209 protein-coding genes, 4 tRNA genes and 3 pseudogenes (2 of these 216 only partly in view) are annotated in these 226,606 nt (G+C 70.2%); 100 read left to right on the plus strand and 116 right to left on the minus strand.

Features of this window, described 5'->3' with window-relative positions; translation table 11 throughout:
* Together ACQEU8_RS32250 and hutU are read right to left on the minus strand one after the other, a co-directional pair.
* A protein-coding gene (locus tag ACQEU8_RS32250; protein WP_433107387.1) for an allantoate amidohydrolase crosses the window boundary here: on the minus strand, window positions 1–556 show its 5' portion. Its footprint begins 647 nt before the window's first position; the window shows 556 of its 1,203 coding nt (coding positions 1–556); its start codon is at window positions 554–556; its stop codon lies off the left edge, out of view.
* Window positions 556–2,226 carry a urocanate hydratase gene (hutU, locus tag ACQEU8_RS32255; protein WP_433107388.1) on the minus strand — a complete coding sequence of 557 codons (1,671 nt, stop codon included), beginning with the start codon at window positions 2,224–2,226 and terminating at the stop codon, window positions 556–558. The genes ACQEU8_RS32250 and hutU overlap by 1 nt, the downstream gene beginning before the upstream one ends.
* Before the next feature lie 260 nt (window positions 2,227–2,486).
* Between hutU and ACQEU8_RS32260 the strand changes: the two genes are divergently transcribed.
* Window positions 2,487–3,200: a type 1 glutamine amidotransferase domain-containing protein gene (locus tag ACQEU8_RS32260; protein WP_433107390.1), complete on the plus strand. Its 714-nt coding sequence runs from the start codon at window positions 2,487–2,489 to the stop codon at window positions 3,198–3,200.
* A gap of 34 nt (window positions 3,201–3,234) precedes the next feature.
* Window positions 3,235–4,131, plus strand: a complete 897-nt coding sequence (locus ACQEU8_RS32265) for an aldo/keto reductase (RefSeq protein WP_433107392.1) — start codon at window positions 3,235–3,237, stop codon at window positions 4,129–4,131.
* A gap of 34 nt (window positions 4,132–4,165) precedes the next feature.
* Here ACQEU8_RS32265 and ACQEU8_RS32270 read toward each other — a convergent pair whose 3' ends face one another.
* The gene (locus ACQEU8_RS32270) at window positions 4,166–5,344 is read right to left on the minus strand and encodes a PP2C family protein-serine/threonine phosphatase (RefSeq protein WP_433107394.1); all 1,179 of its coding nucleotides are present in this window, start codon (window positions 5,342–5,344) and stop codon (window positions 4,166–4,168) included.
* Between the two features lie 204 nt (window positions 5,345–5,548).
* On the opposite strand from ACQEU8_RS32270, the gene ACQEU8_RS32275 reads away from it, so the two are divergent.
* Window positions 5,549–5,935 carry a VOC family protein gene (locus tag ACQEU8_RS32275; RefSeq protein ID WP_433107396.1) on the plus strand — a complete coding sequence of 129 codons (387 nt, stop codon included), beginning with the start codon at window positions 5,549–5,551 and terminating at the stop codon, window positions 5,933–5,935.
* A gap of 4 nt (window positions 5,936–5,939) precedes the next feature.
* Window positions 5,940–6,599, plus strand: a complete 660-nt coding sequence (locus ACQEU8_RS32280; RefSeq protein ID WP_433107398.1) for a TIGR03086 family metal-binding protein — start codon at window positions 5,940–5,942, stop codon at window positions 6,597–6,599.
* Here the strand turns inward: ACQEU8_RS32280 and ACQEU8_RS32285 are convergent.
* Both ACQEU8_RS32285 and ACQEU8_RS32290 read right to left on the minus strand, forming a co-directional pair.
* On the minus strand, window positions 6,587–7,261 hold the full coding sequence (locus ACQEU8_RS32285) for a GNAT family N-acetyltransferase (RefSeq protein ID WP_433107400.1): 675 nt from the start codon (window positions 7,259–7,261) through the stop codon (window positions 6,587–6,589). The genes ACQEU8_RS32280 and ACQEU8_RS32285 overlap by 13 nt on opposite strands.
* Window positions 7,262–7,370: 109 nt before the next feature.
* Entirely contained in the window at window positions 7,371–8,219 is an 849-nt protein-coding gene (locus ACQEU8_RS32290; RefSeq protein ID WP_433107402.1) for a MurR/RpiR family transcriptional regulator, read from the minus strand.
* Between the two features lie 157 nt (window positions 8,220–8,376).
* Between ACQEU8_RS32290 and ACQEU8_RS32295 the strand changes: the two genes are divergently transcribed.
* Entirely contained in the window at window positions 8,377–8,814 is a 438-nt protein-coding gene (locus ACQEU8_RS32295; protein ID WP_433107404.1) for a hypothetical protein, read from the plus strand.
* A gap of 100 nt (window positions 8,815–8,914) precedes the next feature.
* Here the strand turns inward: ACQEU8_RS32295 and ACQEU8_RS32300 are convergent, their stop codons facing one another.
* Window positions 8,915–10,303 carry a cystathionine beta-synthase gene (locus tag ACQEU8_RS32300; RefSeq protein ID WP_433107406.1) on the minus strand — a complete coding sequence of 463 codons (1,389 nt, stop codon included), beginning with the start codon at window positions 10,301–10,303 and terminating at the stop codon, window positions 8,915–8,917.
* 320 nt (window positions 10,304–10,623) lie between these two features.
* On the opposite strand from ACQEU8_RS32300, the gene ACQEU8_RS32305 reads away from it, so the two are divergent.
* The 3 genes from ACQEU8_RS32305 (at window position 10,624) to ACQEU8_RS32315 (ending at window position 14,558) form a co-directional block, all read left to right on the plus strand.
* A complete protein-coding gene (locus ACQEU8_RS32305; RefSeq protein WP_433107408.1) occupies window positions 10,624–11,664 on the plus strand; it encodes an SGNH/GDSL hydrolase family protein in 1,041 nt (346 codons plus the stop codon).
* Between the two features lie 355 nt (window positions 11,665–12,019).
* Window positions 12,020–13,240, plus strand: a complete 1,221-nt coding sequence (locus ACQEU8_RS32310) for an acetyl-CoA C-acetyltransferase (protein ID WP_433107410.1) — start codon at window positions 12,020–12,022, stop codon at window positions 13,238–13,240.
* A gap of 286 nt (window positions 13,241–13,526) precedes the next feature.
* The gene (locus tag ACQEU8_RS32315) at window positions 13,527–14,558 is read left to right on the plus strand and encodes a hypothetical protein (protein ID WP_433107412.1); all 1,032 of its coding nucleotides are present in this window, start codon (window positions 13,527–13,529) and stop codon (window positions 14,556–14,558) included.
* Here the strand turns inward: ACQEU8_RS32315 and ACQEU8_RS32320 are convergent.
* Entirely contained in the window at window positions 14,545–14,895 is a 351-nt protein-coding gene (locus tag ACQEU8_RS32320; RefSeq protein WP_433107414.1) for a hypothetical protein, read from the minus strand. The two genes, ACQEU8_RS32315 and ACQEU8_RS32320, sit on opposite strands and share 14 nt — an antisense overlap.
* Before the next feature lie 114 nt (window positions 14,896–15,009).
* Here ACQEU8_RS32320 and ACQEU8_RS32325 point away from each other — a divergent pair, with 114 nt between their 5' ends.
* The gene (locus ACQEU8_RS32325; RefSeq protein WP_209268114.1) at window positions 15,010–15,237 is read left to right on the plus strand and encodes a DUF4287 domain-containing protein; all 228 of its coding nucleotides are present in this window, start codon (window positions 15,010–15,012) and stop codon (window positions 15,235–15,237) included.
* Window positions 15,238–15,401: 164 nt separating this feature from the next.
* Here the strand turns inward: ACQEU8_RS32325 and ACQEU8_RS32330 are convergent, their stop codons facing one another.
* Window positions 15,402–16,277 (minus strand): Bax inhibitor-1/YccA family protein, encoded by an 876-nt coding sequence (locus ACQEU8_RS32330; RefSeq protein WP_433107416.1) that lies wholly within the window; start codon window positions 16,275–16,277, stop codon window positions 15,402–15,404.
* A 168-nt stretch (window positions 16,278–16,445) separates the two neighbouring features.
* On the minus strand, window positions 16,446–17,015 hold the full coding sequence (locus ACQEU8_RS32335; protein WP_433107419.1) for a DoxX family protein: 570 nt from the start codon (window positions 17,013–17,015) through the stop codon (window positions 16,446–16,448).
* Between the two features lie 119 nt (window positions 17,016–17,134).
* Between ACQEU8_RS32335 and ACQEU8_RS32340 the strand changes: the two genes are divergently transcribed.
* Window positions 17,135–17,644, plus strand: coding sequence for a MarR family winged helix-turn-helix transcriptional regulator (locus tag ACQEU8_RS32340; protein WP_433107421.1), 510 nt, complete (start codon window positions 17,135–17,137; stop codon window positions 17,642–17,644).
* On the opposite strand, the gene ACQEU8_RS32345 is transcribed toward ACQEU8_RS32340, so the two are convergent.
* The 4 genes from ACQEU8_RS32345 to ACQEU8_RS32360 form a co-directional block, all read right to left on the minus strand.
* Window positions 17,593–18,498, minus strand: a complete 906-nt coding sequence (locus ACQEU8_RS32345) for a nitroreductase/quinone reductase family protein (RefSeq protein ID WP_433107423.1) — start codon at window positions 18,496–18,498, stop codon at window positions 17,593–17,595. The genes ACQEU8_RS32340 and ACQEU8_RS32345 overlap by 52 nt on opposite strands.
* A 403-nt stretch (window positions 18,499–18,901) precedes the next feature.
* Window positions 18,902–20,125, minus strand: a complete 1,224-nt coding sequence (locus ACQEU8_RS32350) for a PLP-dependent aminotransferase family protein (RefSeq protein WP_433107425.1) — start codon at window positions 20,123–20,125, stop codon at window positions 18,902–18,904.
* A gap of 77 nt (window positions 20,126–20,202) precedes the next feature.
* A complete protein-coding gene (locus ACQEU8_RS32355) occupies window positions 20,203–20,985 on the minus strand; it encodes an SDR family NAD(P)-dependent oxidoreductase (protein ID WP_433107427.1) in 783 nt (260 codons plus the stop codon).
* Window positions 20,986–21,056: 71 nt separating this feature from the next.
* Window positions 21,057–21,482, minus strand: coding sequence for a VOC family protein (locus ACQEU8_RS32360; protein WP_433107429.1), 426 nt, complete (start codon window positions 21,480–21,482; stop codon window positions 21,057–21,059).
* Window positions 21,483–21,678: 196 nt separating this feature from the next.
* Here ACQEU8_RS32360 and ACQEU8_RS32365 point away from each other — a divergent pair, with 196 nt between their 5' ends.
* The gene (locus tag ACQEU8_RS32365; RefSeq protein ID WP_433107431.1) at window positions 21,679–22,038 is read left to right on the plus strand and encodes a hypothetical protein; all 360 of its coding nucleotides are present in this window, start codon (window positions 21,679–21,681) and stop codon (window positions 22,036–22,038) included.
* Between the two features lie 109 nt (window positions 22,039–22,147).
* Here ACQEU8_RS32365 and ACQEU8_RS32370 read toward each other — a convergent pair.
* A tRNA-Leu gene (locus ACQEU8_RS32370) sits at window positions 22,148–22,233 on the minus strand.
* A gap of 438 nt (window positions 22,234–22,671) precedes the next feature.
* Here ACQEU8_RS32370 and ACQEU8_RS32375 point away from each other — a divergent pair.
* Together ACQEU8_RS32375 and ACQEU8_RS32380 are read left to right on the plus strand one after the other, a co-directional pair.
* Window positions 22,672–23,538: an ABC transporter ATP-binding protein gene (locus ACQEU8_RS32375; protein ID WP_433107433.1), complete on the plus strand. Its 867-nt coding sequence runs from the start codon at window positions 22,672–22,674 to the stop codon at window positions 23,536–23,538.
* A gap of 322 nt (window positions 23,539–23,860) precedes the next feature.
* Complete coding sequence (locus ACQEU8_RS32380) at window positions 23,861–26,395, plus strand: ABC transporter permease (protein WP_433107435.1); 2,535 nt, start codon at window positions 23,861–23,863, stop codon at window positions 26,393–26,395.
* A gap of 125 nt (window positions 26,396–26,520) precedes the next feature.
* Here the strand turns inward: ACQEU8_RS32380 and ACQEU8_RS32385 are convergent, their stop codons facing one another.
* Window positions 26,521–27,888: a class I SAM-dependent methyltransferase gene (locus ACQEU8_RS32385; protein WP_433107437.1), complete on the minus strand. Its 1,368-nt coding sequence runs from the start codon at window positions 27,886–27,888 to the stop codon at window positions 26,521–26,523.
* Between the two features lie 213 nt (window positions 27,889–28,101).
* Window positions 28,102–29,550, minus strand: a complete 1,449-nt coding sequence (locus ACQEU8_RS32390; RefSeq protein ID WP_433107439.1) for an NAD(P)/FAD-dependent oxidoreductase — start codon at window positions 29,548–29,550, stop codon at window positions 28,102–28,104.
* A 454-nt stretch (window positions 29,551–30,004) separates the two neighbouring features.
* On the opposite strand from ACQEU8_RS32390, the gene ACQEU8_RS32395 reads away from it, so the two are divergent.
* From ACQEU8_RS32395 to ACQEU8_RS32425, 7 genes are all read left to right on the plus strand, one after another.
* Window positions 30,005–30,682 (plus strand): lysoplasmalogenase family protein, encoded by a 678-nt coding sequence (locus ACQEU8_RS32395; RefSeq protein ID WP_433107441.1) that lies wholly within the window; start codon window positions 30,005–30,007, stop codon window positions 30,680–30,682.
* An 88-nt stretch (window positions 30,683–30,770) separates the two neighbouring features.
* Window positions 30,771–32,078, plus strand: a complete 1,308-nt coding sequence (locus tag ACQEU8_RS32400) for a cytochrome P450 family protein (protein WP_433108872.1) — start codon at window positions 30,771–30,773, stop codon at window positions 32,076–32,078.
* 151 nt (window positions 32,079–32,229) lie between these two features.
* Window positions 32,230–33,288, plus strand: a complete 1,059-nt coding sequence (locus tag ACQEU8_RS32405; RefSeq protein ID WP_433107443.1) for a transglycosylase family protein — start codon at window positions 32,230–32,232, stop codon at window positions 33,286–33,288.
* Between the two features lie 114 nt (window positions 33,289–33,402).
* Window positions 33,403–34,683: a phosphopyruvate hydratase gene (gene eno, locus ACQEU8_RS32410; RefSeq protein WP_433107445.1), complete on the plus strand. Its 1,281-nt coding sequence runs from the start codon at window positions 33,403–33,405 to the stop codon at window positions 34,681–34,683.
* A 127-nt stretch (window positions 34,684–34,810) separates the two neighbouring features.
* Complete coding sequence (locus ACQEU8_RS32415) at window positions 34,811–35,287, plus strand: FtsB family cell division protein (protein WP_433107447.1); 477 nt, start codon at window positions 34,811–34,813, stop codon at window positions 35,285–35,287.
* Between the two features lie 90 nt (window positions 35,288–35,377).
* Window positions 35,378–35,917 carry a DUF501 domain-containing protein gene (locus ACQEU8_RS32420; protein ID WP_433107449.1) on the plus strand — a complete coding sequence of 180 codons (540 nt, stop codon included), beginning with the start codon at window positions 35,378–35,380 and terminating at the stop codon, window positions 35,915–35,917.
* On the plus strand, window positions 35,914–36,882 hold the full coding sequence (locus ACQEU8_RS32425; RefSeq protein WP_433107451.1) for an exopolyphosphatase: 969 nt from the start codon (window positions 35,914–35,916) through the stop codon (window positions 36,880–36,882). Before ACQEU8_RS32420 ends, ACQEU8_RS32425 begins: the two co-directional genes overlap by 4 nt.
* A 37-nt stretch (window positions 36,883–36,919) precedes the next feature.
* Here the strand turns inward: ACQEU8_RS32425 and ACQEU8_RS32430 are convergent, their stop codons facing one another.
* Window positions 36,920–37,900, minus strand: coding sequence for a nucleoside triphosphate pyrophosphohydrolase (locus ACQEU8_RS32430; RefSeq protein WP_433107453.1), 981 nt, complete (start codon window positions 37,898–37,900; stop codon window positions 36,920–36,922).
* 103 nt (window positions 37,901–38,003) lie between these two features.
* The gene (locus tag ACQEU8_RS32435) at window positions 38,004–38,666 is read right to left on the minus strand and encodes a SurA N-terminal domain-containing protein (RefSeq protein ID WP_433107455.1); all 663 of its coding nucleotides are present in this window, start codon (window positions 38,664–38,666) and stop codon (window positions 38,004–38,006) included.
* A gap of 261 nt (window positions 38,667–38,927) precedes the next feature.
* On the opposite strand from ACQEU8_RS32435, the gene ACQEU8_RS32440 reads away from it, so the two are divergent.
* Window positions 38,928–40,190: an FUSC family protein gene (locus ACQEU8_RS32440; RefSeq protein ID WP_433107457.1), complete on the plus strand. Its 1,263-nt coding sequence runs from the start codon at window positions 38,928–38,930 to the stop codon at window positions 40,188–40,190.
* Window positions 40,191–40,253: 63 nt separating this feature from the next.
* Here ACQEU8_RS32440 and ACQEU8_RS32445 read toward each other — a convergent pair whose 3' ends face one another.
* The 7 genes from ACQEU8_RS32445 to ACQEU8_RS32475 form a co-directional block, all read right to left on the minus strand.
* Window positions 40,254–40,850: a Uma2 family endonuclease gene (locus ACQEU8_RS32445; protein ID WP_433107459.1), complete on the minus strand. Its 597-nt coding sequence runs from the start codon at window positions 40,848–40,850 to the stop codon at window positions 40,254–40,256.
* 91 nt (window positions 40,851–40,941) lie between these two features.
* Complete coding sequence (gene mfd / locus ACQEU8_RS32450) at window positions 40,942–44,496, minus strand: transcription-repair coupling factor (protein WP_433107461.1); 3,555 nt, start codon at window positions 44,494–44,496, stop codon at window positions 40,942–40,944.
* 328 nt (window positions 44,497–44,824) lie between these two features.
* Window positions 44,825–45,745, minus strand: a complete 921-nt coding sequence (locus ACQEU8_RS32455) for a cellulose-binding protein (protein ID WP_433107463.1) — start codon at window positions 45,743–45,745, stop codon at window positions 44,825–44,827.
* 90 nt (window positions 45,746–45,835) lie between these two features.
* Window positions 45,836–46,840: an LCP family protein gene (locus ACQEU8_RS32460; RefSeq protein WP_433107465.1), complete on the minus strand. Its 1,005-nt coding sequence runs from the start codon at window positions 46,838–46,840 to the stop codon at window positions 45,836–45,838.
* A gap of 70 nt (window positions 46,841–46,910) precedes the next feature.
* Window positions 46,911–49,349 carry an SUKH-4 family immunity protein gene (locus ACQEU8_RS32465; RefSeq protein WP_433107467.1) on the minus strand — a complete coding sequence of 813 codons (2,439 nt, stop codon included), beginning with the start codon at window positions 49,347–49,349 and terminating at the stop codon, window positions 46,911–46,913.
* A gap of 7 nt (window positions 49,350–49,356) precedes the next feature.
* The gene (locus tag ACQEU8_RS32470) at window positions 49,357–50,343 is read right to left on the minus strand and encodes an SMI1/KNR4 family protein (RefSeq protein ID WP_433107469.1); all 987 of its coding nucleotides are present in this window, start codon (window positions 50,341–50,343) and stop codon (window positions 49,357–49,359) included.
* A gap of 79 nt (window positions 50,344–50,422) precedes the next feature.
* Window positions 50,423–51,286 (minus strand): hypothetical protein, encoded by an 864-nt coding sequence (locus tag ACQEU8_RS32475; protein ID WP_433107471.1) that lies wholly within the window; start codon window positions 51,284–51,286, stop codon window positions 50,423–50,425.
* A 188-nt stretch (window positions 51,287–51,474) separates the two neighbouring features.
* Between ACQEU8_RS32475 and ACQEU8_RS32480 the strand changes: the two genes are divergently transcribed.
* A complete protein-coding gene (locus tag ACQEU8_RS32480) occupies window positions 51,475–52,101 on the plus strand; it encodes a YwqJ-related putative deaminase (protein ID WP_433107473.1) in 627 nt (208 codons plus the stop codon).
* On the plus strand, window positions 52,098–52,637 hold the full coding sequence (locus ACQEU8_RS32485; protein WP_433107475.1) for an SUKH-3 domain-containing protein: 540 nt from the start codon (window positions 52,098–52,100) through the stop codon (window positions 52,635–52,637). The genes ACQEU8_RS32480 and ACQEU8_RS32485 overlap by 4 nt, the downstream gene beginning before the upstream one ends.
* Window positions 52,638–52,780: 143 nt before the next feature.
* Here ACQEU8_RS32485 and ACQEU8_RS32490 read toward each other — a convergent pair whose 3' ends face one another.
* Complete coding sequence (locus ACQEU8_RS32490) at window positions 52,781–54,355, minus strand: sensor histidine kinase (protein WP_433107477.1); 1,575 nt, start codon at window positions 54,353–54,355, stop codon at window positions 52,781–52,783.
* 226 nt (window positions 54,356–54,581) lie between these two features.
* Between ACQEU8_RS32490 and ACQEU8_RS32495 the strand changes: the two genes are divergently transcribed.
* The 5 genes from ACQEU8_RS32495 to pth all read left to right on the plus strand — a co-directional run bounded on the left by ACQEU8_RS32495 (window position 54,582) and on the right by pth (window position 59,000).
* Window positions 54,582–54,652 (plus strand) — tRNA-Gln (locus tag ACQEU8_RS32495).
* 130 nt (window positions 54,653–54,782) lie between these two features.
* Complete coding sequence (gene glmU, locus ACQEU8_RS32500) at window positions 54,783–56,321, plus strand: bifunctional UDP-N-acetylglucosamine diphosphorylase/glucosamine-1-phosphate N-acetyltransferase GlmU (protein WP_433107479.1); 1,539 nt, start codon at window positions 54,783–54,785, stop codon at window positions 56,319–56,321.
* Between the two features lie 145 nt (window positions 56,322–56,466).
* Window positions 56,467–57,444 carry a ribose-phosphate diphosphokinase gene (locus tag ACQEU8_RS32505; protein ID WP_355450850.1) on the plus strand — a complete coding sequence of 326 codons (978 nt, stop codon included), beginning with the start codon at window positions 56,467–56,469 and terminating at the stop codon, window positions 57,442–57,444.
* Window positions 57,445–57,672: 228 nt separating this feature from the next.
* Window positions 57,673–58,281, plus strand: coding sequence for a 50S ribosomal protein L25/general stress protein Ctc (locus tag ACQEU8_RS32510; protein ID WP_433107481.1), 609 nt, complete (start codon window positions 57,673–57,675; stop codon window positions 58,279–58,281).
* 128 nt (window positions 58,282–58,409) lie between these two features.
* Window positions 58,410–59,000, plus strand: coding sequence for an aminoacyl-tRNA hydrolase (gene pth / locus ACQEU8_RS32515; RefSeq protein ID WP_433107483.1), 591 nt, complete (start codon window positions 58,410–58,412; stop codon window positions 58,998–59,000).
* On the opposite strand, the gene ACQEU8_RS32520 is transcribed toward pth, so the two are convergent.
* The 4 genes from ACQEU8_RS32520 to ACQEU8_RS32535 all read right to left on the minus strand — a co-directional run bounded on the left by ACQEU8_RS32520 (window position 58,957) and on the right by ACQEU8_RS32535 (window position 63,446).
* Window positions 58,957–61,398 (minus strand): MMPL family transporter, encoded by a 2,442-nt coding sequence (locus tag ACQEU8_RS32520; RefSeq protein WP_433107485.1) that lies wholly within the window; start codon window positions 61,396–61,398, stop codon window positions 58,957–58,959. The two genes, pth and ACQEU8_RS32520, sit on opposite strands and share 44 nt — an antisense overlap.
* Window positions 61,399–61,521: 123 nt before the next feature.
* A complete protein-coding gene (locus tag ACQEU8_RS32525; RefSeq protein ID WP_433107487.1) occupies window positions 61,522–61,791 on the minus strand; it encodes a hypothetical protein in 270 nt (89 codons plus the stop codon).
* The gene (locus tag ACQEU8_RS32530; protein WP_433107489.1) at window positions 61,788–62,117 is read right to left on the minus strand and encodes an ArsR/SmtB family transcription factor; all 330 of its coding nucleotides are present in this window, start codon (window positions 62,115–62,117) and stop codon (window positions 61,788–61,790) included. The genes ACQEU8_RS32525 and ACQEU8_RS32530 overlap by 4 nt, the downstream gene beginning before the upstream one ends.
* 123 nt (window positions 62,118–62,240) lie before the next feature.
* Window positions 62,241–63,446 (minus strand): SUKH-4 family immunity protein, encoded by a 1,206-nt coding sequence (locus ACQEU8_RS32535; RefSeq protein WP_433107491.1) that lies wholly within the window; start codon window positions 63,444–63,446, stop codon window positions 62,241–62,243.
* A gap of 137 nt (window positions 63,447–63,583) precedes the next feature.
* On the opposite strand from ACQEU8_RS32535, the gene ACQEU8_RS32540 reads away from it, so the two are divergent.
* The gene (locus tag ACQEU8_RS32540) at window positions 63,584–64,099 is read left to right on the plus strand and encodes a hypothetical protein (RefSeq protein WP_433107493.1); all 516 of its coding nucleotides are present in this window, start codon (window positions 63,584–63,586) and stop codon (window positions 64,097–64,099) included.
* A gap of 808 nt (window positions 64,100–64,907) precedes the next feature.
* On the opposite strand, the gene ACQEU8_RS32545 is transcribed toward ACQEU8_RS32540, so the two are convergent.
* From ACQEU8_RS32545 to ppc, 4 genes are all read right to left on the minus strand, one after another.
* Complete coding sequence (locus tag ACQEU8_RS32545) at window positions 64,908–65,549, minus strand: hypothetical protein (protein ID WP_433107495.1); 642 nt, start codon at window positions 65,547–65,549, stop codon at window positions 64,908–64,910.
* Between the two features lie 8 nt (window positions 65,550–65,557).
* Window positions 65,558–67,840 (minus strand): hypothetical protein, encoded by a 2,283-nt coding sequence (locus ACQEU8_RS32550; protein WP_433107497.1) that lies wholly within the window; start codon window positions 67,838–67,840, stop codon window positions 65,558–65,560.
* Window positions 67,841–67,855: 15 nt separating this feature from the next.
* Window positions 67,856–68,332 (minus strand): hypothetical protein, encoded by a 477-nt coding sequence (locus ACQEU8_RS32555; RefSeq protein WP_433107498.1) that lies wholly within the window; start codon window positions 68,330–68,332, stop codon window positions 67,856–67,858.
* Between the two features lie 280 nt (window positions 68,333–68,612).
* Entirely contained in the window at window positions 68,613–71,348 is a 2,736-nt protein-coding gene (ppc, locus tag ACQEU8_RS32560) for a phosphoenolpyruvate carboxylase (protein WP_433107500.1), read from the minus strand.
* Window positions 71,349–71,787: 439 nt separating this feature from the next.
* Between ppc and ACQEU8_RS32565 the strand changes: the two genes are divergently transcribed.
* The 4 genes from ACQEU8_RS32565 to ACQEU8_RS32580 all read left to right on the plus strand — a co-directional run bounded on the left by ACQEU8_RS32565 (window position 71,788) and on the right by ACQEU8_RS32580 (window position 75,158).
* Complete coding sequence (locus tag ACQEU8_RS32565) at window positions 71,788–72,930, plus strand: acyl-CoA desaturase (RefSeq protein ID WP_433107502.1); 1,143 nt, start codon at window positions 71,788–71,790, stop codon at window positions 72,928–72,930.
* 133 nt (window positions 72,931–73,063) lie between these two features.
* On the plus strand, window positions 73,064–73,666 hold the full coding sequence (locus ACQEU8_RS32570) for a TetR/AcrR family transcriptional regulator (RefSeq protein ID WP_221506569.1): 603 nt from the start codon (window positions 73,064–73,066) through the stop codon (window positions 73,664–73,666).
* 153 nt (window positions 73,667–73,819) lie between these two features.
* Window positions 73,820–74,473 carry a TetR/AcrR family transcriptional regulator C-terminal domain-containing protein gene (locus ACQEU8_RS32575; protein ID WP_433107504.1) on the plus strand — a complete coding sequence of 218 codons (654 nt, stop codon included), beginning with the start codon at window positions 73,820–73,822 and terminating at the stop codon, window positions 74,471–74,473.
* A 121-nt stretch (window positions 74,474–74,594) separates the two neighbouring features.
* Window positions 74,595–75,158: a GNAT family N-acetyltransferase gene (locus ACQEU8_RS32580; protein ID WP_433107506.1), complete on the plus strand. Its 564-nt coding sequence runs from the start codon at window positions 74,595–74,597 to the stop codon at window positions 75,156–75,158.
* 93 nt (window positions 75,159–75,251) lie between these two features.
* Here ACQEU8_RS32580 and ACQEU8_RS32585 read toward each other — a convergent pair whose 3' ends face one another.
* A complete protein-coding gene (locus ACQEU8_RS32585; protein ID WP_433107508.1) occupies window positions 75,252–76,094 on the minus strand; it encodes a methyltransferase domain-containing protein in 843 nt (280 codons plus the stop codon).
* Window positions 76,095–76,166: 72 nt separating this feature from the next.
* Here ACQEU8_RS32585 and ACQEU8_RS32590 point away from each other — a divergent pair, with 72 nt between their 5' ends.
* Window positions 76,167–76,664, plus strand: a complete 498-nt coding sequence (locus ACQEU8_RS32590) for a MarR family winged helix-turn-helix transcriptional regulator (protein WP_433107510.1) — start codon at window positions 76,167–76,169, stop codon at window positions 76,662–76,664.
* A gap of 99 nt (window positions 76,665–76,763) precedes the next feature.
* Complete coding sequence (locus tag ACQEU8_RS32595; RefSeq protein ID WP_433107512.1) at window positions 76,764–77,525, plus strand: SDR family NAD(P)-dependent oxidoreductase; 762 nt, start codon at window positions 76,764–76,766, stop codon at window positions 77,523–77,525.
* 24 nt (window positions 77,526–77,549) lie between these two features.
* On the opposite strand, the gene ACQEU8_RS32600 is transcribed toward ACQEU8_RS32595, so the two are convergent.
* From ACQEU8_RS32600 to galT, 5 genes are all read right to left on the minus strand, one after another.
* Entirely contained in the window at window positions 77,550–77,981 is a 432-nt protein-coding gene (locus tag ACQEU8_RS32600; RefSeq protein WP_433107514.1) for a PPOX class F420-dependent oxidoreductase, read from the minus strand.
* Between the two features lie 200 nt (window positions 77,982–78,181).
* Window positions 78,182–79,120 carry a response regulator transcription factor gene (locus ACQEU8_RS32605; protein ID WP_433107516.1) on the minus strand — a complete coding sequence of 313 codons (939 nt, stop codon included), beginning with the start codon at window positions 79,118–79,120 and terminating at the stop codon, window positions 78,182–78,184.
* 346 nt (window positions 79,121–79,466) lie between these two features.
* On the minus strand, window positions 79,467–80,624 hold the full coding sequence (gene galK, locus ACQEU8_RS32610) for a galactokinase (protein ID WP_433107518.1): 1,158 nt from the start codon (window positions 80,622–80,624) through the stop codon (window positions 79,467–79,469).
* Window positions 80,621–81,625 (minus strand): UDP-glucose 4-epimerase GalE, encoded by a 1,005-nt coding sequence (galE, locus tag ACQEU8_RS32615; RefSeq protein ID WP_433107520.1) that lies wholly within the window; start codon window positions 81,623–81,625, stop codon window positions 80,621–80,623. Before galE ends, galK begins: the two co-directional genes overlap by 4 nt.
* Before the next feature lie 69 nt (window positions 81,626–81,694).
* Window positions 81,695–82,810 carry a galactose-1-phosphate uridylyltransferase gene (galT, locus tag ACQEU8_RS32620; RefSeq protein ID WP_433107522.1) on the minus strand — a complete coding sequence of 372 codons (1,116 nt, stop codon included), beginning with the start codon at window positions 82,808–82,810 and terminating at the stop codon, window positions 81,695–81,697.
* Between the two features lie 223 nt (window positions 82,811–83,033).
* On the opposite strand from galT, the gene ACQEU8_RS32625 reads away from it, so the two are divergent.
* Both ACQEU8_RS32625 and ACQEU8_RS32630 read left to right on the plus strand, forming a co-directional pair.
* Window positions 83,034–84,704, plus strand: a complete 1,671-nt coding sequence (locus ACQEU8_RS32625) for a sodium:solute symporter family protein (RefSeq protein WP_433107524.1) — start codon at window positions 83,034–83,036, stop codon at window positions 84,702–84,704.
* Between the two features lie 28 nt (window positions 84,705–84,732).
* Window positions 84,733–85,041: a hypothetical protein gene (locus ACQEU8_RS32630; RefSeq protein WP_433107526.1), complete on the plus strand. Its 309-nt coding sequence runs from the start codon at window positions 84,733–84,735 to the stop codon at window positions 85,039–85,041.
* Between the two features lie 95 nt (window positions 85,042–85,136).
* Here the strand turns inward: ACQEU8_RS32630 and ACQEU8_RS32635 are convergent, their stop codons facing one another.
* The 7 genes from ACQEU8_RS32635 to ACQEU8_RS32665 form a co-directional block, all read right to left on the minus strand.
* Window positions 85,137–85,814, minus strand: coding sequence for a helix-turn-helix transcriptional regulator (locus ACQEU8_RS32635; RefSeq protein WP_433107528.1), 678 nt, complete (start codon window positions 85,812–85,814; stop codon window positions 85,137–85,139).
* A 260-nt stretch (window positions 85,815–86,074) separates the two neighbouring features.
* Complete coding sequence (locus ACQEU8_RS32640) at window positions 86,075–87,898, minus strand: PQQ-binding-like beta-propeller repeat protein (RefSeq protein WP_433107530.1); 1,824 nt, start codon at window positions 87,896–87,898, stop codon at window positions 86,075–86,077.
* 261 nt (window positions 87,899–88,159) lie between these two features.
* On the minus strand, window positions 88,160–90,037 hold the full coding sequence (locus ACQEU8_RS32645; RefSeq protein ID WP_433107532.1) for an ABC-F family ATP-binding cassette domain-containing protein: 1,878 nt from the start codon (window positions 90,035–90,037) through the stop codon (window positions 88,160–88,162).
* A 98-nt stretch (window positions 90,038–90,135) separates the two neighbouring features.
* Window positions 90,136–91,011: an EamA family transporter gene (locus tag ACQEU8_RS32650; RefSeq protein WP_433107534.1), complete on the minus strand. Its 876-nt coding sequence runs from the start codon at window positions 91,009–91,011 to the stop codon at window positions 90,136–90,138.
* Window positions 91,008–91,523, minus strand: coding sequence for a YbaK/EbsC family protein (locus ACQEU8_RS32655; protein WP_433107536.1), 516 nt, complete (start codon window positions 91,521–91,523; stop codon window positions 91,008–91,010). Before ACQEU8_RS32655 ends, ACQEU8_RS32650 begins: the two co-directional genes overlap by 4 nt.
* Window positions 91,524–91,620: 97 nt before the next feature.
* On the minus strand, window positions 91,621–93,264 hold the full coding sequence (locus ACQEU8_RS32660) for a penicillin-binding transpeptidase domain-containing protein (protein ID WP_433107538.1): 1,644 nt from the start codon (window positions 93,262–93,264) through the stop codon (window positions 91,621–91,623).
* Window positions 93,265–93,626: 362 nt separating this feature from the next.
* On the minus strand, window positions 93,627–95,423 hold the full coding sequence (locus ACQEU8_RS32665) for a dolichyl-phosphate-mannose--protein mannosyltransferase (protein WP_433107540.1): 1,797 nt from the start codon (window positions 95,421–95,423) through the stop codon (window positions 93,627–93,629).
* Between the two features lie 127 nt (window positions 95,424–95,550).
* Between ACQEU8_RS32665 and rsmI the strand changes: the two genes are divergently transcribed.
* The 5 genes from rsmI to ACQEU8_RS32690 all read left to right on the plus strand — a co-directional run bounded on the left by rsmI (window position 95,551) and on the right by ACQEU8_RS32690 (window position 99,812).
* Window positions 95,551–96,420: a 16S rRNA (cytidine(1402)-2'-O)-methyltransferase gene (gene rsmI, locus ACQEU8_RS32670; RefSeq protein WP_433107542.1), complete on the plus strand. Its 870-nt coding sequence runs from the start codon at window positions 95,551–95,553 to the stop codon at window positions 96,418–96,420.
* A gap of 191 nt (window positions 96,421–96,611) precedes the next feature.
* Entirely contained in the window at window positions 96,612–96,911 is a 300-nt protein-coding gene (locus ACQEU8_RS32675; RefSeq protein WP_433107544.1) for a hypothetical protein, read from the plus strand.
* 95 nt (window positions 96,912–97,006) lie between these two features.
* Entirely contained in the window at window positions 97,007–97,885 is an 879-nt protein-coding gene (locus ACQEU8_RS32680; RefSeq protein WP_433107546.1) for a TatD family hydrolase, read from the plus strand.
* 56 nt (window positions 97,886–97,941) lie between these two features.
* The gene (gene rsmA, locus ACQEU8_RS32685) at window positions 97,942–98,892 is read left to right on the plus strand and encodes a 16S rRNA (adenine(1518)-N(6)/adenine(1519)-N(6))-dimethyltransferase RsmA (protein ID WP_433107548.1); all 951 of its coding nucleotides are present in this window, start codon (window positions 97,942–97,944) and stop codon (window positions 98,890–98,892) included.
* Window positions 98,889–99,812, plus strand: coding sequence for a 4-(cytidine 5'-diphospho)-2-C-methyl-D-erythritol kinase (locus tag ACQEU8_RS32690; protein WP_433107550.1), 924 nt, complete (start codon window positions 98,889–98,891; stop codon window positions 99,810–99,812). Before rsmA ends, ACQEU8_RS32690 begins: the two co-directional genes overlap by 4 nt.
* A gap of 117 nt (window positions 99,813–99,929) precedes the next feature.
* On the opposite strand, the gene ACQEU8_RS32695 is transcribed toward ACQEU8_RS32690, so the two are convergent.
* The 4 genes from ACQEU8_RS32695 to ACQEU8_RS32710 form a co-directional block, all read right to left on the minus strand.
* The gene (locus tag ACQEU8_RS32695; RefSeq protein WP_433107552.1) at window positions 99,930–101,138 is read right to left on the minus strand and encodes a serine hydrolase domain-containing protein; all 1,209 of its coding nucleotides are present in this window, start codon (window positions 101,136–101,138) and stop codon (window positions 99,930–99,932) included.
* Window positions 101,139–101,280: 142 nt separating this feature from the next.
* Window positions 101,281–102,081 (minus strand): energy-coupling factor ABC transporter ATP-binding protein, encoded by an 801-nt coding sequence (locus ACQEU8_RS32700; RefSeq protein WP_433107554.1) that lies wholly within the window; start codon window positions 102,079–102,081, stop codon window positions 101,281–101,283.
* Window positions 102,069–102,833, minus strand: a complete 765-nt coding sequence (gene cbiQ, locus ACQEU8_RS32705) for a cobalt ECF transporter T component CbiQ (RefSeq protein WP_433107556.1) — start codon at window positions 102,831–102,833, stop codon at window positions 102,069–102,071. The genes ACQEU8_RS32700 and cbiQ overlap by 13 nt, the downstream gene beginning before the upstream one ends.
* 16 nt (window positions 102,834–102,849) lie before the next feature.
* Window positions 102,850–104,067, minus strand: a complete 1,218-nt coding sequence (locus ACQEU8_RS32710; protein ID WP_433107558.1) for an energy-coupling factor ABC transporter permease — start codon at window positions 104,065–104,067, stop codon at window positions 102,850–102,852.
* A gap of 286 nt (window positions 104,068–104,353) precedes the next feature.
* On the opposite strand from ACQEU8_RS32710, the gene ACQEU8_RS32715 reads away from it, so the two are divergent.
* Entirely contained in the window at window positions 104,354–104,767 is a 414-nt protein-coding gene (locus tag ACQEU8_RS32715) for an SsgA family sporulation/cell division regulator (RefSeq protein ID WP_433107560.1), read from the plus strand.
* A gap of 194 nt (window positions 104,768–104,961) precedes the next feature.
* On the opposite strand, the gene ACQEU8_RS32720 is transcribed toward ACQEU8_RS32715, so the two are convergent.
* Both ACQEU8_RS32720 and ACQEU8_RS32725 read right to left on the minus strand, forming a co-directional pair.
* Window positions 104,962–105,474 carry a GNAT family N-acetyltransferase gene (locus ACQEU8_RS32720; RefSeq protein WP_433107562.1) on the minus strand — a complete coding sequence of 171 codons (513 nt, stop codon included), beginning with the start codon at window positions 105,472–105,474 and terminating at the stop codon, window positions 104,962–104,964.
* Window positions 105,465–106,721, minus strand: coding sequence for an XRE family transcriptional regulator (locus ACQEU8_RS32725; RefSeq protein ID WP_433107564.1), 1,257 nt, complete (start codon window positions 106,719–106,721; stop codon window positions 105,465–105,467). The genes ACQEU8_RS32720 and ACQEU8_RS32725 overlap by 10 nt, the downstream gene beginning before the upstream one ends.
* 665 nt (window positions 106,722–107,386) lie before the next feature.
* On the opposite strand from ACQEU8_RS32725, the gene ACQEU8_RS32730 reads away from it, so the two are divergent.
* The 4 genes from ACQEU8_RS32730 (at window position 107,387) to tgmC (ending at window position 110,330) form a co-directional block, all read left to right on the plus strand.
* Window positions 107,387–107,767, plus strand: coding sequence for a hypothetical protein (locus ACQEU8_RS32730; protein ID WP_433107566.1), 381 nt, complete (start codon window positions 107,387–107,389; stop codon window positions 107,765–107,767).
* Window positions 107,768–107,888: 121 nt separating this feature from the next.
* Window positions 107,889–108,191 (plus strand): putative ATP-grasp-modified RiPP, encoded by a 303-nt coding sequence (gene tgmA / locus ACQEU8_RS32735; RefSeq protein WP_433107568.1) that lies wholly within the window; start codon window positions 107,889–107,891, stop codon window positions 108,189–108,191.
* Window positions 108,188–109,156 (plus strand): ATP-grasp ribosomal peptide maturase, encoded by a 969-nt coding sequence (gene tgmB, locus ACQEU8_RS32740; protein ID WP_433107570.1) that lies wholly within the window; start codon window positions 108,188–108,190, stop codon window positions 109,154–109,156. The genes tgmA and tgmB overlap by 4 nt, the downstream gene beginning before the upstream one ends.
* Window positions 109,143–110,330 (plus strand): ATP-grasp peptide maturase system methyltransferase, encoded by a 1,188-nt coding sequence (gene tgmC / locus ACQEU8_RS32745; RefSeq protein WP_433107572.1) that lies wholly within the window; start codon window positions 109,143–109,145, stop codon window positions 110,328–110,330. The genes tgmB and tgmC overlap by 14 nt, the downstream gene beginning before the upstream one ends.
* Before the next feature lie 150 nt (window positions 110,331–110,480).
* On the opposite strand, the gene ACQEU8_RS32750 is transcribed toward tgmC, so the two are convergent.
* On the minus strand, window positions 110,481–112,724 hold the full coding sequence (locus ACQEU8_RS32750; RefSeq protein WP_433107574.1) for an MMPL family transporter: 2,244 nt from the start codon (window positions 112,722–112,724) through the stop codon (window positions 110,481–110,483).
* Between the two features lie 224 nt (window positions 112,725–112,948).
* Here ACQEU8_RS32750 and ACQEU8_RS32755 point away from each other — a divergent pair, with 224 nt between their 5' ends.
* Window positions 112,949–116,284, plus strand: coding sequence for a S41 family peptidase (locus ACQEU8_RS32755; protein ID WP_433107576.1), 3,336 nt, complete (start codon window positions 112,949–112,951; stop codon window positions 116,282–116,284).
* Between the two features lie 125 nt (window positions 116,285–116,409).
* Window positions 116,410–116,604 carry a hypothetical protein gene (locus ACQEU8_RS32760; protein ID WP_433107578.1) on the plus strand — a complete coding sequence of 65 codons (195 nt, stop codon included), beginning with the start codon at window positions 116,410–116,412 and terminating at the stop codon, window positions 116,602–116,604.
* Window positions 116,605–116,738: 134 nt separating this feature from the next.
* Here the strand turns inward: ACQEU8_RS32760 and ACQEU8_RS32765 are convergent, their stop codons facing one another.
* The 3 genes from ACQEU8_RS32765 to ACQEU8_RS32775 are packed head-to-tail and all read right to left on the minus strand — an operon-like array spanning window position 116,739 to window position 120,186.
* On the minus strand, window positions 116,739–117,626 hold the full coding sequence (locus tag ACQEU8_RS32765) for an SDR family oxidoreductase (RefSeq protein ID WP_433107580.1): 888 nt from the start codon (window positions 117,624–117,626) through the stop codon (window positions 116,739–116,741).
* Complete coding sequence (locus ACQEU8_RS32770; RefSeq protein ID WP_433107582.1) at window positions 117,623–118,579, minus strand: alpha/beta fold hydrolase; 957 nt, start codon at window positions 118,577–118,579, stop codon at window positions 117,623–117,625. The genes ACQEU8_RS32765 and ACQEU8_RS32770 overlap by 4 nt, the downstream gene beginning before the upstream one ends.
* A complete protein-coding gene (locus tag ACQEU8_RS32775) occupies window positions 118,576–120,186 on the minus strand; it encodes a flavin-containing monooxygenase (RefSeq protein WP_433107584.1) in 1,611 nt (536 codons plus the stop codon). Before ACQEU8_RS32775 ends, ACQEU8_RS32770 begins: the two co-directional genes overlap by 4 nt.
* Window positions 120,187–120,581: 395 nt before the next feature.
* Between ACQEU8_RS32775 and ACQEU8_RS32780 the strand changes: the two genes are divergently transcribed.
* On the plus strand, window positions 120,582–121,346 hold the full coding sequence (locus tag ACQEU8_RS32780) for a MerR family transcriptional regulator (RefSeq protein ID WP_433108874.1): 765 nt from the start codon (window positions 120,582–120,584) through the stop codon (window positions 121,344–121,346).
* On the opposite strand, the gene ACQEU8_RS32785 is transcribed toward ACQEU8_RS32780, so the two are convergent.
* The 3 genes from ACQEU8_RS32785 to ACQEU8_RS32795 all read right to left on the minus strand — a co-directional run bounded on the left by ACQEU8_RS32785 (window position 121,287) and on the right by ACQEU8_RS32795 (window position 124,441).
* A complete protein-coding gene (locus tag ACQEU8_RS32785; RefSeq protein ID WP_433108876.1) occupies window positions 121,287–122,558 on the minus strand; it encodes a cytochrome P450 in 1,272 nt (423 codons plus the stop codon). The two genes, ACQEU8_RS32780 and ACQEU8_RS32785, sit on opposite strands and share 60 nt — an antisense overlap.
* An 80-nt stretch (window positions 122,559–122,638) precedes the next feature.
* Window positions 122,639–123,514, minus strand: coding sequence for an alpha/beta fold hydrolase (locus tag ACQEU8_RS32790; protein ID WP_433107586.1), 876 nt, complete (start codon window positions 123,512–123,514; stop codon window positions 122,639–122,641).
* Window positions 123,515–123,637: 123 nt separating this feature from the next.
* Window positions 123,638–124,441, minus strand: a complete 804-nt coding sequence (locus ACQEU8_RS32795) for an exodeoxyribonuclease III (RefSeq protein ID WP_433107588.1) — start codon at window positions 124,439–124,441, stop codon at window positions 123,638–123,640.
* Window positions 124,442–124,598: 157 nt separating this feature from the next.
* Between ACQEU8_RS32795 and ACQEU8_RS32800 the strand changes: the two genes are divergently transcribed.
* Window positions 124,599–125,114, plus strand: a complete 516-nt coding sequence (locus ACQEU8_RS32800; RefSeq protein ID WP_433107590.1) for a GNAT family N-acetyltransferase — start codon at window positions 124,599–124,601, stop codon at window positions 125,112–125,114.
* Between the two features lie 58 nt (window positions 125,115–125,172).
* Here the strand turns inward: ACQEU8_RS32800 and ACQEU8_RS32805 are convergent, their stop codons facing one another.
* The gene (locus tag ACQEU8_RS32805; RefSeq protein WP_433107592.1) at window positions 125,173–125,931 is read right to left on the minus strand and encodes an acyltransferase domain-containing protein; all 759 of its coding nucleotides are present in this window, start codon (window positions 125,929–125,931) and stop codon (window positions 125,173–125,175) included.
* 163 nt (window positions 125,932–126,094) lie between these two features.
* Between ACQEU8_RS32805 and ACQEU8_RS32810 the strand changes: the two genes are divergently transcribed.
* Both ACQEU8_RS32810 and ACQEU8_RS32815 read left to right on the plus strand, forming a co-directional pair.
* Window positions 126,095–126,709: a DUF1269 domain-containing protein gene (locus tag ACQEU8_RS32810; RefSeq protein ID WP_433107594.1), complete on the plus strand. Its 615-nt coding sequence runs from the start codon at window positions 126,095–126,097 to the stop codon at window positions 126,707–126,709.
* Window positions 126,710–126,725: 16 nt separating this feature from the next.
* Window positions 126,726–127,046 carry a DMT family transporter gene (locus ACQEU8_RS32815; protein ID WP_433107596.1) on the plus strand — a complete coding sequence of 107 codons (321 nt, stop codon included), beginning with the start codon at window positions 126,726–126,728 and terminating at the stop codon, window positions 127,044–127,046.
* Between the two features lie 12 nt (window positions 127,047–127,058).
* On the opposite strand, the gene ACQEU8_RS32820 is transcribed toward ACQEU8_RS32815, so the two are convergent.
* Window positions 127,059–127,643 (minus strand): class I SAM-dependent methyltransferase, encoded by a 585-nt coding sequence (locus tag ACQEU8_RS32820; RefSeq protein WP_433107598.1) that lies wholly within the window; start codon window positions 127,641–127,643, stop codon window positions 127,059–127,061.
* 55 nt (window positions 127,644–127,698) lie between these two features.
* Here ACQEU8_RS32820 and ACQEU8_RS32825 point away from each other — a divergent pair, with 55 nt between their 5' ends.
* Both ACQEU8_RS32825 and ACQEU8_RS32830 read left to right on the plus strand, forming a co-directional pair.
* On the plus strand, window positions 127,699–128,475 hold the full coding sequence (locus ACQEU8_RS32825) for an AraC family transcriptional regulator (protein ID WP_433107600.1): 777 nt from the start codon (window positions 127,699–127,701) through the stop codon (window positions 128,473–128,475).
* A 193-nt stretch (window positions 128,476–128,668) separates the two neighbouring features.
* Window positions 128,669–129,211, plus strand: coding sequence for a hypothetical protein (locus tag ACQEU8_RS32830; protein ID WP_433107602.1), 543 nt, complete (start codon window positions 128,669–128,671; stop codon window positions 129,209–129,211).
* Here ACQEU8_RS32830 and ACQEU8_RS32835 read toward each other — a convergent pair.
* Window positions 129,190–130,050: an alpha/beta fold hydrolase gene (locus ACQEU8_RS32835; protein WP_433107604.1), complete on the minus strand. Its 861-nt coding sequence runs from the start codon at window positions 130,048–130,050 to the stop codon at window positions 129,190–129,192. The genes ACQEU8_RS32830 and ACQEU8_RS32835 overlap by 22 nt on opposite strands.
* A 92-nt stretch (window positions 130,051–130,142) precedes the next feature.
* Between ACQEU8_RS32835 and ACQEU8_RS32840 the strand changes: the two genes are divergently transcribed.
* Window positions 130,143–130,574: a MerR family transcriptional regulator gene (locus tag ACQEU8_RS32840; protein WP_433107606.1), complete on the plus strand. Its 432-nt coding sequence runs from the start codon at window positions 130,143–130,145 to the stop codon at window positions 130,572–130,574.
* A 28-nt stretch (window positions 130,575–130,602) separates the two neighbouring features.
* On the opposite strand, the gene ACQEU8_RS32845 is transcribed toward ACQEU8_RS32840, so the two are convergent.
* Window positions 130,603–131,457: a putative RNA methyltransferase gene (locus ACQEU8_RS32845; protein ID WP_433108879.1), complete on the minus strand. Its 855-nt coding sequence runs from the start codon at window positions 131,455–131,457 to the stop codon at window positions 130,603–130,605.
* Window positions 131,458–131,576: 119 nt separating this feature from the next.
* Window positions 131,577–132,242: a maleylpyruvate isomerase family mycothiol-dependent enzyme gene (locus ACQEU8_RS32850; protein ID WP_433107608.1), complete on the minus strand. Its 666-nt coding sequence runs from the start codon at window positions 132,240–132,242 to the stop codon at window positions 131,577–131,579.
* A gap of 125 nt (window positions 132,243–132,367) precedes the next feature.
* Between ACQEU8_RS32850 and ACQEU8_RS32855 the strand changes: the two genes are divergently transcribed.
* The 3 genes from ACQEU8_RS32855 to ACQEU8_RS32865 all read left to right on the plus strand — a co-directional run bounded on the left by ACQEU8_RS32855 (window position 132,368) and on the right by ACQEU8_RS32865 (window position 135,050).
* Entirely contained in the window at window positions 132,368–133,309 is a 942-nt protein-coding gene (locus ACQEU8_RS32855) for a LysR family transcriptional regulator (RefSeq protein WP_433108881.1), read from the plus strand.
* Window positions 133,306–133,626 carry a hypothetical protein gene (locus tag ACQEU8_RS32860; RefSeq protein WP_433107610.1) on the plus strand — a complete coding sequence of 107 codons (321 nt, stop codon included), beginning with the start codon at window positions 133,306–133,308 and terminating at the stop codon, window positions 133,624–133,626. The genes ACQEU8_RS32855 and ACQEU8_RS32860 overlap by 4 nt, the downstream gene beginning before the upstream one ends.
* A gap of 587 nt (window positions 133,627–134,213) precedes the next feature.
* Window positions 134,214–135,050, plus strand: a complete 837-nt coding sequence (locus ACQEU8_RS32865) for a DUF2637 domain-containing protein (RefSeq protein ID WP_433107612.1) — start codon at window positions 134,214–134,216, stop codon at window positions 135,048–135,050.
* Between the two features lie 34 nt (window positions 135,051–135,084).
* Here ACQEU8_RS32865 and ACQEU8_RS32870 read toward each other — a convergent pair whose 3' ends face one another.
* Window positions 135,085–135,699 carry a helix-turn-helix domain-containing protein gene (locus ACQEU8_RS32870; RefSeq protein WP_433107614.1) on the minus strand — a complete coding sequence of 205 codons (615 nt, stop codon included), beginning with the start codon at window positions 135,697–135,699 and terminating at the stop codon, window positions 135,085–135,087.
* A gap of 92 nt (window positions 135,700–135,791) precedes the next feature.
* Here ACQEU8_RS32870 and ACQEU8_RS32875 point away from each other — a divergent pair, with 92 nt between their 5' ends.
* Together ACQEU8_RS32875 and ACQEU8_RS32880 are read left to right on the plus strand one after the other, a co-directional pair.
* Window positions 135,792–136,796: an NAD(P)/FAD-dependent oxidoreductase gene (locus ACQEU8_RS32875; RefSeq protein ID WP_433107616.1), complete on the plus strand. Its 1,005-nt coding sequence runs from the start codon at window positions 135,792–135,794 to the stop codon at window positions 136,794–136,796.
* On the plus strand, window positions 136,793–137,836 hold the full coding sequence (locus ACQEU8_RS32880) for a class I SAM-dependent methyltransferase (protein ID WP_433107618.1): 1,044 nt from the start codon (window positions 136,793–136,795) through the stop codon (window positions 137,834–137,836). Before ACQEU8_RS32875 ends, ACQEU8_RS32880 begins: the two co-directional genes overlap by 4 nt.
* A gap of 200 nt (window positions 137,837–138,036) precedes the next feature.
* Here ACQEU8_RS32880 and ACQEU8_RS32885 read toward each other — a convergent pair.
* A pseudogene (locus ACQEU8_RS32885) lies at window positions 138,037–139,056 on the minus strand (threonine aldolase family protein); the annotation flags it as partial.
* A gap of 188 nt (window positions 139,057–139,244) precedes the next feature.
* Window positions 139,245–139,640, minus strand: a complete 396-nt coding sequence (locus tag ACQEU8_RS32890; protein WP_433108884.1) for an ectoine synthase — start codon at window positions 139,638–139,640, stop codon at window positions 139,245–139,247.
* A gap of 236 nt (window positions 139,641–139,876) precedes the next feature.
* On the opposite strand from ACQEU8_RS32890, the gene ACQEU8_RS32895 reads away from it, so the two are divergent.
* Window positions 139,877–140,863 carry a helix-turn-helix domain-containing protein gene (locus ACQEU8_RS32895; RefSeq protein WP_433107620.1) on the plus strand — a complete coding sequence of 329 codons (987 nt, stop codon included), beginning with the start codon at window positions 139,877–139,879 and terminating at the stop codon, window positions 140,861–140,863.
* Window positions 140,864–140,873: 10 nt separating this feature from the next.
* Here ACQEU8_RS32895 and ACQEU8_RS32900 read toward each other — a convergent pair.
* The 5 genes and pseudogenes from ACQEU8_RS32900 to ACQEU8_RS32920 all read right to left on the minus strand — a co-directional run.
* Window positions 140,874–141,699 (minus strand): annotated as a pseudogene (locus ACQEU8_RS32900) (nuclear transport factor 2 family protein); the annotation flags it as partial.
* Between the two features lie 1,737 nt (window positions 141,700–143,436).
* Entirely contained in the window at window positions 143,437–143,694 is a 258-nt protein-coding gene (locus tag ACQEU8_RS32905; protein ID WP_433107622.1) for a hypothetical protein, read from the minus strand.
* 617 nt (window positions 143,695–144,311) lie between these two features.
* Window positions 144,312–144,632 carry a hypothetical protein gene (locus ACQEU8_RS32910; protein WP_433107624.1) on the minus strand — a complete coding sequence of 107 codons (321 nt, stop codon included), beginning with the start codon at window positions 144,630–144,632 and terminating at the stop codon, window positions 144,312–144,314.
* Window positions 144,629–145,102 (minus strand): ATP-binding protein, encoded by a 474-nt coding sequence (locus ACQEU8_RS32915; RefSeq protein ID WP_433107626.1) that lies wholly within the window; start codon window positions 145,100–145,102, stop codon window positions 144,629–144,631. Before ACQEU8_RS32915 ends, ACQEU8_RS32910 begins: the two co-directional genes overlap by 4 nt.
* A gap of 45 nt (window positions 145,103–145,147) precedes the next feature.
* A complete protein-coding gene (locus tag ACQEU8_RS32920) occupies window positions 145,148–145,555 on the minus strand; it encodes an NUDIX hydrolase (RefSeq protein ID WP_433108886.1) in 408 nt (135 codons plus the stop codon).
* Window positions 145,556–145,668: 113 nt separating this feature from the next.
* Between ACQEU8_RS32920 and ACQEU8_RS32925 the strand changes: the two genes are divergently transcribed.
* The 11 genes from ACQEU8_RS32925 to ACQEU8_RS32975 all read left to right on the plus strand — a co-directional run bounded on the left by ACQEU8_RS32925 (window position 145,669) and on the right by ACQEU8_RS32975 (window position 152,895).
* Complete coding sequence (locus ACQEU8_RS32925; protein ID WP_433107628.1) at window positions 145,669–146,457, plus strand: GntR family transcriptional regulator; 789 nt, start codon at window positions 145,669–145,671, stop codon at window positions 146,455–146,457.
* Between the two features lie 202 nt (window positions 146,458–146,659).
* Window positions 146,660–147,010, plus strand: a complete 351-nt coding sequence (locus ACQEU8_RS32930) for a hypothetical protein (RefSeq protein WP_433107630.1) — start codon at window positions 146,660–146,662, stop codon at window positions 147,008–147,010.
* 2 nt (window positions 147,011–147,012) lie between these two features.
* On the plus strand, window positions 147,013–148,338 hold the full coding sequence (locus ACQEU8_RS32935) for an FtsK/SpoIIIE domain-containing protein (protein WP_433107632.1): 1,326 nt from the start codon (window positions 147,013–147,015) through the stop codon (window positions 148,336–148,338).
* 86 nt (window positions 148,339–148,424) lie between these two features.
* Window positions 148,425–149,048, plus strand: a complete 624-nt coding sequence (locus ACQEU8_RS32940; protein WP_433107634.1) for a DUF2637 domain-containing protein — start codon at window positions 148,425–148,427, stop codon at window positions 149,046–149,048.
* An 18-nt stretch (window positions 149,049–149,066) separates the two neighbouring features.
* The gene (locus ACQEU8_RS32945; RefSeq protein WP_433107636.1) at window positions 149,067–149,255 is read left to right on the plus strand and encodes a hypothetical protein; all 189 of its coding nucleotides are present in this window, start codon (window positions 149,067–149,069) and stop codon (window positions 149,253–149,255) included.
* The gene (locus ACQEU8_RS32950) at window positions 149,255–149,446 is read left to right on the plus strand and encodes a mobile element transfer protein (RefSeq protein ID WP_112494254.1); all 192 of its coding nucleotides are present in this window, start codon (window positions 149,255–149,257) and stop codon (window positions 149,444–149,446) included. The genes ACQEU8_RS32945 and ACQEU8_RS32950 overlap by 1 nt, the downstream gene beginning before the upstream one ends.
* 13 nt (window positions 149,447–149,459) lie before the next feature.
* Window positions 149,460–149,654: a hypothetical protein gene (locus tag ACQEU8_RS32955; protein ID WP_433107638.1), complete on the plus strand. Its 195-nt coding sequence runs from the start codon at window positions 149,460–149,462 to the stop codon at window positions 149,652–149,654.
* Window positions 149,655–149,668: 14 nt separating this feature from the next.
* Entirely contained in the window at window positions 149,669–149,953 is a 285-nt protein-coding gene (locus tag ACQEU8_RS32960) for a hypothetical protein (RefSeq protein ID WP_433107640.1), read from the plus strand.
* A gap of 157 nt (window positions 149,954–150,110) precedes the next feature.
* Window positions 150,111–151,415: a replication initiator gene (locus ACQEU8_RS32965; RefSeq protein WP_433108888.1), complete on the plus strand. Its 1,305-nt coding sequence runs from the start codon at window positions 150,111–150,113 to the stop codon at window positions 151,413–151,415.
* Window positions 151,412–151,639 (plus strand): excisionase family DNA-binding protein, encoded by a 228-nt coding sequence (locus ACQEU8_RS32970; protein WP_433107642.1) that lies wholly within the window; start codon window positions 151,412–151,414, stop codon window positions 151,637–151,639. Before ACQEU8_RS32965 ends, ACQEU8_RS32970 begins: the two co-directional genes overlap by 4 nt.
* A complete protein-coding gene (locus ACQEU8_RS32975) occupies window positions 151,636–152,895 on the plus strand; it encodes a site-specific integrase (RefSeq protein WP_433107644.1) in 1,260 nt (419 codons plus the stop codon). The genes ACQEU8_RS32970 and ACQEU8_RS32975 overlap by 4 nt, the downstream gene beginning before the upstream one ends.
* A 73-nt stretch (window positions 152,896–152,968) precedes the next feature.
* Here ACQEU8_RS32975 and ACQEU8_RS32980 read toward each other — a convergent pair.
* The 7 genes from ACQEU8_RS32980 to galU form a co-directional block, all read right to left on the minus strand.
* Window positions 152,969–153,042 (minus strand) — tRNA-Ala (locus ACQEU8_RS32980).
* A gap of 72 nt (window positions 153,043–153,114) precedes the next feature.
* Window positions 153,115–154,671 carry a hypothetical protein gene (locus ACQEU8_RS32985; protein ID WP_433107646.1) on the minus strand — a complete coding sequence of 519 codons (1,557 nt, stop codon included), beginning with the start codon at window positions 154,669–154,671 and terminating at the stop codon, window positions 153,115–153,117.
* Window positions 154,672–154,845: 174 nt separating this feature from the next.
* Window positions 154,846–155,475 carry a GNAT family N-acetyltransferase gene (locus tag ACQEU8_RS32990; protein WP_433108890.1) on the minus strand — a complete coding sequence of 210 codons (630 nt, stop codon included), beginning with the start codon at window positions 155,473–155,475 and terminating at the stop codon, window positions 154,846–154,848.
* The gene (locus ACQEU8_RS32995; RefSeq protein WP_433107648.1) at window positions 155,472–156,125 is read right to left on the minus strand and encodes a MogA/MoaB family molybdenum cofactor biosynthesis protein; all 654 of its coding nucleotides are present in this window, start codon (window positions 156,123–156,125) and stop codon (window positions 155,472–155,474) included. Before ACQEU8_RS32995 ends, ACQEU8_RS32990 begins: the two co-directional genes overlap by 4 nt.
* Window positions 156,122–156,628, minus strand: coding sequence for a cyclic pyranopterin monophosphate synthase MoaC (moaC, locus tag ACQEU8_RS33000; protein WP_433107650.1), 507 nt, complete (start codon window positions 156,626–156,628; stop codon window positions 156,122–156,124). The genes ACQEU8_RS32995 and moaC overlap by 4 nt, the downstream gene beginning before the upstream one ends.
* Before the next feature lie 66 nt (window positions 156,629–156,694).
* A complete protein-coding gene (gene glp, locus ACQEU8_RS33005) occupies window positions 156,695–158,035 on the minus strand; it encodes a molybdotransferase-like divisome protein Glp (RefSeq protein ID WP_433107652.1) in 1,341 nt (446 codons plus the stop codon).
* Window positions 158,036–158,038: 3 nt separating this feature from the next.
* A complete protein-coding gene (gene galU / locus ACQEU8_RS33010; RefSeq protein WP_433107654.1) occupies window positions 158,039–158,941 on the minus strand; it encodes a UTP--glucose-1-phosphate uridylyltransferase GalU in 903 nt (300 codons plus the stop codon).
* A gap of 107 nt (window positions 158,942–159,048) precedes the next feature.
* Here galU and ACQEU8_RS33015 point away from each other — a divergent pair, with 107 nt between their 5' ends.
* Complete coding sequence (locus ACQEU8_RS33015) at window positions 159,049–159,663, plus strand: 5-formyltetrahydrofolate cyclo-ligase (protein WP_433107656.1); 615 nt, start codon at window positions 159,049–159,051, stop codon at window positions 159,661–159,663.
* 76 nt (window positions 159,664–159,739) lie between these two features.
* On the opposite strand, the gene ACQEU8_RS33020 is transcribed toward ACQEU8_RS33015, so the two are convergent.
* The gene (locus ACQEU8_RS33020) at window positions 159,740–162,559 is read right to left on the minus strand and encodes a penicillin acylase family protein (RefSeq protein ID WP_433107658.1); all 2,820 of its coding nucleotides are present in this window, start codon (window positions 162,557–162,559) and stop codon (window positions 159,740–159,742) included.
* A 380-nt stretch (window positions 162,560–162,939) separates the two neighbouring features.
* Between ACQEU8_RS33020 and ACQEU8_RS33025 the strand changes: the two genes are divergently transcribed.
* From ACQEU8_RS33025 to mscL, 6 genes are all read left to right on the plus strand, one after another.
* On the plus strand, window positions 162,940–164,448 hold the full coding sequence (locus ACQEU8_RS33025) for a potassium/proton antiporter (RefSeq protein WP_433108892.1): 1,509 nt from the start codon (window positions 162,940–162,942) through the stop codon (window positions 164,446–164,448).
* A gap of 483 nt (window positions 164,449–164,931) precedes the next feature.
* On the plus strand, window positions 164,932–166,197 hold the full coding sequence (locus ACQEU8_RS33030; protein ID WP_433108894.1) for an MFS transporter: 1,266 nt from the start codon (window positions 164,932–164,934) through the stop codon (window positions 166,195–166,197).
* 67 nt (window positions 166,198–166,264) lie between these two features.
* A complete protein-coding gene (locus tag ACQEU8_RS33035; protein ID WP_433107660.1) occupies window positions 166,265–166,621 on the plus strand; it encodes an FmdB family zinc ribbon protein in 357 nt (118 codons plus the stop codon).
* Between the two features lie 79 nt (window positions 166,622–166,700).
* Window positions 166,701–167,537: an S-methyl-5'-thioadenosine phosphorylase gene (locus tag ACQEU8_RS33040; RefSeq protein WP_433107662.1), complete on the plus strand. Its 837-nt coding sequence runs from the start codon at window positions 166,701–166,703 to the stop codon at window positions 167,535–167,537.
* A 241-nt stretch (window positions 167,538–167,778) separates the two neighbouring features.
* Window positions 167,779–168,261 carry a hypothetical protein gene (locus tag ACQEU8_RS33045; protein ID WP_433107664.1) on the plus strand — a complete coding sequence of 161 codons (483 nt, stop codon included), beginning with the start codon at window positions 167,779–167,781 and terminating at the stop codon, window positions 168,259–168,261.
* A gap of 174 nt (window positions 168,262–168,435) precedes the next feature.
* Entirely contained in the window at window positions 168,436–169,011 is a 576-nt protein-coding gene (gene mscL, locus ACQEU8_RS33050; protein WP_433107666.1) for a large conductance mechanosensitive channel protein MscL, read from the plus strand.
* Window positions 169,012–169,096: 85 nt separating this feature from the next.
* Here the strand turns inward: mscL and ACQEU8_RS33055 are convergent, their stop codons facing one another.
* Window positions 169,097–169,297, minus strand: coding sequence for a hypothetical protein (locus tag ACQEU8_RS33055; RefSeq protein ID WP_433107668.1), 201 nt, complete (start codon window positions 169,295–169,297; stop codon window positions 169,097–169,099).
* A 47-nt stretch (window positions 169,298–169,344) separates the two neighbouring features.
* Between ACQEU8_RS33055 and ACQEU8_RS33060 the strand changes: the two genes are divergently transcribed.
* Window positions 169,345–170,496 (plus strand): P1 family peptidase, encoded by a 1,152-nt coding sequence (locus tag ACQEU8_RS33060; RefSeq protein WP_433107670.1) that lies wholly within the window; start codon window positions 169,345–169,347, stop codon window positions 170,494–170,496.
* Between the two features lie 152 nt (window positions 170,497–170,648).
* On the opposite strand, the gene ACQEU8_RS33065 is transcribed toward ACQEU8_RS33060, so the two are convergent.
* From ACQEU8_RS33065 to ACQEU8_RS33090, 6 genes are all read right to left on the minus strand, one after another.
* The gene (locus ACQEU8_RS33065; RefSeq protein ID WP_433107672.1) at window positions 170,649–172,748 is read right to left on the minus strand and encodes a fructose-specific PTS transporter subunit EIIC; all 2,100 of its coding nucleotides are present in this window, start codon (window positions 172,746–172,748) and stop codon (window positions 170,649–170,651) included.
* The gene (gene pfkB, locus ACQEU8_RS33070; RefSeq protein ID WP_433107674.1) at window positions 172,745–173,713 is read right to left on the minus strand and encodes a 1-phosphofructokinase; all 969 of its coding nucleotides are present in this window, start codon (window positions 173,711–173,713) and stop codon (window positions 172,745–172,747) included. Before pfkB ends, ACQEU8_RS33065 begins: the two co-directional genes overlap by 4 nt.
* Window positions 173,714–173,811: 98 nt before the next feature.
* Window positions 173,812–174,573: a DeoR/GlpR family DNA-binding transcription regulator gene (locus tag ACQEU8_RS33075; protein WP_433107676.1), complete on the minus strand. Its 762-nt coding sequence runs from the start codon at window positions 174,571–174,573 to the stop codon at window positions 173,812–173,814.
* A 272-nt stretch (window positions 174,574–174,845) separates the two neighbouring features.
* Window positions 174,846–175,862, minus strand: coding sequence for a sigma-70 family RNA polymerase sigma factor (locus ACQEU8_RS33080; RefSeq protein WP_433107678.1), 1,017 nt, complete (start codon window positions 175,860–175,862; stop codon window positions 174,846–174,848).
* A gap of 468 nt (window positions 175,863–176,330) precedes the next feature.
* Window positions 176,331–177,881 carry an MFS transporter gene (locus tag ACQEU8_RS33085; protein ID WP_433107680.1) on the minus strand — a complete coding sequence of 517 codons (1,551 nt, stop codon included), beginning with the start codon at window positions 177,879–177,881 and terminating at the stop codon, window positions 176,331–176,333.
* A gap of 216 nt (window positions 177,882–178,097) precedes the next feature.
* Entirely contained in the window at window positions 178,098–178,763 is a 666-nt protein-coding gene (locus tag ACQEU8_RS33090) for a TetR/AcrR family transcriptional regulator (protein ID WP_433107682.1), read from the minus strand.
* A 402-nt stretch (window positions 178,764–179,165) separates the two neighbouring features.
* Between ACQEU8_RS33090 and wrbA the strand changes: the two genes are divergently transcribed.
* From wrbA to ACQEU8_RS33110, 4 genes are all read left to right on the plus strand, one after another.
* The gene (gene wrbA / locus ACQEU8_RS33095; RefSeq protein ID WP_433107684.1) at window positions 179,166–179,801 is read left to right on the plus strand and encodes an NAD(P)H:quinone oxidoreductase; all 636 of its coding nucleotides are present in this window, start codon (window positions 179,166–179,168) and stop codon (window positions 179,799–179,801) included.
* A gap of 192 nt (window positions 179,802–179,993) precedes the next feature.
* Window positions 179,994–181,919, plus strand: coding sequence for a glycoside hydrolase family 3 protein (locus ACQEU8_RS33100; RefSeq protein ID WP_433107686.1), 1,926 nt, complete (start codon window positions 179,994–179,996; stop codon window positions 181,917–181,919).
* 71 nt (window positions 181,920–181,990) lie between these two features.
* Window positions 181,991–182,063: transfer RNA gene (locus ACQEU8_RS33105), tRNA-Arg, on the plus strand.
* An 88-nt stretch (window positions 182,064–182,151) separates the two neighbouring features.
* Window positions 182,152–182,487, plus strand: coding sequence for a hypothetical protein (locus ACQEU8_RS33110; protein WP_433107688.1), 336 nt, complete (start codon window positions 182,152–182,154; stop codon window positions 182,485–182,487).
* 348 nt (window positions 182,488–182,835) lie between these two features.
* On the opposite strand, the pseudogene ACQEU8_RS33115 reads toward ACQEU8_RS33110, so the two are convergent.
* Window positions 182,836–183,315, minus strand: a pseudogene (locus ACQEU8_RS33115) (recombinase family protein); the annotation flags it as partial.
* Between ACQEU8_RS33115 and ACQEU8_RS33120 the strand changes: the two are divergent.
* Window positions 183,217–183,774 (plus strand): hypothetical protein, encoded by a 558-nt coding sequence (locus ACQEU8_RS33120; protein WP_433107690.1) that lies wholly within the window; start codon window positions 183,217–183,219, stop codon window positions 183,772–183,774. The pseudogene ACQEU8_RS33115 and the gene ACQEU8_RS33120 overlap by 99 nt on opposite strands.
* Window positions 183,775–183,782: 8 nt before the next feature.
* On the opposite strand, the gene ACQEU8_RS33125 is transcribed toward ACQEU8_RS33120, so the two are convergent.
* The 3 genes from ACQEU8_RS33125 to ACQEU8_RS33135 form a co-directional block, all read right to left on the minus strand.
* On the minus strand, window positions 183,783–184,100 hold the full coding sequence (locus ACQEU8_RS33125; RefSeq protein WP_433107692.1) for a hypothetical protein: 318 nt from the start codon (window positions 184,098–184,100) through the stop codon (window positions 183,783–183,785).
* Window positions 184,101–184,308: 208 nt separating this feature from the next.
* On the minus strand, window positions 184,309–185,355 hold the full coding sequence (locus ACQEU8_RS33130) for a TRM11 family SAM-dependent methyltransferase (protein ID WP_433107694.1): 1,047 nt from the start codon (window positions 185,353–185,355) through the stop codon (window positions 184,309–184,311).
* 19 nt (window positions 185,356–185,374) lie between these two features.
* Window positions 185,375–186,166 carry a hypothetical protein gene (locus ACQEU8_RS33135; protein WP_433107696.1) on the minus strand — a complete coding sequence of 264 codons (792 nt, stop codon included), beginning with the start codon at window positions 186,164–186,166 and terminating at the stop codon, window positions 185,375–185,377.
* 356 nt (window positions 186,167–186,522) lie between these two features.
* On the opposite strand from ACQEU8_RS33135, the gene ACQEU8_RS33140 reads away from it, so the two are divergent.
* The 11 genes from ACQEU8_RS33140 (at window position 186,523) to ACQEU8_RS33190 (ending at window position 200,579) form a co-directional block, all read left to right on the plus strand.
* On the plus strand, window positions 186,523–187,323 hold the full coding sequence (locus tag ACQEU8_RS33140) for a hypothetical protein (RefSeq protein WP_433107698.1): 801 nt from the start codon (window positions 186,523–186,525) through the stop codon (window positions 187,321–187,323).
* A 332-nt stretch (window positions 187,324–187,655) separates the two neighbouring features.
* Window positions 187,656–188,057: a pilin gene (locus tag ACQEU8_RS33145; RefSeq protein WP_433107700.1), complete on the plus strand. Its 402-nt coding sequence runs from the start codon at window positions 187,656–187,658 to the stop codon at window positions 188,055–188,057.
* Between the two features lie 356 nt (window positions 188,058–188,413).
* Entirely contained in the window at window positions 188,414–190,009 is a 1,596-nt protein-coding gene (locus ACQEU8_RS33150) for a hypothetical protein (RefSeq protein ID WP_433107702.1), read from the plus strand.
* A 15-nt stretch (window positions 190,010–190,024) separates the two neighbouring features.
* Window positions 190,025–190,939, plus strand: coding sequence for a PrgI family protein (locus tag ACQEU8_RS33155; protein ID WP_433107704.1), 915 nt, complete (start codon window positions 190,025–190,027; stop codon window positions 190,937–190,939).
* Window positions 190,933–192,750, plus strand: coding sequence for a VirB4 family type IV secretion system protein (locus ACQEU8_RS33160; protein WP_433107706.1), 1,818 nt, complete (start codon window positions 190,933–190,935; stop codon window positions 192,748–192,750). The genes ACQEU8_RS33155 and ACQEU8_RS33160 overlap by 7 nt, the downstream gene beginning before the upstream one ends.
* Entirely contained in the window at window positions 192,747–195,152 is a 2,406-nt protein-coding gene (locus ACQEU8_RS33165; RefSeq protein WP_433107708.1) for a type IV secretion system DNA-binding domain-containing protein, read from the plus strand. Before ACQEU8_RS33160 ends, ACQEU8_RS33165 begins: the two co-directional genes overlap by 4 nt.
* Before the next feature lie 104 nt (window positions 195,153–195,256).
* A complete protein-coding gene (locus tag ACQEU8_RS33170; protein ID WP_433107710.1) occupies window positions 195,257–196,270 on the plus strand; it encodes a replication-relaxation family protein in 1,014 nt (337 codons plus the stop codon).
* The gene (locus ACQEU8_RS33175) at window positions 196,267–197,199 is read left to right on the plus strand and encodes an NlpC/P60 family protein (RefSeq protein ID WP_433107712.1); all 933 of its coding nucleotides are present in this window, start codon (window positions 196,267–196,269) and stop codon (window positions 197,197–197,199) included. Before ACQEU8_RS33170 ends, ACQEU8_RS33175 begins: the two co-directional genes overlap by 4 nt.
* 53 nt (window positions 197,200–197,252) lie before the next feature.
* Window positions 197,253–198,002: a hypothetical protein gene (locus ACQEU8_RS33180; protein WP_433107714.1), complete on the plus strand. Its 750-nt coding sequence runs from the start codon at window positions 197,253–197,255 to the stop codon at window positions 198,000–198,002.
* Window positions 198,003–198,179: 177 nt separating this feature from the next.
* Window positions 198,180–199,220, plus strand: a complete 1,041-nt coding sequence (locus ACQEU8_RS33185; RefSeq protein ID WP_433107716.1) for a hypothetical protein — start codon at window positions 198,180–198,182, stop codon at window positions 199,218–199,220.
* A 240-nt stretch (window positions 199,221–199,460) separates the two neighbouring features.
* Entirely contained in the window at window positions 199,461–200,579 is a 1,119-nt protein-coding gene (locus ACQEU8_RS33190) for a hypothetical protein (protein WP_433107718.1), read from the plus strand.
* A 92-nt stretch (window positions 200,580–200,671) separates the two neighbouring features.
* Here the strand turns inward: ACQEU8_RS33190 and ACQEU8_RS33195 are convergent, their stop codons facing one another.
* Together ACQEU8_RS33195 and ACQEU8_RS33200 are read right to left on the minus strand one after the other, a co-directional pair.
* Complete coding sequence (locus ACQEU8_RS33195; protein WP_433107720.1) at window positions 200,672–201,019, minus strand: SH3 domain-containing protein; 348 nt, start codon at window positions 201,017–201,019, stop codon at window positions 200,672–200,674.
* Between the two features lie 162 nt (window positions 201,020–201,181).
* Entirely contained in the window at window positions 201,182–201,412 is a 231-nt protein-coding gene (locus ACQEU8_RS33200; protein ID WP_433107722.1) for a DUF4314 domain-containing protein, read from the minus strand.
* A 486-nt stretch (window positions 201,413–201,898) separates the two neighbouring features.
* Here ACQEU8_RS33200 and ACQEU8_RS33205 point away from each other — a divergent pair, with 486 nt between their 5' ends.
* The gene (locus tag ACQEU8_RS33205; protein WP_433107724.1) at window positions 201,899–202,105 is read left to right on the plus strand and encodes a cold-shock protein; all 207 of its coding nucleotides are present in this window, start codon (window positions 201,899–201,901) and stop codon (window positions 202,103–202,105) included.
* Between the two features lie 284 nt (window positions 202,106–202,389).
* Here the strand turns inward: ACQEU8_RS33205 and ACQEU8_RS33210 are convergent, their stop codons facing one another.
* The 21 genes from ACQEU8_RS33210 to ACQEU8_RS33310 all read right to left on the minus strand — a co-directional run bounded on the left by ACQEU8_RS33210 (window position 202,390) and on the right by ACQEU8_RS33310 (window position 222,610).
* On the minus strand, window positions 202,390–202,647 hold the full coding sequence (locus ACQEU8_RS33210; protein ID WP_433107726.1) for a DUF317 domain-containing protein: 258 nt from the start codon (window positions 202,645–202,647) through the stop codon (window positions 202,390–202,392).
* Window positions 202,648–203,272: 625 nt separating this feature from the next.
* Window positions 203,273–203,680, minus strand: coding sequence for a hypothetical protein (locus tag ACQEU8_RS33215; protein ID WP_433107728.1), 408 nt, complete (start codon window positions 203,678–203,680; stop codon window positions 203,273–203,275).
* Window positions 203,681–203,784: 104 nt separating this feature from the next.
* Window positions 203,785–204,555: a DUF317 domain-containing protein gene (locus tag ACQEU8_RS33220; protein WP_433107730.1), complete on the minus strand. Its 771-nt coding sequence runs from the start codon at window positions 204,553–204,555 to the stop codon at window positions 203,785–203,787.
* A gap of 90 nt (window positions 204,556–204,645) precedes the next feature.
* On the minus strand, window positions 204,646–205,347 hold the full coding sequence (locus tag ACQEU8_RS33225; protein ID WP_433107732.1) for a DUF317 domain-containing protein: 702 nt from the start codon (window positions 205,345–205,347) through the stop codon (window positions 204,646–204,648).
* Between the two features lie 132 nt (window positions 205,348–205,479).
* Window positions 205,480–205,869, minus strand: coding sequence for a hypothetical protein (locus ACQEU8_RS33230; protein ID WP_433107733.1), 390 nt, complete (start codon window positions 205,867–205,869; stop codon window positions 205,480–205,482).
* Between the two features lie 69 nt (window positions 205,870–205,938).
* The gene (locus ACQEU8_RS33235) at window positions 205,939–207,831 is read right to left on the minus strand and encodes a VWA domain-containing protein (RefSeq protein ID WP_433107735.1); all 1,893 of its coding nucleotides are present in this window, start codon (window positions 207,829–207,831) and stop codon (window positions 205,939–205,941) included.
* Between the two features lie 89 nt (window positions 207,832–207,920).
* Window positions 207,921–209,060, minus strand: coding sequence for an AAA family ATPase (locus tag ACQEU8_RS33240; RefSeq protein ID WP_433108896.1), 1,140 nt, complete (start codon window positions 209,058–209,060; stop codon window positions 207,921–207,923).
* Between the two features lie 281 nt (window positions 209,061–209,341).
* A complete protein-coding gene (locus tag ACQEU8_RS33245) occupies window positions 209,342–210,064 on the minus strand; it encodes a hypothetical protein (protein ID WP_433107737.1) in 723 nt (240 codons plus the stop codon).
* 683 nt (window positions 210,065–210,747) lie between these two features.
* Complete coding sequence (locus ACQEU8_RS33250; protein WP_433107739.1) at window positions 210,748–213,636, minus strand: BTAD domain-containing putative transcriptional regulator; 2,889 nt, start codon at window positions 213,634–213,636, stop codon at window positions 210,748–210,750.
* Window positions 213,637–213,769: 133 nt separating this feature from the next.
* Window positions 213,770–214,225, minus strand: a complete 456-nt coding sequence (locus ACQEU8_RS33255) for a pilus assembly protein TadG-related protein (RefSeq protein ID WP_433107741.1) — start codon at window positions 214,223–214,225, stop codon at window positions 213,770–213,772.
* Window positions 214,222–214,602: a TadE/TadG family type IV pilus assembly protein gene (locus ACQEU8_RS33260; protein WP_433107743.1), complete on the minus strand. Its 381-nt coding sequence runs from the start codon at window positions 214,600–214,602 to the stop codon at window positions 214,222–214,224. The genes ACQEU8_RS33255 and ACQEU8_RS33260 overlap by 4 nt, the downstream gene beginning before the upstream one ends.
* A 92-nt stretch (window positions 214,603–214,694) precedes the next feature.
* Window positions 214,695–215,102, minus strand: coding sequence for a TadE/TadG family type IV pilus assembly protein (locus ACQEU8_RS33265; RefSeq protein WP_433107745.1), 408 nt, complete (start codon window positions 215,100–215,102; stop codon window positions 214,695–214,697).
* Window positions 215,103–215,105: 3 nt separating this feature from the next.
* Window positions 215,106–215,306 carry a hypothetical protein gene (locus ACQEU8_RS33270; protein ID WP_433107747.1) on the minus strand — a complete coding sequence of 67 codons (201 nt, stop codon included), beginning with the start codon at window positions 215,304–215,306 and terminating at the stop codon, window positions 215,106–215,108.
* Between the two features lie 56 nt (window positions 215,307–215,362).
* Window positions 215,363–216,259 carry a type II secretion system F family protein gene (locus tag ACQEU8_RS33275; RefSeq protein ID WP_433107749.1) on the minus strand — a complete coding sequence of 299 codons (897 nt, stop codon included), beginning with the start codon at window positions 216,257–216,259 and terminating at the stop codon, window positions 215,363–215,365.
* Complete coding sequence (locus ACQEU8_RS33280; protein ID WP_433107751.1) at window positions 216,256–217,134, minus strand: type II secretion system F family protein; 879 nt, start codon at window positions 217,132–217,134, stop codon at window positions 216,256–216,258. Before ACQEU8_RS33280 ends, ACQEU8_RS33275 begins: the two co-directional genes overlap by 4 nt.
* A gap of 32 nt (window positions 217,135–217,166) precedes the next feature.
* A complete protein-coding gene (locus tag ACQEU8_RS33285; RefSeq protein WP_433108898.1) occupies window positions 217,167–218,258 on the minus strand; it encodes a CpaF family protein in 1,092 nt (363 codons plus the stop codon).
* A 221-nt stretch (window positions 218,259–218,479) separates the two neighbouring features.
* Entirely contained in the window at window positions 218,480–219,274 is a 795-nt protein-coding gene (locus tag ACQEU8_RS33290) for a MinD/ParA family ATP-binding protein (protein ID WP_433107753.1), read from the minus strand.
* Complete coding sequence (locus tag ACQEU8_RS33295) at window positions 219,274–219,843, minus strand: SAF domain-containing protein (protein WP_433107755.1); 570 nt, start codon at window positions 219,841–219,843, stop codon at window positions 219,274–219,276. Before ACQEU8_RS33295 ends, ACQEU8_RS33290 begins: the two co-directional genes overlap by 1 nt.
* 215 nt (window positions 219,844–220,058) lie before the next feature.
* Window positions 220,059–220,661: a hypothetical protein gene (locus ACQEU8_RS33300; RefSeq protein WP_433107757.1), complete on the minus strand. Its 603-nt coding sequence runs from the start codon at window positions 220,659–220,661 to the stop codon at window positions 220,059–220,061.
* 266 nt (window positions 220,662–220,927) lie between these two features.
* Window positions 220,928–221,470, minus strand: coding sequence for a hypothetical protein (locus ACQEU8_RS33305; protein WP_433107759.1), 543 nt, complete (start codon window positions 221,468–221,470; stop codon window positions 220,928–220,930).
* Window positions 221,471–221,794: 324 nt separating this feature from the next.
* Entirely contained in the window at window positions 221,795–222,610 is an 816-nt protein-coding gene (locus tag ACQEU8_RS33310) for an ATP-binding protein (RefSeq protein ID WP_433107761.1), read from the minus strand.
* Window positions 222,611–224,081: 1,471 nt separating this feature from the next.
* Here ACQEU8_RS33310 and ACQEU8_RS33315 point away from each other — a divergent pair.
* Together ACQEU8_RS33315 and ACQEU8_RS33320 are read left to right on the plus strand one after the other, a co-directional pair.
* Window positions 224,082–224,399: a PadR family transcriptional regulator gene (locus tag ACQEU8_RS33315; protein WP_433107763.1), complete on the plus strand. Its 318-nt coding sequence runs from the start codon at window positions 224,082–224,084 to the stop codon at window positions 224,397–224,399.
* A complete protein-coding gene (locus ACQEU8_RS33320; protein ID WP_433107765.1) occupies window positions 224,396–225,136 on the plus strand; it encodes a hypothetical protein in 741 nt (246 codons plus the stop codon). Before ACQEU8_RS33315 ends, ACQEU8_RS33320 begins: the two co-directional genes overlap by 4 nt.
* 531 nt (window positions 225,137–225,667) lie before the next feature.
* On the opposite strand, the gene ACQEU8_RS33325 is transcribed toward ACQEU8_RS33320, so the two are convergent.
* Window positions 225,668–226,606 carry the 3' portion of a hypothetical protein gene (locus tag ACQEU8_RS33325; RefSeq protein ID WP_433107767.1) on the minus strand. It continues 168 nt past the right edge of the window, so the window shows 939 of its 1,107 coding nt (coding positions 169–1,107); its start codon lies beyond the right edge, outside the window; it ends in the stop codon at window positions 225,668–225,670.

The following is a 226,606-nucleotide window of genomic DNA, read 5'->3' on the forward strand; positions in this document are numbered from 1 at the left end:
GTTCGACGAAGGCGCCGATGCGGGCGAGTCGCTCGGGGTCGGGCCCGAGGGCCTCGGGACTGTGCCCCGCCGCCTCCATGGCCTGCGGGAGCGTCACCCCGTCGGCGTCCCGCAGCGCGTGGGCGCCCTCGGGGGTGAGCGCGCCGGTCAGCAGGCGGGAGCCCACACAGGACAGCCCGAAGCGGGCGCCCTCCTCGTCGGCGAAGTTGACGATGGCGAGGGGGCGGGTGAACGGCACGTTCCGGGAGCGGAGTTCATCCAGCGCGGCGAACGCGGAGATGACGCCGAGAGGGCCGTCGAAGGCGCCGCCGTCGGGTACGGAGTCCAGGTGGGAGCCGGTCACCAGCGCGTCCCCGGCGTCCTTGTCGCCGGCCCACGCCCACTGGTTGCCGTTCCCGTCGACCTCGTACGCCAGCCCTCTGGCCGCCGCCTGCTCCCGGAACCACGCCCGGCACTCCATATCGGGCCCCGACCAGGCGAACCGGCGGTAGCCCCCGCCGCTCGCCCGGCCGAGAGGGAGCAGCTCCTTCCACATGGCGTGGAAAGACCGCACCATCAGGCTTCTCCCTCCCGCATCGGAATGCGGACTCCGCGTTCGGCGGCGACCGTCTCCGCCTCGGGGTACCCCGCGTCGACGTGGCGGATCACTCCTGTGCCGGGGTCGTTGGTGAGCACGCGTTGCAGCTTCTCCCCCGCGAGGGCGGTGCCGTCGGCGGCGGTTACCTGCCCGGCGTGGAGGGAGCGGCCCATGCCGACCCCTCCCCCGTGGTGGAGGGAGACCCAGGAGGCGCCGGAGGCGACGTTGAGCATGGCATTCAGCATGGGCCAGTCGGCGATGGCGTCGGAGCCGTCCCGCATGGCCTCGGTCTCCCGGTAGGGCGAGGCGACGGACCCGCAGTCGAGGTGGTCGCGGCCCAGTACGAGCGGGGCCTTGAGCTCGCCCGCCGCCACCATGTCGTTGAACCGTTCGCCGGCCGCGGCCCGCTCCCCGTATCCGAGCCAGCAGATCCGCGCGGGCAGCCCCTGGTAGTGCACGCGCTCACCGGCGAGCTTCAGCCAGCGGGCCAGCGACGCGTTCTCGGGGAACAGGTCGAGCAGCGCCCGGTCCGTCGCGGCGATGTCGGCGGGGTCGCCGGACAGCGCCGCCCAGCGGAAGGGGCCCTTGCCCTCGCAGAAGAGGGGGCGGATATAGGCGGGGACGAAGCCGGGGAAGTCGAACGCGCGCGCGTAACCGGCGAGCTGCGCCTCGCCGCGGATGGAGTTGCCGTAGTCGAAGACCTCGGCACCGGCGTCCTGGAAGCCGACCATCGCCTCGACGTGCGCGGCCATCGACTCGCGTGCGCGCCGGGTGAAGTCGGCGGGCTTCTCGGCCGCGTACGTGGCCATGTCCGCGAAGTCCACACCGACGGGCAGATAGGCCAGCGGGTCGTGGGCGGAGGTCTGGTCGGTGACGATGTCGATGGGCGCGCCCTCGGCGAGCAGCCGGGGCAGCACCTCGGCGGCGTTGCCGAGCAGCCCGATGGACAGCGGGCGGCGCGCGTCCCTGGCCTCGACGGCCAGCCGCAGCGCTTCGGCGGTGTTCCCGGCGCGCACGTCGAGGTAGCCGTGCTCGATACGGCGATCGATACGGGAGGGGTCGCATTCGACGACGATCGCGACGCCGTCGTTCATGGTGACGGCGAGCGGCTGGGCGCCGCCCATCCCGCCGAGCCCCGCGGTCAGGGTGATGGTCCCGGCCAGCGAGCCGCCGAAGCGTTTGGCTGCGACCGCCGCGAACGTCTCGTAGGTGCCCTGGAGGATGCCCTGGGTGCCGATGTAGATCCACGAACCGGCGGTCATCTGGCCGTACATGGTCAGGCCGAGCTGCTCAAGGCGCCGGAACTCCTCCCAGTTGGCCCAGTCGCCGACCAGGTTGGAGTTGGCGATCAGCACACGCGGGGCCCACTCGTGGGTGGTCATCACTCCGACGGGACGGCCGGACTGTACGAGCATCGTCTCGTCGCCGCGCAGCGTGCGCAGGGTGCGGACCATCGCGTCGAACGACGCCCAGTCACGGGCTGCCTTTCCGGTGCCGCCGTAGACGACGAGCTTGTCGGGGTGCTCGGCGACCTCCGGGTCGAGGTTGTTCTGGAGCATCCGCAGCGCGGCCTCCTGCTGCCATCCGAGCGCGCTCAGCTCGCTGCCGCGCGGCGCCCTGACCGGGCGCGGTCCTGCGGTGCTGGTCATGTTGGCTCTGCCTCCTCGACTCGCGTCGTACGCGCACACCGGTGGTGCTGTCGCGGCGTACGCGCCCGCCTGTCGTCGCATACGAATCTATTCACCAACCATACGCACTGAATAGTTCTAGTCAACGGGGTCTTTCGGCCTCCACGGGGCTGCGGCGGCCAGGGGATGCGGTGGGCTCGCCCGGTGACGTCAGCCACCGTGGGCGCCCGGCGCGGCCTACCGTCGTCGGGTAGCCCTCCCCGCAGCCCCCGGAGAACGACATGTCGCAGATCCTTTTCGTGCTGACCGGCGCCCGCCACTGGACACTCGCCGACGGCACCCAGCACCCGACCGGCTTCTGGGCCGATGAGGCGGTCACCCCCTACGAGGCGTTCAAGGCGGCCGGCCACCAGGTCGTCGTCGCCACCCCCGGCGGGGTCCTCCCCAGCGTCGACCAGGCCAGCCTGTCCGCCGACGCGAACGGTGGACAGGACAACGCCGACCGGGTGGCCGAGGGGCTGGAGTCCTTCACGGAGCTGGGCCAGCCGCTGAGCATCGAGGACGTCCGGATCGACAGCGGCGGCGGCCCGGCCGGCTTCGACGCCGTCTTCTACCCCGGCGGACACGGCCCCATGGAGGACCTCGCCACCGACTCCGACTCCGGCACGCTCCTGGTGCGGACACTGGCCTCCGGCAGGCCGCTCGGCGTCGTCTGCCACGGCCCGGCGGCACTGCTGGCCGCCCACACCCAGGAGGGCGCCAGCGCGGTGTACGGGTACCGGCTGACCGGTTTCACCAACGCCGAGGAGCACCAGACGGGGCTGGCCAACAAGGCCAAATGGCTGCTCCAGGACCGGCTCGTCGAGGCCGGGGCGCACTTCGACGCGGGCGAACCCTGGGCCCCGCACCTGATCGTGGACCGTAATCTGGTCACCGGTCAGAACCCGGCGTCAGCGGGGCCGGTGGCCGCCGAGGTCATCAAGATGCTCGGCTGAACCCGACAGGCGTCACCGACGAAGGGAACGACTCGTGTCCGACTCCTCAGCAGCCGCAGCAGCGCACGCCGGCCGGCCCGTCGCCGCCGCCGGGACCTTCGCGCTCGGCGGGGAGCTCCCCGTACGCCGGCTCGGATACGGCGCCATGCAGCTGACCGGCCCCGGCGTCTGGGGCGAGCCCCGGGACCCCGACCAGGCCGTACGGGTACTGCGGCGCGCCGTCGAGCTGGGCGTGAACTTCATCGACACGGCCGACTCCTACGGCCCGTTCGTCAGCGAGCGCCTCATCCGGGAGGCCCTGCACCCGTACCCGGACGATCTGGTCATCGCCACCAAGGGCGGACTGACCCGGCCGGGCCCCGACGACTGGCGCCCGGTGGGCCGGCCCGAATATCTGCGCCAGCAGTGCGAACTGAGCCTGCGCCACCTGGGTCTGGAGCGTATCGACCTCTATCAGCTGCACCGTATCGACGAGAAGGTGCCGGTCGCCGACCAGCTGGGCGAGCTGTCGCTGCTCCAGCAGGAGGGCAAGATCCGGTTCATCGGGCTGTCCGAGGTGTCGGTGGCACAGCTGGAGGAGGCCAGAAAGCTGACGGACGTCGTCTCCGTGCAGAACCTCTACAACCTCGCCGACCGCAGCGCGGAGCCCGTGCTGGAGTACGCGGAGCAGGAGAACGTCGCCTTCATCCCCTGGTTCCCCATCGCCACCGGCGAACTGGCCCGCCCCGGCGGCCCCCTGGAAACCGCCGCCCAACAACACGGCGCCACCCCCTCCCAACTCGCCCTTGCCTGGCTTCTCCGCCGCTCCCCAGTACTCCTCCCCATCCCCGGCACCTCCCGCCTGGCCCACCTCGAGGAAAACACCCAAGCAGCCCGAATCGAACTGACCGACGCGGAGTTCGAGGGCCTGGCCGCCGCCGTCAGGGTCTGACCCCTCCCCGCCCCTTCCCTGTGTGCGAGAGGGCTCACCCCTCCGCGGAGCCCTCTCGCCCGCGCCAGTCCACACACATCACCAACGCATCATCCTGAAGCGGCGCCTCCCCCCGATACGCCGCAAGCTCCCGCAGAACCTCAACCGGCACCTGCCCGGCAGGCAGCATCCGGTACCCCGGCAACGAGCGGGCCAGCACCCGCTCGCCGTACGTCTCGCCGCCCCTCCCCGCCGCACCGTGCACCCCGTCGCTGACAATCAGTAGCCGATCCCCGGGCCGCACCGTGAAGTGCTCCTCCGCGTAGACGGTGTCCTCGAACATGCCCAGCGGCAGCTGACGGTCGAAGGGGAGCTCCTCCACCCCGCGTCCGCGCAGCCGCCACACCTTCGGCGAGCCCGCGTCCACGGCCTCCACCCGTCCGGTGGCCAGCTCGAACCGCAGCAGCAGCACTGACACATACGCGGAGCCCTGGTACTGCGCGTAGACCGCCTGGTCCGCCAGCGTCGCCTGGCCCGCGAGATCCAGCCCGGCGCGGCGCGCGTTGCGCAGCGCATTGGTGGCGAGGCTGGTCAGCAGCGCGGCCTCTATGCCCTCGCCCATGCCGTTGGTGACGGCGAGGGTCAGAAAGCGCTCGGAGGCCTCCCAGTCGAAGCTGTCGCCGAAGATCGCGTAAGCGGGCTCCAGATGGGCACCGACCTCGAACTCCTCGCGGACACAGGAGCGTCCGGGAAGCAGCTGCCACTGCATCTCCGCCGCCAGCGTCAGCCGTGCGGCGCGGCGGGCCAGCACGAACAGATCCGTGTCGCGCTCGGCGACGAGGATCTCGTGGCCGAGCGCCTCGCACAGCTGCCGCAGCACCGGCAGCAGACCGTTCGGGTCGGCGGCGGAGGGCAGGCCGACCGAGAGCGTGCCCAGCCGGTCACCACGGATGGTGATCGGCAGATGGACGACGATTCCGCCACCGGGCTGCTGGGTCACAAAAGGTTCCTGGGAGCCGAAGGCGCGCCCCTGCGGACTGTCGTGCACCGGCACCGGCTCGGCCTTGGCGGCATGGCCGTCGACCAGTTGCAGCGACTTCACCCCGTAGTCGACCATCCGGAGCTCGACGAGGTCGGCGCCGTACTGCTCCCGCAGCTCCGCGATGACGATCCGGGCGAGGGCGTGCGGCGGCGCGTTGCGCAGCGCCTGCTGGACGGCGGCGAATCTGTCCACGAGCGGTCCTGGTTCTGTGCGGGGCTGACGATGACCCCGCGGGCAGGGATCGCACTGGCTCAGCCGTGCCGGAGTAGTCCCGCGAACGACCGTATCGCAGCCGGACGGCGGCGCCCCGCGATGAGTTTTCCGGCCGGGCCCGGTCCATCCCTCGAGAGCCGGAGCAGCGTGCCCGGCGTCCGACAGATGTAGGAGGCGGACATCATGACCGAAGCGACAGGCCCCAAGCTGGGCGGCATCGTGCTGGGCAGTACGGACCCGAAGAGGCTGTGGGAGTGGTACCGCACCGCGTTCGCCCCGGACGCGGAGGAGGAGGGCCCGATGCTCGGCCTGGAGCTGAGCGGTACGTACCTCATCTTCGAGAGCAGGGACGACGTGGGCCGCAGGTCCGTCGAGCCGGGCCGGATCCTGGTGAACTTCGAGGTGAAGGACATCCACGACATGGCCGAGCGGCTGACCGAGCAGCTCGATCCGCGCTGGGTGCGCCCGGTCGAGGCCGTGGACGAGAACGTCCTGTTGGGCACCGTGGAGGACCCGGACGGCAACTATGTCCAGCTCTTCGAGGCGACCGACGACAAGTCCTCCTCCTAGCGGCATGTTCCGCGAGGAGGGGCAAGGAGGCACGCGGGACGGCGGTGGTACGCGCGACAGCACCGCGCACGCCGCGGAGCTGCTGAGGCACGCGGTCGGTTACGCACTGGGCACCGCCCAGTGCGTAACCCCGGCACTGCTGCATCTGCCCACTCCGTGCACGGAGTGGGACCTGGGCGGTCTGATGGCGCACGTGGACGACTCCCTGGCGGCGCTGCACGAGGGCATCGCGGAGGGCTCTGTCGCGCTGTATCCGGAACGTGCGCCGGAGTGCGCGGACGGCACCGGGCAGGCGGCGGACGCGGACCCCGCGGCGGCCTTCCGGCTGCGCGCCGCACGGTTGTTGGGGGCGTGGACCGCCGCCGGTCCGGGCCGCCGCCTGATCGTGGTGGCCGACGCGCCGCTGACGGCGACGGCCCTGGCGCTGACGGGTGCGGTCGAGATGGCGGTGCACGGGTGGGACATCGCGCGGGCCACCGGCGGCGCCGACCGTGCCATCCCGGCGCCGCTGGCGGCTCGGCTGCTGCCCGTGGCCAGGCAACTGGTGCCGCACGAGGGTGCCCGGCATCCGCTGTTCGCACCGGAGGTCCCCATCGCGCCGGGCGCTCCGCCAGGTGACCGGCTGCTGGCCTTACTCGGCCGCGATCCGGCCTATGGCTGGTAGACGCACTCCGTCAGGATGCTGTGCGCTTTCCAGCCCAGCGTCTCGTACAGCGCCCGCCCCTGCGGGGTGGCACCCAGGAGGCCGAGGGTCGCGCCCGCGTCCACCGCGCTGTCGGCCAGGGTGCGCATCACCAGGCTGCCCAGGCCGCGGCGGCGGTGCGCCTCTTCGGTGAGGATGCGGTCCATGACGGCGTTGTCGCCCAGCACGGACGCCTGTCCTGAGGCCGCGGGCTCGTCTGTCGCGGCGTCGTGGACGGACACATAGGTGACACGGTCGCGTGTCTCGACCATCCGCGTATAGCCGTCAGGCGGTACCGGTGCGGTCGCCTGCAGATCGACGGTCATCAGGTGGCCGGTCTCCGAGTGGTCCACCTCCCAGCCGTGCGGCAGCCAGGCCGCGACCCGGTCCGGCTCGGCGAACACCATCAGCCAGGTCCGGGGCACGGTCACCGCGGCGGCGGCCTCGCGCACCGTCGCCTCGTCCGCGCGCAGCAGCACATGCCGCCCCACCAGACGTTCGTTCCCGATGTCCATATAGACCCCCCACGGCTGCTCCACCGGTGCGGGTGTACCTCGGGAGGCGGCCCAGCCCGCCACCCAGTTGGTGATGAGTTCCGGGTCCGCGGCACAGTGCGCCAGGCCCGGAGAACGGGAGTCGTCCAATCAGGGCTCTCCTACGGAATGCGTATGGGATGCGTACGCGCCAGGTGGCGTACGGCCGCGCAGAGTACGGCAGAACGCACCCCGGAGCACCCGGATTTCGGCCCGGCGCTCACTCCGCGAAGAGGCCGCGCTCACTCGCCCGCGCGTCGAACTCCTCCAGCCGCGCCTGCGCGTCCGGCAGCCCGTCGCACATCGCCTCCAGCAGCACCCGCCCCAGCAGCATGGGGGCGCAGGCCGTGTCGAAGGCGAGGCCCGTACCGACAGCGGCGGGCAGCAGCAGATCGCCCGGGTGCGCAACGGGCGCGAAGGCGCTGTCGGCGACGGTGACGATCGACAGCCCCGCTTGCCGCGCACTGTCCAGGGCCTCCACCGTCTCCTGCGGATGCCGGGGCAGGGCGAAGCACAGCAGCGCGCCGGCGCCCGCCCGTACGCAGCCGTCGATGCGGTCCGCCAGCATGGAGCCGCCCTCGGTGAGCAGCCGTACGTCGGGGTGAACCTTGGCGGCGAAGTACGCGAAGCCGCTCGCCTGTGCGGCGGCGGCCCGCAGCCCGAGTACGGGCAGCGGACGGGAGGCGGCCAGCAGTGCTCCGGCGCGCTCGACCGGCGCGGGGTCGTCCAGCAGCGCCGACAGGTGCCGCAGATTCTCGATCTCGGCGTGCACGGCCTGCTGGTATTCGTTGAGCCCGCCGGGTCCCTCGCCCTCCCCGGCCGGCTCGGCCTCGGGCGGCTCGCTCTCCCGCAGGTGGCGGCGGAGCGCCGGGTAGCCGTCGAAGCCGAGCGCCACCGCGAACCGCGTCACGGAGGGCTGGCTGACCCCGGCCAGCTCGGCGAGCTCGACGCTGGAGAGGAACGGCGCGTCCCCCGCCCTGCGGACCATGCAGTGCGCGATACGGCGCTGCGTCGGGGTCAGCCGGTGCCCCTCGAAGAGCTTCAGCAACCGCGCGCTCGCGCTGCCCATCCCGCACCTCTCATTCAGCCCGCTCCTCCCTTGCATAAGCCTATGCAGCACCGGCCGCCCCCGGCAAGGCAAGGCCGCTGCAGGCCCCCGGCGGAAGGCTCCAGAAGTGGTGCTAGCACCACTGCCTAGGGGCGACGGCGCCCGTACCGTAACGGATATGAGCGCACCCGACCCTGAGCTGAAGAAGGAACTCGACGCGACCGTGCAGACGCGCCGGGAACTCGGCCCCGAGTACGAGGACGAGCTGCTGGACTCCTTCCTGGAGAAGGTGGAGCAGCGGCTGGACAACGTCGTCGACAAACGGGTGCGCCGCCAGCTGGCGGAGCAGCAGATGGTGGCCGCCCGCGGCGGCAGCACCGGCGTACAGCAACCGCGGCAGCCGCCGTCGCACGGCTTGCCGGACGGGCTCGGCGCCCGGATGGGCCTTGCGGTGACCTCCCTGGTGCTGGCCATCCCCCTCTCGGCGATAGCCGTGGCCAACGCGGGCCTGACCGGCCTGGTCACCTGCTGGGCGGGCATCGTCGCGGTCAACGGCCTCCAGGCCAGCCGCTCCTGGTTCTCCCCTGGCGGAAGCGGCGGACGCGACGCCGGGTAGGGCTTGCGCGTACCCGGCTAGGACAGCCCCGGACCGGCCCGGCCCCGCGCCGCCTCACCGTCAAGGGGACGGGAGGCAGGCGCAGGGCCACAATCAGCGATCAGCGGCCCTCGCTCGCGAGGAAGGCCAGCAGGTCCTGCCGGCTCACCACCCCGCTCGGCTTGCCCTCCGCGAGAACGACCGCCGCGTCAGCGCCCTCCAGCACCGCCATCAGGTCGGCAACGCTCTCTCCCGCGCCCACGTGCGGCAGCGGCGCGCTCATGTGCTTGTCCAACGGGTCGTCGAGGGAGGCCCGCTGGGTGAACAGCGCATCGAGCAGCTCCCGTTCGACGACGGACCCGATCACCTCGGCGGCCATCACATCCGGGTGCCCGGCGCCCCGCTTGACGACGGGCATCTGCGAGACGCCGTACTCGCGCAGCACCTCGATGGCCTCGCCCACCTTCTCCTCCGGGTGCATGTGCACGAGGGAAGGGATCGGGCCCTCCTTGAACCGCAGCACCTCGCCGACCCGGGCCCCGGTGGTGCCGCCCTCCTCCAGGAACCCGTAGTCGTTCATCCATTCGTCGTTGAAGATCTTGCTCAGATAGCCACGCCCGCCGTCCGGCAGCAGTACGACCACCACATCGTCCGGGCCGAGTCGCTTGGCCACCTCCAGCGCGCCGACCACGGCCATCCCGCAGGAGCCGCCGACCAGCAGCCCCTCCTCCTTGGCGAGCCGCCGCGTCATCTGGAAGGAGTCCTTGTCGGACACCGCCACGATCTCGTCGGTGATGTCCCGGTCGTAGGCGTCGGGCCAGAAGTCCTCACCCACGCCCTCGACCAGATACGGCCGGCCCGAACCGCCCGAGTAGACCGAGCCTTCCGGGTCGGCGCCCACGACCCGCACCCGGCCGCCGCTGACCTCTTTCAGATAGCGTCCGGTGCCGCTGATGGTGCCGCCGGTGCCGATGCCCGCCACGAAGTGGGTGATCCGGCCGTCGGTCTGCTCCCACAGCTCGGGGCCCGTCGTTTCGTAGTGCGAGCGGGGGTTGTTGGGGTTGCTGTACTGGTCCGGCTTCCAGGCGCCCGGGGTTTCGCGGACGAGCCTGTCGGAAACGTTGTAGTAAGAGTCGGGATGTTCCGGATCGACGGCCGTTGGGCAGACGACGACCTCGGCTCCGTACGCCCGCAGCACATTGATCTTGTCCATGGAGACCTTGTCGGGGCAGACGAAGAGGCACCGGTACCCCTTCTGCTGCGCCACGATGGCCAGTCCGACGCCGGTGTTGCCCGATGTGGGCTCCACGATCACCCCACCGGGCCGCAGTTCGCCGGACTCCTCTGCCGCCTCGATCATGCGCAGCGCGATCCGGTCCTTCACGGAACCGCCTGGATTGAAGTACTCGACCTTGGCAAGGACGGTGGCCTGAATGCCGTCCGTGACACCGTTGAGCTTGAGCAGCGGGGTGTTTCCGACAAGCTCGATCATCGACTCGTGATACTGCACCGTGGTCTCCGCGCGTAGTCGTGGTCGCAGGGCCGCGGGGTCGCGAGCCCGTCCCGACAGCCTATGGGGCAACACGTGCACACCTCAGGCGCGTTGCAGGGCGGGCCGCACGGGGCAACACAGTCTTGAAGGTTGTGAGCCCCGGCGCACGGACCGACGGTGTGCACCCCGCGCACACCGGACCCGGAACCCGACCGCACAGAACCAGGAACGCACGGCCTCATGAAAAGACCGACGTACCAAGCAGACGCACCAACCAGCAATGAGCCCATGAGCGCGAGAACCGGTGGGACCGAAAACTCGGGAGGCGGAAGAGCACAATGCCGATGTCGAAGGCGTCGAGCGCGAGAGTAGCCCGGCGAATCGCGACCGCGGCCGCCTATGGAGGCGGCGGACTCGGCCTGGTCGGTGGAGCGGCGGTCGGGCTGCTCTTCACCGAGCTCCAACTGGCGAAACGTCATATCGGCGGCTCCGAGGACGAGCCACCCAAGGCCGACGGTCTGTACGGCAGCGCCTTCGGCAGGCTCTACTCCGGACGACCGCTGCGCCTCGCCTTCCTCGGCGACTCAACGGCGGCGGGCCAGGGTGTGCACCGGCCGCGCCAGACCCCCGGCGCGCTGCTGGCCTCGGCGCTGGCCGCCATCGCCGAACGCCCCGTCGAGCTGCGCAACGTGGCCCTATCCGGCGCCATGTCCGACGACCTGGAACGGCAGATCACCCTGCTGCTGAGCGAGCGGGAGCTGGCCGAGGCGCCGGATGTGTGCGTCATCATGGTCGGCGCCAACGACGTCACCCACCGGATGCCCCCGGCACGCTCGGTCCGCTATCTCTCGGACGCGGTGGCACGGCTGCGTACGGCCGGCTGCGAGGTGGTGGTCGGCACCTGCCCCGACCTGGGCAGCGTCGAGCCTGTCGGACAGCCGCTGCGCTGGATCGCGCGGCGGTTGTCGCGTCAGCTGGCGGCGGCGCAGACCATCGCCGTCGTCGAGGAGGGCGGCCGTACGGTCTCGCTGGGCGATCTGCTGGGACCCGAGTTCTCCGCCAACCCGCGCGAGTTGTTCGGGCCCGACAACTACCATCCCTCCGCCGAGGGGTACGCCACTGCCGCGATGGCCATACTGCCCACCCTGTGCGCGGCGCTGGGGCTGTGGCCCACCGAGGACGAGCGGCCGGACGCCCGGCGGCGCGAGGGCATCCTGCCGGTCGCCCGCGCCGCGGCGGAGGCCGCCGCGGAGGGTGGCACCGAGGTCGCCGGGATGCGCGGCCCCTGGGCGCTGCTCAAGCACCGGCGCCGGCGCCGGTTGCCTCCGGCGGAGGAAGCCGCCCCCAAACCACCTGAGGGCGTCACCGAAAACCGCTGACGACGGGGATGCCCCTCTCCCCGCCGCAACGGCGGGGAGGCGAAACGAACCTGATCGGCGGTGCCGAACCCACCCTCACCGGTGGGTTCGGCACCGCCGATCACCTACGTCGTAGCTGAGCTCCCCCAGCCTCCGGCCGGGAGGTGCCCCCAGCTGCGGCGGGGAGGCGGGGCGGCGAAAGTCCGCGGGCCCACCATTGAGCGGGGCCCCATTGGTGGCGGCACTCTCTTGACCGGGACGCGGAAAAAGCAAACGCTTAGAAGAGGCCCGCATCACATCGCCGGAGCCGTGACCCGCACCCTACGGGCGGGTAGCTTCCGCTGCGTAGCCACTCGCCGACCCCTCAGGAGCCCTGATGCCCGAAGCAGTGATCGTCTCCGCCGCCCGCTCCCCCATCGGCCGTGCCTTCAAGGGCTCCCTCAAGGACGTCCGCCCGGACGATCTGACGGCCGAGATCATCAAGGCGGCCCTCGCCAAGGTGCCGGAGCTGGACCCGGCAGACATCGACGACCTGATGCTGGGCTGCGGCCTCCCCGGCGGCGAGCAGGGCCACAACCTCGGCCGGGTGGTGGCCGTCCAGCTGGGCATGGACCACCTGCCCGGCTGCACCATCACGCGCTACTGCTCCTCGTCCCTCCAGACGACCCGGATGGCACTGCACGCGATCAAGGCGGGCGAGGGCGATGTGTTCCTCTCGGCGGGCGTCGAGATGGTCTCCCGTTCGGTGAAGGGGAGCTCCGACGGGATGCCGGACACCCATAACCCGCTCTTCGCCGAGGCCGAGGCCCGCACCGCGGCCCGCGCCGAGCAGGGCGGAGAGGGCTGGACCGACCCGCGCGAGGAGGGGCAGTTCCCGGACGTCTACATCGCCATGGGCCAGACCGCCGAGAACCTGGCCCGTCACAAGGGCATCACGCGCCGTGAGATGGACGAGTTCGGCGTACGGTCCCAGAACCTCGCCGAGAAGGCCATCGCCGACGGCTTCTGGGAGCGCGAGATCACCCCGGTCACCACCCCCGACGGGACCGTGGTCAGCCAGGACGACGGGCCGCGCCCGGGCGTGACACTGGAGGGCGTCGAGGGCCTCAAGCCCGTCTTCCGCCCCGACGGCCTGGTCACAGCGGGTAACTGCTGCCCGCTCAACGACGGTGCTGCCGCGCTCGTCATCATGTCCGACACCAAGGCCCGCGAGCTGGGTCTGACGCCGCTGGCCCGCGTCGTCTCGACCGGCGTCTCCGCGCTCTCCCCCGAGATCATGGGCTACGGCCCCGTCGAGGCGAGCAAGCAGGCGCTGGCCCGGGCGGGCATGTCGATCGGCGACATCGACCTGGTGGAGATCAACGAGGCGTTCGCGGCCCAGGTGATCCCCTCCTACCAGGACCTCGGCATCGACCTGGACAAGCTCAACGTCAACGGCGGCGCCATCGCCGTGGGTCACCCCTTCGGGATGACCGGCGCCCGTATCACCACGACGCTGCTCAATTCGCTCCAGTGGCACGACAAGCAGTTCGGCCTCGAGACCATGTGCGTGGGCGGCGGCCAGGGCATGGCGATGGTGCTCGAGCGGCTGAGCTGACCCACGGGCGTCGCCGCCCGACGGGTATGCGACGACGAGACCGAAGCGCCCCCAGGATGTGATATACACCCTGGGGGCGCGGCATTCCCGCAGGTCACAGCAGTGCACAGGAGCCAGGTTCACGGCTTCCTCTGTCCAGTTCGGCGGGATTTGAACTACGGTCGAAGAACCTTGAACGACCTTCTCGACGGCTCTGTTGTAGGAATACAGCGCTGTTGTAGGAATGCAGGGGCAATGACCGGGGGGACCGCATCAGGGGACCGAACCGGAACCGGGAGTCAAGTCAGTGAGCGCCATATCCCTCATCCTGCTGTGCGCGGCGGCCGCGGCCACCGCGCTGGGCGGTGCGGCACTGCACACGGCGCGCGGCCTGCGCCGCCAGTTGACGGCGCTGCGTGCCCAGCTGGAGACGGCACCGACGGCGGACCCGGCCACCGCGATCCCGCGGGCCCGCGAGGCCGCAGTGGCCGACGAGCAGGGTGCGCAGGGCGAGCAGCCGGCCGCCGCCTTCGCGCAGGAGATCCGCGCCGCCGTAGCCGCCGCGCTGGCCGACGAGCGCGAGCGCGAACTGGCGGAGGCCCGGGCCTTCTGGGCCGCCCAGGAGGCACGCGACGCGGGTCCCGAGACGGGCTCGCTGCTGGCCGGCCACGGCACGGAGTACGAGGTCGCACCGGACGAACTCGGTGACGAGTTCGTGGACGAGCTCGACGCGCTGCTGGACACCGACAGCCGCGGACTGTTCATCCCCCGCCAGCCCGGCCCCGAGGACGGGGACATGGACATCGAGGTGGATGTCGCCCCCTACGCCCGCGCGGACGACGAGCACGGTGCGGGGGACGAGGAGCTCCACGCGGCCTCCGACGCGGCCCGTACCGATGGCGAGGACGGCGCCGCGGAGACGGAGTCGCCTGGGCTGGCCGCGGCCCGGCGCCGCCACCCGTCCCAGCCGGACTACAACCTCAACGGCGAGCCGGTCGCCCCCGGCGCCACGCCGTCTCCCACGGCCCCCACCGTCACCTTCCACGAGCGCACCGTCGAGCGGCTGGCCGAACTCGCCGACGCGGGTACTCCGCTGGCCGACGTACGTCCGGGGCCGCTGGGCACGCTGGACGTCTACGTCTTCGAGGACGGAACGACGGTCTGTCTGTCGCCGGGCCATCGCGCCACGAGCGAGGCGCTGGCGGACGGAATACGCCGCGGCCGGCCCCCGGTGCTGATGGGCGGCTCGGGCATCGCCGGCTCCTACACCCTCACCTTCGGCTTCCCCGACGGCAGGACCGCCTACCTGCTGGCGGACCGGGTCATCACGCCCCTGTAGCACCCCGCGAGGACAGCGGAGAGCTCTCCAGCAGCTGGAGGGCTTCCCGCAGGGCGGGTTCCGCGACGTCCTGAGGGGCCGCCTCCAGGGCCGCAACCACATCGTGACCTGCGACGGCGAGTTGATCACCGACGGCGAAGACACCGGCGTCGGGCAGCACCCGGGACATCTGGCCCTCGGGGAATTCGAGGCGCTGGGCCAGCAGCGCCAACTCCCTCGCGAGCGCGAGCCCTTCCGCGGCGGCTCCCCGCTGCAAGGTGCTCTGCGGGAGGGCCCGCAGCCGGTCGGCGAGCCGTTCCACGGCGTCTGTCAAGGGGCGGGTATCGAGCCAGGGCACACCCCCACCCTATGCGGCCGTACTTCGGCGCGGCGCCTCCGCACTGTTGCCAACACACGAACGCTCAGGCAACGTGTCGGCAAGGACTCATTGCAGAAGCGTCCGGAGGCGCCGATGTCCCAAGTCTTCTCCGAAGAGACCCACCGGAACATGCTGTCCCGCATTCCTCAGTGCACTGGTCGTGAAGTCTCCGAATGGCTCCGCGCAGTCGACGAGGGCCCTTCCCTGCTCCGATTCGAGGAGAAGGTGAGCTGGCTCCGCGGTGAGCACAACCTCGCCTACGGGCACGCCAAAGCAATCATCCATGAGCACGATCTACGGCGCGCCGCGCGCCACCGCTAGGCCCGGCCCAGGGCCGCGGCCCGGCCGGACGATCCGAAGACCCTGAAGACCCCAGGACGCAAAGGACGCGAGCACGCCGAGGGCCCGGGAGGTGGTTCACCTCCCGGGCCCTCGCAGCGCTCTGGGCGTCAGCTGCTGTCAGCGTGGGCTGCCGCGCCCTGCGTTCAGTTGTCGCCCTGCAGGATGGCGATCAGACGCAGGAACTCCAGGTAGATCCACACCAGGGTCAGCGTCAGCCCGAAGGCGGCCAGCCACGACTCCTCCTTGGGGGCGCCGTAGGCGATGCCGTCCTCGACCTGCTTGAAGTCCAGCGCGAGGAACAGCGCGCCGAGCACGACGCCGATGACACCGAAGAGGATGCCGAGAGCGCCACTGCGGAGGCCGAGCCCGTCCCCACCGGCGAAGACGGCGAAGAGCAGGTTGACGGCCATGAGCAGCACGAAGCCGATCGCGGCGGCGATCACGAACCGGTAGAACCGCTGGGTGACGCGGATGACGCGGGTCTTGTAGAGCACCAGGACGGCGGTGAACACCGCCAGCGTGCCCAGCACCGCCTGCATCGCGGCGCCGTCCACGAACTGGTTGACGAAGTTGCTCAACGCACCGAGGAAGAGCCCCTCGAAGGCGGCGTACGCCAGGATGAGTGCGGGCGACGGCTTGCGCTTGAACGCCTGCACGAGCGACAGCACCATCGCCACGAGGCCCGCGCCGATCGCGAGCGGCAGCGAAAGCCCGGTGATCCAGGCGAAGGCTGCGGTGACGATGACGAGGCCGAGGGTCATACCCGTACGGGCGACGACATCGTCGATCGTCATCCGCCCGGCGGACGGCGGTGCGGCCGGCGGCGCGTACGGCTGGCCGGGGGCCTGCGTCTGCTGGGCGGCGTACGGACCTGGCTGCTGTGCGTACGGGTTAGCGGCGTAAGGGTTGGTCGCGTAGGGGTTCCCGGCCTGCGGCGGCTGCTGCTGGGCGTCGAAACCGGCATAGCCGCCTGAGCGGCTGAACCCCCGTCGCGAGAAGACCGGGTTGCTGCTCCTCATCTCACTCCTCCATGGCCACACTGCGCGGCCTTGCGGTCCAGCGTAATGCGTTAGCAAAAACAGCACGCTAGTGCAGAGTCAAGAACGAAGAAAAGCTGTCTGTTGTTCCACTTCCCCTACACGACCCCGACCTCACCCGCGCGGACCCCATGTCCCCCTCCGGGAGGTTCAGGAGCGCATGAGGAGAACGGCGCCCGCGAGTACGGCACCGAGCACTAGCAGGGCCGCGCCGTGGGTGAACCGGTGCGGGCGCGGCAGGGGCAGCACCCGGTCGGCCGCCAGCCGTCCGGGCCCGGTGAGGGTGAGCGCCCCGGCGGCCACGACGAGCAGCAGTTCGTACTCGATGCCCTCGGGCGCGAAGAAACCGCCGCCCCACTTCACCGCGATCGCGTTGAGCATGGTGCCGAACACCGCGGCCCCCGCGAGCGGAGTGAGCAGGCCCAGCACGAGACCGAGCCCGCCGAGGGTCTCGGTGAGCGCGGCGACGACGGCCATGCTCTTCGGTGAGGGGTAACCGGCGGCGCCGAAGAACTGGGCGGTGCCGTCGATGCCCCCGCCGTCGAACCAGCCGAACAGTTTCTGCGAACCGTGCGCGGCCATGGTGAGGCCGACCGCGAGGCGCAGCACGAGCAGCCCGGCGTCGTAGGCGGACTGCTCAGCGGCAGCGGCGTCGGAACTCGCGGGGACGCGGGTTGCCCGGGGGTAGTCGGTGGTCTCGGTGGTGTGGGGGGACGACATGAGCGGAGCCTCCTACTGCTGCACGGCGGACCGGACCGGACAGGTTGTTCAGATTTGAATGACGGACCACGACAGTAACAAGAAGGTTCGAATTTGAACAACCGAGTAGGATGGACGCCATGGCGGGAACCCGGTGGCTCGATGAGCGTGAAATGGCGGCCTGGCTGGGCTTTCTGGAAGCCACCAGCCGGGTGTCCCGCCATGTGGAGCAGCAGCTGAAGGACGACGCCGGGCTCTCCCACGCGCAGTACGAGATCCTCGTCAAGCTCGCCACGGCACCCGACGGCGAGGTCCGGATGACCGATCTGGCCCACGGCCTGTTCACTTCCAAGAGCGGCCTCACCTACCAGGTGGGCCAGCTGGAGAAGCGCGGCCTGGTCGAGCGCCGCTCCTGCCCCACCGACGTACGGGGCATCCTGGCGGTGCTCACGACGGAGGGCCGCGACACGCTGCGTGCCGCGGCCCCCGGTCATGTGGCCGCCGTGCGCGCCGCCCTCATTGACGTGCTGGAGCGGGACGAGCTCGATGTGCTCGCCCGCGCGCTGGGCCGCGTCGGCGCCCGGCTGCGCCCCCCGGGTCAGGGCGCCGGCATGGCGGCCAGCGGCGGGATCAGCACCTCCTCCTCGTAGTCGAGATGCGCTTCGAGCTCGTCCGTCATCCGGGCGAGCTCGGCGCGGAAGCGGTCCGGGTCGGCCGTCGTCAGATCGGCCAGCAGCGCCTCCAGCTCGGCACGGATCCGGTCCACCGTGCGGTGCTCGGTACGCAGCCGTTCGAGCGCGGGCGCCAGGTGCGGGTACTTCTGGGCCAGTACGGGGAAGACGCCCTGGTCCTCCGAGGTGTGGTGGACGTGCAGGGACTCGCAGAAGGCGAGGCAGTGCTGGCGGATCTGCAGCCCGAGGGAGGGCTGCGGGGTGTCATGGGCCGTGCTGCGCGCCGCGAAGTGCGCCTCCGCCTCGGCCGCCACATGCCGCAGCTGCTCACGCAGCCAGGTGTGCACCTCCAGCAGCTTGTCGACGAGGCCGGTGAACGGGGCGTCCGCGTACGGGCGTTCGAGCCGGACCACTGGCAGCGATCTGTCCGTCCGCGCCTGGTAGTCGGCGTACCCGGGCTGCTGCCGCACCACGTGGGCGAACAGCCGCTCGCGCTCGGCACCCTCGGTGGGCACGGCGACGGCGCCGAACGAGTCCGTCCCCACCTCCACGCGGACCATCGGGTGCGCGAGGAGGTTGTGGTACCAGGCGGGGTTGCGGGGCGCGCCGCCCGCCGAGGCGACGATCAGAAGCCCGCCGTTCTCGTCGCGTACGAAGCCCAGCGGCGAGGTCTGCTCAAGACCGGTACGGGCCCCGCGGGTGGTCAGCAGCAGCAGGTCGCCCCCGGCGAACGGCCCGCCGACCCGGCCCGAGTTGGCGCGGAACTCCTCGACGACGGCGTGGTTGAAATCCGTGACCCGGGGCGGGACGGACTGGATGGGTGAAGGGGTCAAGAAAGCAGCTCCATGGGAAAGAGGGCTCTCCCGAGGGCAGGGGTGAGCGCACGGGTGGCCGGAGCGGCACCCGGACAGCACCCGGGCAGGGGAGAGCCCGGCGAGGAAAGGGGAAGAAACAGGCGCGCTCGCTCGGTCAGAAGGCGGCGCGGGACGGCGGCTGCGCTGCGCGCAGGCCGTCAGAGATCACGTGTCAGACGAGCCCGGCGGTGTGTGTACCCACGATGCACTCCTCACGTCAGGGCGCCTCCATGCCCCTGCCGTACAAGCGGCAGCGACACGCGGCACAGCCGCCCATTCAACAGGCCACCGCCCCCCGTTTCAAGAGCTCCCCGACGTGCTCGGCGGCCTGATCGCGACCTGCAAGGCGTTCCGTACCGTGGCCCGCGCCTGACCCGGACGGCTACACGGCCGACCCCAGCACCCCGCCGAGCCGCCGCAGCCCCTCCCGGATCTCCTGAGGGGTGTGCGTGGTGAACGACAGGCGCAGCGCCGCGGGGTCGGGTGAGCCGGCGAAGAAGGGCGTACCTGGGACGTAGGCGACGTCCCGCGCGACGGCCTCGTGCAGCAGCTCCGTCGCGTCGTAACCCTCCGGCAGCCGTGCCCAGATGAACATGCCGCCCTGCGGGTGGTTCCATGTGCTGCCCGGCGGCAGCGCTGCGGACAGCCCGTCGAGCAGCGCGTCGCGGCGGTCGCGGTAGGCGTCGCGGACCCGCGCCAGATGCGCGTCCAGGTCGTTGTCCGCCAGATAGCGGGCGGCCGCCGCCTGGTCGACGGTGGAGCAGTGCAGATCCAGCGCCTGCTTGGCGATGACACAGGCGCGGCGCAGTGCGGCCGGTGCGCGCAGCCAGCCGAGCCGCAGTCCGGGCGCCATCACCTTGGAGAAGCTGCCCAGGAGCACCGTGCGGTCGGCGGCCGGCGGCAGCGAGGCGACCCACGGCTCGTGCTCACCCTCGAACCGCAGTTCGCCGTACGGGTCGTCCTCCACGATCCACATGCCGTACCGCGCGGCGATCTCGGCGACGGCCTGCCTGCGGGCGAGCGGGAGGGTGCGGCCGGTGGGGTTCTGGAAGGTGGGGATCAGATAGAGCATCTTGGGCCGCTCGCGCTCGACCACCTGCGCCAACGCCACCGGGTCGACGCCCTCGTCGTCGGAGTGGACGGGCACCACGCGCGCACCGGTGAAACCGAAGCACTGCAGGGCCGCGAGATACGTCGGGTTCTCCACCAGCACCGTGTCGCCCGGCTCCAGAAGCGCGGTCGCCAGCAGGGTGAGGGCCTGCTGCGAACCGGTCGTCACCAGCAGATCGTCGGGCCCGGTCGGCAGGCCGCGCTCCCCCAGCCGCCGCGCCACGGCCCCGCGCAGCGCCGGATCGCCCTCGGAGGTGGAGTACTGGAGCACCCGCTGCGGCTGCTCCGCGAGCACCCGGTCGTAGGCGGCCCGTATCTCCTCGGCGGCGAACAGCTCGGGCGCCGGGAGCCCGCCGGCGAAGGAGATCACCTCGGGCCGCTCGGTCAGCGCCAGGATCTCCCGTACGGGAGAGGAGCCGACCGAGGCGGCACGGGCGGCGAGCGGGGGTGCGGGAACGGTGGCGGGAGCGGGGCCCGCGAGCGTACTGGGAGTCATCTGCGCAGCTTAGAAGCGTCTTACGGCGCTTCCCCAGTGAATTCCGCTACGTGGACAACGGCCGCGGGGCCGCCGCTTCAGAGCGCGTGACCGCCCGCGGCCTGGAGGACCTGGCCGGTGATCCAACGGGCCTGACGGGAAGCGAGGAAGACCACCGCGTCCGCGATGTCCTCCGGCAGCCCGACCCGGCGCAGCGGGATCTGCGGCACGACCTGCTCGACGAGTTCGTCCGGCATCCAGCCGGTCTGCACAGGGCCGGGCGCGACGGCGTTGACGCGGATGCCGCGCGGGCCCAGATCGAGCGCCGTCGCCCGGGTGAACGCCTCCAGCGCCGCCTTGGAGGTGCCGTAGACGACCTGCCCGGGGAAGGCGCGGGCCGCGTCCGTGGAGATGTTGACCACGGCCGCTTCCCGGCCGCGCCGGGCGAGGTCGGCGGTCAGCAGGGCGGGCGCGAAGGTGTTGACCCGATAGGTGCGCTCCAGGATCGCAGGGGTCAGTTCGTCGGCGCTGTCGACGACTTCGCAGTGCGCCGCGTTGTTCACCAGCACATCGACGGGCCCGAGCCGGTCGGTGACGGCGTCGAGCAGCGGGCCCGCTGCCGCACCGTCCGCGAGGTCGGCGGGGAAGAGCTCGGCCGCCGCCGCGCCCGCGGTGCGCAGCCGCCCCAGCACTGCCTCGGCCTCCTCGCGCCCCGGCGTCCGGTGCGCGAACGGGACACCCTGCGGGCTGCTGTCGGCCGGATACCAGTGCGCGGCGATCCGGGCGCCGCAGCGGGCGAAGGCCAGCGCCGTCGCCTCGCCGATACCGCCCACGGCGCCGGTCACGAGCACGGTGCGGCCGGAGAGTCCAGGATCGATCATCGCCTCACCATCGCAGCGGGCACCCACCCGCTCAACCGCTTATCCGACGACGCCGCCGGGCCGTCGCCCTCTCAGTGGCCGTCGGCGGTTCCGGCCTGGATCAGCCAGACGTGGCCGTCCGGATCGGCGAACGCGCCCGTGTAGCCCCAGGGCTGATGTGCCGGCTCGCTGACCGTCCGGGCACCGGCGCGGACGGCACGGGCGACCATCTCGTCCACGTCGCGCTCCTCGGCGACCGGCACCGCCAGGACGCACTCGCTGTGCCCTGCCTCGGCGACGGTGTGGTCGCCGGTGATCCAGTCGAAGCCGCCGGTGGGGATGAGCATCAGCCGCAGTCCGTCGTTGACGAGGAACCGCAGCGGCTCGGGGACCCCGTCCTCGGCGAGCTTCCCCACGGCCTCCAGGCCCAGCCCGTCGCGGTAGAAGGTGTACGACGTCATGCGCTCGGCGACGGGCAGGCTCACGGTGACGGTCGGGAGCGTCCGGGTGGTTGCCATGGGTGCCTCCTGAGGGTGGATGCGGACCTTCGGACTCAGGCCTTCGGATACAGACCATCCAGCGCGCTGTTCCTCATCGCTGTGGCACGCGCGCCGCAGTGGGCGCGCGAATCGCCGGTTGGGGTCACGCCGAACGGGTACCTGCGGGCCGATATTGGGCCCTGGAGCGAATTCGCGAGAAAGGGAGGCCCGCACGATGACGGCGGAGATGTCCGAAGGGGAGATGGAAGTAACCGTGGAGCTCAGCGAGTGCGCCTGCGAGGACGCCGAGGCGGTCTTCGGGGTGCTGAGCGGGCTGTTCCCCTCGGACTGGGCGGAGCTGCAGCCGGAGGGCCGCAAGGCCAACGTATGGCTGTCGCGGTTCGACGTCTCGCGCGACAGCGGGCGCCCGGAGGCCGTGACGCTCGGCTCGCCGGTGACGGCGGAGTTGCAGGGCTCCCCGCAGGCGGTCGAGCGGCTGCACCGCGTACTGCTGGAGGCGTTCGGCGTGGTGGAGGTGCTGGAGGTCGCCGGTGACCAGGAGAAGCAGCTCCGGCTCCGCTTGGAGACCCGCTGACAGCGCGCCGGGAGCGCGCTGCGGAATTCCGGCCCCGCCGTCGGGCACAAGGGCCGGGGCGGTGCGCTCGGCGGGGGTGACTCCGACAGATCGCCGGCGCTCGGCCGGTTGGTGCCCGGAGCCGGACTTGAACCGGCACGGCCCTTAGGGCCAACGAGGTTTAAGCTCGTCGTGTCTGCATTCCACCATCCGGGCACCGGCTCCTGGACCGCGTCGTACGCCGCTGGGCGCAGACGGCCCCTCCCCAGGGCGCGGGACGAGCCTATCCAGGGTCATCCCCCGAACAGCGGATCGACCGACCGATGTTGTCTTATTTTATTGGCAACTGACGGGCCATCAGTGTCACATGCACCACTTCGCAGGGGTCTCCCCGCCACGTCCGGCTCGCCAGGAATGACGGAAAGTCGCCGTTCAGTCACGGGCATTCGCGTCCCAAGTCGACCAGGGTCATATGCCAGGGGCGATTGCGGTCGATACTCCCCCGCATTCCCGCCAACGCCCCCTCGGCGGTCTCAGGGTCAGCCGTCATACCCAAGGATGACCGCGGGGCCGGCGGCTACCTCCCAAGACTGCCCCGGAAACAAGAGCCGGGGCTGATCCGGCGGGACGGATCCGCCGGAACGATGGAGGCACATGGAAAGTTCCGTCTCTCACCCGACCAACGTCCGACAGGAGCACCGCGCCGTGACGACCAGCACCCGTCAGCACCACACCGCGGGCGGCCCGTACCCCGGAGCCCCCGCTGACCTCATGAGCACCGGCGTAGCCGCGGCGCGGGCCACGGACCTGTCCAAGGTCTACGGCCAGGGCGAGACCAAGGTGGTCGCCCTCGACCGGATATCGGTCGAGTTCCGGCAGGCCGAGTTCACCGCGATCATGGGCCCCTCCGGCTCTGGCAAGTCCACGCTGATGCACTGCATGGCGGGGCTCGACTCGATCTCCAGCGGCAGCGCCCGGATCGGCGACACCGAACTGACCGCGCTCAAGGACAAGAAGCTCACCCAGCTGCGGCGCGACCGGATCGGCTTCATCTTCCAAGCGTTCAATCTGCTGCCCACGCTCAGCGCCCTGGAGAACATCACGCTGCCGATGGACATCGCGGGCCGTAAGCCCGACAAGGCGTGGCTGGACCGCGTCATCCAGACCGTCGGCCTCGCCGACCGGCTCAAGCACCGGCCCAACCAGCTCTCCGGCGGCCAGCAGCAGCGGGTGGCCGTCGCCCGGGCGCTCGCCTCCCGGCCGGAGATCATCTTCGGGGACGAGCCGACCGGCAACCTCGACTCCCGGGCCGGGGCCGAGGTGCTCGGCTTCCTCCGCAACTCCGTACGCGAACTGGGCCAGACCGTCGTCATGGTCACCCACGACCCGGTGGCCGCCGCCTACGCGGACCGCGTCGTCTTCCTCGCCGACGGACGCATCGTCGACGACATGGCAGGCCCGACGGCCGACGGCGTGCTGGAGCGGATGAAGTCCTTCGACGCCAAGAACCGGACCAGCTGAGCCGAGCGGCCCGCTCCGCGCTCCCGCGCCTTACGGCGCCGGTCCGCCCGGCGCCAATCCGCCCGGCGCCAGTTCGCTCGGCGTCAGTTCGCTCGGCGCCGGTCCGCGCCGTACGTGCTCGCACGCCGTACGCGCTTCCGCGCCGTACACGCTCACGCGCCGTCCACCGCGCACGCGCCGTTCACGCGCACTCGCCGCACCCGGTTCGCGCCGGGCAGGCGGTTCGCGCCGGACAGGCTTCGGCGCGCCGTACACGCTTCCGCGGCCGGCCTCCCACCGCCGGCTTCTCGCCACTCGCAGAAGGACCTTCCAGGACTTCCTCATGCTCCGAACAGCCTTGCGCAATGTTCTCGCGCACAAGGCCCGGCTGCTGATGACCATGCTCGCCGTGCTGCTCGGCGTGGCCTTCGTCTCCGGCACCCTGGTCTTCACCTCGACCATCTCCGACGCGTTCCACAAGAGCTCAGAAAAGGGCTACGCGAACGTCGACGTGTCCATACAGCAGGACAACAGCGACGCGCCCGAAGGCCGGGACGCCATATCGCCGTTGAGCCAGCGCACCCTCGACCGGGCCGACAAGCTGCCCGGCGCCAAGTCCGCGACCGGTGTCGTCTCCGGCTTCGCCGCCCTCTCCGACAAGAACGGCAAGCTCGTCGGTGACGGCTTCTCCACCGAGGGCGCCAACTACTACGCCGGCCGGGACGGCAAGGGCTCCGACCCCCGCTACCCGATGAAGGACGGCGCCGCGCCGCGCGCCCCCGGCCAGATCGCGCTGGACGCCAAGACCGCGGAGCGCACCGGCTACAAGGTCGGCGACACCGTCCGCATGTCGGTGGACGGCCCGGTACGCAAGGAGAAGGTCACCGGCATCTACACCACCGATGACGGCAACGTCGCCGCCGGCGGCTCTCTCGTCCTCTTCGACAACGCCACCGCGCAGCAGCTGTTCGCCAAACCGGGTGAGTACACCGAGATCCAGCTGAAGGCCGAGCCGGGTGTCTCGCAGGCCGCACTCAAGCAGCGGGCCGAGAAGATCCTGCCCTCCGACGCCGAGGCCGTCACCGGCAAGAAGCTCGCGGAAGACGAGTCCCAGCAGATCGAGTCGAGCATGTCCGGCATGAAGACCAGCCTGCTGGCCTTCGCCGGAATCGCGCTGTTCGTCGGCATCTTCATCATCGCCAACACCTTCACCATGCTGGTGGCCCAGCGCACGAAGGAACTGGCGCTGCTGCGCGCAGTGGGTGCCAGCCGCCGCCAGGTCACCCGTTCGGTGCTCATCGAGGCGCTGGTCGTCGGCACCGTGGCGGGGCTGATGGGGATGGCGGCCGGTGTCGGGATCGGCGCCGGGCTGCGTGCCCTGGTCGGCAACATGGGCACCATGCCCGACGGGCCGCTGGTGATCGCTCCGTCCACCGTGGTCATCTCACTGCTGGTCGGCGTCTTCATCACCGTGCTCGCGGCCTGGCTGCCCGCCCGGCGCGCGGCCAAGATCCCGCCGGTCGCGGCGATGGGCAGTGTCCACGCCCCCGCGACGACCCGCTCGCTGATCGTCCGCAACACCATCGGCGCGCTGCTGTCCGCCGCCGGTGCGGTGCTGGTGCTGATGGCGACCAACATGAAGGACGGCAAGGCACCGATGGGCGCGGGCGCCGGACTGCTGCTGATCGGCGTCTTCGTGCTCACCCCGCTGCTGTCCCGCCCGCTGATCGCGGCGACGGCGCCGGTGCTGCGGCTCTTCAACGTCAGCGGAAAGCTGGCCCGGCAGAACGCGGTACGCAACCCGCGCCGTACGGCGGCCACCGCGTCCGCGTTGATGGTCGGGCTGACGCTGATCACCGGGCTGACGGTCATCGCCGGCGGCGTGCAGAAGGCCGTCGACAAGATGGCCTCCGACTCACTGAAGGCCGACTACGCCATCTCCATGGCCAACTTCACCCCCCTCTCCCCCACCGTGGAGAAGAAGCTGGTCCAGTCGGACAAGGTCACCGCCACCTCGCCGATGCGCAACGCCCCGGCCGAGATCGACGGCGAACCCGAGTACCTGACCGGCGTCAACGGCTCCACCATCGGCCAACTCACCTCGCTCGACTTCACCAAGGGCGGCTGGTCCGGCGTCGCCGGCGGCAAGCAGGTCGTCGTGGACGACAAAACGGCCAAGAAGCAGGGCTGGAAGCCCGGCTCCCGGTTCGAGGTGACCTACGACGACGGCAAGAAGGCACAGCTGTCGGTCGCCGGTGTCTACAAGGGCAACGAGATGATCAAGGGGATCATCGTCGACAACAAGGCCGTGACTCCGCACATGGAGAAGGTCGTGGACATGCAGGTCCTGGCCAAGACCAAGGACGGCGCCACGGCCGAGGTGAAGAAGTCCCTCGAGAAGCAGCTAGGGAACAACCCCGCGGTCCAGGTGCAGGACAAGAAGGACATCTCCGAGGGCATCGCTCAGATGATCAACATCATGCTGAACATGCTGTACGGGCTGCTCGCGATGGCCGTCATCGTCGCCGTGCTCGGCGTGATCAACACGCTCGCCATGTCGGTCTTCGAACGCGGCCAGGAGATCGGGATGCTGCGCGCCATCGGTCTCGACCGGCGCGGGGTCAAGCGGATGGTGCGGCTGGAGTCGCTGGTCATCTCGCTGTTCGGCGGGGTGCTCGGGATCGGCCTCGGCGTCTTCTTCGGCTGGGCCGCCGGGGAACTGATCGCCGGCTCGCTGGCCACCTACACGCTGGTCCTGCCCTGGGGACGGATGGGGGTCTTCCTCGCCCTCGCGGCCCTGGTGGGTATCCTCGCGGCGCTGTGGCCCGCCCGGCGGGCGGCACGGCTCAACATGCTGGCTGCCATCAAGACGGAGTGAGCCCTCCGGGGCCCCGGACACGGGGCCCCGGACCCCGACCGGGGTGGGGCAGGGGTTGGTCTGGCCCCTGCCCCACCCCTATCCGTTTCTCAGAGCAGCGCGGCTTCTCAGTTGAGCCCGGCTTTTCAGGGGAGCGCGGCAGCGTCCGCGTCCGCCGTCCACGAGCGGGTCCGCAGCGGGAGCCCCGAGGCGCCGGATTCGGGGGTCTTGACGGCCAGCACCTGGTTGACGCCGATCCGGTTGCGCTCGAACGCCAAGGCGGAAGCCGCCATGTAGAGCCGCCAGACCCGCGCGCGGCCCGGCGTGGTGAGCCGCGCGGCGCGGCCGAAGTCGGCCTCCAGATTGCGCACCCAGGCGCGCAGCGTCAGCGCGTAGTGCTCGCGCAGCGACTCGACGTCCCGCACCTCGAAACCGGCCCGCTCCAGCTGCCCCACGGTGCGCCCGATGGGCGCGAGTTCCCCGTCGGGGAAGACATAGGCGTCGATGAACGGATCCACCTCGTACGCCTCTTCGTCGGCGATCGGCCGCCGCGCGATCTGGTGGTTCAGCAGCCGGCCGCCGGGCTTCAGGAGGGCGTACAGCTCGTCGGCGTACTCCCGGTAGCGCTCGGCACCGACGTGCTCGGCCATACCGACGGACGAAATCGCGTCGAACGGGCCGTCGTCGATCTCGCGGTAGTCCTGGACGCGGATCTCCACGCGGTCCGCCAGCCCCTCCTCGGCGATCCGCTTGCGGCCGTAGACGGCCTGCTCGCGGGAGAGGGTGACGGCGACGGCGCGTACGCCGTATTCGCGCGCCGCGTGCAGTACGAGGGAGCCCCAGCCGCCGCCGACGTCCAGCAGCCGCTGCCCCTCGCGCAGTGCCAGCTTGCGGCAGATCAGATCGAGCTTGTCGCGCTGGGCGTCCTCCAGGGTGCCCCCCGGCTGCCAGTAGGCGCAGGAGTAGACCATGCTGGGGCCCAGCACGAGCTCGTAGAAGTCGTTGCCGACGTCGTAATGGTGGCTGATGGCCTTGCGATCGCGGCCGAGGGTGTGCCGCAGCCCGGTGCGGCCCCGGACCTCCTCGGCGGGCGGCGGGGGCGGCAGCCCGGGTCCGGCCAGCCGCAGCAGTTCGGCGGCGGCCTGCCGCGCTGCGGGGTCACGCGCCAGGGTCAGCGCCCCGCGCGCCCAACCGGGGCCGGACGCGGAGGTGTTGCCGGCTTCGGGTACGGCTCCCGGCCCGTGGCCGCGCTCCCAGATCAGTCCGGCCAGCAGATCGAGCGCCTGGTACAGATCGCCCTCGATATCGAGCTCCCCGGCGACCCAGGCGCGGGCCAGCCCCAGCTCGCCCGGCCGCCACAGCATCCGGCGCAGCGCCCGCCGGCTGCGGATGACCACCACGGGGGCTCCGGGCGGTCCCGCCTCGCTGTGGTCCCACGCCCGCACCCTGACCGGGAGCGGATCCCTCAGCAACTGCTCCGCGAGCGCGACGATCCGTTGGGCGGCACCGGCCATTGAGCACACCTCCGTGTCAGGAAGGGGTGGGTTCCCCGTACACGAAAACGCGAGCGGGGGTGGATGTATGCCCACTGTGCCCAACGAACCGGTCGATTCGGTACGCCGAAATCGCCGAAAACAACGAGAGGGGCGTGCGCCCCACGGATGGCGCACGCCCCTCTCGGGGTCCCTTCGGCCGGCCCTGCCGCGGGCCGGCCTGCGGGTATGAGGTCAGGAGGAGGCAGCTGCCTTCTCGCTCTTGCCGCCCACCGGGCTGTCGGCCCGGCTGTCGGCGGTGGCCTTGCTGGTGTCGGCGGGCGCGGACGCCTCCGCCTTGCCGAGCGCGGCCGCGGTCACCGGCGCCGCCGCCTCGTAGAACTCGCCGCGCGGGTGCTCCATGGCACCGAGCGAGACGACCTCGCGCTTGAGGAACATCCCCAGCGTCCAGTCGGCGAAGACCCGGATCTTACGGTTCCAGGTCGGTACCGCCATGCCGTGGTAGGCACGGTGGAAGTACCAGGCCAGCCGACCGCGAAGCTTGATCTTGGTCTTGCCGAAGACGATCATCGCGACGCCCTTGTGGAGACCGAGGCCCGCGACGGCGCCCTTGTTGGCGTGCTTGTACTTGCCCTGCGGGAAGCCGCGCATCCCGGAGATGACGTTGTCCCCGAGCACCTTGGCCTGGCGCAGCGCGTGCTGCGCGTTGGGCGGGCAGAACGCGCCCTCCTTGCCGGCGGCCAGGTCCGGGACCTGCGCGTTGTCACCCGCGGCCCAGGCGTAGTCCATGCCCTTGACCTGCATACCGGCGTCCACGTCCACGTGCCCCTTGGGGCCGAGCGGCAGACCGAAGCGGGAGAGCACCGGGTTGGGCTTGACGCCCGCGGTCCACACGATGGTGCTGGAGTCGACCTCCAGCCCGTTCTTGAGCACCACATGGCCGTCCACGCAGGACTCCATGGAGGTGTTCAGATAGACCTCGATGCCGCGCTTCTTGAGGTGTTCTAGACCCCACTCGCCCAGCTTCGGGCCCACCTCGGGAAGGATCCCGGGGGCCGCGTCGACGAGGACGAACCGCATGTCCTCGCGCTTGACGTTGGGGTAGTACTTGGCGGCGTCACGTGCCATGTCCTCGACCTCGCCGATGGTCTCGGCACCGGCGAAACCGCCACCGATGAAGACGAAGGTGAGGGCCTTGCGGCGAGCCTCCTCGTCCTGCGTGGAGTCCGCCTTGTCGAGCTGCTCGAGGACGTGGTTGCGCAGGCCGATCGCTTCCTCCACACCCTTCATACCGATCCCGTTCTCGGCGAGACCGGGAACCGGGAAGGTACGGGAGACCGCGCCCATCGCGATCACCAGGTAGTCGAAAGGCAGCTCGTACGCGTCGCCGACCAGCGGCGCGACGTGTGCGATCTTGCGGTCCTGGTCGATCGAGGTCACGCGGCCGGTGAGGACCTCGGCCTTCGGGAGCACGCGTCGCAGGGGGACCACGACGTGGCGGGGTGAGATGCTGCCGGCGGCAGCTTCAGGGAGGAAGGGCTGGTACGTCATGTACGACCGCGGGTCGACGACCGTGACGGTCGCCTCGCCGTAGCGCATCTTCTTCAGGATGCGCCGCGCTGCGTACAGACCGACGTACCCGCCACCCACTACGAGGATTCGGGGACGCTCCGTGGTGCTCATGAAATCGAGTATCCACCCACTGGTGGGGGTCACTTAGTGAGGGCCTTCACAAGCATCCCCCCACCCTCTGCTACACTCCGCCGCCCCGTGATCGAGCCCACAGGGCGGCGAAGGAACCACGGACCGGCGTGAGCCGTTGACACAGCTTTTGAGCTGCGGGGATCGACGGGGCGACGAGTGGACCACGCGACGGCGGCCGGACGGTGTCGTCCCGGCGTGACGAGAGCACATCCGGAACCCCGCCTTCCAACCCGAAAACCGGGGCTCACCGGGCACTTTCTCATGTGAAACAATTCACGAAACTCATCTGCCGGTGCCGCGGCGGACCCCCGGGAAGGCCCCTCTACACCTATCAGCGGAGAGACGCAGCGCTCAAGTGAGAGCGTGCGGCCCTCCCTCGCCGGCATCCCGCCGCAGGGTTGACGGCACTCTACTCGGCAGTAACACTGCCCGGATGGCGATCACCAAGGGGAGGACTCCGGGCGTGGAGAAGACTCTGGGCACGTTCGCCGCGCTGGCCGCCGCGGATCTGTACGCCACCGCGAAGTCCCCGCGCGGCCCGGCGCGCGCGGCCAAGCCCCTCCTCATGCCCGCGCTCGCGGCCCACGCCCGGCGCACCGCCCGGCCGGGTCGCCCGCCCGCCGCGCTGCTGGCAGGGCTCGCCTGTGCCACCGCCGGTGACACCGCTCTGCTCTGGGACCGCCACCACCGCGCGCTGCTGGCCGGGATGGCCGCCTTCCTCGGCACGCAGGTCAGCTACACCACGGGGATGACGGCGCAACTCGGCGCCGTACGCGAGCTGCGCGCCCGCCCGAAGCGCGCTGCCGTCGCGTTCGCCGCGTGGGGCGCCGTCAACGCGGTGCTCGCCCCCACGCTGGAGCGCCGGCTGCGGCTCCCGGTGGCGGGCTACAGCCTCGCGCTCGCCGCTATGGGCGCCGCCGCGCTCGGCGTCGGGGGCAAGGTCGCCGCCGGGGCGCTGTCGTTCATCGCCTCGGACGCACTGATCGGGCTCCAGGCGGCGGGGCACGAGTTCCCCTCCCAGGAAGTACTGATCATGGCGGGGTATCTGCTGGGCCAGTACCTGATCACGACGGGCTGGCTGGAGCGCACCCCCTCCCGCACACCGCGCTGAGCACATGCCGGGGCCAGCGCATACCGTCGTAGCCGTGCACGACCCGAACGACCCCGGCCCCGGCCCGGAGCCCGCGCCCCCGCCGCCCATGCCGCCGCTCTTCGACTGGCAGTTCGCCGCGGACCCCTATCCCGCGTACGCCTGGCTGCGCGAGCACGCGCCCGTACGGAAGACGGAGCTGCCCAGCGGGGTGGAGGCGTGGCTGGTGACCCGGTACGCCGACGCTCGGCAGGCGCTCGCCGACCCGCGGCTGAGCAAGAATCCGCACCACCACGGCGAACAGGGCGCGCACGGCAAGGGCAAGGTGGGCATTCCGGGCGAGCGCAGCGCGAACCTGATGACGCATCTGCTGAACATCGACCCGCCCGACCACACCCGGCTGCGGCGGCTGGTCTCCAAGGCGTTCACCCCGCGCCGGGTCGCCGCCTTCGCGCCCCGGGTACGGGAACTCGCGGACGACCTGATCGACTCCTTCGCGACACGTGGCGAGGCCGATCTCATCCATGAGTACGCCTTTCCACTGCCGATCTACGCCATCTGCGAGATGCTCGGCGTACCGCGTGAGGACCAGGAGGACTTCCGCACCTGGGCGGGCATGATGCTGCACACTTCCGGGGGGCAACCCCCGGGCCCCCGAGATCAGCCCGGCAGCCCGCGCGGCGGCGTCGGCCGCGCGGTCAAGCGGATGCGGAGCTACCTCGCCGAGCTGATCCACCGCAAGCGCGCCGAGTTGGCCCGTACGGAGCCGGCTGGCGGGGAGGACGGCGAGGACCTGATGTCCGGCGATCTGATCTCGGGCCTCATCCGCGCCTCCGACCACGGCGAGCACCTCACCGAGAACGAGGCCGCCGCTATGGCGTTCATCCTGCTGTTCGCCGGGTTCGAGACGACCGTCAACCTGATCGGGAACGGTACGTACGCGCTGCTGCGCCACCCCGAGCAGCGGGCCCTCCTCCAGCGTGCGGTCGCCGACGGCGACGAGGGGCTGCTGGCCGGTGCCGTCGAGGAACTGCTGCGCTACGACGGCCCCGTGGAACTGGCGACCTGGCGCTTCGCCACCCGCGAGCTGACGATCGGCGGGCAGCGGGTGCGGGCGGGCGAGCCGGTACTGGTCGTCCTGGCGGCGGCCGACCGCGATCCGGAGAAGTTCACCGAGCCCGACACCCTGGACCTCACCCGGCGGGACAACCAGCACCTGGGCTACGGGCACGGCATCCACTACTGTCTCGGCGCACCGCTGGCCCGGCTCGAAGGACAGACCGCGCTGGCGGCGCTGCTGCGCAGGCTGCCCGATCTGCGGCTGGCGGCCGACCCCGCCGAGCTGCGCTGGCGTGGCGGGCTCATCATGCGCGGGCTGCGGACACTGCCTGTGCAGTTCGCCCCGGCCGACCGCTGAGGCGGGGTTTGTGCGGTTGGGGTGATGGTGCGTCACCTATGTGACCGTGGCGTGATGTGGGCGACATTGGCTTGTGACTGTGGGCGTTCGCAGCTACGTTCGGTCACCGACTTCGGTCATCGTCCCGCTTGTCCCTTACGAGAGGTCAACCATGCGCTCCGGGAACGGTCGGCATCGCCGCCCCCGCCAAGCCCCCGCTCTCTTCGTCACCGCCGGGGTCACAGGTGCCGGGATCGCCATTCCACTGCTCGGCGCCACCGGCGCACAGGCCGCCGACGCCGGCACCTGGGACCGCGTCGCCGACTGCGAGAGCGGCGGAGCGTGGAGCGCCAACAACTCCAACGGGTACTACGGCGGGCTCCAGTTGGACCTGGACACCTGGAAGTACTACGGCGGCACGATGTACGCCGAGCGGCCGGATCTGGCCAGCCGCAGCCAGCAGATATCCGTCGGCGAGAAGATCCTCGAGGCCGAGGGCCCGCGCGCTTTCCCGCAGTGCGGAAGTGAACTGAAGATCGAGCTACCGGGTCTGGACGACGACGAATCGCAGGACGCGGATCCGTCGCCCTCGCCGACGCCGTCCGAGACACCTTCCGACGACGCCGACGAGTCGGGCAAGCCCGATGGTTCCGGCAAGCCCGATGAGACCGACAAGCCGGACAAGCCCGGTGAGTCGCAGAGCCCGAAGCCGACGCCCGACGACAGCGCCGATGAGACGCCGTCGGACGAGGAGACCGGCACCCCCGAGGGCGGGTCGTCCGAGTCTCCGCAGCCGTCGAAGCCGTCCGACGACGAGCCGTCGACCCCGAAGCCGCCCCACAACGGGCCGTCCGACGACGACTCCTCCGACACCTCAGGCTGGTCGGGCCTGGGGCCCGGCGGCCCGGACCGCCTTGGCTCTCCGTCCGAAAAGGCCGACAAGCCCGGGAAGTCGGACAAGTCCGGGAAGGGCAAGCACCGTGGGCGGCCTGCCGACGAGCAGCACGACCGCGACGAGTCCCGCGACCGCGCCTCGCGGGAAAAGGACCGCGATCGGGCACGCGAGGGCGGCGGCAAGCACCGGGTCACCGTCAAGGCGGGCGACTCCCTCTCCGGGATCGCCGCCGAACAGGACGTCGCGGGCGGCTGGTCCGCGCTCTACGAGCGGAATCGCGAAGCGATCGGCGACGACCCCAACCTGCTCCGCCCGGGCCAGCAGCTGAAGCTGTAACCCTCGCTCCTGGGGTCGGCACGCGGCCGTGAATCGGGGCAGCCGCGCGGGAGCGCGGGGTGGGACGGTTAGGCTCGGGGCGGAGAAAGTCGTCCCAGACGAAGGAGAAACCTCGTGCCGTCCATCGACGTCGTCGTAGCCCGCGAGATCCTCGACTCGCGAGGCAACCCCACCGTCGAGGTCGAGGTCGGCCTCGACGACGGCAGCACCGGCCGTGCTGCCGTACCGTCCGGCGCCTCGACCGGCGCCTTCGAGGCGCTCGAACTGCGCGACGGTGACACCGCGCGCTACAACGGGAAGGGCGTCGAGAAGGCCGTCCTCGCCGTCATCGAGCAGATCGGCCCGGAGCTGGTCGGCTACGACGCCACCGAGCAGCGGCTGATCGACCAGGCGATGTTCGACCTGGACGCCACGGCCGACAAGTCGTCGCTCGGCGCCAACGCCATCCTCGGCGTCTCGCTGGCCGTCGCACACGCCGCTTCCGAGGCGTCCGACCTGCCGCTGTTCCGCTACCTGGGCGGCCCGAACGCGCACCAGCTGCCGGTGCCGATGATGAACATCCTCAACGGCGGCTCGCACGCGGACTCCAACGTCGACATCCAGGAGTTCATGATCGCGCCGATCGGCGCGGAGTCCTTCTCCGAGGCGCTGCGCTGGGGCGCCGAGGTGTACCACGCGCTCAAGGGCGTGCTCAAGGAGCGCGGCCTGGCCACCGGGCTGGGTGACGAGGGCGGGTTCGCGCCGAACCTCGGCTCCAACCGCGAGGCCCTCGACCTGATCATCGAGGCCATCCAGAAGGCCGGTTACAACGCCGGCCAGGACATCGCGCTGGCGCTGGACGTGGCCGCCTCCGAGTTCTACGAGGAGGGCGTCTACGCGTTCGAGGGCCAGAAGCGCTCGGCCGCCGAGATGACCGAGTACTACGAGCAGCTCGTCGCCGACTACCCGCTGGTCTCCATCGAGGACCCGCTGTTCGAGGACGACTGGGCGGGCTGGAAGACCATCACCGACAAGCTGGGCGACAAGGTGCAGCTGGTGGGCGACGACCTGTTCGTCACCAACCCCGAGCGGCTGGCCCGCGGTATCGAGGAGGGCGCCGCCAACGCGCTGCTCGTCAAGGTGAACCAGATCGGTTCGCTGACCGAGACGCTGGACGCGGTTGAGCTGGCGCAGCGCAACGGCTTCAAGTGCATGATGTCGCACCGCTCGGGCGAGACCGAGGACGTGACGATCGCCGACCTGGCCGTCGCGGTCAACTGCGGTCAGATCAAGTCCGGTGCCCCGGCCCGTTCGGAGCGCGTCGCGAAGTACAACCAGCTGCTGCGCATCGAGGAGATCCTGGACGACGCGGCCGTCTACGCCGGTCGTTCGGCGTTCCCGCGCTACAAGCGCTGAGTAGCTACAAGCGCTGAGTATCGGAACGCCGAGTATCGGACGCTGAGCAGTCGGCCGACCCACGGTGCCGTACCACCTCATAGTCGAGGGGGTACGGCACCGCGGGTAGCACCCGCAGGGGAGAGGTATGGGAGCGGACCGGGACCGTTTCTCCACCGCGACGCGCCTGCGCGCCCTCGGCGCCCAGGCCGCCGAGCGGGTGTACCGGGCGCAGGGCCGGAAAGTACGCACCCCGCGCAAGGGGCGGCTCACCGGCCGGGCCGCGCTGTTGGCGCTCGTACTGTGCTCCCTCGTCGTGGCCCTCGCGTATCCGACGCGGCAGTACGTCACCCAGCGCTCCGAGATCGCCGACCAGCGGCGGCAGGCCGAGCAGGCGCGGGCCGAGGTGAAGCGGCTGCGTGAGCAGCGGGCGCGCTGGCGTGACCCCGCGTATGTGGAGCGGCAGGCACGCGAGCATCTGCACTTCGTACGGCCCGGCGAGACCGGTTACACCCTGCGGGACGGCACGGCAGAGGTACGCCGCCCCCGCGAGCACGGGCCCGCCGACCGGGCCTGGTATCAGAACATGTGGGACGGCGTGGACCGTGCGGACCAGGCCGAGTGAGCTGCCCGGCCACTCGGCGGCGCCGGCCGCACCCCTTCCCCGACGACTGAAGCTCCCCCGACTGAAGCGAAGCGACGAGCACCCTCACCCATGGACACCCCACCGCCCCAGACCGAGCCGACGCCGCCCACCGACGCGGACATCGCCGCCTTCCAGGAGCAGCTCGGCCGCCCGCCGCGCGGGCTGCGCGCCATCGCCCACCGCTGCCCCTGCGGGCTGCCCGACGTGGTGGAGACCGCGCCCAGGCTGGAGGACGGTACGCCGTTCCCCACCACGTACTACCTGACGTGCCCACGCGCGGCCTCCGCCATCGGGACGCTGGAGGCGGACGGCGTGATGAAGGAGATGACGGCGCGGCTGCGCGAGGACGCTGAGCTGGCCGACGCCTACCGGGCCGCGCACGAGGACTATCTGGCGCGCCGCGACGCCATCGAGGAGTTGGTCGGCTTCCCCAGCGCGGGCGGTATGCCCGACCGGGTGAAGTGTCTGCATGTGCTGGTCGCGCACTCGCTGGTCGCGGGCCCCGGCGTCAACCCGCTGGGCGACGAGGCGCTGGCGATGCTGCCCGAGTGGTGGCGCAAGGGCCCGTGCGTGACGGTGCCGCAGGAGACGGAGGAAGGTCGGGCATGACGACGAGCCGCGTGGCCGCGATCGACTGCGGCACCAACTCGATCCGCCTGCTGGTGGCGGACGCCGACCCGGATACCGGGGCGTTGACCGATCTGGACCGCCGGATGGAGATCGTCCGGCTGGGGCAGGGGGTGGACCGCACCGGACGGCTGGCGCCCGAGGCGCTGGAGCGCACGTTCGCGGCCTGCCGCCGGTACGCCGACATCATCGCCGGGTTCGGCGTACCGCCCGAGCGGACCCGCTTCGTCGCGACCTCCGCGTCCCGGGACGCGGAGAACCGGGACGAGTTCGTCCGCGGCGTACTGGACATCCTCGGCGTCGAGCCGGTGGTGATCACCGGTGACGAGGAGGCGGACTTCTCGTTCACGGGCGCCACCAAGGAGCTGGCGCCGGGCACGTTCGCACCGCCGTATCTGGTGGTGGACATCGGCGGCGGCTCCACGGAGTTCGTGCTGGGAGCCGAGAGCGTCGAGGCGGCCCGCAGCGTCGACATCGGCTGCGTCCGGCTGACCGAACGCCATCTCACCGTGGACGGCGCCCTCACCGAGACCCCGGAACCGGCGCAGGTGGCGGCGGTCCGCGCCGATGTGGAGGCGGCCCTGGACGAGGTGGCCCGCACCGTGCCGCTGGAGCGGGCCCGCACCCTGGTGGGCCTGGCGGGCACGGTCACCACCCTGGGCGGCATCGCCCTGGACTTGGACGCCTACGACTCCTCCCGCATCCACCACACCCGCATCCCGCTGTCGGGCGTCCGCGAACTCACCGACCGGCTGCTGGCCGCCTCCCACGACGAACGCGCCGCCATCCCGGTCATGCACCCGGGCCGCGTCGACGTCATCAACGCGGGCGCCCTCGTACTGCTGACGGTCATGGAACGCATCGGCGCCGAGGAAGTCGTGGTCAGCGAGCACGACATCCTGGACGGGATCGCGTTCAAGGCAGCCGCCTCTTCCTCGCCGCAGTGAGCAACGGGAACAGCATCGGTACGGGGGCGGGGCCCGGCTAGTCCGTCCGCTGCTCCCGTTCCCGGATCAGGTCGCGGTACTCGCGGGCCGCGGCCCGCAGCGCCGTTTCCGGGTCGATGCCCTCCCGCTCGGCCTCGGCGGCCAGGGCCAGCAGGGCGTAGCCCACCCCGCTGCCGGCGCTCTCCGGCGGTGCGAGGCCGGCTGTGCGGGCGCGGCCCGCGAGCTTCGCGGCGAGGGAGAGGGCGGGCTGGCCCAGCGGGATGCCCTCGGTCACCGAGACCCTCTCGTTCTTCTCCAGGGCCTTGCGGCGCTGCCAGTGCGTCTCGACCTCGGCCGCGGTCTCGGCGACATCGTCGCCGAACACATGCGGGTGGCGGTGCACCAGCTTCTCCACGAGGGTCGCGGCCACGTCGTCGATGCCGAACGGCGCTTCGGGGTCGTCCTGGGCGATCCGGGCGTGGAAGACGACCTGGAGCAGTACGTCGCCGAGCTCCTCGCGCAGTTCCTCGCGGTCGCCGCGCTCGATGGCGTCGATGAGTTCGTAGACTTCCTCGACGCCGTATTTCAGCAGGTCCTTGTGGGTGCGGAGGGCGCTCCACGGGCACTCGCGGCGGATCCGGTCCATGACCTGGACGGCGTCCAGCAGCCGGGCGCCCGGCAGATCGTAGGAGCCCGGCAGCAGCTCCAGCTCGGGCATGGCAAGGCGGCCGGAGCCCGCCAGCCGGGCCAGCCCATCGGTGAGCGCGGGTTCGCCCTCGGCGGTGGCCAGCACCACGACCGAGCGGCCGCCGTCCTGCGCGCACTCCGCCACCAGGGCCCGCGCGTCCAGCTCGACGCCCGCCTCGGCCTTGACGCCCGCGTCGCGTACGTACGGCAGCTGCGGGTGGGCCGGGTCCGCGCACAGCACGCGGTCGGCGGTGCGCAGCACCTCCCAGGCGGGCCAGGACAGCAGTCCGGGCGCCACCCGGTGGGTGGTGGTGAGCAGGACGATACGGCCGGTCTCGGGGATCTTCTTCACCCTACGAACGTACTGCGTTCGGCCGGGGGGCGACCCCGCACCCCCAGCCGGACAACCGGGTCGGACGCGGCGACGGCTCCCGCAGGGCGAGGGACGGCGGGCCTCACATCTGCTGGGCCCGGTCCGCCGCCTCGCCGGTCAGATCGCGCAGCCACGGGGTCTTGGCGCCGGTGAGGGTGGAGCGGGCCGCGTCCCACCTGCCGTACCGCGGGTTCACATTGATCTTCATGCTCTTGGAGACCTTGGACAGCTCCGTGGTGAGCTGCTGGTTCCCCTGCGGGGACGTCGGGTCGATGCCCTTGGCCTTGGCGATCTTCTCGACGAGCAGCTGCATGCGGATGCGGCTGTCGATGTCGCGGGGCGCCACGCTCTGCTGCCGCAGCAGCATCGCCTCCAGTTGCCTGCTGCCGCCCGCCTGCTGTTCGAGCTGCCCGCGGACGCGCTGCACCTCGCGGCGGCTGACGCCCACTCCGGCGTCGTCGGCCGCCTGTTCGACGATGCGCTCGCGGATCATGCCGTCCAGCGTGGACTGGGTCAGCTTGCCGCTCTGCTTGATCATCTGCTCGCCCTGGGGCGCGCCGCGCTGCGCGTCCCGTACGGCACCGACCCGGGACTGGAGCTGCGCCATGCTGATCCGGTCGCCCTTCACCAGTGCCGCCGCGCCCGGGTGTGCGTCGTCACCGCACGCGGTGAGCAGCGGTGCCGCGACGACGAGCGCCGCGACGGCGGAAAGGGTGAGCGCGGACCTGCGGTGACGGCTTTCCATGGGGCCTCCCGGCGGCGGCGAGGGTCGCGCTTCCTCGCGCGACCTGGCGGTGATCGATGGTAGGTAGTCGAACGGGTCCATGACCACCGGTTCGACATCAAATCGACCAACGATTCGGGAGCAGTTGGGTAGCTGCCTCACCCGCCCGGGTGCCCGGCGGTCCCGCCGCGCCCGCACGCCCGGCCGAGCGGCTCTGCTCGCCGTTCACCCCGACGGCGCTCTCCCTGTGGCAACGGGAGGGAAAGCGGGGAGGGACGCAGGGTGCGCGAAGTCACCGACCCACTGCTGAACCTGGTGCGGCGGCACCGGGAGCCCGTGGTCGCCCAGACGGCCAGGTCGACCATCGCCGCCGTGATCAGTTACGCCGTCGCCCTCGAACTCAGCAGCGAGCCCGCGCCGCTGACCGCGCCGCTCACCGCGCTGCTGGTCACCCAGGTGACCCTCTACACGACGCTGCGGACGGGTATGCGCCGCGTCAACTCGGTGGTCGCCGGGGTGCTGCTGGCCAGCGGCTTCAGCGCACTGGTGGGGCTGAGCTGGTGGAGCCTGGGGGTGGTCATCCTCATGGCGCTGATCGTCGGCCGCTTCGTGAAGGCCGGCGAGTTCGTCCCCGAGACGGCGATCAGCGCCATGCTGGTGCTGGGCGTGACCCAGAACCAGGTGGCACAGATGGCCTGGGACCGGATCCTGGAGACACTGATCGGCGCGATCGTCGGGCTGGGCTTCAACGTGCTGTTCGTCCCACCCGTGTGGGTGCAGCCCGCCGGGGAGGCGGTCATCGATCTCGCGGGCCGGATGCACCGTCTGCTGGTGGGCCTCGGCGAGGACGTGGTCGGCTTCACCCCGGTCAGCCAGGCCGCCGAGCGGCTGCACCAGGCGCGCCAGCTGGACCACGACATCGTGGAGGTCGACGTCGAACTGCGGCGCGCCGAGGACAGCCTGCGGCTCAACCCCCGGGTGCGCGAGGGCCTGCTCTCCCGCGTCGTGATGCGCACCGGGCTGGACGCCCTGGAGATCTGCGCCGTCGTACTGCGCACCACCGCCAGGACCGTGACCGACCTGGCAAAGAAGCGCCTGGACGAGCCGCTGTTCAGCGAGGAGATCGCCGACAGCATGCGGGAGCTGTACGTCCATATGGCCGCCGCGGTCCAGGCGTTCGCCGAACTGATCACCACGCCGGTCAGCGCGAACGCGGAGGAGGCCGAGAACCGGCTCGTACGGGAGCTGGAGGCCAGCCGCGCCAGCCGGGACACCGTCGCCTTCCTGCTGCTCGACAAGGTCCGCGAGCATCCGCGCCAGTGGCAGCTGCACGGCGCCCTGCTCGCCGAGGCGGACCGCCTCCTCGACGAGCTGGACGTGGAGAAGCGCTCCGAGCGCCTGTGGGAGGAGCTGGACCGCCAGTCCCGCGAACAGCGCGAGAAGAACCCCGTCCTCCGCCGCATCCGCCAATTCCGCAACCGCGAACGCGCCCGCCAACGCGAACACGAGGAAGAGCGCGAACTGGAATGGGAGGAGGAGCCCTGAGCGCCTCGCCGCGGGCATCGAACGGCGGAACCGAGCCGACCGCCTGCTGCCCGCTGTGTTGCGCTAGCGGCCGTTCGCCCCGCGCTCCGGCCCGTACCGGGGAAGCCCGTCGGTGGTGAGCTTGGTGCGCAGCCCTTCCAGCTCCAGCGGCACGTCTTCGCCGTACTCCCCCCGCAGGCTTCCCTGGTAGGCACCGTCCTTCGGCACGGTGTGCAGCGTCCAGGTGCCCTGCCGGGGGTCGATCACCAGGTATGCGGGCACGTCTGCCTCCGCGTACCAGCTGACCATGTCCCGCGTGTCCTTCGTGGCGCTGCCCCGGGAGACGACCTCCACGACCAGCGCGGCACTCCCGGGCTCGGCCAGCCAGTCGTCCGAGTCTCCGAAGGCGGCGTCGCAGACCAGCAGATCGGGGGTGGCGTAGTCGTCCGGGTCATGAGGGAGGGCCACGGAGGCAAGCTGGAAGGCGTCAAGGTCACTGGGCAGGACCGGCTTGAGCTGGTCGTACACCACATTGACCACCTTCGCGTGCTTGCCACGCGGGGTGGGAGACATCATGAGAACCCCTCGAATGATCTCGGCTCGCAGGCCCGTGGCCTCCTCCGCCGCCTCTGCCGTACGGCGCAGCCGGGTCATTCCTCGCTCCGGGACAGTCATGGTCATGAAGTCCTCCCTACCGCTCCGTGTGCCGCAAACCTAGAGACCGCGACACGGGACCGGTGTTTTCGAGCCTTCTTTTCACACTAACCGGTGACTACGCCCCTGGCACCGTCGTCAGGAACTCGCCCACCCAGGCCAGGAGTTCGCGGCCCGTCAAGGGCTTGGCGCCGATCTTGGTGGGTTTGGGGCGGGGGACCAGGATCTGGTGGGTGGCCTGCTTGATGACCGAGCCGGGGTAGAGCCGCTTGAGGCGCAGCTCCTGGGACTCCCGCAGCTCGACGGGGCTGAAGCGGACATTGTTGCCCTGGAGGGTGATGTCGGTGACCCCCGCGGAGCGGGCCAGCATCCGCAGCCCGGCAACCAGCAGCAGGTTCTCCACCGGCTCGGGCAGCGGCCCGTAGCGGTCCGTCAGTTCCTCCCGTACGGCGGCGATGTCCTCCTCCGTGTTGGCGGAGGCGATCGACCGGTAGGCCTGGAGCCGCAGCCGCTCGCCCGGTGCGTAGTCGTGCGGGACGTGCGCGTCGACCGGCAGCTCGATCTTGACCTCGAGCGGCGCTTCCTCAACCGGGCCCCCGGCCTCCAGGGCCGCGCGGTAGTCGGCGACGGCCTCGCCCACCATCCGTACGTACAGGTCGAAGCCGACCCCGGCGATGTGGCCCGACTGCTCGCCGCCGAGCAGATTGCCCGCGCCGCGGATCTCCAGGTCCTTCATCGCCACGTACATACCGGCGCCCATCTCGGTGTGCTGCGCGATGGTGGCCAGCCGCTCGTGCGCGGTCTCCGTGAGCGGCTTCTCCGGCGGGTAGAGGAAGTAGGCGTAGCCGCGGTCGCGCCCGCGTCCCACCCTGCCTCGCAGCTGGTGCAGCTGGGACAGGCCGAAGGTGTCACCGCGCTCGACGATGAGGGTGTTGGCGTTGGAGATGTCGATGCCGTTCTCCACGATCGTCGTGGAGACGAGCACATCGAACTTCTTCTCCCAGAAGTCGACGACGACCTGCTCCAGCGCCTGCTCGCTCATCTGCCCGTGCGCGACGGCGATCCGGGCCTCCGGGACGATCTGCCGCAGCCGCGCCGCGGCCCGGTCGATGGACTCGACCCGGTTGTGGATGTAGAAGACCTGCCCCTCGCGCAGCAGCTCACGGCGGATGGCCGCGCCGATCTGCTTCTCCTCGAACGGGCCGACGAAGGTGAGCACCGGGTGCCGCTCCTCCGGCGGCGTGGTGATCGTGGACATCTCGCGGATGCCGGTGACGGCCATCTCCAGCGTGCGCGGGATCGGCGTAGCGGACATGGTCAGCACGTCCACGTTGGCGCGCAGCTTCTTCAGCTGCTCCTTGTGCTCGACGCCGAACCGCTGCTCCTCGTCGACGATGACCAGGCCCAGCTCCTTGAACTTCGTCTCCGAGGAGAAGAGCCGGTGGGTGCCGATCACGACGTCGACGGTGCCGTCCCGCAGCCCGTCCAGCGTCGCCCGCGCCTCGGTGTCCGTCTGGAAGCGGGACAGCGCGCGTACGTTGACGGGGAACTGGCCGTACCGCTCGGTGAACGTCGAGAAGTGCTGCTGCACCAGCAGCGTCGTCGGCACCAGGACGGCCACCTGCTTGCCGTCCTGCACCGCCTTGAACGCGGCCCGCACGGCGATCTCCGTCTTGCCGTAGCCGACGTCGCCGCAGATCAGCCGGTCCATCGGGACCGACTTCTGCATGTCGTCCTTGACCTCGCCGATGGTGGTCAGCTGGTCCGGGGTCTCCGCGTACGGGAACGCGTCCTCCAGCTCCCGCTGCCAGGGGGTGTCCGCGCCGAACGCGTGCCCCGGCGCGGCCATCCGCGCGCTGTAGAGCTTGATCAGATCGGCGGCGATCTCCTTGACCGCCTTCTTGGCCCGCGCCTTGGTCTTCGTCCAGTCGGCGCCGCCCAGCCGGTGCAGGGTGGGCTGCTCGCCGCCCACGTACTTGGTGATCTGCTCCAGCTGGTCCGTCGGTACGAACAGCCGGTCGCCGGGCTGGCCGCGCTTGGCGGGCGCGTACTCCACCAGCAGATACTCGCGGGTGGCGCCCTGCACCGTACGCTGCACCATTTCGATGTAGCGGCCCACGCCGTGCTGCTCGTGCACGATGTAGTCGCCCGGCTGGAGCGTGAGCGGGTCGATCTGCTTGCGGCGGCGCGCCGGCATCCGGGTGCCGTCCTTGCCCGCCGCCTTCTGGCCCGACAGATCCGTCTCCGTCAGCACCGCGAGCTTGAGGCCGGGGGCGACGAAACCGTTGTCGAGGGAACCGCACGCCACATGCACCAGCGAGGGGTCCAGCGCCAGCTCGGGCCCGGCCAGCCGCGCGGGCACGCCCTCCCCGCCGAGCACCTCGACGGTACGGGCAGCGGGCCCGTGCGCCTCGGTGACGTACACGCACCGCCAGCCCTCGGCCAGCCAGCCCTTGGTGTCGGCGAGCGCGCGGGCCGTGTCACCGCGGTACGACTCGGGGGCACGCAGACCGAGCTGGAGGGTGTCCCCGTCGTCCTCGGCCTCGGCGTCCGCGGCGAACTGGCTGACCGTCCACCACATCATCCCCAGCTCACGGGCGTGCTCGCGGACCTCGGCGATGCCGCGCAGCGAGGCCGCGCCCACGTCGATGGGGGCCTTGGCGCCATCGCCGTCACCCGCGCCGGCCGTCGCCGCCCAGGACGCCTGGAGGAACTCCTGGCTGGTCGCCACCAGGTCCGCGGCGCGGGTACGCACCCGCTCCGGGTCGCACACCACGGTCATGGCGCCCGCCGGCAGCACGTCCAGCAGCAGCTCCATCTCGTCCACCAGCACCGGGGCCAGCGACTCCATGCCCTCGACCGCGATCCCCTCGGCGATCTTGCCGAGCAGTTCGTGCAGCTCCGGGTGGACCTCGGCCAGCTCCGCGGCGCGCCGCCGCACCTCGGGCGTCAGCAGCAGCTCGCGGCACGGCGGCGCCCACAGCCCGTGCTCCGCGATCTCCAGAGAGCGCTGGTCGGCGACCTTGAAGTAGCGGATCTCCTCCACCTCGTCGCCCCAGAACTCCACCCGGACGGGGTGCTCCTCGGTGGGCGGGAAGACGTCCAGGATGCCGCCGCGTACCGCGAAGTCGCCGCGCTTCTCCACCAGCTCCACGCGCGCGTACGCGGCAGCCGCCAGCGCGTCGACCGTCTCCTCCAGATCGGCGCTCTGCCCCTGCTTGAGCGATACGGGCACCAGTTCGCCCAGCCCCTTGACCTGCGGCTGGAGCACCGAACGGATCGGGGCGACGACGACCGAGACCGGGCCGGTGGCCGGGTCCGCCGGGTCCGGGTGCGCCAGCCTGCGCAGTACGGCGAGACGGCGGCCGACCGTGTCGGAGCGCGGGCTGAGCCGCTCGTGCGGCAGCGTCTCCCACGACGGGTACTCGACGACGCCCTCCTCCGGGAGGAGCGAGCGCAGCGCGGCCCCCAGGTCCTCGGCCTCCCGGCCGGTCGCCGTCACCGCCAGCACCGGCCGCCCGGCCGAGCGGGCCAGCGCCGCGACGGCGAAGGGTCGGGCCGCCGCCGGGCCGACGATGTCGACGTGGTGCCGGTTGCCGTCGGCGGCGGCCTTGACGGCCTCCTCCAGCGCGGGGTCCTTGGTGACGGCATCGAGCAGACCGTGCAGGCTCATGAGGGCTTCGCTTTCGGCTTTCCGTCCGGGGGCGCGCTTCGCCGCGCTGGGCGCGCACGACGAAGAGCCCGGCTCGCAAGCGAGCCGGGTCCCTTTCAGGGTACGCCGCACCGGTGACACCCCCGCCCGGCCGCGGGGCGGGCCCGGCCGCTACGGGCCTCCCTCACCGTTGTGCCCACGGCGGCGCGCCCCACCAGGCGGGCGCCGCCCTCAGCTGCGGGTGCGGTGATCTCGCGTCTGCGGGCCTGTTGTGCCCACCCGTTCCGCCCTTGGCGGAACAGATGCCCACAACAGGGCTGGTGGGCCGGACCCGAGACGCGGCGGCCCCTCAGTCTGTTGTGGGCACGGACTGTTGGGCCGGGAGGGCGGGGTCTTCCGGGGTGCGGCCGGTGAGGGCGGCGAGCGACGAGCGGACGTGCGCCATGTGCTGCCGCAGCTCCTCGGCCCGCTCCGCGTGCTCCCGCAGCACCCGCTCGGTCTCCCGCTCGATCGCCTCCGCCCGCACCCTGGCCTCCGCGATCAGCTCGGCGCCGCGCGCCTCCGCGTCCTCCTGCCGGTGCCGCGCCGCCTCCTCGGCCTCGGCGTGCTCCCGCTTGGCGTCGGCGAGGGCCCGCTGGCCGCGTTCCTCCAGCTCGGCGGCGTACGCCAGGAAGTCGGCCTCCTTCTTGGCCAGCTCCCGGTCGGTGGCGTCCGCCTCCGCGGCCTGCTCCTTCTCCTGTTCGGCGAGGAGCGCCGCGCACCTGCGGGACATCTCCCGCAGCGCTTCGGCCGCCTCCTGGCTGATCGTCTCGGCCTGCGTCCGTGCCTCGGCGCGCAGCTCGTCGGCGCGGTCCTGGGCGGCGTCGAGGGTCCTGACGGCGGCGGCCTCGGCGTCCGCGCGACGGCGGGCGGCCGCCTCACGGGCCGCGTCGCGTACGTCGCGCGCCTCTTCCTCCGCGCGTTCGGTCAGCTGTTGCGCCTCGGTCTCGGCCGCCGTCCGTACGTCGGCGGCCTCGGACTCGGCGGTGGCCAGGAGCCCCTGGGCACGCGGACCGAGCGCTTCATAGGTCTGCGGGGGCAGTGCGGCGGCGACACCGCGCAGCCGTTCCCCTTCCTCGGCCAGCTCCTGCGCGAGCTGGGTGAGCTGCGCGGTGCGGTGCCAGGCGGCCTCGCGTTCCGCGTTCAGCTCGGTCACGCGGACGTCGACCTGTTCGGGCCGGTACCCACGGCCCCGGACGACCGTGAAGCCGTGCGGCGACGACGCACTCATATCGAGCCCCTTATCTCGGCAATCCCGTCACTCTCTGCGATCTCGTCGATCCCCACGATCACGTACGAGACCGGCCCGCCCCAGGATGCGCTATTTGACGGGTGTTGCCGTAATCGGCACATCCTGCCGCAACTGATGAAAAAGAGAACGTGACCCGGATGGCTCCCAAGCGACCACACTTCCGGCCCCTGGGACGCTGAGCCCGGGGTTCGCCACCGGGACGGTCGTAGTGCCCCCGTCCCCCTCTGTCAGCCGCCTGATCTTCCAGCCCATTCGTGTGAGTGACAGCGTCGTGCTCCCCTTGTCGACGGTGACCGCGTCCAGGGCGGAGCCCAGGAACGGGAAGAACCGGAACGGGTTACCCAGGGTGGCCGGGCCCGTCCCCTCCTGCACGAGGGCGCTCAGCAGCTGGCGCTGCCGCTTGACCCGGCCGAGGTCGCCTTCCGGGTCGCTGTAGCGGGCCCGGACGAACGCCAGTGCCTGCTCTCCGTCGAGGGTCTGACAGCCGCGGTGCAGATCGGCGCCGGACTTCTCGTCGCGCAGCGGCTTGGTAAGGCAGATCCGTACGCCGTCCAGGGCGTCGACGACGCGGGTGAAGCCGAGGAAGTCGATCTCCGCGTAGTGGTCGAGGCGCAGCCCGGTGGCCTGTTCGACGGTGCGGGTGAGCAGCTTCGGACCGCCGCGCGCATACGCGGAGTTGATCTTCCCGCGGCCGTGCCCGGGCACCGTGACGTACGAGTCGCGCGGAATGCTCACCAGATACGGGCCCGACTCGCCGTGGTGCAGCACCATCACCGTGTCGGTGTTGCGCCGACCGCCCCCGCCGACGTGCAGTTCCTCGCGCTGCCGAGGGCTGAGGTCGGCGCGGGTGTCGGTGCCGATGATCAGCCAGTTGGTGCCCTTCCCCTGGGTCGGCCTGCCCGGGTAGTCGACGAGCGCCGTGGTGTGCCGTACCCGGCTCTCCGCCCAGCCGTAAGTGCCGGCGAGCGCGGCGGCGCAGGCGAGCAGCAGCACGAGGAACACGAGCAGGGCGACCCGCCACCATCTGCGGCGCCGTCCGCCGCCGCGGTGCAGGGTGCTGCTCTCCCCGTACATGACCCGAGGGTCCCGCACAGTACGCCCGTCGGCACGCCGGCACGGCCCGTCCGCCGGACCCCGGGGACGGCTAGAACAGACCGTCCCACATCTGTTCGAGCAACACCGACCACCAGTTCTCCGGCGAAGCCAAAGCCGCGGCGTCCAGGGCGGCGAGCTGGGTCTGGAAGTCGACGGTCCAGCGGCCGGCCTGGTCGGGTGTCAGCCCGAACCGCAGCCGCCACATCCGCCCCAGCATGGCCATGCACCGCACGAACTCCGGCAGTCCGGTGTTCACGAACTGCGGAGGTGCGGGCTGTCCGCCGGGCCCCGCCTCCAGCGGCACGGCGACGATGTTCGCCGTGCCGTACTGCACACACAGCTGGCGGCCGAAGTCCGTCCCCATCACCAGATACGACCCGGCGTCGGAGGCCGGCTGCACGCCGCGCTCCTGGGCCAGCTCGGCCAGGGTCGGCACGGGGCGGTTGGGCTGAGCCTGGCCCCAGAAGAAGGGGCTCATGTCGATGGGCACGCCCGCCCAGACGAGGGTCTGCGCCACGATGTCGGGCACACCCGCGCGGGAGACGGCGCGCTGGTCGAAGCGGAAGACGCCCTGCGGGCCGAACGCCTGCATGAGCTCCTGCCCGATGGCGTCGGGCGGGATCGGCGGGGCCGGCGGAATCTGGCCGGGCGGCGGCAGCGGCATCCGGTTGGGCGCCGGCCGCGCGGGCCCGTCGGCGACCTGGTGCAGCTCGCCCTGATGCTCGATCAGATGGCGCATGCCCTGCTGCCGGGAGGCGTGGTCGGTGCCGTACGAGGCGGTGTGGCTGATCCGCACCTGCGGCCAGTTCTCCCGGATCATGCGGGCGCAGTAGCCGCCGGGCAGATCGCAGGACTCCAGCTCGGTGTGGAGCTCGACGACCTGCTGCGGGGGCACGTTCATGGCCCGCAGTTCGTGCAGCAGCTGCCACTCCGGGTGCGGGGTGCCCGGCGCGGAGCGGCGGATGAGCTGCTGCTCGGAGCCGTCGGGCGCGCGGTAGCGGAGTACGGCCATATAGCCGGGGCCGACCGTGGGCTGGCCCGGCTGCGGCTGCGGGGCACCGGGCGGCGGCGCGCCGACGCCGGGCCCCATGGCGGGAGCGGGAGCGCCGGGCGGGGGCGCGCCGGGGGCGCCGGGCGGCGGGGTGCCGGGAGGAACGCCGGGTGCGCCGGGAGGCATGGGCGCGGTGGGGCCGCCGACGCCGGGGCCCGCGAGCATCGTCGCCGCCTGGTGCACGCCGCCGCCGGCTCCGCCGGTTCCGCCGGGGGGCGGGGTGGCGGGGCCGCCGGGCGCGTCCACCTTCGGCTGCTGGCCGCTCTGGTTGATCTGTTCGGCGAGTTCGTCGGCCGAGACCATCTGCGTCGGCACATAGCCACCGCCGGCCCCGCCGGGGGCGGCCGGAGCACCGGGTGCACCGGGCGTTCCCGGTGCTCCGGGTGCTCCGGGTGCGGAGGGCGGCGGCGGGGTGCCGGGCCCGCCCGCGCCGGAGCGGGAGCCGGGGGCGGCCGGGGCGCCAGGGGTGCCCGGGGCACCGGGCGGCGGAGGCACGGAGGGGCCCGTACCCCGGGACGCGGGCCGCGCGGGGGCGGCACCGCGCGGGGCACGGCTGGTGGAGGCATCCGAGATGTCGTCGGCGCCAGGGGATCCGGGGGCGCCCGGCATCTGGAGGCCGCCCTGGGAGGGGTCGGCCAGCATGGTGGCGGCGTGATGCACCCCGCCACCGCCGCCCGTACCGCTGTCGCCGGGCGCACCGCTCTGGGGCGGCGGCATCTGCGGCGGCTGCGACTGCTCCGGGCCCGGCGCCTGCGGCTGCGGCGGCGGGAAGTCGGCGTTCGCGGGGGCGTCGACCGCGGGGGCCACCGTCGTCCTGGGCAGCGCGCTGCCCTCGGGCAGCAGCGCGGTACGCGCCTCCGAGCCGGGCGGCGGCGGGGTGTCGTCCTCGTCGCTGCCCATGAGCGGCGGCGCGAACACCGTCGCGGGCGGGGCCTGCGCCTCACCGCTTCCGGCGCCGCCGGTGTCGGCGCCGTCCCAGGGGCTGGCTCCGGTGGAGTTCCCGCCGGACGATTCCCCGACGGAGGCGGCGGGAGCGACCGGCGGCGGCGTGTCCGCGCGGCGGTCCGGGATGCCCATCTTGTCGGCCGCCTGCTGGAGCCACTCGGGCGGCGTCAGCAGGAACGAGGTCGCCTCCAGGTCGAGCCGCTGCTGGGGCGGCGGGGGCGTCGCGGCCGGTTCCTCGCCGTACTCCTCCTCGTAACGGCGGATGACCTCGCCCACCGGCAGCGCGGGCCACAGCGTCGTCTCCCCGCTGTCGCGGGCGATGACCAGCCGGGCGTTGCCGCCGTCCGAGGCCGGTCCGCCCTCGCGGTCCTCGGCCCAGGCCACGAAGCCCAGGTCGAACTCGCGTACGCGCACCTCGCGGTGCTGGTATCCGGGTACGTCACCGTTGACCCAGCGCTCGGCGCGCTCCTGGGCCTGCGCCAAGGTCACCATCGCGCTCTCACCTCTCCAACGGGACGGCGCGGGCGAAGCCGCCGTCCACCATCAGGTTCGCCACGGTCTCCAGCTCCGGCGGGTTCCCGGCCAGCCGCAGCAGGAACTCGTCGAAGTCCGCGCCGCACGGCCGCAACAGCCGCTCCACCCGCTCCTGGACCTGCATGCCGTCGGAGTCCCTGGCGTCGTCGTACGCGCAGAACCACACCGAGCCGGGCGCCTCGCCCCTCACCTTCACGGCGATCAGCCCGCCCTGCACGAAGCCGACCCCGAGGTAGTCCTTGGTGAGGTGGTCGCGCAGACACTTGTTGATGTAGACGAGGTCGTTGACGGCCGCGTCGTCGCGCACCGTGAAGAACGGCTGGTCCACCAGCAGACCCAGCTCCGCGTCGAGCGCGACGCCCTGCGGGGCGCAGCCGCCGGCGACCTTCAGAAAGGTCCGGTAGGCGCCGGGCAGCCGATAGCCCAGCCGCTCCTCGATGTCCACGACCTGCCGCTCGCTCACCGCCGACTCGGGGCCGTGCGGGACGGCGAAGTGCGCGGGGCGGGTCTCCTGGAGGGGACGCGTACCGGTCTTCTCGTGGTCGACGGCCGCCGTCGTCAGCCCGCCGTGGTGCCGCAGCAGCGCCTTGACCTCGACCGGGACGAGTTCCATCCGGCGGCTGTGCGGTACGTGGTGCCATGTCCAGCCGTGCGGGGTCGCCACGGGCGGGAGGTCCGCCCACAGCTCGTGCCCCTCGGCGTGCAGCGCGGCGTTGGCCGACACGTAGTCCGTCAGGCGCAGTTCGTCGCCGCCGAAGCCCTCCGGGGGCTCCGCGATCTCCGCGGCCGCCCGGGCGTACGCGGAGAAGTCCGGGAACCCGCTGTGGTCGACCCGCACCCCCTGTGGGTAGCGGGCCGCCCTGACGGGATCCGGAAAGCTCACGACCTGCCCGGCGTACGCCCGGTTCGGTGGCGCGGCGGCGGCTTGCTCCCCAAGCCGACCTGTCGTCATGGCGTTGGCTCCCTGCTGCTTCTGGCTGGTACCGAACAGCCTATGCGGTACGCCGGCAGGCAGACACCGGCCCTGGTGATCAGGGCTTCGCCGCGGCGGCTTCCAGCTTCGCCAACTGCTTGTCCACCAGCTGCTTCGGCGCCTCGGCCCGCTTGCCGGTCAGCGAGGTGGACATGAAGGTCATGGTGTTGGCACCGGAACGGACAACCGTCACGGAAATCCCGGAGGGCTTCTTTTCGGCACTCCCCATGGTGAACCGCACCGAATCGTCCCCCAGCCCTGGCGAGGCCTCCGGCTCGACGATCACCTTGTCCTTATCCCCGTCGCTGTCCGATGTGTCGACGATCTCCGGGCACTTATGGGTCGCGGTCTTCAGGTTCCCCACGAACGTCTTGGCGTCGCCCGGCTGATAGGCGGAGAGCAGCACCTGGTGGACGGTGCTCTGGGTGCTGAACTGCCCCTTGCCGCCCTTGATCAGGCTGGCGGCCACCCAGGCGAGGCGCTTCTGCTCGGAGTCCTTGCTGAAGAGGTCGATCAGCGGGCGGCACTCCTCGCCGGCCTGCGGCGGATTGTCGTCGAGCGCCGACTTGCTGTGCTGCACCCGATAGCCCGGTGCTTCCTTGGCGGTGAGCAGCGCGGAACGCAACTGCTGCGGGCTCAGCGGCTTTGCGGACCCCTTGTCGGGCTTGTCGGATTCGCCGCCCTTGTCGTTGCCGCCGCCGGAGCCGTTGTCCTCGCCGCTCTTTCCGTCGTCCGCTCCGCCGCCCTTGCCGCCGTCGTTCTTACCGCTGCTGCTGCTCTTGTCGCTGCTCTTGCTGCCCTTGTCGCTGTCTCCGCCACTGTCGCAGGCGGTGAGCGGCAGCAGCAGCGCGGGCAGTGCGGCGGCCGCCGCGAGCGTGTGGCGCAGCGGATGGGAACGCGTGCGCCTCGTCGTGCGGGTCATGAACATCCCTCTCAGTCGCGGAGTTGGCCATCATCCGCTGACCTCCGGGGCCCCACAAGGCACTCTTCACCGCACCATCACCACCGCCACAATTCCATGACATCACCGGCGGAATGATCGACTCATGCGCCACACTGCATACTTGGGCGAGCCCCGGCGCAGAGGGGACACTCTGGGAGGAAGCTCCATTGCACACGGCACCACAGGCGCATACACCGCGGCAACAGGAAGCACCGCAGGCGCAGCACGGCTCGTACAACAGCGGCGACCCGCGCATCGGCTGGATAGCCGCAGTCGACTCCCTCAGCGCCACCGCACCTGTTCTGCTGCAGCGCCGTGATGGCATTCTGCCCGCCGTCGCCGCCGCGCTGTCCATCCGGGGTGAGACCCTCACCTGCACCGGCAGCAAGGGTGAGCGTCCGCCGTCCCACCACCCACTGGTGCAGGACTTCCTGGACACCCTCACCACCGAGCGCCGCTCCCGCCAGACGGGCCGCTGCCCCGAGGCCGTACTGCTGTCGCGCTATCTGACCGCCACCGAGGCCGCCCGCGCGGACAAGCGCAACGGACGCAGAACCGGCAGGGGCGGCAGGGGGACAGTCGGCAAGGCGTCCCGCACCGCGAAGGCGCCCAAGCCACTCACGCTCAGCGAGGCGAAGCGCGCCCTCAAGCACGCCAAGCTCACCGCCCGCCGTATCCGCGAGGACGGCGACCCGCTGCACGGCAGCTACGCGCCACCGTGCCGCTCCTGCGTGGCGCTGCTGGCCCACTTCGGAGTGCGGGCCGTCGACCCGGCACAGGAGAGCGCGCAGTGACCACCCGTTTCCCCGTCGCCGTCGACGACCCGCTGCGCAACGCCGGGTGGGAGCCCGGCCGGTGGGACATCCGGCAGGCCGAACAGTGGGCCGACACCCTGCGCGGCCATGTCTCGACCGGCGGCCACCGGCACGCGGTCTTCCCCGCCGCCGTCGAGGTGTGGGCCGAGTTCGGCGCCCTGCACATCGTTCCCACCGGCCCCGGCCGCCACATCGCGCCCTCACCCGTGTACATCGACCCGCTCCCCGGGCTGTACGCGGCACGCACCTTCTCCGATCTGGGCCGCGCACTCGGCACCCAGGTCTGCCCGATCGGCATCGAGGGCGAGGACGAGGCTCTGCTGGCCATCGACGCCGAGCGCCGGGTCTACAGCATCGACCCGACCGGCGACTGGTATCTGGGCACGGACTTCGACTCCGCGCTCTCGGCACTGCTGATGGGCCTGGTCCCGGCCAGACTGAGCGCCAACCCGCCACCGCCCGTTCCCCAACAGGAGAGCGCCGGACCCGAGGGGCTCACGGACGCGCGTACGTGACGATCGCGCGCATGTGACGATCGCGCGTACGTGACGGTCGCGCGTACGTGACGGTCGAGGACGAGGGGGGTTCGTGGGTGCGTGCGGAGGGCTTACGGACGCGCGTAGGAGTACGGACGCGCGTAGCAGATGGACGCGGAAGCTCACGGACGCGCGTAGGGGATGATCGCCGAGACGCGGAAGCCGCCCGCGTCCGTCGGCCCGGAGACGAAGCCGCCGCCGAGTGCCGTCACCCGCTCCCGCATGCCGACCAGGCCGTTGCCGCCGCTGGGCAGGCCCGCGTCGGCCGCGCCGTCGGCGGCCGGATCGTTCTCGACCTGGAGCGCGACCTCGGCCGCGCGATGTGCGACCCGCACCCGGGTGGCCGCGCCCGCAGCGTGCTTGTGCACATTGGTCAGCGCCTCCTGCACCACCCGGTAGGCGGTCTGCTGCACGGGCGGCGGACAGTCGTGGTCGGGGCTCCCCTCGACGCTGAGCTCCACCGACATCCCCGCGGCACGCGACTGTCCGACCAGCACGTCGAGCTGCGCGAGGGAGGGGGTGCCGGAGGACGCCGCGTTCTGGCCGGTACGCAGCGCGCCGTCCTGCGTATCCGGGTGCGCCCCCTCTTTCCTGGCGTCCGCGGCACCTCCGCTCACCCGCCCGGCGGCCGCCGAGGCGAACTCGGCCAGCCGCGAGGGCACCTCGGCGGCACCGTCACCGGACTGCGGGGCGACGGGAGCGTCGGACGTACTGGAGGCGCCGGAAGCACCGGATGCACCGGGACCGGAGGAGGCAGCGGGAGCACCGGAGGCCGCGGGGACATCGGACGCGGGCGCTTCGGTGGCGAGACCGGCCCGCTGCACCCTCTCCGCCCGCTTGTCCCCCTTCTCCGCTCGCTCCGCCTTCTCGGCCTTCTCCGTTTCGCCGGCCCGCAGCACTCCCAGCATGGTGCGCAGTTCGTTGAGTGCCTGGCGGCCCATGTCGCCCACCAGCGCGGCGTTCCTGGCGGCCTTCTCCGGGTCCTTGAGCGCCACCGCCTGGAGCGCCGCCGCGTGCACCACCATCAGGCTCACCCGGTGTGCCACCACGTCGTGCATCTCCCGCGCGATGCGGGTGCGCTCCTCGTTGCGCGCCCACTCGGCACGCTCCTCAGCCCGGTCGGCCAGCAGCGACAGCTCGCGTTCCAGGCCGTCGGCGCGCTCCCGCAGTGACTCCACGAGCCGCCGCCGCGCCCCCACGTACAGACCGGCCAGCACGGGCGGCGCCGTCACACCGATCGACATCAGGACCGAGACGAGGGGGACGAACCAGGCCGAGGGGTTGAAGTCGGGGTCCTGCCCGATGCTCTGCTCCAGCCGGAAGGTGGTGATCACCAGCATGCCGATGGCGGCCATGGAGGCCAGCAGCCCGGTGATCCGTCGCGGCACCTCGGTCGCGGCGAGCGTGTAGAGGCCGACGACACTGAGGAAGGTGCCCATTTCAGCCGGTATGACGGCGATGGCGACCAGGACGACGGCGATCGGCCAGCGGCGGCGCAGCACCAGCGTCGCCCCCGCGATGGCGCCCAGCAGTACCGCGAGCGGTCCGGGGATCCCCGTCTCCTGCGCGAAGCCCTGCCCCTGGATGGCGCACTCGGCGGCGGAGGCCGCGCCCAGGGCGATATCGAGCACCGCACTCCGTGGTCTCTCCCACCACCACGGCCCGCCCCGCGTACGGTTTTCCCCCGTCTCGGTCATACCGACCACCCTACGACCGCACGCCGCCACCTTGTCCTGCCGATCCCCGGAACATCCCATTCCGCTCTTTCGTCCGTGACCGGACGGTTTCACTGGGCAACTTGGAGGGCGGCGCGAGGGACAACACCCCCTGCCCGCTCACCATTACCGTCGCGTGCGGGGCTGATCGTGCGGCATAGTATGGGGTGCCCGATCAGCCGGAGCGGCATATCGGACATACAGTTAATCCCGGGTCGACTAAGGGCAAGTCAGCGGTTTTTGGTGCCGTCGATGGGGGTTCGAATCCCTCCCCGGGAGCCCATCCTCCCCTTACACGGGTCCCCCCTTCCCCGCCGCCGCTGCCACGCGCACCCGGTCGGCGCCGCCGTGCGCCGACCCACCGGTATCCTGCGGGATGCACCCACCCCCGAAGCCGAAGGGCACACCCGTGAGCGTCACTCGCCCGGCAGCCGTCGTCGTTCTCGCAGCGGGTGAGGGCACCCGCATGAAGTCGGCGACCCCCAAGGTCCTGCACGAGATCTGCGGCCGTTCCCTGGTCGGCCATGTGGTGAACGCCGCGCAGGCGCTGGATCCGGAGCAGCTGGTCGTGGTCGTCGGGCACGCGAGGGAGAAGGTCACCGCGCATCTGGCGCAGCTGGACGCCGGTATCCGTACCGCCGTGCAATACGAGCAGAACGGCACGGGGCACGCGGTCCGGATGGCGCTGGAAGAGCTGGGTGGCGAAGGACCCGCGGGGACGGTTCTGGTGACCTGTGGCGACACCCCGCTGCTGACCGGTACGACGTTGCAGCAGCTGGCCGACACCCATGTCGCGGACGGCAACGCCGTCACCGTACTGACGGCCGAGGTCCCGGACGCGACGGGGTACGGCCGCATCGTGCGGGAGAGCGGCGGCGGCGCGGTCACCGCGATCGTGGAACACAAGGACGCCAGCGAGGAGCAGCGCGCCATCCGGGAGATCAACTCGGGGGTGTTCGCCTTCGACGGCCGGCTGCTGGCACAGGCGCTCGGCAAGGTCCGTACGGACAACAGCCAGGGCGAGGAGTACCTCACCGACGTGCTCGGCATCCTGCGGGAGGCCGGTCACCGGGTGGGCGCCGCCGTGGCGGGCGACCACCGGGAGATCGCGGGCATCAACAACCGCGTGCAGTTGGCCGAGGCCCGCCGGATGCTGAACGGCCGGCTGGTGGAGGACGCGATGCTGGCGGGGGTCACGGTCGTCGACCCGGCCACCACATGGCTGGATGTCGACGTGACCTACGAGCCGGACGCCATGGTCCACCCGGGCACCCAGCTGCTCGGCCGCACCCATCTGGGCGCGGACAGCGAGGTGGGGCCGAACACCCGGCTGACGGACACCCGGGTTGGCGAGGGCGCGACGGTCAGCAACACCGTCGCGCAGGGCGCGGAGATCGGCGAGGGCGCCTCGGTCGGCCCGTACACCTATCTGCGCCCCGGCACCCGGCTGGGCCGCAAGGTGAAGGCCGGCAGCTACGTGGAGATGAAGAACGCCGAGATCGGCGAGGGCACCAAGGTGCCGCACCTCTCCTACGTGGGTGACGCGGTGATCGGCGAACACAGCAACATCGGCGCAGCGAGCGTGTTCGTGAACTACGACGGTGAGAGCAAGCACACCACGACGGTCGGCTCCCACTGCCGGATGGGAGCGGACAACATGTATGTGGCTCCTGTCACGGTCGGGGACGGTGCCTACAGCGCCGCCGGGTCCGTGATCACCAAGGATGTGCCGCCCGGCTCGCTGGCCGTGGCGCGCGGCCAGCAGCGCAACATCGAGGGCTGGGTGGCCCGTAAACGCCCGGGCAGCGCGTCGGCGCAGGCCGCTCAGGCGGCCCAGGAGGAGCAGGCGGAGGGCGGCCGGGAGGCGGCGGATCCGTCCTCGAACGCGTCCGAAACCACCCGTTCCGCGAAGGGCGCGGCCGGGCAGGTTCCAGCCGAGGAGGGTTAAGACCGGGTATCCGGTTGTATGACGCGGGGCGTACGGTTATGGAGAGCCTGATTGGCCATGCGGCCGAAAACCGACGCCGCCCCGCTATCCGACGCCGCCCCCCGCTGAGCCGCCGTGCGGCGCACCACACAGGGAGACAACAGCAGTGACCGGGATCAAGACGACCGGCGAGAAGAAGCTCATGCTCTTCTCCGGCCGCGCCCACCCCGAACTCGCCGAAGAGGTCGCCAAGCAGCTCGGTATCGGCGTGGTCCCGACCAAGGCTTTCGACTTCGCGAACGGTGAGATCTACGTCCGCTTCCAGGAGTCGGCGCGCGGCGCCGACTGCTTCCTCATGCAGAGCCACACGGCTCCCATCAACAAGTGGATCATGGAGCAGCTCATCATGATCGACGCGTTGAAGCGGGCGTCGGCGCGGAGCATCACCGTGATCGTCCCGTTCTACGGCTACGCCCGGCAGGACAAGAAGCACCGCGGGCGCGAGCCGATCTCCGCGCGGCTGATGGCGGACATGTTCCAGTGCGCGGGCGCGGACCGCATCCTCACCGTGGACCTGCACACCGACCAGATCCAGGGCTTCTTCGACGGCCCGGTCGACCACCTGTTCGCCCTGCCGCTGCTGGCGGACTACGTGGCGGCCAAGACCGACCGCGACAAGCTCACGGTCGTCTCCCCCGACGCCGGCCGGGTCCGGGTGGCCGACCGCTGGGCCGACCGGCTCGGTGCCCCGCTGGCCATCGTCCACAAGCGCCGTGACCCGGACGTGGCGAACCAGGTGACCGTGCACGAGGTCGTCGGTGATGTGAAGGGCCGGGTCTGCGTCCTGGTCGACGACATGATCGACACCGGCGGCACCATCTGCGCCGCCGCTGACGCGCTGTTCGCGAACGGCGCCGAGGACGTCATCGTCACGGCGACGCACGGCGTGCTCTCCGGCCCGGCCGCCGACCGGCTGAAGAACTCCAAGGTCAGCGAGTTCGTCTTCACCAACACGCTGCCCACCCCGGGGGAGCTGGAGCTCGACAAGATCACGGTGCTGTCGATGGCGCCGACGATCGCCCGCGCGGTGCGCGAGGTGTTCGAGGACGGCTCGGTGACCAGCCTCTTCGACGAACAGGCGTAGCTCACGGGCGCGCCCACCAGCTGATCGATTGATCGATTTCCGGCCGGCCTCCCCCGCCGCGTAGACTCTGCGAGTCGCTCGGCGAGGGAGGCCGGTCCGTTTCCGTACGTACGTCTTGTGCATACGGACCGGATGCTCCGTTATCGACGCGCGCTCTTCGTAGCAGGTCCGTCGGGACCGAGTGGCACCGCACACATCCGTACCACCGTCGCTTACGAGGAGCGCAGCATGGCTGACGTCAACATCAGCGCGACCATCCGCAACGAGTTCGGCAAGGGCTCGGCCCGCCGGCTCCGCCGCGAGGAGAAGGTCCCCGCCGTCATCTACGGTCACGGCGCCGAGCCCGTCCACGTGGCCCTGCCCAGCTACGACATGATGATGGCGCTCAAGGCCCCCAACGTCCTGATCCACCTGGACGTCGAGGGCAAGAAGGAGCTCGTCATCCCCAAGGCCGTCCAGCGTGAGGCCATCCGCGGCTTCCTGGTCCACATCGACCTGCTGACGGTCAAGCGCGGCGAGAAGGTCCAGGTCGAGATCCCGATCCACATCGAGGGCGAGCTGGCCCCTGGCCAGAACCTGATCGAGCACGTCTACAACTCGCTGCCGGTCGAGGCCGAGGCCACCCACATCCCCGAGTCGGTCACCGTCTCCGTCGACGGTCTGGACGTCGGCGACCAGATCCTGGCCAAGGACATCGCCCTGCCCAGCGGCACCACGCTGGCCATCGAGGGCGACGAGACCGTCATCCAGATCCTCGCGGCGCAGGCGGAGGAGCCCTCCGCCGAGGCCGAGGAGGGCGTCGCGGGCGAGGCCCCGGCTGCCGAGGCCGGCGAGTAACACCCGCGCACTCCCGCGTTCCGTGAGTCTGGGACGGGCCGGCCCCCGGCCCGTCCCGGGCTCGCGGGCCGGGGGCCCCGGAGGGACCGGCGAAGCCGGGAGACCATCTGACGACCGGAGGACCACCCATGTCGGCCACCACCCCGTGGCTCATCGCCGGACTCGGCAACCCGGGCCCCGACTACGCCGGCAACCGGCACAACGTGGGCTTCATGGTCGCGGACCTGCTCGCCAGCCGGATGGGCAGCAAGTTCAAGTCCCACAAGGCGGCCCGCGCCCAGGTGGTCGAGGGCCGTATCGGCATCCCCGGCACCACCAGCACCCGCGTGGTGCTCGCCAAACCGATGGCGTACATGAACGTCTCGGGCGGCCCCGTCAAGGCGCTGCTGGACTTCTACGGCATCGGCGCCGACCACCTCGTCGTCGTCCACGACGAGCTCGACATCGACTACGGCACCCTCCGCCTCAAGTTCGGCGGCGGCGACAACGGCCACAACGGACTCAAGTCCCTCACCAAGGTGCTCGGCCGCGACTACTACCGCGTCCGCTTCGGCGTCGGCCGCCCCCCTGGCCGCATGCAGGTCGCCGACTACGTACTCAAGGACTTCTCCTCGGCGGAGCGCAAGGAACTCGACTACTTCGTCGACCGCACAGCCGACGCGTGCGAGTCCCTGATCATCGACGGCCTGGAACGGGCCCAGAGCACGTACAACAGCTGACACTTGGGCTCACGGCCGGGCCTCGTCGGAGCGGGGGCGGCAGCCGCCAGGCATGTTCGCCGAGCAGGGACATCACGGCCGGCAGCAGTACACCGCGTACGACGGTCGCGTCGATGAGGATGGCCGAGGCCATACCGAGGCCCAGCATCTTGTACTCGATGGCGGACAGGGTGAGGAAGACCGAGAAGACGCCGATCATGATGAGCGCCGCTCCGCTGACGACGCCGGCGCTCGCGGCAATCCCGCCGACGACCGCATCGCGCGGCCGCGCACCCGCGAGCCATCGCTCCCTGACCCGGCTGAGGATGAAGATGTGGTAGTCCATGCTGAGGCCGAACAGAATGATGAACATGAACAACGGCAGCCAACTGACCACGCCGCCGTAGGAGTTGAACCCCAGCAGTGATTCCAGGTTGCCGTCCTGGAAGACCCAGGCCAGCACTCCGTACGCGGCGCCGATGGACAGCAGATTGAGCAGGATCGACGCCAGCGGGATGGTCCACGACCGGAACACCACCATGAGCAGCAGAAACGCCAGCCCCAGGATGAAGGCGAAGACGACCGGGGTCCGGCTGTTCACCCGCTCCGCGAAGTCGTGCGGCATGGCGGTCTTGCCCGCGACGGCGTACTCGACGCCCTCCACCTCGCCGAAAGCGGCCGGCAGCGCCTGATCGCGCAGCGTCGCCAGAGCGCGGTCCGCGGCAGGATCGGTGACGGCGCCCGCGAGCGGCACCCGTACCACCATCGCGTCACCGACCGGCACGGCGGTGATCGGCTCCCGCAGCGCCCCGCCGCTGTCGGCGGCCTGCTGGTGCAGCTCGGCGATCGACTCCCGTATCCGGGGGGTGTCGGCCGACGCGCCGTCCGTACGGTCGATGACGACCCGCGCCGCGGTGGCCGACCCCGGAAACTGCTCCTGCATATCCGTCGCCGCGTCGACCGCCGCCGAGACACCCGGGGGCAGGCTGGCCGTGACGGCGGCGTCCTGCAGCCGGATCCCGAGCGCGGGCAGCGCCATGACCAGCAGCGCAACGGCCGCCGACGCTCCGGCGATCAGCGGCCGCCGCACGACAGCGCCCGCGACCCGGCCCCAGAAGTGCGACTCCTGTGCCGCGATCCTGCGCCTGCCCAGCCAGGGAATGCGGGCCTTGTCGACGCGGTCGCCGAGTGCGGCCAGCAGCGCGGGCAGCACCGTCACCGAACCCAGCACCGCCAGGCCGACCACCAGGACCGTTCCAGCGGTCAGTCCCTTGAAGACGTCCACGCCGGTGAGCAGCAGCCCGGTCATACAGACCATCACGGTCAGTCCGGAGGCCACGACCGCATGGCCCGAGGTGCGTGCCGTGATGCGCAGTGCCTCGCGTACCGAGTGTCCGGCTGCCCGTTCCTCGCGCACCCGGCGCAGCGAGAACAGCGAGTAGTCGATGCCCACCGCCATGCCGATCAGCAGCACGATGGAGGAGGCGGCGCTGTTGAACGGCACCCAGTGACTGACCAGTTGCAGCAGTCCGAACGCGGCCGCCACAGTGGTCGCCGACAGGAGCAGAGGTATCCCCGCAGCGATCAGCGAGCCGAAGACTGCCAGCAGGACCAGGAGAGTGATCGGCAGGGAGGTCATCTCCGCACGCTTGAAGTCGTCCTTGATTCCCTCGTCGACCGCCTGGGAGAGACTACGGTCGCCCGCCTGGGCGAGCCGTACGTCCGGGTGGCGCTCCCCTACCTGCTCCACGGCCTTGACGGCAGCCGCGTAGTGCTTCTCGAACCGCTCGTCAGGCCCGGCCACTTCGAAGGTCACCAGTCCGGAGCTGCCGTCCTTCGATATCCAGCGCCGGCCCTGCCCCTCCAGTGGGGAGCCGAGGTCACGCACCGCGCCCGGCGCCCGGCGCAGCTCGGCCACCAGGTCCTCGGTGGCCGCGCGCAGTTCGGGGTCGGCTGCGAACTCCCGTTTGCCGTCGGCAGCACGGGACTGGAGCAGCACGTTCTCCCGGATGGAGTCACCGCTGCGCTGGGCTTCCACCAGCTGCTGGGCGCGACCGGCCTCACCGGGGTCGACCGAGCGGGCCGCCTCACCCGTCAACGGAATGCTGGACAGTACGGCGAGTACGACCAGCACCAGCCACCCGGTGATCGCCAGGGTGGGGTGGCGGGTGGACCACACCGCCACCGCCTCGATCACTCCCCGGCGCTTCGGCGGGACCGTCCCCGAGCCGGGCGGGACGCGCTCGCCGCCCGCGTCGTCCGCAGGGTCCGCGCTGCGGTTGTCCGAAGGGTGCGCACTGCCGTCGTCCGCGGGGTCTGCGCTGCGGTCGTCCGGGTCCGCGCTGCCGTCCGCAGTGCCGGTACTGCCCGCGGCAGTGCTGTCGGGTGGGCTGTGGACAGACTTGCTTTTGGGCAGCATGAGCTGCTCTCCTCTTTCTCGGTGGAGTGTTCCTGCGCAAACTCGCCCGCGGCGAGGTGGTTCGGCTCCGCGTTGCCCGGGCCGTCGAGTTGCAGCTCGACGGCCCGGGGTGTGTTCACGGGGCTACTCGACGTCCTTGAGGACCCGTTCGATCGTGTCGGTTCGGTTCCGCAGGTCGGAGACCTGGCTGCCGATCTCGGTCAGTTGCTGCTCGATCCGCTGCTGTCTGTCGGCAGCGGCTTCGGCGAGCTTCTTGTACTCGCTCTCCCGGGCCAGCTGAGTCCTGGCCCGCCGCCCGGCGCCGATCTGCCAAATTGCTGTGACGACCACGGCGATGAGCAGAGTGAACATGCCGATGGTGCCTATGACTTCCTGCCACTCGTGCTCGTTCAACGCGGTGTTCCCTTCTCGATGGTCAGCGTCTCGGCGGCGCTCGCCAGGAGTTCCGGAGTCAGGTGGACCGAGAACGGGTTCACCTCGTAGAACTTCATTGCCTTTCCGTCCTCCGACAGCTCCAGCTGGGAGGAGACCAGACCGGCCGCCTCCAGCTTCTTGAGATGGACCTGGAGCAGCGCCCTGCTGATGTCGAGCTCGCGCGCCAGCCGGCTCACGTAGTTCCGCCCGCCCGCGAGAGCCGCTACGACGCGCACGCGGTGCGGGTTGGACAAGGTGGCCAGCACCCGCACCAGGTCGTCGCCCGTCGGCGTGGGGTCTCTCATCGCACCATCCAGCACCAGCAGCCGCAGCAGTACATGCAAAAAAACATTAGCAGGTGCCTGTAGGCATTGGCTGGCGACGGAACCCTGAGCGAACCCTGATATGCGTCAGGCGCAACCTCGGGATCAGAGCAGGCCGCCGGTGTGGTCGTCGTTCTCCATCTGGGGCCACGAGTGCCACTCGGTGGCCCAGGCTGCGGGGTCGACGGCTTCCACCAGGCAGGCCACGCGGCACTCCAGAAGGTGTTTCGGGGAGTAGACGTGCCAGGGTGCGGGCCGGCCGCCCGCGCCGATGTCCCAGCGGGCCCAGGCGTGATGGGCCTGCTGGTAGGTCCAGCAGGCCAGCAGCAGGGCCGACAGATCCTGGTGGAGGTAGGCGGCGGGGCTGCCACGGTCGAACCAGTCGGGGAGTTCCACCCGGCCAGTGGCGCCGTCCAGGGCGAGCGCGAGGTCCCATGTCCACCAGCCGAGGGCGAAGAAGTCGCGCTGGTAGGCGCGGGTGGGCAGTTCGGCGTCGGGCTCGAAGTAGTGCGGGTGGGCCTCTCCCATGGTGCGCAGCGGACCGTCCGTGACGGTGAACAAGTCCGCGACGCGGGGCAGCCCGATCCCGGTGAGCAGCCGGCGGGTGGGCGCGTGGGTGAGGCCGACGGGCAACTCGTCGTCGGTGAACCGGCGTACGGCTCCGTCTTCGGCGAGCTGCTCGACCATCTCCGGCTCGATCTCGTACGCGAGCTCCCCCGGCGCGCCCGGTCGCGCCGCCCGGTGCAGGGTGCGTACGAGCAGCGCGGTGCCCCAGTGCGCGGGCTCGCGGACCGGCTCCTCCGCGTCGTACAGCTGGTACAGCCGCGGGTCGGCACGGCGCAGCCGCCGCGCGGTCTCCTCGCGGATCCGCGCCAGGGCGGCCAGCCCGCGCTGCTGACCTGGTGGTACGGGATCGCGGGGGCTACCGGAGACGGCCTCGATCTCGCGGATCAGCGCGGCCAGTTCGGGCAGGCCGGAGGCGATCAGGTCATGGCACAGGTCATCGCCCTCCCAGGCGACCAGGTGCACTCCGCCTCCGTCGCCGTCGAGGACCAGCCTGGCCTCCCAGTGGTCGGTGCGGCCGAGGACGAGGAGCTGTCCGTCGAGCGCGACGGGCGCGTCGGCCGACAGTACGTCCTCGGTGAGGGGCGGCAGTTGTCCCGCACGGATGCTGGTGAAGTCCAGTTCGGCGGCCTGTTCGGGCAGGCCCACCTCGGTGAGGAAGCGTCTGCTCGGCTCGTGCCGCAAAGTCCCGGGCAGCGCTGCCGCCTCCAGCCGGCGCCACGGACGTGTGCGCGGGTCCGCTGCCATGTCATCCCCCTCAACTCCGGAACCGCGAGCAGTCTGCACCGACGCACCGGAGGACGCGATTCCGATAGTGACCCAAGCCTGCACAAGCCGGTCAGCGGAGGTTGACCGACTACCGTCAAGTGGCCAGGATCTCCGCCATGCCTTCACGAGCCGCACAGACGAAGAACAGGCGCAGCCGGATGCGGCGGCTCGGCGAGAGCGCCTACGGGATGCTGCTGCTGGCGCGGGCCGGGCTGATGGCGCTGATCGCGCTGGTGCTGGTGGTGGCCGGGGTGTGGACCTCATGGGACACCGCGACCACCGCCATGACGGGGAACGAGCGCGGCACCGTCACCGTCAAGAAGTGCGGGGACGACGAGTGCACCGGGACGTTTCTGAACGAGAAGACGTCGAAGCACGAGAAGGTGACCGTCTCCGAGTTCGTCTCCGGCGGCAAGGGCGAGACGCTCGACGTGGCCGTACAGCCCGGCACGGACCACGTCGTACGGACCGGACCCGCCGGCGTCATGTACGCCTGGGTGCCACTGGGCGGCGCCCTGCTACTGGCCTCACTGGTCATCGCGGGCGGCCTGCGCATGCGGAAGACCGCCCTGCTCACCGGCGTGTGCGGGGCCCTGATCATGGGCAGCGCCTGGGCGCTGCTCAGTTTCTGACGTCCCGAAGAAGGCCCGGGTGCACCGGGGCGCCCGGCGCGGTGCGGGTACAGACGAGGATTGCGGTGCCCCAGTGTGCGGCTGCGCCATCGTCCTGACCGCCCTCATGGACGAGAGACAGCTCAGTCGCGGTTGTTGAACTGGAACTCCTCAATAGTGACGGGGAGTTCCGCGACGGATTCGCCGTCCGGCATGGGGTGCCGTGGCGCGCCGTCGGAGTCCGGGCCCTCGGCCCAGTGGACCTTCCAGGTCAGATAGGCCTTGAGGATGGCCTCGCCCTTGGCAGTGGCGTAGCTGTGGCTGTGGCTGTGGCTGTGGCTGTGGCTGTGGCTGTGGCTGTGGCTGTGGCTGTGGCTGACAACAGAATGTCACTGACCTTCGTGAAGTCCTTCGCACTCGGATTGGTACGCAGCACCTTCCCCGATTTCGCCACCTTGTCGTAAGCGTCCCGCTGGCTCTCACAGAATCGGACGACGATGCCCTGCCCTCTCATGGTGGCCTCACGCTTGTAGTAGCGGATGGTTCCAGTGGAGACGAGTCCTTCCTTCTGGAACCGCTTTCACGCCGTACTTCAAGGCATCGCTGGCGCCATCCTGCCGTTATTTGCATGCCACAGAAATATCTGGATCAGCCTTGACAAAGGATGGGACCGTAGCCCGGATCGCGTATCCGTGATCGCGCAGCACCGCGTCCTTTCACTTGTCCCCAGTCTTTCCCCGTGATGACGAGCTCCACCCCTTTCGGGAGACAAAACCGGCGCATCGGGCCCCCTAGGCACTCGAACTCGAATAGCCGTCTTTTCCTCCCCTCACTTCTTCCCTTCGCCGGGCTTTACTTGGACCGGCCCGTCTGGAATACCTCCCTCGCCCTTGCATCTGTAGACCTTTTCAGCGATGGTTCGTGTGGCATAAGCACTCGCTTCAGCAAGCTTCCCTACGCCTTTATCGAAACCCTCATACACATCGCTTCCTCGCTCAGCAATGTCCGCCCTGGTCACAATGATGAGCTTGTTCGCCTTGTGGTCGCGAATCGGACAGTTCGCGACCGTCATCAATGCTCCAGTCCTGGGACGGTAATAGCCGTACACGCTTCCAAGTTCAGCGATGTACTCACTTGTCTTGACGAAATATTCGGGCGGCTCTACATAGCTCGAATTACTCACTCGGAAGCTCACACCGTGACCATCGATCGACATTTCGCAGCTAGTCGACCCAGGGGACCGATAGGCGGATTCAGGAGATCCGGGAAAGCTCTTCTTGACCGAAGAGTCAAACTCTCCATCCATGCTGGCAAATAGGGGCTCGACTTCACCCCCGGAGAAGACGTCGTTGCATACCTTTCGAGGCATGAGGACATCATCCTTCTCGTCCCTCTGAAGCCACCAGCCGACGGATCCGGCAATGACCATGAGCAAAGCCGCGCAATATGCAAGGATGCGCTTGTCCGGCATACAGGCCCCTATTGGTCCCGGTACCCGCGCGCGACATCGTTATGCACTTTGGACGCCGCCCAATCCACCGAATCGGGATCCAATCCTGCACCCTGCCCGGAAATTCGAGTAATCCGTTCCATGGTTTCCCCTTCCCGCCTGCGTTCTTCTGCCAGGAAATCCTTGCGGCTCTCTTGAACTTGCTCTGCGATCTCTTCCGGATCCTTTTTATAGCTGTCGAAGATCACGCTCTGGATTTCTCCGGTCACGAGTCCCACTGCCTCCCCGCCTCGTGGCATCATCCCCACGCCCAGGTCCACAATCTGCCCAACAACTTCCTGCTTTGCGTCAAGCGATTCGTTGTACCTCTCCGCAGCCCCGACCTTGTCTTTCGCAGCCACGATTCCGTCCGCCCGCCCCTCGGATGCCAATGCGGCCACGTCGGCTCCCGGCTGCGCACCCGTTGAAGCCGCTTCTGATGGGCTATGTCCTGGGGCCGGATGACTCATCGCTGCCTGGATCGACTCTCGCGAGACGACATGGGAGGCATGCATGATCGATGCGTATCCATCGGAATCCTGCGAAGCACTACGGAGGAATCGTTCGAGAGCTTCTCCGTCCACATCGTTCAGTCCCGGGTCCGCTCCGTGGATACCAATGATTCCACTGGGAGAGGCTGCCATTCCCCTGTGCACTCCGTGCATGTAGTCAGCGGCCATGCTCCCCATATGACTTCGCAGCTGAGCCAGCTCTCCATCGTGCTGAACCAGCGGGGAACCCGCCTCGCTGCCGAGACGCTCCACCACCTCGTAAAAGAGGGCCGCCTGTTCCTCGGTGTGTTTTAGCGGCTTCCCCTCATCCCCCGCCGGGCGCCCTGTCGTGGCTGCCTCAAGCGCACCGCCGAGGGCGTCCTTGCCGGAATCGCCCGTCGGCCAGTCCCGGACTTTCTTTCCCTCTTCGTCGCCCAGGAAGTAATCGAAGTTGTCGACTTCCTTACCGTCAACCTCCGTTGACCCCCGAAAGAAATCAGTCGCCGCGTCCGGACTGTGTCCCAACCCCTTCATCAGTCCGGTCATGGGGTCGAAGCCCCGGTCCTTTCCCTTGTCCAGGTTGAGGTCCGGCCCCCCGTCCTCGGGGGTCAGTGGCAGTGGCCAGGCCCGGCCCGGGCCGCCGTGCTCGCGCTCGTATGTGACCATGTCGTTGGCGACGCCGCTGAGGAATTCCTTGTCGTATTCGCCGTGCCGCAGAACGTTCCCGAGGACCTGATATCCCAGTGTCCGCTGGTTGCCGCCGTTGCTGAGGGGCAGCTCGTCTTTGCCCACCCGCTTGAGAGCGGCGATCCAGTTCTCGCCCAGATGCGTGCGGTCGCCGTCGGTCCCGAGGGGGTTGCCGCCGTGGGACTGGGTGGCCGTCGCGAGCCCCGTTCCCATGGAGTTCTGGACGGTGCGGGCCAACTCCAGGCGCGCTTCTCCGCCGTCGGTCGAGGCGTCGATGCCCATCTGGGCATGGAGGAGCAGCGCCTTCTTCGGACCCAGGTCGCGGTAGAAGGTCGTGCTGAACTCAGCGTCCTTTGCGTTGTACTTGGTGATTTCGGCCAGGCGGGCGAGGTCCTTTGTGCTGAGTTCCTTGCCCTCTCGGTAGAGCTTCAGCTGCTTTTCCGCCAGTCCCTTCGCCTCGGATGCCTGCGCGTGGTCCAGGGACTTGTACGACGCGTGCCCCGCGTTGTGCCGGTCACCCTTGTGGCTGCGCTGGAGAGCCCGGCTCGTTGAGGCGTCGATTTCGCGGGCCTTGCCGATGAGGTGGTTGATGTGGGACTGGATCTCGTCCCTCGCCTCCCGGTCGGCCTTGCTGCGGGGTTTGTTGGGCTCATCGGAGTCCGCGGATCCGCCGACGTAGTAGCCGCTGGCTGTCGTGGCCCCGTCTGTGCCGGCCGCGAAGTCGCAGGTTACGGTTCCATCGTCGTTGTCCTTGATCGAGATCTGTTTCCGCTTCGCCCTCTCCCGCTCGTCCTCGATCCGGCCCTGGATCCTGACGAGTTCGCGGTGGGCGTCGTCGATGACGTTCCAGATGCTCTGGGCCTCGGTGTGGAGGTCGCCGACCTCATTCGCGATCTTCCGGATGAAGGGGCGGACCGCGTCGGCGTTGGCGCCCGCCCAGTCGGCTCGCTCCGACTTCGCCCGCATGTCGCTACGCGCCTGCTTCGCTAACCGCTTCAGCGCGCTCTGGACTTTTTTCCAGTCCCCGACGGTCGCACCGAAGCTGCCGAAGTTGACGGTGATCAGGTCCGTGTAGGTGAGCTGTGATTCCGGCATACGGCCTTCCGCCCCTCAGTCCAGCAGGCGGGAGATCTTGGACGGGGGCAGAGCCGTGCCGTCCTTCCCGAGGATCTGAGCGCCGATCTTCCTGTCCTCCACCTTCTGTGAACTCTTCGAGTAGTCCAGGTGGTTGGAGATGTGCGCGCACCCCTGCAACACCGTCTTGAGCTGCGAGCCCCACACCTCCGCCGTGCGGCCAAGGGCCTTGCCCAGCAGGAAGGAGTGCGCGCTCAAGTGCGCGGCGGCCCGGGTGATCGCTGCCTTGTCCCCGGCGTTTTCGATGTCCGCGTCCTTCTTCAGCCCCTGGTAGAGGCTGAAAGCGGCATGACCGATCTTGCCCAGTTCCTCGTCCTTGACGACCAGCCAGCCGGAACCGTCCATCCGCCTTCCGCCGCCAGGGCCAAGGTCCGGAGTGGTTGCCTGGTTGAGCTGGATTCCCGGTGACCCCCCGTTCTGCTTGTGCTGCTCCCATTCATTCTCGAACGACATACAGCGCTGCCCCTCCCCCTCGCTCACCGGTTCGCTGACGCGCGTAGCGTCAGGAGCGCCCCCCGGACAGTTACCGGCGAGTGTAGTGGAGGCGTCACGAAGAGTCAGGAGAACCGCTGGGCGCGGGCTCCTACTTACTTGTGCCCTTTCTCCTTGGCCAGCTTCTTGGCCTCGGCGGACCGGGCTGGTGGCGCTGATCACGGGCGGGGCCTGGGCGCTGCTCAGTTTCTGAGACAGCCCCCAGGCCCTCGGCCCTCAGCCCTCGACCCTCAACCGGACCTCAGCCCGTGTTGCGCAGGCCCGCTGCCACGCCGTTGACGGTCAGCAGCAGCGCACGGCTCAGGTTTTCGTCCGGCTCCTTGCCCTCCGCCGCGGCCCGGCGCTGGCGGTGCAGCAGGGAGACCTGGAGGTAGGAGATCGGGTCGAGGTAGGCGTCGCGGATCTTCAGCGTCTTCTGGAGGACCGGGTTGGCCTCCAGCAGCTCGCTCTCGCCGGTGATACGGAGCACTTCCTCCACCGTGCGGGCGTGTTCGGCCTCGATGGTGGCGAACACATGCCGCAGCTCCTCGGGCACCAGGGTCTCGACGTAGTGGCGCGCGATCCGCAGGTCTGTCTTGGCCAGCGTCATCTCGACGTTGGAGAGGAAGTTGCGGAAGAAGTGCCAGTGCGTGTGCGCCTCTTCGAGCACGCTGTCCAGCCCGGCCTCGCGGGCGGCCTTCAGGCCCGTACCGACGCCGAACCAGCCGGGGACGATCTGCCGCGACTGGGTCCAGCCGAACACCCACGGAATGGCCCGCAGCCCGTCCAGGCCCGCACCGGTGTCGGGGCGCCGGGAGGGGCGGGAGCCCAGGTGGAGCTCGGCGAGCTGGTCGACGGGGGTGGAGGCGAAGAAGTACGCGGGCAGATCCGGGTCCTCGACCAGCTCGCGGTAGGCCCGGTGCGCCGCGTCGGAGACGGTGTCCATCGCCGCGTCCCAGCGGGCCAGCGCCTCGTCGGACTGGCGGGGCGAAGTGTGCAGGGCCGAAGCCTGGAGGGTGGCCGAGACGGTCAGCTCCAGGTTCTCCCTGGCGAGGGAGGGCACCAGGTACTTGTCGGAGATGACCTCACCCTGCTCGGTGACCTTGATCTCACCCTCCAGGGTGCCCCAGGGCTGGGCGAGGATCGCGTCGTGGGTGGGGCCGCCGCCGCGGCCGACGGTGCCGCCCCGGCCGTGGAAGAGCCGCAGCCGTACGCCGTGCCTGTGTGCTACGTCACGCAGTCGGCGCTGGGCGCGGTGGATCTCCCACTGGCTGGTGGTGATGCCGCCGAACTTGGAGGAGTCGCTGTAGCCGAGCATGACCTCCTGGAGGTCGCCGCGCAGCGAGACCAGCTTGCGGTAGGAGGGGTCGGAGAGCATCGCGTCGAGCAGCTCGTCGGCGATCTTCAGCTCGTCCGTGGTCTCCAGCAGCGGCACGATGCCGATCCTGGCCCAGCCGCCGTGCAGGTCGATCAGCCCGGCCTCGCGGGCGAGGACGGCGGCGGCGAACACATCGTCGGCACCCTGGCACATCGAGATGATGTACGACTCGACGACCTCGGGCCCGAAGGTCTCCAGGGCCTTGCGGATCGTCTCGAAGACGCCGAGTGTCTTGGCGCCGGCCGCGTCCAGCGGTGCGGGGCTCGGGGCGAGCGGGCGGCGGGAGCGCAGCTCCTTGGCCAGCAGCCGCTGCCGGTAGTCGCGCGGCATGTCGGCGTAGCGCCAGGACTCCTCGCCGAGCCGGTCGAAGAGCTGGCCGAGCGCGTGGTGGTGTGCGTCGGCGTGCTCGCGTACGTCCATCGTGGCGAGCTGGAGGCCGAAGGCGGCCGTCGTGCGGATGGCGCGCTCCAGCCGGCCGTCGGCGACCAGACCGCCGCGGTGCTCGCGCAGCGAGTCCTGGATGAGGGCGAGGTCGGCGAGCAGCTCGCCGGTGCCCAGATAGTCCCAGCCCTCGGTGTGCGGGAGCTTCTCGGCGAGCCGGGTGCGAGTGTTGAGCAGCTTCTGCCGGATGCAGGTGGCCTTGAGCCGGTAGGGCTCCTCCGCGTTGAGGCGCTTGTAGCGGGGGCTGATCTCCGGGAGCCGGGCGAGGTCCTTCTCCAGGGAGTCCAGCAGCGGCTGTGTGGCGCCGCAGTTACGGATCGAGTTGGACAGGGCGCCGCGCAGCTCGTCCACGTGTGCGAGGGCGTCGGTGATGCCGTGCTCGTGCTGGAGCAGCAGCACATCCCAGGTGACCTCGGGCGTGACGTTGGGGTTGCCGTCGCGGTCGCCGCCGATCCAGGTGCCGAATGTCAGCGGGCGGGTGCCGGACGGCAGCGGGGCGCCGGCGCGCTCCAGCTCGGCCGCCAGGTCCTCCAGCACGTCGCCGACGGCGCCGCGGTGCAGCTCGTCCAGGTAGTAGATGGCGTTGCGCGCCTCGTCGGCGGGCTCGGGGCGGGCGACCCGCAGCTCGTCGGTCTGCCAGATCAGATCGACGTTCTCGGCCAGCCGCAGATCGGTGCGGCGGCGCTCGGCCCCGCCCAGCTGCCCCTCGGACTCCTCCAGCAACTCCGCGATCTTGCGGAGCTTCGTCAGCACCGAGCGGCGGGCCGCCTCGGTGGGGTGCGCGGTGAAGACGGGCCGTACGGAGAGGTGACGCGCGGTGTTCGCCAGATGCGCCGGGTCGGCGTCCTTGAGCATGTCGGCGGTACGGGCGAGCATCCCGCCGTCGCCTGCGCGGCGCCTGCGCAGCTCGTGGCCGCGGTGCACCTGCTCGGTGACGTTGGCCAGGTGGAAGTAGGTGGAGAAGGCCCGCACCAGCTTGGTGGCGGTCTCCAGATCTGTCTCGCCCAGCAGCTCGGCAGCCGCCTCCCCGTCACTGCGGGTGAGCGCGCGTACCCGCTCGACAAGCTCCAGCAGCTCAGCGCCCTCCTGGCGGACCAGCGTCTCGCCGAGCAGATCGCCCAGCCTGCGGATGTCGGCACGGAGCGCTGAGCTCGACTCGGCCGCGTCCACGCTGTCCACGCTGAGGCCGTGGCTGCCGGCCGGCTCCCCGGAGGACGCCCCGGAGGTCTGTCCGCCGGAAGCCTTCCAGCCGGTGGACCCCCCACCGGAAACGCTCCCGCCCACGGCGCTTCCCACCGTCCCGGGGTCACTCGATCCGGGCAGGTTTTCAGACGGCTCGGGGGTTCGCTGGTTGCTGTCGGCGCTGCTCACAGGTGCGGCTCCCTTGCGGGGTTGCTTCCCTTGCGGGGTTGCTTCGGGCAGGTGGCGGACCGCGCTGTCCGACGGAACAAGGATAGGTCGGCCGCAGCGTGGTACAGGAACTCCGTCCGAGGGGTGGGCAGCGCGGCGGACCCCGCCCCGGCGCGCACCCCTCTTGTCCCGTCACTTACGGCTGCCATACTTACGTCGCCGTAGGTTACGGAACCGTAGCCAAGCCGAGGTCCAATGAGGGACATCTATGACGACAAGCCCGGACGTGCTCGACAGTTCGCCGCAGGCCAGCCCCGCCAATTCGCCGAAGCCCGCCCCCGCCGACTCGCCGCAGGGCGTCTCCCCCGACTCGCTGCCGTCCGCGACGCTGGGGGGTGAGAAGCGGCGCTCGGCCGAACAGATCGCGCTGCTGCTGTTCATCACCGTTCCCTTCGTCGCGCTGGTGGCCGCCGTGCCGCTCGCCTGGGGATGGGGGGTGAGCTGGCTGGATCTGGGGCTGCTGGTCGCGATGTACTACATCGGCTGCCACGGCATCACGATCGGCTTCCACCGCTACTTCACACACGGTTCCTTCAAGGCGAAGCGCCCGCTGCGGATCGCGCTCGCCGTCATGGGCTCACTCGCCGTGGAAGGCCCGCTGGTGCGCTGGGTCGCCGACCACCGCAAGCACCACAAGTTCTCCGACGCCGAGGGCGACCCGCACTCCCCGTGGCGGTACGGGGAGACGATCCCCGCGCTGATGAAGGGCCTGTGGTGGGCGCACGTCGCATGGATGTTCGATGAGGAGCAGACGCCGCAGCACAAGTACGCGCCGGACCTGGTCAAGGACCCCGCGCTGCGCGCCGTCTCCCGCCAGTTCGTGATGTGGACGGTCGTCTCGCTGATGATCCCGCCGGTGATCGGCGGACTCGCCACCTGGTCGTGGCAGGGCGCGGTGACCGCGTTCTTCTGGGGCTCGCTGGTGCGCGTCGCACTGCTGCACCACGTCACCTGGTCGATCAACTCCATCTGCCACGCCGTCGGCAAGCGCCCCTTCAAGTCCCGGGACCGGTCGGGCAACGTGTGGTGGCTGGCGATCCTGTCCTGCGGCGAGTCCTGGCACAACCTGCACCACGCTGACCCCACCTGCGCCCGGCACGGCGTCGAGCGCGGACAGATCGACTCCAGCGCGCGCATCATCCGCTGGTTCGAGAAGGCCGGCTGGGCGTACGACGTGCGCTGGCCGAAGCACGACCGGCTGGACTCGCGGCGCAACACGGAGGGCTCGCGCCGCCGTAAGCCGGCACAGTCCGCGCAGAGCGCCCCGCACGACGCGGAACAGGACCAGGCGGCGGCCCAGGCGGCCGACTCGGACTCCCGCCGTCCGGAGCAGCCGGCCAGGGCGGCATGATGCTGTGCTGACCCAGGGGCCGGCCCTGCCCCTTGGGCTCCCAGCAAGCCAGACGACAGGGAAGGCCCATCCTGTGCCGACCGACGAGCCGACGCCGCCGTCCAGCAGCCCCAAGAAACGCGCCCGCCGCCGGATGACCGGCAAGGAGCGCCGTGAGCAGCTGCTGGACATCGGCCGCACCCTGTTCGCCGAACGCGGCTTCGAAGGAACGTCGGTCGAGGAGATCGCTCACAAGGCCGGGGTGTCCAAGCCGGTCGTCTACGAGCACTTCGGCGGCAAGGAGGGCCTGTACGCGGTCGTCGTCGACCGCGAGATGCGGCGCCTGCTGGACATGGTGACGGGAGCGCTCACGGGGGGCCACCCCCGTGAGCTGCTGGAGCAGGCGGCGTTCGCGCTGCTCGACTACATCGAGCAGTACACCGACGGCTTCCGCATCCTGGTGCGGGACTCCCCGCTCCCCCAGTCGACCGGCACCTTCGCCTCGCTGATCTCCGACATCGCCACCCAGGTCGAGGACATCCTCGGCCGCGAGTTCAAGAACCGCGGCTTCGACGCCAAGCTCTCCCCCCTCTACGCCCAGGCCCTGGTCGGCATGGTCGCGCTGACGGGACAGTGGTGGCTCAACGTCCGCAAACCCAAGAAGGCCGAGGTCGCCGCCCACCTCGTCAACCTCGCCTGGCACGGCCTGGACGGCCTGGAACAGAAGCCCCGGCTGATAGGTCACAGGCGGTCGTAAACCTCCACGGTTGTCACTCGTTGTGATTCGCACTCCATATCGACATCACGTTGGAAGCGCTCGACGAGTTCTGACGTTCTGTCGCACTCCCTCCCACCAAGTACCCCCCTAGGATCGGGCGCACCGTCTCCCCGCGAGTCCCGGAGTTCCCCCATGCCTCGCCCGCCTCGTATCTCCCGTCCCGCAGTGCTCGACGAGGCGCTGCGCACGCTGGACGAGGAGGGCGTCGAGGGTCTGTCGATGCGCAGGCTGGCCCAGCGGCTGGGGGTGACCAGTCCGTCGCTCTACAAGTACGTCCGGGACCGGGAGGGCGTGTTCGAAGCGGTCGTGGACGCGATCGTCCAGGAGATCAACGAGGGCTGGAGCCCGACGGGAAGCTGGCGCGCGGAGTTGGACGGGCTGGCCCGCCGCTACTTCCACACCTTCCGCCGGCACCCCAACGCGGTCCCCCTGGTGATGCGCCGTCCCACCCGCAACCAGCGCTCCCTCGACAGCTTCGACACCGTGCTCAACGTGCTGACCGAAGCCGGCTGGCCGGTGCAGGACGCGGCCCGCGCCGTCCTGCTGACCGAGTCGTACGCGCTGGGCGCCACGCTGACCGCCGTCAGCCCCGGAATCCCGCTCAGCCCCGAGGAGTTGGCGAGCCGCCCCACGCTGGCCGCCGCTCTCACCGGCGAGCACAACACCTTCCGCCTCACCGAGGGCGACTTCGAGCACGGGCTGAAGCTGGTACTGGACGGCATCGCCCGCGAAATCGCCCCGCGGCCACGCCGGTTGGAAGAGGCGCAGGGCCGCACGGAGGGCTGATCGGCGCACGGCGGCTGGTCCGCAGCCGTGCGGAAAATCCCTCGGTCCGCGCGCAGAACGTGTGCGAAGCTCCCCTCGCAGTGTGCCGAGGTGTGCGCACGTTCGACCGCGGAGGACGAGGATGTTCGCGATATCCCTGGGTGACGACGGCGCCGAACTGCGGCCGCTCGAACCGTGGCAGGCCGAGGAGTTCCTGGCCCACATCGAGCGCGGGCGGGAGTTCATCGGGCAGCACGTGGGGCTGCCGGACGCCAACAAGGACCTGGAGTCGGCCCGCGCCTTCCTCCAGTCGTACGCGGAGAAGGCCGCCACCGACACCGGGCGGATCTACGGCATCTGGACGGCGGACGACAAGCTCGTCGGCGGGGTGCTCTTCCGGACGATGGACCTGGCCCAGGGCACTGCCGAGGCGGGCTGCTGGCTGGAGCCGTCGGCGGTGGGCAAGGGCCTGGTGACCCGGGCGGCACACCGCATCATCGACTGGGCCGTCGAAGAGCGCGGCATCCACCGCGTCGAGTGGCACGTCTCCTCGTCGAACGAGCCCAGCATCGCCGTGGCCCGCCGTCTCGGCATGACCAGGGACGGCGTACTGAGGGAGAGCTTCTTCTACCGGGGCAAGCGGGCCGACATGGAGATCTGGTCCGTCCTCGCCCCGGAGTGGCGGGCCGCGAAGCAGCAGCCGTAGGTCTTGCGTCCCCGCGCCCCGAAGGGGCGCGGGGAACTGCGCGACAAACCACAACTCACCCGCAGTCCGCGTACGACGGACAGGGGCACCCCCTCACCGCTTCACCGCGACGACGAACACGCGGCGGAAGGGAAAGGCCGTGGTGCCGTCCGCGCCGGGCGGATACGCCTCGCGTAGCGCCTCCGCGTACTCGGCGAGGAAGCCGTCGCGGGCGGCGGGGTCGTCGGCGAGGTGGGCCAGTACGGGGCGCAGTGTGGTGCCCTTGACCCATTCGAGGACGGGGTCGGGGCCGGTCAGCCGGTGGAGATAGGTGGTCTCCCAGGCCTCGACGGCGCAGCCGTTCGGGCCGAGCGGGGCGAGGATGTCCGCGTACTCGGCGGGGGTGAGTACGGAGGCGGTCCGGGACGGGGCGCCGAGGCGGTCCCTCCCCCGAGTTCTCGGCTTCGCTCGAACAGGGAGGTGCCCCCAGCGCGGGGAGTCGCGCAGTTCGGCCAGCAGGGTGTGGCTCGGCGCCGAGAAGTTGCCGGGCACCTGGAAGGCGAGGGTGCCGCCGGCCGGCAGGGCCGCGAGCCAGTCGGGGAAGGCGTGCTGGTGGCCGGGCACCCAGTGGAGCGCCGCGTTGGAGAAGAGCAGGCCGAAGTGCTCGGCGGGGTCGGGGCGCCAGTGGGCGAGGTCGGCGTGGACGAAGTCGAGGCGGCCTGGCCGGGTGTGCTCGGCGGCCTCGCGGAGCATCTCCGGCGAGCTGTCGTATCCGGTGATGTGCGCCTCGGGCCAGCGTTCGGCGAGGGGCGCGCTGGGGCCGCCGGGACCGCAGCCGAGATCGGCGATCCGGACGCGGGGATGACCGGGCAGCCGGTCGGGTACCTGTGCGAGAAGATCGAGGACGGGGCGCAGCCGAGGGCCGGAGTGCCGGAGATACTGCTGGGGGTCCCACATGGCAGCAGGGTGCAACGGACGCTCTCTTGACGTCAAGAGACTTCACGTCGACACAACCTCTACACTGATCCCATGGAGGACGAGGTCGACCGTTTGGTGGCAGCTTGGCGCCGGGAGCGCCCTGACCTCGACGTCGAACCGCTCGAGGTGCTCAGCCGGGTCAGCAGACTGGCCCGGCATCTGGACCGCGCCCGCCGCATCGCGTTCTCCGAGCACGGCCTGGAGCCGTGGGAGTTCGACGTACTGACCGCGCTGCGCCGCGCGGGCACCCCCTACCAGCTCTCTCCCGGCCAGCTGCTCACCCAGACGCTGGTCACCTCCGGGACGATGACCAACCGCATCGACCGCCTCGCCAAGAAGGGCCTCGTCGAACGGCTGCCCGACCCCAGCGACCGGCGCGGCGTCCTGGTCCGGCTCACCGCCGAGGGGCGGGACCGCGCGGACAGCGCGCTGGCCGGACTGCTCGACCAGGAGCGCTCCATCCTCGCCGAGCTCTCCCCCGTGCAGCGCGGCGAACTCGCCTCGCTGCTGCGGCAGCTGACGGCGCCGTTCGACAACATCCCCATCTGAGCCCCTCGTCCGGGCCACGGGCACCGGCCGGGATCCGGCCGCGCCCGGTCCGGCCGAGTGCCTACCCCGGCGCCCGCTCCGGGCCGTACGATCACGCGCATGGCCATGGGCGCGCGGTTCGAGGGACGTACGGTCGTCATCTCCGGTGGCGGCTCCGGCATCGGTGCCGCGACGGCGCACCGGCTCGCCGACGAGGGAGCGGCAGTCGTCCTCCTCGACAAGGAGGAGGCCGGGGCGCACCGCACCGCGCGGGAGATCACGGCATCCGGTGGAAGGGCGGCGTTCGTCCTCGGCGACGTCACCGACGAACCGGCGTGGACCCGCGCGGTGGAGACGGCACGTCAGGGGTTCGGCCCGGTGGACGGGCTGGTCTGCAACGCGGCGATGGTCCGAGGCGGCGCCGCCGACGAGATCTCCGTCTCCGACTGGGAGGCGCAGCTCGGGGTGAATCTGACCGGCGCCTTTCTCGGAGTCCGCGCCTGCGTGCCCGACCTGCGCGAACGCGGCGGCGCCGTGGTGCTGACCTCCTCCGTGCACGCCCTGGTCGGACTGCCGGGGCGGCCCGCGTACGCCGCCGGCAAGGCGGGGCTGACCGGGCTCGGCCGCCAGCTCGCCGCGGACTTCGGCCCCCGGGTACGGGTCAACTCCGTACTGCCCGGCCCGATCATGACGCCCGCCTGGGACGGGGTCGAGGAGGAGGACCGGCGGCAGGCCGCGGCGGAGACCGTGATCGGCCGCCATGGGCGCCCCGACGAGGTCGCCGCCGCCATCGCCTTCCTGCTCTCGGAGGACGCCTCCTTCGTGACGGGCGCCGGGCTGGTGGTGGACGGGGGCTGGAGCGTCTTCAAGAACTCGGTGTGAGCCGGGCCCGGCGCCCCATCCTCCTCAGTCGGCCATGTCGGCGTAGGCGACGGCCCGTTCGACGCGGGCCCGCACCAGATACTCGCCCGGGGCGGCGTTCCGCTGCCCGTACTCGTCGGCGCGGTCCGCGCCCATGTAGCGGCCGCCGATGCGGGTGGCCCACTCGCGCATCAGGTCCAGATCGTCGAGGAACTCCGCCGCGACGCACTCCAGCATCACAAAGCTGAAGGGCGGCTCCTGGTCGTCCACGCACAGGGCGAAGCGCGGATCGCGGCGCAGGGCGTGGTACTTCAGCGAGTTGCCGCCCGTGTTGAAGAGGAGCCGGCCCTCGTCGTCCAGCAGGAACCACACCGGGGTGACATGGGGGCGCCCGTCCTTGCGGGTGGTCGCCAGCTTGCCGGTGCGGGTGCCCGTCAGGACGAAGTCGCGCCACTGGGCTTCGGTCATCTGCTGCATGCCACATCTCCACGCTCAGAAGGTGATCCCACCATCTTGCCCCTGCCCTCCCGGATGTCCGGATCAGGGGCTGCCCCTGCGTGGCGGTTGCAGGCTGCGGGTCGTTCGTGGCCGGTGGGGGCACCTCCCGGCCGAAGTCCCCCAGTCTCCGGCCGGGGGTGCCCCCAGGGGAGCAGTTCCGCGTGCCCCTTCGGGGCACTTCAGCGTGCTACGGCCGGCTCCAGCTCCGCCGGGCCCACCCCGGCACGCCGGGCCAGGGCGACGGCTTGCAGCGTGGAGTGGACGCCCAGCTTCCCCAGGACGTTCTGCATATGGGTCCGCACCGTGTGGGGCGACAGATACAGCCGCTCCGCGACCGCCTTGCGGCCCAGCCCGGCCACCATGCACCGCAGCACCTCCCGCTCGCGCGGGGTCAGCGACTCCACGAGGCGTTCGCTCTCGGTGCGGTGCTTGCGGCTGGCGGTCAACTCCTTGAGTACGCCGGTGAGCAGGGCGGGCGGCAGATGCGTCTCGTCCTTGAGGACGCCGCGGATCACCTGGAGGAGGCGGGAGAGGGAGCAGTCCTTGGCGACCCAGCCGCCGGCGCCGGCCTGGAGCGCAGCGGCGGCGTGCCGGGGGTCGTCGCGCTCGGCGAGAACGACGGTGCGCACCGCCGGATAGTCGGCGCGTACCCGCGCCACCAGCGGTAACCCTCCCGCGGCTGCCATGGCGGGCGGGGAGTCGGCCACTGCCGCGGCGCCGACGGGACCGGCGGCGCTCGCGCCCACCGCGGTGTCGCTGTCGGGTGCGCCGAGCGGCTTGCCGGGGGCGGGCGCGGGCTTCTCGCCGTTCGACCGCACCGCGGCCGTGTGCGGCGGTCCGCCCTGGGCGGGCACCGGCGCCTGGTGGGGCGGACCGGTCTGGGCGGGAGCGGCCTGGAGGGGCGGTGCTGCTCCGTTCAACGGTGCGCCCAGGTCCGCGTCCACGAGCAGGACGTCGAACCGGCGGCCCTCGGCCGCGCCGCGCTCCAGATGGCGCAGCGCTGCCGCGCCGCTGCCCGCGGCTCCTACTTCGACGTCCTGTTCGGCCGCGAGCGCGGCCGCCAAGGACTCGGCGAAAATGCGGTGGTCGTCGACCACCAGCACACGAATACGTTGCATGGCACCCCCTGGCAGTGCGGGCACGGCGCCCATGCGCGGGAAAGCGCGCTATCGACACGGCCGCCGCCGTGTTCGCTGTCTACCCCGCCCCTGGGCGTCGTACCCGGCTGTCTCGCCCCCTGATCAGCACCGGCCCCCACCGATGCTGTGCACAAGGTTCAGAGTACGGACGAGCTGTGACAACGGAAGGCTAATCACAAAAGTCGTTCTACTCGTGACCCCACGGGGGCGCGCCAGGGCGCGTCGGGAGCGCACATGTGCGACCGCAACGCGTGCGCTGTCCGGCCGCCGTCCGGCCGACCCGGCGTCCGCCCCGCAGCCGCCGTCCACCGCCCGGCGCACGGTCTCACAAGCGCCGCGCGCCCGCGCTCGGTACCGCCTCGAACACGTGCGGGGCCAGGTGGCCCGCCGCCTCGAACGCCGAGGTCACCGCCTCACCGATCTTCTCGGTCTCGGTCTCCTCGGCCAGCACGATCGCCGAGCCGCCGAAGCCGCCGCCGGTCATCCTGGCGCCGAGCGCGCCGGCGGCCAGCGCCACCTCGACCACCAGGTCCAGCTCCGCGCAGGAGACGCGGAAGTCGTCCCGCAGGGAGGCGTGCCCCGCGGTCAGCACCGCGCCCACCGCGCGCGGATCACCGGCGTCCAGCAGCGCGATGATCTCCTCGACCCGGCGGTTCTCGGTGACGATGTGCCGTACACAGCCGCGTACTTCGGGATCGTCAAGCCGGGCGTCCAGGCGGGCGAGGGCGGCATCCAGCTCCTCGTACTCCACATCGCGCAGCGCCGGAATCCCGAGTGCCGCCGCGCCCGCCTCGCACGCCCGGCGGCGTCCCGCGTAGGCGCCGTCGGCCAGTGTGTGCTTGACGCGGGTGTCGACGACGAGCATCCGCAGCCCCTCGGCGGCCAGGTCGAACGGGACCTGCCGCTGGGTCAGATCGCGGGTGTCCAGGTGGAGGACGTGGCCCTCGGTGCAGCAGGCGGAGGCCATCTGGTCCATGATCCCGCAGGGCATGCCGACGAAGTCGTTCTCGGCCCGCTGGCACAGCCGCGCCAACTGCGGCCTGGACAGCCCCAGCTCGTACAGCTCGGACAGCGCGAGGCCGGTGGCGACCTCCAGCGCGGCCGACGAGGAGAGCCCGGCGCCGGTGGGCACGGTGCTGGTGATCTGCACATCCGCGCCGCCGACCGGCAGCCCCGCCTCGCGCAGCGCCCAGACGACACCGGACGGGTACGCGGCCCAGCCGCCATCCGCGCCCGGCGTCAGCTCGTCGAGCCGCAACTGGTAGGCGGCGCCCGGCACATCGGCCGAGTGCAGCCGCAGTACGCCGTCGTCGCGCCGTGCGGCGGCGGCGTGCACGGTGTGCGGGAGGGCGAGGGGCATCACGAAACCGTCGTTGTAGTCCGTGTGTTCGCCGATGAGGTTGACCCGGCCGGGCGCCGCCCAGACACCCTCCGGCTCGGCGCCGTAGATCTCCCGGAACCCCTCCCGGGCGTCCTGGCTCACGCTGTGCCCTCCGGCGTCCGTTCCGGTGTGCCCGAGGCGTGCTGCGCGAACCGCCAGGCGTCGGCGACGATCTCCGCCAGCCCGCTGCGCTCCGGCTGCCAGCCCAGCTCCTTGCGGGCCCGGTCGGCGGAGGCGACGAGGACGGCCGGGTCGCCGCCCCGGCGCGGGGCGACCTTTTCGGGCACCTCATGGCCTGTGACCTTGCGGACGGTCTCGATGACCTCCCGTACGGAGAAGCCGTTGCCGTTGCCGAGGTTGCAGATCAGATGCTCGCCCGGCGCGGCGTGGTCGAGGGCGAGCAGATGTGCCTTGGCGAGGTCGGCGACGTGGATGTAGTCGCGTACGCAGGTGCCGTCGGGGGTCGGGTAGTCGTCGCCGTAGACGGAGATCGCCTCCCGCCGCCCCTGGGCGACCTGGAGGACCAGCGGGATCAGATGCGACTCGGGGTCGTGACGCTCGCCGTAGGCGGTGCCGTCGGCGGTGAAGTAGGCGCCCGCGACGTTGAAGTAGCGCAGCGAGGCGGCGGCCAGGCCGTGTGCCCGGCACTCGCCGCTGATCATGTGGTCGACGGCCAGCTTCGAGGCCCCGTAGGGGCTGGTGGGCGCGGCGGGGTCGGTCTCGGTGATGGGGGTGCGCTCGGGCTCGCCGTAGACGGCGGCCGTGGAGGAGAAGACCAGCTTGCGCACGCCCGCCCGGCGCATGGCGGCCAGCAGCTCGATGGTGCCGCCGACGTTGTTGCGCCAGTACTTCTCGGGCTGCTCGACGGACTCGCCGACCTTGGAGTGCGCGGCGAAGTGCAGTACGCCGTCGTACGAGGCGTCCAGCACGCGCCCGGCGTCCTGGATGCGGCCGTCGACAAACTCGGCGCCGGCCGGTACGCCCTGGGGGAAGCCGGTGTCGAGGTCGTCGAGCACCGTGACGGTGTGCCCCGCCTCGAGCAGGTGCGCCGCCACGACGCTGCCCACATATCCGGCCCCGCCGGTCACCAGGTACTTAGCCATTGCGCCTGTCCTTTGCTCGGGTCGCTTCTCCGGCCACGGAGCCCACGAAACCACCTGATTCTGTGTGATTCACGAAGCGACCTCACGCAGGCGCCTCGCCGCGGCTTCCGGCGGCACATCGTTGATGAACACGTTCATGCCGGATTCGGAACCCGCGAGGAACTTCAGCTTGCCGGGAGCCCGTCGGATGGTGAAAAGCTCCAGATGCAGCGCGAACTCCGCACGGTCCGCGAGGCCGGGGGCGGGTTCGGCGGCGAACGGCGCCTGGTGCCAGGCGGCGATGTAGGGGGTGGGGGGCTCGTGCTCGCCGAAGACGCGGTCGAAGCGGCGCAGCAGTTCCAGGTAGATCCCGGGGAACTCGGCGCGGGCCGCCTCGCCGAGCGACGGCAGGTCGGGCACCCGGGCCGTGGGGTACAGGTGCACCTCGTACGGCCAGTGCGCGGCGTAAGGGACGAACGCCGTCCAGTGTTCGCCGTCGATGACGACCCGGTCCCCGGCGGCGCGTTCGGCCGCGACGAGGTCGTCGAAGAGGTTGCCGCCGCCGGGCCCGCCGGCGTACTCGGCCAGCGAGCGCAGCACGCGGGTGGTGCGCGGGGTGGTGAACGGATAGCCGTAGATCTGGCCGTGCGGATGGGAGAGGGTCACCCCGATCTCCTCGCCGCGGTTCTCGAAGCAGTACACCTGCTCGACGCCTGGCGACCTGGACAGCTCGGCGGTCCGGTCGGTCCATACGTCCAGGACGAGGCGGGCCTGCTCCTCGTCGAGGTCGGCGAAGGAGGCGTGGTGGTCGGAGGTGAAGCTGACCACCTCGCAGCGCCCGGCCCCTGGCGCGTGCCGGAAGAGCCCGGAGGGGCCCTCGCTCTCCTCCTTGCCGGGTGCGCCGCGGAAGGAGGGGAAGCGGTTCTCGAAGACGGCGACGTCGTAGTCGGACTCCGGGATCTCGCTCATCCGCCCCTCGCGGGAGGGGCACAGCGGGCACTCGTCGGCCGGCGGGTGGTAGGTGCGGGCGTTGCGGTGCGCGGTGACGCCGACCCACTCGTCCAGCAGCGGGTCGTGCCGGATCTCGGAGAGCGCCTCGATGGCGGGCATCGGACGCCGGTCGACGGCGGTACGGACAGCATCGTCGCTCAGGTCGTAGTAAACGATCTCGCGGCCGTCGGCCAGACGGCCTGAGGTCTTCTTCACCGGATGGCTCCTCGTTCCTGGACCTCAAACATAATCGCACACAAGGAACCACGAGCCAACAGACGCCGATTCCGCCCCTGCGGCCCCGCTGCGCCACCCCTGCGTCCGAGCCCCTCCGGGAATCATCACAATCAAACAAACTCTTGCAACATGACCTTTCAAAAGTTGAAACATCGGCGGTACGTTCGCGTCCGTTCCGATCGCGCAATGAAGCGAGTGACCCATGTTGCACCTGGCCGAAGGGCTACGGCTCCCCACCAACGGACTCGATTACACACTTCTCGGCATCTACTTCGCCGTGGTACTCGGGATCGGCTTCGCCGCCCGGCGCAGTGTGAAGACCAGCCTCGACTTCTTCCTCTCCGGCCGGTCGCTGCCCGCCTGGATCACCGGCCTCGCCTTCGTGGCCGCCAACCTGGGCGCCACCGAGATCCTCGGCATGGCCGCCAACGGCGCCCAGTACGGCGTCTACACCGTGCACTGGTACTGGATCGGCGCCATCCCCGCCATGGTCTTCCTCGGCCTGGTGATGATGCCGTTCTACTACGGCTCCAAGGTCCGCTCGGTGCCCGAGTTCCTGCTGCACCGGTTCGGGCCCTCCTCCCATCTGCTCAGCTCGATCATCTTCGCGGTCTCCTCGGTGCTGATCGCGGGCGTCAACCTCTACGCGCTCGCGCTCGTACTGAAGGCGCTGCTGGGCTGGGAGCTGTGGATCTCCATCGTCGTCGCGGGCTTCTTCGTGCTCGCGTACATCACACTCGGCGGCCTCTCCTCGGCGATCTACACCGAGGTGCTCCAGTTCTTCGTGATCCTCGCCGCGCTGATCCCGCTCACCGTCGTGGGCCTCAAGCGCGTCGGCGGCTGGGGCGGGATCACCGACACCCTCTCCGGTGAGAAGGGCGGTGCCTTCATGACCGCCTGGGACGGCACCGGGATCGGCTCCGCCAACCCGCTGGGCGCCAACTGGCTGACCATCGTGCTGGGTCTCGGCTTCGTGATGAGCTTCGGCTACTGGACGACCAACTTCGCCGAGGTGCAGCGCGCGCTGTCCGCCAAGAACCTCTCCGCGGCCCAGCGCACCCCGCTGATCGCGGCCTTCCCCAAGATCTTCATCCCGATGGTCGTGGTCATACCCGGTCTGATCGCGCTCGTCATGGAGCCGACGCTGGGCAAGACCAAGGACGGGCTGCAGTACAACGATGCCATCCCGGTCCTGATGCGCGATCTGCTGCCCAACGGCGTGCTCGGCATCGCGGTCACCGGTCTGCTGGCGGCGTTCATGGCCGGTATGGCGGCCAACATCTCCTCCTTCAACACCGTCTTCACCAACGACATCTACGCGGCGTATCTGAAGAAGGACCGGCCCGACGAGCACTACGTGGCCACGGCGCGCTGGGTCACCGTCGTCGGCGTGCTGGTCGGCATGGGGACGGCGTTCATCGCCTCCTCGTTCAGCAACATCATGAACTACCTCCAGACGCTGTTCTCCTTCTTCAACGTGCCGCTGTTCGTCGTCTTCATCATCGGCATGTTCTGGAAGAAGACCACGCCTGCCGCCGGTTTCTGGGGGCTGTTGACCGGCACCGCCGGCGCGATGGTGAACTACTTCTGGTTCTACAAGCAGGGCGTCATCGACATCCCCAGCGACCAGGGCGCCAACTTCGTCTCCTCGATCGTGGCCTTCGTGGTGGGCGCGGTGGTGATGGTGGCCGTCACGCTGTTCACCAAGCCCAAGCCCGCGGAGGAACTCGCCGGCCTCGTCTACGGCACCAGCTCGCCCGGCGAGCCGGAACCGCCCGGCGAGGGCGACGACGCGTGGTACCGCAAGCCCGCACTGCTGGGCTGGGGCGCGCTGATCCTCGCCGCCATCTGCTACATCCCGTTCTCCTTCTGAGCTCCGACGCGAAGGACACCGAAGCGCAATGAGCGACAACAGCACTCCAAAGCCCGCCGCCCAGAAGGTGGCCAAGGACGTCGAGGAACTGGAGCGGCGCTCCCAGACCGCGGCGCGGCTCTTCGACGTACGGCGCATCATCGGCGGTCTGTTCGTGGTCTACGGCGTGATCGTCACCATCGCCGGGATCTTCGCCTCGGAAGAGGATCTGAAGAAGGCACAGGACATCAACATCAACCTGTGGACCGGGCTCGCCATGCTGGCCCTGGGCCTGGCGTTCCTGGTGTGGCTCCGGCTGAGCCCGACGATTCCGCCTCCGGCGCAGGACGACGAGTAGGGGTTGCCCCTTTCCGCCGTCCGCGGGCTGCGGGCCCCGTCGTGGTTGCTCGCGCAGCCCCGCGCCCCTTTCGGGGCGCGGGGCTGCGCGACCGGTCACGCGCCCGCAGCGCCGCCCGCTCGTTCCAGCAGGCCCGTGCGGGCGGCGAGGGCTGCGGCCTCCAGCCGGGAGCCGACCCCCAACTTCATCAGCACGCGCTGCACATGGGTACGTGCCGTCGACGGGGCGATGCCCATCCCGGCGGCGATCAGCCGGGTGTCCTCGCCCTCGGCGACCCGCACCAGCACCTCCACCTCCCGCGGCGTCAGCATCTGCAACAGCCGGGCGCCCTCGTCGTCCGGCTCGGCGGCCGGGTTCAGGAGCTCGGCGAACGACTGCGTCAGTAACTGCGGCGCGACGGCCGCCTCCCCGGCCCGCGCCTTGACCATGGCCCGTTCGACGCCCTCGATCCGCTCGTCGTGCCGTACATAGCCGGACGCCCCCGCCGCGAAGGCGGAGGCGATCCCGCGCGGGCTCGGCACCGGACCGAGCACCACCACCGCGATCTGCGGTTTCTCTCTCTTGATCCGTACCACCGGATCGAAGACGCCTGGTTCGGCGGGCGTCGCCGTACCCAGCAGGCACACCTCCGGTGCTCTGCTGATCACCAGCTCGGCCGCGCCGGCGCTGGGCGCGGCCGCCGCGAGCACGCGGTGCCCGCGCAGCTTCAGCGCCGAGGCAAGAGCCTCGGCCAGCAGGCGATGGTCGTCCACCACCATGAGCCGCACGCTCATCAAGCTCGCTCCCCCCACAACACTCCCGATGGCCCCGTACCCCCGGACGCAGCCCCTCTTTGTTCTCCGGGAAGCTACACGCTCACTCGCCGTTCCGCGCCCCTTACGGGCTGAAATCCCCAAGGGAGGGCTTGAACCGAGCGCCTGAAGACGGCCGACGGCCCGCCACGGCGTACCGTGACGGGCCGATGCGGCCGCTCGGACCTGCTGTGCGCCGGCGCGGTTCGGCTATCTGTTCAACCGCTCGCCGGCCCGCGTGCTCAACCGCTGGTCGGCGCGAACCCGACCGCCAGCCGCGGCGCCGAGTCGCTGATGGACGAGCGCTCGGAGATCAGCTTGTCCTGGATGAAGAACCTGTTGTCCTCGAAGATCAGCGGGGCGTCCACCGAGTAGGCGTCCACGGAGAACGCCTGCTCGCCCTCGTCGAAGTCGGAGGCCGGCATCTTCAGCAGCGTCGTCTGCTTGCCCTTCTTCGGCTCGACGCTGACGATCTCGCCGCCCTTGCCCAGGCTGGGCGTCTTGTAGCCCAGCACGTGGTCGCCCTGCATCTTGAACGGGATGATGTTGCGGTCGGCGCCGGCGCCCGACTTCCACTTCGGCTTGCCCGTGTTGAAGTCGAAGGCCATGATCTCGTTGGTGTCGGACAGGTCGCCGCTCTCGCCGTCGTGCTCGGCCGACGAGAGGTAGACCGTGTCGGGGCCGACAGCCATGCCGTAGCAGCCGTTGACCTCCAGCTCGCAGGGCTTGTTGTAGCGCTCGCCCAGCGAGATCTTGGCCTTGAGCTTCTTGTCCTCACCGATGGTGAACACATCGCTGGTCAGCTCGTCACCCGCGCCGGCGACCAGCACCAGCGGGTCCGTGGAGGCGACCCGGACGTTCTTGACGCCCTTGGGCGGCTCGTACTTCCACTTGGACTCGCCGTTCTTCGGGTTCAGCTTCTGCACGGAGACCTGCGGCTTGTCGAAGTCGTTGCCGCACTCCACGACGGCGACCAGCGACTTGCCGCCCTGGTAGCCGACGTCACGGCAGTTGCTGGGCTTGGCCTTCCACAGCCGCTTCCCCGAGGAGATCTCGTAGCCGACCGAGCCGCCGATCCACGCCGAGGCGACGGTGTCACCGCTGATGGCGACGTTGTCGATGGACCTGGTGTCCGAGTTGGGCATCGTCTTGTCCCAGGCGATCTTCTTCGCCTCCAGGTCGACGACGACCATACGGGTGCAGTCGGCGCTGTTGGAGATGGTCTCCTGGACGATGAGGGCGACCTTGTTGTCCTTGGTCACCTCGTTGGAGGCCGCGCAGACGTTGCCCTTGAGCGGGACCTTCGTCTCGTTGCCCGACTTGAGGTCCTGGACGAGCAGCTGCCGGACCGAGGACTTGGCGAACACCTTGTCGGTGGCCCAGGCACCGGCGACGCTGGTGACGTCCTTGACCTCGGGCGCCTTCATGTCGACGACCTGCTTGGCCTGCGGGTCCTTCGGCGGCGAGTTGGGGTCCTTCTGCTGCGAGGAGCCCCCGCCGCCCTTGGACTCGTCCTTCTTCTCGTCGTCCTTGGTCAGGAAGAAGACACCGGCGACGGCTATCAGCGCGACGACGACAACACCGGCCACCACGGCGATGATCTTGGAGTTGTTGTTGCCGCCACCGCCGCCGGGCATGCCGCCCGAGGTGTTGGCGTACGGGTAGGCGCCCGGAGGCTGCTGCCCGTAGCCGCCGGGCGGCGGACCGGGGGGCGCGGGCGTGCCGGGCGGCGGTCCGGGCGGCCCGGGCGGCCCCGTCGGCGGGGGCACGGCGCCGAAGGCGGCCTGGGTGGGCGCCGCGTGCGCGTTCTGCTGGGGGTTCTGCTGCGGGTCCTGCTGGGGGTAGCCGTAGCCGGGCGGCGCCGCGGGTGTGGGCGGCTCCGACGACTTCGAGAGCGGCGACTGCGGAGGCTGCGGGGGCTGCTGCGGATAGCCGTAGGACTGGCCGGAGTCCGGCTGCTGCGGGTAGCCGTAGGACGGCTGACCCTGCGGGTCACGCGGCGGTTCCTGCGGTGCGCCGAAGCCTCCGGATGGCGGCTGGCTAGGCGGCGGAGGCGGCTGCGACATGAACAATCCCTCGTTACGGGCAGACCGGCGCCGGACCTTCAACCCCTGTCGGGCAAACCCCCGTAGGGCCGAGCGAATCGGACAAGTGGCCTGCCAATGGCAGACTTCAGAGCGGAAGTTCTTTCTACCATCGGACACGAACCGGCCACCGCGCCGGTTCCCGGCCACCGGGCGCGTGACACCGAGTCGCAATCACCTCGGGACCGAGTCGGAACGCACCGGAGGCCGCCGCACCGCTCCCGCCGTGCCCTGTCGTGGCCGTCAGGCGCCTTCCGACTCCGCCAGTTCCAGCCAGCGCATCTCCAGCTCCTCGCGCTTCTCGCGCACCTCGCGCAGTTCGGCGTCCAGGCCCGCGATCCGCTCGAAGTCGGTGGCGTGCTCGGCCATCTCGCCGTGCAGGGCCGCCTCGCGCTGCTCGGCCTTCTCCAGCTGGCGCTCGATCCGCTGCATCTCCTTCTGCGCGGCACGGGAGAGCGCGGCGGGCTTGGCGGGCGTCCCGGCCGACGCGGCGGGCGCCTTGGCCGCGGCACCGCTCGCCTCCGGTGCCGCCGCGGGGGCCGCCGCCGCGGCCCTGGCCTCCATCCGGGCCCGGCGCTCCAGATACTCGTCGATACCGCGCGGCAGCATCCGCAGCGTCGCGTCGCCGAGCAGGGCGTGCACGCGGTCCGTGGTGCGCTCGATGAAGTACCGGTCGTGCGAGATGACGACGAGGGAACCCGCCCAGCCGTCCAGCAGGTCCTCCAGCTGGGTAAGGGTCTCGATGTCCAGGTCGTTGGTCGGCTCGTCCAGGAAGAGGACGTTGGGCTCTTCCATCAGCAGCCGCAGGATCTGCAGCCGCCGCCGCTCGCCGCCGGAGAGGTCGCCCACCGGCGTCCACTGCTTCTCCTTGGCGAAGCCGAACCGCTCGCACAGCTGCGAGGCCGTCATCTCCCGCCCCTTGCCGAGGTCGATCCGGGAGCGTACGGCCTCCACCGCCTCCAGGACGCGCAGCGCCGGGTCCAGCTCGGCGACCTCCTGGGAGAGATACGCCAGCTTCACCGTCTTGCCGACCTTGATCCGGCCCTCGGTCACCAGCGGGGACGTCTGCTCACCGCCGGTGTACGCGGTGTCGGCGAGAGCCCGCAGCAGCGAGGTCTTGCCCGCGCCGTTGACCCCGACCAGACCGATCCGGTCGCCGGGCCCCAGCTGCCACGTCAGATGCTTGAGCAGCACCTTCGGACCGGCCTGTACGGTCACGTCCTCCAGTTCGAGGACGGTCTTGCCCAGCCGCGAGTTGGCGAACCGCATCAGTTCCTGGCTGTCCCGCGGCGGCGGCTCGCCCTCGATCAGCGCGTTCGCCGCCTCGACCCGGAAGCGGGGCTTGCTGGTACGGGCCGGAGCGCCGCGCCGCAGCCAGGCCAGCTCCTTGCGCATCAGGTTCTGCCGCTTGGTCTCCTCCTGCGCGGCGATACGCTCCCGCTCCGCGCGGGCGAAGACATAGTCGGAGTAGCCGCCCTCGTACTCGTGCACCGCACCGCGCTGCACGTCCCACATCCGGTTGGCCACCTGGTCGAGGAACCAGCGGTCGTGCGTGACGCACACCAGCGCGGAGCGGCGGGCCCGCAGATGACCGGCGAGCCAGGAGATGCCCTCCACGTCGAGGTGGTTGGTCGGCTCGTCCAGCACGATCAGATCCTGCTCGGCGATGAGCAGCTTGGCGAGCGCGATCCGGCGGCGCTCGCCGCCGGAGAGCGGGCCGATCACGGTGTCCAGGCCCTGCGGGAAGCCCGGCAGGTCCAGGCCGCCGAACAGCCCGGTGAGCACGTCGCGGACGCGGGCGACGCCCGCCCACTCGTGGTCGGCCATGTCGCCGACCACCTCGTGCCGGACGGTGGCCAGCGGATCGAGGGAGTCGTGCTGGGTCAGCACGCCGATGCGGAGCCCGCCCGAGTGCGTGACCCGGCCCGCGTCCGGCGCCTCCTCGCGGGCCAGCACCTTGATGAGGGTGGTCTTGCCGTCGCCGTTGCGGCCCACGACACCGATCTTGTCGGCCTCGCTGACGCCCAGGGAGACGGCGTCGAGGAGGGTGCGTGTGCCGTGCACCTTGTCGACGGCTTCCATGTTGACGAGGTTCACGGGGGTGCCGCGGTTGCCAGCCATCTCACTCCTGTTGGGGACCAGCCCCCAAGGGTAGTCCCGTGCGGGGTGCCGCCGGGCAGCGGCCGTGGCCGGGTGCCCGGCAGCGCCCGGGGCTGGGCTCAGCTGCCGTGCAGCATCAGCGCTATGCCGCCCACCATCAGCACGCTCGCCGCGGTACGGGGCCAGCCGAAGCGCTCCTTGAAGAAGACGGCTCCGATCGCGGCCCCGGCGATGATCGACGACTCCCGCAGCGCCGCCACCGGTGCCAGCGGCGCCCGCGTCTGCGCCCACAGCACCAGCCCGTACGCCACCACCGACAGCGCGCCGCCCAGCAGCCCGCGCAGCGCGATGGGGCGCAGCTGTACGAGCAGCTCCCGGCGGCGGGTGGCGATCGCCCAGGCGGGGATCGCCAGCCCCTCCAGGATCATCAGCCACGCGATATAGCCCAGCGAGGTGCCCGAGGCCCGGACGCCCACCCCGTCCACGACGGTGTACGCGGCGATGGCGAGCCCCGTGCACACGGCGGCCGTCAGCGCCGGCCACTGCGGCGCCGCCGCGCCTGGCTCGCCGTCGTCGCGGCCCTTGCCGCGCAGTCCCCACAGCGCGACCCCGACCAGTCCCGCCGAGGCCAGCAGCACCCCGGCGAGCTGCCAGGGGTCGGGCATCTCGTGCACGAACACCGCCGCGAGCACGGTGACCACCAGCGGCGCCGTACCCCGCGCGATGGGGTACATCTGCCCGAACTCCCCCATCCGGAAGGAGCGCATCAGCAGTGCCTGGTAGACGACGTGCAGCACCGCCGAGACGATCAGCGCCGGCCAGGCTCCGGCGGCCGGCAGCGGGGTGAAGCAGGCCAGTACGGCACCGCACACCGAACCGCCGCCGCCGACCAGGGTGAAGGCGAGCAACTGGTCGCGGATGCCGTGCGCCAGGGCGTTCCAGGTGGCGTGGATGAGCGCCGCGGCCAGCACCGCGGCGACGACTATCGGCGTCACTCGGCGTCGTCCGCGGCGGACGCGCGCCCGGCTCCTTCGCGTACGTCGACCAGGGTGCCGCCCGCGTGCTCGATCAGCGTCTTCGGGTCGAGCGGGAAGACGGTGTGCGGGGTGCCGGCGGCGGCCCAGACCGTCTCATGGGCGAGCAGTCCACGGTCGGCCAGCACCCGCATCTCGGTGAGGTGTCCGAAGGGCGGTACGCCGCCGATCGCGTAGCCGGTCGCGGCGCGGACGGTGCCGGCGTCGGCGCGCTTGACGGTGGCACCGCCGAGGATCTCCCGCACGAGGGCGACGTCGACGCGGGAGGCGCCGTCCATCAGCACCAGCACAGGGGTACCGGCCGCCTCGAAGACCAGGGACTTGACGATCTGGCTGAGGTCGCAGCCGATCGCGGCGGCGGCCTCGGCCGCCGTGCGGGTGGCCTCGGGGAAGGCGCGGACCTCTACATGGTCGAGGCCGAGGGCTGTGAGGGCCTGGCTGAAGCGGGGGTGCGCGGTGACTGGCTGGGTCATGAAAGGGACGGTACCGCGAGGTGAACAGGCCGCTGCCGCTGCCCCGGACGGAGCCGGGACAGCGGCAGCTGAAGCGCTTCTGGTACGCGGGGTCGGGTCAGCCGCCCGCGGACTGGAGGACCTTGCGGACGACGGGGCCCGCGTTGTCGCCGCCGTGCCCCGAGGCGGGCACGACCGCCGCGGCGGCGATGTCGCCGGAGTACGCCGTGAACCAGGCGTTGGGCTTCTTCTGCCCGTCGACCTCGGCGGAGCCGGTCTTGCCGCCCACGTCACCGCTGAGCCCCGACATGGCCTTGGCGGCGGTGCCGCTGGTGGCGGTGAGCTTCATCAGCGCCTTGAGGTCCTTCTGGACGCCGGGCTTCATGGCGCGCGGCGCCTTGGCGAGGGTCCGCTTGTCGAGGGAGGCGGACACCAGATACGGCTGCTTGAAGGTGCCGTTCTGCACGGTGGCGGAGACGGACGCCATGGTGAGCGGGTTCATCCGCACGCCGCCCTGGCCGATGAGGGAGGACGCCATCTGGGCGTCGGACTGCACGGGGACGCTGCCGTCGAAGGTGCCGGTGCCGGTCTTCCAGTTGAGGCCGATGCCGAAGACGTCGCGGGCCTCCTTGGTGAGGTCGTCGTCCTTCAGCTTGGGCGCCTGGGTGATGAAGGCGGTGTTGCAGGAGCGGGCGAAGCTCTGCGCGAAGGTGCCGTTCTTGATCTGGAACTTGTCGAGGTTCTGGAACTTCCAGCCGCCGTACGTCGAGTACTTGGGGCACGGGTGCGGCTTGCCCGGCGAGGTGATGCCCTTGTCGAGCAGCATCGCGCTGGTGACGACCTTCATGGTGGAGCCGGGGGCCAGCGAGCCGCGCAGGGCGCTGTTGAAGCCCTTGGCGGGGGAGTTGGCGACGGCCAGGATCTCGCCGGTGCTGGGCTTGACGGCGACGACGGACGCCTTCGGCTTGCCGCGTACCGCGGCCTCGGCCGCGCGCTGCACCTTGGCGTCGAGGGTCGTCTTCAGCTTGCCCGGGGTGGGCTTGGACAGCTGCCGCAGCACGGACTTCGTCTTGCCCTTGCCGTCCACGATGCGGACCTGCGCACCCGGCGAGCCGTCGGTCTTGTCGCCGTAGCGCTTGCCGATGTCGCTGACCACGTCGGCGAGGGTGGGGTGCCGGCCGGCGCTGAGCGGCGAGCCGTCGCGGTCGACGGCGGTGACGGGCGGGGTGCCCGACGCGTCGGTCCTGATGGTCTGGCCGTCCTTGAGCTTGGGGTGCAGCACGGACGGCTTCCAGTCGACGACGGGCTCGCCGGTGCGGGAAGAGCGGACGATCTCCAGCGCGGAGTCGTACGTCCAGGCCGAACGCTTGGCGCCGTAGGCGACCCGCGCCGCGACATCGAATGGCACCTTCTCGCCGTCGGCCGCCTTCGGGGTGACGGCCATCTTGGAGACATGGGCCTTGCTGCGGAAGCCGGCCAGCGCCTTGGTGGCCGCTGCGGAGTCGTCGGTCAGCGCGGCGGCCTTCTTGGTGTCGCCGCCGGCCCAGGCGCCGAGGAACGCCTTGGCGGCGGTGCGCACTTCCTGCGCGCTCAGCGGGCCCTTCTTGATCTTGCCGGGCGCCTTGCCCTCGTCGTCGGCGGCGACGGTGCTGCTCTTCTCCTCACCGTCGCTGTCGACCAGGGCGTAGACGCCGACGCCGGTGAGCCCGACGACGGCGGCGGCGACCCCGCCGATCACGGCCATCTTCTGTGTGTCGCGCATCCGAGTTCTGCCCCTCCACCCCGCCTTGGCCTTGTGCGGCCGAAGTCCTGACGCGAGGCACCCTAGAGCACGTCCATGACAGAACGTGTCCCGGTATGCCCGTTCGGCCCCATCTTCGGGAGATCTGGTTTCCAGGATTCACCGATTCCGGGAAACCGAGGCGCGGAGCGGAACCACCGCCCCGCGGCGGCCGCGTTCCCGCGACCCGTGGGGCAGACGAGCAGCGCGGGGCGATCGGTTCCAGATCACGGCCATGTGTCCGAATCGCGATCTTCGCTGAGCGTTTTCGTGATCTGCCAGGTGCGATCACGCCCGTTTCCATCCGGAACGGGCCGGTTCCGGTCAGCCCCGGGGAGCTGCGGTCAGATCCACGAATCCAGCCACATCCGGTGCCGCCACTCCCCGAGCGGAATCGTCTCTCCGGTGTAGATCGGCCAGAAATAGATGAAGTTCCACACGATGAGCAGCCCCACGACGCCCACCGCGACCACGCCGAAGGTGCGCCGTCTGTCGTCCGTTCCCGGTGGCACGGCCAGCGCTCCGGCCGCCATGGCCAGGGCGAGGCACAGGAAGGGGAGGAACACCACGGCGTAGAAGAGGAAGATGGTCCGCTCCTGGTAGGCGAACCAGGGCAGATAGCCGCCCACGACGCCGCACAGGATCGCGCCCGCCCGCCAGTCGCGGCGGAAGAACCAGCGGTAGAAGACGTAGCAGAGGGCGACGCAGGCGGCCCACCACAGCACCGGGGTGCCCAGCGCGAGAACCTCGCGGGCACAGCCCTCGGCCTTGTCCGTACAGCCGTCGGTGCCCGCCTTGGGCGACTCGTAGAAGTAGGAGACGGGACGGCCCAGGACCAGCCAGCTCCACGGGTTCGACTGGTAGGTGTGCCCGGAGGTGAGGTTGACGTGGAAGTCGTAGACCTCGCTCTCGTAGTGCCACAGGCTGCGCAGCGGCCCGGGCAGCCAGCCCCAGGGGCCGGCGGCGCCCTGCTTGTCCGCCCAGTCGCGGAAGTAGCCCCCGGAGGTGGCGAACCAGCCCGACCAGGAGGCGATGTAGGTGACCACCGCGACCACCGGCAGCGAGACGAAGGCGGGCAGCGCGTCCTTGCGGAGCATCGCCACGAGGGGCCGGGAGGCACCCGCGGTACGGCGCGCGCCCATGTCCCACAGGACGGTCAGGATGCCGAACGCGGCCAGTACGTACAGCCCGTTCCACTTGGTGGCGCAGGCCAGCCCGAGGCACACCCCGGCCGCCAGTCGCCAGGGCCGCAGGCCCAGACCGGCCCGGTCCCCCACGAAGGCGTCCGGCAGCGGCACTCCGGTGTCGGGTCCGTCGTCGGTGCCGCCGCGCGGCAGCCGGGCCGCGAGCCGTTCCCTGGTCCTGTCCCGGTCGACGAGCAGACAGCCGAACGCGGCCAGCACCCAGAACATCACCACCAGGTCCAGCAGCGCGGCGCGGCTCATCACGAAGTGCAGCCCGTCCACCGCCATCAGGGCACCCGCCAGGCACCCCAGCGTCGTCGAGCGGAACAGCCGGCGCCCGATACGGCACAGCATCAGCACCGAGAGGGTGCCGAGCACCGCCATCATGAACCGCCAGCCGAACGGGTCCAGCCCGAACAGCGCCTCGCCGAGCCCGATCATCCACTTGCCCAGCGGCGGATGGACGACGTACGAGCCCCGGGAGGAGAGCGGAATGCGCTGCGGATCGCCCAGGATCTGGTCGTTGGCGTTGTCCGGCCAGGTCCCCTCGTATCCGTGGTGGATCAGCGACCAGGCGTCCTTGGCGTAGTACGTCTCGTCGAATATGACGGCGTGCGGGGAGCCCAGCTGCCAGAAGCGCAGCACCCCCGCGAACAGCGCGACCAGCACAGGACCGCCCCAGGCCGCCCAGCGCGCCAGCCGCAGCGACACCTCGGGGGCCAGCCCGAAGACCGCCCCCAGCCGCGGATCGGGCTCGGGGAACGGCGGGGTGAGCCGTTCGCGGACACCGGCACGGGGCCGGGCCGCATAGCCGAACCGGCGCAGCCGCGCCTGCCACCTGGGGAGTCCCGGGGGGCCGTCCCCGCTCCCGGTGCTGCCCTCGCAGTCCGGGCTGCCGGGCCCAGCCTGCTTGCGGTCGGCGTCCCCCACGGTGTCACTGGTCGTCACGCGGGCCATCGTAGGGATCGCGGGGGCGTCGTGCGCGCCCGCGTCGCCGCCGCCACGAGGACGGGGCGGGTGACGTGCCCGGGGCGGGACGGGTGACGCGGTGAGGAGGCCCGGTGGACGCTGCGAGGATGGACGGGTGACTGGAACCCTCGTACTCGCCGGAACCCCCATCGGCGACCCCTCCGACGCCCCGCCGCGGCTCGCGGCCGAGCTGGCCGCCGCCGATGTCGTCGCCGCGGAGGACACCCGGCGGCTGCGCAAGCTGACGCAGGCGCTGGGCATCACACCGGCGGGCCGGATCGTCTCCTACTTCGAGGGCAACGAGGCCGCCCGGACGCCCGAGCTGGCCGAGGCGCTGGTGAACGGGGCGCGGGTGGTGCTTGTGACGGACGCGGGCATGCCCTCGGTCTCGGACCCGGGCTACCGGCTGGTGGCCGCGGCCGTGGAGCGCGGAGTACGGGTCACCGCCGTCCCCGGCCCCTCGGCCGTGCTGACGGCGCTGGCGGTCTCCGGGCTGCCGGTGGACCGGTTCTGCTTCGAGGGATTCCTGCCCCGCAAGCAGGGCGAGCGGCGCAGCAGGCTGCGGGAGGCGGCCGAAGAGCGGCGCACACTGGTGTACTTCGAGGCGCCGCACCGGCTGGAGGCCACCCTCGCCGCCATGGCCGAGGTCTTCGGCGCGGAGCGGCAGGCAGCCGTGTGCCGGGAGCTGACCAAGACCTACGAGCAGGTGCGGCGCGGGCCGCTGGGCGAGCTGGCGCAGTGGGCCGCCGAGGGTGTGCGCGGCGAGATCACCATCGTCGTACGGGGCGCCGAGGCGACCGCGGGCGGGGCGGACGCCGCGGAGCTGGCCCGCAGGGTCGCGGAGCGGGAACGGGCGGGCCAGCAGCGCAAGGAGGCGATCGCCGAGGTGGCCCGCGAGGCTGGGGTGCCGAAGCGGGAGGTCTTCGACGCGGTGGTCGCCGCGAAGACCGCCGGGGGAGGCCGCGAGGGCGGGGCCGCCGGGTAAAGGACTTGCGCGGTAGAGCAAAGGGAAGGTCCATGGACGCCCTTTACCTTGACGCTTGGCCCAAATTTCCCCAAACGAAGGAAAAGCACTACTGAGCTTCCTTCCAGTGCGCTCATCCGAGGAGTGCACTGGCTGTGGGCGCACAATCCCCCAGCCTCCGGCCGGGGGTACCCCCAGGGAAGGGAGCTGCCATGAAGGACGAGAGCGGCATCGGCAAGGACATAGCCGGCGCGTCCCACACCGCCCCGGAGACGGTGCACGAGGCGTATTCGTTCGCCTGCATGAAGTGCGGGCACGGCTGGGAGCAGGACTACGAGATCCAGCACCTCGAATACGCGGACGGCAAGCCTTTGATCGTGTACTACGAGGACGGAGAACGCGTTCCCTCGCCGCTCACCAGGCCCACGTGCCGGTTCTGTGACGGGCATCTCGTCCGCATCATGCGGTCGGGTCGCGTCTCGAAGGCGGAGGCTGCGCTTCCGCACCACTGAAGCGCATCGCTGAAGCGCCACCGCTGAAGCGCACCGCTGAGGGGCCCCTCCCCGCCAGGAGAGCAGTGACACGGCCGCGCTTTATCATCGCCGGTATGTCCACCTCCCCGGCCCCGAACAGCGCAGCGACGAACGCCGCGAAGGCTCGGGCGGCGCAGGCACCCCCGCCGCCGCCCGAGCCGCTCGCCTTCCCGGTCGCGGACTCCCACACCCACCTGGACATGCAGGATGCCGCGGTCGCCGACGCGCTCACCGCGGCCGCCGCCGTCGGTGTGACGACGGTCATCCAGGTCGGCTGCGATCTGGAGCGCTCCCGGTGGGCCGCCGAGACGGCCGCCGAGTGGAAGAACGTCTGGGCCGCCGTCGCGCTGCACCCGAACGAGGCGCCCCGGCTGGCCGCCGAGGGCGGCGAGGAGGCGCTGGACGAGGCGCTGGCCGGCATCGAGAAGCTCGCCGCCCTCCCCCATGTGCCGGCCGTCGGCGAAACCGGCCTGGACTACTACCGCACAGGACCCGAGGGCATCGCGGCGCAGCAGCGCTCGTTCCGCGCTCACATCGAGCTGGCCAAGCGGCTGGACAAGGCGCTGGTCATCCACGACCGCGAGGCCCACGCGGACGTGCTGCGCGTCCTGGACGAGGAGGGCGCACCCGAGCGGACCGTCTTCCACTGCTACTCCGGTGACGCCGAGATGGCGAAGCTGTGCGCCGACAAGGGCTACTTCATGTCCTTCGCCGGGAACATCACGTTCAAGAACGCGCAGCCGCTGCGTGACGCGCTCGCTGTGGCGCCGCCCGAGCTGCTGCTGGTGGAGACGGATGCGCCGTTCCTGACCCCCGCGCCGTACCGGGGCCGCCCCAACGCGCCGTATCTGATCCCCCTCACACTGCGCGCGATGGCCCGCACCAAGGGCATGGACGAGGAGCGGCTGGCCCGGCACATCGCGGCGAACACGGCGCTGGCCTTCGGCTACTGAGGGCCGGGCCACGGGCGGCGGTCGGCGCGCCCCTCGGGCGGCCGTAAACTGACGCGGTGAGCGCTGCCCCTTCCGATTCGTCCGCCACGCCCGACCCCTCCGGCGGCGGCGTGCTGCTCGGCCCCGCCGAGGTGCGGGAGCTGGCGGAAGCGCTGGGGGTGCGGCCCACCAAGCAGCGCGGGCAGAACTTCGTGATCGACCCGAACACGGTGCGCCGTATCGTGCGCACCGCCGAGGTCCGCGACGACGACGTGGTCCTGGAGGTCGGCCCGGGACTCGGCTCGCTCACCCTGGCACTGCTGGAGACGGCGGCACATGTCACCGCCGTGGAGGTCGACGACGTACTGGCCGCGGCCCTGCCCGCGACGGTACGGGCCAGGCTGCCCGAGCGTGCCGGACGCTTCTCCCTCGTGCACGAGGACGCGCTGCGGGTCACCGAACTGCCGGGACCCGCACCGACCGCGCTGGTCGCCAACCTCCCCTACAACGTGGCAGTCCCGGTGCTGCTGCACCTGCTGGCGACGTTCCCCGGCATCGAGCGGACGCTGGTGATGGTGCAGTCCGAGGTCGCCGACCGGCTGGCGGCGCCGCCGGGCTCGAAGGTGTACGGGGTGCCGTCGGTGAAGGCCGCCTGGTACTGCGAGGTCAAGCGCGCCGGGGCGATCGGGCGGAACGTGTTCTGGCCGGCGCCCAACGTCGACTCCGGGCTGGTCTCGCTCGTACGACGCGCGCACCCGCCCGCGACGGGTGCGAGCCGCGAGGAGGTGTTCGCCGTCGTCGACGCCGCGTTCGCCCAGCGGCGCAAGACGCTGCGGGCCGCGCTGTCCGGATGGGCGGGCTCGGGCGCCGCCGCTGAAGAGGCACTGCGCGCGGCCGGGGTCTCCCCGCAGGCACGCGGGGAGTCGCTGACCGTCGCCGAGTTCGCCGCGATCGCGGAACACCGCCCGGGCCGTACCGGCGCACCGGTGGACGACAACAGGAACGGAGACGAGGAGCGCACCGCGTGACCCAGCCAGCAGCCGCCACTCCCACCGGGACGGTCACGGTCCGCGTCCCCGCCAAGGTCAATGTGCAGCTCTCGGTCGGCGGGCTGCGCCCCGACGGCTTCCACGGGCTGGCCAACGTCTTCCTCGCCGTCGGGCTGTACGACTCCGTCAGCGCCACCCGTGCCGAGGAGCCCCGGCTGACCGTCTCAGGGCCCGACGCCGCGCTGGTGCCGCAGGACCGCACCAATCTGGCGGCGCGCGCCGCCGAACTGCTGGCCGAGCGGCACGGGCTGGCGCCCGATGTGCATCTGCACATCGCCAAGGACATTCCCGTCGCGGGCGGCATGGCGGGCGGCAGCGCGGACGCCGCCGGTGCGCTACTGGCCTGCGACCGGCTGTGGGGCCTGAACACCCCGCGCGAGGAGCTGCTGGCGCTCTGCGCCGAGCTGGGCTCGGACGTGCCGTTCAGCTTCGCGGGCGGTGCGGCGCTCGGCGAGGGCCGGGGCGAGGTGCTGACTCCGCTGGAGGTGGGCGGCGCCTTCCACTGGGTGTTCGCCGTCGCGGACGGCGGTCTGTCCACACCGGACGTCTACCGCGAGTGCGACCGGCTGCGCGCCGACGACGACGTACCCGAACCGGTGGCCTCCGAAGCGCTGTTGGCCGCGCTGCGCGCGGGCGACGCGCAGGCGCTGGCCGGTGCGCTGCGCAACGACCTCCAGCCCGCCGCGCTCTCACTGCGGCCCTCCCTCGCCGAGACCCTCAACACCGGGCTGGCCGCGGGCGCGTTGGCGGCCCTGGTCTCCGGCTCCGGGCCCACCTGCGCATTCCTCGCGGCCGACGCCGACTCGGCGGCCCGTACGGCGCACACTCTCACGGCGTCCGGCACCTGCCGCGCCGCTCGCGCGACGACGAGCCCGGCACCGGGCGCGACGGTGGTGTGACGGGGCGCGCCCCTCCCCCAGCCTCCGGCCGGGAGGTACCCCCAGGGGCGCGGGGAACTGCGCGAGCAACCACAACGCGTTCGCAGCCTGCGGACGGCAGACAGAGGCAGCCCCTCCTCAGCAGACGACGGAGCGCAACGCGCGGATCACAGCCTGCGGGCGCGGATCACTGGTCACCGAACGGTGCAGCGCACCAGTGACATAGCCGAAAGAAACCCCCGTCTCCGGATCGGCGAAGCCGAGGGAGCCACCCCGCCCTGGGTGGCCGAAAGAGCCGGGACCCAGCAACGGGCACGCCGAACCGTGCAGCATATAACCGAGGCCGAACCGGGTACCCACGATCAGCACCCGGTCCGCCCCGTCCGACTCCAGGGACCGGGCCTGCGTCAGCGTCGCGGGGGTGAACAACCGCCGGGCAGCCCCCAACGGCCCAAGCAGCGCAGCGTAGAACGCGGAGAGCGAGCGGGCCGTGGCGATGCCGTTCGCGGCGGGGAGTTCGGCGGCGCGGTAGGCCGGATCGTTCTCGTCGGGCTTCGGCACGACGGCGCCGAAGGCCCGGCGGGTGAGCGAGCCAGGGTCGGCGTAGGCCTCGGTCACCGAGCGCTTGGGGCGGGTGCGCAGCGCGCCCGGCTGAGGGGCGGGCGCCTCCCGTGCGGCGACCCTGGCCACCCGGCCGTCGGCCGCGATCTCGTCGGGCAGTCCGATCCACAGGTCGAGCCCGAGCGGGGCGGCCACCTCGTCGGCGAACCAGCGCCCCAGGCTCCGGCCGCCGCTGGCGCGTACCACCAGTTCGCCCAACAGCCAGCCGAAGGTGTGCGGGTGGTAGCCGTGCGCCGTACCGGGCTGCCATTCGGGGGTCTGCGCGGCGAGCGCCCGCGCTGCCCGGCCCGGCTCCAGCACCTCCTCCGGGGTGAGCGGTACCTCCAGCGCGGGCAGCCCGGCGCGGTGCGCCAGCAGATGGCGGACCAGGATGCGCTCCTTGCCGGCTGTCTTGAACTCCGGCCAGTACGAGCCGACGGGCGCGTCCAGGTCGAGTTGGCCGCGCTGGTGCAGCAGATGCGGTACGGCCGCCGCGGCGCCCTTGGTCGCGGAGCGGATGACGACTGCGGTGTCCTCGCTCCAGCGCGCGGCGTCAGGGTCCGCCGGGTCGGTGCTGCCGCCCCACAGGTCGACGACCTTGCGGCCGTCCCGGTGCACGGCCAGCGCCGCGCCCTGCTCGCCGCGCTGCTCGAAGTTGCGTATGAAGGCGTCCCGGACGGGCTCGTACCCGTCCGCCACCGTGCCGTGCACCACGATTCCTTCGCTCCTGTCGCCATGAGGGCGCATTTGTCACTCCGCGCGCCCTCCATGGTCCTACGCGACGAGAGGGCATCCGGCATCGGGGGCCGCGCCACGTAAGGGGCGCGGGGAACTGCGCGAGCAACCACCACACACCCGCAGCCGCCGGACGACAGGCAGGGGCACCCCCTCAGGCAACTGGCGCCGTCACAGACCGGGGGTCGAACCCGAACGGGAGCTCCAGCCGATGGGCCCGCATCAGCTCCGCGTCGGAGAGCAACTCCTGCGTCGTACCGTCAGCAACCAGCACCCCGTCGCTGAGCACAACAGACCGCGGGCACAGCTCCAGCGCGTACGGCAGATCATGGGTGACCATCAGCACCGTCAGATCGAGTGAGCGGATCAGATCCGCGAGCTCGCGGCGGGCCGCCGGGTCGAGGTTGGACGACGGCTCGTCCAGTACGAGGATCTCCGGGCGGCCCGCCAGCACGGTGGCGACCGCGACCCGGCGCCGCTGGCCGAACGAGAGATGGTGCGGCGCCCGGTCCGCGTGCTCCGCCATCCCGACCCGCTCCAGCGCCTCCCGTACCCGCGACTCCAGCTCCGCGCCGCGCAGCCCGGCGGCGGCGGGCCCGAAGGCCACGTCCTCGCGGACCGTCGGCATGAACAGCTGGTCGTCCGGGTCCTGGAAGACGATGCCGACCCGGCGCCTGATCTCCGCCAGGTTGGGTCGTTCGGCCTTCAATCCGGCGACGGTGACCGACCCGGCGCCCGGCTTCAGGATGCCGTTCAAGTGCAGCACCAGCGTGGTCTTGCCCGCACCGTTGGGGCCGAGCAGCGCGACCCGCTGGCCGCGCGGCACGGTCAGATCGACGCCGAACAGCGCCTGGTGGCCGTCGGGGTAGGCGTAGGCGAGGCCGCGCACTTCGAGCGAGGGAACCTCGGCGGGCACATCGGCGGCGGTATCGGTGGTGGAGATCACAGGGTCCATCCCAACAGACAGATCGCGAGGGCGGTCAGCGGCAGTGCTGCCGAACGGGCCCACTCCGTCCGGCCGGCGGGCCCGTCGCCGAGAGCGGGCGGCATGGTGCCGGTGTACCCGCGGCTGAGCATCGCCAGGTGCACCCGTTCACCGCGCTCGTAGGAGCGGATGAACAGCGAGCCGGCCGACTTGGCCAGCACCCCCCAGTGCCGGGGCCCGCGCGCCTCGAAGCCGCGGGAGAGGCGGGCGGTGCGCATGCGGCGCATCTCGTCGCTGATGACGTCCGCGTAGCGCACCATGAACGTGGCGATCTGGCACAGCAGCGGCGGCATCCGCAACCGCGCCAGCCCCAGCAGGAGTTCGTTCAGCCCCGTCGTCGAGGCGAGCAGCACCGATGCGGCCACTCCGAGAGTGCCCTTCGCCAGTACGTTCCACGCGCCCCACAGTCCGGACTCGGACAGCGAGAGGCCCCAGACGGTGATCCGCTCCCCCTCCGCGACGAACGGCAGCAGCACCGCGAATGCCACGAACGGCACCTCGATCGCCATCCTGGTCAGCAGATGGCGCGCCGGTACCCGGGAGACGGCGGCGACGGCCGCCAGCAGCACCGCGTACGCGCCGAACGCCCAGACGGCCTCGCGCGGGGTGGCGACGACCAGGAGGACGAAGCAGAAGACCGCCGCCAGCTTGCAGTGCGCGGGCAGTGCGTGCACGGGTGAGTGGGCGTGCTTGTAGAGCTTGTGCGCGTGTCCGGCACCCATCGCGGTTCGCCTTCCGCTAGCGCTCGGTGGCGGTCACCGAGGTGCCGGTCACCGGGTCGGACGCCCGGCCCTCGGCCGCCGGAGCCGGGGACCTGTCGCGGCGGCGGCGTACGACGAAGAAGACGCCGGAGCCCACGACGAGGGTGGCGCCGACGCCGATGACGCCTGCCAGACCGCCGGACAGGCGGGTGTCGGCGATGTCCTTCACCCCGTAGTCCGCCAGCGGGGAGTCCTCCGCGGCGTGCTTCTCCTCCTTCTTGTCGATGCCGTTGTCGGCAGCGACCCTCTCCAGTCCGTCGGGGCTGGAGGAGGCGTAGAAGCTGAGCCCTCCGGCGCACAGCAGGGTGACGACGAGGCCGCTGATCCACAGCGCACGGGTGGAGCGGCGCGGCCCGGCGGCAGCCGCCGGGGCGGCGGTCGTGGTGGCGGCGGTCGTGTCAGCGGCAGTCGTGTCGGCGGCGGTCGCAGGAGTGGCGGTCGCCGGAGTGGCGTTCGTGTCGGTGGGCCGTGGCATCTCGTCCGGGACGGCCGCCAGCGGGGAGGGCCGCAGCTCAAGCCGGACGGCGAGCCGGTCGCGCGCCCCGTGGACCAGGTCGGGGCGGACGGCCACCACGGCGCCCACGGTCGCGGCGGTGATCACGGCCTCACCGATGCCGATCAGCACATGCACCCCGACCATCGCGCCGAAGACCTTGCCCAGCGCGACGTCGGTCGTCCCACCGAGCGCGTAGATCCCGGTGAAGGCGATCGCCGCCGCCGGTACGGAGACGAGCGCGGCGACGAAGGAGGCGCCGGTCACCATGGAGCGCCTGCGCGGCAGCACCCGCACCAGCGCACGGAAGACGGCGTAGGCGACCAGGACGGTCACCACACCCATGTCCGTGATGTTGGTGCCCAGCGCGGTCAGCCCGCCGTCCGCGAACAGCACGCCCTGGAGGAGCAGTACGACGGAGACGCACAGCACGCCCGTGTACGGCCCCACGAGTATCGCGGCCAGTGCACCGCCCAACAGATGGCCGCTGGTGCCGGCTGCCACCGGGAAGTTGAGCATCTGCACGGCGAAGATGAACGCGGCCACCAGCCCGGCCAGCGGCGCCGTCCGCTCCCCCGCCTCGCCAGGACCGCCGCCCAGTTCGCGCCGGGCGCCACGCAGGGAGACGGCGACAGCAGCGGCGGCGACGACTGCGGTACCGGCCGAGACGGGGGCGTTGATGAATCCATCAGGTACGTGCATCGAGGCGCTCCGCTTTCTCACGGCTTCTCACAACGGCCCGGCAATGGCCTGGCAGCGGCCGTCTCCAGCCTTTTGAGAATACCGGCCAGATGCAAAGACTTCGCAAGAGGGCGGTTCGTATGCCCGGAATCGGCACGGGACGTACACCTCTGTCCCTCGCCTTGTGGTGGAGCTCACCAGGCTCCTCGGGTGACTGAGCTGCTTTCGCAAGCGTCTGTCAGGGCGAAGGGGCAACCCGGTCCGGGCGATGAGCGCACCGGGAACCCCCCGACCCAGAGGAGCAGAAGTGTCCAAGGTCATCACCCGCACCGTGCAGGCTCAACTGATCACCCGGCCGCCGGCGACCCGGCCTCTCGCACCTGCTCTCCGCTACGAGACGGACGATCCGCTGGCCGTGCGGATCGTCTTCCCCGCCGAGATCGCCCTTGACGGCGAGGAGGTCGCCTGGGCTTTCTCCCGCGAACTGCTCGCCGAGGGCCTGCGCGGCCCCGCGGGCGAGGGCGACGTCCACATCTGCCCCTGCGGGCAGGAGCGGACGGTGATCGAGCTGCACGCGGGCGAGGGCGTCGCGGTACTGGAGTTCCGCGCCACCGACCTGGCCACCTTCCTGCGCCACACTTACGAACTGGTCCCGTCCGGCACCGAAGGCGCCCTCCTGGACCTGGAAGAGGGCTTCGCGGCGCTGCTGCGGGGGGTGTGAGGGGGATTTCTCAGGGCTCCGTCCCCCAGTCCCCCCAGGGGTGCGGGACAGTCACCCCGGGTTCCTGCACCCTGACTGAACGTGCCGCCCAGGCTCACGCGGTGGGACATTTCTCCCAATCGCGGATCATTTCGCGCTTAACGTCCGGAATGGAGGTGCCAGATCGCGAGTACATAGCAACTCGGAATCTGTGTTCAGCCGCGCTTTAGCTTCTGAGCCATGACGGCGTACAGCGGCGAGTCGTCTGACGGCTTGGCTTCGCCCACCTTGTTGTACTTCCAACTCTCATACAAGGCTTGGACCCGGGGGTGGGTGGAGTCAACCAGGAGCGTTACTACATCGGCTTCGACCGATGCGAGCAGTGCGTCATGAATCTGCTTTGCCCGGCCGGTCCCGCGCCATTGGGGCACCACCATCAGTTCCGACAGCGCGAAGACTGATCCCCTCGTGCCAACCGGTCGCTGGTGCCCTTTCCACCATCCACCGGGCTTGAGCATGGATCCGTACGCGTACCCGACAGGGTTGCCCTCTTCCCAACCACAGACACACTGCCAGTTCTCTCGCGAGGACCACAGATCGACGAAGTACGAGAAGCGTTCGCGTGAGTGAAACGGGTTCGGATCGTTCGCGTACACCTCGTCGTGGATGTCGAGCAGCAGGGACCTGACGTTCTGTGCATCGGCATGTGTGTAGCGCTTCAGATCCATTGGCTGGACTCCTCGACCCACTCGACGACTTCGGGACTCTTTGAGCCTGAGGCTACGATCTCCTTTCGTGTCGCAGCCAGGGTGTGAGCAGTTCTCCTCGATCCGGAAGAAGGCAGCAGGAATGCATGAGCCTTCCTAGCTGTGGCACAGGCCAACTCCAGGTCTCCTTGCCTGGCCTGGGCCAGCGAAAGGTGGGCTGTATACAGAGCCCTGTTACGGGTCATGCCATCAGGGATTGCAGCGAGCGTGCGGTGCAGGCAATACTCGGCCCGTCCGTGATCACCCAGTGCGGACCATATGAACGAGGACAGAGCGTCCATCTCGCTTGCGTCGAAGAACTTGACCCACTCCGGGCGTTGCTCGTCGGCGCTACGGGAGAAGGCACGCTCCGCGTCGCTAAGCGCTCGCAGAGCTTCTGAGCGACGCCGGAGTCGCGCAAGTCCGTTGGCGTTCCGGATGTGTCCGAGAGAGGCGTACAACGGATCTCTCCGAGCGACGGGGGAGCGCTTCATCACCTCTGATCCGGCGACTGCTTCGGCGTGGTTCTCACGCTGGCTGGAGGTGAGGGTCAGATGGTTCCAGACGTGATACATCGTCTCGCTGTCGCGAGATAGACCGGCGAAGGTCAGCGCCTTGTCCAGATGAGCGCGTGCCCGCTGCGGAGAGCTTGCGTCGATGGCTGCGAAGGCCGCAGAACTGATGACTTCGGCGGCGAGTCGGTGGAGCATGTCTCGCACGCGAGTTGAAGACGAGGAAACCGCAAGGGTGGACTGAATGCGGAAGGCCAGTTCCACCGCGAGGTTTTCCACCTTCCGTGATCCTCCTACGGCTTGATCCTGTCGGAGGATGGCCACGTAGTCCTGATGGAATCGCCGGACGTCCTGGACGCCAAGGCGCCCATGAGCTGACGCGTACGGAGCGGCGATGGTCAGGGCTGTACCACTTGTGGCGGTGAGGAGCGCGCGTCGGTGCACGGGATCTCCCTCCGGTGGTGCGATGCGCTTCTTGCGAGGCACGAACCCCAGGTCCTCAGCGTCGGCATCAAGAACCTTCTCAACGCACAGCCTGATGCGATCCTGCGGCCACTTGGTCTCGCCGCGCAACCATCGCCGGATGTCCGCATCGGTGACGTTGCCCGGCTTGCCTGTCAGGAGTTCGATCTCAGCATTGATCTGGCGTGCTAACTCCGCTTGCGAGAAGCCGAGTTCGGCGATCCGTGCCGCGAGCTTGCAGTTCTCCTGCGCCATGCCCCCACGGTAACGGTGTGCGATCACCCAGGCACTTGGCGAAGGTAAAAATCACCGGGTCCATGCGCGGTGAGACGGAACTCTTTCACCTGTACGCCGAGCTGTGCTGGGCCGTTGACTGAACAGCAGCAGGCCAAGGCGAAGCCCTTCCGACGGCATCTTCTGTGCCTGACAGCAAGGTTCCCCGCGACGCGGCGCACGTCCGGGGCATGGTCACCAACCGGTAAGGGGGTCCACAACGGTGCCCAAAACCACAACCGCACTCCTCACGCTGCCTCTGCCACTACTCCTGCCCGCTGGGCGTCACCGGTCGGTGGACTCCGCCCGCACACAATGCCCAAGCCCTTGGTGTTATCGGCACACGACCACGTTCCACAGGCCGAGGCTCGTCCACGGAGTGGAGGTGAGCACATGAATGCTGAGGTCTCCCCGTGGCCCCGCCCGCAGGACGTCAACCAACTTGCGTCCGCGCACCTGATGCATCGCCAGGAGTGCCTGGAGTGCACCTCGGAGCGCTCGTGTGAGTTGGGGCGCCGGCTCGAAGAGGCACGGCGCGAAGCGGGAAATCGTGAGCACGAACGAGTGCGCGCGCCTGCGACCGCGCCGCCCGGCCCAGCCACCCCGGCTTCGGGCATACCCCCATCACAACAGGAAGGAGAGGCGCCGTGGAACGCCGCATCTGCGGAGCACGCATGGAACTACGCCCCGCCTACAGGGCCGCTCTGCGGATGATCCCTGGCGACCTGCCCGATGCTGAGGGCGGCGAGATGCACAGCTCTTTGCGCTGCATCTTGGAAGCCCACCACATGGGCATGCACTACGGCCTCGCCCGGAGCCTGCCCATGGACTACCCCGGTGAAGTCTGGGCCTGCTGGCCCGGCGACCAGCAGCCTTCCGGAGCGATCAACCTCCCGGACTGCGCCGTCATCAATCCAACCGAGCCCGACGAGGCATGCGTGCTCTTCAACCAACATGCGGGCGAGCACAGTTGGGCACTGGCCGACCCGGAAGAGGAAGCACTGCGCGCACAGCTCGGGCTGCTCTGACCCACCGCCGTACAACGACGGCCCTCGCTCCGTCCCGGGCCCCCGACCCAACAGCACCGATCAAGCAGTCGCGAGTGGGCCCCATCGCGCAACTTGACCGATCACAGAGAGGAAGCACGCGATGTTCAACCACGCCGACCGATTCCCATCCGGCAGCCCTCTGCCGCAGGGACACCTCACCCCCGTCCCGTGGGGGCTGCGCAGGCTGGCCCCGTACCCGGCGGTCGAGGTACCGCAGTACGCCCGCATCGAGCTGGACGCCACCACGCAGACCGCCCGCTACCTCGACGCCGAGGGCACGGTCGTGATGGCGCCGGGGCACGGTACCTCGTCGGGCACCAATCCGCCCACCGGCACCACGGGGCAGGGTGACCGCAACAGTGACGCACCGGACGTCGACACGGGGAACGACACCGACCAGTGACCACCGATTCCCGTCCGGTACTGGTCGTCACGAATCTCGATGACCCAACTGCGGATCTCGTGATTGCCGAGCTGCACGATCGGGGTGTCCCGGTGGTGCGGCTCGACTCCGGAGACTTCCCCGCGACCCTGTCGTGCTCCGCCTCCATCGGCGGGGATGCGGCACGGTGGCGGGGAAGCGTCGCAACCCCCAGCCGTGTCGCCGAACTCGGTGGCGTGCGGGCGCTGTACTACCGGCGCCCCTCCGGGTTCGCCTTCCCTCACCTCGACCCGCAGGACGCCCGTTTCGCCGTCGCACAGGCCCGTTACGGTCTCGGCGGCGTACTCGCGTCACTGCCCGACTGCCTGTACGTCAACCACCCCAACCGCATCGGCGACGCCGAGTACAAGCCCGCCGGACTCGAGGCCGCTGCTGCGTGCGGCTTCACACTGCCGCCCACACTCATCACGAACCGGCCCGAGGATGCGCGCGCCTTCATCGAGGAACACGGGCCGGTCATCTTCAAACCGCTGGCTGTGCCGCTCTACCTGGCCGACGACAAGGCGCAGACCGTGCCCGTCGCCGAGGTCACCGTCGAGGAGATCGACGAGAGCATCGCGGGCACCATGCACTTGTTCCAAGCCAGGATGGACAAGGCCGCCGACGTGCGCGTGACCGTGACCGGGGAGCAGATATTCGCCGTCCGTATCGACTGCGACCTGCTCGACTGGCGCACCGACTACAGCACTCACGTCTACACGCCGATCCCGACGCCACCGACCGTGGCATGCGCGATCCGCGCGTACCTGCTGCACTTCGGGCTCGTCTTCGGCGCGTTCGACTTCACCCTGTCCGCGTCCGGGGAGTGGACGTTCATCGAATGCAACCCGTCCGGACAATGGGCATGGCTGGAGCCGCCGACCGGCCTGCCCATGACTGCGGCTCTCGCTGATCTTCTGGAACGAGGCACCCATGACCGAAGCTGACGTCGACGCGGTCGCCGCTGAGCTACGGCAGCGGCTCGCCGAACGGCTCACCGCCGCCGGGTGGCTGCTCTCTCCCGCCTGGCGGGATGCTGTCGAGGCCGTCCCCCGGCACGAGTTCGCCCCTCGCTTCTACGTCGAATCCGATGCCCCGGGACTCACCACGTGGGCGCCTGTGACACCCGAACTCGTCGGCGTCCACGAATGGCTGCGGCAGGTGTACGACGACGAGACGCTGATCACGCAGTTCGACAGCCGCGAAATCGACTGGGCCGATCCGCAGCCCATCAGCAACGCGCACCCGACCTCGTCCTCGACGCTTCCCTCCCTCGTCGTGCGAATGCTGGAAGACCTGCAGGTCGAGGACGACCACACGGTGACGGAGTACGGGACCGGCACCGGCTACTCGACCGCGCTCCTGTGTCACCGGCTCGGCGACGAGCGCGTGCTCTCCATCGAGACTGACGCCCGTGTCGCCGCACGGGCACGCGCGGCACTGGTCCGCTGCGGCTACCGGCCTCGGCTGTACATCGGCGACGGCCTGACCGGCGCCCCGGGCTCCACACGGGCGCACCGCACCATCGCCACGATGGGTGTGCGCAGCATCCCCCCGGCATGGGTCGAGCAGACTCACCCCGGCGGGCTGATCGTCGCCACACTGCGCGGCTGGATGCGCTCACTTGGACTCGTCCGGCTGACGGTCGAGGACAACGGCACCGCACACGGCCGGTTCCTCTCCAGCGATCCGAGTTTCATGATCGCCCGGCAGCAGGAGGCACCGGAAAGCCTCGGGATGCTCCCCGCACCCGACGGCGGCAACACTCGCCGAACCTCGTACGGCCCCGAGCTGTTGGCCATGCCGGACAGCGGGTTCGTCGCTCAGCTCACCATGCCGAACGCCCGCTACTTCTCCATGCTCGCTGACGACGGCACGGTGAGCACGTACGTACTCGACGCCACGAACGACGCGTTCGCCGTTCTCACCCCCAACGGCGAGGGCTGGACCGTGCGGCAGGGCGGCCCGGCGCTGCTGTGGGACGACGTCGAACAGGCGCTCGCTCTGTGGCACGCCGCTGACTCCCCCGCTCCAAGCGAATTCGGGGTCAGCGTCGCCCCAGACGCTCAGCGGGTCTGGCTGGGCACCCCGGACGGGCCGAGCTGGCGCCTGCCCGCGTAGCTCGGACATCGCACCACCGCACAAGCGACTCGGCGACCGGGGGCGACCCCACCAGGGACACCCCGCCACAGGCGCCCGGCCCCGGGGTGGGGTACCTCCGGAAGAAGTGTGAGGGGGCGGGATCGGGCCCGCCCCCTCACACTCAGTGGCTCACACGCCCGTGCGCTCCGGCTCGCGGGGCGGGGGAACCATGGCAGGCGTCTGGGCGGAGGGCAGCTCCTTGCGGAGGCCTTCGCCCTCGACGTCGACGTTGGGCAGCAGCCGGTCCAGCCAGCGCGGCAGCCACCAGGCACGCCGTCCCAACAGGGCGAGCACCGCGGGCACGATGGCCATCCGCACCACGAACGCGTCGAAGAGGATGGCGACGGCGAGCCCGAAGCCCATCATCTTGATCATGGATTCGGAGGAGCCGATGAACCCGGCGAACACGCTGATCATGATGACGCCGGCGGCGGTCACCACGCGTGCGCCCAGCCGGAACCCGCTGACGATGGCCTGGCCCGGGTTCTCCCCGTGCACGTATGCCTCGCGCATCCGCGTCACCAGGAAGACCTCGTAGTCCATCGCGAGTCCGAAGATCACGCCGATCATGAAGATCGGCATCATGCTCATGATCGGTCCGGTCTGTTCGACGCCGAGGAGGCCGGCCAGCCAGCCCCACTGGAAGACGGCGACCACGGAGCCCAGCGCCGCCAGCACCGACAGCAGGAAGCCGAGCGCTGCCTTGAGCGGCACCAGCACCGAGCGGAAGACCAGCATCAGCAGTACGAAGGCCAGTCCCACCACCAGCGCCAGATACGGCACCAGGGCGTCGTTCATGACCTGCGAGAAGTCGATGGCGACCGCTGTGGAGCCGGTGACCAGCAAGGTGGCGCCGGTCTTCTTCTCGATCGCGCCCGACTGGTCCCGGATGTCACGCACGATGTCCTCGGTGCGCGAGTCACTGGGGCCGTACTTGGGGACGGCGGTCAGGGTCGCGGTGTCGCCGCTCTTGTTGAGCTGCGGGGGCGAGACGGCGACCACGCCGTCCACCTTCTTCAGCCGCTGCTGCACCTCGGCGGCCGCGGCCTTGGGGTTGTCGGCGTCCTTCAGGTCCGCCACGGCCATCAGCGGACCGTTGAAGCCCGCACCGAAGCCGTCGGAGAGCAGGTCGTACGCCTTGCGCTGGGTGGTCTTCTCCGGCTGGTTGCCCTCGTCGGGCAGGCCCAGCTTCATGGCGCCGACCGGCAGCGCCAGGGTGCCGAGCGCCAGTACGGCGGTGACCAGCACCAGGATCGGACGGCGCAGGACGAAGCTCGCCCAGCGGGCACCGGCCTTGGGGCGCTGCCCCTCCGCGTCGGCGGCGGGCGGTACCCCGGTCTCCGGGTAGGCCTTGCGCACCCGGCGGCCGAAGATCCGCTTGCCGACCATGCCGAGCGCCGCGGGCACCAGTGTGAGCGCGATCAGTACGGCGATGACGACGGTCCCGGCGGCGGCCATACCCATCTTGGTGAGGACCGGGATGTTGACGACGGAGAGCCCGACCAGCGCGATCACCACGGTCAGTCCGGCGAAGACGACGGCGGAGCCCGCCGTGCCGACGGCGCGTCCGGCCGCCTCCTCGCGCTCCCGGCCCTCGGTCAGCTCCGCGCGGTAGCGGGAGGCGATGAAGAGCGCGTAGTCGATGCCGACCGCGAGGCCGATCATCATGGCCAGCGTCGTGGTGTTGGCGGACAGGCCGAGGGTGGCGCCGAGCGCGGTGATCGAGGAGATACCGATCATCACGCCGATCAGCGCCGTGATCAGCGGCAGTCCCGCGGCGATGAGCGAGCCGAAGGTGAGGATCAGCACCACGGCGGCGATGCCGATACCGATGATCTCGGCGTTGCCCATCTCGGGTTCGACGATGAGCGCGTCTCCGCCGGTCTCCACGGTCAGACCGCTGTCACGGGCCGACTGTGCGGCGTCCTTGATGTTCTCGCGGGTCTTCTCGGTGATCTCCTGGGCCGGGACCTTGTAGGTCACCGACGCGTAGGCGATGCTGCCGTCTTTGCTGATCGCCCCGCTGTTCTTGAGGAACGGGTCGGAGACGGCGGCGGCCTGGCCGCCGGTCAGCTCCTTGCGGGTCTCCTGGACAGCGGCCTTGTTGTCGGAGGCGGTGATCTTCTCACCGGTGGGCGCGCGGAAGACCATACGGGCCGTCGCGCCCTCCGCGTTGGCGTCGGGGAAGCGCTCTTCCAGTACATCGAAGGCCTTCTGGGCCTGCGTGCCGGGCAGCGCGAAATCGTCGTCGGGCGGGGTGGAGGCAGTGGAAGCGCCGACCCCGGCCGCCACCAGCAGCGCCACCCATATCAGGGCGACGATGCGGCGACGCCGGAAGGCGAGTCTGCCGAGCTTGTACAGGAAGGTGGCCACGAGAGAGGTTCTCCGGTCTCGAGGTCGGACAGTCGGACGGTGCGGTGGAGCAGAGCAGCTACAGCTGGTGAGCTGAGGGAGCACGGCGGGGAGGTGCCGCAGGCCCGGCAATGAGAGCTCATGTCAATCGACGCTTTCTCGCATCCTTGGGGTGAGCGGAGGCCCGGAAATGAGGGACACGTCACAACTTGCTTGGGTGCATATCGCCGCGAAACATGGGATAGGTGACCGACGACGGCGCGTATCTCCGCTTTCCACACCTGCATGGCGATCTGCTCTGCTTCGCCGCCGAGGACGATCTGTGGGTGGCCCCGGTCCCGGAGGCCGGAGCGCCCTCGGGGCGGGCGTGGCGGCTGACCGTGGACCGCACCCGGATCAGTCACCCCCGCTTCTCCCCGGACGGAGAGCGCATCGCGTTCACCACTTGGCGCAGCCTGGACCCGGAGGTCCATCTGGTCTCCGTACAGGGCGGTCCCGCACGGCAGCTGACGTACTGGGGCGCGACCGACACCCGGGTACGCGGCTGGACCCCGGAGGGCGATGTACTGGCGGTGGCCTCGCACGGGGAGCCGTTCGCCCACCGCGCCTGGGCGTACCGGGTCCCGGTCGACGGCCCGGACGGTCCGCCCAGAAACCGTCCGGATGTCTCGTGCCCGGGCAGCAGGCTGCCGTGGGGGCCGGTGTCGGACATCGCGGTGGCGGAACAGGAGGGCGAGCGCCGCACCCTGCTGCTGACCGGAACGCCGCCGCACGAGCCCGCGAGCTGGAAGCGGTACCGGGGCGGCGCCATGGGGCGGATGTGGCTCCAGGGGGAGCGGCTGCTGGCGGAGCTGGAGGGGCATCTGGACTCGGTGATGCTGGTGGGCGACCGGATCGCCTTCCTGTCCGACCACGAGGGCGTCGGCAACCTCTACTCCTGCTGTCCGGACGGCAGCGATCTGCGTCGGCACACCGACCACGACGCGTTCTACGCCCGGCACGCGGCCACCGACGGGCGGCGCGTGGTCTACCAGTGCGCGGGCGAGATCTGGCTGGTGGACGACTTCGCACATGTGGCCCGGCCCCGCCGCCTGGATGTGCGGCTGGGCGGCCAGCGCGCGGGCCGGCGCCCCTACCAGGTGCCCGCCGCCGCGCATGTGAACGCGCTGGCCGTCGACCCCACCGGGCGGGCCAGCGCGGTCGGCGTACGCGGCAGCCTGTACTGGCTCACCCACCGCGACGGTCCGGCCCGGGCGCTGGCGGACACGCCGGGGGTGCGGGTGCGGCTGCCCACCATGCTGGGCGACACGGGACGGATCGCCTACGTCACCGACGCCGAGGGCGAGGACGCCATCGAGATCGCGGACCTGCCCCGCGCCTCCCGCCCCCGGCCCGCCTACCGGATCGCCGCTGGGCGGCTGGGGCGGGTGCTGGAGCTGGTCGCCGCGCCCTCGGGCGAGCGGCTGGCCGTCGTCTCGCACGACGGCCGGCTGCTGCTGGTCGACGTGCCCGACGCCGCCGAGGCCCCCGACGCGGACGGTACGGCTCCACCGGCGCCGATCAGCGAGGTCGTACGGTCGGCCAACGGCCCGGTGCACGATCCGGCCTTCGCCCCCGACTCGGGCTGGCTGGCCTGGGCGCACCCCGGGGTGGGCCGGTCGCTGGCCTGCATCAAGATCGCGAAGGTCTCCGCGCCGGAGGGCGAGCGGACCGTACTGGACGTCACGGACGGGCGGTTCGAGGACGAGCAGCCCGTCTTCACCCGCGACGGGCGCTATCTCGCCTTCCTCTCCTGGCGCGGCTTCGACCCGGTGTACGACGTGCACACCGGGGATCTCTCCTTCCCGCTGGGCTGCCGCCCGTATCTGGTGCCGCTGTCCTCCGCGACGCTCTCGCCGTTCGCGCTGACCCCGGAGGGGCGCCCGGCCGCGGGCGGGCTCGACCCGCATGACCAGCCGCCCGGCGGCGAGGAGGAAGGGCCCGAGGCCTCGGTGCTGGTGGAGGCGGAGGGGCTGGCGAACCGGGTCACCCCGTTCCCGGTGACGGCGTCGAAGTACGCGGCACTGTGCCCGGTCGCCGGGGGCGGACTGATCTGGCTGCGGTACCCGATCTCCGGCGCGCTCGGCGAGACGTTCGTCAACCCGGCCGACACCTCGGGCCGCCCCACGCTCGAACACTTCGATCTGACGACTGCCAAACGCACCGAACTCACCAGCGACGTCGACTGGTTCGCGCCCAGCGGCGACGGCACCCGGCTGGTCGTCAACGACGAGGGGCTGCTGCGGGTGATCCCGGCCGACCAGCAGGCCGACTCCGACACCACCACCTACATCGACCTGCGCCGCATCCTGCACGACGTCGACCCGGCGGCCGAGTGGCGGCAGTCCTACGAGGAGGCGGGGCGGCTGATCAAGGCGTACTTCTGGGACCCGGGGATGAGCGGCATCGACTGGCAGGCCGTCCTGGACCAGTACCGCCCGCTGGTCGAACGCGTCGCCTCGCCGGACGAGTTCGCCGATCTGGTACGCGAGGTGCTCGGCGAGCTCGGCACCTCGCACGCCTACGTCACCCCCGCGCGGCGCGACGAGGGTCCGCCGCACTACCAGCGGCCCATCGGTTTCCTCGGCGCCGATCTGATCCGTACCCCCGAGGGCGACTGGCAGATCGCCCGGATCCTGCCGGGCAACTCCTCCGACTCCCGGGCCCGTTCCCCGCTCGCCGGCTCGCCGGTACGGGAGGGCGCGCTGCTCACCCATGTCGACGCCCGGCCCGTCGACCCGGTCAGCGGCCCGGCGCCGCTGCTGGCCGCGGCGGGCGGGACGACCGTCGAGCTGACGCTCCAGCAGGCGGGGCCGCGCCGGGTCGCCGCCGTCCCGCTGATCGACGAGCGGCCGCTGCGGTACCAGGACTGGGTGGCCCGCCGCCGGGACGTCGTCCGCGAACTGAGCGACGGCAAGTGCGGCTATCTGCACATCCCCGACATGGGCGGCTCGGGCTGGGCGCAGTTCAACCGCGACCTGCGGCTGGAGGTCTCCCGGCCCGCGCTGATCGTGGACGTACGGGGCAACGCGGGCGGGCACATCAGCGAGCTCGTCCTGGAGAAGCTCACCCGCACCATCCTGGGCTGGGACCTCACACGCAACGCGCAGCCCGTCACCTACACCAGCAACGCACCGCGCGGGCCGGTGGTCGCCGTCGCCGACGAGGCAACGGCCTCCGACGGCGACATGATCATCGCCGCGTTCCGGCTGCTCGGCCTGGGCCCGGTCGTCGGCGCCCGCACCTGGGGCGGGGTCGTCGGCATGACGGGCAGGCACCGGCTGGGCGACGGCACGGTGATCACGGTGCCGATGAACGCGGCGTGGTTCGAGGGCTACGGATGGTCGGTGGAGAACCACGGCGTGGAGCCGGACATCGAGGTGCTGCGCACTCCGCTGGACTGGGCCGAGGGGCGCAGCTCGGTACTGGGCACGGCGGTTGCCACCGCCCTCGACCTGCTGGAACGGCACCCCGCCCGGACCCCGCCCGACTACCGGAACGTGCCGGACCGCTCCCGTCCGCAGCTCCCGCCGCGCCACTGAGCCCTTCGGGCGGTTTTGCTTGAGCCCTTCGGGCGGTTTTGCCATGGAATGCGGGCTCTGCACCGGCGTGGCAGGGTGGAAAGTGCCCGTGAGGACACACATCCGACACGTCCGAAGGAGTGACGATGGGCATCGCAGACCGGTTCAAGTCCAAGGCTGAGCAGATTCGGCACAAGGGCGCGGAGAAGACGGAGAAGCGGGAGAAGAAGGGTCAGCGTGGCGGCAAGCAGCCTGGCGGCCAGGATGCTCGGGAGAGGGCGCAGGAGCTGAAGGACAAGGCGCAGCGGCGGGCGCAGGACTGGAAGAACAAGAACCGCTGAGAGGGTGCCCCTGTCCGTCGTCGGCGGACTGCGGGTGCGCTGTGGTTGCTCGCGCAGTTCCCCGCGCCCCTGAATTGCTACCCCGCAAGCTTGGGCAGTCTGCGCCAGGGGCGCAGGGTGGGCAAGCGCAGCCCCTATGCGGCGCGCGCCCTCTCGTCTGCCTCGCCGCCCGCGCCGACGAGGGCCGTCGAGACGCCGCCCGCGGCTTCCAGGCGAGGGGCGACAGCCCTCATTTCGCGTTGGCCCAGTGGGCCGCCGATCAGGGGGGCAAGATAGCCGCGTATGCCCTGCATACCGCGTAGCCACCACTGCCCGTAGACGTGGGGGGAGCGCCGTTCGATGCCCGCGACGAGCCGGTCGACAGCCGGGCCGAGCGGGTAGGTCTTGTTCGTCGGGTACGGCAGCCGCTGCCGTACGTCCCGCATCACCTCGTCCGCGTCGGCACCGCGCACCATATCGGTGTCGGTCCAGCTCAGATAGCCCACGCCGACGCCGACACCCTTGTAGCCCACCTCAGCGCGCAGGCTGTGCGCGAAGGCCTCCACACCGGATTTGGAGGCGCAGTACGCGGTCATCATGGGCGCCGGCGTGATGGCGGCGAGTGAGGCGATCTGCAGGAAGTAGCCCCGGGACTCCTCCAGTACGGGCAGGAACGCGCGCGCCGTGACGGCGCCGCCGATAAGGTTGACCTCGATGACCCGGCGCCAGGCGACCGGGTCGGAGTCCATGAACGGTCCTCCGGCAGCCACCCCGGCGTTGGCGACGGTGATGTCGACCTTCCCGAAGTGCTCCTTGACCTCGCGGGCGACCTCGGCCATGGCCTCGTGGTCGGTCACGTCGGCGTACCAGTGCGCCGAGTCGGTGTGCAGCGAGGCGGCGACCCGCTTCAGCTCGTCCGGCTCCAGCCCGACCAGCGCGATCTTCGCGCCACGCGCCGCCATCTTCCGCGCGAGCAGCGCCCCCACGCCGCGGGCCGCGCCCGTGATGACGGCGACCTGGCCCTCAAGACTGACCCTGCTCATGCGCTCGTCTCCTCCATGTCCTTGGTTGCGAGGTGCTTCCGGGCGAGTCCCGCGAGTACGGCGCTGACCGTCTCCGGCTCCTCCAGCGGCGTCATGTGCCCGCGCCGCTCCAACTCGTGCACGCCCGTGCAGTGGGGCAGCAGCGCGGCCAGCCGGTGGGCGTGCGGCAGCGGGGTGAGGCGGTCGTGGGTGCCGATGACGACGGCGGTGGGCACGTCCAGGTGCGGCACCTTGGCCGACAGGTCGAGCCCGGCCAGCACCCCGCCCCACGCGGACCGTACGCGCCTCGGGCAGGCGTGCACGATGCGCGCCGTCGCCTCGACTGCCGCGGCGTCCGGGGCGGGCCCGAGCGTGCCGTACGCGAGGGCCTTACGGGTCAGTGGTGAGACGGGGCCCAGCGGGGCGGCCGAGCCCAGCAGTGCCCGGTGCGCGAGGGTGCGCATCCGTTCAGAGCGGAACGGCAGCACCCGCGCCTGGCCCGTCAGATGTTCGGCGCCGGTGCTGCACAGCAGCAACGCGGCGGCGTGCTCGCGCAGTTGTCTTCTGCCGGCCGCGGCCATGAGGGTCATACCGCCCATCGAGTGGCCGCCGACGACGGCCCGTTCACCCGGCTCCAGCGCGGCGTCCAGTACGGCGCACAGGTCGTCGGCGAGCATGGCGGTGCTGTACGCCGCGGGGAGCGCGGCGGCGGGGCTGCGGCCGTGCCCGCGCTGGTCGTAGACGATGACGCGGTGGCCGCTCGCGGTCAGCTCCCGGATGACCGGCGCCCAGAACAGCGTCGAGCAGGTCCAGCCGTGGGCGAGGACGACGGCGGGGTCGTCGGCGCGGCCGTGCACCTCGACGGGGAGCCGTACGCCGTCCCCGGAGCGCGCGGTCAGCTCGCGGGCGGGCATGGGCGGTACATACCGACCGGTCAGTCCCTCGTGCCGGTCCGTGCCGGCGATACGGCTCATCGCACGTCCTCCGGCACATCGTCCCGCACGGAAGCACCGGTTGCGGCCCGACTGCTGACGCTCCCGGCGAGCAGCGGCGCCTTACGGCCCGCGGCGCCCGCCCGGGCCCCGCCGCCATCACGGGGCGCCCGCAGCACCTCGTACTCCTCCAGCCACACCTCGCGGGTGATCTTGCGGAACTCGGCGGTGGTGCCCGGCCATACGGCCACGGGCCGGCCCTGCGCGTCCAGGTACCAGCTCGTACAGCCGGTGTCCCAGACGCTGGATTTGATGCGTTCGCGCAGTTTGGCGTTGTAGGTGTGCTGCGCGATGGGCCGTACGTCCAGCGCGACCTTGTCGCCGCCGCCGAGGGTGTCCAGCTTGCGCACGTAGTCGACGAGGTAGTTGAGCTGCGCCTCGATGATCAGCACCATCGAGCTGGTGCCGAGACCGGTGTTGGGGCCGATGACGAACAGGAAGTTGGGGAAGCCGGTGGTGGTCGTCCCCCGCAGCGCGTTCATCCCGTCCTCGGCCCAGGACTCGGCCAGCGTCTCGCCGTCGGCGCCCTTGACGAGGTGCGCGACGGGCATGTCGGAGACGTAGAAGCCGCTGCAGAAGACCACCGCGTCGACCTCCGCCTCACGGCCGTCCGCGGAGACCAGCGTGTTCCCGCGGATCTCCTTGAGACCGGAGTCGATGACCCGCGTGTTGGGCTGGGCGAGCGCCGGATAGTAGTCGTCGGACAGCAGGCAGCGCTTGCAGCCGACGCGGTAGTCCGGAGTCAGCTTGCGGCGCAGCCCCGGATCCTTGATGGCACGCCGCATGTGCAGCTTGGCGACCTGCTCCACGGCGGGCAGCAGCTTGGGGTAGTTGGCGAAAACCTGCGTCTCCAGCTCCCGTACACCCCACAGCGCGAAGCGGCGCAGCTTCTGGGTGGCCGGGATACGGGCGTGCAGCTTCCGCTCGGCCTTGCTGATCCGGCGGTCGTTGCGCGGCAGCACCCAGGCGGGGGTGCGCTGGAAGACGGTCAGCTCGCCGACGACCGGCTGGATCGCGGGGATGATCTGGATGGCCGAGGCGCCGGTGCCGATGACGGCCACCCGCTTGCCCCGCAGGTCGTAGTCGTGGTCCCAGGTGGCGGAGTGGAAGACCTTGCCCTCGAACGAGTCCAGCCCCGGGATGTCCGGCAGCCTGGGCTCGGACAGCGGCCCCGTCGCCGAGACCACCACGTCGGCGGTCAGCGTGCCCGCCGAGGTCTCCACCCGCCAGTGCAGCTCGTCCGCGTCCCAGCTCAGCTGCTGTACCTCGGTGTTGAAGCGGATGTGCTGGCGCAGTCCGAAGGTGTCGGTGACCTGCTCCAGGTAGGCGCGGATGTCCGGCTGGGGCGAGAAGCTGCGCGGCCACTCCGCGTTGGGCGCGAAGGAGAACGAGTACAGGTGCGAGGGGATGTCGCACGCGCACCCGGGATATGTGTTGTCGTGCCAGGTGCCGCCGACGGCCTCCCTGCGCTCCAGGACGACGAAGTCCGTCACCCCCGCGCGCCGCAGCCGGACAGCGGCCCCCAGGCCGCCGAATCCGGTTCCGATCACCGCCACCCGTACGTGCTCCTGCTCGTGCTCGGCCGCCATGCCGCCGCCTCCCGGGATCTGTCGCGTGCTGCGTGCTGCGCTCTCGTGGGGGACCCACAACTGTGCCAGTAATCACTGGCACGATCAGAGAGTAGGGCAGCGGGATACCCATGGGTAGGGGTCGGCGCGAGGAAAGTTACCGGCGGTTGCACCGAGGTGGCGGCCCACGGCGGCCACTTACGCTGGACGACGTGGCGAGCGCGAACGAGCAACACACGACGGACGGGCCGGGCGAGCCGACCGGGCGCGGGCCGGTGACGGGCGGGGGTCGTGCGGGCGGCCCGGCCGACGGAGCGGGCGGGGGCCGGGCCCGCGCAGTGGACGGTGGCTCGGCCGACGCCGCGGGCGGGGGTCGGGTAGGCGCAACCGACGAGGGTCCGGTCGGTGAGCCGACCGTGGAGAAGCGGGAGTTCCGCGCGCACGAGCTGGCGGAGGCCGCCGGAATCACCACCCGCACCCTGCGCTTCTACCGCGAACGCAAACTCCTCCCGCCGCCCCGCCGCGAGGGCCGTATCGCCTGGTACGACGAGCACCATCTGGCCCGGCTGCGCAGCATCACCGCACTGCTGGCCCGCGGCCACACCCTCGGCGGCATCGCCGATCTGCTCGACGCCTTCGAGAAGGGCCGCGACGTACGCTCCGCCGCCGAGGTCATGGGACTGGACAGCACCGTGTTCACCCCGTTCTCCGACGAGACCCCCGTCCGGCTCACCCCGGAAGAGCTCGCCGACTACTTCCAGGGCGAGGTCACCGTCGACAACCTGGCCGCCTCCCTGGACCTCGGCTATGTCGCCATCGACGGCGACGAGTTCGTACACACCAGCCGCCGCCTGCTGGAGGGCTCCGCCGACCTGGTCGCCAAGGGCATCCCGCTGGCCGACGTCCTGGAGGCGGGCCGGGAACTGCGCGCCCAGACGGACGAGATCGCCGCCACCTTCGCCCGGATCTTCCGCTCCCACCTGCTGCCGCGGCAGAACTCCACCGATCCGGCCGAACTCAACAATCTGCTCGCCCGCCTGGCACCGGTCGCCAAACAGATCGTCGAGGCGGAGCTCGGCCTCGCCCTGGACCGGCGGATGCGGGCGGAGCTGGAGGAGTGGCTAAGCGGCGGACAGCCGGACGGGGAGCGACTTGACGCCGTGGATGAAGTTGGAGACTAGCCGGCGCACTCCCCCCGCGGCGCCGGGCTCCGACTCGCGCGGCAGCAGCTCGTAAGGCGGCAGCAGCCGGGCCGCCTCCTGGTGCAGCACGCGCAACTGAAGGCGGGCGAAGTGTGCGCCCAGACAGACGTGCGGTCCCTCGCCGAACGCCAGATGCGGGTTCGGCATCCGGGCCAGGTCCAGGGTGTGCGGCGCGGTGAAGACCCGCTCGTCGTAGTTGGCCGAGGCGTGGAAGACAACCACCTTGTCCCCGGCACTGATGCGACGTCCCGACAGTTCGAGATCGCGCACTGCTGTGCGCCGGAAACTGAGCACGGGAGTATGCCAGCGCAACAGCTCCTCCACAGCTACAGCCTGCGCTTTCACCTCCCCGGCCCACACCAGTCGGCGCATGCTGCGCTGCGCCTCGCGGTCTTCCGCCAGTGCGAGCAGTCCGCCGGGGGCCGCGCTGCGCACTGTGTCGTTGCCCGCCACCGTCAGCAGGAAGAAGAACATCTCCAGCTCGGCGCCGGTCAGTTCGTGGGCGAGCGCGGTCATCACGTCGTCCGCCGGGTGTGCGCGCTTGTACGCCGCGAGCCGGCCCGCGTAGTCGAACATCTCCTGGAGCATCGCCGGCGACCGCGGGTTGGCCGGGCGGCCGTCCGGACCGAGCACCGTGTGAGCCTGGTCCGGGTCCTGGTAGCCGATGATCCGCTCGGTCCACTCCAGCAGCAGACCACGGTCCCCGGCCGGTACGCCCAGCAGATCCGCGAGGTTCAGCAGCGCGAAATCGTCGGTGACCGTGGCCACCAGATCGCAGCTGCCCCGCTCCCGGGCCTCCCGGCCCGCCGCCGTCAGCAACCGCCGGGCCCGCGCCCGTACCTCCGCCTCGAACCGCTCGACCCGGCGCCGGGTGAACGCCCGGCTGACAAGGGTGCGCAGCCGGTTGTGCGCGGGCGGATCCTGGTTGAGCATCATCCGCCGGATGAACGGCAGATCCTCCGGGTCCGGGTCGCGGATCTGGGTGGCTCCCTCGTAGGAGGAGAAGTCGGCGGGCGAGCGCAGCACCCGCAGCACGTCCGCGTGCCGCGTCACCGCCCAGAACCCCGGCCCCGCGGGCCAGCCCAGCACCTCGTACTCCTCCTGCCACGCGACCGGATCCCGGTCCCGCAGCGCGCGGAACGCCTCGTGCGGCAGCCCGGAGGCGTAGCGGCGGGGATCGAATACGTCCATGTCCACGTCCGCATCCGCTTCGGCGGCGGACGCGGCGGCCGCGGCCCCGGCGGCGGACGCGGTCCCGGGGGCGGTGTCCATCACGCGCCGCCGTCCGCGGGCAGATCCTCCGCGGACAGGTCGTCCGCACGCAGGAAGTCCTCCACCGCCCGGACGGTCTCCAGCGGCGTCTCGTCGAGCGGATAGTGCCCGGCGGCGGGCAGCTCCACCAACTCGGCGGCCGTGTACCAGCGCAGCCATGTCGTACGCATCACCTCCGCCGACAGCACCGGGTCGCCGTCACCGACCACCAGCCGGACCGGAACCCGGCAGCCGCGCACCCGCTCGTGGAAGTCCTCCAGTGCCCAGGAGTCCAGCCAGGCGCGGAAAGCACCGGGATCGGTGCACGACATCGACCGCTCGACCATGAGGTCCAGCCAGGCGTCCGGACGGCGGTTGCCCGTACTGAAGTCGATGATCGCCCTGCGGTTGGCCGGACGCTGTGCCGCCTGCGCGAACAGCTCCCACTGTTCGCCCTGCAACGGCACCCCGCTCGCGGGCACCGGCGCGATACCCACCATCCGGCGCACCCGCTCCGGCGCGGCCAGCACGACTCGCTGGATGACGGCGCCGCCCATCGAGTGCCCCACGAGCGAGAACCGTTCCCAGCCGAGCGCATCGGCCAGCGCCAGCACGTCCCTCGCTGCCTCATCGGTCGTAAAGGCTCCCGCGATGTCCCGCGCCTCGCCGTAGCCCCGCAGATCGGGGACCGCGTAGCTGAACGTGGCCCGGTCCAGGACATCGAACACCGGCGCATACGCCTGCCGGTCCGCGAACCAGCCGTGCACCGCGATCACATGGTGCGCACCGTCACCGATCCGCGCGGCGGGCAGTACGACGGCACCCGATCCGCCGTCGGCTCTCCCCGCGGCTCCCACTCCTCCGTCATCGGTTCCCGACTCTGCGGCAGCGTCCATGGCAACCTCCCCTGGGACGGCGACGCCCCACCCGGCTCCACGGTGACCCGCCTCCTCCCGGCCGCACAAGACCACGGCAGCCGCCGGACTCCCTCCGCCCGCGTCAGGGCCCGAAGTCGACGGTCAGGGCCCGAAGTCGACGGTCACCGGCGCGTGGTCGCTCCACCGCTCCGCGTGGGTGGCGGCCCGCTCGACGTACGCCTTCACCGCACGGCCCGCCAGCCCGGGCGTGGACACGTGGTAGTCGATCCGCCAGCCCGTGTCGTTGTCGAAGGCCCGCCCCCGGTACGACCACCACGAGTACGGGCCCGCCACATCCGGGTGGAGCGAGCGGACGACATCCGTGTAGCCGCCCTCGGCCGGGTCGAGGACGCGGGACAGCCAGGCCCGCTCCTCTGGCAGGAAGCCGGAGTTCTTCTTGTTGCCGCGCCAGTTCTTCAGATCGGCTTCCTGGTGCGCGATGTTCCAGTCACCGCAGACGAGCACCTCACGCCCGGCCGCCGCCGCACGCTCACGCAGGTCGCACAGGTAGGGCAGGAAGGCCGCCATAAAGCGCTCCTTCTCGTCCTGCCGCTCCGTACCGACCTCCCCGGAGGGCAGATACAGGCTGGCCACTGTCACGCCGGGCAGGTCCGCCTCCACATAGCGGCCGGACTCCTCGAACTCTGACGTGCCGAACCCCACCCGCACACTGTCGGGCTCCCGACGGGTGAGCAGGGCGACACCGGCCCTGCCCTTCGCGGAGGAGGGCGCCCAGAAGGCGTGCCAGCCCTCCGGATACCGCACCGCCTCAGGCAGCTGCTCGGGCTCAGCCCGGACCTCCTGGAGACAGACCACGTCCGCTTCGGTGGCCCCCAGCCACTCCCCATACCCCTTCTTGGCCGCTGCCCGCAGCCCATTGACGTTCACCGTGCTCACCTTGCGCAAAACATGCTCCCCATCGGTACGCGGACGACCGCACCTTATGCGGCAGCGGCCTCCCCGGCCTCATGGCCGAGGGGTGACAAGCACCACCGGAGGGCGACCAGCACGGGGACAGGAAAAGCACCACATGCGAAAAGAGCCCGCACCTTACGATGCCGGAATGCAGATCGTTCCCGCCCATTTCGATCACCCGGACGCCCGGAAGCTCAACGAGCTCGTGCTCCAGGAGTACGCGCTGCGCTACGGCGACCCGGAAGGTGACGCGACGCCGCTGGATCCCGCGATGTTCCAGCCGCCGCGCGGTCTGTACCTGCTGGCGAACGACGACGAGATGCGGCCGGTCGCCACAGGCGGCTGGCGCTCGATGGACGCCGCGCGAGGGCCGGACGAGAAGGACGAGAACTATGCGGACGGCGACGCCGAGCTGAAGCGCATGTTCGTCATACCCGAGGCGCGCGGCCAGGGCATCGCCCGGCGGATCCTCGCCCTGCTGGAACAGGACGCACAGGAGGCGGGGCGAATACGCATGGTGCTGGAGACGGGCATGGAGCAGCCGGAGGCCATCGCGCTCTACACCTCCGCGGGGTACGAGCCGGCTGAGGAGAAGTTCGGCCTCTACCGGTTCCACGAGGAGAGCCGCTGCTTCGTGAAACCGCTCCGCAAGGTCTCCTCGTGAAGCCGCTCCGCAACGTCTCCTCGTCAAGCCACTCCGCAAGCGCCGCTGAGAAGCCCTCTCAGCCCACGTACGCAGGCCCCTCGCCCGCCGCGTCACCCTCCGCACCCCGCGCGAGGTCCGCGGCCTCGGCAATGCCCCACTCCTCCACCGAAACCACCCGCACTCCGGGCCCGGGCCCCGCCGCGTCGGCTCCCTCTCCCCCAAGCTGCGCGGTCAGAGCACGGCCCGGCGGCAGCTCCACCCACCGGTCGGCGGCCGTCTCCCGCAGGACCGCCGTCATCTCCGCCCAGCGCACCGGCAGTGCGACGGAACGGGCAAGATCGTCGAAGACACCGTTGGCGTCACCGTGCAGACACGCACCGCTCGTGCAGGCCACATAGGGCAGCTTGTGCGCGCGGCGCGGGATCGTCGCCAGGTGCTGTGCCATCCGGATGCCGATGTCGTGCGGCGGCTCCTCGGCCCGTTCCAGCAGCTCGGCACGGATCCGTACCGCCCGCAGCGCCTCGGGGAAGGTCAGCAGCTCCGCGACGACGGCCGCGGCGAAGCTGCCGAGGCCGTGCCCCGCCACGACGGCCGGCCGCACCTCCTCGTCCTCCACCAGTGCCCTGGCCCCCGCCACCCCGGCGACCAGCAGACTCACATGCCGCGCCACCTCGGACTCCGCCAGTGCCTCGGCGGTGTCCAGCTGTGCGATCCCACCGGGGTGGCCCCACTCGGCCTCGGCGAGAACGGTGGCCGAGGCGGCAGTGTCCGGCAGCCGGTGCAGCATGCCCGCTCGCAGTGAGCCCAGCCCGGGGAAGAGGAACGCGACGTTCATGGGGCCACCCTCACCCGCCGCACCCCGGCCGTGCCAGTCGCACCCCGCATCCCATACCGACCGGCCAGTCGGTCGCCCGGGTGTCCCGGGGCGAAGCAGCAGGTCGCGGCGCCGGTGCCGGACTGCGGATGCCGTCTCCCGTGGGAGCACCGATGGTGGGCGTATGACGGAAAACATCTTGTGCGCCGACTTCACCGAACGGGGCTCCGGAGCGGCACTGCACGCGCTGGACGAGCTGGACAGCGCACACCGTCAGGGCGCGCTCGAACTGCGCGAGGCGCGGGTGATCGGCCGGGACGTGGACGGGAACGCCGAGGTCCTCGGCGAGGTGGACCACATCAGCGGCGCCACCGGCTTCGCCGTCGGCGGGCTCGTGGGTGCGCTGCTGGGCCTGGTGGGCGGCCCGAAGGGGGCCCTGCTGGGGTTCGGCACGGGCGGGCTGATCGGCGGTGGCCACGACGCCCGTCGGGTGATCGAGACGAACGAAGGGCTGGAGGAGCTGACTGCGGAGATCCCGCCGGGCAGCACGGTCGTGGTGGCCGATGTGAAGGAGACCTCCACCGACCCGGCGGACGCGGCGCTGGGCCCGGGCGTCAGCCGCTATCTGGCCGCCACGGTGCGGCAGGAGCTGGAGGACATCCTGTCCACCCCGCAGCCGACGCCGAACCCCTCGGACGCCCCCACCGGCCCCGCCACCGCCGGCCACGAGGTCGGCCCCCACGGCGAGGGCGAGCGGGAACGGGCGAGCGGGCGCGAGGAGCACTGGTGGCGACGGTAGGGCGGTGGAGCACCCGATGGGACCGGCTTGGGGCGTACTGATCATCTCCGGCTGCCTGGAGACACTATGGGCAACCGCTCTGGAGGCGTCGAAGAACTTCCACCGGCTGTGGCCGTCGGTGCTTTTCCTGGTCGCCCTTGCCGCCAGCATGGCGGGCCTGTCGTACGCCGTGTCGCGGATTCCGCTGGGCACGGCGTACGCGGTGTGGGTGGGGATCGGCGCTGTCGGTACGGCGCTCTACGGAATGGCCGTGCTGGGGGACGCGGTCACTGCGGCCCGGCTGCTGTGCCTGCTGCTGATCGTCGGCGGGGTGGTGGGGCTGAAACTGCTGCACTGAGGAGCGGCCGGCTCAGCCGCCGGACGCCGGGCGCCGGGCGCGGAAGCGCAGTCCGCCGCTCTCGGGATGGCGGTCCGCGGCGATGTCGGTGAACCCCGCGCGGGACAGCCTCTTCGGCAACGCGCCGGGGTCGAGGGTGTTCATGGTGTCCCCGATGTGCAGCAGCCGGAAGCGGAAGTTCGGCTGACTGTCGGCCCCCGCGAACGTCCCGCCGGGCCGCAGCACGCGGTACGCCTCGGCGAAAATGCGGTCCTGCTGCTCCTCGGTGGGCACATGGTGCAGCATCGTGAAGCACACCACCGCGGAGAACGCCGCGTCAGGCAGCGGCATATCGGCCCCGTCAGCGTGCAGGATGCGCGCACGGTCGCCCCATTTACCGCGCAGCTGCTCAGCCATCGCGCCGTCGATCTCGACAGCGGTCACCCGGGGCGCCCGCTCGATCAGGACCCGCAGGTTGGCCCCGTATCCGGGCCCGATCTCGACGATGTCCTCGCCCAGTTCGACGTCCTCCAGTGCCCAGGGCAGCAGTTGCTCCCGCACGCCTGTGGCCCACTTCTCGGAACTGCACAGTCTCCGGTGCGCTCTGTTCATCGGCATACGGGGAAGCTAAGCCGGACCGGCGGTCGTCCACTACGGCGTACGCTGCCAACTGATGCCGCCATACGGACAGCCTCACGAGTCGCTGCCCCCGTGCGACGTTCCGTCCGGACAGCAGGCCCTTGTGGTACGCAGCTTCCCGCTGTCGCGGGGCTCATGGTTCGCGGAGCACCAACATCCGGCGCACCAGTTGGCCTGGTGCACCAGTGGACTGCTGTCGGTACGCGCGCCGGGCGGCACCTGGCTGCTGCCGCCTTCCGTCGCACTGTGGATCCCCGCGCACACCCCGCACGCGACGGGCGCCACCAGCGCGGCGGAGATGTGCAGCCCCTACATCGTGCCCACGCACTGCCCGGTGGCCTGGCCGGAGCCCACAGTGGTGGCCGTACCGCCGCTGCTGCGCGAGCTCATCAACCACCTTGCGGGGCCCGGGCTTTCGCGGCCGGCCCGCCGACGCGCCGAGGGAGTGCTGTTCGACCTGCTCCAGCCGGTGCCCGCGCGGGACATCGGGCTGGTCTGGCCGACCGACCCGCGGGCCCGCACGGTGGCCGAAGCGCTGCACGCCGACCTCACCGACTCCCGCCCGCTGGCCGCCTGGAGTCAGGTCGCCGGAGCCAGCGCCCGTACGCTGGCGCGGCTGTTCACGGCCGAGACGGGGCTCGGTTTCGGCCGCTGGCGGGAGCGGCTGCGGGTGCAGGAGGCGATGCCGCTGCTGGCCCAGGGGCGCTCCGTGGAGTCCGTCGCGCACCGGGTGGGCTACGCCTCGGCGAGTGCCTTCATCGCCACGTTCCGCCGCACTGTCGGGCTCACTCCGGGACAGTTCTTCCGCTGAAACCCCCGGCCGGGAGGGACGGCCGGAAGTGCGGCAGGCCGCCAATGGCCCGACCATTCCTGCCTGTTGTTTACACGCCCCTGTCGCGCCGTTACGTTGACGCCCGGCCGCAGTCCACCACCCCGCTCCGCGAGTCGCGCACCCCGCCCGCCCCACGCGGGCAGGCCCACCCCCCACTCCGGAAGGCAGGACCATGAGACGACCCACCCGCGCTCTGACCGGACTCCTCGGCGCTGCCGCTGCCGCCGCCCTGACGCTGTCGGGGACAGCACAGGCGGCCCCGGTGACCTATCCCGCCACCTCCCAGAACCCCTCAGGCGCCGCCGGAAGCCCGCGGCTCCTGGCGAAGCTCACCCACGCGCAGGCGACGGCCAAGTTCCGTGCCGCGGGCATCACCTGGACGTCCAGCGGCGGCTGTTCTGACCGCAACAACCCCTCCTGCACCTCGTTCGAGCAGCTCCGTTCGGAGACCGCGGACGGCGCCATCACGCTCAAGCAGGCGTCCGGCTGTGCCATCCGGCTGACCGGCGGCACGGAGACGGGCCACGCCTCCGGTACCTACAGCCACTGGAACGGCTACAAGCTCGACATGTCCCTCACCAGCTGCCTGGACAACTACGTCACCAGAACGTTCACCTCCATCGGCGGCTCCAAGTGGAAGTCGCCCTCGGGCAACGTCTACTACCGCGAGGGCAACCACTGGGACGTCACGTACTACAACTGCGGCGGCTGCTGAGCCGAGCGCGCGACCGGCCGCAACCCGGCCAGGAACTCCCGCACATGCCCGAGCCACAGCTTGCGGTCCCGCTCGCCGAGGATGTGGGCGCCGCCCGGAATCTCCAGCAGGGTGGCGCCGGGGATGGCCGCAGCGAGCCGGCGGGAGCTGTCCGGGAGGACGAGCCGGTCACCGGTGGGCATGGCCACCAGGGTGGGCACGGAGAGACCCGCGAGGTCGCCGCGTACGTCGACCCTGCGCACCAGGTCGAAGTGGTCCACCGTCCCCGGCGGCATGCCCTCGCGCGTCGCCGCGACAGCGGCCTCCAGCGCCTGGGCGGTGAGCCCGTGCGGGGCGCCGTCCAGCAGGGCGGACTGGGTGGCGATCCGCGCCACCGCGTCCCACTCCCCCGCCCGTCCGAACCGGGTGATGAGTTCGGAGGCGAACGAGAGCACCGGGTCGGCCACCGCGAACCCGGCCGTCAGCACCAGTCCCGTCACCCGCTCCGGGTACCGCGCGGCCGCCCGTATGGAGACCACCGTCCCCAGCGACTCTCCCAGCAGTGTGAATCGCTCGTGTCCGCGCGAGACGGCCGCCTCCACGACAGCGTCCACCAGTGCGTCGAGGTCGATCGGGCCGGGCGTGAGGGGCGAGGCACCGGCGCCCGGATAGTGCGGTCCGACCAGTGTGTGGTCGGCCGCCAGGTCGTCCAGTACGAGGCCGAAGTTGGGCTCGATCCCTCCTCCGGCACCGTGTGCGAGCAGCAGCGCCGGTCCGCTGCCCTGTATGTGCACATCGAGGGAGGACGGGTCGATACGGAACGATGATGCGGCGGCTGCCGCTGTGTGCGTCTTGGTCATGCACCGGAAGCTAAACTCCGACATCAGTGTCAGAGTCAAGCCGCCGCCGGAGACAGCACGACCACGGCGCGGCACCCAGGGAGGCGAGCCACATGCGCATGAAGGAGATGGTGCGCCGCACCGGTGTTCACGAGCGACTGCTGCGCTATTACGAGAAGCAGGGACTGCTGAGCCCGCAGCGGCTGCCCAGTGGGTACCGCGAGTACAGCGAGGCGGACGTCGACACAGTGCGCCGGGTGCGCTGTCTGCTGACGGCCGGACTGTCGACCACGATGATCGCGCAGATCCTGCCGTGTCTGCGCGACGAGGGAGACCGGCTGGTGCCGACCTGCCCCGATCTGGTCGCGCAGCTGCTCGACCAGCGCGACCGGATGACCGCGGAGATCGAGGCCCTGCACACCTCGCGCGGCCTCCTCGAAAACGTTCTGGCCGCCACCCCTGACCACCTCAAAGCCCCCACGCCCGACCAGCACGACCAGCCGGCAACCCCCTCCACCCGGCCCGCGGCGCCCCAGCCCGCCTAGCAAGAGGCGACCCTCCGGCCGGAGTCCGTCAGACCCCGTCCGCCTTCGGGCCGGGCCGGTACACCGAAACGGCGAAGGACACCGTCACCCCCACCGGTGCGCCCAGCGCGGCAACCCGCGTCCGCAGCTCCTCCGGTTCGACGTGCCGCGCGGCCGGACCCATGGCGGCGAGGTTTTCCACGTCCTGTCGTGACAGTTCGACGGTGTACTCCAGTGCCTCGGTCCGCTCCCGTACGAAGTGTCCGGACAGTGTGCGCTCCAGACGCTCCTCCTTGTCCGGGTCGACCTCCAGCAGCCCGAGCCGGTCGCGCAGTTCACGCAGATGCCGCTCGGTCGGTGTGACGACCAGCAGCGCTCCACCGGGCCTCAGCACCCGGTGGAACTCCTCGCCGTTGCGCGGTGCGAAGACGTTGAGCACGACGTCCACACAGCCGTCCCGTACCGGAAACGGCCGCCATACGTCCCAGCTGGCCGCACCCGCACGCGGGTGCGCCCGCGCGGCGCGGCGCAGCGCGTACGCCGACGCGTCCAGCGCCAGCCCCACAGCACCCGGCCGCGCCTCCAGTACGGCGGCGAGGTAGTGCCCGGTGCCCGCGCCGGCGTCCAGCACAGTGCCGCCTTCGTCGTCTGCTGGCACTCCCAGCGAGGAGGTGATCCTGGCCAGCGCCTCGGTCAGCGGCGCATAGTGCCCCGCCTCCAGGAACGCCGTACGAGCCTGCACCATCGCCGCACTGTCGGCGTTCATGGTGCGTTTGGCGCCCGAGAGCAGACTGACGTACCCCTGCCGTGCGACGTCGAAGGTGTGCCGCTGCGGACAGCGAAGCGACCGCTCGGCCACCTCGAGAGCGTCCCGGCAGACGGGACACCGCACCACCCTCGTCAGCGCCTCCCACGGTCCACGGTGCACCGGCGCGCGGTGTACGGACTCGTGGCGCGTGGTGGGCGGTTCGGACACGGGGCGGCTTCCTCAGGCGGCAGGAGGGCGAAAGGGGAGCCCCCAGGCTACCGTCGCGCCGTCCCGTCCCCGCCTTCCGGAGCGGCGGGCCTGGCCAGGTCGGCGGTGAACCGGTCCGCCGCCTCGCCGCGCAGCCGGCCGGCGGGCAGCCTGCGCCCGAAGGCGACCAGCAGCAGATCCTGCGCCGCTCCTGACACCGGCGCACCAGTGCCGTACGACCAGTCGAGGTCCTCCGCGCACAGTGCGACACCGTCCAGGTCGGCGCCGAAGAACTTCAGGCTCCTGGGCGTGACACCGTCCAGCAGGACGCGGATCCGCTCCTTCGGGACACGCCGCGTGTGGCGGAGCGCGACGGTGATGTCCAGCCCGTGCACCACGTCGTGCCCCAGCGCCGCCGGAAGACCGCCCACCGGGGGCTTCCAGGGGTGGTGCGCGTTGTCCCGCAGAGCAGCCGCAATCTCGGCTGTGCTCATCGCGGCCGCGTCCCGCCGCGCACACTGATCGGTCATCCGGTGCAGGCTGCCGCGGGCTCGCAGCAGTTCGCGCAGCACCTGGGAGCGGGACGAGCGGAACCCGGACGACATATGTGCCGCGACCTCCCGCACCCGCCATCCCGCGCACAGGGAGGGCACGTCCCAGTCGGCTTCCGGCAGGCTGTCCAACAGTTCGGCCAGCTCTGTGCGTTCGGCTGCGATCGCCTGCTTGATGTCCATGCCCGCTCCCCCTGCAGCATCGGCGGTGATCTTCCCAGAGTGGCCGGGGAGCGGTTCATAAGTCCAAGAGCAGGTTCTTCTGGCCGCCAGAAGCAGTGGTTATGGCGATGACTAGGCTGCCGGACATGGATCTGCGGCAACTCCGGTTGTTCGTCGCCGTGGTGGAGGAGCGCAGCTTCACCAGGGCCGCCGAACGCCTCCACCTGGCCCAGCCCGGCGTCAGCGCACGCCTCCGGCAGCTCGAACGGGAGCTGGGCCACCCGCTCCTGGACCGTACGGGGCGTGCGGTGACACCGACCGAGGTCGGTGCTGCTGTGCTGCCGTACGCCAGGGCGGCACTGGAAGCCGCAGAGAACGTGCGGCACACGGCGGACGCGTTCACGGGACTGCTGCGCGGCCGTGTCGCTGTCGGACTGGTCTCCGGCGCGACCGGACAGTTCGACATCGCCTCCGTGCTGGCCGACTTCCACCGCGAGCACCCGCACGTCGAGATCGCGCTCACCGAGGACACCTCGGAGCGCATGCTCCAGGCACTGCGCAGGGGCGAACTCGACATCGGGGTACTGGGCCTGGCGGACGAGCACCCGCCCGAGGGCACCACGGCCGAGATCGTGATCGACGAGCCGGTCGTCGTCGCCGTCGCCCCCGACGACCCGCTGCTGGCACACGGCGACGGCCCGCTGCCGATCGACGCACTGCGCGACCGCGCCCTGATCAGCCTGCCGCCCGGCACCGGCCTGCGCGGCGTACTCGAACGCTCCTGCGCACAGGCGGGGTTCCGCCCCCACGTCGCCTTCGAGGCCGCCGCCCCTCCGCTCCTCGCCCGGCTGGCGGCCCGCGGCCTGGGAGCCGCCGTCGTACCGGCCATGCCGCAGCGGACGGCCGCCGCTCTCGGGCTGCGGACACTGCGCCTGACACCTCAGCCGCGCGCACGCATAGGTCTCACCTGGCGCACCGGCGGCCCGGCCGGCCCCGCGGCCCGCGCCCTGCTGCCCCGCCTGCGTGCCGTCCTCGACGTACCCCGGAAGGACGACGACAGCGACGCCCTGGGTGAATGGGGCGCATGACGTACTTCCTCACCACCGTCATGGGCGACAGCATCAACGAGCCCGACGAAGCGGCCATGCGCCACGCCCTCGACAGCCTCGACACCTACGCCGACGAGGAGCACCCGGATGTGGCGCTGTCCAACGAATCCGGCTGGACGCTCAGCGCCTTCCGCGACGGACTGCTCCAGTGGGAGCTGATCGTGGACGCCGGTGACGGCGACGCCCCCGTCCCCGGCGTACTGCGTGACGTTCCCCGTCAGGAGGTGCTGCGACTGTTCACACTGCTGGCGGCAGGCCGGATCGACCAGATCGAAAGCCTGCCCTGGCGCAGATGAGAGGCGCCGCGGCCCGATAAGGGCCGGGCATGGGCGACCAGTTCCCGGAGGATTTCAGGCTCGGCAGCACATGACTGATCACGGGAATGCCGACCATCGCGAAATGCGCGGGACGGTCAACAGGGCGGGACATAAATGCGGTTCGGAATGTACGAGACCTGAGTGATTACTCGCTCCAGATCACGGTTTCCACTGTGGCCGAAAATCTGCGGCGAAAAGAGACACACTCAGCGAACCGGTGCGCGGGAGTGGGCGGGGCGCCGCCCGGCGCGTGTCAGCCGTAGATCTGGTGGAAGTACATTCCACACACCATACCGGCATCCCCGCTGTCTCACGCAGGAGTTACATACGTCGTGAAAACCGCATGCTCATAAGTCTGAGTACTGCGCACGGGAGTTTCCGCTGGCTGGAGTATTCGTTGACGGGTTGTACCCGAGACGGTCATCCCCGGCATCCGCCCCCTGGCGCTGGTCATCGCGGACGACACAGGGCTGCGCGCCGTCGGTCACCACCGGAAGCGTCGTGCGCGTGCGGGACCGGTCTCGACACAGTCGTCTGAACCTGCCCGCAGAGAAGAGAGTTCAGTCTTGACCGAGACGTCGCACACGTACACGTCCTACGCACCCCCTGATCCGGACACCGGCCTTCCCGGGCCGAGATACCCGGCCGAACCGGACGTGCACTCGGCCCACGCCTGCGGCGCCTCGACGTTCAGGAACGACACTGCTGCGCGCCTGGGTCTCCCGGACCCCACCGACACCCTCGGACTGACCCGCTTCGTCTCGCCGCATCCCGAGCGCGGCGAGCGCCCGGAGCAGACGGAGCATCCGGACCTGGACGCGGAACTCGCCCACTTCCTCGACACGGTCGAGCAGCAGAGATTCGCAGACTCCGCTGGTGCGCTCACCCGGGCCAGGCACCGCAAGGAACGCCCCCTGGAGCGCGTGAAGCAGAAGACCCGGGAGGAACTCAGCTGGCGGCGGATCCTCAGCGCCTTCTCGGTCACGCTCACCGCCATGATCGTGATGCTGGTCAGCTTTCTGGGTGCCAAGGCGTCCTACCCGTCGCTGTACGACCTGGCCCAGGAGTCGGCGCCGCCGAGCGTCGCACACGCCTGGCCGCTGCTGATCTACGCACCCTGGGTCGCGGCCACGCTCTCCATCCTGCGCACCCGCGCCTACCGCCGCCGCACAGTGCACTCCTGGCTCGTCGTGCTGTTCTTCGCCGCGGTCGCCTCGCTGCTGTGCGTCGCCGACGCGCCGCCCACTCCCACGGGCATCGCCGTGGCCGGTCTGCCGCCCATCACGGCGCTGCTCTGCTTCCACCAGCTCGTGCGGCAGCTCGACCTTCCGCCGGTGCCCACGGCCCCCTCCCGGCACGCCCGTCCGAACCGCGGGTCCAACCGGCACCGGTCGGCGGGCTGACGCCGAACGGCTGCCCCGGAGGACCGGCAGATGGTCAACCGGGTTGACCGCTCTGCTCGTCCGGACGGTCACGACGGGGCTGCGCCCTGACATGCAGGCGCTCGCCCTGTCGGCCGAAAAGGCTGAGGATCTCGACAGGTCCGCGGCCCGTACTGCCGAACCAGTGCGGCAGTCGCGTGTCGAACTCGGCAACCTCGCCCGGCCCCAGCACCAGGTCGTGCTCGGCCAGCCGCAGCCGCAGCCGCCCCGAGAGGACGTACAGCCACTCGTAGCCCTCGTGCGTGCACAGTTCGGGCTCCGAACGGCTGGCCGGAAGCACCATTTTGAACGCCTGCTGCGGCCCCGGCTGGCGGGTCAACGGCAGCACTGTGTTGCCGTTGACCCGCTGTGGTTTGAGGCGCACCCGGGGATCGCCGACCTCGGGCGCGTCGACCAGCTCGTCCAGGGGCACCTGATGGGCCTGCGCCAGGGGCAGCAGCAGCTCCAGACTGGGGCGCCGCTGCCCGGACTCCAGCCTGGAGAGGGTGCTCTTGGAGATACCGGTCGCCCGCGCGAGCGCGGTCAGGGTGACGCCGCGCCGGGTACGCAACTGCTTGAGCCGCGGGCCGACCTGGGCCAGTGCCTGTGTGACGGCGGAAGAATCTGCCACACCTCCATTGCACCCCGCTTTTCCCGGAAACGGCAACAAAGATTGCCGCTCTAGTACGGGAGGTCGCAGCCTGCGCCCAGGAGGTGATCGCGATGAGCGACACAAGATCCCCCCGGCGCGGCGCCGAAGCGCCCGGGAAGGCGGCCGGAACAGACGAGAAGGTGTACGACGCGGTCGTGGTCGGCGCGGGAGCGGGCGGCCTGAACGCCGCCCTGGTGCTGGCACGGGCCCGCCGTACGGTGGCCGTGGTCGACAGCGGTCGGCCCCGCAACGCACCCGCCGCGCACATGCACGGCTTCCTGTCCCGGGACGGCATGTCCCCGGCAGCGCTCCTGGAGGCCGGCAGAGCGGAACTCACCGGCTACGGCGTCGACTTCTTCGACAACCCGGTTGACGAGATCAGGCACGGCTTTTTCGTCCACCTGTCCGGCGGTGCCGTACTGAAGGCACGTCGCATCGTGGTGGCCACCGGACTGCGCGACCAGCTGCCCGAGATCCCCGGCGTCCACGAACGGTGGGGACGCGATGTGCTCCACTGCCCGTTCTGCCACGGCTACGAGGTACGGGACGAGCCGCTCGGCGTGCTGGGCACCCACCCGGCCGGGGTGAACCAGGCACTGCTGCTCGTCCAGTGGTCCCCCGACGTCGTCTACTTCCCGCACACCCGGCCGCTGAGCGACCAGGACCGCGAGCGGCTGACCGCACGCGGCGTCCGCATCGCCGAAGGCGAGATCAAGTCCCTGGCCGTGGCCGACGACCGGCTGCGGGGCGTCGAGCTGAGTGACGGCCGCCTCGTGCAGCGCAGCGCGGTCTTCCTGTTCCCGCAAATGGTGTCGAACGACTCCCTGTTGACGGAGCTGGGCTGCGCCAAGGACGAGCAGGGGCTGGTCGCCACCGACCGCACGGGCCGCACCAGCGTGTTCGGCGTCTGGGCCGTCGGCAACGTCGTCGACCCCCGCGCCCAAGTGGTCACCGCCGCGGGAGTGGGCGCCGCGGCAGCCTTCGCTCTCACCCATGACCTGGTGGACGAAGAGGTGGAACGCGCCGTCGAAGCACACCGCACAGCCGTCCCAACCCCGAAGGGAGCCGCCGTATGACCACCCCTCACACCACAGACATCGACTGGGAAGCACACGGAACCGCCCTGGAGCGCCAGGCCGAACTCCACCTCCCCGCACTGGAGATGACGGCGGACTGGCTGCGCCGGTTGCTGGGAGCCGAACCGGCAAGGGATGTGCGGGGCGCGGCAGCGGCAGACGGCGCTCTGGAGGCACAACCGGCGGACGACTTGCTGGGAGCCGAACCGGCAGACAGCGCACCGGAAGTCCATCCGTCGGGCGGCCCGCTGAGCGCCCAACCAGCAAACAGCGCACCGGAAGCCCAACCGGCCGCCGCCTCCGCCGTCACCCGCGTCCTCGACATCGGCAGCGGACCGGGCGTCATCAGCTGCCTGCTGGCCCAACGCTTCCCCCGGGCCGAGGTCGTCGCCATCGACCAGGCGGCCGGCCTTCTGGAACGGACGCGGGCCCGCGCGGCCGGACAGGGGCTGACCGGCAGAGTCGTCACCCACCAGGCGGACCTGCCGGAAGACCTGGACAGTCTGGGCTCGGCCGAACTCATCTGGACAAGCCAAGCGGTCCACCACCTCGGCGACCAACAGGCGGCGCTGGACGCCCTCGCCACCCGGCTGCGCCCCGGCGGTGTACTGGCCGTCGCCGAGCGCGGGCTGACCCCGCGCTTCCTGCCCCGCGACATCGGCCTGGGCCGCCCGGGCCTCCAGGCAAGGCTGGACGCGGCGGCCGAGGAGAGCTTCGCGGCGATGCGCGCCGCCCTACCGGGCTCGACGTCCACCGTGGAGGACTGGCCCGCCATGCTCTCCCGCGCCGGCCTCGTCCCCACCGGCACCCGCACCTTCCTCACCGACCAACCGGCCCCGCTCTCCCTGCCCGCCCGCGAATACCTGCACGACCATCTGACCCGCCTGCGGCAGCAGTTGGCCCCCTACCTCGACGAGGAGGACCTCACCACCCTCGACCGCCTCCTGCACGGCGACGCCTGCACCGGCATCCTCTGGCGCCCCGACGCCTTCTACCTCACAGCCACCACAGTCCACACCGCCCGCTCCTGCACCCACTGAGCCCCTACCCGCACATCAGAGCCCGCACCGGATCTCCCCGGTGGGGGCTCTGATATGCGGTGGGTGTTGCCCCTGTCCGACGTTTGCGGGCTGCGGGGGCTCCCCCAGGCTGCTTCGAGCAGGGGTATCCCCAGGGCGCAGGGTGGGCAAGCGCAGCTCCCGATGCCGGGTACGCAAAGGCGCCGGACACGCCCATAAGCCGCCATCTCCTGGGCAATGGCAGCCGCGAAGGCGTCCACATCGGCCTCGGTGGTGTCGAACGAGCACATCCAACGGACTTCACCGGTGCGCTCGTCCCAGGTGTTGAAGCGGAACCGCCTTTGCAGCCGCTCGGTGACGTCCCGGGGCAGCATGGCGAAGACGGCGTTGACCTGGACCGGCCGTACGATCTCGACGCCGGGCACCCGCTCGACGGCCGTGGCCAGCCGGGCCGCCATCGCGTTGGCGTGCCGGGCGTTGCGCAGCCACAGGTCATCCTCCAGCAGCGCGACGAGCTGCGCCGACACGTACCGCATCTTGGAGGCCAGCTGCAGCGCGGCCTTGCGCAGGTACGTCACACCGCGTACCGCGTCCGGGTTGAGCACCACGATCGCCTCGCCGAGCATCAGCCCGTTCTTGGTGCCGCCGAACGACAGCACATCCACCCCGGCGTCGGTGGTGAACGCGCGCGGCGGCAGGTCGAGCGCGGCAGCGGCGTTGGCCAGCCGGGCGCCGTCCATGTGCAGCAGCATGCCGCGCTCGCGCGCCGGCGCACCGATCGCCGCGATCTCGTCGGGCGTATAGAGGGTGCCCAGCTCGGTGCTCTGGGTGAGGGAGACGACCTTGGGCTGGGCGTGGTGCTGTTCGCCGAAACCCCGCGCGTACCGGTCGAGCAGCTCCGGGGTCAGCTTGCCGTCCGGGGTGGGCACCGGGACCAGCTTCAACCCGGCCACCTTCTCAGGGGCGCCGCACTCGTCCACGTTGATGTGCGCGGACTTCGGGCAGACCACCGCGCTCCACCAGTCGCACATCGCCTGCAGCCCGACCACATTGGCGCCGCTGCCGTCGAACACCGGATAGACCTCGGCGCGCTCGCCGAAACAGCCCTTGATCAGCTCGCGCAGCCGGGCGGTGTGCACGTCCGCGCCGTAGGCCGGCTGATGGCCCTCGTTGGCGGCGGCCAGTGCCGCCATGACGTCCGGATGTACGGCGGCGTTGTTGTCACTGGCGAAACCGCGCACCGGCTCGCCCTCGTGGTCAGGCTGGGGAGGTTTCCCGGGCTTGGGAACACTTTCAGTCTTCGGGAAGGTCAAGGCGTCATCCGTTCAGGAGAGGCACAGTTGGCGCTGGTCCAAGGCGCGTCGTTGGTGCACCAGGAGCACAAGATCTCCGAGGGGACCGGCGGTCATCAGATACGTCTCGGCGTCGCTCACTGACCCTCCTCGGACAGCAGCGGGAAGACGCCGTTCTCGTCGTGGACCTCCCGGCCGGTGAGGGGCGGGTTGAACACGCACACCGCGCGGAACCGGGTGTGGGCACGCAGGGTGTGACGTTGGTGTGCGTCGACCAGGTACATCACGCCGGGCCCGAGGCGGTGTTTCTCACCCGTCTCTTCGTTGACCAGCTCGCCCTGACCCTCGATGACGTAGACGGCCTCGACGTGGTTGGCGTACCACATCTTGATCTCGGCGCCCTCCTGCACCACGGTGTCGTTCAAGGAGAAGCCGACCTCCTCCTTGGCGAGCACCAGGCGACGGCTGGTCCAGGTGGGGCCCTTCACTTCGCGCTCGGTGCCGATGATCTCGTTCAGTGAACGGACGATCATGGAGTACGTTTCCTCTCGTTTCGCGCCCGTGGAGGGGTGCGTCGGACAGTGACGGTGACTACGGGGGCAGACCGCGCACACCGACGCGGCGATGTCCTCCGGGCGCCGCTCGGCGGCGAGGGCGGTCATCGCGCACTCCCGCGACCAGGGCGCTTCCTGTTCCACACCAAGACCATGGCTGCTGACGCGGCATCCCGGACAGTGGCCTGAACGCCCGCTACCGCTAAGATCCCGCCATGCCCGCCATGCCCCTCCCGCCCCCCGGTAGCCGCCACACCGTCTCGGTGCTGGCCTTCGACGGCATGGCCCCCTTCGAGCTCGGCTTGGTGGTCGAGGTCTTCGGACAGCCCCAGGCCGAACCCGAGGTCCCTTGGTACGACCTGCGCGTCTGCTCGTTGGAACGGGAGCCGATGCAGGCGGTCGGGGGTTTCACGATGACCACCAAGAACGGCTTGGACGTGTTCGCGAGGGCCGACACCGTGATGGTCGTCGCGGTACCGGACGTACGGGGCGAGGTACCGCCGGAGCTGGTGGCCGCGCTGCGGGAGGCGCACGAGCGCGGCGCCCGGGTCGTGTCGATCTGCTCGGGCGCGTTCGCGCTGGCCGCGGCCGGGCTGCTGGACGGCCGCGAGGCAACGACCCACTGGCAGCACGCGGAACTGCTGCAACGGCGCTATCCGCAGATCCGGGTGAATCCCGACGTGCTGTACGTGGACGGCGACGACGTGCTCACCGGCGCCGGCAACGCCGCCGGGCTCGACCTGTGCCTGCACCTGGTGCGCAAGGACCACGGTGCCCGGGTCGCCAACTCGGTGGCCCGACGCCTGGTCGTACCACCGCACCGGGAGGGCGGCCAGGCCCAGTTCGTGGAGGCTGTCGTGAGCGAGCCGACGGCCGACGACGGTGTGGCCCGCGCAATGGCCTGGGCACTCGACCACCTCGCCGAGCCGATCACCGTGGCCGACCTGGCCCGCCAGGCCCACCTCGCGCCCCGTACCTTCATCCGGCACTTCAGCCGGCAGACCGGGACCAGCCCGCTCCGCTGGGTCATCACCCAGCGGATCATGGCCAGCCTGCCGCAACTCGAGCACAGCACCATGTCGATCGAGGAGATCGGCGCAGCTGTCGGCTTCGACAGCCCTGTGACCTTCCGGCACCACTTCGCCCGCGCCATGAAGACCTCACCCTCGGCCTACCGACGTCTCTTCCGCACCACGGCCTGAACGGGAGCCGTCACGGGAACCGGCGCCACACCGCGACGGAAGCCATGGAGTGCCGGTGGTAAACCTTGTTGGCGATACGCCAACTGTCGTCGGCACTCACCAGCAGGAGATGTCGGTGAACGTGTCCGCCCCGTGCAACAGCGTCATAGTTGCGGTCGCGACGGTGCCGTGGATGTCGACGGCGTCGATGCGACGGGAACGGGTCGCCTCGTCCGGGGCCGCCCGGCCGTGGAAGAGAGCGCAGTACTCGTCCAGGGGCCACGAGACGAACGCGCCGTCCCGGATTCCTCGATGTGGGCGGTGGGCAGGAACGCGTCGCGGAAGTGGGCGGGGTCGCCGGTGGCATGTCCGCGGATGTAAGCGCGGAGCGGTTCGAGCACACCGTCCTCCACAGCGAGAACCGTGGCGGCAACGGCGATGTCGGCCTCAGGGTCGACAGGGGTATCGGCCAAACCGGCTGCGCTACGCAAGGGGGTGCCTGACGCTGCGGCCAGCAGAGCCATGTCCTTTGCAGCGCACTGATCGTGAATCCGGCTGTGCCAGAGGCCGCTTGGTCCGTGAGGAAGGGGCGTTTGCGGGCAACGCGCCCGCCGAGTTGACCGAATTTGAGCGCGTCCAGCACCTGGGCACGAGGCAGTCCGAGGGCATCGGCTTGCCGCAGTGCGTCGCGCAGCACGACAACGGCACCGGCGAGGCTGTTGTCGGCGATCAGCTTGAGCGCGGCGGCGCACGGTGCCCAGCGCTTCCAGAACCGGTCGGACTCGATCAAGCGCGTCCTGGTCGGCGGCGGCGAGAATCTCCAGGGCGCCGGAGCCAGCGCCCGCATCGACCTCACCACACCCTTCACCTCGCCCCGCCCGGCCAAGACCGCCCCCCCCACTGCTGCACCGGCACTTCGCGACGGGGCCACGAAAACCCCTCGTGTAGCCCCCAGATCGCGGGGAGCTCCTCGTGCACGAACCCGAAGCTGGCGGAGGGGGCAGAGGAAGCCCACGCCGGCTCATGGGCTGACGACGCAAAACCGGACGACGACGGCGACCCGCCCCCTCCAAGCCCACCGCGCCCCAACTCCCCCAGGACGAACAACTCACCCCTCTACTCGCCGACGAACTCCCCACTGCCTGCGCCAAGTCCGACATCACCATGCGCACCGACGCCTCCGACGACCTCAAGACCGCCCTCCACCACCCCGAACCGCCCTGGACCGGACCCCGGAAACGACAAAGATCCCGACCGATCACCATGATCGGCGGGATCTCGTCACCCATTCCCAAGCAAACTCGAGAACAGTCGGCTGTGGACCTGAGGGGATTTGAACCCTGACCCTCTCGTTGCGAACTACGGGCGGGGTGGGTGGTGAGGTCGGTTGGGGCCTGTGGCAGGGCTGCTGCAGCGGGTGCGGGGTGTTCGCGGTCGTGGGGGTTGCTGTACTTCGGTGCTGTACCGCAAAGGGCTCCTCTCCCAGGGGCCCCGTTCGTTCTGGCACGACTGTGGCGCGCGGTCCGGCCTCATCGTTGCGAGCTGCAGGGCGGGGCGGTTGGTGAGATCCCCTGCTGGGTCTGCTGGAAGGGCTGACAGCTAGCAGCAGTCGCGCTGGCTGCTGTAAAGCCTCGCTGACCACCAAGGCTGTGGTGCAAGCCAGCTTCCCGGATGTGCGGCTGGACCGAGTAGCTCGCTTGAGGACCACTGCGACGAGGAGCCGTCCTCCAGAGTCGGCAGGCCAACCCTGACACAATGCACTTCATGCATATTGGGGGTACGGCCCTAATCGCCGCTGTCGGGACCGTAGTTGCCGCCGCACTTGCTGCCTGGGGTGCTATGCGCGCAGCTAAACACAACAGCCGTGCACAACGCAGCAGCCAACACGAACACTGGCGTCAGGATGGGCGGAGGGAGGCATATAGAGCATTTGTGAGTGTTGCCACGGACTATGACGCAATTGCCACACGGGTTTCCGTGCTTGCACAGGCAGACGGACCGCGGAGCCAAGAACTCCAGAGCCTGCTCGACCAAGCGGTGGAACTCGACAGCTCGCTCGCGAAGGCCGCTGCCGTCGTCGAGGTCGAAGGCCCGGAAGACATAGCCGCGGTGGCAACGAAGCTGACACGGTCCCTGCAACGCTGGGTCAGCGAGTCACGGAATCGACACGAACCACATCCACGCCGGCCAGGTACCCCACCCCCGCCACCTCCGCTAAGGGGAACCACGTCACCTGCTAGAGAAGATATGCGTGAGTTCCGCCGACTGGCACGCCTCGCCCTCGACGACCCGACTGCGGCACTCGGGTAGCGAGCAAGCTTGATCGAATCACGGGCAGCTGCTGCCAACCCTGCGGCCATTAGCCGACTGAAGCAAACGGCCTCTCTGTGGAGGTTGGAAGGCCGTTGCCGCTACCGCACTGCGTCCGGCAGGGTCCGCACTTTGCGTCACTCGCTTTAGGAGTTCGATCGGGGCTTGCTCCGACTGCTGCGGTCCACTAGGCGACAGCCGGACAGGGGTACCCTTGTACGTCCCTGTCCGGCATCGTTGATGTCAGCAGCGGATGTCAGAAGCAGCCTGCCAGCGTCTGGGGCTTAGGGCTCTGGGGCTTCCTCGGTGTTCTCCCACTCAGCGTCAACATCTTTGTATTGGGCTGACGTGTCCGCCCACCTGTAGGCCCAGGTCATCCGGCTGTTCACAGCGGCCACGCTGCCGGGCAGCAACTCGTTCTTGGCTGCTTCGATAGCTGCACTGACCGCCGCCTCGTAAGCCGCTTTGACACGCGGTGTGTGGATTTTTCGTTCACCCATCTCAAATTCGAGGGTGACAGTTAAGACCTTGGGTGTGCTCATCGGCTTCCCTCCCTGCGCGGCGCCACTAGGCCGCGTTGTAGACGAGACAACCAACCCCTTCGGATGGTTGTGGTCCAGTCGGCAAGCGTGTCGCGTGGGAGTGCCTACTGGGTGTTGGCCGTCCCGGATGCTGTCTGGATGGCGCTCTCTCGAATGTGTCGCTGCCGCCTCGCGTGGGGAAAGTCAGCCACGACGGCGGGACGGATGCCCGAGCACCTGACGTGGTTCCCTCAGCCACCCACCAGCGTCAGCCACGCTCTCGGGGTCTGATCTTTGACCCGCAGGCGCCTCCGCGAAGCCCCGGCCGGTCACTTTGCGATGGCGGGACCGGCCCGCAGGCCGCGACGAGACCGGGCGCCGCGCTACGGACCTTGTCGGCTATCGGCCACGTACACCTGGTCGTGCTCATGCTGACGGGCGTCCACTGATGACCCTGTCGGCCCGAATGAAGCGGCCCGGACTTCTGCACCAGCAGGGGGGTTGCTGGTCCGGGCTGCGCGCTGAGCGGCCCGGGGCCGGCGCTGAGCGTGGCGGAGACATGAGCGGGCGGCGGCCCCGGGCCGCTCAGCGCGCGCGGCCCGCTTCAGCGGGCCGCCTTGAAGTCGTAGAGAAAGTTGTTACGCACGCGCTTCGGGTGCTGATGGGCACGGTATCGGGCTGACTGTCCAAGTGGCCCGGGTGCTGCGCTGCTTGAGCGTGAGGGTGTGCGGCTTGCCCTGTTCGAGGTCGTGGGCTGCTGTTGGTTGGCCGTGGTCGAGCCATGTGCGGGCTCGCCGGTAGGGCGCTTCGTCCAGGGTGGTTGCGATCATCATGAGGCTGATGCGCATCCATCGCAGGGCTTCGCGTGGGCTGTAGGCGTCGTAGGTGCCGATGCGTCGTTCGTTGACGTAGCACTCGCAGTAGTAGATCCGTACCGGCGGCTGCGGTCGCTCGCTCATGCCATCGACCTCGGGGCGGGTAGTGCGACGCGGGTGCCTCGCGCTGTGGGCTTGGCCGGCGTTTGGTGCTGGTCGTTGATCTCGACGGTGACGGTTCGACCGTAGTCGTCTCCGCTGACCCGTACGCGGTTGGCCAGTGCTGCGACCAGACCCAGGCCGCGGCCGTGGGTCTCGTCCTGGTCTGGGGTCTCGACGTGGGGCTTGGTTGCGCCTCCGCCGGTGTCGGTGACCGCCAGGACGACCGTGCCGGGGGATCGGTGCAGGGAGACGTGGAAGCTCCCGTTGGGGCTGCCGCTGGCCGAGTGGACGAGTGCGTTGGAGCCCAGCTCGCTGACGATCAGCGCGGCGTCGTCCGCGTGGGGGCTGTCGTGCAGGACGTCGCGGGTCCAGCGGCGGACTCGGCCGACCTCTTCGGGGAGTCCTGGGCAGGTGAGTTCCCAGATCCGCTCCGTACTCATATACTCGTGCATACAAGTTCCTTCATGCTGGTGGCCGCTATGGGTAGTGGGTGTGTGCTAGACGAGTCGCACGCCGTCGTGGGCCCGGATGGCCGGCGGGGATGCCCCATCGAGCGCGTCCAGGACGCGGACCGCGTACGCCTCGTCGGCGAGCTGGGTGACCTCTTCGCGGGTGGCCCAGCGAAGTGCGTAGGTCTCGTCCCCGGTGGTCGGGGAGCCGTCGACCGCTTCGCAGCGGAAGACCATGGAGACGATCAAGCCGGTCATGTTCTTGTAGATGCCCGTGAGGGTCGCCGGGAGGGCGATCTTCATACCCGTCTCTTCGAGAACCTCGCGCTGAAGCGCGTCCGGGACGGTCTCCCCGGGCTCCAGGACACCGCCGGGCGGCTCCCACTGGCCGTTGTCACGGCGCTGGATGAGCAGCGCTCGGCCCGCGTCGTCAACGATGACCCCTGCGACGCTCACGGAGTGGGGGCGCTCTGCCGTACTCACGTTCCTCGGTCCCCTCGATGGCTAGGCTTCTCCACCGTAGCAACAGAACTCGGTAGCTCGTCTAGATATCCAAAGGAGTACCCGTTATGGCTGCACTGTCTTCCGGCGTTCTCGGGACGCTCGACCCGACCAGCGACCGCGCCGTCTTCCGGCAGATCGCGGACCAGGTCCGGGAGGCCATCGACAAAGGGCGCTTCAAGGAGGGGGCCAAGCTGCCGTCCGAGGCGGAACTGGTCGAGCACTTCGGGGTGTCGCGGATGACCGTCCGGAACGCTCTCGCGATCCTCCAGAGTGAGGGGCTGGTCTCCTCCGAGCACGGCAAGGGCGTCTTCGTGCGACCACGGCCCCCGGTCCGGCGCCTTGCCTCGGACCGATTCGCCCGGCGGCATCGCGATCAGGGCAAGTCGGCCTTCACCGTCGAAGCGGAAGCCGCGGGAAGCAAGCCCGAGGTCGACAGCCTGGAGGTACGGGAAGAGAAGCCGGCACCGGACATCTCCGCGCGCCTGGGCTCGCCCCGTAAGGTCCTGGCCCGGCGTCGGCGCTATCTCCTCGACGGTCGGCCCGTTGAGTTCGCCGTCTCGTACCTCCCCCTCGACCTGGCGCGCGGGACACAGATCGCCGAACCCAACCCCGGGCCCGGCGGCATCTACGCCCGCCTCGAAGAGCTCGGCCACCGCCTGGACCACTTCGACGAAGAGGTCCGCGCCCGGATGCCCTCCCCGGCCGAGGTCAAGACGCTCCGCCTGTCTTCCGGCGTCCCCGTGATCAGCCTGATCCGCACCGCCTACGACACCGAGGGGCGCGCGGTCGAGGTCTGCGACACCGTCATGGCCGCCGACGCCTACGTCCTCGCCTACCAACTCCCCGCCAACTAGGGCATGTCGGGCCCGTGATGACGGCGCTGGGTCGTTTCTCGCGGACTCGTACACACCGAGAAGCATACTCGTATAGACGAGTGGCCAAGACGTGTGACAGAGTGTCCGCACCCCAACAAGATCGGCCGGGGCGAAATCAACCGAGAGCTTGTCTAGACGACTAGCTCTCATCGCTCCGGTGTACGGACAAGGAGAAACGACCTTGCGCACCATTCGAGTTGAGACCACTTCCGCCACCATCCTCCTGACCGAAGCGCCCGAGCCGAAGGTCCGCGATCGCCAGACCGGCGAAGTCGCCAAGGACGCGGTGAGCGGCGAGACGCTGATGAAGGTCGGCGTCGCCTACATCGATGAGGGCGAGTCCTCGCTGATTCACGTCACCGTTCCCGAAAGCGGCGTGACGGACGGGCTTGCTCTCGGCTCCCCGGTCTCCCTGCCGGGCCTCGTGGCTCGCCCCTGGGACTCGGTGTTCAACGGGCAGCAGCGCCACGGCATCGCCTACCGCGCCGCCGCCGTCGCCCCGGGCGCCCTCCCGACCGGCGGGCAGAACTGACCATGTCCGATCTGACGACGCTGATGAAGGTAGGCGGTCCCGTGGCCGGTCTCAGTGCCGGTGCCGCCTACCTCCGGGCCCGGAATCCGGCCGCGTACTGGTGCACCGTCGGCATGCCTGCTTCGGCTGCCCGCCTGGTGGGCTCGTACGGCTCGGTCATGGACTCGTGCGGACTGACCGTGCAGCCCTCCCGCCTGCGGGCGCTGGCCGTGCGGGCGACCACTCGTCGTGAGGTGCGGCCGGTGCCTCCTCGCCGGGGGATGCTGCGGCCGACCTCGACCGGATTGCGGATACGTCTGCGGCTCGCTCCGGGGCAGGAGCCTGCCGACATAGCTGCCTCTGCGGAGCGGCTGCGGCACGCGTGGGGTGTGCACTCCGTGTATGTCGAGCCGGTCAAGCCTGGCGTGGTCGAGCTGCGCCTGATCGGCTTCGACGTCCTGCGACGCGTACGCATGCCGCGCAAGGCGGGAGCCGGGTTCCTGCGGGTACCGGTCGCGCTGCGGGAGGACGCAACCGCGTTCGTCCGCGACTACCGCGCCATCCCGCATGAACTGGTACTCGGCGCCACGCTGTCGGGCAAGTCCATGTACCTGCGGCACCTGATCACCGGGCTCGCTGGGCAGCGGGTCGCGCTGGCCGGTATCGACTGCAAGCGGGGTGTGGAACTGGCGCCGTTCGCCTCCCGGCTGTCCGCACTGGCAACGGACCCGGCCGAGTCTGCCGAGCTGCTGCCTGCACTCGTACAGGAGATGGAGGACCGATACGACCTGATCCGGGCTCGCCAGGGAATCGCCCCATCCACGCCTGACGAGGAGATCACCTCGGACGTGTGGGGTCTGCCCGAGAGCGAACGCCCTGTGCCGATCGTGCTGTTCGTGGACGAGGTCGCGGAACTGTTCCTCGTCGCCACGAAGAAGGACGAGGAACGTCGGGACGAGATGGTCACCCAGCTCATCCGGCTCGCACAGCTCGGCCGCGCCGCCGGGATCTACCTGGAGGTGTGCGGGCAGCGCTTCGGGGCCGAGCTGGGCAAGGGCGCCACCATGCTCCGCGCCCAGCTCTCCGGCCGCGTCTGCCACCGGGTGAACGACGAACCCTCGGCCAAGATGGCGCTCGGCGACATCACCCCCGAAGCGGTCGGCGCCGCCTGCACCATCGCCCCCGAACGCCCCGGCCTGGCCGTCGTCGGCGACACCTCCGGCGGCTGGTCACGCATCCGCACCCCGTACCTGTCCCTGGCCGACGCTGCCGCTCGCTGTGAGCGCACCGCGCACCTGGTGCCCGACCTGCCCGCGCTCAAGCCCTTCCGGCCCACCACTACCGCCTGACCCTGCCCCTCTGATCCGGCCGGCGCGTCCGCCTCGCGCCAACTCCCTACCCCTCCCATGCCGAAAGCAGAAAGGAGGTGCCACCCATGCGCGCCCGACTCTCCGGCGTAGACGCCGTGCTCGTACAGGCCGTCATCGCTGCCGCGCTGTCCTTCGCCCACCTGCACGACCTGGCCTCGGCCGCCGGGCAAGACGGCTGGAAAGCCTGGGCCTACCCGGTCTCGGTCGATCTGCTGTTGGTCGCTGCCTGGCGTCGGTTGCGCTCCGGACGGGACCGCGCTGCGGGCTGGTGCTGGTTCCTCGTCGCACTCGCGGCCTCCCTGGGCGCCAACATCGCCACCGCCGGGCTCCTCGACCTGGGCGACGTTCCCGACTGGCTCCGCATCCTCGTCGCCGGTTGGCCCGCGCTGGCCTTCCTCGGCGGAACGCTCCTCGCCCACACCGCGCACGGACCCTCAGTCGAGCCGACCGCCGAGCAGCCGACCGGACCCGAGAGCGCAGAACCAGTACCCGATCCCTCCGCACCGGCCGCGCCGGAGCTCCCGGCGCCGTCCACCACGGCCGTTCCGGCCGCCCTTGTCGAGCACGCCCGCAAGATCGCCACCGCTCACGAGGAACGCACCGGCGCCCCCATCGATACCCCGACCCTCCGCGCCCGCCTCGGCGTCCCCGCTCCGCTCGCCGAGCAGATCGCCGCCCACCTCACCTGACCCGAGAGGAGATCCGCCATGCCCGGACACATGCCCGACAGCTTCGACTACCTCGACGCGGCCCACGAGATGGCCAATACCGGCCGCCCCACCCTGGCCCGGCTGCTCGCAGAAGAAGCCGCCACCCTCACCGACGACCCCGAAGAAGCCGCCCGCATCCTTCGCCGCTTCCCCGCCCCCGCATCCCTACGACTGAAGGACTGCTGATGCCGCTCAACCGCCGCTTCCGCTCCGTGATCCGCATCGGCCCCGTACAGGTCGGCACCGCCCATGACGGCCGTGGCCGGGAGAAGCACACCGCCGCCTGCACCGCCCCGCGCTGTGGCTTCTCCGCCGACTACGACTCGCGCGCCGCCGCCGAGCTGGCTGCCCGCACCCACCGCTGCCCCGTCCGCTGAAGGAGAGCTTCCCGTGACCGTGAACCTGCCCCTGGTCGTCGTCCTCGGTCTGCTCGTGTGGGGCGCTGTGAAGTTCCTCGGCGTCCGCGTCTGGCTCGTCGTCGTGATCGCCCTCTTCGGCTTCTACCTCGCCGACACCTTCCTTGCCCCCGCCATCGACAACGGCACCCGCACCGGAGTCGAGACCGTCAACGGCACCCACGACTGACAGGAGGACAACTGATGTTCCTGCGCCCGCAGCTCCCCGACACCCACACCCCGAACCTGCCGACAACGGCCCCACACGGGCACGCCCCTGTCTGTGGCTGCCAACCCTCCGCACCCCTCGCCACGTCGCAGCGGTCGCTGCCCTCGGTCAGCTCGGGAGTCGTCGCCGCCGTGATCGTCGGCGGTGTGGTCGTCATCGCGCTCCTGGCCGCCGTCGCCGTGACGGCCGTGTCCGTCGCCGTGGCCGCCCTCGTCCTGCGCTCGCTCCTCAGCTCCCGCAGCGGCATCCACCACCGCTGAACGGCCACCGGGGCGGCCTCGATACCGCCAAGCATCCGCCGCCCCGGCAGCCCGGCCCCTTCCCGTACTCGTAAGTCAGAGAAGGAGAAGCACCATCATCGCGCGCACGAACCCCGCCCCGCTCGCAGAGCTGGCAAACCTCGCCGCGACCGGCTCCCTGCCCGGTATCCTCCGCCAGCTCTCCGGCCTGGGCGGCTGCACCCACCCCATCCGCCTGGCCGGCCACCGCACCGAACACAACCTCGACACCACCACCGGCGAGATCGGCCCGGCCCTGCGCCGACTCGATTCCGCCGAGCTTCCGGCCGGTGACCTCTTGGTCCGCTGCGGCAACCGCCGCACCACCCGCTGTGCCGCCTGCGCCGAGACCTACCGCCGCGACACCTTCCACCTCATCACCGCCGGGCTACGCGGCGGCAAGGGCACCCCGGAAGAGGTCACCACTCACCCGCGCGTCTTCGCGACGTTCACCGCCCCGAGCTTCGGCCCGGTCCATAACCGTCCTGGTACTCGTCGCTGCCGCTGCGGCCGTCACCACGCCCCCGACGATCCGGCGCTCGGAACTCCGCTGAACCCGGACCGGTACGACTACGAATCCGCGGTGCTCTGGAACGCCCACGCAGGCATGCTCTGGCGCCGCTTCACCATCCACCTCCGCCGGGAGATCGCTCACCGCGCCGGACTCACTCAACGAGAGCTCCCGGAACGTGCCCGCATCTCCTTCGCCAAGGTTGCCGAGTACCAGAAGCGTGGGGCGGTCCACTTCCACGCCGTCATCCGCCTCGACGGTCCGGCGGGCGGCGAATCCCGGCCCCCGCACTGGGCCTCTGCCGAGCTGCTGACCGATGCCATCCGCGCCGCAGCATCCCGCACGGTCGCCCCCGGCCCGGTCCTCGACGGCCGCACCCACACCTTCGCCTTCGGCCGCCAGCTCGACATCCGCACGATCCACGGTCCCGACCTCGACGGCGGCCAAGCCCTGACCGACCGCGCCGTTGCGGCCTACATCGCCAAGTACGCCACCAAGGGCGCCGAGACAGCCACCGGCACCCTCGATCGCCGCCTGCGCTTCGTCGCCGAGCTGGCGGGCATGGACCTGCCCCCGCACGCGGAACGCCTCATCCGCACCGCATGGGCCCTCGGCGCCCGCAAGGATCTGGAACACCTCCGGCTTCGCGCCTGGGCTCACATGCTCGGTTTCCGGGGCCACTTCTCCACCAAAACCCGCCGCTACTCCACCACCCTCGGCGCCCTCCGCAGCGCCCGAGCCGAATGGCAACGCCTCCAAGCAGCCATCGCACGCGGAGAAGAAACCGCCCCGGCCGCCAGCGAGGAAACAACGCTCGTCCTCGCCCACTGGACCTACGCCGGAACCGGCCTCACCCCCACCGAGCAATGGCTATCCGCCTCCCTCGCCTACACGCCAACGTCCCACGCCCCGGAAGGAGACGACGCCCGATGACCACACCCGCGACCACCATCAAGCCCAAGTGGCACACCACGGCCGAGGTCGCCGCCATGCTCGGCTTCGGGCTCTCCAAAACCAAAATGCTCGTCCTCACCGGAGAAATCCGCTCCGTCAAGATCGGCCGTAACCGCCGCATCCTCCCCGCCTGGGTGGACGAGTACATCGAGCGCTGTGCGGCGGAAGCCGAAGGCGTCGGCGCCGAGAGGTGGTCCGCATGAGTGGCAAGCGCGGAAACGGCGAAGGCTCCATCTACCCCTACCGCAACGGCTTCGCCGCATACGTCTGGGTCACCACCCCGGACGGCAAGCGCAAGCGCAAGTATGTCTACGGCAAGACCCGCACCGCCGTACACGAAAAGTGGCTCAAGCTCCATGCCGAGAGCCGTAAGGGCCCGGTGGCCACCGCCTCCCCCACCGTCGCCCAGTTCCTCACGTACTGGCTCCGGGAGGTGGTGAAGCCGGACCTCAAGCCGAAGACGTACGAGACATACGAACTGCACACCCGTCTGTTCCTGATCCCTGGCCTAGGCAGCAAGCGACTGGACAAGCTCGCAGTCCGCGACGTGCGCACCTGGATGAACCGCGCGATGGAACAGTGCCGCTGCTGCGCTCGTGGCATCGACGCTGCCCGCCCTCGCAAAGAGCAGCGCTGCTGCGCTCTCGGGCGGTGCTGCAAGCGGCTGCCCTCCCGTCGCACGGTGAACGACGCTCGGGCGGTCCTCCGTTCAGCGCTTACCCACGCCATGACGGAAGAGCTGATCACCAAGAACGTGGCCGCGCTGGTCAAGGTCCGGTCCGGCCGCAAGCAGCGGCGCGAACCCTGGTCCGTGGAAGAGGCGCGTACGTTCCTGGAGGCGGCACGGCTGGCGTACGACCCGCTGTACCCGGCGTACGTCCTGGTCCTGGTGCTCGGCTTCCGCCGGGGTGAGGTGCTGGGGCTCTGCTGGCAGGACGTGGATTTGGAGGCGGGCACGGTCACGGTGGGCCGCCAGCTCCAGCGCATCAGCCGGCGCTTGGTGCACGACGAGACGAAGACCGAAGCGTCTACGGCAACGCTGCCGCTCCCCCAGATCTGCATCACCGCTCTCCAGCTCCGGCGCAAGACGCAAGAGGCGGCCCGGAAGGCAGCGGGGGAGCTGTGGACGGAATCCGACTTCGTGTTCACGACGCGCTACGGGACGCCGATCGAGCCGAGGAACTTCAACCGCGTGTTCGACGCCCGGACGGTCAAGGCTGGGGTGCGGAAGATCCGGCTGCACGACACCCGGCACACCTGCGGGTCGCTCCTCGCCGCCCTCGACGTGCACCCGCGCATCGCCATGCAGATCCTCCGGCACAGCAAGATCGCGATCACAATGGAGGTCTACACGCACGTGCCGTCCGAGGAGACGCGCAAGGCGCTGCGGAAGCTCGGCAAGCACCTCGGCGGCTCGGCCGACGACAACCCGGCCAGTGATCAAGGACAGTCGCCGTAGTTGCTGTACTTCGCTGCTGTACGACGCGTCAGAGCCCCTGCCGGATGACTCCGACAGGGGCTCTGACGTGCGGTGGACCTGAGGGGATTTGAACCCCTGACCCTCTCGTTGCGAACGAGATGCGCTACCGGACTGCGCTACAGGCCCTTGCGACGGGTGAAACCTTAGCATCCTCGTCGGGGCGGGAGGAAATCCGTTGCTGCGCTGGTCACGGGGCGGTCATTCGTTGGCGGCGCGGGGGCGGTCCTCGTCTTCGTACTGGTCGAAGAGGGGGGTGCGGTCCCGGTCGCCGGGGCGGTGGGGGCGGGAGGCCGGGTCGGCCTCTCCCTCGGTGGACTGCGGCTCGGCGACGGGCGCTGTACTGGAGCGGGCCGAGCTCCACGCGTCGGGGGCCTCGAGGTCGACGCCGCGCGTCGCGCGGGGTGCGACGGGGGCGCTCACATAGGTGGGCAGCGGCACCGGTACGGGGTCCCAGCCCTCGCCCTCGGAGGAGTCGCGGTCCCGGGCGCGCTGCTGGTCGACCCATTCCGCGTGGTCGGTCTGCTCGACCAGTGCGCGCCGTTCGGCGGCCTCCTGCTGCTCCGCCTGGGCGCGGGCCTCCTGGCGGGCGTCCGTACGGTTCTCACTGTGCGCGTCCGGGTGGGCACTGCTGCGCTCCCGCTCGGGCGCCGGGGCGTCCGGGGAGACGGAAGCGCGGGGGCGTCGGCCTTCGCGGGCCGCCTCCTGCGCGACACGGGCGGCGAGACGGGGTTCGGTGTCCGCCTCCTGCGCCGCGCCCCGGCGACGGCCGGACGCACCAGTGGCACCGCCGCGCGGCCGCTGGGCGTGCAGGCTGCGTGCTGCTGCCTCGGCCTGGCGCCGGTCCATGGTGAAGGCGAAGCGGCGTCGCTCCTGGGCGCGCAGGTAGACGATGTAGGTGCTCAGCAGGACGGCGGGAATTGCGGGCACCCACAGGAGGGCGAGACCGCGGACAGCTGCGATGACCGTGCCGACAGTGAAGGCGAGGAACAGCAGCATCGTCGTACGCCGCCGTCGGGCCAGCAGCTTGGCTCGCTTGGCCTGCTTGGCGCGCCTGCCCTCCAGTGCGGCAGCACGCGCCTCGGCGGTCTGCGCACGTGGCGCGCCCGCGCCGGCCCCCGCGGCCGCCCGGGAGGGGTCCTGTCCGGACTGGGCGGAATCGGATTCCTCGGTCTCGGGCTGACCGGGCTGAGCCTGCCCGGGGTGCTCCGCGCCGCCGGGGCCGCTGTGCACACCGTCCTGCGCGGCAGAGCGGTCGTTGCCGTTCCGGCTTCCGTGACCGTCCCGGCTCCCATGGCCGTTGCGGCCGCCGTGCGGGACGGGCCGGGCGGCACGGTCAGGCGTGCGGTGAGCGTGCACTTCGGTCAGCGCTTCCGAAGCGGCGGCACTGACCATGGTCTTGGGGTCGGCGAAGGCCCGGACGTCCACCGCCTGCTCGGTGACGGCGTCCGGGTCGCTCTCGTACGCGTCATCGACGTAGCCGTCGTCGCCGTACGCGCCTGGGTGGCCGGGCTCGGCTCCCGCCTTCCGCGCGTACGGATCGTCCGCTGCCCACCCCTCGCGCGCCCGGCGCCGCTCCGCTTCCCTCGCGTAGCGGCGCTCCATGCCGGCTTTGCCGGACAGCAGCCGGATGGCGGTGCTGAAGCGTTCCGTCGGACGGGCTTCGTTCAGCTCGTCCTGTCGGCGAAGCCACATCGGCACCAAGTAGGCGGCCCAGGCCCCGACGATGACTGCGTAGATGAGGCCACTGCTGCTCACCCTCACACGGTAGAGGGGATCGCATGAGGCCATCTGCCAAATAGCCCGGTGTGTCGCACGATCTGGCTGATCCCTCGAACTTTTTTTGTGACTGCTCGTCCGGGCTACGCGGAAATGGCCGATAAATGGCCGGGAGAGGGCTGGCCGTCCGGAAGAACGCCACAATTCGAACGTCTATTTTATTTCTGTCGAGCGGCCGGGCCGCGACCGGTGCCAGCGGGTCAGCAGCCCTTCCGGGACCTCCTCCGCTGTCAGCGCGAACACCAGGTGGTCGCGCCAGGCACCGTCGATGTGCAGATAGCGCGGGCGGGTGCCTTCCTCCCGGAAGCCGAGCTTTTCCACCACGCGGCGGCTGGGGAGGTTTTCCGGGCGGATGCACACTTCGACGCGGTGCAGTCCCACGGAACGGAAACAGTGGTCCACCGCGAGCGCCACAGCTGTCGGCATCACGCCGCGTCCCGCTACTGCGCGGTCGATCCAGTAGCCGATATGACCGGAGCACATGGAACCCCAGGTGATGCCCGCAACGGTCAGCTGTCCGGCAAGTCTTCCCTCGTACTCCACGACAAAAGGAAGCATCCGGCCGGCATGTGCCTCGGTGCGCAGATGGCGCACCATCTGGCGGAAGGTGGGACGGCGCGGCGGCAGATGGCCGGGCGGCGCGGGCGGGATGGTGGCCTCCCAAGGGCGCAGCCACTCGCGGTTGCGCTGGTTGACCTCGCGCCAGGCCCGCTGGTCACGCAGCTTTATGGGGCGGAGGGCCGTGGGACCGTCCGCCAGCTCGGCCGGCCACGGTGCGTTCAGCGGGGGTCTTCCCCTCTGGGGACGCCGGACTGCTGGGACGTGTCCGGCTCGGCGGGATGGTCGCCGCCGTGGATCTGGTCGACGGCGTGCGGCAGCAGCCGGGCGAGAACCGCCAGTCCGTCCTTGACGCCGCCTGTGGAGCCCGGAAGGTTGACGATCAAGGTACGGCCCGCGACGCCGGCGACACCGCGCGAGAGCGCCGCTGTGGGGACCTTCGTCAGCCCTTCGGCGCGGATGGCCTCGGCGATGCCCGGGATCTCGTAGTCCAGGACGTCCCGCGTCACCTCGGGTGTCCGGTCGGTCGGGGAGATGCCGGTGCCGCCTGTCGTCAGGACGACGGCGTAGCCCGCCTCCACGGCTTCCTCCAGCGCCTTGCGGACCGGCTCTCCGTCCGGGACCACGCGCGGCCCGTCTGCTGCGAATCCGAGGCCCTTGAGGCCCTCCACGAGCAGCGGACCGCCCTTGTCGGCGTAGACCCCGGCGGAGGCGCGGTTGGACGCCGTCACGGCGAGGGCGCGGTGGGGCTGCGCGGGGCGGCCGGGGGCGCTGTGCCCGGGGCTGGAGCCGGGGACGCTGTGGGGCTGCGGGGACGGCGCGGCTCCGTGGTTGTGCGGGTGCTGCCCGGTCTGGTGGTGCTCGGGACCACTCATGCGCCCTCCTCGTCGGTGAGCGGCCGGCGCGTCCAGTCCCCTGACTTGCCGCCGGTCTTCTCCTCCACCTTGACATCGGTGATGGCTGCCGACTTGTCGACGGCCTTCACCATGTCGATGACCGTCAGGGCGGCGACCGTAACCGCCGTGAGTGCTTCCATTTCGACGCCGGTGCGGTCGGTGGTCTTCACCTGGGCGGCGATCTCGACAGCGTCGTCGGCGACCGACAGATCGACCTTGACGCCGGAGACGGCGAGAGGGTGGCACAGGGGGATGAGTTCCGGGGTCTTCTTGGCGCCCATGATCCCCGCGATCCGGGCGGTGGCCAGGGCGTCTCCCTTGGGCACGCCCTCGCCCCTGAGCAGCGCGACCACCTGCGGCGAGACGAGCACGCGTCCGGTGGCGCGGGCCGTCCTGGCGGTGACGTCCTTCTCGGACACGTCGACCATCCGCGCGGCCCCGGACGCGTCGACGTGAGTGAGGTGCTGCTGGGGGCTGGTCATGGTTCTCCCGGTCCTGTGCTGTGCCCAGACACGGTACCGGCAGCGGCAAGAGTGCGGCCCGGTGCGTCAGTCGAGCGGCACGACCGTCACTTCGTCCCCGGGGGCCAGCCGGTCGGTCTTCTCGGGGATGTCGATCAGTGCGTTGGCCTGTGCGAGGGCGGCGATCAGGTGCGAGCCCGCTCCTCCGACCGCCCGTACAGTGCCTGTCTCGTCCTCCTCGCCGGGCGGGACGTAGTCGCCCCGCAGGAACTGCCGCTTGCCCTCCGGCGAGGTCAGCGCGGCGTCACCGGCCAGCCGGGCACGCACGGACCGGCGCCGGACAGGCTCCTGGCCCATCAGGGTGCGCAGTGCCGGACGGACGAACAGTTCGAAGGAGACGTAGGCGCTCACCGGGTTGCCCGGGAGCGTCAGGATGGGGGTGCGGTCCGGACCGATGAGGCCGAAACCCTGGGGCTTGCCCGGCTGCATCGCCAGTCTGCGGAACTCCACCGCGTCACCGGCGGCGTCCATACGGTCGTCCTCCTCGCCGCCCCGGAAGGCGTCCACTCGGGAGAGTGCTTCCTTGACGACGTCGTAGGCGCCGACGCTGACCCCGCCGCTGGTGACGACCAGGTCGGCCCGGATGAGCTGGTCCTCGATGGTGGCGCGCAACGTGTCCGCGTCGTCTGCCACCGCTCCAACCCGGTAGGGGATGGCTCCTGCTGCGCGTGCCGCGGCGGTCAGCACATAGCTGTTGGCGTCGTGGATCTGTCCGGGGCCCAACGGCTCCCCTGGTGCGACCAGTTCGCTCCCAGTGGAGAGGACCACCACGCGGGGGCGCGGGCGGACGGTGACGGCGCCGCATCCGATGGCCGCCAGCAGGCCCACTTGTGCGGGGCCGAGGACCGTGCCCGCCTTGAGTGCGACAGTGCCCGCTTTCACGTCGCTGCCCTTGGCCCGTACATGCTGCCGGGGAAGGACCGGTCGGTGCACACGGACCTGGCCGGAGGCACCCTCTGGTGCGGCACTGTGTGCGGGCATGGAGTCCGCCGGGCCCTCGCCTGTGCCGCCGTCCGTCCACTCGACAGGGACGACGGCCTCCGCCCCGGGCGGAAGAGGCGCACCAGTCATGATGCGAGCCGCCTCACCCGACGCGACAGTGGGCAGGCCGGAGCTGCCTGCCGCGATGTCACCGATGACGCTGAGCACCGCGGGGAACTCCTCACTGGCGCCCTCGACGTCGGCTGTCCGTACGGCGTAGCCGTCCATGGAGCTGTTGTCGAACGGCGGGAGGGCGGCGGGGACGATGACGTCATCGACCAGGGTGCAGCCCTGCGCGTCGAGCAGGTTCAGCTCGATGGGGTCCAGTGGGCGGATGCTGCGGAGGATGTCCTCCAGGTGCTCCTCGACCGACCAGGTCTTGCTCAAGACTTACATCTCCTCGGTGACGTAACCGCGCAGCCAGTCCCGGAACTCCGGGCCCAGGTCCTCACGTTCGCACGCGAGCCTGACAATGGCACGCAGGTAGTCTCCCCGGTCCCCGGTGTCGTAGCGACGGCCGCTGAAGACGACGCCGTGCACGGGGCCGCCCAGGGACTCGTCCGCCGAGAGGGCCTGGAGGGCGTCGGTGAGCTGGATTTCGCCGCCCCTGCCGGGCTCGGTCTTGCTGAGTACCTCGAAGACGGCCGGGTCGAGTACATAGCGGCCGATGATGGCCAGATTGCTGGGCGCCTCCTGTGCCGACGGCTTCTCCACCAGGTCGGAGACCCGCACCACGTCGCCTTCGGAGGTGCGTTCGGCCGCCGCGGCGCCGTACAGGTGGATGCTGCCTGGGTCGACCTCCAGCAGTGCGATGACACTGCCGCCGCGCTCCTCCTGCACCTCGATCATGCGGGAGAGCAGGGGGTCGCGAGGGTCGATCAGGTCGTCGCCCAGCAGTACGGCGAAGGGCTGGTCCCCCACATGCGGCGCGGCGCACAGGATGGCGTGCCCCAGGCCGCGCGGGTCGCCCTGCCGTACGTAGTGCATGGTCGCCAGATCGCTGGACTCCTGCACCCGGGCGAGCTTTCCGTCGTCGCCCTTGTCGCGGAGCACCTGCTCCAGCTCGTAGTTGCGGTCGAAGTGGTCCTCCAGGGGCCGCTTGTTGCGGCCGGTGACCATGAGGACGTCCGAGAGCCCGGCGGTCACCGCTTCCTCGACCACATACTGGATCGCGGGCTTGTCGACGACCGGGAGCATCTCCTTGGGTGTGGCCTTTGTCGCGGGCAGGAAGCGCGTGCCGAGGCCGGCTGCGGGGATGACTGCCTTGGTGATCCGTGCGCGAGGAGAAGTCATGTCCCGCACCATAACCGCTGACTTGATGTGGAAGATAAGCGTCCACGGCGTTTATCGCGTTTGTTGGGCTTGTTGCGTTTTACGGCGCGGAAGGGGCTGGGGATTCCATGGGCGAGCCGGAGGCCGTCGGCAACCGTAGTAAGCGCGAGTTGCGCCGTGCTGTCCTGTCGGTGAGGAGAACGTTGACTCCTGACGACCTCCAGGCAGCCGCGCGCTCCCTGGCCCGGCATGTGCTGGAGCTGCCGGAGCTGACCGGCGTCACCACGGTCGCCGCCTATGTGTCCGTCGGCAGCGAGCCGGGAACCGGCCCTCTGCTGGAGGAGCTGCGCGGGCGGGGCGTACGGGTACTGCTGCCGGTGCTCCAGGAGGACAACGACCTCGACTGGGCGGTCTACGAGGGCCCTGAGGCGCTCGTCCCGGCCGGGCGCGGGCTGCGCGAGCCGTCCGGCGCCCGGCTCGACCCGGAGGCGGTCACACAGGCCGACGCGGTGCTGCTGCCGGGGCTGGCCGTGGACCGCAGCGGGCTGCGGCTGGGGCGTGGTGCGGGCTGCTACGACCGGGTGCTCGCCCGGCTCGCGGACCGCGGCGCGCAGCCGGCGTGTGCGGTGCTGCTGTACGACGGCGAGGTGGTCGACCGTATCGAGGGTGAGGAGCACGACCGTCGCGTGCAGATGGCCGTGACCCCGAGCGGAGTGCACCGCTTCAGGGTCACGGAGAGCTGAAACTGACGCCGGAAGGGACTGGCGACCAGTGCCCCGGCCGGCATCAAGGGCTGATGCCGGCCAGGCGTGAGGGCGGTCAGGGTGTGAGGGCCATCTGGTCCTCGGTGGCCTTGTTGACCGCCTTCTCGCTGTAGGGCCACTTCAGGAACTCGCCCTTGGCCCACTTGTCGGTCTGGTCTGTGTAGTGCGCGTTGTAGGCGTGTCCGGACGCTCCGGTGAGGTTGATCCACCGGGAGTTGTCCATGTCGTCCAGGTCGACGACCATCCGCATGGACGGCACCCAGGTCACGTCGTACCCGCCCGCCGCGTTCCAGCCGGTGGCGTTGACGGCTGCCTCACCGCCGCCCAGGTCCCAGGGGCCGCGGTTGAGCAGCCACTGCATGAAGCCAGGTCCGTCGGTGCCGATCGTCTGGTTCTTGAGCATCAGCCGGTGCAGCCTGCCCCAGCTCCAGGTGTTGATGTCCTTGCCGAGCTTGGAGGTGAGCTCCCAGCGTGCGTCCTTCATGGCGTGCGCCAGCAGGTCGTCGCGGTTCTTGTCGCCCTTGCGGGTCGAGGTGTCGCGTGTCTTCCACCACTCGCTGTCGGGCTGCTTGAGCAGTTTGCGTACGACCTCGAACCAGCGGTCCCCGCCGTCGGGCTGTGCGTCATCAGGGGCGCGCTGGCCGCACTCGCGCACCAGTCGCTGGTTTCCGTTCAGGTCGTCGACCGGGCCGGAGTCGTCGGAGGGCGCGACGTACAGACAGTCGCCCTTGACCCGCAGTTCCTTGGGCAGCTTGTCGCCGAAGGCGAGCTTGAGGAGGTTGCGCCAGACAGCGTTGAAATAGGCGGCGGGCGCCGAGTCGGAGTCCTGGGTGTAGTCCCAGCCCTCCAGCAGCTTCTGCGCGTTGCGGACGTACTTGTCGTCGACCTCGATCTTCAGCAGATAGGGCACCAGCAGCTTGGCGATCTCGCTGCTGTTGTCCATCTGCATCGTCTCCATGTCGGCCATGGAGATCTTCCCGCCGTCCTTGATCTTCGACTGGATGAGGTCGTTGATCCGCTGGCTGCGTGCTCCGTAGCCCCAGTCGTCGGTGAGCAGGTAGGGGTATTTCTCGCGGTCCACGACGGCCTGGTTGGCGGTCACGATGTAGCCGCGCTTGGGGTTGTACTCCCATGGGAGGGCGCGCTGGGGGATGTAGCCCTTCCAGCGGTAGGCGGGGTCCCAGCCGGGCGCGGGGTAGCGTCCGTCGCCCTTGCCGCGCACCGGGATGCGGCCGGGTGCCTGGTAGCCGATGTTGCCCTTGGTGTCGGCGTAGATGAGGTTCTGCGAGGGGACGGCGAAATCGCGGGCGGCCGAGCGGAATTCGGAGAAGTTGGAGGCCCGGTTGAGCTTGAAGACCGCGTCCATGGTCTTGGAGGGCTCCAGCGCGGTCCACCGCAGTGAGACGGCGTAGCCGTCGCCGCGGTCGGGTGCGGCGTTGCCGACGGGTGACTTGTCGCCGACCTTGCGCAGTTCCTTGTCGCGGTCGGAGATGATCGGCCCGTTGTTGGTCTCGCGCACGGTGATGGTGCGGTCCTTGCCGCCGGCGACCTTGATGGTCTCCTCGCGGGTGCGGTACGGCACTTGCTTGCCGTCGTAGAGGTACTTCCCGTCGCGGACCTTCTCCAGGTAGAGATCGGTCACGTCGGCGCCGAGGTTGGTCATGCCCCAGGAGATCTGCTGGTTGTGGCCGATGACGACGCCGGGCATGCCGGAGAAGGTGAAGCCGGAGACGTCGAAGGGGCAGGACTTGTCCACCGAACGGCAGTGCAGGCCCATCTGGTACCAGACGGAGGGCAGTTGCGGTGCCAGGTGCGGGTCGTTGGCCAGCAGCGGCTTGCCGGTGGTCGTGTATTTCCCGGAGACCACCCAGGAGTTGGAGCCGATGCCGCTGCCGTTCGGGCCGAGCAGTCCGGGGATCTCGTCCAGCTTCTCGGCCACGGCACCCATCTGCGTGCTGGCGCCCTGAGCCGCCTCACCGGCCCCCTGAGCGCCGTTCGTACCCCCGGAGGCGCCGGGAGTCGTCCCGCCCGCTCCGGAGCCCGCAACGGGCTGCTCACCGCCTGTGCCGGGCTGTCCGGTTCCTGGGCCGTCCGATCCGCCCTGTGAACCGGCCTCGTCGCCCTCGGCCTTCGGGTCGAACTTCTTCGTGGTGGGGTCGACCGCACCCTTGTCGAGTATGGGCTTGTTCCTGTCGAACGGGTACTCCGGGTACAGGTCCTCGATCTGCTCCTTGTCCAGACGGCTGGTCATCAGCGCCCGGTCGGTCTCGTCCGACAGATTGCCGCGCAGGTCCCAGGCCATGGCCTTGAGCCAGGCGACGGAGTCCACCGGGGACCAGTCGGCGGGCTGGTAGTCCGTGCCCGCGAGGTCGAGAGCCGCGTACTCGACGGAGAGCGCCGAGCCCTTGTGGTCCTTGAGGTAGGCGTTGACGCCCGCGGAGTAGGACTTGAGGAACTTCTTGGTCTCCTGCGGGAGTTGCGCGTACTCCTTCTCGGCCGCCTTGCGCCAGCCGAGGGTGCGCAGAAACGCGTCGGTCTGCACCTGGCCGTCACCGAACATCTCCGAGAGCCGCCCGGCGGTCATGTGGCGGCGTACGTCCATCTCCCAGAAGCGGTCCTGCGCCTGGACATACCCCTGGGCCAGGAAGAGGTCCTTGGAGTTGTCGGCGTAGATCTGCGGAATGCCGCTGCTGTCCCGCTTCACGCTCACCGGGGCGGCCAGTCCCTTGAGTTTGAGCGTTCCGGTGGTCTGCGGGAAGGAGTCCCGGACGGTGCTGATGCCCCAGTAGGTGCCACCGCCGATGCCTGCCACGAGCAGCAGCACGACGACGATCACGATGAGGCGGGCGCGTCGCGAGGTCTTCTTGGCGGGCATCGCTGTCCTTCGAGGGGCAGGGTGGACCTTGACTGAGGGGACCGGACGGGCGCGGTCCGTACGGAGCAACCATAGGCCGACCCCCGATGGGCCCGGACAGCGAGTCACCCCCTACGAAATTCTCCCGGGGGCATATTCAAGCAATGGTAAATTGTTAGCTACCCAAACGAACTAGTCGTTGCCGGACAACCGTCCGGGAGCCGCGCCTCGCCATGGGCGAGGCGTTAAGAACGCGTCAGGAAAATGTCAGGAGGCCGTCAGAACCACCCCACGCAGCAACTCGCCCACTCAAGAAACCGCGCTCCTGCGCCGATTCCCCGCGCTCGGAGCACCCGACTCGTGCACTCAAGGAGAGAGCCCCGGCCAGAGAGGACCGTGCCCTGACCGTCCACAGCCTCAACCAGCTCCTGCTCTTCAGCGCCCTCGTCCTGCTCATCGCCGTCGTGGCGGTCCGTCTCTCCTCGCGCAGCGGGCTGCCCAGCCTGCTCGTCTACCTGGGGATAGGCATCGCCATAGGGCAGGACGGCATCGGCTTCGGCTTCTCCGACGCCGCGCTGACCCAAGTCCTCGGATACACCGCCCTGGTGGTGATCCTCGCCGAGGGCGGGCTCGGTACGAAGTGGCGCGACATCCGCCCCGCCATCCCCGCGGCCGCCGTACTGTCGACATTCGGCGTGGCCATCAGTGTGACCGTCACGGCGCTGGCCGCACACTATCTGGTCGGCCTCGACTGGCAGGCGTCGCTCCTGATGGGTGCCGTGGTCTCCTCGACCGACGCCGCGGCCGTCTTCTCCGTCCTGCGCAGAGTGCCGCTGCCCAAGCGGCTCACCGGCATACTCGAAGCCGAGTCCGGGTTCAACGACGCGCCTGTCGTGCTGCTTGTCGTCACCTTCTCCTCACTCGGCACCGAGCACCACACCTGGTACTTCCTGCTGGGCGAGATCCTTCTGGAGCTCGCCATCGGACTGGTGGTGGGCCTTGTCGTCGGAAAGCTCGGCGAGCTGGGCATGCGCCATGTGGCACTGCCCGCGTCCGGGCTGTATCCCATCGCCGTGCTGGCACTGTGCTTCCTGGCGTACGCGGGAGGTGCGATTGCGCACGGTTCCGGCTTCCTCGCCGTCTATGTGGCGGCGCTGATCCTGGGAAACGGCAAACTGCCGCACCGTCCTGCTGTACGGGGCTTCGCCGACGGCGTGGCCTGGATGGCGCAGATCGGTCTGTTCGTCCTGCTGGGACTGCTGGTGACCCCGCACGACCTGTGGAAGGACTTCTGGCCCGCCATACTGATCGGGCTGGCCCTCAGCCTGGTCGCCCGCCCGCTGTCGGTCTTCCTGTGCCTGGACCGGTTCCGTATGCCCTGGCAGGACAAGGCGCTGCTCTCCTGGGCCGGACTGCGGGGCGCTGTGCCCATTGTGCTGGCGACCATCCCGATGGTCGCCGAGGTCGAGGGCAGCCAGCGCATCTTCAACATCGTCTTCGTGCTGGTCGTCGTCTTCACCGTGCTCCAGGGGCCCACACTGCCCTGGCTGGCGCGGAAGCTGCGACTGGACGAGAGGGACGAGGCGGCGGACCTGGACATCGAGTCCGCGCCCCTGGAGCGGCTGCGCGGACACCTGCTGTCCGTCGCCATCCCGCCCTCCTCCCGGATGCACGGCGTGGAGGTCACCGAACTGCGCCTCCCCGCGGGCGCCGCCGTCACCCTGGTGGTGCGCGAGGGCACGAGTTTCGTGCCCCTGCCCTCCACGGTGCTGCGGCACGGTGACGAGCTCCTGGTGGTGACGACCGACCAGGTGCGCGACGCGACCGAACGGCGGCTGCTGTCGGTCAGCCGCGGTGGCAAGCTCGCCGGCTGGCTGGGCTCGGGAGGGAGCACAGCAGTGCGCCGCTGATTGCCGGGCGGTGCGGCGGGCGGGCCGGCTGGTGCGCGGTTGCCGGGCCGAGTGCGGGTTCGCTGCCGGATTGAAGGCGGTTCGTTGCTCCGGGCTGAGGTCGGGTTCGCTGCCGGACCGAGGGCCGGTCGTTGCTCCGGGCTGCGGGCCGGTTTCGCGCCGGGCTTGTGGCACGTTTTACGAAAAACTGCTTCTGACCGTATCCTCAGGTCGGAAAGATTCACCCCGTCTCTGCCTGAAGCAGAGCTGGCGCGACCGCTCGGCGGCCACGGTCCGGAAAGCCCACCCCTGCACCGGACCGGGTATCTACCCCGGTCCTGCGCGAGAGGACAGCTCTCGGCGCGTCACCCTGAACGCGCTACCAGGCGGCAGAAAGGCCCGGCCGTGGAATCCCCGGCCACCGAGACCAACCACGCACAGACCGACGAGGCACGCGAGAACCGGCGCTCCAGTCGCTCCTCCGAGCGCCCCGGATACGGGCAGCTGCTGCGCACCGAAGGCGCCTGGTCCTTCCTGCTGCCGGGCTTCCTGGCACGCCAGCCCTACGCGATGCTGACCATCAGCATCGTGCTGCTCGTCCAGCACACCACCGGATCGTTCGGACTGGCGGGCGCCGTGTCCGCGACTGCGGGCATCGCCATGGCCCTCATCGCGCCGCAGAGCGGCAGGCTCGCCGACCGGTTCGGGCAGGGCGCCGTCCTCGTCCCCCAGGTGTTCCTGCACGCGCTCACTGTCGGAGCGCTGGTCTCCGCCGCTCTCCTGGACGCGCCGCTGTGGGCGCTGTTCGTCGCAGCAGTGCCGGCGGGCGCCACCGCGCCACAGATCAGCCCCATGGTGCGCGCCCGGTGGGCGGCACGGTTGCAGGGGTCACCGCTGATGACGACGGCAGCTGCCTTCGAGTCGGTGGCGGACGAGTTCACGTTCGTGGTCGGCCCGGTGCTCGCCACGGCACTGTGCACGGGGGTGCATCCGGCCGCGGGTCTCGCCGCCGAGGCGGGTGTCTCGCTGGTGGGCGGGCTGGTCTTCGCCGCGCAGCGCGGTACACAGCCGCTGCCGGTCCACGCGGCCGCGGGCGAGCAGGGCCACGCCACCGCCCCGCAGCACGCGGGGCGGCCGACCTCCGCACTGTCCGTGCCGGGAGCGCGTGTGCTGGTCGCAGCAGTGCTCGGCATCGGGATGGTCTTCGGCGGTATGCAGGTCTCGCTCACCGCGTTCACCGAGTCGATCGGCCGGCCGGGCATCAACGGCGTGATGTACGGGGTCTTCGCGGCGGGCAACATGCTGGCGGCCGTCGCCGTGGGTGCCATCCGATGGAAGCGCGGTCCGCAGACCCGGCTGCTGGTCGCCTACCCCGGTTTGGTGGTTGCCGCTGCGCTGGTGGCGCTGGCAGCGCAACTGGGCCCGTGGGCCGTGCTGCTGGGCGCGCTGGGGACGCTGATCGGGCTGTGTGTGGCCCCGTGCATGATCACGTGCTTCACGCTGATCGAGACGCTGGTTCCGGCGGGCTCCCGTACGGAGGCGTTCACCTGGCTGACGGGCGCGGTCGCGCTGGGCCAGGCGGCGGGCTCGACAGTGGCGGGTCAGCTCGCGGACCACTCGGGAGCCGGCGTCGGTTTCCTCACCCCGCTGGCCGGTACCGGCCTGGCCCTGCTTGTACTGCTGGCCTTCAGGAAGGCGCTGCATCCGCCGCACAATGGGCGGGTCGCGGCACGTGGGCTGGGTCACCGAACGACGGTCCCAGTGGACTGACGCGCGGGAATGCTGCACTATGGAGCGTTGTTAGCACTCAACAAGTGAGAGTGCCAGGAGGAAGAACGTGCCGACGTACCAGTACCAGTGCACCGAGTGCGGCGAGGGCCTCGAGGTGGTGCAGAAGTTCACGGACGACTCGCTGACCGAATGCCCCAGCTGCCAGGGCAACCTGAAAAAGGTCTTCTCGGCGGTCGGCATCGTCTTCAAGGGCTCCGGCTTCTACCGCAACGACAGCCGCAGCTCCTCCTCAAGTAGCAGCACCGCCGCCAAGGGCTCCTCGGACTCGTCCGCCAAGAACGGCGACTCCAAGAGCTCGTCCTCCGCTTCGGACTCGTCGTCCTCCGGCTCGTCCTCCTCGGAGTCGAAGTCGTCCGGCAAGAGCGACAGCAAGAGCACAGCCAAGGCGGGCACTTCGGCCTGAGCCGCCGCTCCGCGGGCCTGGCAACGGGCCCGCTCACTCCCCCTGCCCAGCGCCAGGCGTACGCCCTTAGGGTGACCGCATGAGCGAACAGGCAGAGATCGGCGTCATCGGCGGTTCCGGCTTCTACTCCTTCCTCGACGATGTGACCGAGGTCACCGTCGAGACGCCCTATGGGCCGCCGAGTGACTCGCTCTTCCTGGGGGAGACCGGCGGCCGCCGGGTCGCCTTCCTCCCGCGCCACGGCCGCGGCCACCACCTGCCGCCGAACCGCATCAACTACCGCGCCAACATCTGGGCGCTGCGTTCGGTGGGCGTACGGCAGATCATCGCGCCCTGTGCGGTGGGCGGCCTCCAGCCGCAGTACGGCCCTGGCACGCTCGTGGTGCCGGACCAGTTGGTGGACCGTACGAAGTCGCGGCAGCAGACCTTCTTCGACGGAGAAACCCTCACCGACGGCACCATCCCCCAGGTCGTCCACGTCGCCTTCGCCGACCCGTACTGCGAGGCCGGCCGGCAGGCCGCGCTGCGGGCTGCCCGCGGCCAGGGCTGGGAGGCGGTGGACGGCGGCACGATGTGTGTCATCGAGGGCCCGCGGTTCTCCACCCGCGCCGAGTCCCGCTGGCATGCGGCACAGGGCTGGGCCGTCGTGGGCATGACCGGGCATCCCGAGGCGATCCTCGCCCGTGAGCTGGAGCTGTGCTACTCCTCCTTGGCCCTGGTCACGGACCTGGACGCGGGCGCCGAGGCCGGTGACGGCGTCTCCCACGAGGAGGTGCTGCGCGTCTTCGGCGAGAACATCGGGCGGCTGCGCGGGGTTCTTTTCGACGCGGTACGCGAACTGCCCGCCGCGGACGAGCGCAAGTGCGAGTGCGGGGCGGCGCTGGGCGGGCTGGAGCCCGGGATAACGCTGCCCTGACCGGGCCCGTCCCCCTGCCGGGTGACGGAGTTGTCCACAACTGCCCAGTCATCCACAGATTTCCGGGGCCGTCAGCGGGATTCCGGTGAGGGGTTCACCGTGGTCACCGAAGGCCGTGACCAGGCGGTGCTTCTCCCTGTGATGGCTGGTGGTGAGCGTCGTGCCCCGATCCCGGAACCCGGTTCCCGAGCATTCCCCTTCCCGTACGCGGCCGCGCGCCCCCGTTCCCGACTTCCCGCCCGTGCGTGCCGGACGGGGTGCCCGTCGGCGGCGGGGAGCCGGCGGCCGCCGCAGGGTCCTCGCCGCCGCGCTTGCCGTCTCCGCGGCGGGCCTGGCGGTCGCCGCCCCGGGCGGCGGTGCGGCAGATGACGACGGCAGGGGTGGGTCCGGCAGCCCCGGGGAGCGGCAGGGCGCTGAGAGATCGGTCACGGAGCAGGGTGCGCAGACGGCTCCCGTCTCCGCGCCCGTACGGATCGCCGACCCGGCAACGGTCCGGCTCCTGCACCCCGGCGACCGGATCGATGTGCTGGCGAGCACGTCCAAGAGCGCTTCCGCCCGGGTGGTGGCAGCAAATGTCCGAGTGGCCCATGTGCCGAAGTACGGCGACACTGTCTCGGTCGGCGGAGCCGAGGGCGCTTTGATCGTCGTCGTCGTGCCTCGGCGCACAGCGGCAGCACTTGCGGGCGCCGCGGCGAAGTCCCGGCTGGCGGTGACGCTGTGCTGAGCCGTCTGCTGCCCCTGTCACACCGTGGGCGCCGGGGTCGTATGTGCATGGACCACCGTGTTCGGGGGCAGGTGAGCCGCCGGTCCCGTCCGTGGGCGCTGTCCGCAGTGCCGTGTGCCCTCGGTCTCCCGCTCGCAGTCAGCATCGTCACTTGGTTCTGGAAGAGGAAGTCCGTTGAGCAACGACGCACCCGCACCCGAGAAGAAGGGCGTCCTGGCCGGCTTCAAGGAATTCCTGATGCGCGGCAACGTGGTCGAACTGGCCGTTGCCGTGGTCGTCGGAGCAGCCTTCAGCAAGATCGTCGACGCAGTCGTCAACGGCTTCATCAACCCACTGGTGGGCGCCATCGGGACCAAGGACCTGGACAAGTACCGCTCCTGCCTCAAGGGTCCCTGCGAGATCAGCCCGACCGGCGAGGTCACCACGGGCATCACGATCCACTGGGGCCCGGTGCTCAGCGCGACCCTCACCTTCCTGATCACGGCGGCGGTCGTCTACTTCCTGATGATCCTGCCGATGAACAAGTTCAAGGAGCGGCAGCTGGCCAAGGCCGGTCCGGCGGAGGTGCCCAAGACCGAGGTCGAGCTGCTCACGGAGATCCGCGACGTGCTGCTCGCGCAGCGCGCGGCCGGGGACGGCTTCCCCGGCGCCCAGGGCGGTTCCGCACCGGTCGGCCCGGACGGCTCGGCCGTCGGCCTGGACGGTTCGGTGGGGACGCAGCGCGACGGTGGCGTCAGTACGCACAAGTAGCGCAGTGGTTCGGGGGCGCAGTACCGCTAAACGGTCGGACAGCCCGGAGCTGTGTACGGGCGTCGGGCGCTGTGCTGGGGCGGGCTCAGAGGTGGTGGGGCGGCTTCTCGTCGAGGAAGCGCGCGAGGTCGCCGTCCGCTCCCCCGGAGACGCTGCCTGCCCCCTCGCCCCAGCCCCGGTCGGTGTCGTCGGAGGACGGGCGGCTCAGCGGGTCGTCGAAGACCAGCGAGGCTGCCGCGTCACGCGGCGTATCCGGACGGACGGAGGGCTGCGGGTCGGGGCTCATGGCTCAAGCGTACGGCCGCTGCAAGCGCCTGCTGGTATTGATGCTTCATGGACACTCACGACGCCCAGGGGCCGCGGCCCCCGCAGGAGCCGCCGACCGGTACGCGGGACGCGCTGACCGACGTGCCCGGCCTGCGCGTGGGCCACGCGCAGCGGACCGAGGACGGCTGGCTGACCGGTACGACCGTGGTGCTGGCTCCGCAGGAGGGCGCCGTCGCGGGGGTGGAAGCGCGGGGCGGGGCCCCGGGAACGCGCGAGACGGACGCCCTGGACCCGCGGAACCTGGTCGAGCGCATCCACGCAGTCGTCCTCAGCGGCGGCAGCGCGTTCGGCCTGGACGCCGCCTCGGGCGTGATGGGCTGGCTGGAGGAGCAGGGCCTGGGCGTACCGGTGAGCTCCGACCCCTCGCAGGTGGTGCCGGTGGTCCCGGCGGCGGTCATCTTCGACCTGGGCCGCGGGGGACGCTGGCAGGCGCGGCCGGACGCGGCGCTGGGTCGCCAGGCGGTGGAGGCCGCGGCGGCCACGGAGCCGGGGGCGGAGATCGCGGAAGGCAGTGTCGGTGCCGGGACGGGAGCTGTTGTCGGCGGCCTGAAGGGCGGAATAGGCACGGCGAGCACCCGGCTGGCCTCGGGAGTGGTGGTCGGCGCGCTGGTGGTCCTCAACGCGGCGGGGTCGGCGACGGACCCGGCGACAGGCGTCCTTTACGGCGAACTGGCCGACGGTCTGCCGCACATCCCGTCCGAGGACGAGCACGCCGAAGCCGAGATGCTGCGCTCGGAAGCGAAGGAGGAGACGGCCAGACGCGCCGCGGGGACGCTGCGGCCGGCGCTGAACACCACGCTCGTGGTGCTGGGGACGGACGCGTGTCTCAGCCGTCCACAGGCACAACGGCTGGCGGGCAGTGCCCACGACGGGCTGGCCAGGGCGGTGCGTCCGGTGCATCTGATGCACGACGGGGACACGGCCTTCGCGCTGGCCACGAGCGCACGCGAGCTGCGAGGCGGCGAGTTCAACGAGGTACTGGCCGCAGGCGCCGACGTGGTGACCCGGGCAGTGGTGAAGGCGGTGCGGGCCGCAGGTGGTGTGGACGGACCCGGCGGCGTCTTTCCCTCGTACACCGACCTCTACGGTCCCGCGCTGTCCGGAGCGGAGGAGGACGGTTCCCCGGAGGAGCACCGGGAGCACGGCGCCGGGAGCTGACGGAGCCGTGGCGCGGGAGGCCGACGGGAGCGTGGTTCCGGCAGCCGACGGGAGCCCGGCGTCGCGAGACGGAGAGGACGCCGGCCGGGGCGGCCCCGGCGACGGACCGTGGAACGGTTCCGCCGCCGGGTGGACCACCGGGTGCGAGCGGATCAGACGCCCGCCGGAACGCGAGCCTCCGAGCTCTTCTGCCCCGGGGTGCTCTCCGCCTTCGGTGCCTGCTTGCGTGCGCCCTTCAGGATGAGCGTCAGGCCTGTGGTGACGACGGTCCCGGCCGCGATCGCGACGAGGTAGAGCAGCGGGGAGCCGATCAGCGGCACGACGAAGATGCCGCCGTGGGGCGCCCGCAGTGTGCTCCCGAAGGCCATCGAGAGCGCACCTGTGACGGCTCCGCCCGCCATAGAGGCCGGGATCACCCGCAGCGGGTCGGCGGCGGCGAACGGAATGGCTCCCTCGCTGATGAAGGAGGCGCCGAGCACCCACGCGGCCTTGCCGTTCTCCCGTTCGGTCTTGGTGAAGAGGCTTCCGCGCACGGTCGTGGCGAGCGCCATGCCCAGGGGCGGCACCATGCCGGCGCCCATGGCGGCGGCCATCACCATCAGGCTGCCATTGCTGGGGTCGGCGCTGGCGATGCCGCCGGTGGCGAAGGTGTAGGCGACCTTGTTGACGGGCCCGCCCAGGTCGAAGCACATCATCAAGCCGATGAGCAGCCCGAGCAGAATGGCGTTGGTGCCGGTCAGCCCGCTCAGCCAGTCGGTCATGGCCTTCTGCGCGGTGGCGATCGGCTTGCCGACGACGACGAACATCAGCGCACCGACGATCGCCGACGAGATCAGTGGGATGACGACGACGGGCATGATGCCGCGCAGTACGGCCGGAATGTTGATCTTCTGGATGGCCATCACGAGCCCGCCCGCGAGCAGACCCGCCACCAGACCGCCGAGGAAGCCCGCCTCGATCTGGACGGCGACGGCGCCGCCCACGAAACCGGGCACGAGGCCGGGCCGGTCGGCCATGCCGTAGGCGATGTACCCGGCGAGTACGGGCACGAGGAAGCCGAAGGCGAGCCCGCCGATCTGGTTGAGCAGGGCGGCCCAGCTGTGGGCCTCGCTCCACACGAAGTGGTCGGCGACGGACTTGGCGTCGGCGACCTCGTAGCCGCCGATGGCGAACGACAGGGCGATCAGGAGTCCGCCCGCAGCGACGAACGGAACCATGTAGCTGACGCCGGTCATCAGCCAGGTGCGCAGCCGGGTTCCGTACCCGTCCCCTTCGGCGGCCCCCTCGTCCATGGGGGCGCCGGCAGCGGACTTGGGCGCGGTCTCACCGCGTTCGGCCTTGCTGCGCGCCTCTGCGATGAGTTCGGCGGGACGGTTGATGGCGGCCTTGACTCCCACATCGACGGTGGGCTTGCCGGCGAAGCGCTCCCGTTCCCGTACTTCGACGTCGTGGGCGAAGATCACGGCGTCGGCGGAGGCGATCACCGAGGGGTCGAGCCGCTGGAAACCGGCGGAGCCCTGGGTCTCGACCGTGATCACGGTGCCGGACCCGCTCTCCTCGGCTGCTCTCTCCAGGGACTCGGCGGCCATGTAGGTGTGGGCGATCCCGGTGGGGCAGGAGGTGACAGCGACGATCCGGAAGGGCTCGGAGGCCGGCGCCGCGTCGCCCCGATCGCCGGGCTCCTGCGGCTGCGCCGGGGCCTGGGTGCGCACCGGCTCCGGCGGCTGTGGTCCCGTCCCGTTGGGCGCCGACTCGTCGCTCGTCTCGTTCGGTGCTTCGGGCTGCTCGGCCGACGAGGGGGTGGCCGACTCGGCGTCCCCGCGTATGAGCGCACTCGCCCGCTCGGGGTCCGTCACGGTGCGGAGGGCGGCGGTGAACTCGGGGTCGGCCAAGTGGCGGGCGAGCGAGGACAGGATGGTCAAGTGGTCGCTGTCCGCGCCGTCGGGGGCCGCGATCAGGAAGACGAGGTCCGCCGGACCGTCCGCGGCACCGAAGTCGATGGGCGAGCGGGGACGGCCGAAGGCCAGCGTGGGTTCGGTGACGTGAGTGCTGCGGCAGTGGGGTATGCCGATGCCTCCTTCGAGGCCTGTCGGCATCTGTGCCTCGCGGGCCTCGACATCGGCGAGGAAACCCTCGAGGTCGGTGACACGACCCAGCGACACCATCCGCTCGGCGAGCGAGCGAGCGGCATCGGACTTGGTGGTTGCGGACAGATCGAGATCGACCAGCTCCGCTGTAATCAACTGGCTCATCGGACGGCTCCGTTGACATTGGGGAGAAGGGGGAGGTCCAGGGGGACGTCGGTGGTCACGGTGACCGCTTCCGGACGGATGTCGTCCGGGGTGGGCATCTGGCTGCCGGGAAGCTGGACGGCGGCCGCGCCATGTGCGACGGCGGAGACCAGCGCCTGGGCGCGGGCGCCGCCGGCCGTCAGGAATCCCGCAAGCGAGGCGTCGCCCGCGCCCACATCGCTGCGGACGGTGGCGACGGGGGCGGTCGCGAAGTAGGTGCCGGTGTCGTCCACGAGGAGCTGTCCCGTGGCACCGAGGCTGGCCAGTACCGCTCCCGCGCCCGCCGCCCGTACCTCGTCGGCTGCCTTGACGGCGTCTCCGACAGTGGTGAGGGGGCGGCCGACGGCCTCGGCGAGCTCGTCGGCGTTGGGCTTGACCACGTCGGGCTGCGCGGGGAGGGCTGCCGCGAGAGCGGGTCCCGAGGTGTCAAGTGCGACCCGGACACCGTTCTCGCGGGCCCGGGCGACAACTGCCGCGTACCACTCGTGGGAGAGGCCGCGCGGAAGGCTGCCGCAGCACACGAGCCAGCGTGCCTGGCTCCTGGCTGCTTCTGCGGCGAGCGTGTCCAGGAGCGCCTGGGACTCGGCGGCGCCGATATCGGGCCCAGCGGCATTGATCTTGGTCAGGGCACCGTCCGGTTCGGCCAGGGCGATGTTGACACGGGTCGAGCCCCGCACCGGTACACCGGCGACCGCGATGCCGAGGTCGCTGAGGAGTTGCGAAAGGAGGGCACCTTCGGGGCCACCGACGGGGAGTACCGCGACCGTGGGGTGCCCCGCCGCTGCCACCGCGCGGGAGACGTTGACGCCCTTGCCGCCCGGATCGACACGGTCGGCACCGGCCCGCAGCACAGCTCCGCGGTCCAGGGCGGGGATCTCGTACGTGCGGTCGAGGCTGGGGTTGGGGGTGACGGTGAGGACGGTCATGGGCGGGTCCAGGGAGTCGTTGCGGTACGCCGGAGCGACGGCGGGAGGGGAGGGGGTGGGGGCGGGGGTGGGGGGCCGGGGGGCGAAGGGAAGGGGCGTCAGACGCGTTTGACGTTGGTCCCCTGGGCTTCGATGGCTCGCGCCTCGTCCAAGCTCAGGCCGGTGTCGGTGATGAGGAGGTCGACCTGTGAGAGGTCACCGAAGCGGGCGAAGTACTCCTGTCCCGCTTTGGTGGAGTCAGCGAGCAGGACCACATGCCGGGCTGCCGCCATGATCGTGCGCTTGACGGCCGCCTCGGCCAGGTCGGGGGTGGTGAGCCCGCCGTCGACGGAGAAACCGTTGGTGGCGAGGAAGAGGACGTCGGCCTTGATCTCGCCGTAGGTCCGCAGGGCCCACGCGTCGACGGCTGCGCGGGTGCGGTGTCGTACTCGTCCGCCGACTATGTGCAGCTCGATTCCGGCGTGGTCGGCCAGCCGGGCTGCGGTGGGCAGGGCGTGGGTGACAACCGTCAGGGTGGCGTCGATGGGAATGGCCGTCGCGAGCCGGGCCGTGGTGCTGCCGGCGTCGAGTACGACGCTGCCTTCTCGGGGCAGTTCGGCGAGGGCGGCCTGCGCGATGCGGTCCTTCTCCTCGGTCGCCGCGGACTCCCGGGCAGCCAGGTCGGGCTCGAAGTCGAGGCGTCCTGCGGGTATGGCACCGCCGTGGACGCGGCGCACCAGTCCAGCGCGGTCCAGGGCCTTGAGGTCGCGGCGCACCGTCTCGGCGGTGACATCGAACTCGGCCGCCAGGGACGGCACGTCGACGCGGCCTTGCTCTTCCGCAATGCGGAGGATGGCCTGCTGTCGCTCCGGTGCGTACATGTGGGTTCAGGTCCGTTCCGTGCCCGGCTGTGTGGGTTCTCCGTGAGACTACGACCGCGTGTCCGGAAAGTAAACACGTTCGGGCATCACTTCGGGCGCGAACGGACAACGGGGGGGACGGAACGGAAAGGGAAAGGGCGAGGGCGGGGGCCGGGGCGGGGCCCTACGAGAGATGTGGCAGCAAAGAGCCCCGGCGCTCGGGGGAAGGCACCGGGGCTCGTCTATGGGGCCGACGACGATGGGGGAGGCTCGGGGAGCCGCCCGGCGAAGGGTTATGCCGCCTCGTCGAAGCCCGTGGCATGGGCCATCTTCTTCAGTTCCAGAAGGGCATGCTTCTCGATCTGGCGGATGCGCTCCCGGGTGAGGCCGTGCTGCTTGCCGACCTCGGTGAGGGTGCGCTCACGCCCGTCAACCATGCCGTAGCGGGCCTTGATGATCGAGGCCGTGCGGTCGTCGAGCCTGCCGATGAGGTCGTCGAGCTCCTCCCGGCGCAGCACCGTGAGCACGGACTGCTCGGGGGAGGCCGCCGAGGTGTCCTCCAGCAGGTCGCCGAACTGGGTCTCGCCCTCGTCGTCGACCGACATGTTTAGGCTGACCGGGTCGCGGGCCCAGTCGAGCACGTCGGTGACACGCTCCGGGGTGGAGTTGAGCTCCGCTGCGACCTCCTCCGGCTCCGGATCGCGGCCGTGCTCGCGGTTGAACTCGCGCTGCACCCGGCGAATCCGGCCCAGCTCCTCCACCAGGTGGACGGGGAGCCGGATGGTGCGGGACTGGTCGGCGATGGAGCGGGTGATGGCCTGACGGATCCACCACGTCGCGTATGTGGAGAACTTGAAGCCCTTGGTGTAGTCGAACTTTTCCACCGCGCGCACGAGTCCGGCGTTCCCCTCCTGGATCAGGTCCAGCAGGGGCAGGCCGCTGCGCGGGTAGCGGCGGGCCACAGCCACCACAAGGCGCAGGTTGGAGCGGATGAAGATGTCCTTCGCCCGCTCGCCCTCGGCCACGATGGCCTCCAGCTCCTCACGGCTGGCGGTCGCGCTGGGCGAGTCGCTCGAAACCGGCTTCTCGAGACCGGCCAGGATACGCTGGGCGTAGACGCCCGCTTCTATCGCGAGCGACAGCTCGACTTCCTTGGCAGCGTCCAGCAGCGGCGTACGGGCGATCTCGTCGAGATACATGCCGACCAGGTCGCGGTCCGCGACTTCGCTGCCAGCGGCGCGAACACTGCTTGCCGTGTCGGAGACACCGGTCGTGTTCTCCTGACGACGGGCGACGGCACGGGTTGCCATGCGTGCTCCCTTGCGAGTGGTCTGAAAACTTTGGCCTGGTGGCTGACTCGGACACTTCACGAGTGCCCGCCTTGCGTAGATGTCAACGGCTGGAATCCGGACTAAATTCCCAACCCGCGCAACATTTTTCCGATCATGCAGTAGACTGCGCGGCTACCCATGCGGGCAGGACGGTGACAGAGTGCACTCAGGTGCTGGTCGGAGCGGTGTGGAGCTGCTCCGGGCAAGCTGTCGGGACCACTCCGCGGCCGCCGGGCGGGCCTCGTCGTCGACGCCCTTCACCCGAGTAGACGGCTGGTGTTCCCTCTTGGTTGCGTGACCCTCCTCGCACTCCCCCGCTGCGGTCCGTCACCGCCCCCCTGGCACGGGCCGCTCCGGCAGGCAGGAAGCACGACCGCGGCCCCCGTACCCCTGCGCAAGGGATACGGGGGCCGCTGGCCGGCGCGTGCCGCTGTCAGCGCATGACCGTCAGTGCATGGCCGCCAGCACCGGCTCCGGCTCGCCGCCGGGGCCGTCGCCTTCGGTCTCGCCGTCGAGGGTCTTGCCGGGAGCCTGGTTGCCCCGGGCGTTCACCAGGACCGTCACGAGCGTGGCGGAGACGAGCAGGATGCCCACCGCCCACCAGATCGCCGAGGTGTAGCCGTGCACCATGGCTTCCAGCTTCAGCATCTTCTGCGCCGGCTTGCTGGTGGCCTCGGCCATGTGTCCGGTGACGTACGAGGTGGTCGCGCTGGCCGCGATGGTGTTCAGCAGCGCCGTACCGATGGCGCCACCGACCTGCTGCGAGGTGTTGACCATGGCGGAGGCGACACCCGCGTCACTCGGCCGTACACCGTGCGTGGACAGGGACATCGCGGGCATGAACGCCGTACCGAGCCCGAGGCCCAGCAGCACCTCGGCGGGGAGGATCAGCGCCGGGTAGGAGCTGTCCACCTCGAGCTGGGTCAGCATCAGCATGCCCAGCGCCGCGGTCAGGAAGCCGGGTGCCATCAGCAGGCGGGCCGGTACGCGGGTCATCAGCCGCGCCCCGATCTGCGTGGAGCCGGCGATCATGCCGGCGACCATCGGCAGGAAGGCCACACCGGTGCGCACCGGCGAGTAGCCCTTGACCACCTGGAGGTAGTACGTCAGGAACAGGAAGAGACCGAACATCGCGATGACGGCCAGACCGAGCGAGAGGTAGACGCCGCCGCGGTTGCGGTCGGTGACCACACGCAGCGGCAGCAGCGGCGCCCGGAGCTTGGACTCGACCAGCGCGAACGCGCCCAGCAGCACAACTGCCGCGACGAACATGGCGATGGTGCCGCCCTCGCTCCAGCCGTCGGTCTCCGCACGGGTGAACCCGTACACCAGCGAGACGAGGCCGAGCGTGGAGAGGATGACGCCGGGGATGTCGAGCGCGGAGCGGTTCCGGGTGCCGGACGGCTCACGGATGACGCTGGCCGCACCGAGTGCGGCGATGACCGCGAACGGGACGTTGACGTAGAAGGTCCAGCGCCAGTCCAGGTACTCGGTCAGCACACCGCCCAGGATCAGGCCGATCGCGCCGCCACCGCCCGCGATGGCGCCGTAGATGCCGAACGCCTTGGCGCGCTCCTTGCCGTCGGTGAACATCACCGCGAGCAGGGACAGCGCAGCCGGTGCGAGCAGTGCGCCGAACGCGCCCTGCAGCGCCCGCGCCGCCAGCAGCATGGCCTCTCCGGTCGCGGCGCCGCCGAGGGCCGAGGCTGCCGCGAAGCCGATGAGTCCGGTCACGAAGGAGCGCTTGCGGCCCCACATGTCGGCGATCCGGCCGCCGAAGAGCAGCAGTCCGCCGAACGCGAGGGCGTAGGCGGTGATGACCCACTGCCGGTTGGCGTCGGATATGCCCAGGTCGGTCTGGGCCGAGGGGAGCGCGATGTTCACGATCGTCGCGTCGAGGACGACCATGAGCTGCGCGATGGCGATGAAGGTCAGCGCCTTCCATCGCCGGGGGTCGAGCCCGGCCTGTGTATCGGCCGGAGATGGCGTTTCTGGCATGGATGTGCCTACCTCACGGTGCGGAGTACGAAAAATGGGACGTAAGAGGGCCGTTGCCGAGCGCTCAGTGCGGCTCTCGGCAGGTCCAGGACAGGTGCCGCTACGGAGACGTACGGGCCCCCCGCGCTCGTACGGATCCAGATGCTGGGAGGACTGACTCGGGAGGGGAGGAGAATTGAGCGGTGCGGCAACCGCTCGCTGCTGCGGCGGGGAAGATCAGGTGTCCTGTCGCAGTTCCTCCAGGGTCGCGGGGTGGCCGGGTAGTTGGGACTTGCCGGGGGCGCGCAGCCCGTCGAGGAAGAGCTGCACGTGGCGTTCGACGAAGCGCTCGATGCGCCGGCCGCCGACGCCCGGCAGTGGCCGGGTGAGCTGGCTGAGCACAACGGTCACGTCGCCGACGCCGATGTCGGTACGCACCTCGCCCGCCTGCTGCGCCCGCCGGATGAGCTCGTGGGTCAGTCCCTCGACCCGGGTGCGTGCCGCCAGACACTGCGGCTCGTCGGGGTCGAAGCGGCCCGAAAGCATGGGACAGAGCGCGCCGATGCGCTCTTCCATCGCGGCGAACACGAAGCGGCGCAGTGCCTCGAAGGTGTTCTCCTCCTCGGCGAGTGCCCGCTCCGCCCGTTCCGCGATCCGCTCGGTGACGGCATGCATCACCCCGTGCACGAGCGAGTCCCGGTCGGGGAAGTGCCGGTAGAGGGTCGCATTTCCGACCCCCGCAGTGCGAGCGATTTCATCGAGGGACGCGTCCGCCCCGTGGACGACGAAGGCCTCGCGGGCCGCGTTGAGGATGCGCTCGCGGTTACGGGCCGCGTCAGCACGCCCCTTGGGCGCGACACAGTCGGGGGTGACGCGCTTGGTGGCAGTGGTTGCGCTGCCCATCAGTCCTCCTCGAAGTGTGCTGCTGCGGCCGCTGGTGTCGTTCGGTTCGGGTGAAAGTCGGTGTGCTGTCGGGGTACTGGGCCGACAGCGGTGTCGGCGAGTGCGTGTGCGGTCGTGCAGTGCGTCGTATGTGGGTGGCATTACGGCGGTGCTTTGGTGGCACCAGAGGTGGTGCTGTGGTCCGCCATCCGGGGACCGAGTCCCCGTTTGGTGGAGACGCCTACGTAAACGGGGACGCGCTCCCCGGTTATTTCCCCTGACGACTGTGACTCACCTCACCTCACAAACCTCAGTCGTCACACAGACACACAGCCCTGCACGGCTGCAGACGCACGGCCCCGCACCAGACACGTACGCACCCCGCACAGAGACACACGGCCCCAGCAGAGGAACGGAGCGGCAATGTCCAATTCCGCCAAGGCCACCCACGTGAAGGTCGCGGTCATCTACTACTCCGCGACCGGGACCGTCGCCACCCTCGCCAAGGAGATCGCCGACACGGCGGAGAAGGCCGGCGCCGAGGTCCGGTTGCGCCGTGCACGGGAACTGGCCCCCCAGTCGGCCATCGACTCAAACCCCGCCTGGGCCGCGAACGCGCGCGAGACCGCCGACATCCCCGAGGCCGCTCCGGACGACATCGACTGGGCGGACGCGGCGTTCCTGGGCACTCCCACCCGCTACGGCAACGTCGCCTCGCAGCTGAAGCAGTACCTCGACGCCCTCGGCCCGCTATGGGCGGAGGGGCGGCTGGCCGACAAGGTCTACAGCGGATTCACCTCGTCCGCCACCCCGCACGGCGGGCAGGAGAGCACCTTGCTGGCGCTGTACCACTCCGCCTGTCACTTCGGCGGCATCATCGTTCCGCCCGGCTACACCGACGCCTCCAAGTTCGAGGACGGCAACCCCTACGGCACCTCCCACACGGACGCGCAGGGCCGACAGCCGGTCGACGGCACCGCCCTGAAGGCGGCCCGCGTACAGGCCGAGCGGGTGGTCCGGCTCACACGTGCGCTCAACGCGGGCCTTGCCGAGGAGTGAGGGGGCGCCTGCCCGCGAGCAGGCCCCGCCTGGCAGGCGCGTGCCGGGCGCCACTGGACTGGACCCATGAAGTCCCGCGCGGCGTCTGGTCCGATCCGCCGCCACGCTGGGACGATGCTGTGGCATCCAGCGGTGACCCCCACATGACCACGTGCTCCACGTGCTCCACCCACACATGTGAGGAGCGTTCCGATGCACCAGCAGCCCACCTCTCGCAGGCACGTCATCGCCGCGGCGGCGAGCACCGCGGCAGCGCTCGGCATCACGGCCTCCTCGGCGTCGGCCGCCGCACACGCCGTCCGCTCCGCGACTCCCTCCCTGTCCGACTCGCTGTCCGGCAAGCTGCCCGACTCGCCTTCCGCTCCCGTCTCCGGCCTCTCCGGCTCACCGGCCGGCGCGTCGAGGAGCCTCTCCTCCTCGGCCGTCCGTGCCCGGGCAGCGGCTCTGCTGCGCCGGATGAGTCTCGAGGAGAAGGTCGGGCAGCTGTTCGTCATCGAGATCTACGGCCAGACCGCGGATACGGAGCACGCCGGAAACCGCAAGCTGTACGGCGTTCCGACAGCGGCCGAAGTGGTCCGTAAGTACCGTCCGGGCGGCGTCATCTACTTCGACGCCCGTCGGGGCCCTGACAACGTCCGCGAGCCGCGGCAGATTGCGCGCCTGTCCAACGAGCTCCAGCGCGCCGCCGTACGCACCGGTGCGCGGGTACCGCTGCTCGTCTCCATCGACCAGGAGGGCGGCAGCGTCGTCTACCGGATGCTGGAGCCCGCCACCCAGCTGCCGGGCAACATGGCGCTGGCCGCGACGCGCTCCACGCGCGACGTCTACGACAGTGCCGAGCTCATCGGAACGGAGCTTGCCGCTGTCGGCATCAACCAGAACTACGCGCCTGTCGCGGACGTCAACATCAACCCGGCCAACCCCGTGATCGGCGTTCGCTCGTTCGGGTCGGACACGCAGCTGTGCGCCCGGTTCGTCTCCACCGCCGTACGCGGCTACCACCGAGGCGGCGTCGCCAGCGCGGCCAAGCACTTCCCCGGGCACGGCGACACGGACGTCGACAGTCACACCGGGCTCCCGGAGATCACGCACACCCGGGCCGAGCTCGACCGTATCGACCTGCCGCCGTTCCGCGCGGCCATCCGGCACGGAGTCGACACGATCATGACAGCGCACATTGTCGTGCCGTCTCTGGACCCCTCCAGGGTGCCCGCGACCATGTCGCGGCCGATCGTGACCGGACTGCTGCGCGACGAACTGGGCTTCACAGGCGTCATCGCGACCGACGCCCTGGACATGGGTGGCGCCACGGCGGACTTCCCGCCCGACGTCGCACCCGTACGCGCCTTCCAGGCCGGCTGCGACCAACTGGTGCTGGCCCCGAAACTGGAGGTGGCGTTCGGCGCCGTGCGCGACGCTGTTCGCTCCGGTGCGATCCCCCAGGAGCGGCTGGACGCGTCCGTACTCCGCATCCTCGAACACAAGCTGCGGCGAGGGCTGTTCCCCTCGCCGTACGTGAGCGAGCGGCGTGCCGCGCGGATCGTCGGCAGCGGACGGCACCTGTCGCAGGCCCGGCAGATCACCGAGCGGACCGTCACCCTGATCCGGAACGAGAACGGTGCTCTCCCGCTCCCCCGCACCGCCGCCACCGTCCTCGTCACCGGCTGGGGCACCGCCCCCCTCGCCGCCCTGGCGCGCGCCATCGGCGAACGGCGCGGCCAGCGGACGACGACGCTGGAGACCGGCAGCAAACCGGACACGTCCAAGATCAAGGAGGCGACGGACGCAGCCCGCTCCCACGACGTCACAGTCGTCCTCGCCAATGCAGCCGCAGCAGGCAAGGAGGACGGCGTCGCCCAGGCCCAGCTGATCGACTCCCTGGTCGCCACGGGCCGCCGGGTGATCGTGGCGGGCGTCCGCCTGCCCTTCGACATCCGCCGCTTCCCCGACGTCCCCGCCTACCTGGCGACCTACAACTACGGCACACCCTCCATGACGGCCCTCGCCCGCGTCCTCTACGGCGAGGTCGCCCCCCGCGGCAAACTCCCCGCCCCCATCCCCACCCTCGACAACCCCGACCGCTCCCTCTACCCCTTCGGCCACGGCCTGCGCTACTGACGCCACAACGACGTTGCCGACGCCGATCCCCCATCCGCTAGGCTAGGCGCGCGGATCACCAGCATCCGCGCGCCTCCGTAGCTCAGGGGATAGAGCACCGCTCTCCTAAAGCGGGTGTCGCAGGTTCGAATCCTGCCGGGGGCACGCCACAGATGGGAAACGCTGTCCCGTCTGCGCGAACGGCCCGCATCGCTTGTTCGGCGATGCGGGCCGTTGCGTCGATCGTGTCAGCGTGGAGCACCACCCGGCAGCGGGCCGTGCGGGTGCGGTGGTCGTAGTGGATCTGCAACCGGAACGCTTCGAACATCCGGCGGCGCAGCGCGTCTGGCAGCGTCGCGATCTCACACCGCCCCACGGGGAGAGCATCGACGAGGTATGGGTCCTGCGTGACAGGCGCCGCACGCCGGTGAGCGTTGATCTCTGCCTCCTTGGTGCGGATCTCGTCATCGAGCTCGGCGACCCGTGCCTGGATTCCCTGGACGAATCGACGGTCGGCGTTGTCTGCGAGTTCGAGAGCGTGGAACTGGCGGTCCCGTCGTTGTCTGAGGTTCTGCAAGACGTTATGTAGAGCCTTCTCCCGCTCTTTGTGCTGACGTGCCTCATTGTTGTCGGCTTCCGGCAGCGCCTTAACCAGTACGTCCCGGCGGTCAACGCCGAAGATTCTTTCAGCGAAGAATTCACTGAGAGGCTCCAGGAGATACGCCTCCTTGATCCACAAGCTCTTAGGGTGCTCTGGCGGAATGTTTTCCGGCTTTGGGGCGCAGACGTAAAATTCACGGTTGCGCCGAGCTTTTCCGAACATGCGGCGGTCGCAGAGGGTGCAGAACAGATAGGTGCGCAACGCATAGGTTCGTGCGGCTTGGGGATGGGCTGTATTTACGCCGGAGCCTGTGCGTGTGCGCTTTCGTTCGGCTGACTGGGCGCGGACGAACATGTCCAGCGACACCAGCGCCGGGTGGGTTGACTGGGGGGACCATACCCACTCTTCGACGGGATTGACTGCACCACTTCGCGTCTTCATGGCCCGCCGGTTCCACACCATGTGTCCGGTGTGCTTCGGATTGGTGAGGACATCTCGCACGCTGGAGTCCGTCCACCGACCGACCCTTCGTGAAGGGTCTGGTGGTTCGGGCGGAGGGTTGATCGTCAAGTCTTCATTGAGACGGTCAGCGATGGCCGCGCGGCTGAGCCGTTCGACCACGCGCCATTCGAAGATCTTGCGGACGACTGGCGCGCGTAGCGGGTCGGGAATGAGTCGGGTCTTTGTCTTACCCTCGCTGCGGCGGGCAGGAACTGGATGGGGAATGCGATCGGCAAGGTAGCCGTATGGAGGTTTGCCGATGTTGTAGCCCTGGGCGGTGTGCTCCTCGAAACCGCCCCAAGCCTTCTCAAGCATCTCCAGGACGTACCACTCAGCCACGCCTTGCTTTACACGGCGCGTCAGGACCTGGGTGGCCTTCTTGGTGCGCGAGCCACCGAAGTTGATGGGCTCGTCCGCGGCCAGCAGCGGTACACCCACCGCCTCAAGCCGATGCTCGATGAGGGTGCCGAAGTACGTCCGGCGTGCTACCCGTTCGATGGACTCGCAGATCACCGCGTCAAAGTGCCGCGTCCCCGATTCAGCCAAGGCAAGGAGGTCTTGGATGCCACCGTCGCGTGGAACGGGGATGGCGAAACGCTCGTGACCTCGGCCGTGTCCCCGTGCGGCAAGATCCTTGCGCCCGGATTCGACGTCGTAGTAGAAGCCGATGATGACGACACCGGGGGGCAGCACGTTCTGGCACGAGCGCACTTGCCGGGGCAGAGAAATTGTGGGGTCTTGCTTGTCCTCTGTGGAAGTGCGTCCAAGGAATAGCAGGCGAGTCAGTGCAGGGGATCGTGTTGCCTTGTTTCCGGCTCCAGCGTCAGGCGGCTTCTGCGAAGCTGAGAGGAGTTGCGCTGGGTGAGTTCCCGACGACGCTGCACGATCCATTGCATGACCTCCAACATGACTTGCCCCTGAAGATTTCGAAGAGCTTCTGCCTCCTCCCCGTTTGCGGGCATGACTTCGAATTTCACATCAGGAACAGACGAATTACTGGATTCACGCTGACCGTAGCTCCGAGTCGGATAAGAGCGGAGCTGGCGACGTCCGTTCGACTCAGTCGCCGACACTTTGATGTCATCACCGTTCATTTCCACCGGGACCCGCGATCTCTGTGAGCCTTCGGAGCACGCGCACGAAGTGGCTCTCTGGTATGGACTGAGTGAACTTCCCGAGTCGGGCCTGGGCGCTCGAGCCCAGGCCCGCGGCCTTCCGAGCGGATGATCCCGAGGGAGGTCTAACGCTGCGGCAGGTAAGGAGCGGGTGGTGAAAGCACCCTTGTGCGGGACACCTTCACCGGGGCATTCAACGCACCCACCCCTTATGTGCTGAGCGATGAAATGCACGAGCAGTTGTCAGTCGGCGTCCCGACGCGTACCCATTGCGCATGGCACGGTGCGGAGAGGGTTGCCGTCGGCCATAGCAGCGCTGACGCCGGAGCGGTTGAGGAGCTTCGGGCAGGGCAGCGGCGTCCGGGGGCTTGGGTTTGCGGAAGACGAGGACGTCTTCGTGGGCGATGAGGTGGAGAGGGACTCCGCGCCTGCGGGCATCCCGGGTGTTCTTCATTTGGAAGAACGACGGGCGCAGGATGAGTTGTCCGTCGCGGAGTCCTGCGAGGAGTGCGATGTTGTGCTCGGCGGGGTTGAGCCCTGCTTTCTTCCCGGCGTGTAGTACAGCGGCAGGAAGATCAATGAGTTCGCCGTGTTCGCGCCAGGGGCGCACGATGACCACCACGGTGCCGCCGGGGCGGAGGATGCCGCAGCATTCGTGCAGGATGCGGGTGAAGGCGGCGAGGAGCTGATCCGTGGAGCTATGTGCGAGGTTGGTGGGGTCCTCGCTGTAGCTGTAATTCCACTTAGTGACGCCTGGTTTGCCGCTTTCCCGGCTTGCGCGCACGCGACCGTGTGCGCTCGGCCCGTAAGGCGGTGAGGTCAGGACCATGGCGACGCGGCCATGGTGCTCGGAGGGGATGAGGCGGCTCATCTGTAGGGCGTCTCCGCAGATCACTTCGCCAGAAGCGGTGGCGCCCTGCCGCTGGGCAGAAGCGGCGTTGAGTGCGGCCAGGTGTGCCCAGCGGGGTTCGTACTCGATGCCGATTGCTTGGCGGCCAAGGTGCTGGGCTTCGACGAGGGTGGTGCCGATGCCGCACATCGGGTCGAGGACGAGATCGCCGGGATTGGTGTAGGTGGCGATGGCGTGGGCGGCGAGTGCGGGGAGCATCTTGGCGGGGTGGGCGTTGCTGCCGGGGACGTAGTGGCGGGCTTTGCGTTGGGCGGGGGCTGAGGTGGGGGCGGTGTCCCACCACACCGATAGCGGCTTGGGCTGATAGTGCGGGCCGTGGGGGTGGTGCATGGTGACGACTCCGGTCCGTTCAGGCAGATGTGTTGGGGGAGAAGAGCAGGAGGTCGGAGTGGATGAGGCCGCCAGCTGTGTCGTCGTCTGTGGGAGCGGGGAGTCGCCCTGAGTCGGGGTGCAGGTGGGTGATGACGAGGTGCTGGAGGTAGCAGAACCCTGCGGTACGCGCGCTGGCGGTCAGTTCACCGAGTGGGTCGGTGAGCTGGCCCTCGTCGCGCTGCTGGCGGGTAGCGACGAGCAGGATTCCCTCTGGGGGGAGGAGGCGGTGAGCCCGGTAGAAGAAGCCCGGCCAGGCATCCTGCGGGGCCGGCAGGGGCTCGCTGAGAGCAGCCAGGGCCGCGTCTCCGGGCACACGGAGGGTGTCGGGGTGGAATTCGGCGAGCAGCAGGGGCGGAAGCGGGAGCTCCGCTCCGTCCTCACGCGGGTAGCTGGTGATGCGGGCGCGTGCGTCCAGAGAGGGGCCGCTGTCGACCTCGCCTGTTTCGTTGATGCGGACGCGGAGCAGTGGGCTGGGGAGGTCGCCGGGGCGGGGGATGATCTGGGTGCAAATCCTTTCGATGGCCCACGGCGGCAGGACCTGGTCGTCGGCCGGGGCCGGGTGGGGTTCGTCGGCGGGTGGGAGCCAGACCGTGGCCGGAAGCGGTGATGTGCGGTCGGCGGCTGGCTGGGGTGCTGTGGACCTGGTGTGGTGGCGCATGGGCAGCGGCGCCCGGTCGAAGGTTCCGTTCTCGTGCTGACGTAAGAGAAAGACAACTCCGGGCGCGTTGTTGCCACCGGTGGCGGCTCGTTCGAGCGAGTTGATATGCACCGTTCACGCCGGGGATACCCGGGTGGATCCCCGGGTCTCCTTCCTGCACTGAGGAGTGTTTGTGCAGGTGGGTGCGGAGGCGAGCCAGTAGCAAGCCACCTGCGAGCCAGTACCGGACCAGCCGGTTCCGTCACAGGGGAGGCCGGTGACGTCGTCGTGGATTTCTTTGTGTTCGATTCCGCCCTGCGGGTTACCGCTCAGAGGCTGCTCAGGGGACAGGCCATGGTGCGGCCCTCGCACACGGCGGGCAACAGCCGAGCCAGTGGCTCGGCGCCTGACCGGGCATGGCACGCGAGTGGTCCGGGCGGCTGGGAGTCGTGGCGCCACAAGCCAACCCACGACTCACGGAGGTGCTCATGCACCGCGTCTTCCCAACCCCTGCTGGTGCGAAAGCTGATGAGAGCCGCTCACCGCTCGGGGAACTGGACGAGACATTCCTCGCACTCGGGGCGGCGGCTGCTCGCCCGCTCACCATGCCCGTGCTGTTGGAAGACGGCCGGGCGAAGGGCAACTGGCCGGTGGACCGGGTGCGGGCCCGGCTCGCGCATCCAGGAACAGCGGCAGGTCAGCGGGCACTCATCTGGTTCGAGGTGGTGCGCCGGGCCCAGAAGCTGCCAGAGCCGTGGCCGCTGGTTGCGGTGGGCATGACCATCCCGGTCCTGCGCCGGATGCTGCGCCGACAGCAGCTTCCCCAGAGCCTGGAGCGAGCGGACCTGGAGCAGACGGCACTGGCCGCAGTCGCCACCACGCTGCCCTTGCTGACAGACGATCACCCTGAACCGCAACGGGCGCTCTTCAACGCTGCTGACCGCGAGATCCACCGGCTCATCTACTCCGCCCGCAAGCAGGAGAGGCACGAGTGGCCTGTGGCCATCCGCCCCGACACCCCCTCGCCTGCCAGGCCCGATATCGAAGACCGCAACATCCCTGACGGCGGTGAGGAGCGCGATGAGTACGCAGTGCTGGCCGCAGCCGTGCAGGCGGGAGCACTCAAAGCGCAAGAAGCGCAGCTGATCGCGCTGACCCGCTTGGGGAAGAAGTCGGTCAAGGACATCGCCCAGCAACGCGGGCTCGCCTGGCGCACCCTCTACCGGCACCGCGCGGCAGCCGAGGCCCATCTCGCCGCCTATCTGCGGCAACAGGCATACGAGGTATAGCCCGCACGGGGGATCTCCGGCTCGGCGACGGCAACAACGTTCTCCGGGCGCTCTATCCCTCCATGACGGCACATCACCTGGCCCACCCAAAGGTGATGGCCGTCCCTCCCGGAGCCCGGCTTGTGCAGGTTCGGGGAGGTAGCCGCTGAAGTGCCGGGGCGGGACGTCTCGCGCTGACACCCGAGAAGTCTCCGTCCGCCGACCGCCGTTGAAGGGGGTTCGGCGCCTGGGGCGAAGGCCGCCCCGGCACTTCGGCAACACCGCCGCTTTTTCTCCGTTTGTGTCCATCCACAGCATCCCGGGCGGCTCATGCCCGAGGGAGGTACGCCTGCATGCATGTGATCGAACGTCCCCGGCCACACCCTCGCGTTCGCCTCTCTCGCGGTGAAGTGCTCGCCTTCCAGGAACGCGTCACGCGGTTGGCCACGCTGGCCACTGTCCTGGTTGCCGTGTGGCTGATGCTCACTGTGGAGGCGGTTGCGGCGGGCAGGGCGCCTCACCCGGCGTCGATCCCGACGGTGGTCGACAATCTACGGAACTGGATCGTGGGGATCCTCGCCGGTCTTGCCACCTTGTTCCTGACGCTGGGCGGCCTGCGGTACCTGATGGCCGGCGGGGATGCAGCCGAAGTCGAGGCAGCTAAGAAGGCGCTGAAGGCTTCGGGCAGCGGCTACGGCTTGGCGATTCTTGCGCCGGTCATTGTCGAGGTCCTCAAGGGCATCCTGGGAATCTGACAGTGAACCCCCACCGACGGTTGCCCCGCCTGCTGCTCCTGGCATTCTGCGGGCTCGCGCTGTGCGCCGGGCCGGGAAGCTCCGCTGCGGCAGCTCCACAGGACCCGGCGCCCGCCCCTGCACCGGCTCCGGCGCCGGTGGCGCCGTCGCCCGATGCGAAGCCTTCCAGGCCGGACCCGAAGCCGGGCCCCACTCCGGCACCCACCCGGCCGCCACTAGAGCCCGGCCGCGTCGTACCAAAACCCAAACCGCCGGAACCGACTCCGGGTCCGACTCCGCCAGCGTGCGAGGCCGAGGGACGGGAGTGCACTCCGCAGAAGGACTGGGAATTCGGCGACCTGCTCGACTTCCCCGGAATGATCAGCGACGCGATCACCTCACTGCTGGGCTCCCTGGTGGAGCAGCTCCTCAAGCCGGTGCGGCAGTTGCTCGCCGACACGCTGCTGGCCACTCCGGACATGACTACCCATCCGGACGTGAAGCGGCTGTGGCGCTCCTCCCTCGTAACGGCGACAGCGGTCTACGTGCTGTTCGTCCTGTTCGGCGGGGTCACCGTCATGGGGCACGAGACGGTGCAGACACGCCACGCCCTCAAACAGATCGCGCCGCGCCTCGTGCTCGGCCTGAGCACCGCAGCCATCTCCCTGCCCGTGGTGGGCAAAGCGATCGCGCTGGCCAACGCGCTATCTCGCGCCATCGCGCAGACAGACCTCTCGGACGCGGGCAAGGGGCTGGTGGAGCGCGCGATCCCGTTCGCGGTCTACGGCGGTACCGCCCATGTGACGTTGTACGTCGTCATTCTGGAACTGTGTTTCCTGGCCATGGTCCTGGCAGTGCTGATCGGCTACCTGCTGCGGGTCGGCGCCATCGCACTGCTGACCGTGGGTGCGCCCCTCGCGCTCGCCTGCCACGCCCACCCCACAACCGATCCTGTGGCGAAGATGTGGTGGCGGGCCCTTGCCGCAGCCCTGGGCATCCAGGTGCTCCAGTCCCTGGTTCTCATCAGTTCGCTGAAGCTGTTCTTCGCCCCCGACTCGACACTTCTCGGCTTTCCGAAGCTCAACAAGCTGGGGACGATGCTGGCGGGCATCGCCCTGTTCTGGGTGCTGTTCAAACTGCCCGGATGGTGCATGCGCGCCGCCTTCCGCGCACTCGGCATCCCACCCCCGCACACTCCCGCACCGGTGCGGATGGCGCGGAACATCGCCATGCTGATGCTGCTGCGCCAGTACGCACCCGGCCTCATGGCACGCGGCGGCGCCCGCGCAGGCGGGCCGGGAGGGCTACGCCCCCGAGCCGGAATCGGCCCTACGGGAGGTGCCGGCCGCCCCGGAGGCCCCGGACCGGTCCCACCCCCATGGGGCGGCCCGTCCCCTCCGGGCGGTGGCCCTCCGGGGCCGAGGACTTCACCATCCGGTGGACGGCCTCGCGGCGGGCCAAGTGCAGGCGGTGGCAGCGGGCCCGGGGCACCCGGCCCGGGAAGCACGGGCCACAGGCCGGGGCCCGGGGCTGGCAGCGCACGTGGACCCGGGAGCCGGGGGGCGAACCCGGGTGCGGGCAGGGCGGGGGCTGGCCCGAGTGCTCCGAAGGTCACGCTCCAGTGGGGCACCCCACGGCGCACACCGCCCAACCCGGCTCCGCACGCCGCGAGGCCAACAGGCAACCCGCGCTCCGCCGGGACGTCCGGCAGCGGAAAGGTGGGACAGGCATCGAGTGGTCTGTCCCCGGGTGCGGGACGGCCCGCTTCGGCAACCGGGCCACTTGGCCCGCCCCTGTCGCCGACCCGCTCGACGGGGCCTTCGGCCCCCACGCCAGCGCCACAACGTAACGCGCCTCGCTCTTCGGTAACCCCGCGTCCGCTGCCTCCGGCTCCGCCTCGTCGTGCGCTGCCGCCTGGCCGGCCGATACCCCTCCAGCTTCCTTTGGAACCGCCCCACCACCAGCCCCCATAAGGAGCGTGACCGGCCATGCCCACCACCGACGACGAACACGTCGAGGCGGTACGCATCCCCGCCGATGTCGAGCGGCCCGACCGCGTCCTCGGGCCGTTCACCGCGAGGCAGACGGCCCAGCTGGCAGCCGTTGCCCTGCTGTTGTACGGGCTGTGGTGGCTGCTGCGCCCCTACATGACTGCCCTCGCCTTCCTCGCGATGACCACCCCGGTGGCCGGGGTGGTGACCGCGCTTGTGGCGGGCCGCCGGGAGGGAATCGGCCTTGACCGGTTCCTACTCGCTGCGCTCGCCTTCGCCCGTACCCCCAAGCGGCAGGTGCCCGCCCCGGAAGGAATCCCTTCCCTGCCGGAGTTTGTGCCGCGTCGCCTCCGGCGCGCTGCCGGTCCTGCGCCCTGTCCGATCGCCGTACCTGCCGAAGGCGTCGATGAGATGGGGATTGTCGATCTTGGGGCTGACGGGCGTGCGGCACTGGCCTCCTGTTCCACGGTCAACTTTGGGCTGCGGACCGGCGCCGAGCAAAACGCGCTCACCAGCGGGTTCGGCCGCTGGCTCAACTCGCTGACCGGGCCGGTACAGATCCTGCTCACCACCCACCGCGTCGAACTGGCACCCATGGCCGCCTCCCTCCGCGAGGGCGCTCCCACGCTCCCGCACCCGGCGCTGGAGACGGCAGCCCGCGCCCACGCCGACTACCTCGAACAGCTCGCCGCGACACGGGATCTGACCGCCCGCCGCCATCTAGTCATCGCGCGGGAGCCTCATGCCACTTCGGGCGGGCGGGTGTGCCAGCGCGTGCACGAGACGCAGCGCGCCTTGGCCGTGGCCGAAATCGACGTCACGGCGCTCGATGCGGACCGGGTGGTCGAGGAATTCGCCGACGCCTGCAACCCCGACATGCCCCACCACCGCAAGGAGACGGTCTCTTGCTGAAGCGCTGGCGCTCCCGTCCGCCTGAACTTTCCGCCCGCGGCCTGCTGGAGATTCCCGGGCCCGATGCCCTCCAGGTTCGCGCCCGGATGCTCGGCATCGGCTCCCACCTGACCGCCACCCTGGTGGTGGCCGGCTACCCGGCCGAGGTGGCACCGGGATGGCTCGACCCGCTGCTGAACTACCCCGGCCGCCTCGATGCCGCCTTCCACATCGAGCCGGTCCCCGGCCCTGTCGCAGCCGAGCGGCTGAAGAAGCAGCGGGCCCGGCTGGAAGCCTCCCGCCGCACCAGCTTCGGCAAGGGCCAGATCGATGACCCGGAGGCGGAGGCTGCCGCGCAGGACGCCGCCGAACTCGCCTACGTGGTGGCTCGTGGGCAGGGGAAGCTCTTCCGCGTCGCGCTCTACCTGACCGTCCACGCCCCCGACGTGGCCGCTCTGGAGGAGGAGGTCGCAGCCGTTCAAGCAGTCGCGAGTTCGCTGCTGCTCCATACCGCTCCGGCCACCTTCCGTGCGCTGCCGGCCTGGCTGGCAACGCTCCCCTTCGGCATCGACGCCCTCGGTATCCGCCGCACCTTCGATACCGCATCGCTCGCCGCGTGCTTCCCGTTCACCAGCCCCGACCTGCCCGCCCCGCGCGATGGCAGCGCGCCCACCGGCGTGCTCTACGGCCTCAACTGTGCCTCCGGCGCCCCGGTCATCTACGACCGCTTCGCCCAGGAGAACTACAACTCCATCACCCTCGCGCGCTCCGGCGCAGGTAAGTCCTACGCCACCAAACTCGAACTGCTTCGGCTGCTGTTCACCGGCGTGCAGGCCGCCGTCATCGACCCCGAGGACGAGTACGTGCGCCTGGCCGACACTGTCGGTGGACGTGTCGTCCGGCTGGGCGCAGACGGCGTCCGCCTCAACCCCCTCGACCTGCCCACCACCGACAACAACACCGACGAAGCCGACAGGAACGCCGCTGACCGGGAGACGGGGGGTGATGTGCTCACGCGCAGGCTGCTGTTCCTGCACAGCTTCCTGTCCGTGCTCTTCGCCACCGACCTGACCGCACCACAAAAAGCCGCCCTGGACCGGGCCCTACTGGCCGTGTACCGGCGTGCGGGCATCACCCATGACCGGCGCACGTGGAAACGAACGGCACCCATCCTCGGCGATCTGGCCAGTGTCCTTGAAGAAGACGGCAGCGAGACGGCCGCTGACCTGGCTGCGCGACTGGTCCCCTACACCACCGGCTCGCACGCGGACTTGTTCAACGGGCCCACCACCACACCGGCCGACGGGCACCTGCTGGTCTTCGCCCTGCGCCAGCTCACCGACGAAGTACACGCCCCAGCAATGATGCTCACGCTCGACGCCATCTGGCGCCGCGTGACCAGCCGTACGCTGCCGTGCCGCCAACTGGTCGTGGTGGATGAGGCGTGGCTGCTGATGCGGAAAGGCGAAGGCGCCCGCTTCCTCTACCGCGCCGCCAAGTCCTTCCGCAAACACTGGACCGGACTCGCCGTCGTCACCCAGGACGTCGAGGACGTCCTTTCCACCCAGCTCGGCCGCGCGGTGGTCTCCAACGCCGCCACCCAGCTCCTGCTCGGCCAGTCCACCCAGGCCATCGACGGCATCGCCACCACCTTCCACCTCTCCCACGGCGAACGCGAATTCCTGCTCTCCGCCCAGCAAGGCGAAGCCCTCCTCCAGAGCGGGGAGCGGCACAAAGTCGCGCTGCTGTCCGTGGCCGCCCCCGAAGAACACGACGTCATCACCACCAACCCCGCAGAGCTGGCCCTTGCCGAAATGGAAGAAGACGCGTGACCTCCCCCGCCCCGCACCCCCACGGCCCGCTCGTTGACTTCCTGACCGACCCCACCTCCGCCTGGTCTTCCCTGGCCAGCACGGTGAGCGGCCTGTGGCAGGCCCACGCCCCGGTCCTTCTCCCCGCCATCCTTCTGACCATCACCCTGGCCGTCCACGCCCGCTACCGCTGGCAGAGCCACCGACAACGACAGATCACCGAAGACGCTCACTGCGTCACCGTCCTCGCCCCGCCGCATGTTCCCGAGAAGGGCGGCGAGGTCCTGTGGGCGCAGCTGTCGGGGCTCCTGCGCCCGTGGTGGCAACGGCTGCTGCACGGCCAGCCGCACCTGGGCTTCGAATACATGTGGAATGCCACCGGGATGACCGTCCGCCTCTGGGTCCCCGGCAGCATCCCGCTCGCCCTTGTCCGCAACGCAGTCGAGGCCGCCTGGCCCGGCGCCCACACCACCGTCTCACCACCTGGCCCTCTCGTTCCCACTGATCACATCGCCACCGGCGGACGGCTGCGCCTGGCACGCCCCGAGGTCCTTCCGCTACGCACCAGCCATGCCAGCGATCCGCTCCGCGCACTCCTGCAAGCCGCAACCGGCATGGGAGAACACGAAAGCGCAGCGGTCCAAATCCTCGCCCGGCCCGCCACCGGAGCCGCCCTGCGCCGGGCCCGGCGAACCGCCCGACGCATGAAGGCAGGAAACGGCGGCCCGGCCCGCATTCCGGCCGCATCCGCGTGGCTGGCCCACCGCCCGCAGCACGGCACGGGGGACCGGCAGGACGCCGACCACCCGGCCGCTGTACGTCAGGCCGGGGCGAAACTGGCTGCCGGTCCGCAGTGGTGCGTCAGCGTTGCCTACGCGGCGACCGCGCATCCGAAGAGCCACAAGTCGGAGGAATCAACGCGGGGCCGCGCGCACGCGCTGGCGTCCGCGTTCGGGTTGTTCGCGGAACGCAACTGGCTCAACCGCACCCGCCTGCCACGGCCCGCACCCCCGCTCAACGCGCGCCACTTCGCGCCGGGACGAGTCCGGTTGCTGTCCGTCCCCGAACTCGCCACGCTCGCCCACCTCCCCACCGACCCGGACGCCCCCGGCCTCCAACGTGCCGGAGCCCGCTCCGTCCTTCCGCCGCCCACCATCCCGAGCCCGCAGCCCGGGGCGGGGGTCAAGCCGCTGGGCCGCTCCGATGCCGGAGCGCGACGCGCTGTCGGCCTGGCGGTACCCGATGCCCGCCAGCACCTGCACCTGATGGGCGCAACCGGTTCGGGGAAGTCGACGCTGATCGCGAACCTGGTTCTCGATGACGTCCGCAACCATCGAGGCGCGCTGGTCATCGACCCCAAGGGTGATCTGGTCACCGATCTCCTGGCCCGGCTTCCCGATACCTGCGCGGACCGACTCGTCCTCATCGACCCGGACGACTCCCACGCCCCACCGTGCCTGAACGTGCTCGACGGCGACGACATCGACGTCGTCGTCGACAACATCACCGGCATCTTCCGCCGCATCTTCACCGCCTTCTGGGGACCGCGCACCGATGACGTCATGCGCGCCGCCTGCCTGACCCTGCTCAAGCACGCCCGCACAAGCCGACAGTTGGTCACCCTCGCCGACATCCCCCGCCTCCTGGGTGAGCCCGCCTACCGGCTGCGGATGATCCCCCAGCTCAAAGACCCCGTCCTGCGCGGCTTCTGGGCCTGGTACGAACAGCTCTCCGAACCCTCCAGGGCCGCCGTCATCGGCCCTCTCCAGAACAAGCTCCGCGCCTTCCTGCTGCGCGACTTCGCCCGGCGTGCCATCGCCGCCGGCGCCTCCACCTTCAACCTCGATGACGTCCTGGACGGCGGCATCCTCCTCGCCCGCCTGCCCAAAGGAGCCCTGGGAGAAGAGACCGCACGGCTGCTGGGCTCCTTCCTCGTCGCCGGAGTCTGGCAAGCCGCCGCAGCACGCACCCGAACCCCCGAACACCAGCGCATCGACGCCGCCCTGCACATGGATGAGTGCCACAACTTCCTCACTCTCCCCTACCCCCTCGAAGACATGCTCGCTGAAGCCCGCGGCTACCGCCTCGCCCTCACTCTCGCCCACCAAAACCTCGCCCAGCTCCCCCGCGACCTGCGCGAAGGCATCTCCGCCAACGCCCGCAACAAGATCTACTTCAACGCCTCACCCGAAGACGCCCACCACCTTGAACGCCACGTCGCACCCACCCTCACCGCCCACGATCTCGCACACCTGGGCCCCTACCAGGCCGCCGCACGCCTGCTGACCGACGGCGCGGAAACCGCCGCCTTCACCCTCACCACCCGCCCCCTCTCACCTCCCGTCCCCGGCCGCGCAGTCGACCTCCGCACTGCCGCCGCTACCCGCACCGGTTCCCCACGCCGCGCCCCCACCGCCCCCTGACGCGCCCTGCCGACCCACGCGGCCTCGCATGCCGCAGTTCCTCCGCACCCCCGGCACAGCCAGCGCCGCCCTCTTCCTCGCACTTGATCGCTGACCTTCTGGTGGTGAACCCCCGTATGTCGCCCGCGCTTCCCCGCTCCTCGCACGGCCCCGGATCCCGCTACACCGCCCGCGCCGCGTTCTCCCGCGCCCGGCCGACCCGCCAGCCCCACCACGTCAATCTGACCCCCCTCGTGCACCGGATCACCGACCGCGACCAGTGGCTCGCCTGGATGCTGCACGAACACCGCGTACTGACCACACGACAGATCACGCGCCTCGCCTTCCCCTCCCCGCGCACCGCCCAACGCCGCCTGCGCACCCTCTACGAGTACGCGCTCCTGGACTCCTTCCGCCCCCTGGTACAAAGCGGCTCAGGCCCCGAGCACTACACCCTCGGCCCCGCCGGAGCCGCCCTCCTCGCCGCCCAAGCAGGCTGCGACACCGCCGAGATGGGATGGCGCCCCTCCCACACCGGCCGCATCGCCTACTCCCCCACCCTCGGCCACGACCTGGGCACCAACGAACTCCTCACCCTCCTCACCGCACACGCCCACACGACACAGGCACGCCTGACGCTCTGGCTGTCCGCACGCTCGTGCGTCCGCCGCTGGGGCGACCTCGTCCACCCCGACGCCTACGCCCACTGGTACGACGACGGCTGGCGGGAGGTGCCCTTCTTCCTCGAATACGACACCGGCAGCGAACAACTGTCCCGCGTCGAGGCCAAACTTGCCTCCTACGCCGCATTTACCGCCGCCACCGGCGCCCGACCAGCCCTGCTCATCCACACCCGCACCGCCTCCCGAGAGACAGCCCTGCGACGACGGCTCACCGAACCGGCCCGCACCCTCAACCTGCGCGTCGCCACCGCGTCAGCCGACTTCACCACCAACACCCCCTGGGGCCGATGGTGGCTGCCCCTCGATCCACCAGCCCGGCGCACCGAACTCGCCGCCCTCACCTCCCGCTGGCCGGACCTGACGCCGGCCTACAAAGCAGAAGCCAGCGAAGCCGACTCCCCCCTCACCCTCCCCGTGTCACCACTGCCGCCCACCGATCCGGCACCTCGCCAATGACCAAAGCCCTCGGCGCCGCACTCGGCGGCATCTTCTTCCTCCTCCTGCTCACCCTCGTGGGAGGCGCCGCACTGACCACCGAACTTGGCGACGGAGGGGCCGCAGCAGCAGCCTCCGGCTTCGAGCTGCCCAGCAAGTACGCGAAGAAGGACATCCCACCGGCTTACCTGGCCCTCTACCAGAGAGCCGCTCCCGAATGCCCCGGCCTGTCGTGGACCATCCTGGCGGCAATCGGAAAAGTCGAGTCCAACCACGGACGGCACCCCACCATGCGCTCCAGCGCGGGCGCGTTCGGCCCCATGCAGTTTCTCCAGGCCACCTTCCGCCAGTACAGCCGCCCCGTACCGCCCGGAGGTGAGAAGCCACCGACACCGTGGGATCCGGTCGATGCCGTCTACGCCGCCGCGAGGATGCTGTGCGCGAACGGCGCCAAGGACGGGAAAGACCTGCGCGGTGCACTCTTCGCCTACAACCACGCCGACTGGTACGTACGCAAAGTCCTCCGCACCGCCCGGCGGTACGGTTCCTCCCCTGCTGGTGGAGGAGCCGCGGGCAAGGCCCTCGCCTATGCACGCTCACAGCTCGGCGTCCGCTACGTATGGGGCGGCGACGGAAGACGGGACGGGGGCTTCGACTGCTCGGGCCTGACCAAAGCCGCCTACGCGGCTGCCGGAATCACTTTGCCTCGTACGGCCGAGGAGCAGTACCGGGCCACCCGCAAAGTGCCCTCGGGCAGCCCGCTGAGGCCCGGAGACCTCGTCTTCTACGGGCGTCCCGGGAACCTCCACCACGTTGGCCTCTACGCCAAGGGCGGCCGGATGATCCACGCGCCCAAGCCGGGCACCACCGTACGTTTCGAGTCCTACAAATACGCCGGCCACGACTTCTACGCCGCCACCCGACCCGCCCTGGGCGGAGGCCATCGATGAGCCGCCGGTCGTCCACTCCCCCACCAACGCTGTCCGAAGAAGCCGAGCAGCTGTTGCGTGATCTCACAAGGGCGCTGTGCGCTGTCGGGGTGCTCGCACTGGCCTTCACCGCCGTCAACGTCACCCTCTTCGCCACCGCCCGCGGCGTACCCCTAGGCATCGCCGTCCTGCTCGACCCGATGCTCGCCCTCACCCTGGCCATCGTGCTGTACGCCGACGCACGCCTCGCCTCCTGGGGACTGACCCCGCCCGCCTGGTCCACCGCCCTGCGCTGGTGGGCCGGAACCACGGCCGCCGCCATGAACACCTGGGGCTCGCTATGGCCCAACGGGAAGGTCGGCTGGCCCAGCAACGCCGACCCAGCCGCCGTCCTCCTCCACCTCGCCCCCTGCCTCCTGCTGACCGGCCTGGCCGAAACCATCGCCGCCTACCGCAAGATCCTCACCACAACGCAACAACAGCCCCAAAGGTCCCCTGTGGCCGGTACGCACCCCGCCGACGCCGCCCCTGAACCCGCGCGAGACGAAACCGCGCCCCCGGCCCCGGGCCCGGTCGACGGCCACCACCAGGGTGCACCCGTCATCAGCGACGAACTGTTCGCCCGCGCACGCGCCCTAGACGCAGCCGTACAGCAACGCACGGGCCGCCCGGCCAGCATCCGGTACCTGCGCCGGGCACTGCACCTGGGCCAAGACCGCGCCCGCGCGCTGCGCACCCACCTGGACACAGTGCACCCGACCGCACCCACCCCACCCCCTACTGCACCCATAGGACCTTCTCAGGACTCTTCTGACCTGGGGTGATGCCGCTTGACAGGGTGCGGGGTGTCGAGCGTCCATGGTCGTCGGCAAAGCGGGACCAACCGCACCGCACATGCGGCCCGCACGCCCGCGACCCCACACCGCACCCACCGTGCACCCGGGGCCGCACCCCGGCCGGGGACCCCAACCACCGCAACACGCAGCGATTGAGGTTCCCTCATGACAGACAGCACAAAGCAGACCGACCGCACCCGCCCGCTCACCGACACCAGCACGTTGACAGGCACCCGCGCCCAGATCTTCCAGGCCCTCACCGACCATCCCGGATCCAGCGCCGCCGCCCTCGCCGTCGCCGCCGGACTCGGCCGCTCAACCGCAGGCAAGGCCCTCGCCACGCTGGAAGGCCAGCGAATCGCCCTACGCGTAAAGGGCGACCCCACACCCGGCAAGGCCACCCCGGACCTCTGGCACCCGCACCCCGACACCGCACCCGGCCAGGTGCACCCGCTCCCCGACCAGGCAACCGCACCCGAGCCGGAGACCGCCGCGCCCGAGACCGCCAGCGCGGAAGAGGAAGAGACCAAGACCAAGTCGACGGACTCCAGCCCGGACAGCGGCGCATCGGCGGAAGCGCACCCTGCCACCGACGCGGAGGCGGGAGCACCGCAGAGCCCAGCCTCGGACCCCGAGGTGCAGCCGGATGAGTGCGCCGAACCCGCACCCCAGCAGGACCAGCCAGCACACACTTCGAACCCGGACCCTGACCCGACAGGCAATCCGCCCGAGGAGCACTCCGACGCGGCGCCGCGCGATGCCCAGTCCACCGCTCCCCAGTCCGGGGAAGGTGCACCCGCGCCGCAGAGCCCGCAGCCCCCGTCCGAGGCCGTTGCGACAACCGGCGAACCGGCCTCCGTAGCACGCGATCCCCAGCCGCCTGCGGACATCACACGCAGCGCGCCTGAGCCGGGGAAGCCCTGCCCCACGTGCGGACACGTGCGCCCGTCCGACACCGTCACCGACAGCGGCAGGCTGCGCCCGGGGGCCCTGCGGGAGATGGTCATCGCCTTTCTGGCCGCCCGCCCCGACGAGGCGTTCACCGCCACCGCGATCAGCCGCCACGTCGAGCGGAGTTCCGGCGCCATCGCCAACAGCCTCGTCACGCTGACCAAGGACGGCATCGCCCAGCAGGTCAGCGAGAGCCCCCGCCGCTACCAGTACATCCCGCCCCAGAGCGACACCCCCAGCAGTACCCCCAACTGACCGCCCCTCAGTTGGCAGCGGTGGCCCGCGTCCGCACGCGGTGTGTGCCACCGCCGCCATGCCGTGGCCCCCGGCTCTGCCCGGCCACGGACCGGCTGCAGACAGCGAGGGCCGCACCCGGGGGCGCCGACGTTGTTCGGCACCCCCTGTTTCTCAACCGGCTTCACACCGCTTGCGGAACGACGACAGGCAAGCGAACCGCCGTGGACCTCGCCCACGACCGACACGGGAGCACCACCCTTGGACACCTACGCACACGGCTACAGCAACACCGGCCACTACGCCCGGCCCGGCACCCACACCAGCTACTGCGGACGCGAACTCCAGCACACCCCCAACACCGGCATCGCCGTCCGCCTCTGCAAGGCATGCGCCAAGGCCGAGGCCGCCGACCCCACCACCGAGCAGCGTGCCTCTGCCCGCAGTTGCACCACCGCGGTCGAGGTCGCCGAGACCGTCGAGGAGACCGGCACCGAACAGGTCGCCGAAGTGGACACCTACTACGCCTTGTGCATCAACGGCACCGCGACCAGCCCCCTCCCCAAGGACTACTGCGAGGGCATGGTCGAGACGGCCGTCGAACTGGACCTCGTCCGGACCGACATGATCGAGATCATCTACGTCCGCGCGCCGGGTGCCGCAAGGGCAACCACGACCTGGCGCGTGATCGCCAGCAGTCGGCCAGAAGAACTCACCGCTGAGCAGGCCGCCGAAGAGGCCGAGGCTCAGCAGGCCGCCGAGTTGGTGTCCAAGGCCGAGGCCAGCGACGGAACGTGGCGCGGCGAGTGGATCGGCGAGCAGGGGTCTTCGTTCCCCCGCGAGGCACCCGTCGAGCCGGTCCGGGTCCGCATGAGCCCGGAGCCCGCCGCCCTCGCCCGCATCAAGGCCCAGGCCGATGCCGACCGGGCCACCTACCGAGCCGAGATGGACGCCCGCCAAGCCGCCGAACGCGCCCGCTACGGCGGGCAACAGGCCGCCGCCGAGCCCCGTGTCATCGAGGGCGTCATCGTCGAACATGAGGGGACCACTGAGGGCAGCACCCCGGCCGACGCCACCCACCCGAACGTGCGCGCCGCCCGCGAAGCGCTGGCCGGACTCAAGCCCGCCCACCTCACCGACCACCACGACGTGAACGAACCCACCGAGACCGAACGCGGCGTACGCGGATACATGGTCGTCCCCCGCGAGGGCAACCGCGTCGCCGTCTACTGGCTGGAAGGCGGCCGGATCATCCGGCGCGACGACGCATGGCACGGCCCCGCGCTCGACTGCCTCGCCGACCGTCTGCACCGCAGCGGATGGTCGGTGGAGAAGATGCTCAACTCCTCGCAGTGGGTCTTCGCCCACCGGCCCCAGTAGCCCATCCCGACCGTCGCCTGCCCCCTCAGCCGGGGCGGGCGACGGTCGAACGAGCTTGAGAGACGCCAATGGGCTGATGAGGCTGTCGGCGCCTACTGCGGGCGGGAAGCGGCGTGTTGGTTGGTGTCCACGAGTGAGTGACGCACCCACCCTGTGACACCGCTCTTCTTGATCCTCACCTTGACCCAGCGCAGCGACTTGTCGTAGCCGTACTCGACGCAGCGATCACCCCGGTGGGCAATACCGACCTTGGCCGACCCCTTGCTCGGCTTGGCACGCACCACCGCCGCTTTTGCCGTGACCCGGCAGGATGAGCTCAGCGCAGAAGCAGGGGCTGCGGCGCCTGCCGGAGCCGACACGGCAGCCGGGGCGGCACCGGCTGACAGGGCAGCGATGGCCAGGAAAGACGACAGACACAGTGCGGTGCTGCGTTTGCGCATGGGCGAGAGGTCCCCTTCAAACGGTATCTGCGTAAACAGGACGATCAGGATGCCTCTCCGCAACCTGCACCTGATCCGAAAAGGGAGCTTCTCGCCTTATTGAGTGATCTTGCGGTATCTGTCGTATCCCCGCCTCGGCTGCTTCTTTCTTCCGGCCCCGCCTCACCGGCGATAGCGACACCCACCCTGAACGGACAGTGGGCCTGGAGCGTGGCGGGCGCGGTCTCCCGCGCCGGGGAGCAGGGTGAGGCGGGATCCGCTGTCCCAGTCGACGTAGAGGTGGTCGAGCGTCGGGTCGTAGCGGCGAACGGTTCCCAGGTCTCCCGGTTCGAGTCGGGTGTGTGGGTCGGTGGTGTGAACCAGCTCGATGCGGTCGCCTTCGGTGAAGTTCATGCCGGCCTTCCTCGGACAGGTGATGCAAGGGGAAGAGGTGAGTGGCGGTCTTCGGCTGCCATACGGTCTGACAGCGGGAACGAGAGCGAGGGGTGGCGGTCGCTGTCCGGCCTACGCCCGTCGCGGTCGGGATGAGGCCCGCTGGTGGCGGGCAGCACGCCACCAGCGGGTCAGTCCCCTCGGGGACTTACGATGTGGTCGGCGATTGATGCCGGAGTGTCACAGGGCTGTGGTGGGTTGCCAGCGATGATGCACGGTAGCCGTGCTTCGGCGTCCGGGCACAGGTCGCGGACGAGAGCGGACAGATCCTCGACCGCACTCCGGTGGACAGGCACCCTGGTTCACCTCCCGCAGCGCAGCTCACTCATTCAGGCGGATTCCGTGACAACCTGGCAGGGGATGCCTGATCGCAGTCTTGTCCGCGGTACTCGACTCGCGAGACGTGCCGAGCGAGGCAGTGGGCATCGGATGCGACGGAGCGAGTCGATGGCTGTTCGAGGAACGGTGAAGTGGTATAACGCCGAGAAGGGGTTCGGATTCATCTCCCCTGACAGCGGAGGGGTAGACGTCTTCGTGCACTACAGCGAGATCCAGACCAACGGCTACCGAACCCTGGAAGAGAAGCAGAGGGTCGAGTTCGAGATCGGCCAAGGGCAAAAGGGGCCGCAGGCTCAGACGGTAAGACCGCTATGACGCACCCAGCGACGTAGCATCACAGCCGCTCTGATGCCCCTCGTCCCGGCAGCTTTAGGTGCACTCGGATTGGTGCGCACCAACAGCGCCGATGGCGATTGAGGGCGTCGGGCGTGACGATTCGACGGCTGCACGGGTTCTTCGAGTGTGACCAAGAACTGGGCCCGCAGGCCCCTCCTTGGTCATCGGCTTGGCATGTCCGCACAGGGGCGGGCAGCTCTCTTGAGGGTTGTGGGGCGCCGGGCCCTATGCGCGGGCCCGGCACCGGCGGGCTGGCGGGTGGTTCAGGGGTGGATGACGGTGACCGGACCGGTGGTGGGCTTGCGGTGGCGTGGTACGGGAGTCGGGTCGGCCAGTTGCGCGCACAGAGCGCGGATGAGGGCTGTGGGGGTTTGGGGGATGGCCGGGGTGAGCCAGAGCGCCTCGCCGCGGTCACGGCTGCGGGCCGCCAGTAGCCAGCTTTGTTCCTCGCGGGTGGGGTTTGCAGGGCTGGTGGGGGTGACGACGGCGGCCCGCTGGTCACCGGGCGAGAACCAGAGCATTCGTGCCCCAGGTCGCGGCTCCATCCGGCCATCTCCAGCGGTGCGGTCGCCTCGCCCGCTTCGGTCACCTCGTGGGGTACCGGCTCCTCGTCTGCGGAGAGGAGGCCGGCAAGGGCGGCAGGCAGCTCCGGAGGCGTGCCCGGTGAGAAGATCACCTGCCACGAGGGGAGGTATCCGGAAGCCGGGTAGGAGAGAAACTCCCAGCCGATCGGCATGCCGTCATGGGCCAGACGGGCGGGGCGTTCTTCGGGGCCGGGGGTGTGGAGGGCCAGGTAGTGGCTGCCGGTGGCTTCGTCGCGGCGCAGGTAGGCGGTGCTATAGGCGGTGCCGAGCCCAGGTACCCGCTGCTGCTGCCAGTTGCCTGTGATCACCGGCACCTTGTCGCAGGGCCCGGCCAGATAGCGGGGCTTGACCAGGTACGGTGCGGGCCCGCAGCGGTCAGCGGGTGTGGGATTCTGCGAATCCATGGAACAACTCCTTCATGCCAGTCGGGGTGTTTCCGTGAGGCCGGGCGGGGCCGTGGGTAGCGGGCCGCCCGGTGGCCGCCGGGGCGCGGTAGCCGCCGCGCCCCGGCGGGTCCAGGGGCCGAAGGGCCCTGAAGGTCAGGGGTTGTGCTCCGTGAAGGTCAGCTCGGGCCGGTGGGCCGGGCCAGCGCGCGGCACAAGTAGCCGAGAAGACGGTCGAGTTCGCTCCACTGCTGGTCGCACCGGGCAGCGAGAGCCGCGAGTTGCGTGCCGGTGTGCTGGAGCAGGTCGAGGAAGCCGAAGTCCGCTTCGGCCAGGTCGGGCAACTGCTGCCGAACGTCGTCCATGTGGTCGCGGAGCTCGATATGGAGGCGGTCGGCTTCCCCTGCTGCCTCCTGCACGGCTGCGGCCAGATCGCCAACAGCACCGCCGGTGGCACGGTGGGTGTCCAGCGCCTTCTCAGCGTCCGGGCCAAGAGCGTCCCGTACGGCGCGGGTGCCCGTCAGGGGCGGCGGCTGTTGCGCGTCCCCACGTGTGGGCAGGTGCTGCTGAGCGGTGGATTCGGACATCTTTGATTCCTTGCTGTTCGTGGCGGCTGGCTACGGGGTGATGGGCCGGTGAGGTGCCGGGGAGGGACACCGGCCGGTGGGCGTCCCTCCCCGGCGAAGAAAGGTCAGCGCAGGCGGTGTACGAGGACCGGCCCGGTGTCGGGGCCGGGAATTTCGTTGCGGGGCACGGGTTCTTCGCGCGCGATTTCCTTGCACAGTGCGCGGAGCAGTGCGTTAGGGGTGCTCGCGTCCACGAGGGCGAACCACAGCAGTTGTTGCTCGCATGAGTGCTGGGCAGCGAACAACCAGCGCTCGGTGCACGCATCCCCGCCCGCATCACAGCCGGGTGCCGTCCCGGTGTCGGGCAGGGCGGGGCCACCGCTGCGGACTGCCGCGTTGGGGCGGCCTTTGTGGCTGTGTGGTGGGGTGATGACGATGGCTTGACCGTCGGTCGAGAACCAGGTGTTCTCGCGTGTGCCCCGGTCGCAGATCCATTCGGCAGCACCCAGTGGCGAAGTCGGCTCAGCATGGATCAGGGGGCCCGGCATCGTAGGGAGCCGGGTGACGGCGTGAGCAAACGCGGCGGGAAGTTCCGGGGGTGTGGCGGGTGCGAACAGTGCCCGCCAGGTCCTGGGGGCGCCGGGAGCGTGGCGTGCGGTGAACTCCCAGCCCCCCTCCGGCTCTCGGCCGGTGGTGCGGCCATGTTCACAGGCTGGGCGCCCCCCGTGGGGGTTGTGGAGTGCCTCGACGAGCTGGCCCTCGCTGCGATGGACGTAGACGCAGGTGTCGCGGTAGGGACGAGCTTGCCACCTGTTGCTGAGGACCTTGACCGTCACGTCGGGGCCGGCGAGGTGTAGAGGGGCGATCAGGTACGAGGGTTCGGCATGCGTGCGCATACGGGTTCTCCGCCTCACGGTGCAGTTGGTTGCGGTTCGGTGCGCCCCCCGGGGGGCTGGTGCGCCACGGCCCCCGGGCGGGTGGCGGTCTTAGGGGTGGATGCGGGTGACGCTCACGGGACCGAGGCAGGGGTGGGGCCGGTGCTGGCGCGGAACGGGCGCCGGGGCGGTGAGGGCCACGCAGACGGCGTGGATGAGGTGGCGTGGGGTGTCGCGGTGGGCCAGGGCGTACCACAGCACGTCACCGCTGTCTGTGACGGCGGCGAACGTCCAGGTAGTGCCGCTCCCGTCGGGGGTGCCTACCAGCGCCCGCCGCCCGGGAGCGAACCAAGTGCCCCCGCCTTCGTTCGTCTCGAAGGTCCACCAGGCCGCCTCCATCACAGCCTCGATGGCCGGGGTGAGGACGCTTTTCTGGTCGGTTGGGAGGTGTGAGCAGACTGCTTCGGCGAGTGCGGCGGGCAGTTCGGGTGGGGTGCCGGGGCCGAAGATCGCGAACCACTCCTCGTCTGCGGCCGGGTGCGGGCGCCTGCTGAACCGCCATCCGCATGTCCCCTCGGGAGTGTCTGCTGTGTCCGCGTCGGGGGCATGCAGGGCCTCGTAGTAGTGCCCCTCCTGATGGAAGGTGTACAGCTTCATTCGCGGTTCCCGCGCGGCTGTGCCTGCGGGAAGGGGTGGTGTCCAGTCGGGGCCCAGGACCGGGACGGTCTCATCAGGCCCGGCAAGGTAGCGCGGTGACACCAGGTAGGAGGCAGGCCCGCAACGGTCCTCGGGTGTGGGAGTCTTCTGCTGCATGGAACAACTCCTTGTGTGATGGGGGTTTTCCGGTGTTGCCGGACGGGCCGTGGCATCGGTCCGCCCGGTGGCCGCCGGGGGCGGGGTAGCCGCCCCGCCCCCGGCGGGGCCCAGAGACAAAGGCTCTGGGGGTCAGGGGATGTCCGGCGTGAGCGTTTCGCGCCGGCCGGTGGGCCGGTCCAGCTCGCTTCGCAAGCCGGTCAGGAGGCGGTCGAGTTCGTCCCGCTGTTGGTCGAACCGGTCAGCGAGAGCTTCGAGGTCCGTCCCGGTGCGCTGGAGAAGGAGCAGGAGCAGGTCGAGGGAGCCGAGTTCCGCCTCGGACAGCTCATCCTGCAGGTCGTCGATGAGGTCGAGGAGTTCGTTGTGGAGGCCGTCGACTTCCCCTGCTGCCTCCAGCACATCTGCGGCCAAGGCGCCAACCGCGCCGCCGGTGGCCCGGTGGGTGGCCAGCAGTTCCTCAGCATCCGGGCCAAGGGCATTTCGTAGTGTGTGGGTGCCGGTCAGCGACTGGAGCTCAGACATGGTGTTTCGTCCTTCCTGCGGTGGGTCGATGGGGGCGGCTGGGGCCGCCCCCCGCTGGGGTCGTCGGGGTCAGGGGGCGGCGGTCAGGGCCGCCGTTGCCGCTTTGCTGATCGCGGCCACAGCGTCAGCAGGATCGGTCAGCTCCACATGGGTGGCGCCGGACAACGGCCCTTCCAGGCGGTCGGGGTCGCGGGGGGCGAAGGTCAGCCACAGCACCGCGCATCCGGACTTCCTCAGCGCGGCGATCCGTTCGGCGGCCCGTTGCCTGATGCGTGTGCCGTAGTCGCCGTCGGAGGCGATCACGGCCAGGCGGGCAGCTCCGGGCCGGGAGAGGTCCACCCCGGCGTCGAGAATGTCGAGGGCCTCGGCCAGGCTGTGCCCGATGCCCGTGGCCTGGAACTTGGTCACCTGCCCGGAAGCGCGGCCGGGGGCGTTGATGGCAGTGATACCAAGGTCGAAGGCGACTGCGGCGACGCGAGAGTCGGGGTCAGTCAAGGCGGTGGCCCTGGCCAGAATCCAGGCAGCCGAGGCGATGGGGCCCTCAGCTGCCCGCATGGAGCCGGACACGTCGACGGCGATTCCTACGCGCAGCGGCGGGGAGGGCACAGTCCGGTGGTGGGTGCGGCGCCACGGACGCGCGGTCGGTGTGGCGCCCGCCGCCGCTTGAGCATCCCGGGCCAGTGCCCCGCGCATGTTCAGCCGCCCAGGGGGCGCGGCCGAGGAGGTCTGGGTGCTGACGCGTTCCCGGTGCGCCGCATTCCGCAGAGCACGGGCCAGTTGCCCGGCTGCCGACTTCTCCGCCGCCAAGGGTGAGCGGGTTCCGGAAAGAGGGCTGGGCGGGGTGTACCCGAGTGCGGCAAGTCCCTCAAGGTCCCCGTCGGGGACGTGGGGGGTCTTCTGGCCGGGTGCGAAGACCTGCTTGGCCATAGTGGCGGCTTGCCTCTTGTGGGCGGCCTGGGCCTTCTTCGTGGCGGCCCGTGCCTGCTGTGCCGCCTCGGCCGCTACCGTTGCGGCAGCAATGGCGGCCTCGCTGGCCGCGACCCCCTGCACGACCCGGGCCACCACCTTCTCCAGCCCTTCACCACCGGCGGGTCCGGAGCCGCCGGACTCGTTGTCCCGCCCAGCCTCCTGATCCTTGCCGAGGTTCGGCGCGGGCTGGTTCGGACCCTGCCCGAGCGCGGTGCACCAGGCACGCGCGTGGTCGAGCATGGTGTCCCCATCGGTGTCGGCCGTCCGGTGAGCTGCCTGCCAGATTCCGGCCAGTGTGGCCAGCAGATCACTGCCGAGGATGTTGCTCACCGCCGCGTTAAGGGCCCGGGTCTCGTCGTCATCGAGGATTCCGGCATCCCTGCGGGCGAGAATCAGTCCCGACGCGTAGGCAGCGGCCCACCGCGTCGGCGGGGTGTAGGTGGGAAAGTCCGGCATGACCAGCCTGGCCACGCACGCGCGCAGCCAACGGCGGTCGTGCGGACGGCGGGCCAGGTGCGCAGCTTCCGCGCGCGACTCTTCCAACAAATCCCCCGCCGCATCAACGGCTGTACCGCGCAGCCAGGCCGGTGAACTCCAGCGGGAATGCGCGGCATGCGCCGACTCATGAACCACCGCGCCCCACGCCGCCGGGTACTTCTCCTCATCGCCCGAACGGGCTGGACTGATCTCGGCCGGGCGGAGCGGCGCGAACACGGAGGTTGCGACCTCCATCGCGGCCATGTCCGGGAGGAACAGTGCCTGGGCTCCCGCTCGGGTGCGCGGCAGGCAGGTGACCACCACGTCCTTCCGGGCGGCGAGCTCGGGGATACGGGCGGTCAGTTCGGCTCCGACCCGCAGCCATTCGGCTTCCCGGGCGGCGGCGGACAGGGACGGCACCGGCAGGGGGGCGCCGTCGTCCTCGAACCGGGCCAGACCAAGTTCCTCCTCGGTGGGCGGAGGCGGTCCGTGCTGAACGTGTGCGTGCGCAGGCATGACGCATCGATCCCTTCCATCAGGTGTGCGGATGAAGGGCCCGGCGGTGCGTACGGCGGGAACACCGCCGGGCCATCGGGGGAAGGCGGTTAGAGCTGGCGGCCCAGGGACAGTGGTCCGGCGCGGTGTCCGGTGACCTTGCGGACGAGGTCAGCAACCACATCCCGGTCTTCGAGGGGGGCGATGCCGATCAGGTTGGCGAACGCCGCCTCGGCCCCGAGTACGGCCTCGACCTTCTGGAAGGCCAGCAGTTCGCGCAGCTGGGGCGCCCATCCGACCTCGCCCTTGTCCTGAAGCCGAGCCAGGTTCCGGGCGATGGTCACCGCCTTAGGGCGGATCTTGAGCGCTTCGGCGAGGTCGTAGTCGGAACCAACCTGGATCTGCACGGAAAACCGGGAGGCCAGCGCCTCGGTCAACACGGCACCGTGAACGCCAGGGTTGTGCCCGGCAATCACGTAGAACCCCTCGGCGGCGGTGATCGTCTCGCCCTTGTGCGCCTTGACCTGGATCTGCCGCCGCCCGTCCATCGCGGGATACAGGGCAGCCAGCACCTTGGGCGAGATCAGCGTCGCGTCATCAACCAGCAGCGCACGCCCCTCCTGCATGGCAGTGACCAGAGGGCCGTAGACGAACTCGTATCCGCCGCCTTCGCGCTGGGTGTATTCGCCGATCAGGTCGGCGACTTCGGTGTCACCGTCTCCGGCCAGAGTGATCAGATCGGGGAAGGCCGCCTCGATCACCGAGGTCTTGCCGGTACCCGGGGGCCCGTACAACAGCACCGGCACCCCTGCCCTTCGCAGGTTGCGCAGCGCCTCCACATCCGGCATCTGAGCCAACTCGCGCGGGTGGTACTGCATCCCGTTAGGCCGCGTGATCGGCACGGGCCTGCCGCTCTTGGCCCCGGTCGGAGCAGGTGCGGAAGCGGAAGGGGGCGAAGGCTTGCGCTGCTGCGCCGCGTCGGCCGCCGGGGGTGCGGCAGGCTTGGAGCCCGTACCGCAACGTCCGCGCTGACGCTGTGCGGACGAGGTGACGGTTGCTGTCTGCGCTGCGGCGGCCGTCGCGCCATTGGCCTGGTAGGTGCGGGGATCGGTGGCGACCCGCACAGCCTCGCCCCGGGCCACCAGCTTCTCCAGCGCATTCCCGATGGCACCGCCGGAGTTGCCCAACGTCCGAACCACCTCCCCTACGGTGAAGTGCCGTTGAGAACCGTCGGCCAGCACTCGCGCCACCCGGGCCCGCAGTTCCCCGGGCCGTGCCTTCCCGGCGGGGGCGGATCCTGCGTTCGGGGCCGGAACGGCGGAAGCAGTGGCGGAAGTAGGGGCAGGGGCGGCGGTTTTCGGCATGGCGGTACCTCCGTACGGCGCAACAGGACTTCGAACCAGTGGTGATCAGGGGGAAGCGCGGCGGAGCAGTACGGCTCGACGCCCACGCCCCAGGGAACTCAGATGAGGCGGCTGCAGCCGGGGGCAGCCCAGGGCCGGGCAGTGGACTGCCCCCGGTAGAAAGGGGCTCAGCCGATGCGGCTGTCGGTGGTGCTCGGGCCCGACGGCTCCGGGGCCAGTGGCAGCGGCGACTCCCGTGTCATCAGCCACTCATCCGCCGCCTCCTCCGTAGGGAAGGCGCCTTCGCGCACTGTGTACGACTCGAAAGACGGGTCGACCTGTTCGAGAAAGACCCGGTAGGGCAGTTCCGCCGAGTCGGGGTGGCCGTCGTGCATCAGGACGCTGACCTCGACGCCGTCCCGAAAGCTGCCAGGATTGTCGGTGTAGTGGTCCAGCAGCGTGTACCGGCCTACCGGGCTGTAGCGCAGTTGGTCTTCCAGCCGTGATGTCAGGGCATCCGCCGGGCGTGCACCCGGGAATTGGTCCGGCTTGACCGCACCGGCGGGGCAGCCTTCCGAAAGCAGCCAGTTCAGCGCCAGCGGCTCAGTGGGCAGGCGCTTGACGTCGATGGTGAACGTACGCCCGCTGAGATCACGCACGATGTGCATGGCCACGTACTCAGCCGCGCCCGGGACGTCTTCCCAGATGGCCGCCCTGTCGTAGCACAGCAGGTAGGTGTCACGGCCGTTGGCGGTGTGGTGCGCAGCCAACACTGCGTACATGTCGTCGTTGAGCGTGATGGCGACGAAGTCCCATCCCACGGATTCCGACTCCGGCTCGAAGCCGTCAACGCGGTAGTCCGGCGCACCAAAGCCCGTGCCCGGCGTGGCTGCGGCAATCTGCGTGTTCATCGAAGTACCTCCCACAGATACACTTCTCCCGTCACCGCTTTTCACGCGGTCAATTAACGGGGATTTCCGTTTCCTGTTTTCCAGGAACACAACGACCGTAACTCGCCCCCGCCGCACGCTCAAGCAATACCCCGGCTGCGAATCGCTCCTATTTCTGCGAATTCACGACGCCTTGCTGGGGGAATTCACCTGTCTACGACTCGAAGTGTCGTCCCACGCGCCCGGCACGACAGTTTCCAAGGAATCGCGGCTGTTTTGGAGTCACACGATCGGCTGATGCGGCGCAGCACAACGGCGCAGCACAACGGCGCAGCACAACGGCGCAGCACAACGGCGCAGCACAACGGCGCAGCACAACGGCGCAGCACAACGGCGCAGCACAACGGCGCAGCACAACGGCACCCGGCTTCGCCGTGGTGCCGCCTCCGGCTCGGTGACAGGCACGACGGAGGACCGGAGAGAGGTAGCTGGCCTTCAGGAAAAGGAGAAGCAACGGAGCGGTGATGCGGCATGCCTGCAATCCGCGCCGGCGCGTGCGCCGTTCCGAGAGATCGGGATGCTTGTCTGCACCGATATACAGTCGGGCTCGCTCAGGGGTGGCTCGTTGGGGGTCTGACCTGCCCAAAGGGGGCGGGGAGGGGCGTCGTTTCCAAGGACGACGCCCGTCTCGACGCCCGATGTGGTCACCGTCTCGACAGTCGCGGCGCCTCGGGCGGTGTTTCATCGCCTCGGCCGCTGATGCGCGTAGCGCGAGGACGGGAGCGGGCACCGGCTGTACCAGCTCTGGTACGTGGAGGCGACGCTTCGGGACGGGCTGTGATCAGTGCGCGGGTGGCTGCGTCGGGTTCCAGGCCCAGCTCGGCGAGGTGGCGCGTGAGTCTTTGGTATGCGTGGTGGGCGGCTTCCCTGCGCCCCGCTGCCTGATTGAGGCGGATGGAATGCTGATACAGAGCTTCCGTGTCGGGGTGCAGACTGATCAGCCGGTCCAGAAGATCGAGCACGATTTGCCTGTCGTGCCGAGAATTGCTTCTCTCGGCTTGGCGTGCTGCCCGGATCACGGCGTCCGCCGCCTGCCGGGCGAGGCTCTCCCGGATCCCGTCTGCCCATACCGGGTCGATCCCCTGACAGAATGGACCGCGGTAATCATCCAGAATATCCCGCACAGCGATAATACAGCCGTCCCCGTCAGCGGTCGACAATTTTCTAATTTTCGCCCGAAAGTTCGCGATATCCGTTTCAATAAATCCGGGGTTGAGCCTGTGGAATTCTCCCTTGAGGTGGATGAATTCCGCATGGGGGAGCCCGGTGGCTGCGCGGAGAGTCCGGCGCACAGAGCGGCGGAGGTTCTTCAGTTCCTTGGCGTGTTGTTCGGCTCCGCCAGCCAGGCGCAGGTTGTCAGCGATGTCGCGGGCGAGGAGTCCGGCTGGATGTGAGGCGAGCAGGGCGAGGAATTCCCGTGCTTCCATCCGTAGATGACTGGCGATGGGCTCGTCGCTCCCGCGTGCGAAGAGGGTGACTGGGCCCAGGAGTTGCAGCCGGACCGGGGCTGTCTGGCCGGGCTGTTCAGCAGCCTCGCCGGGTGCGGAGCGAACGGGCTCCGCTTGCTCCTGGCCTGCTTCGCCGCTATCGGGCGTGTGCGAGGAGTCAGCCGGCGCCTCGCCGTTGTCACCGTCGTCCTCCTCAGCCGCATCCTCGCCATCGCGCTCGGCAGGTCCTTTGGCGGTGCCTTCCCGGCCCGCTTCGCTCTGCTGGCGAGGTGGGCGTCCCTGCGCTCCGGAAAGCAGCGTCGAGATCTCTTGGCCAGCGTCTTCGGTCAGGCGGAAGATCCGCAGTGGGCTCTTCCGGGCGTGTGCGTTGCTGGTTGCTGCGATGGTTGCCGTCCCGTCGTGGTCGATGTGCCAGCGGGCGGCTTGAGAAAGCGGAACGTCCAAGGTGAGGATACCCAGGGCCCCGGAGGAGGCTTGTTCGGCCAGGGCTGCCAGCTCGGCGGCGTCCTGCCCGGATACCTGATCAGTGATCAGAAGCAGTGTGCCCGGCCCATGGGACTGACAGGTCGGCGAGTCGTCGGCCAGGGGGTGGTGCTCTCCTTGGTGGTCCTGCTGCGGATCAAGGCCGTTGTTCCGGCGGGCGTGGGCGAGGAGGTGTTCCTGGCCTGCCTGGATCACGTCGTCGAGGTCCGCTGCCTGGATCAGGGCACGAACATCGGGCGGGAGGGTGGGCAGGAGCCGGACGGCGAGGTTCCGGGGCAGGGCCGCTGTGACGCGGGGTGGCTGCGGGCGCTGGCGTTCGGCCGCTGTGAGGATGCTGATCAGCAAGGCGCGAAGGGCGGGCTCGGCCCCCGGTCCGGTCCATGTGCAGAGGCGGGCCGCGGCGAGTTCCTCCAGCGTGACCTCTACATCATCCCGGGTGCCGAGGGCGACGACATGGTTGGCCTGCGGTGGTGGAGGCGGGGTGCGGCGGGTGAGCAGATCGCCTGTACCGGGCGGGGTGCGACGGGTGAGCAGATCGTCTGTACCGGGCGGGGTGCGGGCCAGGTCAGCCTCTCGTGCCGCCTGGGTTGCCTGCTGTACGACGGTCGCGAGATTCTCCGGCTGCTCCGCCCCCTCATGTGCGACCTCTGGATCGCTGAGAGCGCGGCGGCGCTGATGAAGGCGGTACAGGCGTAGTGCGGCCAGGAGTCCGGCTGCCGTGGTGATGCCGATGACCCCGGCTTCCCCGACGCTGATCGCCGCAGATCCGTGAGGAGCCGGGCGTACATCCACCCGTTGGTGCTCGTCTGCCTTCTCGTGCTGCCTGTGGTCCTCGTCCAGCGTCGGCTTGTGGGCCTGTGGTTCGGCATCGGGGCCCGGCACAGAGGTTGCCGGAGGAGTCGCCTTCGACGGCGGCGAAGCCTCCCCGGACGACGAGGAGTCGGCTGTCGGCGTAGGGATACGCAGGAGCCAGCCGGGCTGAAGGCGGTTGGGGTCTGTTAGGCGTTGGCCGTCTGGTTGAAGGCGGTCGCGATTGGCGGCGAAGATGCGCGGCCATTTCACCGAGTCCCCCAGGTGCTTGTGGGCGACGTCCCACAAGCAATCGCCTTCGGCGACCGTGTACTCGATGTACTTCTGGTCGGTGCGTGCCTCCTCCTGCCCGCTGCGATCAGTGCGGTCGTCATCGGTCAGCCGTACCGGTGCTGGGGACCCTGGATGGTACGGAGCGCTGAGGGCGGCCTGGGTACCCATATGTTCTGCGGCAGTGTGTTGCCGGGCCATGGCCGCCTGGGGGCGCCATACGGTCATCAGCGCCACGACCAGGGTGCCGACGCACAGCGCGGCAACGGAGCCCTTGAACGACACCTTGGCCAGGTGCTCGTGGTGCGCTGCCCGATCCCGTACGAGGTGGGGCAGGTGGGTGGCATACCACCAGGACTCGCGAATGAAGCTCATCGCGAAGGCGGCCCAGCATGCCCATCCGGCCAGTGACAGAAGGTCGAGTGCGAGGGGGTCGGTGAGCGGCTGTCCCAGTCTGTCGGCCAAGTCGCTCAGGGAGTTCACGCTGGAGGGCCAGGGGATGCCGTTGGCGTGCCAGAGCACGTGGGGCACTCCGGCTAGGAGGGCAGTCGTCACGGCTCCGGTCGCCAGAGCGGTGATGGCGGCGGAGGCCCTTCGCTGTGGGGCGGTTGGTTTCATGGCCTGGTTCGCCCTTCTCGCCGTCTCGTCCGGCTCGCTAGTGGGGGGAGGTGGCGCGTTGGGCGTGCGCGGTCGCACTCGCCCGTGCGGTCAGGGTCTGCTTGCCGATGAGCTTGAGGATCTGGGTGGGCTGGCGATGGGTGATGTGGACGGTGACCTTGTCCCGTCGTGCACTCACTGTGCAGCTGTCGCCGCTGGAGGCGACGTAGCGTCGCGCGTCGGCTTCGGCCTGGGCGGTGCGCAGTCGGACCTCGCCGTTGCGCAGATGGTGGACGTCGACCTGTTGGGCTCCTGTGCGGGCGGCTTCTTGTGCGACGTCCTGGGCGCGCGCGGCGGCGGCCAGGGCCAGGCCGCCGTCGATCACGATGCCCGCGAACAGCCACAGCACCACCACACCACCGGCCACGGCGACGACCACCTGTCCCCGGTCGTCTCGCCCGCCTTCCCGAAGGCGGCGCAGCCCGGTGGAGCAGCGGCGAGGGAGCTTGATCATGTCGTGCTCCGGTATGCGTCAACAGGCGAGACGGCGTTTCCGCGAAGCTCGATGCTTCCGGGCATGCGGGTCTTCGAAAGGTCCGAGAGATCCGCAGTGCACGTCACCTTCACAGTGACAGCCCTTCCGGGCTTCAGCCCTCCGGTGGCCACGGTTACCTGCGGGTGAGTGCACGAGGTCCGGGCATCGCGCAGAGCTGCTTCGGCGGCCCGTTGCGCTGCGCTGCGGGCCGCCGTCTCGGTGCGGGGAATGGAGGCGGCGCGGGCGGCTTGGTGCGCCGCGTCGCCCACGATCAGGCGCGTGTCGGCGAGGCGCCCCAACCCGACCGCGACCAGCCCGAGCAGGACGATCAGGGGAACGAGCAGGACAAATTCCACCGTGCTCGTTCCCCCATCGCCTTCCGACGCGGGGCCGAGCAGACGCCACGTCTGGGGTCGGTTCGTGTCGCGGTGCTGACCAGCTGACGGCTTCACGGCTGGTCGTCCTCGGGTTGGGTGACGCGTTCGACCGGTCCCTCGGCGGCGCCGGAGGCGCGCAGTTTCAGCACGGGCACGGCCTGCAACACGCCTCCGGTCACCCGAGCGCGGACGCGGGTCGCTGAACGCGTCACGCTCACCTGCGGGCTGGCGAGGATCCGCCCAGCCAGGGTGTTGATGCGGTGCCTGGCCTGTGCCTGGCCGATGGCGGCGCTGGCATGCTGGGGCCGGGCGGCTGCCAGGGCATCCTGCGCGATGTACTGCGCAATGTGCTGTGCGTGCCAGGCCAGCGCGAACTGCACCGCCAGCAGCCCAGTCAGAATCAACAGCGGGAAAAAAACCACGAGTTGCGTGGTGACTGCGCCTCGGTCCTCATGCAGGGTGCGAGCAAGACGGTCCACGTCTCAGCCCAGGTCGATGCCGTTGGCCCGACCCAGGACCTTTGATGTGATCACACCCAGCGCGCCGATAGCGAGAAGCGCCAGGAGCGCTGTTACCACGATGGTCTCCGTGGTGTAGCCGTCGTCGCGGCGGATCTTATGGCGCAGTGTCGCAACGTGGTCCCGGGAGGCGATGCGGCGGCAGAAGCGGGTGAAGTGGCGCATGTGGTGCTCTTTCGTCGTGCAGTACGGCAGGTGGGAAGGATGGGGGCGTTGGCCGGTTAGGTAACGGCGAGGACGTGCGCGAGCGCCGGGTAGCCGATCAGCAGGAGAAAGGCGGCGAACAGTCCGACCAAGGGGAGGGACATCTGCTCGGTGGCCGCTTGCGCGGTCCCGTCGGCTTCGCTGAGGCGGCGCCTGCGCATTGCTCGTGCTTTCGCCGTCAGCGAGGCACGGATCTTGGCCCCTTCGCTGCCGGCCAGATCCAGCGTGGAGGCCAGCTCGACGAGGTCGGTCACGCCGAGGGTCCGGCCGAGGTCCGCCAGGTGGGGCCAGGGGTTGGTACGGGTCAGCTCCGCGACGTGCAAGGCGTGCCTCACCTTGCTTGCGGCCCAGCCCTGCGGTGCAGCAACGGCTTGTGCGAGGGCTTGTTGGACTCCTGCGCCGCCCGCCAGGCCGATCACGGTCAAATCGAGGATGACGGCCAGGACGTGCCGCATCTCGCGACGTCGTTCCTCTGCCTGCTTGCGCACTGTGAGGTCGGGCGTGAAGAACAACAGCACCGCGAGGGCGAGGGACCCGGACAAGGGCATCCACCAGCCGCCGGCCTGTGCTCCTCCTCCGAGGGTGAACAGGGCGGCGACCATCCACGGCGTGAGGAGTCCTGCCATGGCGCACGTGGCCTTGCCTGCCAGGTGCGCGTCGACGTCCGTCCCGCAGACTGCGAGGTCGCTGCGCAACTCATCGGTGGGGAATCCCAGTGCGCGCACCAGGGGGACGGCTCGCTTGCCCAGCCGGGTGGCCCACTCCCCTTCCTCAGTAGACGGGGTCGTTTCGGCCGCTGCTGGGGTTTCTATGGTCGCCAAGACCTGCGTCAGGGCGACGCGGGGTGGGCGCAGGCCGAGGGTGAGGGCGATGATTCCGGCGCCGAACAGCGCCCCGAGAATGGGGATGATCACTCGGCGCCTCCCGCGTTCGCCACGGCGCGTGAGGGGGAGATGAGGCGTACGGGCTCTTCGATATGGCTGATCATGCTCATCCAGGTGAAGGACAGGGCGAACAGTGCACCGACCGTGGCCAGCACCGCCTGTCCGGTGAGGGTGTCGAAGGGGGCGAGGTAGGGGCGGTTGAAGACCGTGAGCCCCGCGGCCATGCCGAGAGTGACGGTGACGGTCACCCGCACCCCGGTGCGGATACTGGCCCGTCCGGCGTCAATCCGCTGGCGCATCGCGACCTGCTCGCGCACCGAGTCGGCCAACTCTCCCAGCAGAGCGGCGAGCTGGCTGGCCTGCTTGCGCGCAGCCATCACCAGGGCAGTAACCACGACATCGGCGACCGGGTCATCGACCTGGTGGGCAAAGCCTTCCAGGGCTTCGGGCAGCGGTTGCCCCTCGCGGACAGCCAAGGCAAGTGCGCGCAATTCCCCTTCCAGCGCGGTCGGCGGGATGTCGCAGGTCGCGAGGATGGTCTGCTCCATCCCAGCCGCAGCCGAGAGCGTGTCACGCAGCATCTCCGTCCACGTCGCCAACGCCTCAAGCCGCTCCGTTCGGCGCCTGGCCTGAGCATCTGGGCCGAGGAGTCCGGGCAGGGTCACCGCGCCAATGGCCACAAGCAGCCCGGCGACCGGCCATTCCGTCAACGCTGCGGTCACCGTTCCGCCGAGCACGGCCAGAACGAGGCGGCGGCGACTGCGCCAGCCTGCCGGGATCCCTCGTGCGACCTGTCGCCACCCGCCAGACCTCCCGCCGTCGTCCACCGCATCGGCCCGGGCCCGCATGCCACGTGCCATAGCGACGGCTCCCACTCCGAACGCCGCCCCGAGCACGGCGGTCATGGCCCCGAGGGTGGCGTCCATCGGCAGAATGTTCATCGCCGCGCCTCCCATCCGGCAGCGGCCAGCTCGGCAGCGGTTTCCGCACGGAGCGGGGCCGCAGGCACACCCCGCCGGTCAGGGCCGGGCCGATACACCTCGTTGGAGATGATCTGCGCGCCATCCGCATCCACGACCTCCCGCACCGAGTCCACGCAGCGCCGCCCGCTGGCATCCCAGCCGAGATGGACGACGAAGTGCACGGCCGAGGCCACCATCAAGTTCGTCGCTTCCAGAGAGAGACGCTCCGGCGACTGGGCCGCGTACGCGGCCAGCTTGGTGAACACCCCGCGCGATGTGGAGGCGTGGATGGTCGAGAGCGAGCCGTCGTTGCCCTGCGACATCGCATTGCACATCGGGATGACCTCACTGCCGCGGATCTCGCCGACAATGACCCTGTCGGGAGTCATCCGCAGACCCCAGCGCACCAGCTCCGCCTGATCGACGGCACCGGCACCCTCGATATTCGGCTCGCGGGCCTGCATCGCGACCACGTTCGGATGGGCGGCGGCATCAGCGTCCAAGCCGAGTTCGAACGTGTCCTCGATGGTCACGAGCCGCTCATGCGGCGGGATCTCGGAAGCAAGGGCGCGGAGCACCGTGGTCTTGCCGACGTTGGTGCCTCCCCCGACGATGATGTTCTTGCGCGCCCTCACCAGCGCCGCCAGAAACCCGGCCAGGCCCTCGTCACACACGCCCAGCCGGACCAAGTCGGCCATGGTGGCGTGCTTGAGGCGATGCCTGCGGATCGACAGCGACACCCGATCGGTGACCGCCATGACCGCGAACAGGCGCGAACCATCGGCGAGCTGAAGATTCAGGCGCGGCACACCACGGTCGAAGCGCCGCTCCTCCCCCTCCGTCCGGGCAGCCAGCGTCCGCAGACGCTCGATCAGCTCCGCGTCCGAGGACGCCACGGGCGAAGAGCGATACCAGGTGCCGCGTGCGTCGCGGACCCAGACGGTGTCGCAGCCGTTCACGCAGATGTTCTCCACGTTCTCGTCGGACAGCAGGCGCTCAAGAGCTCCTGTGCCGAGGAGGGCGTCGGTGACGCTCTGGACGATCTCCCGCTCGACTGTGGGGTCCATCGCGCGCCCGCCTCGTGCGAGTGCTTCCCTTCGCTGCTGCCCGAGTTCTTCGGCAAGTAGCTGGCTGATGGTGTGCTGGCGTTGTTGTTCGTTCTCAGGCGGCAGACCGGCGGCTTCGCGCTCGTGCGCGTATTCGGCCAGGCGGGCAGTGACGCGTTGCTGTACCGCAGCAGCGAGCCCTGACACGTTTGCTGCGTCCGTAGCAGTACGGGTGGTGACGGTCACCGGATGCTCCTCTCCCTCAGCACCTCGGCCAGGGACTCGGCGCGGGAGGGGCCGCCCTGTCCTGCTTTGACCAACCGCTCGGCCAGCTCCCGCGCTGTCCTGAGCAATGGGGAAGTACGGAACCCCTCGGCCTGGAGTCGCCCATGCCGTGTGCCGCCGAGCACGCCGGCACCCTTCGCATCCCACGGGAGACGCATCACGTTCTCGACCTCCAACGCCGCGCTCACCTCGCTCGGCGCGTACGGGCACTCCCCCAGCACGCACAGCGTCAGCCGACCCGCGACCCGCGCCAGATCCGACACCTGGGCATAGACATGGGCCAATGCATCGGCTCCCCCTCGGGTGACGAGCAGCACCTCATCAGCCGCGCCGGCCAACTCCTGCGACTCGGGAGTGAGGCGTCCCAGGTCGAGCAGGGCACTGCCGTAGTCCTTCGCCTCACCGCGCAGCACCCGCAACCCGCCGTCACCGCCGAGCAGCCGAACAGCCTCTGTACACGGCCCTCTCCCACTGGGGGCCAGCACCGCCCGCACCCCGACCGGCAGATCGCGCACTGCCCCCAGCAGCGACCCAGGCTGCGGCTGCCCCACAACAGCGGCCACATCCAGCAGCCCCGGGCTGTGCGGCAGCCCGAAACGGGCGGCCAGATCGCCGCCCCACACACCGGTCTCAACCACTACCGGCCGCACCCCGCCGTCGGCCTCCTGAGGCCAAGCGGCTGCCAGCGCCAGCGCCGTGGTCGTCACCCCGGGGGCACCGGCGATCGAAGCCATGGCGATCAACCGGCGCATCAGGGTGCCTCCCTACTGTTCGCCGGGAGAACCACCAGCCGCGGGTGCGCAATCTGTGTGGCGCGGCGAGCTGCCGCTGTCGCGACCAGCACCCGGACCTCGCGCACTCCCCCGGCGGCTTTCGGAGCTCTCGTTCCTGCCACGGTCCCCACCACCGCGCTCGGCAGCTCCTCGGTGGACTCCTCGTCCTCGTCACCGGCTGGTGCTTCGTCCTTTGGCCCAGGTAGGACCGCGACTCGGTCGCCACGCGCCAAGTCCGAGGGCGCTGCTGCGGCTTCGAGCGCGAGCGTGACCTGGGAGCTTCCCTTCGGCGGGAAGGCGGCAGAGCCACCGACCATGCCCGGCGCCAACAGCGAGCCAGCCACCAACGGCACCCGCGCCTGCTTCCCCAACGCTTCAGCGCGGCGCTCAACCGGAATCACACCCGAATCAGCCGCGACCTGCACGATCCGCAGGTCCTTCGCAGTCAGCACCTTGCCCGCCGGAACATCCTTCGCCAGCACCAATACGTCCGCGCGCTCACCGACAGCCGACACGATCCAGGTGAAACCAACCGCCGAGACCAGCACCGCACTGGCCCCACCCCACACCCAGCCCATGCGCCGACGCCGGGCACCAGCCACCGGCGCAGACTTCTGCCCCAACCCGCCTGAACGCGCTCCGGGAATGCCCATCCCCGCGCGCTTAGGCGGTGAAGAAGACAAGGAGGTACCCACAACACACCTCACAAAAAGAAAGTTGATTCCAGCGCCGCACGGCTTCCCGAGCGGGCCTCTTCAAGAAGTCAGGCGGTGACGACCGCCTGAACCTCATCCACCGACAGCGACCGCTCCGCGGTCATCGCCATACCGGGCACCACCCCGGACTCCCCAGCCCCGTGCCAGGAAACATCCCAGGTCACCCGCACCTTGACGCGATATTTCCCGCCGGGTTCGGACAACGATGCCCGCCTGTAGGTATGGCCACAGTCCGGCGACGACGACTCCGCACCGAACCGAGCCGCATACGGCGTTCCCTGCCCACGGCACACCACCGACGCGCCATCCCCCATGGACCACACCGCCTTTCGCGGCCTCGCCGTCGCCGTCACCGTCACCCCATCGACGGACGCTGTCTCCGACACCGACTCCCACGACGACGCCCCCACCCACATCCACGTCGGCACATGAACCACCTGCGTGAAATCCTCATCCGGGCTCGTCCGAATCACCGGCCTCGGCAACCGGAGTTGCTCCACCGCGTCCTGCGCCACCTCAGCCGCCGACACCTTCCGCTTCGCCTCGCCCTCCTTTGTCCTCGGGTGCTTCTCGGCACCCGGAGGCACATGGAACGGCGCCATCCCGCCACGTATCCCGCCGAAGCCATGACTGGAGTTCAGGTCTGGCATCTCCCACCCTGGGTCGCCAGCAGCCCCCCGAGCGGGGCGAGCAGGCACAGGTTTCGGGGCAGACACCGACGGCTTGCTCTCACCGCCCCTGGCTGGGGAGCCGGCCTTCCCCGCGCGGACCGCACAGCCCCCAGAAGCACAGGTCACCCCGCCGAACCACCCATTCCCCTCCTCCGCCTTCGCAGGCTCTTCGAGAAGGGGGACGAGCAAGAGACCTGCGAGCACGGGCGCCACGCCCCGGCTCACGCAGGGACGCATGTACCCGGTCAGCACGACCCACCCTCATGCATGTAAAGGCGTGACACCTTCCAAGCACCATCGCTGCGCTTGACCGTGGCATCGGCCTTGAAGTGACTTCCGGGGTTGTTGTCCTCCGGCTCACCGCTGAGCTTGTAATTCAGCCAGTGCGTACCGTCGACACAATCCCGGATTACGACCTCGCCGCTCTTCGCAGAAACGATCTCCGGGTGCGGTCGGGGGGTCCCCTTGACGACACGTTTGGCCTTCTTGGCATTGCGGAGGCCGTACTTCATCAACTGGAGAGCGCCGCCCTCGGCGTGGTCATCGAGGAGTTTGGAGGAGGCGTCCGACGTCTTCGACGCCTGGGTGAGGTCCCCCCACATCGCCCGGTAGGCAGACAGCGCTTCCCGGTGCTCCGAATTCGCGCTAGGGGACGCGGTTTCCGATGCGGACTGTCCCGGCAGCGGCTCAGGCTCCGATGGGCCATCCGAACAGCCAGCCGTCAGCAACGCCGTGCCCAGCACGACAACCAACGCCATCCGGCGCCTCGGGGAACGTGTCTGAGCCACGCACACTCCTCATGACTTTGTGGGCCCGCCGAAGAACGCACTGTAGCGACACCGGGCAACACTTGACCACTCTTTGTAATCAACCGGGTACGGAGCGAACGATTCCGGCCTGTCACACACTCGTGACGAGACATCGGCCAAGTGCTTACGTTCCCCGCCCGGGACAACGTCTCCGGCTGAATCGCTGGGCAGGGTCCCGTCCCGTATCGACGCGTTGGGCCCTCTTCGCAGCACACGAAGAGGGCCTTGAGGCTGAATCGGTCTACGTGACCGGCGCTTCCGGGGACGGTGAGCGCGACACCGAACTCACCGTCTCCGGGCGGTTCACGGGCCGATAGCGCCGACTACGAACCAGGCAACTTTCGTCTCCCCCGTCCGGCAAAACCCCCACCCACCGCCGGTCAGCTGGTGAACCACCTGCAACCCTCGGCCCCGCTCTCCCAGCAAGCTCAGTAGCGAGTCCAGCCCACCGCCACGGCTCTCCTCCTCGGGGAGAAAGAGAGGGTTGGGCGGGAACTGAGGGAGCTTTGGCAACCGGGGATCGCTGTCCTCAACCTCACAGACCCACTCCGACAAGATGGGTTGGAGCCGGACCTCGTACGGTCCGCAGGCATGCTCGGCCGCGTTCGCCACCAGCTCCGACAGCGCAAGCTGCGCATCCTCCCGCGCCTCTTCCCCAACGCCGAGACGGGCTAGTGCTTCGCCCAGCGCGAGACGGGCTTCTGCGGTAGGGAACTGCGTCCTCTCATTCCAGCGGTAGACCACGATGCCGCGGGCCGGGGCACTCACCGCGCCCTCCATCGGGCTGCGTGGCGACCGCCGCCACGCCGATGTCGACCAGGCCCAGGCTCCAAACATGTCCGCACAGGCACATACGCGAACGGCGCGCTTCCCAGTGCGACAAATGCGATCAGTAGACAGGCGGTGAAGGTCAGGGACGACATCGGGCACCTCCCGGCGAATCGCCAATCGGGTCACGACGACGACACCGCCGAGCGGTACAAGAGCGGAATTGCAACCCACCGAACGGGGGACACGCCTCCCCGGCGCCCCTTCAAGACCCCCGGCTTGACCTGCAGGCTTCACTTGATGTTGCGGACCGGTCAGTCGCACGCTCCCAAAGGGTGCTTGTCGCCCCATTTCGACGTCGCCCTCTCGAACGACTCCGGGAGTCAGCTAACGGCACGGTGGCGCCCCCTCCCGGGACCGGACTTACACCGGCTGGCTGCCCTGAGCTTGGCGTCCGGTTACCTTCCCTCCACCTCTTTCAAGCTGGGGCGACGCCCGAACTCCTGGACGTACATGCGTATGCAGAAACGGGTTTACCAGGAGGGGCATCGCAGAGCCCTGCGACCGGACATCGGCTCGACGTAATCCGGTAGACCGCGAACGGCAACACCGTCGGCACCCGCTCCATGCCGCGCGCTTCCGGCGCGCGCCCCTCTATCGAGACCGACTCCGCAGCGCGCCCGCGGGAGTTCGGGAGCCAGAACTACTGCACGGGCTGGGCGAGGTGTACCCGAGTGTGGCGAGTCCCTCAAGGTCCCCTTCGGGGACGTGGGGGGCTTCTGGCCGGGTGCGAAGACCTTCTTGGCCATGTTGGCCGCCGTCGTCACTCCCACCAGCCCCGCAAACCCCACCCGCGAGGAACAAAGCTGGCTGCTGGCGGCCCGCAGCCGTGACCGCGACGAGGCGCTTCGGTGCCGCACAGGGCGGACGGCGGTGTCCAGCACGAGTGCGCGGCATGGGCCGACTCATGCACCACAGCGCCCCAAGCCGCCGGGCTGCCCTCGTGCATGTACGAGCGTCCCGGTGCGGTCGAGGGTCATTTGCTACGAGCGCTCGTAGGAGGGTTCCTGCTGCCTCTCGGTGGGGTCTTCTGGGTGTTCACGAGTGCCGTGGGGTGGGGTGGGCGGACCGGCGTGGAGTAGCCGCCTCACGTGGGGCGGCTGAGCCCCTGGGAACGGTCCGATGCCGTGGTGCGCGGCAGTGACCTGGGGCCCGTAAGGGCGGATGAAAGTACATGCCGAAGTCGTGTCTTGCAACGCCGGGTGGCCGTCCGTAGAGTCTTAAGAGTCAGTATGCATCTCGTGGTTCGCCCGCCTGGCACTGACAAAAAGGGGCCCGCCCGGCTAGCACCAAGCGGACCCCGGAAGCAGTTCACGGGCCCGGTCGCATAGCAAGAGACCGGGCCCGCTGCGTTAGCAGCGGTTTCCGGTCGCGGCCGACCCGTTGCGGCGTGTGCCGCTGAACTACTTCACTGCGGTGAGGATGACGCGGGCGATGGCCTCAAGGGCCAGGATGAAGATCTCCCACCGGTCGCGGCGGCGGTTGAGCTTCTTGTCCTGCTCGTCGTCGTTCACCTTCTCTCACCTCCCCCCTTGCCGCTGGCCGTCGTTGGCCATTGCGACTTGCCGTCAAACTTGTGTTCCTTGACGGCAAGTTGATGTAGAGGAGGTGGAGCAGGTACAAGCTTATCGCCGGATTCGCCTGAGCCAACCCCCCTCCCGACCAGCGCTTATTCAGCACATTGGTTGCGTGGCCCCATCGAAGCCCTTTCGCGCATCTATCGTTCTCGACATACGCTTCGGTGTCGTGGCACCCTGCTTCCATGGCATCAATTCGCCTCACCCGTCCGACCCTTGAGGTGCTCAAGGTGTTGTTGGCGGCGACTGACGATGACCCCGCATGGGGGTTGAAGATCTGTGAGCAGGCCGATCTGGGGTCCGGCACTGTGTACCCGATCCTGGACCGGCTGACGGAGCACGGCTGGATCGAAGCAAGGGAGGAGACAGGGCCGCATCCGGGGCGGCCGGCACGCCGGTATTACGAGCTGACGGGTGCTGGTCGAGCGAGCGCGCTCCAGGCGGTGCAGGAGCGGAAGGCTCGGCGTGCGCGCCGGTTCGGCCTGGCGGGAGGTGCGGCGTGACCGATCGGCTTCCGCGGCTTCCTTTTGCAGGAGACCTTGACCGGGAGGCATGGACCTTCCTGGAGAAGGCCACGTGTCGGCAATTGCTCGAGGCCAGTGACTCGCCCGACGGTCATCGACGGGTTCAGTACACCTTCGAGATCAACCCTGAGCGGGCGGCGCGGCTTCTGGAGAATTTCGGGCCGCTGTTGGACAACTACCGGCTGGACCAGTTCAGCCTCACCATCCCAGCGGGGCTTGCTGCGGACATCGAAACCTCAGAGCCCGGCATTCTGAGGGCTACTACTCAGCGGCCTGGCCGCGTCAACCGGGTGCCCCCTCGACGCAGCACTTCGTTTGCTGCTCGGTTGGCTGGTCGTCACCGGCTTCACCTGCGAAATGAGTGGGCGGCGTTGTTGGCTGGTGAGGACGGCCGAGGACTTCCTCGCGGTCGGCGGATCCGTTTGGTGTCCGGGTTCCTTCTCGCTGCCCTGCGGATGCGCACGCACGACCTCCTGGGCTTCGCGTGGCGTCCGGTGGATTGGCTGCTGTCGACAGAGTCACGCACGAACGCGTTGATCACCGGTTCGGTGGGCAGCTTGGTGATCTACATCCAAGCGACTGACGGCTTCCACGTCCTGGTGACGGATGGCTGGGAGCCGTGTGCGCTGCTGGGCGGTGGGTTGTTTGTGCTCGCTCGGTGGCTGCGCAGGATGCGCGGTATCGAGCTGGCTGGCCGGGCGGCGGGCGAGGAGTAACCGCAGCTGAGATGACGAAGCCCTCACCGTCGTGGTGGGGGCTTTCGTGATGCTGTCAGCCGCGCGTCTGCCGGATGCGCTGTGGGCAGATCCACCTCGCCCCAAGGATGCGCCGCATGGGGGTTGCCGGGTGGTCGGGGCACCTGGGCGGGCTGCTGGCCACGGACGGGGTGGTGGGCCGGTGGAGGTATGGCTGGGCCCATTTGCGCCCGTCGGACGTGGTCGGGAGGGTCGAGTGGTCGCATGGGGCCGGGTTCACTCGGTCGGGTTGCGGGGCCTCGTCGTGCTCCCGAGTCAGGGGCGGCTTGGGCGGAGTGCGGGTCCGTCGGTGCTTCATCTTGACGCTTGTCAAAGTCCTCTCCGCGTGCGCGGAGATGGTCCGCCGTATCCGCTGTTGCAGTACTAGGCGGTGACCCGTACGCGATGCGTGGTCGGGTTGCTGCCCATGCCAGTGACGCTAGATCGGCTGTCGGACAGCCCCGGTGAGCCCCGCCTTGGACGGTGCCCTTACCTACCGTTCGGGCTGGAGGCTCAGCCACCCCAATTCCTTACCTGCCTGCGAATCGTGTGGTCGCTTAAACGTAGTGCCGCAGCGAGTTGGGTGCGCAGCTCGTTGGGGAGCTGCCCCGCTCCGAGTGCGCATGCCTCTACGAGGTGTCGGCAGTTCTGCTGCTGTTGATCGGTGGCGAGAGAGGTGAACAAGGGGTGTGTCAGGTTCTCGCGGGCGGCGTATCCGTCGGTGAGCTTGGTCGCCCGATGGTGCAGTTCGTTGACGACGCGGCGCGCGGCGGGTTCCTCGGCGGTGTTGATGACATCCAGGATCGCCAGTCCGAGCCGAGTGTTGAAGACGGTCATGCCGCGTTCGGGCTCCAGTTCGGTGTAGGTGTCCGCCAGGCTGTGGAGGTGGCGGTCGATCGGTTGCCCGGCAATGCGACGGCGTAGAGCAGTGAGGCATGCTGTGACGGCCTGCTCCCATGGTTCGCCGGGGTCGGTGTTCTCAAGGAGAGCTGCGGCGTGGGTCGGATCGTCCGCGGCGAGGGCTGCGAGGACGGCGACTTGTCGGCCGTCGAGCATTCGCTTGCCCACGCCGCGGTGTTCCTCGATGTGCGCCAGCGCCTCGTCCCAGCGGCCTTGGGTGGTGAGGGTGCGCGTGCCGTCAGCGAGAAGGACTCGCCATAGCCAGGCGCGGACCTCCTTGCGGTCTTCCCGTGTCGCGGTGAGGTGTACGGGAACGACAACGTCATCGAATTGCGCGGACATGCCTGTGCTGACGGCTTGATACAGGGTGAGGAGGCGCTGTCGGCCGTCGTCGGTGTTCCCGGCACGGATTTGCAGGCGGGCCAGGTTGACGACAGGTTCCAGTCCGCGGATGGCACTCATGGCGGGCAGAGGGCAGGCGTGGAGGTAGGCGTCGGCGTGCTGGTGGCACATCTCGCGAGCGAGTTCGGGGAGTTTGAGGTCGGATGCGAT

The sequence above is a fragment of the Streptomyces sp. CA-250714 genome (genome assembly GCF_050936705.1).
Classification (GTDB): domain Bacteria; phylum Actinomycetota; class Actinomycetes; order Streptomycetales; family Streptomycetaceae; genus Streptomyces.

Coding starts and splice junctions, on each gene's coding strand:
- hutU (WP_433107388.1), bottom strand. CDS start 2,226: ATGACCAGCACCGCAGGACCGCGCCCGGTCAGGGCGCCGCGCGGCAGC.
- ACQEU8_RS32260 (WP_433107390.1), top strand. CDS start 2,487: ATGTCGCAGATCCTTTTCGTGCTGACCGGCGCCCGCCACTGGACACTC.
- ACQEU8_RS32275 (WP_433107396.1), top strand. CDS start 5,549: ATGACCGAAGCGACAGGCCCCAAGCTGGGCGGCATCGTGCTGGGCAGT.
- ACQEU8_RS32280 (WP_433107398.1), top strand. CDS start 5,940: ATGTTCCGCGAGGAGGGGCAAGGAGGCACGCGGGACGGCGGTGGTACG.
- ACQEU8_RS32290 (WP_433107402.1), bottom strand. CDS start 8,219: ATGGGCAGCGCGAGCGCGCGGTTGCTGAAGCTCTTCGAGGGGCACCGG.
- ACQEU8_RS32295 (WP_433107404.1), top strand. CDS start 8,377: ATGAGCGCACCCGACCCTGAGCTGAAGAAGGAACTCGACGCGACCGTG.
- ACQEU8_RS32305 (WP_433107408.1), top strand. CDS start 10,624: ATGCCGATGTCGAAGGCGTCGAGCGCGAGAGTAGCCCGGCGAATCGCG.
- ACQEU8_RS32310 (WP_433107410.1), top strand. CDS start 12,020: ATGCCCGAAGCAGTGATCGTCTCCGCCGCCCGCTCCCCCATCGGCCGT.
- ACQEU8_RS32325 (WP_209268114.1), top strand. CDS start 15,010: ATGTCCCAAGTCTTCTCCGAAGAGACCCACCGGAACATGCTGTCCCGC.
- ACQEU8_RS32330 (WP_433107416.1), bottom strand. CDS start 16,277: ATGAGGAGCAGCAACCCGGTCTTCTCGCGACGGGGGTTCAGCCGCTCA.
- ACQEU8_RS32335 (WP_433107419.1), bottom strand. CDS start 17,015: ATGTCGTCCCCCCACACCACCGAGACCACCGACTACCCCCGGGCAACC.
- ACQEU8_RS32340 (WP_433107421.1), top strand. CDS start 17,135: ATGGCGGGAACCCGGTGGCTCGATGAGCGTGAAATGGCGGCCTGGCTG.
- ACQEU8_RS32350 (WP_433107425.1), bottom strand. CDS start 20,125: ATGACTCCCAGTACGCTCGCGGGCCCCGCTCCCGCCACCGTTCCCGCA.
- ACQEU8_RS32355 (WP_433107427.1), bottom strand. CDS start 20,985: ATGATCGATCCTGGACTCTCCGGCCGCACCGTGCTCGTGACCGGCGCC.
- ACQEU8_RS32360 (WP_433107429.1), bottom strand. CDS start 21,482: ATGGCAACCACCCGGACGCTCCCGACCGTCACCGTGAGCCTGCCCGTC.
- ACQEU8_RS32365 (WP_433107431.1), top strand. CDS start 21,679: ATGACGGCGGAGATGTCCGAAGGGGAGATGGAAGTAACCGTGGAGCTC.
- ACQEU8_RS32375 (WP_433107433.1), top strand. CDS start 22,672: ATGGAAAGTTCCGTCTCTCACCCGACCAACGTCCGACAGGAGCACCGC.
- ACQEU8_RS32380 (WP_433107435.1), top strand. CDS start 23,861: ATGCTCCGAACAGCCTTGCGCAATGTTCTCGCGCACAAGGCCCGGCTG.
- ACQEU8_RS32385 (WP_433107437.1), bottom strand. CDS start 27,888: ATGGCCGGTGCCGCCCAACGGATCGTCGCGCTCGCGGAGCAGTTGCTG.
- ACQEU8_RS32390 (WP_433107439.1), bottom strand. CDS start 29,550: ATGAGCACCACGGAGCGTCCCCGAATCCTCGTAGTGGGTGGCGGGTAC.
- ACQEU8_RS32395 (WP_433107441.1), top strand. CDS start 30,005: ATGGCGATCACCAAGGGGAGGACTCCGGGCGTGGAGAAGACTCTGGGC.
- ACQEU8_RS32400 (WP_433108872.1), top strand. CDS start 30,771: ATGCCGCCGCTCTTCGACTGGCAGTTCGCCGCGGACCCCTATCCCGCG.
- ACQEU8_RS32405 (WP_433107443.1), top strand. CDS start 32,230: ATGCGCTCCGGGAACGGTCGGCATCGCCGCCCCCGCCAAGCCCCCGCT.
- ACQEU8_RS32415 (WP_433107447.1), top strand. CDS start 34,811: ATGGGAGCGGACCGGGACCGTTTCTCCACCGCGACGCGCCTGCGCGCC.
- ACQEU8_RS32420 (WP_433107449.1), top strand. CDS start 35,378: ATGGACACCCCACCGCCCCAGACCGAGCCGACGCCGCCCACCGACGCG.
- ACQEU8_RS32425 (WP_433107451.1), top strand. CDS start 35,914: ATGACGACGAGCCGCGTGGCCGCGATCGACTGCGGCACCAACTCGATC.
- ACQEU8_RS32435 (WP_433107455.1), bottom strand. CDS start 38,666: ATGGAAAGCCGTCACCGCAGGTCCGCGCTCACCCTTTCCGCCGTCGCG.
- ACQEU8_RS32445 (WP_433107459.1), bottom strand. CDS start 40,850: ATGACCATGACTGTCCCGGAGCGAGGAATGACCCGGCTGCGCCGTACG.
- mfd (WP_433107461.1), bottom strand. CDS start 44,496: ATGAGCCTGCACGGTCTGCTCGATGCCGTCACCAAGGACCCCGCGCTG.
- ACQEU8_RS32455 (WP_433107463.1), bottom strand. CDS start 45,745: ATGAGTGCGTCGTCGCCGCACGGCTTCACGGTCGTCCGGGGCCGTGGG.
- ACQEU8_RS32460 (WP_433107465.1), bottom strand. CDS start 46,840: ATGTACGGGGAGAGCAGCACCCTGCACCGCGGCGGCGGACGGCGCCGC.
- ACQEU8_RS32465 (WP_433107467.1), bottom strand. CDS start 49,349: ATGGTGACCTTGGCGCAGGCCCAGGAGCGCGCCGAGCGCTGGGTCAAC.
- ACQEU8_RS32470 (WP_433107469.1), bottom strand. CDS start 50,343: ATGACGACAGGTCGGCTTGGGGAGCAAGCCGCCGCCGCGCCACCGAAC.
- ACQEU8_RS32475 (WP_433107471.1), bottom strand. CDS start 51,286: ATGACCCGCACGACGAGGCGCACGCGTTCCCATCCGCTGCGCCACACG.
- ACQEU8_RS32490 (WP_433107477.1), bottom strand. CDS start 54,355: ATGACCGAGACGGGGGAAAACCGTACGCGGGGCGGGCCGTGGTGGTGG.
- ACQEU8_RS32510 (WP_433107481.1), top strand. CDS start 57,673: ATGGCTGACGTCAACATCAGCGCGACCATCCGCAACGAGTTCGGCAAG.
- pth (WP_433107483.1), top strand. CDS start 58,410: ATGTCGGCCACCACCCCGTGGCTCATCGCCGGACTCGGCAACCCGGGC.
- ACQEU8_RS32520 (WP_433107485.1), bottom strand. CDS start 61,398: ATGCTGCCCAAAAGCAAGTCTGTCCACAGCCCACCCGACAGCACTGCC.
- ACQEU8_RS32530 (WP_433107489.1), bottom strand. CDS start 62,117: ATGAGAGACCCCACGCCGACGGGCGACGACCTGGTGCGGGTGCTGGCC.
- ACQEU8_RS32535 (WP_433107491.1), bottom strand. CDS start 63,446: ATGGCAGCGGACCCGCGCACACGTCCGTGGCGCCGGCTGGAGGCGGCA.
- ACQEU8_RS32540 (WP_433107493.1), top strand. CDS start 63,584: ATGCCTTCACGAGCCGCACAGACGAAGAACAGGCGCAGCCGGATGCGG.
- ACQEU8_RS32545 (WP_433107495.1), bottom strand. CDS start 65,549: ATGCCGGACAAGCGCATCCTTGCATATTGCGCGGCTTTGCTCATGGTC.
- ACQEU8_RS32550 (WP_433107497.1), bottom strand. CDS start 67,840: ATGCCGGAATCACAGCTCACCTACACGGACCTGATCACCGTCAACTTC.
- ACQEU8_RS32555 (WP_433107498.1), bottom strand. CDS start 68,332: ATGTCGTTCGAGAATGAATGGGAGCAGCACAAGCAGAACGGGGGGTCA.
- ACQEU8_RS32565 (WP_433107502.1), top strand. CDS start 71,788: ATGACGACAAGCCCGGACGTGCTCGACAGTTCGCCGCAGGCCAGCCCC.
- ACQEU8_RS32570 (WP_221506569.1), top strand. CDS start 73,064: ATGACCGGCAAGGAGCGCCGTGAGCAGCTGCTGGACATCGGCCGCACC.
- ACQEU8_RS32575 (WP_433107504.1), top strand. CDS start 73,820: ATGCCTCGCCCGCCTCGTATCTCCCGTCCCGCAGTGCTCGACGAGGCG.
- ACQEU8_RS32580 (WP_433107506.1), top strand. CDS start 74,595: ATGTTCGCGATATCCCTGGGTGACGACGGCGCCGAACTGCGGCCGCTC.
- ACQEU8_RS32585 (WP_433107508.1), bottom strand. CDS start 76,094: ATGTGGGACCCCCAGCAGTATCTCCGGCACTCCGGCCCTCGGCTGCGC.
- ACQEU8_RS32590 (WP_433107510.1), top strand. CDS start 76,167: ATGGAGGACGAGGTCGACCGTTTGGTGGCAGCTTGGCGCCGGGAGCGC.
- ACQEU8_RS32595 (WP_433107512.1), top strand. CDS start 76,764: ATGGCCATGGGCGCGCGGTTCGAGGGACGTACGGTCGTCATCTCCGGT.
- ACQEU8_RS32600 (WP_433107514.1), bottom strand. CDS start 77,981: ATGCAGCAGATGACCGAAGCCCAGTGGCGCGACTTCGTCCTGACGGGC.
- ACQEU8_RS32605 (WP_433107516.1), bottom strand. CDS start 79,120: ATGCAACGTATTCGTGTGCTGGTGGTCGACGACCACCGCATTTTCGCC.
- galE (WP_433107520.1), bottom strand. CDS start 81,625: ATGGCTAAGTACCTGGTGACCGGCGGGGCCGGATATGTGGGCAGCGTC.
- ACQEU8_RS32625 (WP_433107524.1), top strand. CDS start 83,034: ATGTTGCACCTGGCCGAAGGGCTACGGCTCCCCACCAACGGACTCGAT.
- ACQEU8_RS32630 (WP_433107526.1), top strand. CDS start 84,733: ATGAGCGACAACAGCACTCCAAAGCCCGCCGCCCAGAAGGTGGCCAAG.
- ACQEU8_RS32635 (WP_433107528.1), bottom strand. CDS start 85,814: ATGAGCGTGCGGCTCATGGTGGTGGACGACCATCGCCTGCTGGCCGAG.
- ACQEU8_RS32640 (WP_433107530.1), bottom strand. CDS start 87,898: ATGTCGCAGCCGCCTCCGCCGCCTAGCCAGCCGCCATCCGGAGGCTTC.
- ACQEU8_RS32645 (WP_433107532.1), bottom strand. CDS start 90,037: ATGGCTGGCAACCGCGGCACCCCCGTGAACCTCGTCAACATGGAAGCC.
- ACQEU8_RS32655 (WP_433107536.1), bottom strand. CDS start 91,523: ATGACCCAGCCAGTCACCGCGCACCCCCGCTTCAGCCAGGCCCTCACA.
- ACQEU8_RS32660 (WP_433107538.1), bottom strand. CDS start 93,264: ATGCGCGACACACAGAAGATGGCCGTGATCGGCGGGGTCGCCGCCGCC.
- ACQEU8_RS32665 (WP_433107540.1), bottom strand. CDS start 95,423: ATGGCCCGCGTGACGACCAGTGACACCGTGGGGGACGCCGACCGCAAG.
- ACQEU8_RS32675 (WP_433107544.1), top strand. CDS start 96,612: ATGAAGGACGAGAGCGGCATCGGCAAGGACATAGCCGGCGCGTCCCAC.
- ACQEU8_RS32680 (WP_433107546.1), top strand. CDS start 97,007: ATGTCCACCTCCCCGGCCCCGAACAGCGCAGCGACGAACGCCGCGAAG.
- ACQEU8_RS32695 (WP_433107552.1), bottom strand. CDS start 101,138: ATGCGCCCTCATGGCGACAGGAGCGAAGGAATCGTGGTGCACGGCACG.
- ACQEU8_RS32700 (WP_433107554.1), bottom strand. CDS start 102,081: ATGGACCCTGTGATCTCCACCACCGATACCGCCGCCGATGTGCCCGCC.
- cbiQ (WP_433107556.1), bottom strand. CDS start 102,833: ATGGGTGCCGGACACGCGCACAAGCTCTACAAGCACGCCCACTCACCC.
- ACQEU8_RS32710 (WP_433107558.1), bottom strand. CDS start 104,067: ATGCACGTACCTGATGGATTCATCAACGCCCCCGTCTCGGCCGGTACC.
- ACQEU8_RS32720 (WP_433107562.1), bottom strand. CDS start 105,474: ATGGATCTGAAGCGCTACACACATGCCGATGCACAGAACGTCAGGTCC.
- ACQEU8_RS32725 (WP_433107564.1), bottom strand. CDS start 106,721: ATGGCGCAGGAGAACTGCAAGCTCGCGGCACGGATCGCCGAACTCGGC.
- tgmA (WP_433107568.1), top strand. CDS start 107,889: ATGTTCAACCACGCCGACCGATTCCCATCCGGCAGCCCTCTGCCGCAG.
- tgmC (WP_433107572.1), top strand. CDS start 109,143: ATGACCGAAGCTGACGTCGACGCGGTCGCCGCTGAGCTACGGCAGCGG.
- ACQEU8_RS32760 (WP_433107578.1), top strand. CDS start 116,410: ATGGGCATCGCAGACCGGTTCAAGTCCAAGGCTGAGCAGATTCGGCAC.
- ACQEU8_RS32765 (WP_433107580.1), bottom strand. CDS start 117,626: ATGAGCAGGGTCAGTCTTGAGGGCCAGGTCGCCGTCATCACGGGCGCG.
- ACQEU8_RS32770 (WP_433107582.1), bottom strand. CDS start 118,579: ATGAGCCGTATCGCCGGCACGGACCGGCACGAGGGACTGACCGGTCGG.
- ACQEU8_RS32775 (WP_433107584.1), bottom strand. CDS start 120,186: ATGGCGGCCGAGCACGAGCAGGAGCACGTACGGGTGGCGGTGATCGGA.
- ACQEU8_RS32785 (WP_433108876.1), bottom strand. CDS start 122,558: ATGGACGTATTCGATCCCCGCCGCTACGCCTCCGGGCTGCCGCACGAG.
- ACQEU8_RS32790 (WP_433107586.1), bottom strand. CDS start 123,514: ATGGACGCTGCCGCAGAGTCGGGAACCGATGACGGAGGAGTGGGAGCC.
- ACQEU8_RS32800 (WP_433107590.1), top strand. CDS start 124,599: ATGCAGATCGTTCCCGCCCATTTCGATCACCCGGACGCCCGGAAGCTC.
- ACQEU8_RS32805 (WP_433107592.1), bottom strand. CDS start 125,931: ATGAACGTCGCGTTCCTCTTCCCCGGGCTGGGCTCACTGCGAGCGGGC.
- ACQEU8_RS32810 (WP_433107594.1), top strand. CDS start 126,095: ATGACGGAAAACATCTTGTGCGCCGACTTCACCGAACGGGGCTCCGGA.
- ACQEU8_RS32815 (WP_433107596.1), top strand. CDS start 126,726: ATGGGACCGGCTTGGGGCGTACTGATCATCTCCGGCTGCCTGGAGACA.
- ACQEU8_RS32820 (WP_433107598.1), bottom strand. CDS start 127,643: ATGCCGATGAACAGAGCGCACCGGAGACTGTGCAGTTCCGAGAAGTGG.
- ACQEU8_RS32825 (WP_433107600.1), top strand. CDS start 127,699: ATGCCGCCATACGGACAGCCTCACGAGTCGCTGCCCCCGTGCGACGTT.
- ACQEU8_RS32830 (WP_433107602.1), top strand. CDS start 128,669: ATGAGACGACCCACCCGCGCTCTGACCGGACTCCTCGGCGCTGCCGCT.
- ACQEU8_RS32835 (WP_433107604.1), bottom strand. CDS start 130,050: ATGACCAAGACGCACACAGCGGCAGCCGCCGCATCATCGTTCCGTATC.
- ACQEU8_RS32840 (WP_433107606.1), top strand. CDS start 130,143: ATGCGCATGAAGGAGATGGTGCGCCGCACCGGTGTTCACGAGCGACTG.
- ACQEU8_RS32850 (WP_433107608.1), bottom strand. CDS start 132,242: ATGGACATCAAGCAGGCGATCGCAGCCGAACGCACAGAGCTGGCCGAA.
- ACQEU8_RS32855 (WP_433108881.1), top strand. CDS start 132,368: ATGGATCTGCGGCAACTCCGGTTGTTCGTCGCCGTGGTGGAGGAGCGC.
- ACQEU8_RS32860 (WP_433107610.1), top strand. CDS start 133,306: ATGACGTACTTCCTCACCACCGTCATGGGCGACAGCATCAACGAGCCC.
- ACQEU8_RS32875 (WP_433107616.1), top strand. CDS start 135,792: ATGAGCGACACAAGATCCCCCCGGCGCGGCGCCGAAGCGCCCGGGAAG.
- ACQEU8_RS32880 (WP_433107618.1), top strand. CDS start 136,793: ATGACCACCCCTCACACCACAGACATCGACTGGGAAGCACACGGAACC.
- ACQEU8_RS32890 (WP_433108884.1), bottom strand. CDS start 139,640: ATGATCGTCCGTTCACTGAACGAGATCATCGGCACCGAGCGCGAAGTG.
- ACQEU8_RS32895 (WP_433107620.1), top strand. CDS start 139,877: ATGCCCGCCATGCCCCTCCCGCCCCCCGGTAGCCGCCACACCGTCTCG.
- ACQEU8_RS32905 (WP_433107622.1), bottom strand. CDS start 143,694: ATGAGCACACCCAAGGTCTTAACTGTCACCCTCGAATTTGAGATGGGT.
- ACQEU8_RS32910 (WP_433107624.1), bottom strand. CDS start 144,632: ATGAGCGAGCGACCGCAGCCGCCGGTACGGATCTACTACTGCGAGTGC.
- ACQEU8_RS32915 (WP_433107626.1), bottom strand. CDS start 145,102: ATGCACGAGTATATGAGTACGGAGCGGATCTGGGAACTCACCTGCCCA.
- ACQEU8_RS32925 (WP_433107628.1), top strand. CDS start 145,669: ATGGCTGCACTGTCTTCCGGCGTTCTCGGGACGCTCGACCCGACCAGC.
- ACQEU8_RS32935 (WP_433107632.1), top strand. CDS start 147,013: ATGTCCGATCTGACGACGCTGATGAAGGTAGGCGGTCCCGTGGCCGGT.
- ACQEU8_RS32940 (WP_433107634.1), top strand. CDS start 148,425: ATGCGCGCCCGACTCTCCGGCGTAGACGCCGTGCTCGTACAGGCCGTC.
- ACQEU8_RS32945 (WP_433107636.1), top strand. CDS start 149,067: ATGCCCGGACACATGCCCGACAGCTTCGACTACCTCGACGCGGCCCAC.
- ACQEU8_RS32950 (WP_112494254.1), top strand. CDS start 149,255: ATGCCGCTCAACCGCCGCTTCCGCTCCGTGATCCGCATCGGCCCCGTA.
- ACQEU8_RS32960 (WP_433107640.1), top strand. CDS start 149,669: ATGTTCCTGCGCCCGCAGCTCCCCGACACCCACACCCCGAACCTGCCG.
- ACQEU8_RS32970 (WP_433107642.1), top strand. CDS start 151,412: ATGACCACACCCGCGACCACCATCAAGCCCAAGTGGCACACCACGGCC.
- ACQEU8_RS32975 (WP_433107644.1), top strand. CDS start 151,636: ATGAGTGGCAAGCGCGGAAACGGCGAAGGCTCCATCTACCCCTACCGC.
- ACQEU8_RS32995 (WP_433107648.1), bottom strand. CDS start 156,125: ATGAGTGGTCCCGAGCACCACCAGACCGGGCAGCACCCGCACAACCAC.
- moaC (WP_433107650.1), bottom strand. CDS start 156,628: ATGACCAGCCCCCAGCAGCACCTCACTCACGTCGACGCGTCCGGGGCC.
- galU (WP_433107654.1), bottom strand. CDS start 158,941: ATGACTTCTCCTCGCGCACGGATCACCAAGGCAGTCATCCCCGCAGCC.
- ACQEU8_RS33015 (WP_433107656.1), top strand. CDS start 159,049: ATGGGCGAGCCGGAGGCCGTCGGCAACCGTAGTAAGCGCGAGTTGCGC.
- ACQEU8_RS33020 (WP_433107658.1), bottom strand. CDS start 162,559: ATGCCCGCCAAGAAGACCTCGCGACGCGCCCGCCTCATCGTGATCGTC.
- ACQEU8_RS33040 (WP_433107662.1), top strand. CDS start 166,701: ATGAGCGAACAGGCAGAGATCGGCGTCATCGGCGGTTCCGGCTTCTAC.
- ACQEU8_RS33055 (WP_433107668.1), bottom strand. CDS start 169,297: ATGAGCCCCGACCCGCAGCCCTCCGTCCGTCCGGATACGCCGCGTGAC.
- ACQEU8_RS33060 (WP_433107670.1), top strand. CDS start 169,345: ATGGACACTCACGACGCCCAGGGGCCGCGGCCCCCGCAGGAGCCGCCG.
- ACQEU8_RS33065 (WP_433107672.1), bottom strand. CDS start 172,748: ATGAGCCAGTTGATTACAGCGGAGCTGGTCGATCTCGATCTGTCCGCA.
- pfkB (WP_433107674.1), bottom strand. CDS start 173,713: ATGACCGTCCTCACCGTCACCCCCAACCCCAGCCTCGACCGCACGTAC.
- ACQEU8_RS33075 (WP_433107676.1), bottom strand. CDS start 174,573: ATGTACGCACCGGAGCGACAGCAGGCCATCCTCCGCATTGCGGAAGAG.
- ACQEU8_RS33080 (WP_433107678.1), bottom strand. CDS start 175,862: ATGGCAACCCGTGCCGTCGCCCGTCGTCAGGAGAACACGACCGGTGTC.
- ACQEU8_RS33085 (WP_433107680.1), bottom strand. CDS start 177,881: ATGCCAGAAACGCCATCTCCGGCCGATACACAGGCCGGGCTCGACCCC.
- ACQEU8_RS33090 (WP_433107682.1), bottom strand. CDS start 178,763: ATGGGCAGCGCAACCACTGCCACCAAGCGCGTCACCCCCGACTGTGTC.
- wrbA (WP_433107684.1), top strand. CDS start 179,166: ATGTCCAATTCCGCCAAGGCCACCCACGTGAAGGTCGCGGTCATCTAC.
- ACQEU8_RS33100 (WP_433107686.1), top strand. CDS start 179,994: ATGCACCAGCAGCCCACCTCTCGCAGGCACGTCATCGCCGCGGCGGCG.
- ACQEU8_RS33120 (WP_433107690.1), top strand. CDS start 183,217: ATGGGGAATGCGATCGGCAAGGTAGCCGTATGGAGGTTTGCCGATGTT.
- ACQEU8_RS33130 (WP_433107694.1), bottom strand. CDS start 185,355: ATGCACCACCCCCACGGCCCGCACTATCAGCCCAAGCCGCTATCGGTG.
- ACQEU8_RS33140 (WP_433107698.1), top strand. CDS start 186,523: ATGCACCGCGTCTTCCCAACCCCTGCTGGTGCGAAAGCTGATGAGAGC.
- ACQEU8_RS33145 (WP_433107700.1), top strand. CDS start 187,656: ATGCATGTGATCGAACGTCCCCGGCCACACCCTCGCGTTCGCCTCTCT.
- ACQEU8_RS33150 (WP_433107702.1), top strand. CDS start 188,414: ATGATCAGCGACGCGATCACCTCACTGCTGGGCTCCCTGGTGGAGCAG.
- ACQEU8_RS33155 (WP_433107704.1), top strand. CDS start 190,025: ATGCCCACCACCGACGACGAACACGTCGAGGCGGTACGCATCCCCGCC.
- ACQEU8_RS33175 (WP_433107712.1), top strand. CDS start 196,267: ATGACCAAAGCCCTCGGCGCCGCACTCGGCGGCATCTTCTTCCTCCTC.
- ACQEU8_RS33185 (WP_433107716.1), top strand. CDS start 198,180: ATGACAGACAGCACAAAGCAGACCGACCGCACCCGCCCGCTCACCGAC.
- ACQEU8_RS33195 (WP_433107720.1), bottom strand. CDS start 201,019: ATGCGCAAACGCAGCACCGCACTGTGTCTGTCGTCTTTCCTGGCCATC.
- ACQEU8_RS33200 (WP_433107722.1), bottom strand. CDS start 201,412: ATGAACTTCACCGAAGGCGACCGCATCGAGCTGGTTCACACCACCGAC.
- ACQEU8_RS33205 (WP_433107724.1), top strand. CDS start 201,899: ATGGCTGTTCGAGGAACGGTGAAGTGGTATAACGCCGAGAAGGGGTTC.
- ACQEU8_RS33210 (WP_433107726.1), bottom strand. CDS start 202,647: ATGCTCTGGTTCTCGCCCGGTGACCAGCGGGCCGCCGTCGTCACCCCC.
- ACQEU8_RS33215 (WP_433107728.1), bottom strand. CDS start 203,680: ATGTCCGAATCCACCGCTCAGCAGCACCTGCCCACACGTGGGGACGCG.
- ACQEU8_RS33220 (WP_433107730.1), bottom strand. CDS start 204,555: ATGCGCACGCATGCCGAACCCTCGTACCTGATCGCCCCTCTACACCTC.
- ACQEU8_RS33225 (WP_433107732.1), bottom strand. CDS start 205,347: ATGCAGCAGAAGACTCCCACACCCGAGGACCGTTGCGGGCCTGCCTCC.
- ACQEU8_RS33230 (WP_433107733.1), bottom strand. CDS start 205,869: ATGTCTGAGCTCCAGTCGCTGACCGGCACCCACACACTACGAAATGCC.
- ACQEU8_RS33235 (WP_433107735.1), bottom strand. CDS start 207,831: ATGCCTGCGCACGCACACGTTCAGCACGGACCGCCTCCGCCCACCGAG.
- ACQEU8_RS33245 (WP_433107737.1), bottom strand. CDS start 210,064: ATGAACACGCAGATTGCCGCAGCCACGCCGGGCACGGGCTTTGGTGCG.
- ACQEU8_RS33255 (WP_433107741.1), bottom strand. CDS start 214,225: ATGATCAAGCTCCCTCGCCGCTGCTCCACCGGGCTGCGCCGCCTTCGG.
- ACQEU8_RS33270 (WP_433107747.1), bottom strand. CDS start 215,306: ATGCGCCACTTCACCCGCTTCTGCCGCCGCATCGCCTCCCGGGACCAC.
- ACQEU8_RS33280 (WP_433107751.1), bottom strand. CDS start 217,134: ATGACCGCCGTGCTCGGGGCGGCGTTCGGAGTGGGAGCCGTCGCTATG.
- ACQEU8_RS33285 (WP_433108898.1), bottom strand. CDS start 218,258: ATGGACCCCACAGTCGAGCGGGAGATCGTCCAGAGCGTCACCGACGCC.
- ACQEU8_RS33290 (WP_433107753.1), bottom strand. CDS start 219,274: ATGCGCCGGTTGATCGCCATGGCTTCGATCGCCGGTGCCCCCGGGGTG.
- ACQEU8_RS33300 (WP_433107757.1), bottom strand. CDS start 220,661: ATGCCAGACCTGAACTCCAGTCATGGCTTCGGCGGGATACGTGGCGGG.
- ACQEU8_RS33310 (WP_433107761.1), bottom strand. CDS start 222,610: ATGGGGCGACAAGCACCCTTTGGGAGCGTGCGACTGACCGGTCCGCAA.
- ACQEU8_RS33315 (WP_433107763.1), top strand. CDS start 224,082: ATGGCATCAATTCGCCTCACCCGTCCGACCCTTGAGGTGCTCAAGGTG.